The following is a 223,784-nucleotide window of genomic DNA, read 5'->3' on the forward strand; positions in this document are numbered from 1 at the left end:
CCGACCAGCTGTTCGCCCGCGCGGTCGCGGCGCTCGGCGGCACGTTCGAGGTGGTGCTGCCGGCGGCCGACTACCGCTCCGTGGTCGCCGACCGCAAGGCCTTCGACGACCTGCTCGGCAAGGCGACGAAGGTCGACTACCTGCCGTACGCCGAGTCCGGTCCCGAAGCGTACTTCGCCGCCAGCGAGGAGCTGCTCCGGCGCGTCGACGCCCTGGTCGCGGTCTGGGACGGCGCACCGTCCGACGTGGTCAGCAGCACCGCCAACGTGGTGCGGGCGGCCCGGGCCCGGAGTCTGCCGGTGACGGTGATCTGGCCAGCCGGCGCACAACGGGCCTGATATCTGTCCGGTCGGCGACACGTTTGCCCTACGTTCATCGATCCCGGTTCACCATGCGCCATGAACCTCAGTCCAGTGGTCATCGCGAGCATCGTGCTCGCCGTCGTCGTAGTGCTGGTGCTGTTCTGGACGATCCGCACCTACAACGTGCTCGTCCGCCAGCGCAACCAGGTCAGGGCGTCGTGGGCCCAGATCGACGTGCAGCTCAAGCGCCGCCACGACCTCGTTCCCAACCTGGTCGAAACCGTCAAGGGGTACGCGGGCCACGAGCGCGCCACGCTCGACGCCGTGGTCGCCGCCCGGGCCGGTGCCATGGCCGCCGGCTTCGACCCGTCGGTCGACAAGCGGGCCGCCGCCGAGAACATGCTGACCCAGACGCTGGGCCGGCTGTTCGCGCTCGCCGAGGCGTACCCGGATTTGAAGGCCAACCAGAACTTCCTCGCCCTGCAGAACGAGCTCGCCAACACCGAGGACAAGATCGCGTACGCCCGGCAGTTCTACAACACGGCCGTGCAGACGCTGGACAACACGGCGCACTCGTTCCCCAGCCTGTTCGTGGCCGCGGCCAGCGGGATCAAGCCGCCGGGCTACTTCCAGGCGTCGGGCGCCGAGCAGGCCGCGGTCCAGGTCCGGTTCTGACCTCACTGACGTCGATGTCGCTCACCATCTCGATCGTCGTCGCCGCGCTGGCGACGGCGGCCTGGGCCGGGCTCTACGGCCTGGTCCTGCTGGTCACCCGGTCGATGCTGCCGGCCGCGGCGCCGGCCACCATGGACCTCGGCCCGGAGCCGCCCGCGGTGGTCAACCTGCTCGCCAACCGCTGGACCCGCGTCGACGAGGACGCGGCCGAGGCGACGCTGCTGGACCTGGCCGGCCGCCGCTTCTACGAGATCCGGCAGCCCGGCAACGACCCGGTGCACAGCACGATCCACCTGCCGGCGCAGCCGCCGCCGGACGCGTCGCTGCTGCCGTTCGAGCAGCGGATGCTCTCCCGGATCCGGGCCGCGGCGGTCGGCGGCGTGGTCCCGCTGACCGCGCTGACCTTCCGCGACGCGGGCCAGGCGCGCGGCTGGCAACGGCGGTTCCGCGCCGAGGTGGTCGCACACGCCCGGCGCCTGGGCCTGTCGCGGCGGCGGGTGAGCAAGGCCCAGGTGACGATGCTGACGGTCGCGGCCCTCGCGCCGGCGCTGACGATCGCGTTCGCCCTGGCCCGCCAGATCGAGCGCAACGCCGCGCCGGAGGACAAGGGCGGCGGGTACGCGGCCATGGTCATCGCGGTCATCTTCCTCATGACGACGTTCGGCCTCGTCGCGGGGCGCTACTACGGCGAGCGTTCCACCCCCGAGGGCCGGGCGGCCGCCGCCCGCTGGCTCGGCGTACGCGACTGGCTCGACGGCCACGACGCGTTCGGCGACCTGCCACCGGCCGCGGTGATGGTCTGGGACCGCTACCTCGGCTACGGGGCGGCCGTGCACGTGGCCCACGCCGCCACCGCCGCGCTCGACCTGGGAATGGGCTCGAGGTACCTCGTCTGGTCGTCGTACGGCGGCCACTGGCGCCGGGTCCGCGTCCGGTATCCGCGCGTGCTGATCCGCTACGGACAGGAGACCGGAAGCCTGGTCAAGGGCGGTCTCATCCGGCTCGGTCTTGGCTTCGCGCTGGCCTTCGTCAGCCGCACGCTGCCCGACGTCATGCCGGCGCGGATCGGCTCGTTCGACAGCGGCTTCGCAGGTGACGACATCTCCCCCGTCACCTCGCCGACGCGCCTGGTCGCCGGGCTGCTGGCGGTCGCGCTGATCGCGTGGGGTCTCTACCGACTCGTCCGGACGATCGTCGACCACCACACCCCTGTGGAGATCGTCGGTGAGGTGCTGTGGATCGAGGTGTGGCGCTCGGCGTCCGAGGGCGAGGACAGCCCGTCGATCCCCTACCTGCACTACATCGCGGTCGACGACGGCACCACCGACCGCACGGTCGCCTGGGGTCTGCCGTCCGACTGGGCCAGGCGGTCCTCGCCGGGCGACGTGGTGCGCCTGCGGGCCCGCCGCTGGAGCCGGCGCGTGGTCGACCTGACGGTCCTGCGCGAAGGCGGCGGCCGCGACCTGCACCGCGGCTTCGACACGACCGACAACACCGACAACCTCGTCATGGAGGCGATGGGCGAGCGGAAGAAGACGCTCCCGGTAGCGATCCGCAACCAGTCCGCGACCGCGGTGCTGGCGCCGGAGGACGTCGGGCGCGCGGTCGGCGCGGCGGTCAAGGTCAGGGAGATAGGCCCGATCAACGGCCTGTACGAAACGATGGACGGCAAGCCGGTCGTCATGATCCAGATGCAACGTGGCGCCATGGCCAACCTGTGGTGGGCGGCCGCCAAACGCGGCACCCCGGTGCCGGGAATCGGCGACGAGGCTTACCTGAGCGAAAACGGCGGCGCGATCCGCAAGGACGACGCGGTCGTCATGCTGGTCCTCCACCGAGGCGGCCGCGCCGCGGCACCCCACCTCCCCTGGCTCCTGGGCCAGATCGCCACCCGCCTGTAGGCCGAGCGACGAAGTCGCCGGGCACCTCCGGCGACTGACCTCATCGCGTTCGGCCCGTCCTGTGTCGACTGCCCCCGAACCGCGCTCCCTATCCCAGACCGCTCAATCCCAGACCGCCGCCCCACCACGGAGCGCACCCCACCCCGCCCGCCGCCGATCACAACGACCGCCGCCGATCGCTTCCTGCGGCCGCGGCCGCGGCGACGCGGAGTAATGGCACCCGCCGCAGCAAAGCTCCGGCAACAGCCGACCGCGCCACCGGCCCCGGTCGAGGCCGGCGGGTTGGAAGCGCCGCCTGCCCTAATCCGGGCGCCTCCGCCGCGTGTCGCTTCGGGCGTGTCGCGCCAGGGCGAGGGGTGTCGCCGCGGGCGTACATGTCAGAGCATGTGGCTACATGCTTTGGCATGTGCGCCCGCGCGCACACCCACCCGCCGGGCCGGTCACAGAGGGTCGCTGTCAGGGGTGGCCGGTGAAGACGGCCACCGTGCGGGCCGGGACCGTGAAGATGCCGGTTGCCGGGTCGAAGACCGACTTCGCCAGCACGGGATCGCCGCCCGACCGCTGGTGCGGGTGCAGACCAAAGGCCCCGCCGCGGAGGTCCCCCAACTTCTGGGTGGCCGTGGTCGGGGTGGCGTTGAAGACCACCACCAGGTCCTCGACTCCCCGCAGGCGCATGGTGATCACGCCGGGGGTCTCACCAGGGCCGCTCAACGGGAACGACAGGCGGTCCTGGACCTCCACCGCGGTCGCCCGCCCGAACAGCGGCGAGTCGCGGCGGATCCGGAGGAGCTCCAGGTAGCGCGAGACCGTCCATTCCATGAGCTCCGGCGGCGGCACGAGGTCGCGGTTGGCCAGGAGCGGGCCCGCGTACGACCACTTGTCGCCGTTGTCCCATGCCGGCGGCAAGCCCAGGCCGAAGCCGTTGCCCTCCGCGGGATCCCAGCGGATCGCGTTGAACCAGTCGCCGGAGTCGAACGAGTTGCGGTCCAGCGACTTTGACCGCAGGCGTTCGGAACCAAGAGCGACGAAGCCCATGCCCTGGCTCAGCACCGTGAACGACAGCGCGAGCAGTTGCATGCGGGCCCGGTCGGCGGCGGAAACCGCGCTCGGAAGCTTGAAAGCGAGTGTGTCGAAGAGGATCTCGTTGTCGTGAGCGTCCACATAGGTCACACACTCCCCCGGCGTCGCGCAGTAGCCGGCCGGTGAGCCGTTGTAGAGGTACTCGGCGCCGGACAGGGTCACGCCGCTCGCCGCCACGAAGCGGTAGGTGGCCAGGTTGCCGGTCAACCCGATCTTGATCACGTCCTGGTAATGCCGCAGCCGGGCTCGCTGGTCATCAACAGACCCGTTGACGTCGTCGTCGTTGGGGTCGGTGAACAGGCCGGTGGCGTACCCCTGGGCGCGGGGGTTGCTCTCGAAGGCCTGACCACCGCGGACCGCGTCGCGCAGGCGGTCGTTGAACGTGCCGATGCCGGTGCCGGCCAACTGGTGCTGGCTCGCCTGGATGAACCGCTGGTTGCCGGCCACCTCGCCGAAGTCCCAGCCCTCGCCGTAGATCAGGACCGATCGGCCGTCGACGCCGTCGCGCTGGGGAGTGAGCCGGTCCAGGGCTTCGCGTACGGCCAGGAGGTTGGCCTTGGGGTGGTGGGCCATGAGGTCGAAGCGGAAGCCGTCGACCTTGTAGTCGACCGCCCAGCGCAGCACCGAGTCGACGACCAGCTTGCCCATCATCGCGTGCTCGGGCGCGGTGTTGGCGCAACAGGTCGAGTCGGCTACGCGGCCGTCGGCGAGGAGCCGGTGGTAGTAGCCGGGCACGATCCGGTCGAGCACCGAGTGGTGGTTGACGCCGCCCGCGACGGTGTGGTTGTAGACGACGTCCATCACGACGCGCAGCCCGGCGCCGTTGAGCGCGGCCACCATCTCCCGGAACTCGGCGATCCGCGCGGGGCCGTCGGGGTCGGTCGCGTAGCTGCCCTCGGGCACCGAGTAGTGCAGGGGGTCGTAGCCCCAGTTGTAGCCGTCGCGGTCGCGTACCGCCGCGATCTTCTCCTGTTGCTCCGGCGAGTCCGGCGGCAGCGCGGCCAGGTCGCCCTCGGGGGTGGCCTGCTCGTCGCGGCGCTCCGGCACGGTCGCGAAGTCGAACGCCGGCAGCAGGTGCAGGTGGGTCACGCCGGCGTCGGCGAGGCGGCGCAGGTGGCGCAGGCCGGCGCTGTTGGGCGTGGCGAACGCGGCGAACGTGCCCCGCCGCGCCTCCGGCACGCTGCGGTCGTAGATCGAGAAGTCGCGGACGGACACCTCGTGCACCTGCGCGCGGGCCGGGTTGCTCGGCGGTGGCGGCTTGCGCAGGGTGTCCCAGTCGGCGGGGATCAGCAGCGGGTCGCGCAGGTTGGCGACGATGCTGTGGGTGGAGTTGGCGGTCAGGGCGACGGAGTACGGGTCGGTGACGCTCATCGTCTCGACGCGCTGGGTGGCCGGGTGGTAGGCCTCGACGCGGAAGCGGTAGCGGCGGCCGGTCCAACCCCAGTCGCCGTCGATCCGCCAGACGCCGGTGTGGTCGTCGCGCCACATCGGCGTGGTCTCGGGCTCGTCGCCCGGCCACCACTCGAGCGCGACCGCGCGGGCCGTCGGCGCCCAGACCGAGATCGTCACGCCGCCGTCGTCGTGGAAACGGCAACCGAGATCGGTGTGTACGGCGTCGGCGTACACGTCGTCGAGGACGCCCGGCAGTTGCGTGCCCGTGGCGACCAGCAGCCAGCCGCCGTCGTCGCGCGCGGTGACGGCGACCTGGCCACGCAGGGCGCGCTTGATCGTGTCCTCGTCGGCGTCGACGGTGAAGGCGGTGTGATCGGGCCCGGCGAGGTGCGGCCAGGTGCGTCGTTGCTGGGTGCTCAGCCCACCGGGCCGCGGGCGCAGGGGCAGCGTCTCGTGCGGCCCGACCAGCGCCCCGTCGATGATCTCCAGCGCGGCCTCGGACGACCAGACCAGGTCACAGCGGCGGTCGCCGACGGGCCCTTCGAAGCGCCAGACGACCGTGGACCGGTCGATCCAGTGCGCCCGCTGCCGGGTCAGATCCATCCGAAGATCCTCTCACCCGCGCTCAGGTCAGGCGGCGTGGATCACCGTGCAGATCGCCGGGCCCTCCGGGGTGGTCCGGACCAGGTAGACGTAGCGCTCCCCCGGCACCGACCGCCCCTGGCTGTCGAGGAACTCCCACTCGACGGTCACGAGCGCCAGGGCCGAGCTGATCTTCTGTACGTCGCCGATGCCGGCATGCGCGGCGATCAGCTCCCGATCCTGGTAGTCGGGCGCGGCCCCGATGAACGAGAGCGCGACGGAGGCGGGCGAGGAGAAGGTGAACGTGTACGCGTCGGCGACGACGCTGCCGGGAAGCGCGTAACAGCCCGCGATGGCCGCCACGTCGCCCGCCGTGAGGGCGGACCCGTACCGGTCGAAGAAGTCGGACAGGACGTCAAGGTCGGTCTTGGCGTTCACGGGGTCTTAAGTTGCCGTTGGGGACCCGGCGCAAACGCTTAACGGCTGGCAGAGTGGGAAGCATGACGACGGCTGTCGACCTCCGGGCGCCGCTTGCCCGCTATGCGTCCCTGCTGCACGCGGGGGCCGGCGCCGGCCATCACGTGGCGTCGCCGCTGGGTGCGTGGCTGTTGGCGGCGCTGTGCGCGCCGGCCGCCGCGGGCGGACCGCACGCGGCGTCACTGTCGCAGGCCTTGGGGGTCGACCTCGACAGTGCCCGCTCCGTGGCGTCGTCCCTGCTGTCGGACCCGCACCCCGCCGTGCTCTCAGCGGCGGCGTTCTGGCTCGCGTCCTCGCCGACCCCGGCCGTCGAGGCGTGGATGGCGGCCCTGCCACCGTCGATCGAAACGGGACCGCTGCCGTCGCAGGCGTCGGCGGACGCGTGGGCCGACGAGCACACGTCGGGTCTGATCAAGAAGTTCCCGCTGACGCTGTCCCCGGATGTGCTGCTGCTGCTGGCGACGGCGCTGGCGACGAAGGTGTCGTGGGTGGTGCCGTTCGACCTGGCGCCGGCGTCCCGGTTGGGTGCTTCCTCTTCGTGGGCCGGGTCGGTGTTGCAGGTGCTGGAGATGCCGGCGCAGGGTCATGACGCCTTCATCGCCCGGGTGCCTTCGGTGGGTGATGTCGCCGTCCACACTGGCTACGCGGTCGAGGGGTTGCGGGTGACGTCGGTGATCGGGCCTCCGTCGGCGGCGGCGCTGGACGTGATGGGCGCGGCCTACGAACTGGCGGTGGCCTCGGCGACACGGGGGGCGATTGATCGGCGGTCGCTGTTCGACCTGCCGGTGGGTGAGGGTCCGGCGTGGACGATCACCGAGGAGTCGGCGCAGGTGACGGCGCCGGGAGGTCGGGAGGAGGTGCACCGGGCGGTGTTGCCGGCCTGGTCGGCGGCGAGCAAGCACGACCTTGACCGGCCGGAGCTCGGGCTGCCGGCCGCGGCGGCGGCCGCGAAGGACGCGCTGTCGGCGCCGGACGCGCGCCATGACGCGGTGCAGTCGGCGATGGCCCGCTATTCACGGGTGGGCTTCGAGGCAGCGGCCGTTTCGGCGATGGCGGTGGCGGTCGGGTTCCCGATCCCGCAGGATGGGCTGCGCCGGACGGCAGAGATCCGCTTCGGCCACCCGTATGCGGTGGTAGCGGTAGCGGACCGCCCCTGGGAAGACGGCTGGCAACCCAACACCTCCGAAGGCGCCGCCTGGCTGGGCCTGCCGGTGTTCTCCGCCTGGGTAGCGGAACCGTCGTCAATCTGATTGCCGGTCGGCCACCGAAGGTGCACAGTGGCGCGCACGTTGACGCCTCCTGTATCTGGGCACACTCGAGGTGATCACGGACGCGTTGACCACAGGCGACTTCGGAGGTGCCGGAGACGGCGGGACAACGCCGGGCAGGCGGTCTCGGTGTATGACCTTTGGAGAGTTCAACCGACGTTGTGGCGCGTGCTGGCGAGCCAATACCTGCTGTACGACGCGTTCCTGGCGGTGCATCGTCGCGGATGGACGCACGCCGATCGGCTCGCGGACCTGCTGCTGCCGCCGACTGCGGACCAGATCGCCCTGCTCGATTGGCGCACGAACGCCCCGGAGGCTTCCGAGGAGGCGATCCGAACCGCTGTGACGGCGGCGCACGAACACCTGCTCGGCAAGGTGGCAGAGCTGGACGGTCGGCTTGGTTCGAACTAGAGCTGCTGGCTGAACCACTCGACGATGGACGAGCGGAACTTCTCCCGCCATGACGCCTCGGTCAGCGCGTGTGTCGCGTCGGCCGTTACGCGGTGCTGCGCCGTCGGCGCGAACTGCAGGTACTTCTCGATCACGCTATGTGGAATGACCTCGTCGAGGGCGGACTCGAGGATCAGGGTGTCACCCCTGAACTGCCCCAGCGCGGCGGCCAGCAAGCCAGCATCCGCATCGGGGTTCGTGAATCGAGCGCTCACACCGGGCGGGACGTCGAAGTCATGATCGTCGTACATGGCCGGCGAGCTCGTCGTAGGCGCTGATCGCGTCGGCCAGGTGGTCCTTGATGCTCAGCCGCGACAACTCACCGCCGCTTCGGCCATGGCCGCTCAGGTCGAAGGTCAGGCAGGCACCGCCGATGGCCACTGACGTCGCGTCCGCGCGATCGCGGTATCCCATCTGGTCACTGCCGTAACCATGAATGAACAGAACGCCGGGCGTGGACCCGCCGCCGCCACCCACCAGGAACAGGGTGCGAGCCAAAGAAGCTGCCGGTTCGACCCGAGTCATCCGCCGCTGCCCTTCTCGGTGGCGCGAGATCGCCGAAGCGCGATCAGGTGGCCGATCTCGGCAAGGACGTGGAGTGCGCTCCCGGTGTCGCCTCCGCTGAAGCGCACCCCGTGGACCGCAGACGGGAGTGATCGGCGGGGCTGGCGGTGCCGATTACTGCAGGTAGCCCTCGACCTCGGAGATCGGCTCCGCGTTGACGGAGTCCGGGTCCGCGCCGGCGGCTCGGGCTGCGCGGCGGCGGCGGAGGAGGTCCCAGCACTGGTCCAGGGCCTCTTCGAGCTCGCGCAGGCGGGTGCGCTCGTCGTCCGAGGAAATCTGGCCGGACTGGACCTGGGTGCGGAGCTGGTGCTCCTCCTGGACCAGGTCGTTGATCCGGTTCAACACGGTCTTGTCGTCCATGCGTCGAGCCTTGCACAGGCAAGGGCCCCCTGTGGTCCAGGGGGCCCTTCCGTGGTTCAGCTCTCCAGCATCTTGCGCAACACGAACTGCAGGATGCCACCGTGCCGGTAGTAGTCGGCCTCGCCGGGCGTGTCGATCCGGACCACCGCGTCGAAGGAGACGCCCGTGTCCGTCGTCACGGAGACCGTACGCGGGGTCGAGCCGCCGTTGAGCTCCTCGACGCCCGTGATCTCGAACGTCTCCGTGCCCGTAAGGCCCAGCGACTCCGCGTTCTGGCCCGCCGGGTACTGCAGCGGCAGCACGCCCATGCCGATCAGGTTGGAGCGGTGGATCCGCTCGTACGACTCCGCGATGACCGCCCGCACACCCAGCAGCATCGTGCCCTTGGCGGCCCAGTCGCGCGACGAGCCGGAGCCGTACTCCTTGCCCGCCAGGACCACCAACGGCACACCCGCAGACGCGTACGCCACCGAAGCGTCGTAGATCGTCGTCTGCTCGCCGGAGAGGTGGTTGACCGTCACGCCGCCCTCGACACCGGGCACGAGCTGGTTGCGCAGCCGGATGTTGGCGAACGTGCCGCGGATCATGACCTCGTGGTTGCCGCGCCGCGAGCCGTAGGAGTTGAACTCGTGCCGCTCGACACCGTGCTCAGCGAGGTAGCGACCGGCCGGCGAGTCCGGCTTGATCGAACCGGCCGGCGAGATGTGGTCGGTCGTGACCGAGTCGCCCAGCTTCGCCAGTACCCGAGCGCCGTGGATGTCGGACACCTGCTGCGGTTCACGCGACATGCCCTCGAAGTACGGAGGCTTCCGCACGTAGGTCGAGTCGGCGTCCCAGGCGAACGTGTCGCCGCTCGGCGTCGGCAGGCTCTGCCACGCCTCGTCGCCCGCGAACACGTCCGCGTAGTCCCGCGTGAACATCTCGCTCGCGATCGCCCGCCCGATCACTTCCTCGATCTCGGCGGCCGACGGCCAGATGTCGCGCAGGAACACCTGCTGACCGTCGGAGCCCACGCCGATCGGCTCGTTGACCAGGTCGATGTCCATCGAGCCGGCCAGCGCGTACGCGACCACCAGCGGCGGCGACGCCAGGTAGTTCATCTTGACGTCGGGGTTGATCCGGCCCTCGAAGTTGCGGTTGCCGGACAGCACCGAGACCACGGAGAGGTCGTGCTCCGCCACGGCGGCCGAGATGCTCTCGGGCAGCGGGCCGGAGTTGCCGATGCAGGTGGTGCAGCCGTAGCCGACGAGGTGGAACCCGAGCTTCTCCAGATAGGGCGTGAGGCCGGCCCGCTCGTAGTAGTCCATGACGACCTTGGAGCCCGGCGCCAGCGTGGTCTTGACCCACGGCTTGCGGTTGAGGCCCTTGTCGACGGCGTTGCGGGCGAGCAGCGCCGCGCCGATCATCACCTGCGGGTTGGACGTGTTGGTGCAGGAGGTGATCGCGGCGATCACGACCGCGCCGTGGTCGAGCTCGAACTCGGCGCCGTCGTCGCCGGTGACCCGGATCGGGTTCGACGTGCGCCCGTCGGCGCCGACGGCCGCCGACTCGTGGCTGCGCGGCTGGTCGGCCGGGTCGTCGTGGTCGTTGGCCGGCGGGTCGCTGGCCGGGAACGACTCCTCGGACGCCTCGTCGGCGGCGCCGGTCTGCGTCACGTAGTCGGTGAGCACCGAGCGGAACAGCGGCTTCGCGCTGCCCAGCGGCACCCGGTCCTGGGGGCGCTTGGGGCCGGCCAGCGACGGCTCGATCGTGCTCAGATCAAGTTCGAGGCGCTCGGAGTACGCGGGCTCGCGCTCGGGGTCGTGCCACAGACCCTGTTCCTTGGCGTACGCCTCGACGAGCGCGACCTGCTGCGCGTCCCGCCCCGTCAGCTCGAGGTAGTTGATCGTCTCGCTGTCGATCGGGAAGATCGCGATGGTCGAGCCGTACTCCGGGCTCATGTTGCCGATCGTCGCCCGGTTGGCCAGCGGCACCGCGGCCACGCCGGGACCGTAGAACTCGACGAACTTGCCGACGACGCCGTGCTTGCGCAGCATCTCGGTGATCGTCAGCACCAGGTCGGTGGCGGTGGTGCCGGCCGGCATCTCGCCGGAGAGCTTGAAGCCGACGACCCGCGGGATCAGCATCGACACCGGCTGGCCCAGCATGGCGGCCTCGGCCTCGATGCCGCCGACGCCCCAGCCCACGACGCCCAGGCCGTTGACCATCGTGGTGTGCGAGTCGGTGCCGACGACCGTGTCGGGGTAGGCCTGCCCGTTGCGCTCCATGACCGTACGCGCGAGGTATTCGATGTTGACCTGGTGCACGATGCCGGTGCCCGGCGGGACGACCTTGAACTCGTTGAACGCGGTCTGGCCCCAGCGCAGGAACTGGTAGCGCTCGCGGTTGCGCTGGTACTCGAGCTCGACGTTGCGCGCGAACGCGTCCTCGCGGCCGAACAGGTCGGCGATCACCGAGTGGTCGATGACCAGCTCGGCCGGCGCCAGCGGGTTGACCTTGGTGGCGTCGCCGCCCAGCTCCCGCACCGCCTCGCGCATGGTGGCCAGGTCGACCACGCAGGGCACGCCGGTGAAGTCCTGCATCAGCACCCGGGCCGGCGTGAACTGGATCTCCACGCTCGGGTCGGCGTCGGCGTCCCAGCCGGCCAGCGCCCGGATGTGGTCCGCCGTGATGTTGGCGCCGTCCTCGGTCCGGAGCAGGTTCTCCAGCAGGATCTTGAGGCTGTAGGGCAGCCGCTCGTGCCCGTCGACACTCGTGACCTTGAAAATCTCGTAGCTCGCGTCGTTGACGCGCAGCTGGCTCTTCGCACCGAAGGTGTCGAGGCTCGCCACGTCGTACTCCTTCTCCGCCTGTTTCGCATCAGTCTTTCGCAGCAGGCTGCGCTCGCCGGGCTTAGGTTCGGCTAACCGCAAGCATGTAAACCGTACGTCCGTCTTGTTTTCTGGTCAACCCGAGGCGTGAACCGTCGCCAAGGTGGTCCTGCTAGTGTGCGGCGCGTGACCGACGTGCACCTCCAGCCGCAGCCCCGCATCGACGTCCTGGTGACGGACTACGAGACCGAGGAACGCCGGCTGCGCACCGACTACGCGGGCGTGGCCTACCTCGGCGACGAGCCCGACCCGGAGACGGGCCTGATGGGCGGCGCCTACACGAAGCGTGACGTCGACTCGCGGCTGTTCCTGCCCGACACCCACTGGTACGACGCCGACCAGCTGGAGAGCGTCGAGGTGCAGGTCACGGCCGGTGTGCTGCAGGTCGCGTCGACCGAGCGGGGCACCCAGGGCCTGCTCGGGGCGCTGGTCGAGCCCGAGGTCGAGTTCTACGAGCATCCCGAGGGCGCCGAGGGCGTCGGCGTGTGCCTCTGGTTCCGCGGCGCGATCCTGTCCAACGTCGCCGTCTCGTACCGGATCACGGTTGTCGCCGACCCGATCGCCGTGCAGCGCAAGGGCGCGACGGACCTCGAGGAAGTGCCGGCGGTCAGCTAGCCTCCGCCGCCTTCTCGCGCAGCTTCTGCTTGATCTCGTCGGGCGTGTAGGCCCGCCGCTTCCGCTCGGCCCGCGCCACCACGACCCCGGTCGCCGCGACCCCGACGATCCCGGCAATTCCCAGCACCTTCCACCATCGCATTCCACATAGGGTAGAGGCATGGCCATTTCCCTGGATGCGGCGGTCGAGCTGACGCGTACGGGCGACGTGTGGCTGTTCCGCGGCAGCTCGATGCCGGATCGCGCGATCCGGTTCGCCACCAACAGCCCCGTCAACCACGTCGGCATGTCGGTGGTGATCGAGGACCTGCCGGCCCTGATGTGGCACGCCGAGCTGGGCCGGTCGCTGCGTGACCACTGGACGGGCACGTTCCAGCGGGGCGTGCAGCTGCACGACCTGCGCGAAGCGGTGCTGGTCTGGGCGCGGCGGTACGGTCAGCGGGCGTGGCTGCGGCAGCTCCAGACGCCGGTGTCGGCGGAGATGGAGAACGCGGTGCTGCGTACGATCGCCCGGCTCGACGGGACCCCGTTCCCGTCGACGGCCCGGCTGGCGTGGCGGTGGGCGCGGGGCCGGGTGCCGGACCTGCGCAGCGGCTTCTTCGCCGGCGAGTCGCAGGCCGGTGCGGCTCCGCCGGCCGACGCGCGGCTGGAGACGGCCTACTGCGCGGAGGTCGTCGCGGTCACCTACGAGGCGATGGGCCTGCTGCCGGCGGGCCGCCGCCCGAACTGGTACGACCCGGGCCGCTTCTGGAGCGGCGACGAGCTGACGCTGGAGGCGGGCGCGAAACTGGGCGACGAGATCGCGGTGGAGATCCCGTAGCGTTGGCGCGATGATCCGCATTCCCGGCCTGGCGCTGACCGACCACACGTTCACGGTGCCGCTCGACCACGGCGATCCGTCGCGGGGCTCCATCGAGGTCTTCGCCCGGGAGGTCTGCGCCATCGACCGCGCCGGCGAGGCGCTGCCGTGGCTGATCTTCTTCCAGGGCGGTCCTGGCTCTCCGTCGCCCCGACCGTCGGGCGCGTCGGAGCGGTGGCTGGGGCAGGCGCTGAAGACGCACCGGGTGCTGCTGCTCGACCAGCGCGGCACGGGCCGGAGCACGCCGATCACCGGCCGGACCGTCGCGGGCCGGACGGACCTGGCCGACTACCTGCGCCTGTTCCGTGCGGACAGCATCGTCCGGGACGCGGAGCTGATCCGGGCGCGGCTGTTGGGTGACGGGCAGTGGGAGTCGCTGGGCCAGAGCTATGGCGGTTTCGTGACGCTCACCTATCTGAGCCTGGCGCCTGCGGGCTTGCGGGCCTGTTATGTCACCGGCGGCCTGCCGGGCCTGTCGGCGTCGGCGGACGATGTGTACGCCCGGACCTACCCGCGGGTGGCGGCGAAGAACGCGGCCTACTACGCGCGCTACCCCGGTGACGCGGCCACGATCCGCCGGATCGCCGACGAGCTGACGTCGACGGACGTACGCCTCCCGGACGGCGACCGCCTGACGCTGGACCGCTTCCGCTACCTGGGCAACGCCTTCGGCATGGGCGACGGCTACGAACGCCTGCACTGGCTGCTGGACGACGGGTGGCTGTCGGACGCTTTCCTGTACGAGGTGATGACCCGCACGGGCTTCGTCGACTCACCCCTGTTCGCGCTCCAGGAATACATCTACGGCGCCCCGGGCCGCCCGACGCGCTGGGCGGCGCAACGAGCGCTCGAGTCCCGCCCGGAGTTCGCCCCGTCCGCGGACCCGCTGCTCTTCACGGGCGAGATGATGTACCCGTGGATGTTCCGCGACATCGCGGCGTTACGCCCCTTCGCGGCCGCGGCCGACACCCTGGCCGAGGCTGACGACTGGCCGGCTCTCTACGACGTGGACCGCCTGGCGTCGAACGAGGTCCCGGTAGCGGCGGCGATCTACTTCGACGACATGTACGTGGACGCGGGGCTGTCGCTGGAGACAGCAGGCGCCGTAGGAAACGTCCGCACGTGGGTCACGAACGAATACGAACACGACGGCGGAGCGGTCTCCCGCGGCAAGGTCCTGGCCCGCCTCATGGACATGACCGCCGGCCGCATCTGAATAATCGTTCGAGCTACTTGGCGAGCATACCCTGCCAAAGGCCGAGAAAGCCTGCCAGTGTGCCACCGACAACTGCACCGACGAGCACTACAACCAGGTCCCTACGGACCTGGCGGGAAAGCCTGGTCTTCTCTTTACGGCGCTCAGGAACGACCTCGACGCAGCCCAGCCGCCGCGCCTGAAAGTAGTTGATTCCTAGATTGCCAATATTGAAGAGCACGACCGACACCGCTGCGAACCACCATGTCGATGTCCATCGCGATCCTTGCAGAAGTGCTATGGCCCCACCGGCAACGACTGCGCATGTCAGTGCGAGGGCGAACAAGTCCGCGCCTGGATACATGCGGAGTGGTGGGGTATAGCTTCGGCGACTCCCGATGAACACGGCCAAGTCACTCGCGAGGGCTCGGGCGTCGGGATCCCCGGCGTCGACTTCGATGCGCGCGTGGGAGTTGCCGAGTGACAGGTCTACCGCGGACGGTCCATTCACGTAAACCTTGACTTCGTTCAGTTCCGCCGTGGTTGCTTCCTTCAGATCCTCGACCGCGTCGGCGACGGCATCGGCCGCCTGGATCGTGACATGACGGACCGCGGGAGGCTCCGTCGCGCCCGCTTCGACGGCAGTCGAGGCAAAATCCTTGAGCGTCTCGACAATCGCTTCCAGATCTTCTAAGTACAACCTTGCCGGCCCGAGCGTGATTGAGTGACGGACCTCACCGGGCTGGGTCCTACGAATTTGCCGATGCAGGGTCATAGCCGTTCCTCACGGTCTCCCTAGGACCAGAGCAAACCGCGGCGGCACATGCTCCGCTCATTCATGGAGGCGAGCGTAGTCGGCGCCGGGTGAGCGCACCACACCCCTTTCGGGCCAACGGGAAGAGCCGTTACACGTCGAATTCACGCCGTAGGACCACACAGTCGTTCGCGCGGTCGCCCGAGCTCCTTGTGCTGCTGAGTGCACCGCTGAGCGACGCGAACCCCGATAGGGCTGGGCCGCAGCCAAGGCTAGGTCACCGGATCGAAGGCCACCGTCGTACGGTGTCGCCATGCGCGTGATGATTGAGCGGGGGAAGAAGAAGCGGGTCGTGGCCTGTGCGTTCGACTGGCCTGGGTTCGATCGCAGCGCTCGAATCGGTCAGGATGTGCTGGCGGTGCTCGACTCCTACCGGCCCCGCTACGCGAAGGTCGCCGAGCTTGCCGGCTACGGCGAGCTGTTCGCCGCCGCCGGTGGCTTCGCGGTGGTCGAGGAGGTCGACGGGACCGGGATGACCGACTACTACGGCGTCTCCGGGAAGACGGCCTCGGCCGAGCGCGAGCCGATGACCGACGCCGGCTGCGACCGCAAGGTCGCCCTGCTCCAGGCAGCGTGGACCACCTTCGACGACACGGCCGCCCGCGTCTCGCGCGAGCTTCGCAAAGGGCCACGCGGCGGCGGTCGCGAATGGGAGGAGATCATCCAGCACGTCAACGGCGCGGAGATCGGCATCTTCGCGCGCAAGGTCGGCGTCAAGGTCCCGCCCGAGACGATCGACGATCCGGGCGCCCTGCGCGCCTACCGGGAAGCCGTCGTCCGGGGAATCCGCGACCACCACGCCCGCGGCGTGCCGGCCCGCTCCTGGGCGCTGCAGTTCCTGGTCCGCCGCCTGGCCTGGCACATGCTCGACCATGCCTGGGAGCTCGAGGACCGCGACCTTACGGATCAGGGTGCCGAGACGAGCAGGACATAGTTGCGGATCTTCGCCGGTCGCAGGACGGCGCGGGCCCAGGCGGGCACGAGTGGCGCGCCGGTCGCGGTGTCCAGGATGCGTACCGATCCCACCGGGTGGCGTTGGCCGCCGCAGGTCAGGGTGGCGCCGCCCGGGCCGCGGGCGTTGCGTAGCCATTGCACGTCGTCGCCGTAGACCAGGGCGACCACCCAGCCGTCCGGCGTCGCGAAGGCCATCACCGGCGTCTGGTAGGACCGGCCCGACCGCCGGCCCACGTGGTGGATGACCGCGAGCGGTCGTACCCGCCGCGCGACCGGGACGATGAACGGGTTGACCACCCGGCCGACCTTGCGGAACGAGCGTGGCACCGGCATGGGTCCAGCCTAAGCGCGACTCAGTGACCTTTGAAGGCTTCGGCCAGCCACCACGAGCCGCCGTCCGAGACGATCTTGGCGTCCACGACCAGCGGCCCGGACGGCGACGATTCCAGCCACGCCGTCACGCCGCGGAGGTCGGCGGCGCGGCGGACCGTGAGGCCCGACGCGCCGAAACCGGCCGCCAGAGCCGCGATGTCCGTGTCCGGGAAGACCACCGTGGACAGGTCCGCGTCCGCGCCGAAGTGGTGGACCTCCGCGCCGTAGGCCGCGTCGTTGTAGACCACACAGAGCAGCGGCAGGCCGAGCCGCACCGCGGTTTCGAGCTCCGCCACCGACATCAGGAAGCCGCCATCCCCCGACGCCAGCACCGGCAGGCGGTCCCGGCGGGCCAGCGCCGCCCCGATCGCCGTCGGCAGGCCCAGGCCGATCGACTGGAACGCCTGGGTGAAACAGAAACCGAACTCGTCCGGTACGCGCAGGTAGGCGCTCGGATAACCCATGGAGTTGCCCGAGTCCACGGCGACGATCCGCTCCGACGGCAGCAGCGAGTCCAACGCCAGGCTCAGCGCCCGCGGGTCGATCCGGTCCCCTGTGGACAGGTCCGCGAACGGCTCGTCGTTCCAACGCGAAACCGCGACCGCCGTCCGATAGCCGGGCAGGACAGCGCCGTCGAGCAGCGCCAGCACCGACGAGGCGACGACCGCCGAATCACCCACCACGCCGAGCGTCACCGGGCGGTGCGCGCCGATCGCCGACGCGGACACGTCGACCTGGACCACCGACGCGTCGGCGGCGATCAGCCGGCCGTGCCGCATCGTCCACATGTTCAACGCGCAGCCGAACCCGACGATCAGGTCGGCCGAGGAGATCAGCCGGGCCGCCGCCGGCGAGGCGAAACCCCCTGAGATGCCGAGGTCGTACGGGTCGCCGTGGAACAAGCCGTTCGCCACCGCCGACGTGGCCAGCAACGACCCGGTCGCGGCACCGAGGCGACGGAGCTCGGGCCCCGCCTCGCGAGCACCGCGCCCGGCGACGATGACCGGCCGTCGCGCGCCACGGAAGAGCTCCGCCAACGCCGAAACCGAGGACGCCGACGGCGCCACCGGCGATGGCAACGGCGGCACCGACACCGGCACTGGCACCGCCGACTCCCCCTGCACCGACAGCGGCAGATCCAACACCACCGTCCGACGCTCGTCCCGCGCCGTCCGCCACGCCGCCACCGTGTCCGCCACCGCCGACGCGCCACTGTGGACCCGCATCGGCACCGCGCCGAAGGAACGGGCGAAGCCCGCCTGGTCCATCGCGAAGTTCGACGTCGCCCCGGAGACCGACGGGGCCAGCACCACCAACGGCGTCCGGCTCTTCGCCGCCTCGGCCAGCCCGGTCGCCGCGTTGGTCAGGCCCGGGCCCTGGTGCACCGACAGCACCGCCACGGACCCCGACATCCGGGCGTACGCGTCGGCCATCGTCGCCGCCCCGCCCTCGTGCCGGGCGGCGACGAAGGGAACCCCGGAGGCCCGCAAAGCATTGGTCACGTGGAAGTTGCCGCTGCCGACCACTCCGAAGGCGTGCCCGACACCGAGCGCGGCCAGCGTCTCCCCGACCGCTGTCGCGACGGACGGCACCTCAGCGACCATCCACAAGGGCCAGTGCGCGCGTCGGGCTCCCGGTCCCGCCGACGATCGGCAGCGGCGCGACCACCAGCAGAGCACCGGTCGGCGGCAGCGATGCCAGGTTCTGCAGCGAGGTCAGCCCGTACTTGTCGTTGCCCAGCAGGTGGAAGTGCGCCGGGAACGGCGGGTCGAACCCGCCCGCGCTGCCCGCGTCGATGCCCACCGTCTCCACGCCGAACCCGGAGATCGGCGTGTCGGTGGCCAGCCACTCCGCGCACGACGCGGAGATGCCCGGGGTGCGCGAGTCGTTGAGGAACAGCGCCTGGTCGTGCGCGAACCGGTCCCAGCCGGTCCGGAACAGCAGCCACGTGCCCGGCGCGAGCTCGCCGTGCGCGTCGATCCACGACTTCACGTGGGAGATCTCGAGCAGGAAGTCCGGGTCTTCCGCAGCCGCGGCGCTGAAGTCCATGACGGCCGCGGGCCCGACCAGCCGATCCGGCGGAATCTGCGACACGTCATGGCCGTCCCGACCGGTGATCCAGTGCACCGGGGCGTCGAGGTGCGTGCCGATGTGCTCCCCGGTCCGGATGTTGTGGTGCTTCCAGAACGGCCCCGGCGGGTCGTACGCGCTGACCTGCTCCAGGCTGAAGTCGTCGAGGTTCGCGAACGGCTCCGGCAACCGCAGCGTCGGCGTGCGGGACGAGAGCGGATTGGTCAGGTCGACCACCCGGACCGCACCGGACGCGAGACCGGCGAGCAGATCCGCGACAACCACCATGGCATGCCTCCATCAGACGGTTGGCGACATCCTGCCACCATGGGGCCGCCGCCACGAGGAACGAAGTCGGGCGGCGGCCCGGAAGTCAGCGGACGCCCGCCTCGTCGAGGAGGCGGCGGGTGACCTCGTCGTGGTCGTGCAGGAGCCCGCGGGCCGCGAACCAGTTGGTCACGTTGCGGACGTCGCGGGCCAGCATCGCCGGCCCGTTGGGGTTGGCCACCACGTCGACCACCTGCGGGAGGTCGATCACCACCAGCCGGCCGTCGTTGACCAGCAGGTTGTAGGGCGACAGGTCGCCGTGCGCCAGCCCCGCCCGGGCCAGCACGGTCAGCGCGTCCATCAGCTGCTCCCACAGCGACGCCAGCTCGTCCGGCGAGGGCCGCAGCTGCGCCAGTCGCGGCGCGGCCAGGCCCTCGGCGGCGTCGCCGACGAACTCCAGCATCAGCTCCGTCCCGATCAACTGCACGGGGTACGGGACGGTGATGGTGCCGTAGGAGGTGGCGACCTCCCACAGCCGGCACAGGGCGGCGAACTCGGCCGCCGCCCACTGCCCGGCGATGAGCTGCCGGCCGAACGAGGTGCGGCCGGTCATCGCCCGATTCTCGCGGGACCGCCGCACCCGGCGACCCTCGAGATAGCCGGCGTCGCGGTGGAACATCCGGTGCTCGGGTTCGCGGTAGCGCTTCGCGGCCAGGAGGCAGGTGCGGTCGGTGTCCGGGATCCCCCGCCGGACCAGGAAGACGTCGGCTTCCTTGCCGGTCTTGAGAATGCCCAGCTCCGTGTCGACCGCGGCCAGCTCGGTGACCACCCAGTCGGGTCGGGGCGCCGGCCCGTGCAGGGCGTTGTCCCACGACGACCAGGCGTCGCCGGTGTCGGGCCGGTCGGTGTCGGCGTTGGTGTCGAACGCGGCGGGCGTGCGGTGCCGCGCCCGCTTCAGGAACTGCGGATCGTCGTCGTCGAAACGACGCTTGCCGGAGCGGCCACGAGCGGCCGGCTCGAAATCGTGCTCACGCAACGGAGAGACTCCTGGAGAGAGAAGGAAGAGGGCAGCGAGACGCTCGCGACCACGACAGCCACAGAACTCACCCCTTCCGTCTCGGCGACCCGCGCGGCGCCGGTCAGGCGCGCGCCGGATCTGGTTCCAGCTAGATCGGGAGTCTCCCCACCAGCGCTGGGGAACGCAAGCGAATTATCCGGCGAGTACGGCGGCCACGGCCGGGATCAGGCCACCGGCCGTGGCGGTCGGCTCGAAGCGCGACTCCATCCACCGCCGGCCCCGGTGCAGCCAGACGCTCGGCAGGCCCATCTCGGCCGCCGCGCCGATGTCGGCCTCCGGGCTGTCGCCGACCACCCAGGCGCCGCGCATCCGCATGCGCACCCGCTCGGCCGCGAGCGCGAAGATCCGCGGGTTGGGCTTGCTGACGCCGACCTCCTCGGAGATCACCCAGTCGGCCACGTAACGGTCGAGCCCCGTACGCCGGATCGTGGTGTCCTGTTGCCGGGTGGCGCCGTTGGTGACGAGCACCGGGACGTAGCCGGCGTCGTCGGCGATCCGCAGCGCGCACGCGACCAGCGGGTCGAGGCGGCTGTTGGCGACCACGCCCTCGCGCATCTCGTCGACCAGGTCCACGGACGAGGTGGTCAGCCGGTAGCGGTCGCGGATCTGGTCGGCGACGTCCCACCGGTCGGTCAGCCCGTCGGCGTCGACGGACATCAACCAGTCGAGGTCCGGCGACGGTGCCCCGATGCCGTCCAGGAAGCGCTCGGCCCACGATCGGAAGGCACCGGTCCGGTCCAGAACGGTGTTGTCCAGGTCGAGGAACATGAGGGGCACTCGCGCACAGTACGGGACAGCACCGCGCTGTCAAAACCCCCGTAATGTAAACAATCTTGGGCCGGTGACGGACGATCGCCGGCCCGCATCACGCGGACCGGCGATCGGCCGGGTGAGCCACCGTCAGGCGTTGGCTCTCCGGATGGCCGCCATTCCCCCGAGAGCGGCCAGCGCGGCCACCAGTGCGGGCCATCCCACCAGCAGGCTCGCCTGGTGCTGGGTGCTCAGCCAGTGCCAGACGTCCCCCCACCAGCCCTGCCAGGTGACCAGCGCCGCGAGCAGGCCGAACACCAGGATCACGGCGGCACCGGTAGCGAACAGGCCGTTGGTGCCGAACCGGACGTACCAGACGGCGGTGAAGACGCAGAGGAAGTTCAGGAACAGGAACGGCACCGCGTAGACCGCGATCTGCAACAGTCCATTGGAGACATCGATGTACGGGATGCGGAAGAAGTGCAGTCCGATGCCGAATCCGTTGGTGCCGCCCTCGATCAGGTTCAGCAGGTAGAGCAACACCCCGTAGACCGCCGCCTGCACCACGATGACGAGGCTGGTGGCGAGATAGAACGTGCGCCTGGTGACGCCCATGCCCAGCGCGAACGGGAAGACCTGGCTGATCGACACCGCCGCCACGATCGCCGCCGTGACGTAGAGGCTCGACAGGCCGCCGGTGCTCGTCTTGCCGGGCGAGGCCTCGTCGATCGAGGCGAAGATCAGGATGTTGACCGCCAGCGAGAGGGCCATGATGCCCCACGGCCAGAAGAGCTGGGGAATCCAGGCCTCGGTGTGCAGGCGGGCCACGTCGAGGATGCGTTTCATCGGGCGTTCCTTTCCATCGTGAGGCGCACGACGGCCTGCTGGAGCGACACGGGCTCCAGGTCGATGCCGAGCTTCTTGGCGCGCATCCGTTCGGCGTTGTCGAACGACCCGCGCAGGGTCACCCGGGCCATGCCGGCGAGCCGCTCGCGGTGCAGCACCTGGCGACCGTCGGCGAACTCGTCGACCACCTCGGCCGGCCCGGTCGCGTCCATCACCTCGCCGCGCAGCGCCTCGCTCGGCGCGTCGAGCAGCAGCTTGCCCTGGTCGAGCAGGAGCACGTGCTCGATCAGGTCCGCCACCTCGTCGATGAGGTGCGTCGAGAGCACCACCGTGCGCGGGTGTTCGGCGTAGTCGGCCAGCAGCCGGTCGTAGAAGAGCTGCCGGGCCACGGCGTCGAGCCCGAGGTACGGCTCGTCGAAGAACGTCAGCGGCGCCCGTGCGGCGAGGCCGATCGTCACGCCCAGGGCCGACGTCATGCCCCGCGACAGCTTGCGCACGTCGCGCTTGCGGGGCAGGTTGAAGTCGTCCACAAGGGACTGAGCGAAGTCCTCGTCCCAGTTGGGGAACAGCCGGCTGGCCACGCTCAGCGCGTGCTTCACCTTGTAGGCCTGCGGGTACTTCTGGCTCTCCTTGATGAAGACGACCTTCATCAGCGCCGACTCGTTCTCGTAAGGTCGCTCGCCGAAGAGCGTCAGGTCGCCTGACGAGGCGCTGTTCTGGCCGGTGATCAGCTGCATCAGCGTGGTCTTGCCCGCGCCGTTGCGGCCAAGGAGACCGTAGATCGCGTTCTCCTCCAGGGTGAAGGTGACGTCGTCGAGAGCGGTCACGTTGCCGTACCGCTTCGTCAGTGCGGCTGCCGCCACGACGCTCATCGCTGTTCCTCCCAGGTCTCGATGAGTTTCTTCAGGTCTTCGGTGCCGATGCCCAACTTCCGGGCCTCCTCGATCAGGGGGCGCACGTACTGGGCGGAGAAGTCGAGCCGGCGACGCTCCCGGAGCGTTTCGCGGGCCCCCGTTGCCACGAACATCCCAATTCCCCGGCGTTTGTAGAGAATCCCGTCATCGACCAGGCGGTTGATCCCCTTGGCGGCGGTGGCCGGATTGATCCGGTGGAAAGCCGCCAACTCGTTGGTGGAGGGCACCTGGGTCTCTTCCGCGAGCGTCCCGTCGATGATCGAGTTTTCGATCAGCTCCGCGATCTGGACGAAGATCGGCCGGTCCTCATCCATCTCGGCTCGTCGGTTCATTACTCATGTAACTAACCATGCAACCGAAGAACCGCCCACGTCAAGTGGCAGCGGTCACAGATTGCGAGAAAACAAGTTCAGCGAGCCGCGAGTACGCGGCGTCCGCCCAGCTCACGGCGGTCGCGCAGCATGGTGTGGGCGGTCCGGACGCGGGCCAGCTCGGCCGGGTCGAGGGTCGCGACCACGACGGCCTCGCCCTCGTCGGCGGCCCGGACCACCGGTCGGCCCTCGGGGTCGTAGACCGCCGCGCCGCCGTTGAACGCCCAGTCGCCGGCACCGCCGACCGAGTTGGCGAACACGACGTACATCGTGTTGTCGAGCGCGCGGGCGGCGTAGTAGACGTCCCGCCGGTGCGCCGAACCGACCACGTAGCCGCTGGGCGCCAGGTAGCCGTGCGCGCCGTCGTCGGCCGCGGCCCGGCCGTGCTCGGGGAAGCAGCCGTCGTAACAGATGCCCAGGCCGAGCCGCCAGTCGTCGACCAGGAGCGTGGCGCCCGTGGTGCCGGGCGTGAACAGCGCGTTCTCCTCGGGACCCCAGAGCAGTTGCTTGTCGTACGCCACCAGGGCCGCGCCGGTTCGTTCGACCAGCACGGCCGAGCAGGCGCGCCGGCCGTCGGCGTGGCGCACCGACGCGCCCACGACGACCACCGTGGACCGCTCGCGCGCCGCGTCGCGCAGGGCGTCGAGGCGGCCGTCGTGGATCTCACCGTCGGCGCCGGCGGGAACGTCCGCGGCCGGATCGGCGTGCAGCGTCGGCGGGTGGTAGGCGCACAGGAACAGCTCCGGCAGGACCACCACCTGCGCGCCGTCGTCGGCGGCCCGCCGGACGAGGCGGGCGGCGAGGCCAGCGTTGTGCGCGATGGCACCTGGCGTCGGGGTCGCCTGGACGGCGGCGACCGTCAACGGAGTCGCCGGCAGGGTGTCCACGGCGGCATCCTACGGCGAGAATCGGTCCCGTGGACGACGCCTTCTACCGGCCGACCGGTGACCCGTCCGTGTTCGAGTCGACCCCACTCACCCAGGGCCCGTGGGGCGCGGGGCTGCAGCACGCCGGTCCCCCGTCGGCGCTGCTGGCCCGGGCCATCGAGGCCCTGCCCAGCACTGTGGCCGGCGAGCCGCACCTGGCCCGGCTGACCGTCGAGATCCTGGGCGCCGTGCCGGTCGCCGAGCTGACGGTGACGGCCGCCGTGGTGCGACCGGGCCGTTCGGTCGAGCTCGTCGAGGCGACCGCCGCCGCCGGCGGCCGGACCGTGCTGACCGCCCGCGGCTGGCGGATCCGGCGCACGCCGCTCGACCTGCCCCGACCGGCCCAGCCCCGGATTGAGCCGGCGCCGATGCGCCCGTCGGCGGCGACCCCGTTCGGCGATCCGGCATGGCGGGCGGGCTACCTCGGCGCGGTGGAGTGGCGGTTCATCTCCGGCCATTTCGAGAAGCCCGGGCCCGCGCTGGTCTGGGCCCGCCCCAAGGTGCCGCTGGTGGCCGGCCAGGCGATGTCGCCGATGCAGCGGCTCGTGGCGCTGGCCGACTCCGGCAACGGGCTGAGCCGGGTGCTCGACATGGCCACCTGGTGGTTCATCAACACCGACCTCACGCTGCACCTGCACCGGCCGCCGGAGGGCGAGTGGATGTGCGTACGGGCGCGGACGACGCTGTCCGGCGGCGGCACCGGGGTGGCCACGACGCTGCTCTACGACGAGCACGGCGCGGTGGGGCACGGGGCGCAGGCGCTGCTGGTCGGGCCGCGGACATGACGCCGACACGCAAGCCGTACGTACGGATTGCATGACGGAGGGCCACCTGACACGATCGACGGGTGCCGCGCGTGAGCCAGAACCAGCTCGACGCCCGCCGCCACGAGATCCTGGCGGCGGCGCGGGCCGCGTTCGCCCGTTACGGCTACGAGGGTGCCACGGTTCGGCGGCTGGAAGAGGAAACCGGGCTGTCCCGGGGCGCCATCTTCCACCATTTCCGTGACAAGGACTCCCTGTTCCTCGCCGTCGCCGAGGACGACGCGGCCGCGATGGTCGCCACGGTGGCCCGCAACGGCCTGGTCCAGGTGATGCGCGACCTGCTCGCCCAGGCCGCGTCGCCCGACACCACCGGCTGGCTCGGCAGCCAGCTCGAGGTGTCCCGGCGGTTGCGCACCGACCCCGAGTTCGCCAAGCGCTGGGCGGTGCACTCCGCCGCGATCGCCGAGGCCACCCGCGACCGGCTGGCCCGGCAGCGGGCCGCCGGGGTGCTCCGCGACGACGTCGACCTCGACGTGCTGGCCCAGTTCCTCGAGCTGGCCTACGACGGGCTCGTGCTGCACCTGGCGATGGGCCGCCCGGCCGGCGACCTCGGCCCCGTGCTCGACCTCGTCGAGGAGGCCGTCCGCCAGGCCAGCCGTCCGGTTCGCGACTGACCCGTCGCGCTCTGGCGCGCCGGCTCCACACTGGGCGCGTCCGCGCGCGAGACGGGAGCCCGCGATGACGCACCTGCGCTACCTCGGTGCGGCGGTGGCCGCGATCGTGCTGACCAAGCTCGTGCGGGTGGTGGTGGGGCAGGGGCGGCTGACCCGCCCCGGGCCGTCGCATCCGCAGCAGGTGGGCTACCTGCGGGACGGCGTGTCGGCCGCGGTCTACGCGACGTTGGCCGGGCTGCGGCAGGCGGGCGCGATCGGCGCGGGGCCGGAGACCCGGCTGCACCGGACCGGGCCGCTGCCGGCGGGCGCGACCCCGCTCGACGCGGCCGTCCACCACGCCGCGGCGGGCGGCCCACGGGTGCGCAACGTCGGCGCCGCCCGGCTCTGGACCGATCGCAGCGACGGCTTGACCTTCCTGGTCGTGGCCAGCCTCGTCTGGATGACGTTCAGCCTGTTCCGCCCGTTGGGGCGCACCCGGGCGGGTGATCGTCTCCTCGACCGGCTGCGGCGGGAGCACGCCTACCTGGCACCGAGCCAGACGCCGAGCTACGCGACGTACGGGCCGGCGGGCGCGGCGCTGGCTGTGGCGCTGTTCGGGCTGGCGGCGCTGGTCCACCTGGATCCCGCGTTCGCCACCGAGGCAGAGCTTCAGGCGCTGGCCCGCAAGCCGGAGGACGGCGGCTCCTGCGGCGGGGGCGGCGGCGGTTGCGGTGGCGGTGACTGCGGCGGCTGCGGTGACTGACGGATTTACCCCGCCGTTACCTACGGCGCGATCGAGTGACCTTCCACGCTGTGGCGGGGGCACTCCACAATGGGCGCAACGGGCCCTGCGACCTCGGGAGACGACACGATGGCAGACACCTGGGGCATCTCCGGCCCCACCTTCCTGGGGATCTACGTGGCGCTGGTGGTCGCCGCCATCGTCGTGACCGCGATCGTCCGCTCCATGCTGTCCCGCGGGCCGGACTCCGGCTGGCCGAACCTCGCGCCGGAACAGGTGGCGTTCCTCAACGGCGGGCCGCTGCTGACCACGTACACCACGCTCGGTGGTCTGCGCCGGGCCGGCGCGATCGGCGCGAACCCCGACCGCACGCTGGTGCCGACCGGCCCGCTGCCGGCCGGTTCGACGCCGCTCGACACGGCCGTCTACAACGCCGCCGGCAAGCGGCTGCGGACCCGTCAGCTCTCCGGCGACCCCTGGGTGACCAGCGCGCTCGACGACATCCGCACCCGCCTCGAACGGGACGGGCTGCTGCTCTCGCGCGGACAGCGGCGGCTGTCCCGGCTGGCGGCGCTCCTGCTGCTGCCGGTGGTCCTGCTGGGCGCGGCGCGGATCTCGGCCGGGCTCGCCAACGACCGCCCGGTCGGCTTCCTGACACTGCTGGTCATCGTCTCGGTGATCTGGATGCTGATCAGCCTGACCCGGGCGAAGTCGCGCACCAAGGCGGGCACGCGGGCCCTGGCCGGGCTGCGCACCCAGCACCGGTACCTGGCGCCGGGCGAGGCGCCGAGCTACGCCACCTACGGCGCCGGCACGACGGCGATGGGCGTCGCGCTGTTCGGCGCGTCGACGCTGTTCCTGCTCGACCCGGCGTTCGCCGAGGAGGCCGAGATCAACCGGCAGGTCGCCGGCGGCTCGGGCGGCGACGGCGGCGCGAGCTACAGCGGCGACTCGGGCGGCAGCGGCAGCTCGTGCAGCGGCGGCAGCTCCTGCGGAGGCGGGGGTGGCTGCGGCGGCGGAGGCGGGTGCGGCGGATGACCCCGTTCGTCGCGCTCTACCTGGCGCTCGGGGCCGCCGCGATCGGCGCCACCGCGGTCGTCCGCTGGTGGATCGCCCGCGGCCCGGTCGGCGAGCCGCACCACGAACGGATCGGCCCGGAGGAAGCGGCCTACCTCAACGGCGGCCGGCGGCTGGCCACGTACGCCGCCGTCGGGAAGCTGCGCCGGTGCGGCGCGATCGGCACCCGACCGGACGGCGCCCTCGACCGGACCGGCCCGATGCCCATGGCCTCGACCGCGTTGGACAACGCGCTCTGGACCGCGGCCGGCCTGCACCGAAGGGTCAGCGACCTGGCCCGCGAGCGGTCGGTGGGCCGCGCGCTCGACGACGTGCGCAGCGGCTTGGAAAGCGCCGGACTGCTGCCTTCCACCCGGCGGCGCTGGCTGTCCCGGCTGGCCGCGATCCTGGTCCTTCCGGTGCTCGCGCTCGGTGCCGTGCACGTGCTGCGGGCGGCGGAGGCCGACCGGCCGTTCGCGTGGGTGGTCGCGATCAGTTTCGTGCTGGTCTACTGGCTGGTCTGGAGCCTCAACCGAACGCCGGGGTCCACCCTGGCCGCGCGGCGGACGCTGGAGGCGCTGCGGTCCCGGCACCATCACCTGGCCCCCGGCCAGGCGCCGAGCTACGCGACCTACGACGCCTCGGCCGCGGCAATGGGTGTCGCGCTGTTCGGCGCGCCCGCGCTGCGCCAGGTGGCCCCCGAGTTCGCCACCAAGCAGGAGGTCCGGCGGTCGTGGGCCGGGACGTGGCTGTCGACGGGGCCGACCGGGGCGGTCGGCTTCGGCAGCGCCAGCTGCGGCGGCTACGGCGCCGACTCCGGCGGCGGGAGTTCCGGTGGGGGCGGGGGCTGCGGCGGCGGAGGGGGTGGCGGGTCGTGACCGACTACGGCGTGGGAATCGGCTGGCGGCCGGAGATCGCCGGATTCGTCGCCGAACTGCCCGGCCTGCGGTTCGTCGAGGTGGTCGCCGAGTCGGTGCACGACCATGCGCCGGTGCCGCCCGGGCTCGCGGACCTGCGGGCCAGGGGCGTCGCGGTGGTGCCGCACGGGGTCCGGCTGTCGCTCGGCGGGGCCGAGCCGGTCGAGCCCGCGCGGGTCACCCACCTCGCCACCGTCGCCGAGCGGCTCGACGCGCCGCTGGTCAGCGAGCACATCGCGTTCGTCCGCGCCGGCGGTGTCGAGGCCGGTCACCTGCTGCCCCTGCCCCGCAGCCGGGAGGCGGTCGACGCGGTCGTGGCCAACGTCGCGCGTACGCGGGCCGAACTGCCCGTCCCGATCGCCCTCGAGCCGATCGCGGCGATCTTCGACTGGCCCGACGACGAGCTGACCGAGGCGCAGTTCCTCACCGAGATCCTCGAGCGCACCGAGGCGCTGCTGCTGCTCGACATCGCCAACGTCTACGCGAACGCCCGCAACCGGGGCACCGACCCGCTGGAGCTGCTCGACGCGCTGCCGCTGGACCGGATCGCCTACTGCCATGTCGCCGGCGGCGCCGAGGCCGGCGGGATCTACCACGACACGCACACCGACGCCGTGCCCGAGCCGGTGCTGGCGCTGGTGGCGGAGCTGTGCGCCCGTCGCCGGCCGCCGGCGCTGCTGCTCGAGCGCGACGGCGCGTACCCGGCCGCCGACGCCCTGCGGGCCGAGCTCGACGCGATCGCCAAGGCCTCCGGCTACCCGGCGGTCACGTGACCGGCGACCTCGCGGCCCGCCAGGCGGCGCTGGTCGCCACGCTCACCTCCGGCGCGCCCGTACCGCCCGGTTTCGATCCGCGGCTCGTCGGCGCGGCCCGGGCGGCGCTGCTGCGCAAGCGGGCCGGCGAGGTCGCCAAGGCGTGGCCGATGCTGGCCGCGGCGCACGGCGAGCGGTGGCGGACCGTGTTCGCGGAGTGGGCGGCCGAACGGCCGACCAACGGCTCGCTGCGGGACGGATGGGACCTGGCGCGGTCGCTCGCCCCGCTGACCGGCGGGGCCGCCGCGGAGCTGGCGGCGCGGGAGGCGGCCTGGCGCTACGACGGCGCGGGCGCCCCGGTGCCGCGCGGCCGGCTGGCCGGCTTCTGGAAGAGTGGGCGGCTGTGGACGCGCTTTCGGTCGACGGGCTGACCCGCCGGTTCGGCAATCTCGTCGTCCTCGACGGGGTCAGCTTCACCGTCGAGCCGGGCCAGGTGGGCGCCGTGCTGGGCGCCAACGGCTCGGGCAAGACGACGCTGCTGCGCTGCGTCATCGGCGCCGACCGGCCCGACGCGGGCGTGGTCACCATCGGCGGGCGGCGGGTCTACGAGACCGACGCCTGGGCCCGCGCGATCATGGCGGCGGCGCTCGACGACATCGACTTCTTCCCCGACCTGTCGGTGGCCGAGCACCTGACCCTGCTGGCCTACGCCCACGGTGACGGCGGCGACCCGGTCGACGGCGTGCTCGACGAGCTGGGCCTGACGCCGGCTCGTGACCAGCTGCCGATCACCCTCTCCAGCGGGCAGCGGCGCCGCCTCGCGCTGGCCTCGTGCCTGGTCCGGCCGCGCCGCGTGCTGATCCTCGACGAGCCCGAGCAGCGGCTCGACGTCGACGGCCGGGCGTGGCTGACCGACCGGCTCCTGCGGGAGAAGGCGGCCGGCACCGCGGTGCTGATGGCCTCGCACGACGCCGAGCTGGTGGACGCCGTCGCCGACGTGCGGATCGGCATCGGCGGGTGACGGCGACCGCCCTGGTCCCGCCGCCGGGCGCGGCGCCGCCACCGGCCGGCGAGCTGAAGGCCCGCCTGCGCCGCGCCCGCCGCCGGCACCGCGACCACTCGATCGGCGACCTGCTGACCGACCTCTACATGATCGCGTTCCTGATCGCGATCTACGGCTGGGCCGGCGTCGACGCGGTCAGCGGCTTCCTCCACCGGCAGGTGGCGGCGGCGCCGGCGGACCCGGGCGCGCGCTACTGGATCGGGATCGGCGCCTCGGTGGCGTTGGCCGGGTTCGTCTGGCAGGGCCTGACCGCGGTCGGGCCGCTCCAGGTGGGTCCGGCGGTGCAGAGCTGGGTGGCGAGCACGCCGCTGTCGCGCCGGGCGCTGCTGGCGCCGCGGTTCGCGGGGCTGGCCCTGGCGGCGGCCGGCGGCGCGGCGGTCCTGGGCGCGACGGCGGCGGCGATCGGGCGCTCCGGCGACTACGTGTGGGCGGCGGTGGCCGGGCTCGCCTGGGGTGTGGTGTTCGCCGCCGGGGCCGTGACCGCGCAGGCCGGTCGTCGCCTGCGCTGGCCGGCGCTCGTGCTCGCCGGCGCCGGCGGGCTGATCGTGCTGGTGGTGGTGCTGCCTCTCGTCGACGTCGCGGCGCCGGGTTTCGCCGTGCTGCCCGCGGTCGCGGTGGCCGGCGTCCTTCCGGCGGTGGCGCTGCTGGTGCTCGCGGTGCGGGCGCTGCCCCGGATCGACCGGGCCTCGCTGTCGACCGGCGCGCGGTTCGCCTCGGCCGCGTCGTCCGCGGTGCTGCTGCTCGACCCGTCGATGCTGGCCGCGGTGGTCGAGAACGAGCGCTGGCGCGCCGTCGGCCGGGTCCGCAGCGGCCGGTTCGCGCGCGGCCCGCGCTGGTGGGTGCTGCTCCAGGCCGACGTCCGCCGGATCGGCCGCAACCGCGCCGCGATCGGCTGGTGGGCGGTGCTCATCCTCGCCGTGTACGCCGTCCAGGTCGCCCTCCCCGCCGTGGCCGCCTCGGTCCAGGTGATCGCCGCGTACCTGGCGGCCGACCGGTTCGCCGGCGGCCTGCGCGGCATCTCCCGCTCGGCCGGCCTGCGCCGCGCGCTCGGTGGCAGCGACGCCGGCCTCAAGCTCACGCACCTGCTCGTACCCACCGTCGTCGCGGCCCTGTGGTGGCTCGCGACCCTGCCGGCGGTCGGCGCGGGACCGCTGTGGCTGCCCCCGCTCCTGGTCGCCGGCGTGGCCGCGACGGTCTACCGCTCGGCGACCCGCGGCCCGATGGTCTACGGCGGCGCGGTCGCCGAAACCCCGATGGGCGCGGTCCCCGTCGGCCTGATCCGCCAGGTCGTCCGCGGCCCGGACCTGCTCTTCGTGATCGTGGCGATCCAACTGCTGGTGAGGTGACGATGAACCCCGATGAGGTACGCACGGCGGTCGACGAGTTCGCGACGCGGATCGACGCGCTCGGGCCGCCGTCCGGCGCCCCGGTCGCGGTCGAGGTGGAGCTGAGCCCGGCAGCGGCGAAGGCGCTGGTCGAAGCGCTGCGCTCATGGCACGACCCGCGCGACCAAGGCTCCTGCGCCCAGTGCGGTACGGGCCGCCTCGACGAGACCTTCACCTGCGTCAGCTGCGGCCAACCGGCGGGCCTCTTCGGCCAACTCGTCCGCGAACGCCTCGCCCGCCACCGCACCGACTAGCGGCCGGCTAGCGCCGCGGATCGGTTGGCAGCAGATCGGCGATGTCGTGGTGCAACTTGGCGAGGCCCTGATCGAAGGTCGCGAGGCGACCGCGCCGCGAACGTGCCTGATAGGCGAGGTAGGCGTCGGTGACCTGGCGATGCCCGATGACACCGCGCATGGGAACCGCTTCGAACGGGATGTCGTCAGGCCAGAACTCATGACGAGGATGAGCGGTCAGGGACGAGAGCAATCCCGTCGCCGTTACCGCTGTCGCACCGTGTCTCAGCACGAGGCGGATCAAGCCGCCCTGCGTGATCGGGCACGTGGCGAAGCCTTCGTCGTTGGCCGCGAACCAGGCTTCCGCCGAGTCGTGGTGCACGTGGTCGGCGGTCAGGAGTGCGATGAGGACGTTGGTGTCGAGCAGCACCGTCACGTGTCCGGGTCCTCCATCGATCGCACGTTCTCACTGGTGATGGGGAAGCCGAGCCGGATAACCGGAAGGCCGGTCACCGGGCTGCGTGAGACTTCTTGAGCCTCGCCTTGACCCAACCCCCGACGCATCAGGTCGGCGACCGTCTCGCTGAGACTGCGCCGGGTGTCCCGCGCGATGGAGAGCGCGAGCTGATGTAGGTCATCGGGCAGGTCAATGGTGGTGCGCATGCGAGAAGCGTACATCTCTGCATCATGATGCACTGATGTTGGATCGCCGTTGCTTGATCAAAGTAGCTAGCCGGCTGCTTCGCGGAGCTTCGCGAACTCGGCTGTCAGGGCCGGGAGTTGGAAGTGGGCGTTCAGGCCGCTCGGGTTCGGCAGGATCCAGAGCTTCGCCGGGCCCGCGTGCTCCGGTTGCGGGCCGACCGTGGCCTTGGGGCGGCCGAAGGCCGTCCGGTAGGCCGTCACGCCCAGGATCGCGATCCAGTGTGGACGCCAGCGCGTGGCCTTGGCGGCCAGGGCCGCTCCGCCGGCGGTCAGTTCGGCGGGCGTCAGCTCGTCGGCGCGGGCGCTGGCCCGGTCGACGATGTTGGTGATGCCCAGGCCCGCGTCCAGAAGGGACAGTTGCTCGGCCGGGTCGAGCTGGCGGTCGGTGAAGCCCGAGCGGTGCAGGGCCGGCCAGAACCGGTTGCCCGGGCGGGCGAAATGGTGGCCGGTCGCCGCCGACCAGAGGCCCGGGTTGATGCCGCAGAACAGCACGCGCAGTCCCGGCGCGATGACGTCCGGGATCGTCCTGTCGGCCGCGGCCGCCAGGTCGGCCTTGGTGGGGCGGGCGTTCACAGGGCGCGGATCAGCCCGCCGTCGACGGCGATCGCCGAACCGGTCACATAGGACGCCGCCGGCGACAGCAGGAAGGCCGCCGCCCGGCCGAACTCCGCGGCGTCGCCGATGCGGCGCAGCGGGATGTCGTCGGCCGCGGTCGCGCTCGGGCGGGTGGGATCGTCGGGGTCGCCGTAGACGGCCCGCGTGCGGTCGGTGAGGAAACGACCCGGGAGCAGGCTCACCACGCGTACGCCGCGCGGGCCCAGCTCGTCGGCCATGTCCTTGGCGACACCGACCAGGCCCGGGCGGAAGCCGTTGGAGATGCCGAGGTTCGCGATCGGGGTGCGGGCCGACGACGAGAGCACGAGGCCGATCGCGCCTCCTGGTCGGAGCGCCGCCGCGATCACCCGGGCCGTGCGGACAGCGCCCAGGAAGACCGTCTCGAACGACGTGCGCCAGTCGGCGTCGGAGGTGCCCAGGGCCGTGCCGGGCGGCGGGCCGCCGACTGAGAGCAGGGCCCCGTCGAGCCGGCCGAACGCCTCTCGAGCGAGGGCCACCAGGCGGGCGGCGGTGTTCTCCTCGGCCAGGTCGGCCACGAGGCCCTGGACCTTGCCGAGCCCGCCGAGCTCGGCGACCGCCGCGTCGACCTTGTCGGCGTCGCGGGACGAGACGACCACCCTGGCGCCCTCTTCGACGAGGCAGCGGGCCGTCGCGAAGCCGAGGCCGCGGGTGGCGCCGGTCAGCACGTACACGCGGTCAGCCAGGCCGAGGTCCATGCCAGGGATCCTGCCGCACGGCCCGGCCCGCCACAAACGCTCAGTCGCCGGCCATCGGGCTCAGTCTCCGGAGATTGGGAACAAGATGGGGCTGAGCAGGTGCGGCCGGCGGTCCGGCGCGGGCTCGTTGCCGATCCGGGAGACGAGGGCGGCCCGCATCGCCTCGACCAGGTCGGCGCGTTCCTCGTCGGTGAGCCAGATCGCGTGCTGGCGGAAGCCGACCAGGTCACCGACCGCGTCGGCCTTGCCGGTGGCGAGGTAGCCGTCGAACTCCGCGATCAGCGTCGCCATCGCGGCCGCGAACGCCTGGCGCAGCTCGTCGGGCGAGGCCGCGGCGACCCGGTCGGCCGGGATCGTGGCCCGGTCCCGGCGGAGCCGGTAGCTGCGTTCCACGAAGCCGCGTACCCGTTGCTCGTCGGCGACCTCGATGATCCCCGCGTCGGCGAGCACCGCGACATGCCGGTAGACGGTCGCCTTCGACACGTCCGGCATCCGCTCCACGAGCTGCGCGGTCGTCACCGTGCGGTCGCCGGACAGGGCGTGCACGATCCGCAGCCGCACGGGGTGCACCAGCAACTCGACGGTGTCCACCCGACGATGGTCTCACATTTGACACTGTTCGCAAACGTGCGACTATTAGTCCATGACCAACCTCGGGCACCTCCACCCCGTCGGCGACCGCAAGCTCTGGCTGCACCACGAGCCGGGCGACGCCGCCCCGACGGTGGTCTTCCTCCCCGGCGCGGGCCTGGTCGGGCTCGACTTCCTCGCCGCCCAACGGCGCACGCCGTCCGCGGTGCTCTACGACCGGGCCGGCACGGGCTGGAGCTCGTCCGTCCCGCTCCCGCGCAGCGCCGCCGCCGTGGCCGAGGAGCTCCGCGAGCTGCTGCGGGTGGCGGGCATCGCCGGCCCGGTCATCCTGGCGGGCCACTCGCTGGGCGCGTTCTACGCCCGCCGCTACGCCCAACTGTTCCCGGCCGAGGTCGCCGGGCTGCTGCTGATCGACCCCGGCCACGAGGACATCTTCGACTTCCTGCCGCCCGAGGCGCGCGAGCTGGACGCCGAGATCAAGCGGCAGACCGGCGACCTGCCGGAGTTGACCGACGAGCAACGCCGGATCGCCACCGGCCAGTACGCGCAGCTCTACGCCGAATGGCCGGCCGCCGAGCGGGCGGCGCTGACCGCGTACCACCTCGACCGGTGGCGCATCGCCGTCGACGAGACCCGCAACTTCGACACGGAGATCTACGCGGAGCTGCGCGCCGGCGGCCCGCTGCCCGACGTACCCCTGCTGGTGTTGACCGCCGGCGGCCACAACCCGGTCTGGCAGCACTTCGCCGACGAGGATCTGGTGAGCCGGGCCCACGCGGGCATCGACGCCATGCACCGCGCGATGGTCGCGGCCGTGCCGCGCGGCGAGCACCAGGTCGTCCCGGGCGCCGCGCACGGTTACCTGCCGATCCAGCACCCGGCCGCGATCGCCGACGCGGTCAGCCGGCTGCGGCCGTGAGCGCCTCGGTGGTCGCGGCGTCGGCCGGGAAGAACGCCTCGACGGCGAGCCCGGCCACCGTGACGTCCCTCGGGGTCCCGAACAGCGTCGTCGTGCTGATGAACGACAGGTCGCGATAGCGCAGCGGCACCACGACGCTGGCCGCGCCGCCGGTGGTCGCCGTCCCGCCACCGGGATAGCCGGCCAGCTCCTCGTGCAGCGCGTGCAGCACGGGGTCGTTGGTCGTGGCGGCCTGCTGCCGCAACCGATGCAGCAGGTGGGCGCGCCACTCGGGCAGGTTGGCGATCCCCGGCGCCATGCCGTCGGGATGCAGGCTGAGCCGCAACACGTTGACCGGCGGCGCCAGCAGGTGCGCCGCCGCGCCGTCGGTGAACAACCCGACCGCCGCGTTGGCGTCGACGAGGTGCCAGTGCTGGTCGACCAGCGCCGCGGGAAAGGGCCCGTGCCCGTCGAGGATCTGCCGCACCGCCGCCCGCACCGGCGCGAGCTCAGGATCACCCAACTCATGCCGGGGGTACGCCGGCGCGTGTCCCCCGGCGAGCAGGATCGTGTTGCGCTCGGCGAGCGGGATGTCCAACTCCTCCGCGAGCCGCAGGATCAGCTCGGGGCTCGGCCGCGACCGCCCGGTCTCCACGAAGCTCAGGTGCCGGGTGGAGATCCCCGTCTCGACGGAGAGGTCGAGCTGACTCATCCGCCGGCTGCGGCGCCAGTCGCGCAGCAGCTCGCCGACCGGTCGCGCGGGCCTGGTCATCGTGGTCACAGCGTCGACGCTAACGACCCGGCGGGGGCCGGACCATTACCTCGGAGGTAATCGACAGTCGTCCGCGGCCGCGGCGATCATCGACCTCACCGATCAACGAGGAGGCTTCCGATGACCACGACCTACACCGACCTGGCCGAGCGCTACATCGCCGTCTGGAACCAGACCGACCCGGTCAAGCGCCGCGCCGACATCGAGGCCCTGTGGGCGCCCGGCGGCCGTTACGTCGACCCGCTGGCGTCGGCGGAGGGCCGCGACGCGATCGACGCGACCATCGCCGCGGTGCAGAACCAGTTCCCGGGCATGGTGTTCACGCTGTCTGGCCCGATCGACGGCCACCACAACCAGGTGCGCTTCGCGTGGGAGCTCGGCCCGGCGGGCGCCGAGGCCCCGATCGCCGGCTTCGACGTCGCCACCACCGACGACAACGGCCAGCTCGACCAGGTGCTCGGCTTCCTGGACCGGGTGCCCACGGCCTGACACGGCCTCGAATTGACGGCCGGCGCGCGCCAACGACCGCGGGCGCCGGCCGTCTCCGCCGAGCCGACCTGCCGCACAGCTGTCGCCTGTCGCCGGTTGTCGGTGACGGGCTTCGGCCGGCGGCGGGACGGCGTCGGCGATCAGGTGAGGTGCCGGGCCAGCCAGCCGGTCACCGCCGCGTCGACCTCGGCCGCATGTGTCACCGGCGTGTGTCCCATACCCGGCACGTGCACCAGCGACGCCCGCCCGGCCGGCAGCGCCTGCCAGAGCTTCTCCGCCGGTACGCGCAGCCCGGGCTCGTCGTCCTCCTCGCCGACGACGAGCAGCACCGGAGTCGACAGCTCGTCCGCGCGGGCGACGAAGTCGAACCGCTCGGCCATCGCGGTGCTCGACGCGCTCCACGGGTACGCCATCCCGAACGCCCGCTCGTTCGCCGTCACCAGCCCGCTGAGCTGGACCACCGGGCTGATCAGGGCCGTCGCGCGGGCGGGCGCGCCGGCGGCGAGCACCTGCTGCGCCACCAGCGCGCCGATCGAGCCGCCGACCAGGGCGAGCCGGTCGTCGACGGGCAGCCGCGATCGCAGCTCAGCCAGCACGGCCGGGAACTCCTCCGCCGCGAGCCTCACGATCGGCTCGAAGACGTTGGCCACGACGTCGCTGAAGTCCGGACCGCCAGGCGGCGTGCGATCGCCGGTCAGTGGCAGGCCGAGATAGACCCGCCACGCGTCGAGCCCGGCGAGCGGCAGCAGCGCCGCCATCCGCGCCGGGTCGGCCGGCTCGTCGAGCAGGTGCCACGCCACCACCAGCGCAGCCGGGCGGGACGGGTCCTGCGGCGCCAGGACAGTGATCGGGACGCCGGCCGCGGTGTCGTGCTGTACAGGTGTCATGCCGGTAGCACACCGCGCAGGACCGTTCGGTGTCGAACAACTCTGTCCGGCGGTTGGACAACCGACGGTTGTCATGCAAGGTGGGGGCGTGGAACTGGACCTGGCGCAGGTGCGCGCGTTCATCGCCGTGGCGCGACAACTGCACTTCGGCCGGGCGTCGAGCGAGCTGTTCCTGACCCAGCAGGCGCTGTCGAAGCGGATCCAGCGGCTGGAGGCGGCGCTCGGCGAGCAGCTGCTGCTCCGGCAGCACCAGCGGGTGCAGCTCACGCCGGCCGGCGAGCGGTTCCTGCCCCACGCGCAGACACTGCTCGACGCCGCACGCGACGCCGTCGACGCCGTCCGGCAGCGCCCGGCTCCGTTGCGGGTCGACGTGTGGGGTCCGGTGCACCGCCCGCTGCGGCTGGTGCGGCAGTTCGCCGACGAGCAGCCAGGGCTGCTGTTCGAGCTGAGCATGCGGCGCAGCCTCGCCCGGGCACTGGACGCGCTCGGCCGAGGCGAACTCGACGCCGCGTTCGGCCGCCCGCACGACCTGGGACGGCCCTGGCCGGACGGCCTGGCCCGCCGACTGGTTTTCGTGGAGCCGGTGGCCGCCGCCGTGATGGTCGGCCATCCGCTCGCCGACGAGCCCGTGCTCACCGCCCGGCAGCTGAGTGGAACCGGGCTGTGGCTGCCGTTCGACGAGCAGCCGGCGGAACTGCTGGGTCTGCTGCGGGGCTACGCCGCGCACCTCGGCATCCCGGTGCAGACCACCTCGCTCAACCTCGGCGTCGAGCACACCCTCGACGAGCTGCGCCGCCACCCGCATCGGGTCACGCCGGTGGGCGCGGACTGGGCGCTACCCGCGGACATCCGGATGATCCCGCTGTCGCCCGTGCCGTACCTGCCCTGGTCGGTGGTGTGGCGGCCGGACAACCGGCATCCGCTGTTGCCGCACCTGCTCAACCGGCTGGCCGAGCAGGTCGCCGCCGAGCCGGTCGCGATCGACCCGGTCAAGGAGTGGCTGCCGGAACCCGACCTGGCCGACCTGGCTTTGGCCGGCCGCTGACGCGCCGCGGCGCCACGTCACCACCCCGGTGGAGCGGGGGCGCCCGCGGCGGCGTCAGTCGCGGGCCGTGGCGGTGTCCGGGACCGTGACGATGACCTCCGGGTCCAGGTCGTCGGCGGTGTAGGGGGTTGGCGAGTCGGCCACCGCGAACTGGGTCCGGTAGAGCTCCGCGTAGAGCCCGTCTCGCGCCACCAGGTCTTCGTGGCGGCCCTGTTCGACGATGCGGCCGTGGTCGAGGACCAGGATCTGGTCGGCTTCGCGGACGGTGGAGAGACGGTGGGCGATGACCAGCGCCGTGCGGCCCTCCAGGGCCGTCGACAGCGCGCGTTGGACCGCGGCCTCCGACTCCGAGTCGAGGTGGGCCGTGGCTTCGTCGAGGATGACCACCGACGGGGCCTTGAGGAGCAGGCGGGCGATGGCGATGCGCTGCTTCTCGCCGCCGGAGAAGCGGTAGCCGCGTTCGCCGACCATGGTTTCCAGGCCGTCGGGGAGGTCGCGGACCAGGTCGGCGATCTGGGCGCCCGACAGCGCCGCCCAGATCTCGTCGTCGGTGGCGTCCGGTTTCGCGTAGCGCAGGTTCTCGGCGATGGTCTCGTGGAAGAGGTGGGCGTCCTGGGTGACCACGCCGATCGTGTCGCGCAGCGAGTCGAGGGTCGCGTCGCGGACGTCGACGCCACCGACCAGCACCGCGCCCTCGGTGACGTCGTAGACCCGGGAGACCAGCATCGACGTCGTCGACTTGCCGGCGCCGGACGGGCCGACCAGGGCGACCATCTGGCCCGGCCGGACCGTGAAGGAGATGCCGTGCAGCACCGGGTCGGAGACCGTGCGGTCGAGGGTCGCCACGTCTTCGAGGGAGGCCAGCGACACCTCCGCCGCCGACGGGTAGCGGAAGCTCACGTCGCGGAACTCGACCGAGCCGGCCCCGCGGGCGATGGCGACCGCGGACGGCTTCTCGGTGATCGCCGGAGTCAGGTCGAGCACCTCGAAGACCCGGTCGAACGAGACCAGCGCCCCCATCACGTCGACCCGGACGTTGGACAGCGCGGTCAGCGGACCGTAGAGCCGGGTCAGCAGCAACGCCAGCGTGACGACCGTGCCGGCGCTGACCGCCCCGGTCACCGCCAGGTAGCCGCCGAGGCCGTAGGTCAGCGCCTGCGCCAGCGACGCGACCAGCAGCATCGCGACGAAGAAGGTGCGGGAGAACATGGCCTGCTGGATGCCGATGTCACGCACCCGCTCGGCCCGCTCCCCGAACCGGCGCGCCTCGAGCTCGGGCTTGCCGAACAGCTTGACCAGCATCGCGCCGGCCACGCCGAAGCGCTCGGTCATGGTGGCGTTCATCTTGGCGTCGAGGTTGTATGACTCCTTGGTGATCGCGGCCAGCTTCCGCCCGACCCGGCGGGCCGGGATGATGAACAACGGAAGCATGGCCAGCGACAGCAGCGTGATCTGCCAGGAGAGGGTGAACATCACGACCGCGGTGAGCACCAGCTGGATCGTGTTGCTGAGCACGCCCGAGAGCGTGGAGGTGAACGCGCGCTGCGCGCCGAGCACGTCGTTGTTGAGCCGGCTGACCAGCGCGCCGGTCTGCGTGCGGGTGAAGAACGCCAGGGGCATCCGTTGGACGTGGTCGTAGACCCGGGTGCGCAGGTTGAGGATGATGCCCTCGCCGATGCGCGCCGAGTACCACCGTTGGGCGAGCGAGAGCAGCGCGTCGACGACGGCCAGGATCGCGATCAGCACCGCGATGCGGATCACCTCGGCGGCCGCGTCGCCGCCCCCGCCGGTGATCGTGTTGACCACTCGGCCGGCCAGGATGGGCGTCGCCACGCCGATGACGGCGCCGAGCACCACGGTGACCAGGAAGACCGACATGTCGAGGCGGTAGGGCCGGGCGAACCGCATGATCCGCCGCCAGGTCCCGCGGGCGAGCTTGTGGGACGCGATGGACTCACGGTCGCGCTCGGCGCGCAACATGGTCCACGCGTTCATCCCTCCGGGAGAAGTCACCCCGTACCTCCGTGCTGCCGGTCGACGGGGCAAGTCTCCCCGACGGGTACGACAACATTCGGCGTAAACGGGATCTTCCCGAAGGCTCCTTACTCCCCCAACCCGGCCAGATCGCGCAGCCGGCGCACCTGGGCCGCGCGCTCGGCGGCCAACTGCTCCGGCCACGACCGCCCGGCCGCGCCCGCCAGCAGCGCCTTGACCTCCACCGCGGCGTCGCGGGGCGCGGCCAGCAGCGCGGCCACCAGGTCGGACACGGCACCATCGAGATCGGCCCGGGGTACGACCACGGTGGCCAGCCCCAGCCGCAGCGCCTCGTCGGCCCCGATCCGCCGCGCGGTCAGGCAGATCTCCAGCGCGCGGGCATATCCGACCAGCTCCACCAGCCGCTTGGTGCCGGCCAGGTCGGGCACTAGACCCAAGGTGACCTCGGCCATCGTGAGCTGGGCGTCGTCGGCCAGCACCCGCAGGTCGCAGGCGAGCGCGAGCTGGAAGCCGGCGCCGATCGCGTGCCCCTGCACCGCGGCCACGGACACGATGTCGGGCCGGTGCAGCCAGGTGAAACCCTCCTGGGCGGGCCGGATCCGGTCGGCGGCGGCATCGGGAGGCAGCGCGGTGAGCTCGGCGATGAAGGAGGGGCCACCGCCGGAGACGTCGAGACCGGACGAGAACGCCCGGCCCTCGCCCCGCACGACGACCACGCGCACGTCGCCGGGCAGGTCACGACCGATGTCACGCAACGCCGACCACATCGCCGGGGTCTGCGCGTTGAGCACGTCGGGCCGGCGCAACGTCACCGTGGCGACCGGCCCGGCGTGGGTGAGCTCTACGTCGCTGGTGGTCATCGGGCCACGAGCGACAGGAAACCGGGAGGGATGGGGGTCAGGCCTTCTTGCGGCGGCGGGCCCCGCCACGCTGGCGGAGCTGAACGCCCGACTCGGTGAGCACCCGGTGGACGAAACCGTAGGACCGGCCGGTCGAGGCCGCGAGCGCGCGGATGCTCTCACCGGAGGTGTACCGCTTGACCAGGTCCTTGGCCAGCGTCTGCCGCTCGGCCCCGACGATTCGGCGACCCTTCTCAGTGCTGGTGGCTGTGCCGGTGGCTGCCATGTTGATTCCTCACGTCCCAGACTGTGCGGTTTCATGCGGTCCCACCTATTAGACCGCCTCGGACGATCATGCGCTAGATATCAACTCTTCGCCAACCGACACGCACGGTACTGTCGGCAACCCGATACCGTGATGGCCCGTGACGCCTGAGGAGGCCCGAGCCGCCCATCGGGACGAGCGGACCGACCTCGTCGGCTGGCTCGTCCTGGCGGCCGTGGGAGCGCTCGCGACATGGCTCGCGGTGCGCGGCGGCGCCCGCCTCGGCACCGCCGGAGCGCCGTTCCTCGGCTCCTACACGTTCGCGATCTCGCTGGCCAGCGTGCTTGCGCCGATGGTCGCCGCGGGGGTCGTCGCGGCGGCGCACCGCGGTTGGTGGGAGCGCATGAAATGGCCGCTCGTGCTGCTTTCCGGGTGGCTGGTGGCGGTCCTGTGGACGGTCGGCCTGGCCCTCGTCCAGGGCCGCGACGGGCTCGTCAACCCATTGACGATCCCCGATGACTACCTGGCCGACGCCACTCAAGTGGGTGACGATCCTCTTCACTATCTGCGGGCTTACACCACCGAAGGGGGTCTCCCTTCCGTGGTCGCCCGAGGGCATCCACCGGGGCCGATCCTTCTCCTGTGGGCGTTGATGCGCGTCGGTGTCACGGACCGTGTTGGCCTGAGCCTGCTGCTGACCGCCGTCGGCGCCGCCGTCGTCCCCCTGGTGCTGTTCGCCGTCCGGGGCGTCTGCGGCGACCTCGCGGCCCGCCGCTACCTGCCGGTCCTGGTCCTCGCCCCGTACGCGATCTGGCTGGCCGGCGGGGTCGAGGGCGTGGTCGCGGTGCTCGGGGCGGCGATGATCGCGGCCGGCGTGCACGCCTCCGACGAGCGCCGCACCGGGGTCCGGGCCGGCATCTGGGCCAGCGTGGCCGGTCTGCTGCTCGGCGTCGCCGCCCTCTTCGCGTACGGCGTGCCCTGGCTGGGCCTGGCCGCGGCGTTCCTCTACTTCGCCCGGCGCCGGGCGGCGCTGAACCTGTTCACCGGGCTCGGCGCGCTGATCCCGGTGGTGGCCGCCGAGCGGCTCGGCTTCAACTGGGTCGACGGGCTGATGGACGCGCGCCACGACTTCGCCGTACGCGTGGAGCCGCACCGTTCGGTCCTCTGGTGGAGCGGGATCAGCCTCGTGGTGCTGCTGCTGGCCGCCGGTCCGGCGCTCTACGCCTCGCTGCGCAAGTCACGCAACACCCCCGGCTGGCCGTTCCTCGTCGCCGCCGGCATCGCGGTGCTGTTCACCCTGGTCGCCGGCCTGGCCCGGGGCGGCGCCGAGACCAACTGGCTGCCCTATTTCCCCTGGCTGACGATGGCCGCCATCGCGCCGCGCCACCAGGCCGGCGAGACGGTGCCGACTCCCCTGCTCCTGGTGGCCGCGGGCGCGATCACGGCGATCGTGATCAAGATGATCCTGGTGTGAGCGTGAGCCTCAGGCGAGCTCGACGAGCTCGAGCAGGTCGTCGCTCCAGGCGTCCTCGTCGCCGTCGGGCAGCAGGATCGCCCGGTCCGGCTTGAGCGCCAGCACCGCGCCGGGGTCGTGGGTGACCAGCACGATCGCGCCCGGGTAGCGGGCGATCGCGTCGAGCACCTGCTCCCGGCTGACCGGGTCGAGGTTGTTGGTCGGCTCGTCGAGCAGCAGCACGTTGGCGCCCGAGCAGACCAGCGTGGCCAGCGCCAGCCGGGTCTTCTCGCCGCCGGAGAGCACGCCCGCCGGCTTGCTCACGTCGTCGCCGCTGAACAGGAACGCGCCCAGGATCCGGCGCAGGTCGCCGTCGGTCTGGTCGGCCGCCGCCGAGCGCATGTGGTCGAGCACCGTGCGGTCGACGTCGAGCGTCTCGTGCTCCTGCGCGTAGTAGCCCAGCCGCAGCCCGTGCCCCGCCACCACCTCGCCGGTGTCGGGGCGCAGGATCCCCGCCAGCATGCGCAGCAGCGTGGTCTTGCCGGCGCCGTTGAGACCCAGGATGGCCACCCGCGAGCCCCGGTCGACCGCCACGTCGACGTCGGTGAAGATCTCCAGCGACCCGTACGACTTGGACAGTCCGCTCGCGGTCAGCGGCGTGCGCCCGCACGGCGCCGGCTGCGGGAAGCGCACCTTGGCCACCTTGTCGCCGACCCGCTCGTCGTCGAGCCCGGCGAGCAGCCTCTCGGCCCGCTTGGCCATGTTCTGCGCGGCGGTCGCCTTGGTGGCCTTGGCCCGCATCTTGTCGGCCTGGGCCAGCAGCGCCCCGGCCTTTTTCTCGGCGTTGGCCCGCTCCCGGCGCCGCCGCCGCTCGTCGGTCTCGCGCTGCTCGAGATAGGTCTTCCAACCGACGTTGTACGTGTCGACGACGGACCGGTTGGCGTCGAGGTACCAGACCTTGTTGACGACCGAGTCCAGCAACGTGACGTCGTGGCTGATGACCACGAGGCCGCCCTTGTGCGCCGCCATGTAGCCGCGCAGCCAGACGATCGAGTCGGCGTCGAGGTGGTTGGTGGGCTCGTCCAGCAGCAGGATGCCGGCACCCTCCTCCCCCGCGTCGCGGAACAGGATGCGGGCGAGCTCGATCCGGCGGCGCTGACCGCCGGACAGGGTGCCGATGGTCTGGGCCAGCACGCGGTCGGGCAGCCCGAGGTTGGCGCAGATGCGGGCGGCCTCGGCCTCGGCCGCGTACCCGCCGAGCGAGGCGAACCGCTCCTCGAGCGAGCCGTAGCGGCGGACCAGGGCGTCCGTCGGGTCCTCGGCCAGCTTGGCCTCGACGGCCTGCATCTCGGCGAGCAGGGTGTCCAGGCCCCGCGCGGACAGCACCCGGTCGCGGGCGGTGACCTCGAGATCGCCGGTACGCGGGTCCTGCGGCAGGTAGCCGACGACGCTGGTCCGCTCGACCGCGCCCGCGTAGGGGTTGCCCTCGCCGGCCAGCACCTTGAGCGTGGTGGTCTTGCCGGCGCCGTTGCGGCCGACGAGGCCGATCCGGTCGCCGGGCTGCACCCGCAGGGTGGTGTCGGACAGCAGGATCCGCGCGCCGGCGCGGAGCTCCAGCCCGGTGGCAGTGATCATCAGGAACGCTCTCTCCGTGTCGAAGGCTGACTCTGGGCACACGAAAGCGCCGATCGGGCTGTTTCCCGTCGGCGCCGGGGCTGGTCAGTCTTCGCAGAGCAGCACGGGATGAAGTGTACCGGTTCCCCCGCCCACCGCCCCACCGGATTAGCTCACAAGATCATCGGGTACATCCCGGCGCGTCCACACGCGTCGATTGGATGGTCATGGAACTCAACGAGCGCGCCGACGTCGACACCAGCCAGATCGAGGACCGGCGGGGCGGCGGAGGCGGAGGCCGCGGAGGCGGCTTCCCGATCCCGATCCCGACCAGCGGCGGCGGCATCGTCGGTCTGATCGCCACGGTGATCGCGCTGCTGGTCGGCGGCGGCTTCGGTGTGAACGCGATCACCGGCGACGAGCAGCAGCCGGCCGACAACGGCGCGTTCGAGCAGCGGTGTGACGCGGCCGACAGGCTCAAGCAGCTCGACTGCCGCAACGCCCTGTTCGTCAACTCGATCCAGTCGTGGTGGGCCAAGCGGCTGCCACAGAGCTTCGGCGAGCAGTACCGCGAGGCCCCGACCGTGTTCTTCGACCAGGCCGTGCAGAGCGGCTGCGGCGCGGCGGACTCCGGCGTCGGGCCGTTCTACTGCCCGGCCGACCACAAGGTCTACATCGACCTGACGTTCTACCAGGTGCTCGCCCAGCAGCTCGGCGCCAAGGGCGAGTTCGCGCAGCCCTACGTGCTCGCCCACGAGTACGGGCACCACGTGCAGTCGCTGATCGGCACCGAGGCGCAGATGCGGCGCCAGCAGGAGCGTGACCCCGACAACGCCAACGAGCTGTCGGTGAAGCTGGAGCTGCAGGCCGACTGCTACGCCGGCGCGTGGGCGAAGAACGCGACCCAGACCGCGGACGCCGACGGTGACCCGATCTTCAAGAGCATCACCGACCAGGACATCCAGGAGGGCCTGGACACCGCGGCCGCGATCGGCGACGACACCCTGCAGAAGCGGGCCGGCCAGGAGGTCAACCCGGACGGCTTCACGCACGGCACCTCGGCGCAGCGGCAGCAGTGGTTCCGCACCGGTTACGACAGCGGCGACCCGAAGGCCTGCGACACGTTCGGCTCGGCCTAGGGGCTAGGCGGCCGCGTCCAGCGGGTTGCCGCAGACGCGCCAGGTCCCCCGGTCGTCGGTGACCCGCATCTCGTACGCCGTGCTGGCGCCGCCCGGGTCCACCAGGGCGGCGCTCACGGTGGCGTCCTGCGGCCCGGTCGCCACCACGTCGTCGATCCGATAGCTGGAGACCGCGGGCCGCCCGCCGATCCCGGCCACGAAGTCGTCCCGCTCGACCCGGCCGCGGGTCTCGTTGCAGAGCTGGTCGTAGGCGCCCGCGATGTTGCCCGCGGCCAGCCGGGTCAGGAACGAGTCGGCGGCCAGCCGGGCGCCCTGCTCGGGCGAGCGGTGCCCGCGGAAGAGGAAGAAGCCGCCGACCACCAGGCCGACGACCACCAGCACGGCCGTCAGCACCCCGAGCCGGCGCAGCGGCACGCGCGCCTCGTCCGAAACCATGGCGGGAGGGTACCGCCTAGCTTTGCGGGTCGCGCACCAGGATCGATACCGCGCGGGCGGTGGTGACGGCGTCGACCAGCACGGCGTGGCGCGGGTCGGGCACGTCGAGCAGCCGCTCCGCCCGCAGGGGCAGCAGCGGGGCCAACCGCGGGTCGGTGAGCACCGCGTCGACCGTCCGGCGGTCGCCGCCGCAGACCAGCGCGGCCAGCGTGCCGGCGGCCGGCAGGATGATCCGGGCCACCAGGTCGGCGGCGTCCCGGGCGGCGGCCTTGGCCTGGTTGTCGCGGCGCCGGGCGAACCGCTGCTGCGACCAGCCACCGGCCGCGGTCCGGCTCTGCACGTAGGAACTGTCCACCTTGGACGTGAGCAGCCGTGCGCCCTCGGCCACGCCCACGGCGACCGCGGCCTTGCGGGCCAGCAGCAGCCCGAGCCGGCGCGGCGCCCGGGCGGCCTCGACGAAGTCGGCCAGGTCGGCGGAGAGCGGCGCGCCGGGCGGCGGGTGCAGCGCGGCCGTCGCGCCGTCGAACGCCGCGAGCAGCAGCCCGTCGTCGGTGGGCCGCTGGGCGTAGTCGCCGTGCCGCGCCCGGAAGCCGTCGACCCACCGGGTCAGGCGGTCGGGGTCGACGTCGACCCAGCGCCCGCCACCCGCGGCCGGCCGGCTGGTGGTCATTCCCGCGACGGTACGGCACGCCACAATGTCCCCGTGACCGAGCCGGTGCTTGACCGCCTGACCGCGCTGTTCGAGGCCGACCGCGACCACGCCCGGGCCGTGGCGATGCGGGCCTACATGCGCGACCAGTTCGCCTTCCTGGGCATCATGTCGCCGCGGCAGCGGGAGCTGGCCCGGCAGGCCACCGCCGGCACGCCCCGGCCGACCGAGGCCGACCTGCTCGCGCTGGCCGGCGCCTGCTGGGCCCGGCCCGAGCGGGAGTACCAGTACTTCGCGTGCGCGTACCTCCGGAAGCATGCCGGGGTGTTGTCGGCGGGCGCCCTGCCGGCGGTGCGCGGCCTGATCACCACGAAGCCGTGGTGGGACACGGTCGACGTGCTGGCCGCCCGGGTGGTCGGGCCGATGGTCAACCAGCACGCCGCGTTGATCCCGGAGATGGACGCGTGGATCGCCGACGACGACATCTGGGTGATCCGGACGGCGCTGCTGCACCAGCTCTTCTACAAGGCCGCTACGGACACCGACCGACTGTTCGGCTACTGCGCGCGGCAGGCGGCCCACTCGGACTTCTTCGTCCGCAAGGCGATCGGCTGGGCGCTGCGGGAGTACGCGAAGACCGACCCCGCCGCGGTGCGGTCGTTCGTCGAGGCGACCCCGCTGTCCGGGCTGTCCCGGCGCGAGGCGCTCAAGAACCTCTAGCAGGAGGTCGGCGGCTCGGGCAGGTGCTTCTCGGCCCACTCGGCGATCATGTTGAGCGCCGGGAGGAGGCCCTCCCCCGCCTCGGTGAGTGAGTAGCTCACCGACACCGGCGGCCCCGGGTCGACCTCACGTCTCACCAGGCCCAAGTCGCACAGCTCGGTCAGCCGGTCGGACAGCACCGAGTCGCTCACGCCGCCGACCAGGCGCGACAGCTCACGGAACCCGGCGGGGCCGGTGCTCAGGCTGCCCACCACGACGCCCGACCAGCGCTTGCCGAGGATGGTGAACGCGCGGGCCAGCGCGACGTCGCCCCGGGAGCACCGCTCCCGGATCTCCGCGCTGTGACGTACCGCGCTATCGGTCACCACGCCATGCTAGCGCGGTAAAGGTCGCTAGTATTTCCGAAGCAGCTAGCGAAGCAAGGGTCGCTAGCCTTTTCACGGAGGTAACACTGGTGACAGACACCGAGGTCAAGCGCCCGTCCGTCGTCGTGCTCGGCGGCGGCTACGGCGGCCTGAAGACCGCCAAGGCGCTCGATGACGTCGCTGAGGTCACGCTCGTCGACCCGTCCGACGCCTTCCTGCACAACGTCGCGGCCTGGCGCGCGCTCGTCGAGCCGTCCTGGATCGACAAGATCTTCATGCCGCTCAACCGGCTGCTGCACAACGGCCGGTTCGTGCGCGACCGGGCGGTCGCGGTCGACGGCCACAAGGTCACCCTGGCGTCCGGCGCGGAGCTCGAGCCCGACTATCTGGTGCTGGCGACGGGTTCGGCGTACCCGTTCCCGGCGAAGTCGGTCGAGCCGGACCAGGGCCGCGCCAAGGCCGCCCTGCAGGACGCCCACACCGCTCTCGGTGCGGCCGACCGGGTGCTGATCGTCGGCGCCGGACCGGCCGGGCTGGAGCTGGCGGGCGAGATCAAGCACTTCATGCCGGCCAAGGACGTCACGGTCGTCGACGTCAACCCCGACATCCTGCACGGCCCGTTCGACCAGGAGCTGCGCGACGAGCTCAAGCGCCAGCTGGACAAGATCGGCGTGAAGCTGGTGCTCGGCAGCCCGCTGCGGGCCCTCCCCGACGCCGCGCCCGGGGCGGTCGCCGCCGTCGCGGTGACCACCGAGGCCGGCGAGGAGATCACCGCCGACATCTGGTTCCGCGCGTTCGGCGTGCGCCCGGCGACCGACTACGTGCGCGGCGCGCTCGCGGATGCCAAGGACGCCCGCGGCTACCTGACGGTCGACGAGCGGCTCCAGGTGAAGGGCGGCGACGGGGTCTACGCGCTGGGCGACATCACCACCGCCGACCGGGACACCGCCGGCGCCGCCGGACGGCAGTCGGAGGTGGTCGCGGCCAACATCCGCGCCGAGATCACCGGCGAGGGCGAGCCACAGGCGTATCAGGCCGGCCCGGTCCTGATCGTCGTGCCGCTCGGCCCCGAGGGCGGGGCCAGCCAGCTCCCGGACGGAGTGACCGGCCCCGAGGCGACCTCGTCGATCAAGGGCGGTTCGATGCTGGTCGAGATGTACTCGACGCACTTCGACGCGCCGGAGCGTTAGGCCACCAGGCCGACGGCCAGCACGATGATCAGCAGGCTGGACGCGAGGGCGGTGTAGAGCCGTCCCCGCGGCCCGGTCAGCAGCCGGCCGACCAGGGTGCCGCCCGACGCGATCAGCAGCTGCCAGCTCGCCGAGGCGAGGAACGCGCCCACCACGAACAGCACCTCGCCGGCCGGCTCGAGCTCGTCGCTGGCCTGCCGCCCGAGCACCAGCGCCGCGAAGTAGACGATGGTCATCGGGTTGAGCAGGGTCAGCGCGAGGATCCCCCCGTACGCCCGGGCCGGTGTGCCCAGGCCGTCCCTGGTGCGGGCGGCCCGGGCCGGGTCGCGGTGGTGCCGCACGGCGGTGACGGCCGTGTGGGCGGCCAGCCCGAGCAGGACGACGACGGCGACCCAGCGCAGCGGGGTGGCGATCGGCGCGATGACGCCGGCGAGGGCCGCGCCGCCGAGCACCGCGACGGCGGCGTAGAGCCCGTCGGCGGTGGCGACGCCCAGGGCCGCCGCGGCGCCGACCCGGAACGAGGTGCGGGCCGCGAGACCCATGATGAGGATGGCGATGGCGCCGACCGGGATCGCGACGCCGTAGCCGGCGACCACGCCGGCGACGAACGCGTCGATCATCGCGGATCGAGGGGGATCGCCGCCGACGCGGAGCCACGCTGCTGTCGGCGGCCGGCGAGGGCCGTCGCGACAGGAGCCTGGGTCTTCGTCAGTGCGATCACCGGCACATCATGGGGCACGACCACCGCCGACCGCACGCGCTTTTCTCCGGGAAGCAAGCAACGGTCCGTTCCTAACGCTTTCCGCATAGGAACGGACCGTTGCCAACGCCGCCGGCGGGCGGCGCGAAGAGCTAGACGTTGAAGCCGAGCGAGCGGAGCTGGTCGCGGCCCTCGTCGGTGATCTTGTCGGGGCCCCACGGCGGCAGCCAGACCCAGTTGATCCGGAAGTCGCTGACCAGGCCGCCGCCCGGGCCGCTCATCAGGGCCGAGCGGGTCTGGTCCTCGATGACGTCGGTCAGCGGGCAGGCCGCCGAGGTCAGCGTCATGTCCAGCGTCGCGACGTTCTCGTCGTCGACGTGCACCCCGTAGACCAGGCCCAGGTCGACCACGTTGATGCCGAGCTCGGGGTCGACGACGTCCTTCATGGCCTCTTCGACCTCGTCGATCGTGGCCTTCGACGGCGTGGGGGTCACTGTCTCTTCACTCATGCCTTCACCTCGGGTCCCACCGCGACGCCGGCGCGTACCGCGGCGTCCTTGAACGCCATCCAGGGCAGCAGGGCGCACTTCACGCGCGCCGGATAGCGCGCCACTCCGGAGAACGCCACGCCGTCGCCCAACAATTCCTCGTCCGGCTCGATCTGGCCGCGACCCTGCATCAGCTCGACGAACGCGTCGTGCACCTTGAGCGCCTCGCCGATGGGCAGGTCGGCCAGCAGGTCGTGCAGCACGCTGGCCGAGGCCTGGCTGATGGAGCAGCCCATCCCCTCGTACGAGACGTCCGTGAGCTTGTCGCCGGCCACCGCGACCCGGATCGTCACCTCGTCGCCGCAGGTCGGGTTGACGTGGTGCGCCTCGCCGCCGAACGGCTCCCGGAGCCCGCGACCGTGCGGCCGCTTGTAGTGCTCCAGGATGATCTCCTGGTAGAGCTGGTCGAACTGCATCAGCCGAACACCTTTCGGACCCGCTCGAGCCCGCGCACGAGCGCGTCGACCTCTTCGGTCGTCGTGTAGACGTAGAACGAGGCGCGGGTGGTGGCCGGGACTCCGTAGCGCACGCAGATCGGCCGCGCGCAGTGGTGCCCGACCCGGACCTCGACGCCCTCGTCGTCGAGCACCTGGCCCACGTCGTGCGGGTGGATGCCCTCGAGCGCGAACGAGATCGTGCCGCCGCGGCCGGTCATGTCCGTGGGGCCGAAGATCCGCAGGGTGGGCACGGAAGCGAGCGCCTCGAGGGCGTACGCCGTGATCTCCTGCTCGTGGGTCTGGACCGCGGGCATGCCGATGCCGGACAGGTAGTCGATCGCGGCGCCGAGCCCGACCGCCTCGACGATCGGCGGCGTGCCGGCCTCGAACCGGGCCGGGGCCGGCGCGAACGTCGACTTCTCCATCGTCACGGTCTCGATCATCGAGCCGCCGCCGAGCACCGGTGGCATCGCCTCGAGCAGGTCGGCCCGGCCCCAGAGCACGCCGATGCCGGTCGGGCCCAGCATCTTGTGGCCGGTGAACGCGATGAAGTCGGCGCCGAGGCCCTGCACGTCGACCGGCAGGTGCGGCACCGACTGCGAGCAGTCGAGCATGACCAGCGCGCCGACCTGGTGGGCCCGGGCGATGATCGCGGCCGGGTCGTTGATCGTGCCGAGGATGTTGGACATGTGCACGAGCGAGACGAGCTTGGTGCGCTCGTTGACCAGCGACTCGAGCGTGGACTCGTCGAGCCGGCCCTCGTCGGTGACGCGGAACCAGCGCAGGGTCGCGCCGGTGCGCTCACACAGCAGCTGCCACGGGACGATGTTGGAGTGGTGCTCCATCTCGGAGATCACCACCTCGTCGCCGGGCCCGAGGCGGAACCGGGGATCGCTGTCCGGGGTCGCGGAGGCGTTCGAGAAGGCGTACGCGAGGAGGTTGATCGCCTCGGTCGAGTTCTTGACGAACACCACCTCGGACGCGGCCGGGGCGTTGACGAACCCGGCCACCTTCTCGCGCGCGCCCTCGTAGGCCAGCGTCGCCTCGGTGCCCAGCGTGTGCACCGAGCGCGACACGTTGCCGTTGTGCCGCTCCTGGTGCTCCCGCATGACGTCGAGCACCTGGCGTGGCTTCTGGGACGTGTTGGCGCTGTCCAGATAGACCAGCGGGTGGCCGTTGACCTCTCGGCCGAGGATCGGGAAGTCGGCGCGCAGCGCGGCGACGTCGAACGTCGTCGGATTCGCGAGAGTCGTCATGACTGGGCAGCCCTTCGTGCGTTGGTCAGGCGACCGAACCGGTCTCCGCCAGGTAGCGCGCGTAGCCTTCGGCCTCCAGGCGCTCCGCCAGCTCCGGCCCGCCCTCTTCGACGATCCGGCCGCCCGCGAAGACGTGCACGTAGTCCGGAGTGATGTAGCGCAGGATCCGGGTGTAGTGGGTGATCAGCAGGACGCCGGTCTCCCCGGTCGCGCGGACGCGGTTGACGCCCTCGCTGACGACCCGCAGCGCGTCGATGTCGAGGCCGGAGTCGGTCTCGTCGAGGATCGCGACCTTGGGCTTGAGCAGCTCGAGCTGGACGATCTCGTGGCGCTTCTTCTCGCCGCCGGAGAAGCCCTCGTTGACGTTGCGCTGGGCGAACGCCGGGTCCATCTGCAGCCGCTCCATCGCGCCGCGCAGCTCGCCGGCCCAGGTGCGCAGCTTCGGCGCCTCGCCGTCGATCGCCGTCTTGGCGGTGCGCAGGAAGTTGGCGACCGAGACGCCGGGCACCTCCACCGGATATTGCATCGCGAGGAACAGGCCGGCCCGGGCCCGCTCGTCGACCGTCATCGACAGCACGTCGGCGCCGTCGAGGGTCACCGAGCCGCCGGTGATCTCGTACTTCGGGTGGCCGGCGATCGAGTAGGCCAGCGTCGACTTGCCCGAGCCGTTGGGGCCCATGATGGCGTGCGTCTCCCCGGCGCGGACCGTGAGGTCGACGCCCACCAGGATCGGCTTGAGCTGGCCGTCGGGCAGCTTGACCGAGACCTTCAGGTCGCGGATCTCGAGGGTACTCATGCGGGCGTTACTCCATTGCTCGGCGTGAGGGCGACGTAGACCTCGCCGTCACGGACTTCGACGGGATAGACGGGTACGGGTTCGGTCGCCGGCAGCCCGGTCGGCTCGCCGGTGCGCAGGTCGAAACGGGAACCGTGCAGCCAGCACTCCAGCGTGCAACCGTCGACCTCGCCCTCGGAGAGGGCGACCGCGGCGTGCGAGCACTCGTCGTAGGCGACGTAGAAGTTGTCGTCCTCGCCGTGCACGACCGCGAGCTCCAGGTCGTCGGCGACGGCCCGGATCGCCGTGCCCTTGGGCACGTCCTCGACGGAACACAGGCGGATGAAGCTCACTGGTCGCCCTTCGCCAGGCGCGCCTCGACGGCGTCGCCGAGCCGGTCGCGCAGGGCCTCGTCCGGGATCTTCTGGAGCAGCTCCGCGAAGAACCCGCGGACCACGAGCTTGCGCGCCTCGTGCTCCGGGATGCCCCGGGCCATCAGGTAGAACAGCTGCTCGTCGTCGAACCGGCCGGTGGCGCTGGCGTGGCCCGCGCCGACGATCTCGCCGGTCTCGATCTCCAGGTTGGGCACGGAGTCGGCCCGGGCGCCGTCGCTGAGCACCAGGTTCCGGTTGATCTCGTAGGTGTCGGTGCCGGTCGCCTCGACCTGGATCAGCACGTCGCCGACCCAGACGGTGTGCGCGCCGTCGCCCTGCAGCGCGCCGCGGTAGCCCACGTAGCTGCGGCAGTCGGGGACGTTGTGGTCGACCAGCTGGCGGTGCTCGAGGTGCTGGTCGTCGTCGGCGAAGTAGAGCCCGTAGAGCTCGGCGTCGCCGCCGCGGGCCGTGTATTCGACGCTCGTGTATTGCCGCACCAGGTCGCCGCCGAGGCTGACCTGCACGTGGACGACCCGCGCGTCGCGGCCGAGCCGGAACTTGACATGCTGCGCCTGCACGGCGTCGGACGCCCAGTCGGCCACGGTGACCAGCGTGAGCTGGGCGCCGTCGGCCACGTCGACCTCGACGTTGTCGGCGAGCGTGGTGGAGCCGACCTGCTCGACGATGAGCGTCGCCTTCGCGAACCGACCCACCTCGACGACCGTGTGGGCGTACGCGACACCCGCGCCCCCACCGACCACCCGCACCCGGGCCGGCTCGGCCGGCTCCGCCTCGGGCGCCACCGCGATCAGCGTCGCGCCGTCGGCGTTGCCGTAGCCGAGCGCGCTGACGCGGTCGAACGGCACCAGCACGCGGCCGATCCGCTCGTCGCCCCTGGCCAGCTCCGTCACGGTCACGCCGGCCGGCAGGCCGTCGTGCTCCCAGCGCAGCGACGTCTCCGCCGCCGGCGTGCCGGTGGCCAGACCGCGCATCCGCTTGAGCGGCGTGAACCGCCACTCCTCCTCGAGACCGGTCAGGGCCGGGAAGTCGGCGACGTCGGTCGAGCGCAGGGTCTGTGCCTTGGTCTTGGGCACGCTCGACGTCTTGGGCGGGGTGACCGCCACCTCGGTTTCCGTGGGCATTTAGCCGACGGCCCCTTCCATCTGCAGTTCGATGAGCCGGTTGAGCTCCAGGGCGTATTCCATCGGGAGTTCCTTGGCGATCGGCTCGATGAAGCCGCGGACGATCATCGCCATCGCCTCGTCCTCGGTCAGGCCCCGGCTCATCAGGTAGAAGAGCTGGTCCTCGCTGACCTTGGAGACGGTCGCCTCGTGCCCCATCGCCACGTCGTCCTCGCGGATGTCGACGTAGGGGTACGTGTCGGACCGGGAGATCGTGTCGACCAGGAGCGCGTCGCACTTGACCGTGCTCTTGGAGTGCGACGAGCCCTCGAGCACCTGCACCAGGCCACGGTAGGAAGTCCGGCCGCCGCCCCGGGCGATCGACTTCGAGACGATCGTGCTGCTGGTGTGCGGCGCGGCGTGCACCATCTTGGCGCCGGCGTCCTGGTGCTGGCCCTCGCCGGCCATCGCGACGGAGAGCACCTCGCCCTTGGCGTGCTCGCCCATCATCCAGACGGCCGGGTACTTCATGGTGACCTTGGAGCCGATGTTGCCGTCGATCCACTCCATGGTCGCGCCCTCGTGCGCCACGGCGCGCTTGGTGACCAGGTTGTAGACGTTGTTCGACCAGTTCTGGATGGTCGTGTAACGGCAGCGGGCGTTCTTCTTCACGATGATCTCGACGACCGCGCTGTGCAGCGAGTCCGACGAGTAGATCGGCGCGGTGCAGCCCTCGACGTAGTGCACGTAGGCGCCCTCGTCGACGATGATCAGCGTCCGCTCGAACTGGCCCATGTTTTCCGTGTTGATCCGGAAGTAGGCCTGCAGCGGGATCTCCACGTGCACGCCCGGCGGCACGTAGATGAACGACCCGCCGGACCAGACGGACGTGTTGAGCGCGGCGAACTTGTTGTCGCCGACCGGGATGACGGAGCCGAAGTATTCCTGGAACAGCTCCGGGTGCTCGCGCAGGCCCGTGTCGGTGTCGAGGAAGATGACGCCCTGCTCCTCGAGGTCCTCACGGATCTTGTGGTAGACCACCTCGGACTCGTACTGCGCCGCGACGCCCGCGATCAGCCGCTGCTTCTCGGCCTCGGGGATGCCCAGCTTGTCGTAGGTGTTCTTGATGTCGGCCGGCAGGTCGTCCCAACTTGCCGCCTGCTTCTCGGTCGAGCGCACGAAGTATTTGATGTTGTCGAAGTCGATCCCGCCGAGGTCGGCGCCCCAGTCGGGCATCGGCTTGCGGCCGAACAGCCGCAGGCCCTTGAGGCGCAGGTCGAGCATCCACTCGGGCTCGTTCTTCTTGGCGGAGATGTCACGCACCACCGCCTCGCTGAGCCCGCGCTGCGCCGAGGCGCCGGCGGTGTCGGAGTCGGCCCACCCGTACTGGTAGCTGCCCAGGGCGGCGAGGTGCTCCTCCTGGGTGACGACGGGCTGGACGATCTGCTCGGTCATCTATCTGTCCTCACAGTTGCTGTCGGGTTGCCGTGCTGTGCCGGGATATGTGTCGTGCATACCCCGTCACCGTGTGCGATGGTGGCGAGTCGCTGGACGTGGGTGCCGACCAGGCGGGAAATGACCGCCGTCTCGGCCTCGCACAGCTCGGGAAACTCGGCCGCCACGTGTGCCACCGGGCAGTGGTGCTGACACAGCTGCCCGCCCGTGGCGATCGTGGAAGCGTTGGCAGCGTAGCCCTCGGCGGTCAGCGCGTCGGCGAGCGCCTCCGCCCGCGCGATCGGGTCGTCGCCGGCGCCCTCCATGGCGTCGCGGCAGCGGCTCTCCAGCGTGGCGACCTGCTCGGCGGCGAACGCGTCGACGGCGCCGCTGCCACCGTGGGTGGCGATCCAGCGCAGCGCGGCCGTGGCCATGTTGTCGTAGGTGTGCCGGCCGCAGCGCAGTCGGGCCGCGTCGGTCAGCGTGAACACCTTGGCCGGGCGGCCCCGGCCCCGGCCGGCCCGCACCGGGCGCTCCCGGGTGACCACGTCGCCCTCGGTGAGCAGGGCGTCGAGGTGCTTGCGGATGGCGGCCGGGCTCAGGCACAGCGCCTCGCCGAGCTCGGCCGCGGTGGCCGTGCCCCGCTCCAGCAGCAGCCGGAGGACCCGGTCGCGGGTGCGCCGATCCGCGGGGACGACCGGGGAACCGGTCGTCTCCACCTGCGGAGGGAGCATCGCCGCGTTTTTCACTACGACAACGTTACGTATTTCCGCCGGGCGGAGCAAACCGGCACGCCAGTGATCGACATCACCGCCGCCGTCGCCCCCGGAGTGGGGCTTTCTCCTACGTTACGTAGGATCTGCCGCGTGATCCCCCTGCTCCGCCGCCTCGCGCTGGCCAACATCATCGCGAACGTCGCCATCGTGGTCACCGGCGGGGCCGTCCGGCTCACCGGGTCGGGCCTCGGCTGCCCGACGTGGCCGCGGTGCACCGACGCGTCGTACACGCCGACTGGCGAGATGGGCATCCACGGCGTCATCGAGTTCGGCAACCGGATGCTCGGCTGGGTGGTCGGCCTGGTCGCCCTCGCGACGCTGGTGGCGGCCGTCCTGCACTACCGGCGGAGCCGCACCCCCGCGTCCCGCGGCCTCATGCTGATGGCGCTGGGCGTGTTCCTGGGCATCCCGGCGCAGGGCGTGGTCGGCGGGATCACGGTGCTCACCAACCTCAACCCGTGGGTGGTCGGGCTGCACTTCCTGGCCTCGATGGGCGTGCTGGTCGCCTCGTACGCGCTCTGGCGGCGCACCATCCACGGCCGGGCCACCCGCACGGTGGTGCCGGGCCCGCTGCGCCAGCTCACGCAGGTGCTGACCCTGGTCTCGCTGGCGGTGATCGTGCTCGGCGTGATCGTGACCGGCTCGGGCCCGCACGCCGGTGACGTCGACGCCCACCGCACCGGTCTCGACCCGGAGACCATCGCCCAGGTCCACGCCGACGTCGTCTTCCTGCTGCTCGGCCTCTCGCTGGCGGTGTGGTTCGCCGCCCGCGCCACCGGCAGCCGCCGCACCGCCCGGGCCGCGCTCGTGCTGGTCGCGGTCGAGCTGAGCCAGGGCGTGATCGGGTTCGTGCAGTACTTCACCGGCCTGCCGGAGATCCTGGTCGGCCTGCACATGCTCGGCGCCTGCCTGGTCTGGCTGGCGACGCTCGGCGTGCTGTGGTCAACCCGCGGCGGCGAGCCGGCCGGCGACGGCCCCCGCGAAGCGCTCGGCGGCGCCGTCGTCCGTCCCCAGGAAGAGCGAGGGCTCGGTGAGCTCAAGCTCGATCAGGACCGGCCTGCCGTCCTCGGCGGGGATCAGGTCGACGCGCGCGTAGAGCAGCCGGTCAACGCCGCCGGGGATCGCTGACAGCGCCTTCTCCGCCACCGCGAGCTCGGCGGCCGTGGCCACCCGCGGCGTGATCGTCTCTTCGCGGTAGAGCCCCTCGACGCCCTCGTCCGGCCCGGACAGCAGGGCGCCCTTGGTGGCGGCGTGGCTGAACCGCAGCCCGTCGGGCCCGCGCAGGAACACCAGCGCCGCCTCGCCGGCCGTGTCGACCGCCGGCAGGTAGGGCTGCACCAGCGCGGTGCGGCCCGCGTCCAGCAGCCGACGCAGGTGGGCGTCGAAGGCGCTGTTCTCCCCCGGGTCGTCGAGCCGGTAGCGGCCCGCGTCGACGCTGCCGGCGCCGATGGCCGGCTTGATGACGAGATCCGTCGGCAGGCCGTAGTGGAACCACCCCTCCGGCCCCATGACCATCGTGGGGATCACCGGCACGCCGGCCCGCGCCAGCTCGTCCAGGTAGCTCTTGTCGGTGTTCCACTCGACGACGTCGGCCGGGTTGGCCAGGTTGCCCCGCCCCGCCGCCCAGGCGACGAACTCCGCCCGGCGCGGCGCGTAGTCCCAGGCCGAGCGGAGCACGACCAGGTCGTAGCCGGCCCAGTCGACCGCCGGATCGTCCCAGACGGCCGGCTCGGCCGTGACGCCGAGCGCGGCCAGCGGCGCCAGCACGAGCCGGTCGTCCTCCTCGAGGTCAGGAATTTCCGCACAGGTAACGAGAGCGACCCGGGATGTCTCCCGGGTCGCCGTCCGCTCATGGGTTGATGTGGTGGTGGTCAAGTGATCGCTTTCTCGGTGGGTCGGCGCGGGTCAGCGCGACAGCGTGCGCCGGGCCATCGACCGCCACAGGTCGTTGCTCGGGCGCATCTGGTCCATCAGCTCCCGCTCCCACTCGTTCTCCACGGTGACGCCGGCGTGTAGGCACGCCGCACGGGCAACGTCGGTGCCCTCCGCGAACTGGTCCACCCAGACCCCGTCACCCCCGACGAGGACGATCCGGGCGCCGCGCTTGCCGACGTATTCGATGACCGCCCTGGCGCCACCGTGGTCGGCGGCGAACGACCGGATCCCGGCCACCAGACCTTCGGGGGTCGTGGCGGTGGGCTGTTCGGTCGTCAGCGTCGTATCGGAACCATCTGCCATGCGGGAGAGCGTAAGCACGCGTACCGCATTCCGCGTGCCATCCGATCGTGTTTTGTGATTCCAGTCATCGGGTGAGTTTAAGAATCAGCAAAGTATTTTAGAGTTACTAAAGACGGACATATGCCGTTAAGTACGGGCGGCATCTCGGACAAGCCGCATCGCCCGATCGAGTTCGTGTCGCAAAGCCGGCATTTTCCGCGTTTCTCGGTCAGAACGCATGTTCCGCACCAGGTCGCTCGGTCCGCGCGAGGGTCGCTCAGAGCAGCGCGTCGAGCGCGACCGCCACCGACACGATCGTCAGGTACGTGATCGACCAGTGGAACAGCCGCATCGGCTTGAGCGGCTCGCCCCGGCGGGACCGGCCCACCAGCCGGTGCGCCTCGACGATGAACGCCGCGCCGCACACCAGGGCGGTGATGCCGTAGAGCGGGCCCAGGCCGAGCGGCCAGGCCGCCAGCGAGGACGCCACGGTCAGCCAGGTGAACAGCACGATCTCGCGGTTGACCCGGGTCGCCGAGCGCACGACGGGCAGCATCGGGATGCCGGCCCGCGCGTAGTCGTCCTTGTAGGTGATCGCCAGCGCGTAGAAGTGCGGCATCTGCCAGAAGAACACGACCGCGAAGAGCGCCCACGCCATCGGCGACAGGCCGCCCGTGACGGCCGCCCAGCCGATCAGCACCGGCGCCGCGCCGCAGGCGCCGCCCCAGAACGTGTTCTGCGGCGTGGTCCGCTTGAGCCACAGCGTGTAGACGAGGTCGTAGTAGGCGATCGCGGCCGCGGTGAGCCCGGCCGCCAGCCAGTTGGTGAAGCCGGCCATCAGACCCACCGACACCACGGCCAGCACCAGACCGAACACCAGCACGCTCTGTGGGGACAGGGCGTGGGTGGGCAGCGGGCGCCGCTTCGTGCGGCGCATCAGCTGGTCGATGTCGCGGTCGATGTAGCAGTTGAGGGCGTTGGCGGCGCCGGCCGCGAGCGTGCCGCCGATCAGCACCACCACCATCGTGGCGATCGACGGCATCCCGTCGGCGGCGAGGATCATCGCCGGCACGGTGGTGACCAGCAGCAGCTCGATGATCCGCGGCTTGGTCAGCGCGACGTAGGCGCGGACGACGGCCCGGGGGTCGCGCCGGGCGGGCACCGGGACCGGTCCCGGGACCAGGGTCGGCGACGGACGCTCCGTGACCATGCTCAAGGCCGTGTCCTACCTTCCCGCGGGGCTCGTCATCGGACCGCCGCCGGCGGTCAACAGGACGATCGACAGCGTACGCGGCGCGTATCCGCGCTGATCGGCGACCCGACGCGGTGCGGCGCGAACCACCCGGTGAGTGTCTTCCCGCCCACAACACGCGCCGCAGGGCGAGATCCGGCGGCACGTGTTTAGCACGGGTCGCTAGGGTCAGACATGAGGGACCGGAATTCACGCCGAGGAGCGCCGACATCGTGCCTGCCAGCAACTCAGAGCAAGCCACATTCACCTGGTCCGAGCTGGACCGTAAGGCGGTCGACACGATCCGCGTCCTCGCGATGGACGCGGTCGAGAAGGCCGGCAACGGTCACCCGGGCACCGCCATGAGCCTCGCCCCCGCCGCGTACCTGCTGTTCAACCGGGTCATGCGACACGATCCGACCGACCCGCTCTGGCCGGGCCGCGACCGGTTCGTGCTCTCCGCCGGGCACAGCAGTCTCACTCTCTACATCCAGCTCTACCTGACCGGCTACGGCCTCGGTCTGGAAGACCTGATGTCGCTGCGCCAGTGGGGCTCCCTGACCCCGGGCCACCCCGAGCACGGCCACACCAAGGGCGTCGAGACCACCACCGGCCCGCTGGGCCAGGGCATCGGCAACGCGGTCGGCATGGCGATGGCCGCCCGCCGCGAGAAGGGCCTGTTCGACCCCGAGAGCGACGGCGGCTCGCTCTTCGACCACTTCGTCTACACGATCGTCTCCGACGGCGACATCGAAGAGGGCATCAGCCACGAGGTCAGCTCGCTCGCCGGGCACCAGCGGCTGGGCAACCTGGTGGCGATCTGGGACGACAACGAGATCTCCATCGAGGACGACACCCGCATCGCGAAGAGCGAGGACGTCGCGGCCCGCTACGCGGCCTACGGCTGGCACGTGCAGACGGTCGACTGGCGCACCGGGCACGCCGACGAGGGCGACTACCGGGAGGACCCGGAGGCACTCTGGCGGGCGATCGAGGCGGCGAAGGCCGTCACCGATCGCCCGTCGTTCATCGTGCTCCGCACCATCATCGGTTGGCCGGCGCCCAACAAGCAGAACACCGGCAAGATCCACGGATCGGCGCTCGGCGCTGACGAGGTCGCCGCGACCAAGAAGGTGCTGGGCTTCGACCCGGCCAAGAGCTTCGCCGTCGACGCCGAGGTGATCGAGCACACCCGCGCCGCGATCGCCCGCGGCCAGGCCGAGCACGCCGAGTGGGACAAGGCGTTCGCCGCCTGGTCGACCGACAGCCCCGAGCGCCGCGCGTTGTTCGACCGGCTGACCGCCCGCGCCCTGCCGGCGGGCTGGACCGACGCGCTGCCCGTCTGGCCGGCCGACCCGAAGGGCGTCGCCACCCGGGCCGCCTCCGGCAAGGTCCTCGAGGCGCTCGCGCCGGTGCTGCCCGAGCTGTGGGGCGGCTCGGCCGACCTCGCCGAGAGCAACAACACCACGATGAAGGGCGAGCCGTCGTTCGTGCCCGCCGAGCACGCCACCAAGGAGTTCCCGGGCGACGAGTTCGGCCGGACCCTCCACTTCGGCATCCGCGAGCACGGCATGGGCGCGATCCTCAACGGCATCGTGCTGCACGGCGCCACCCGCCCGTACGGCGGCACGTTCCTCGTGTTCAGCGACTACATGCGACCGGCGGTGCGGCTGGCGGCGCTGATGAAGCTGCCCGTCACCTACGTCTGGACGCACGACTCGATCGGCCTCGGCGAGGACGGGCCGACGCACCAGCCGATCGAGCACCTGACCGCGCTACGGGCCATCCCGGGCCTCGACGTGGTGCGCCCGGCCGACGCCAACGAGACGGCGTGGGCGTGGCGGATGGCGCTGGAGCACACCGACCGGCCGACCGCGCTGGCCCTGACCCGGCAGGCCCTGCCGACCATCGACCGCGAGCGCTACGCGTCGGCGGAGAACGTCGCCCGGGGCGGCTACATCCTCTCCGAGGCCTCCAACGGCCAGCCCGAGGTGATCCTCATGGGCACCGGCTCCGAGGTGCAGCTCTGCCTGACCGCGCAGGAGCGGCTGGAGGCCGACGGCACGCCGACCCGGGTCGTCTCGATGCCGTGCCAGGAGTGGTTCCGGGCGCAGGACGAGGCCTACCAGCAGTCGGTGCTGCCCAAGGCGGTCAAGGCCCGGGTCAGCGTCGAGGCCGGCATCGCCATGTCGTGGCGCGACCTCGTCGGCGACTCCGGCGAGAGCGTCAGCATCGAGCACTACGGGGCCAGCGCGCCCTACACGGTGCTCTTCGAGCAGTTCGGCTTCACCGCCGACAACGTCGTCGCGAAGGCGCACGCCTCGCTGGCGAAGGTCGGCGCCATCACCGGTTTCACCACGGGCAACTGAGGGAGCGAAGCATCATGACCGACCGGCTGGCCGAGCTTGCCGCCGCGGGCGTCGCCATTTGGCTCGACGACCTGTCCCGCGTCCGGCTGAGCACCGGCACCCTGGACCAGTTGCGCCGCGAACAGCACGTCGTGGGCGTGACCACCAACCCGACGATCTTCGCCAAGGCGCTCGCCGACGCGGACGCGTACGACGGTCAGGTCCGTGACCTGGCCACCCGGGACGTCGCCACGGAAGAGGCCGTCCGCATGCTGACCGCCTACGACGTGCGCTGGGCGTGCGACGTGATGCGGCCGGCGTTCGACGCCTCGGACGGCGTCGACGGCCGCGTCTCGCTCGAGGTCGACCCGCGGCTCGCCAAGGAGACCGAGAAGACGATCGCCGAGGCCAAGGCCCTCTGGTGGCTGATCGACCGGCCCAACGCGTTCATCAAGATCCCCGCGACCGAGGAGGGGCTGCCGGCGATCACCGCCGCGCTGGCCGCGGGCATCAGCGTCAACGTCACGCTGATCTTCTCGCTGGAGCGCTACAGCCAGGTGATGGACGCGTTCCTCGAGGGCATGGAGCAGGCCAAGGCCAACGGCCACGACCTGACCAACCTGGCCTCCGTCGCGTCGTTCTTCGTGTCCCGGTTCGACACCGAGATCGACAAGCGGCTCGAGAAGATCGGCAGCGACGAGGCCAAGGCGCTGCGGGGCAAGGGCGCGGTCGCCAACGCCCGGCTGGCGTACGAGCGCTACTCCGAGGTCTTCGCCGGGTCCCGCTGGCAGGCCCTGGCCGACGCGGGCGCCAAGCCGCAGCGGCCGCTGTGGGCCTCGACGTCGACCAAGAACCCGGACTACCCCGACACCCTCTACGTGCACGACCTGATCGCGCCGGGCGTCGTCAACACCATGCCGGAGTCGGTGATCCACGCCTGGGCCGACCACGGCGAGACCGAGGCCGACACCGTCACGGGCAACTACGACGACGCCAAGCAGGTGATGGCCGACCTCGCGCGGGTAGGGATCGACCTCGAGGACGTCTTCGACACGCTCGAGCGCGAGGGCGTCGAGAAGTTCTCGGCGAGCTGGCAGGAGCTGATCGACGGCGTCGACAAGTCGCTCAAGGCGGCGAAGGCCGGGTCGACCAAGCCCAGCGACGCGGCGAAGGGATAGCCGGGTGAGCACCTACGGATTCGGGTCCGACGGCGTCCAGGACGACGACGACGCCGGTCCGGCATTCGCCGACGGGGTGGTGGCCGCGGCCGGCATCGCGGTCTACGGCGCCGGCAGCGCCGACGCGGCGGCCACCCGGGCGTCGCTGGTCGGCGCCGACGTCCCCGCCAAGCTCGTCGCCAAGGACGCCACGCTGTGGGGTTCCGACGCCGAGGCCGAGGCGAAGATCCGGTTGGGCTGGGTCGACACGTTCCGCCGCAGCCGCGAGCTGCTGCCGCGGCTCGCCGAGCTGCGGGCCGAGCTCGCCGACCTCGACCACGTGGTGCTGGCCGGGATGGGCGGCTCCTCGCTCGCCCCGGAGGTGATCACGCGGACCCTCGACGTCGAGCTGACCGTCCTCGACACGACCGACCCGGCGCAGATCCGGGCGGCGCTGGCCGACCGGCTGGAGCGCACGCTGGTCGTGGTGTCCAGCAAGTCCGGCGGCACCGTCGAGACCGACAGCCACCGCCGCGCCTACTGGCAGGCCTTCCTCGACGCCGGAATGACCGAGGAAGAGGCCGGCCGGCACTTCGTGATCGTCACCGACCCCGGCTCGCCGCTGGAGATGACCGGCCGCGAGATGGGCGCCCAGGTATTCCTGGCCGACTCCGACGTCGGCGGGCGCTACTCGGCGCTGACCGCGTTCGGCGTGGTGCCCTCGGCGCTGGCCGGCGTCGACGTCGCCGAGCTGCTCGACCAGGCCGAGGACCTGCTGCCCGCGCTGTCCGAGGAGAGCGGGAACCCGGGCCTCGCGCTGGGCGCCGCGCTCGGCTCGGCCGCCGTCGACGGCCGCGACAAGGTCGCCCTGGTCTCCGACGGCACCGGCATCGTCGGCCTCGGCGACTGGGCCGAGCAGCTGCTCGCCGAGTCGACCGGCAAGGAGGGCAAGGGCATCCTGCCGGTGGTCATCGAGACCCCCGACAGCCCCGGCGCGCACGGCGCCGACGTGGTCACCGTGACCGTGGGCGGCGCCCAGCCGCCGGCCGGTGTGCCGGGTGGCGGCGTGCGGCCCGACCTGGCGGTCAACGGCCCGCTCGGCGCCCAGTTCCTGACCTGGGAGTTCGCCACCGCGATCGCCGGCCGGGTGATCGGCATCGACCCGTTCAACCAGCCCAACGTCACCGAGTCCAAGAACAACACGACCCGGATCCTGGCCGAAGGGCTGCCCGACGAGTCGCCGGCGTTCACCGAGGGCGACATCGAGGTCTACGGCGGCTCGGGCGACAGCCTGGCGGCCGTGCTCGGCGCGCTGGTGGGCGGAATCGACCCGCACGGCTACCTCGCGGTGCTGGCCTACCTCGACCGGCTCGGCGACGCCCGCGCCGAGGAGGTCCGCGCGCTGCTGGCCACCGCGGCCGGACGGCCCGTCACGTTCGGCTGGGGCCCGCGCTACCTGCACTCGACCGGTCAATATCACAAGGGCGGTCCGCAGGTCGGCTCGTTCCTGCAGATCACCGGCGCGGTCGCCGCGGACCTGCCGATCCCGGGCAAGCCCTACGGCTTCGCCGAGCTCCAGGCCGCCCAGGCGGCCGGTGACCGGAAGGCGATGACCGACCGCGGCCGGCCGGTGGTCCGGTTGCACCTCACCGACCGGGCGGCGGGCATCGACCAGCTGCTGCGCGCGTTGGCGAGCCTCCCCGCCAGCAAGGATTCACACTAGGAGGCAGTGCCATTACCGAAGCCTGGACCTTCGGTCGGCACGGAGAACCCGATGGTGGGGGTGCCGCTACCGAAGCCTGGACGTTCGGTCGGCACGGAGAACCCGAGGTGGTGGGAGTGCCATTTCCGATGCCTGGACCTCCGGTCGGCATGGAGAACCCGAGGTGGTTTGAGTGAACCCGCTCCGCGATCCGCAAGATCGCCGGTTGCCGAGGATCCCGGAGCCCTGTGCTCTGGTGATCTTCGGCGTCACCGGCGACCTGTCGCGCAAGAAGCTGTTGCCGGCCATCTACGACCTGGCCAACCGAGGGCTGCTGCCACCGGGCTTCGTCGTGCTCGGCTTCGCCCGGCGCGACTGGGGCGACGGCGACTTCGAGGACCTCGCGATGAGCGCGGCCAAGAAGGGTGCCCGCACCCCCTGGCGCGAGGAGGTGTGGGCCCGGCTCGCCGGCAACATCAAGTTCGTGCCGGGCGCGTTCGACGACGACGAGGCGTTCGACCAGCTCGCGTCCACACTGGACGAGCTGCGCGACACGCACGGCATCGCCGGCAACGCCGCGTTCTACTTCGCGATCCCGCCACCGGCGTTCCCGATCGTGCTCAAGCAGCTCGCTCGCACCGGCATGGCCGACAACCGCAAGGCCGGCGGCTGGCGGCGGGTCGTCGTGGAGAAGCCGTTCGGCAACGACCTGTCCTCCGCGATGGCGCTCAACGGCCTGGTCGACGACGTGTTCACCCGCAGCGACGTGTTCCGCATCGACCACTACCTGGGCAAGGAGACGGTCCAGAACATCCTGGCTCTCCGGTTCGCCAACAACCTGTTCGAGCCGCTGTGGAACAGCAAATATGTCGACTCGGTGCAGATCACGATGGCCGAGGACGTGGGCATCGGCACCCGGGCCGGCTTCTACGACGCGGCCGGCGCGGCCCGCGACGTGCTGCAGAACCACCTGCTCCAGCTGCTGTCGCTGACCGCGATGGAGGAGCCGACCAGCTTCGACGCCGCCGAGATCAGCACCGAGAAGCTCAAGGTGCTGCGGGCCATCACGATCCCGCAGGACATCCGCGGCGAGACGGTCCGGGGGCAGTACCTCCCGGGCTGGGTCGGCGGCGAGCGGGCGGTCGGCTACCTCGAGGAGAAGGACGTGCCGTCCGACTCCACCACCGAGACGTACGTCGCGGTCAAGCTCGGCGTGCAGAACCGGCGGTGGGCCGGCGTGCCGTTCTATCTGCGCTGTGGCAAGCGGCTGCCGCGGCGGGTCACCGAGCTGGCGATCATCTTCAAGAAGGCGCCACACCTGCCCTTCAACCCGTACGACATCGAGATGTTGGGCGCCAACCAGCTGGTCATCCGGGTGCAGCCGGACGAGGGCGTGGTGCTCAAGTTCGGCTCCAAGGTGCCCGGCACCACGATGGAGGTCCGCGACATCGCGATGGACTTCGAATACGGGGCCGCGTTCACCGAGTCCAGCCCGGAGGCCTACGAGCGGCTCGTGCTGGACGTGCTCGTGGGCGACCGCACGCTGTTCCCCGACGCGGCCGAGGTGGAGCAGAGCTGGCGGGTCATCGACCCGCTGGAGGAGGCCTGGGCCGGCACGTCGCCCGAGCCCTACCGGGCCGGCGAGTGGGGGCCGCACGCGGCCGACGAGCTGCTGCGCCGCGACGGCCGGCACTGGAGGCGAGCATGATCGGGCTCTGGGACACCACCGGCAACGAGGTGGTCAAGGCGCTGGCCACCGAGCGCCGGTCGGCCGGCGGCGTGGCCAGCGGGATGGCGCTGACGCTGATCGTGGTCGTCGACGAGAAGCGCGTACGCGAAGCCGAGGCGGCCGCCACCATCGCGTCGTCGATGCACCCGTGCCGGCTGCTGATCGTGGTGCGGGCCGACGTCGAGCGACCCAGCAACCGGCTCGACGCCGAGGTGGTCGTCGGCGGCCGGCTCGGCCCGTGCGAGGCCGTCGTGATGCGGATGTACGGCCGGCTCGCGCTGCACGCCGAGTCCGTCGTCATGCCGCTGCTGGTGCCGGACGTCCCGGTCGTCACCTGGTGGCACGGCGAGCCGCCGGAGAAGATCGCCAACGACTTCCTCGGCGTGGTCGCCGACCGCCGGATCACCGACGTCTCGCAGACCGAGGACCCGGTGGCCGCCCTGCGCCAGCGGGCCAAGGACTACGCGCCCGGCGACACCGACCTCGCGTGGACCCGGATCACCCCGTGGCGCACGCTGGTCGCCTCGGCGTTCGACACGACCGAGGACCACATCGTCGGCGCCACCATCGAGGCGTCCGGGCACGACCCGACGGCCGCGCTGATGGCCGGTTGGCTGGCGGCCCGGCTCGACGTCAACCCGCGGCTGGAGTCTGACGAGGCGCACCGGATCATGCATTCGATCTCGTTGGTCGCCGCCAACAACGACCAGCTCAAGCTGGTACGCGAGACCGACATGGCGACGTTCAGCCGCACCAACCAGCTCGACCGGCAGCTGCCGCTGGTCCGTCGCCCGCTCGGCGAGGAGCTGGCCGAGGAGCTGCGCCGGCTCGACCCCGACCAGGTCTACGCGGCGGCGCTGAGCGCGATGTCCGGCGAGACCGGTCTCGACAACCGGCCGGCCCACCGGGTGCACGTCTGGAAGGACCCGGTGACCGCCGGCAACGCGCCCGGCCTCGGCCCCGGGATCGTCGGCGGCGGCCCGCCCACCCAGGCGGAGGACATGCCGCCGCGCACCGGCGACCGGGTCCGCCCGGCGTCGGCCGGCGCGGGCACGGCCCAGGGCTCGGCGCCCACCACCCCGTCGGGCTCCGGCTCCGGCTCGGGTGCGGCCTCGTGAGCGAGACCACCGTCATCGTCCACTCCGACCCGGACGTGCTGGCCCACGCGGTGGCCGCCCGCCTGGTCGTCACCCTGATCGACGCCCAGGCCGAACGCGGCGCCGCGTCGTGGGTGCTCACCGGCGGCCGCATCGCCGGGGCGGTCCACCGGGCGGTCCGCGACTTCCCGGCCAGCGACACCGTCGACTGGAACCGGGTCGACTTCTGGTGGGGCGACGAGCGGTTCCTGCCCGCCGGCCACCCGGACCGCAACGAGACCCAGGCCCGCGAGCAGCTGCTCGACGCGCTGCGGGTGCCGGCCGAACGGGTGCACGCGATGCCCCCGTCGGACGGCCCGGACGGCAACGACCCGGAGGCGGCGGCGGCCCGCTACGCGCAGGAACTGGCCCGCGCGGCGCGCCCGGGGACGGCCCCGCTCCCCCACTTCGACGTGCTGATGCTCGGCGTCGGCGAGGACGGCCACGTGGCGTCGGTGTTCCCGGAGCACCCGGTGGCCTACGAGACCCGGCCGGTGAGCGCGGTCCGCGGCAGCCCGAAGCCACCACCGGTCCGCACGACCCTGACCCTGCCGACGATCAACACGGCCGACCAGGTGTGGCTGGTGGCCGCGGGTCCGGACAAGGCAGGCGCGGTCGGCATGGCCCTGACGGGCGCGGGACCGGTGCAGCTGCCGGCGGCGGGGGTGCACGGCGTCAACCGCACGATCTGGCACCTCGACAGCGCCGCCGCGACCCAGGTCCGCCGCACCTTCCGCAGCGTCCGCACCTGACGAGCGAACACCGCCCGGCGACCCGACGGCCGCAGGGCGGCAGGCGGGCCTCCGCACTCTGCCGCCTCGCGACCCGCACACGCGGGCAGGCGGGCCGCCCCCGCCGCACGCTGCCGCCTCGCGATCCGCACACGCGGGCAGGCGGGCCGTCGCCGCCGCCGCACGCTGCCGCCTCGCGACCCGCATCAGGCGGCAGGGGGCTCGTTGCGAGGCGGGACGTCAGCGACGCGGATCGGGGCCTGACGCGGCGTCCCTGAAAGGGCCGCTATCACGCTTTGACCAGTGTCGATCACGGACAGTGATCAATGGGTGCGCGATGGAAGGCGGGACCGGCCCGGGGGGCCTAGTTTTCGCCGCGGCGTTGGCGGAGGTTGGCGAGCGCCTCCGCGAGGATGGCGGCGCCGTCGGCGTCGGTGCGCCGTTCCTTCACGTAGGCCAGGTGCGTCTTGTAGGGCTCGCTGCGCGGCTTGCCGGGCGGGTTGGTGGCATCGAGGCCCGCGGGCTGTCCGCAGCGCGGGCAGTCCCAGGTCACCGGCGGGGACACCTCGGCCGCCAGGGAGATCTCGATGGTGTGGTCGTTGGCGCACCAATAGGTCACCGAGCGCCGGGGTGCGGGCTCGCACCGCTCGGTGGGGCGGATCGGGCCGGAGCCGACCCGGGTGCCTCGGATTGCGCTGCCGCTGGGCACGGTATGTCGCTCCTGTCGTCGTGCGGGGTCTCGGCCGCGGGGGAAAGCGCGGCGTCGCGACGCGGTGAAGCGGGATGGAAAGCAGTACGCGGCCCGGACAAGTCCGGACCGCGTAGGAGTTTACGACTGTTTCGCCGCCATGGGGGTCAGCTGGTCACCGCGAGTTTCAGCCAGAGGCCCAGACCCACGATGCACGCGAACCACACGATGCCCACCAGGATGGTGTAGCGGTCGAGGTTTTTCTCCGCCACCGACGAGCCGGCGAGGTTGGTGCTGACGCCGCCGCCGAACATGCTCGACAGGCCGCCACCCTTGCCGCGGTGCAGCAGGACCAGCATCGTCAGCAGCACGCTCGTGATGATCAGCAACACGATCAACGTGTAGGCGAATGCGATCGGCATGGTGGTGGTCTGTCCTCTCGGGTGGGCGCGACTCAGCAAGGATAGCGGCCGGATCCGCGCACTGCGGACCCGGCCACCGGTGCCTTACTTCTTGATGTGCTCCGGGAACCGGACGATCTGCACGAACTCGTCGGCGTCGATGCTCGCGCCACCGACGAGCGCGCCGTCGACGTCCGGCTGGGCCATGATCGCGGCCACGTTGTTGGCCTTGACGGAGCCGCCGTACAGGATGCGGGTGGTGTCGGCCGTCTCGGCGTCGAACCGCTCCGCCAGCCGGGCCCGCAGCACGCCGCAGACCTCCTGGGCGTCGTCGGGCGTCGCCGTCTTGCCGGTGCCGATCGCCCAGACCGGCTCGTACGCGATGACGACCTTGCGCACCTGCTCGGCCTTGAGCCCGTCGAGGCCGGCGTCGAGCTGTGCGACGCAGTGCGCCACGTGCTCCCCCGCCTCGCGGACCTCGAGCCCCTCGCCGATGCAGAAGATCGGCGTGAGCTCGTTGGCCAGCGCCGCCTGCACCTTGGTGTTGACCACCGCGTCGTCCTCGTGGTGGTACTGCCGGCGCTCCGAGTGGCCGACCACGACGTAGGAGCAGCCGAGCTTGGTCAGCATCGCGGCGGAGATGTCGCCCGTGTAGGCGCCACCCTTGTGCGGCGAGAGGTCCTGCGCGCCGTACCCGATGAGCAGCTTGTCGCCGTCGACCAGGGTCTGCACGCTGCGCAGGTCGGTGAACGGCGGCAGGACCACCGTCTCGACGTCGCTGAGCTGCTGCTCGTTGAGGCTGAAGGCCAGCTTCTGCACGAGCGCGATGGCCTCGAGGTGGTTGAGGTTCATCTTCCAGTTGCCGGCCATCAGCGGCCGGCGGGACTGCGCCGCCATCAGTTCTCCAGTGCCGCGATGCCGGGAAGGCGCTTGCCCTCGAGGTATTCCAGCGAGGCGCCCCCGCCGGTGGAGATGTGGCCGAAGGCGGTCTCGTCGAGGCCGAGGGCGCGGACGGCCGCGGCGGAGTCGCCACCGCCGACCACGGTCAGGCCGTCGACCTTCATGATCGCCTCGGCGACGCCCCGGGTGCCGGCCGCGAACGGCGCCAGCTCGAACACGCCCATCGGGCCGTTCCAGAACACGGTGCGGGCGTCGGCGAGCGCGCCGGCGAAGGCCGCCACGCTGGCCGGGCCGATGTCGAGCCCGAGCCGGTCGGCCGGGATCGCGTCGGCCGCCACGACCTCGTGGTCGGCGTCGGCCGAGAACTCGGTCGCGGCCACCACGTCGGTCGGCAGCAGGATCTTGTCGCCGCCCCGGGCCAGCAGGTCACGGCAGGTGTCGAGCATGTCCTCCTCGAGGAGCGACCTGCCGATCTCGTGACCCTGGGCCTTGAGGAAGGTGAAGCACATGCCGCCGCCGACCAGGAGCTTGTCGACCTTGGGCAGCAGCGCCTCGATGACGGCGAGCTTGTCGGAGACCTTGGCGCCGCCGAGGACGACCGCGTACGGCCGCTCGGGGCTCTCGGTCAGCCTGGCCAGCACCTCGACCTCGCGCAGCACGAGGCCACCGGCGAAATGCGGCAGCCGGGCCGGCACGTCGAAGACACTGGCGTGCTTGCGGTGCACGGCGCCGAACGCGTCGTCGACGTACGCCTCGGCGAACGCGGCGAGCTGGTCGGCGAACGCGCCCCGTTCGGCGTCGTCCTTGCTGGTCTCGCCGGCGTTGAAGCGCAGGTTCTCCAGCAGCAGCACCTGACCGTCGCCGAGTGCCTCGACCGCGGCCCGGGCCGACTCGCCGACGGTGTCCTCGGCGAAGAGCACCGGGTTGCCGAGCAGCTCGCCGAACCGCTCGGCCACCGGGCCGAGCGTGTATTTCGGGTCGGGCGCGCCCTTGGGGCGACCCAGATGGGACATCACGATCACGGCGGCGCCGGCGTCACGCAGCGCCTCGATGGTCGGGAGGACCGCCCGGATGCGCCCGTCGTCGGCGATCACTCCGGCCTTGTCCTTCTCGAAGGGGACGTTCAGGTCGGCGCGCACGAGCACGCGCCGACCCGCGACTCCCTCCGCGAGGAGATCGTCAAGCGTCTTCATGATGGTCAGAGCGAGGCCCCGACGAGCTTGACCAGGTCGACCAGGCGGTTCGAGTAGCCCCACTCGTTGTCGTACCAGCCGACGACCTTGACCTGGTTGCCGAGCACCTTGGTCAGGCCCGAGTCGAAGATGCACGACGACGGGTCGGTGACGATGTCGGTCGAGACGATCTCGTCCTCGGTGTAGGTCAGGTAGCCGTTGAGCGCGCCGGCGGCGGCTTCCTTCATCGCGTTGTTGACCTCTTCGACCGAGGTGTCGCGACCCACGGTGACGGTCAGGTCGGTGGCCGAGCCGGTCGGGATCGGGACGCGCAGCGCGTAGCCGTCGAGCTTGCCCTTGAGCTCCGGGAGCACCAGGCCGATCGCCTTGGCGGCGCCGGTGGAGGTCGGCACGATGTTGAGCGCCGCGGCGCGGGCCCGGCGGAGGTCCTTGTGCGGGCCGTCCTGCAGGTTCTGGTCCTGCGTGTAGGCGTGGATGGTGGTCATCAGGCCACGCTCGATGGTGAACGTGTCGTGCAGCACCTTGGCCATCGGAGCGAGGCAGTTGGTGGTGCAGGAGGCGTTCGAGATGATCGTGTGCTTGGCCGGGTCGTACTGGTCGTCGTTGACGCCCAGGACGATCGTCACGTCCTCGTGCTTCGCCGGCGCCGAGATGATGACCTTCTTGGCCCCGCCGTCGACGTGGGCGCGCGCCTTGGTGGCGTCGGTGAACAGGCCGGTCGACTCGATCACGACGTCGGCACCCAGGTCGCCCCAGGGCAGCTTGCCCGGGTCGCGCTCGGCGAACACCTTGAACGTCTGGCCGCCGACCGAGATCTCGTCGGAGGTCGCCTTCACCTCCTGCGGCAGCCGGCCCAGGATCGAGTCGTACTTGAGCAGGTGGGCGAGGGTGGCGTTGTCGGTGAGGTCGTTGGCGCCGACCAGCTGGACGTCCGCCCCGGAGGCGAGGACGGCCCGGAAGAAGTTGCGGCCGATGCGGCCGAACCCGTTGATGCCAACCCGGATGGTCACAGGTTTCATCTCCTCGATGATGTGAGCAGCCGGCCGCCGCGGACTCGCCGCGTACGCCGGCCGGTGTTAGAACCGGTTGCCGGCCCCGTCGCCGTACCTCACGACCCTATCTGAGGCCACCCTTGACCGGCGCGTCAGGTGGTGCCTCAGACCACCAGCATGTCGGGCGTCACAGCGGCTTCCGTGTCCGGAATGCCCAGATCGCGGGCCCGCTTGTCGGCCAGCGCCAGCAACCGGCGGATCCGGCCGGCGATCGCGTCCTTGGTCAGCGGCGGGTCGGCCAGGGCGCCGAGCTCCTCCAGCGAGGCCTGCCGGTGGTCGAGGCGCAGCTTGCCGGCCGAGGTGAGGTGGTTGGGCGCGTCGTCGGCGAGGATCTCCAACGCCCGGGTGACCCGGGCCGCGGCCGCCACCGCCGCCCGCGCCGAGCGGCGCAGGTTGGCGTCGTCGAAGTTGGCGAGCCGGTTGGCGGTCGCCCGCACCTCGCGCCGCACCCGGCGCTCCTCCCAGGCCAGCACGCTGCTGTGCGCGCCGATCCGGGTGAGCAGCGCGGAGATCGCGTCGCCGTCCTTGACCACCACGCGGTCGACGCCGCGGACCTCGCGGGCCTTGGCGGTGATGCCGATCCGCCGGGCCGCGCCGACCAGCGCCAGCGCCGACTCGGGGCCCGGGCAGGTGATCTCCAGGGCGGAGCTGCGGCCGGGCTCGGTCAATGAGCCGTGCGCCATGAACGCGCCCCGCCAGGCGGCGACCGAGCAGCAGACGTTGCCGGAGACCACGTGCTGCGGCAGGCCGCGGACCGGCCGGCCGCGGACGTCGAGCAGGCCGGTCTGGCGGGCCAGGATCTCACCGTCCTTGACCACCCGGACGATGTAGTGGCTGGCCTTGCGCAGCCCGCCGGAGGCGAGCACGTGGATCTCGCTCGGGTAGCCGTAGACCTCGGCGATCTCCCGGCGCAGCCGGCGCGCCACCGCGCCGGTGTCGAGCTCGGCTTCGACCACCACCCGGCCCGAGACGATGTGCAGGCCACCCGCGAAGCGCAGCAACGCGGCCATCTCGGCCCGCCGACAACACGGCTTGGGCACGTCGACCCGGCTCAGCTCGTCCTTGACCGCGGCGGTCATCGCCATAACTTTTCGTCACCTCGCGTGCCGGTCTCCGGCCCGAAGCCGGTGGGTTCTCACGTGCTTAACGACTGGCGCCCAGGACAGGCACCAGGGCCGCCCCGAGCGCCGCAGGATCATGCTTCGGGCTCCCGTCCGCAGCGGCCACCGGGGCGAGCACCAGCCGCGCACCCAGCGATTCTGCCGCACGACGGACGGGTTCGGGGTCACCGACGGCGGCGCCGTCGGCGAGAACCGTGTCAACTTTCAGTTCGGGGAGGTACCACCGCAGGGCGGCCAGGTGATCAGCAGCCGACAGGCCCCACGTCTCGGGCTCGGCCGCCAGGTTGAGCGTCACCAGCCGCCGGGCCGGGCTCGCCACGATCGCGGCGGCCAGCTCGGGCACCAGCAGGTGCGGGATCACGCTCGTGTACCAGCTGCCCGGCCCGAAGATCAACCAGTCGGCCGCCTCGACCGCCGCGACCGCCTCCGGGCAGGCCGGCGGGTCGGCCGGGGTGAGCCGGACGGCCTCCACGTGGCCCGGCGCGACCGCCACGGCGTGCTGCCCGACGACAGTGAGCAGCGTGTCGGGCCGGCGCGGGTCGGCGCCCCGGACGTCGGCCTCGATGCCGACCGGTTTGACCGCCATCGGCAGGACCCGCCCCGCCGCGTCGACCATCCGGGCCGCGTGATCCAAAGCGGACACCGGGTCCCCGAGCTGTTCCATCAGCCCGACGAGTACCAGATTTCCGACAGTGTGGCCGTCGAGCGGGCTGTGGTCGCGACCGTCGGGCGCGAACCGGTGCTGGAAGAGCTGCGCCGTGCGCCGCGTCTCGGCGCGGTCGGCGGCCAGCGCGGCGATGGCCTGGCGCAGGTCGCCGGGTGGCAGCGCGGCCCGCTCGGCCCGCAGCCGGCCGCTGGACCCGCCGTCGTCGGCGACCGTCACCACGGCGGTGATGTCGAGGTCCTCGCCGCAGCCCCGCAGCGCGCGCAGCGAGGCGGACAGACCGTGGCCGCCTCCGAAGGCGACGACCCGCATCACTCGCGCCCCAGGTCGCGGTGCTGGGCCGAGGCGGAGACGCGGGACTCGCGCAGCCGGGTGGCCAGCTCCTCGGCGATGGCGACGCTGCGGTGCTTTCCGCCGGTGCAGCCCACGGCGACGGTCAGGTAGCGCTTGCCCTCGCGCTCGAAGCCGGGCGCGGTGCCGACGACCAGCCGGGCGTACGTGTCGACGAACGGGACGGCGCCGTGCTGGCCCAGCACGTAGTCGCTGACCGGCTCGTCGCGGCCCGTCAGGTCGCGCAGCTCGGGGACCCAGAACGGGTTGGGCAGGAAGCGCGCGTCGAGCACGAAGTCGGCGTCGGGCGGCAGGCCGTACTTGAAGCCGAAGCTGAGCACCGTGACCTTGAGCCGGCGTGCGTCCTCGCCGCCGAACATCTCCTCGACCCGGCGGCGGAGCTGGTTGACGTTGAGGTGGCTGGTGTCGATGATCACGTCGGCCTGGTCGCGGGCCTCCTGGAGCAGCTTGCGCTCGGCCTCGATGCCGTCGGCCAGCCGGCCGTCGCCCTGCAGCGGGTGCGACCGCCGGACGCTCTCGAACCGCCGGATGAGCACGTCGTCGTCGGCGTCGAGGAAGACCACGTGCGGGTGGAAGCCCCGCTCGCGCAGCGCGTGCACGGCGCCGGTCAGGTCGGCCGAGAACGCCCGGCTGCGCACGTCGAGCACCATCGCGGTGCGGCGGGCCGGGTCGCCGGCCTTGAAGGCCAGCTCGGCCATCTCGAGCATCAGCGTCTGCGGGAGGTTGTCGACGACGTAGAAGCCGACGTTCTCCAGGGCGCGCGCGACCGTGCTGCGGCCGCCACCCGAGACGCCCGTGACGATCACGAGCGTGGTGTCGGACCGGTCCAGCTCGTCAGTCTGCCGCTCACCCACGACGCGAAATCCTAGGCATCGCGGGAAACATCGGACCCATCGCCCTCTTCCGTCGTCGTCGTGGGCGCTGCGGCCGGGGCCGGCTCCGCTGGAGCCGGCGCCGCTTCCGCCGGGGCCGGTGCCGGCCCTGGCTCCCCACCGAGGGCCGCCTTGATCGCCTCGGCGGTGCGGCGGCCGACGCCCGGCACGGAGGCGATCTCCTCGACCGAGGCGGCGGTGAGCCGCTTGACCGAGCCGAAGTGCCGCAACAGCACCTTGCGCCGGATCTCGCCCAGCCCGGGGATCCCGTCGAGCTGCGAGGCGGTCATCCGCTTGGAACGGCGCTGCCGGTGGAACGTGATGGCGAAGCGGTGCGCCTCGTCGCGTACCCGTTGCAGCAGGTAGAGGCCCTCCGACGTGCGCGGCATGATCACCGGGAACTGGTCGTCGGGGACCCAGACCTCTTCGAGCCGCTTGGCCAGGCCGCACAGCGCGATGTCGTCGATGCCGAGGTCGCGCAGCACCGTGGCGGCGGCCCGCACCTGTGGCTCGCCGCCGTCGACCACGACGAGCTGCGGCGGGTACGCGAACCTGCGCGGCCGACCGGTCGTCGGGTCGATCCCGGGCCGGTCGGGATCGATCTCCATCTCGTCGCCGAGCTCGCCGGTCTCGGCGCGGGCGTCGAGGTAGCGGGCGAACCGGCGGCGCAGCACCTCGGAGATGGCGGACAGGTCGTCGGTCGCGCCCTTGATGATGAAGCGGCGATATTCACTCTTGCGGGCGAGGCCGTCCTCGAAGACGACCATGCTGGCCACCACGTCGCTGCCCTGGATCTGCGAGATGTCGTAGCACTCGATGCGCAGCGGCGCGGTCTCCATGCCGAGCGCCTCGGCGATCTCCTCGAGGGCCTGGCTGCGGCTGGTCAGGTCGGCCGAGCGCTTCAGCTTGTGCCGGGCCAGCGCCTCCTGCGCGTTGCGGGCCACCGTCTCCAGCAACGCCTTCTTGTCACCCCGCTGCGGGACCCGCATGGTGACCCGGCTCCCCCGGTGCTGGCCGAGCCAGTCGGTGAGCGCGTCGACGTCGGTCGGGACGGCCGGCACCAGCAGCTCGCGGGGCACGTCGCTCTCGCCCTGCTCCCCGCCGTAGACCTGCGAGCAGAAGTGGTGCACCAGGTCGCCGGTGGTCAGGTCCTCGGTCTTCTCCACGACCCAGCCCCGCTGGCCGCGCACCCGGCCGTCGCGCACGTGGAAGACCTGGACCGCCGCCTCCAGCGGGTCTTCGGCGAAGGCGACCACGTCGGCGTCGGTGCCGTCGCCGAACACGACGGTCTGCTTCTCCATCGCGCGGCGCAGGGCGGCCAGGTCGTCGCGGAGCCGGGCGGCCCGCTCGAACTCGAGCTGTTCGCTGGCCGCCAGCATCTCCCGCTCGAGCCGGCGGATCAGGGTGTCGGTCTTGCCGGCCATGAAGTCGACGAAGTCCTCGACGATCTGCCGGTGCTCGGCCGCGCTGACCGAGCCGACGCACGGCGCCGAGCACTTGCCGATGTAGCCGAGGAGGCACGGCCGGCCGATCTGGCCCGCCCGCTTGAAGACACCTTTGGAGCAGGTGCGCGCCGGGAAGACGCGCAGCAGCAGGTCGAGCGTCTCGCGGATCGCCCAGGCGTGCGAGTAGGGACCGAAGTAGCGGACGCCCTTGCGCTTGGCCCCGCGCATGACCTGGAGCCGCGGGAACTCCTCGTCGAGGGTCACGGCCAGATAGGGGTACGACTTGTCGTCGCGGTAACGGACGTTGAACCGCGGGTCGTACTCCTTGATCCAGGTGTATTCCTGCTGGAGCGCCTCGACCTCGGTGCCGACCGTGATCCAGTCGACGGAGGCGGCGGTCTGCACCATCTGGCGGGTGCGCTGGTGCAGCCCGAACGGATCGGCGAAATAGGAGTTGAGGCGGCTGCGCAGGCTCTTGGCCTTGCCGACGTAGATGACCCGGCCGGTCGCGTCGCGGAACCGATAGACACCCGGAAGGTCCGGAATCGAGCCCGGCGGGGGACGGTAGGACGACGGGTCAGCCACGGCGGCAAGCGTATCGCTCACCTCCGTCAAGATCGGTTGATCTTGGTGGCCGACCCGCCGTCCGGGTGGCTGTCGGGGTGGCTGTCGGGGTGGCTCAGGCCAGGACGATCTCGTCGCCCTTGACGGTGACCTCACGGGACGTGAGCGGCCGGGTCGCCGGTCCGTTGCGCGGCTCGCCGCTGTCCAGCGAGAACTTGCTGCCGTGACAGCTGCAGTTGATCGTGCCACCGTCGACGCTGGCGATCGGGCAGCCCTGGTGGGTGCAGACCGCCCGGAACCCGTGGAACTGACCCTCGGTCGGCTGGGTCACCACCATCTCGGTCGCGGGGAACAACGCGCCGCCGCCGACCGGCACGTCGCCCACCTTGCCGATGACCTCGCCACCCCCGCCGGTGTCGTCACCCGGCTCCTCGGCCGGCTCGGTCGGGTCGGCGTTGGTGCCGCCCGTGCCGGAGCCGCCCGAATCGTCGCTGCCACAGGCAGCCAGCACGGTCACGGCCCCCACCGCTCCCACACCGGCCAGCAGCGCGCGCCGGCTCGTCACCGTCTCCTCCGTATTCATCCGTTATGCCTCTCCTCGGCCGCACGGTCAGTTGAAGGTTCAATTCACCGTCAAGTCGTACGGACGGTAGCCGTTCCTGGTTCAGACCGCCCGCACGACCCTCCTCGTGGTGACGGCGCCGGCACGCTGGGCGCGTCGACGTTCCGACAGTGCAGAGCTGGATGACGTCGGTCAGCTGACCTACGTCACCCGCCGCACCTGCAGGAGAAATCGGTCGACCGCGCGCCGGCTGGTCAGGTGAACAACCTCCCGACCCCGGGCGGCCGCCAGGACGCGGGGCCGCACGGTGGCCCGGTAGCGGACGACGTAGCGGACGAAGGACCAGTTGACGCGGTCGAAGACCCCCGCGTCGCGGTGCTGGCCGCCGCGGTGGCGCCACCGCCGCCGCGCGATCCCCCAGAGACAGGTCGCGGCGGGCAGATCCAGAAAGATCAACGTGTCGGCGGCCGCGACGCGGATCGGCAACGTCGAGACGTAGTTGCCGTCGATGATCCAACGCTCGCCCCGCACGAGCTCGGCCTGCACAGCGGCGAACGCGTCCTGCGGCAACGGTTGCCAGGCCGAGTCGTAGTAGACGGCGTCGAGGTGGATCAGCGGCAGCCCGAGGACAGCGGCCAGCCGACGGGCGAGGACCGTCTTGCCCGACCCACCACAACCGACGACCACGATGCGCTCCATCGCTGCAGCCAAGCATGGCTTCCCATCGACAACGTGGTGCGGGTGTGCAGGCCGCGGGAGCGCCAGGAATATCACCCTGATGACGGGTCCCGCGCTCGCCTGGCGCGACGGCTGGGAGATCCACGCTTGGCGCGGCACCGCCGTCGAGCCGCGCATCCACGGACGCGGCGCGCAGGTCGGCTGGCTGAGCGAGCGCGCGGAAACCCGCGAGGTCCTCGCGCAGCGGCTGGGCTATGGCTGGCTGCTCCACCAGGCCGACGTCGGCGAAGCCCGCAGCCGCATCGCCGCCGACGAGCACGGCGAGCTCCGGCGCGTCGCGGAACCGCTAGGCGAGGACTTCGTGCTCCTGAAGGAACCGGACGGGTCCGTACGCCGGGTGCCGCCCGACCAGACCGTGCCGCGCGCCGCGGTCGCCTGGAGCCATGGCCTCGGTGGTGGGACGGAGTCCCGGCACCCGTGATCCGGACAGCTCTGTCAGCGGCCACTGTCCCCGGGAGCTCGGTCGTGGTGCTGACGAGCGAACATGCGAAGACATGTAGCTACGTGCTTCCGCATGTGCGGCGTCGGCAATAGTCCCGAACCGGCCCGGCAGTCGCGGTTAAGGTCCCGCACGAGTCGGGTGTTGGTGTGGCGTCGCCACCCGGCATGATCGACGTGGGGCGGATCGCTGCCGCTCGTTTCTGTAACGGTGTACCGGAGCTGTGGCCGCGGCGGCGGGCGACGGGGATACGGTCGGGGAGTCTGTCGGTGGCATTGGGGTGCGGCTGACTGGCCCAGCTCGACGCTGTGCGGCCAGTTGGTGGCCGACACCGAACGGCTTTGGAGGTGGACGCGGTGCTGTCGGAGCACGGCTCGCCCACGACCCGTCGCACTGTGCACGTGGGCTGCTCGGCGATTCGGTGGGTCGACGACGAGCCGCAGCCTGGGTGGGTGGAGGTTTCGATTCTCGATGCTGACGGTCGGGACCTGCGCTTTTTCGACAAGCCGCCCATCTTCGACGCCGACGGGGTTCTGACGCGCGAGACGGATTACCCGGTCCCGCTGACAGTGGAGTGCACCGTGCTCGCCGAGGACGTCGTGGACGGTCGAACCCTGCTCACCGTGCGGCTGACGGGTTGGGGCGGCGACGACGTCTGCCGGGTGCGCGCCGACCAGGTGGTGGATCCCGCCCGGTAGCGGGATCCCTCCCGACGTCAGACGACGGCGACCGCGTCGATCTCGACCAGGATGCCCGGGCCCAGGGCATCGACGACGTGGACCGTGATGGCCGGCGGTGGGTCCGCCCGGTTCCAGACCTGCTGGAACGCGGCCACGCCCTCGTCGAAGCTCTGGCCCGCGACCGTGGCGATCCGCCAGTGGACGATGTTGCTCAGGGTCGCGCCCTCGCTCTCGAGGATGGTCGCCAGGTTGCGGAACGCCTGCAGCGACTGCTCGCCGACCGTGGGGCCGACGACCTTGCCCTCGTTGTCGACGCCGTTCTGGCCGCCGATGTAGATCGTCTTCGTCGGTTGCTCGACCACCACCGCCTGGCTGAACGCCGGGCTGCGGTGCAGTCCTTCGGGGTTGATGTGCCGTACAGCCATGTTGTCTCCTCCTTCGGATGACACCGGTTATAGCGGTTACACCGTGAAACCCTTTATAGTGGTGTCATGCGACTCGGCGCAACCGGAAGGCGGCTCAACGACCCCAAAGGAGGGTCGTTCTGGTTCGACGCGGGCGCCGTGTGCCTCGACTTCGCCCACACCGGCGGCGAAGGGATCTACGCGGTGTTCGAGAGCCTCCACGAGCCGGCCGACCTGGGCGAATGGCTGGCCGCCCCGCCACTGTCCGTGGTGGTCACGAGCCCGGTCTCGGTCCGCGAGCTGAGCAGGGCCAAGGCCCTCCGCCAGGCGATCTGGGAGACGGCCCACGCCCGGGCCGCCGATCGCCCGCTCCCGACCGCGGCGATCGACACGATCAACCGGGCCGCGGCCGAGCCACCGCTACTACCGAAACTGACGGCCGACGGCACAGCCGCGCGCTGGGCCCCACCAATACGCGCCGGCCAGGCCCTCTCCACCCTCGCCCGCGAAATGATCGACCTGCTCTCCGGCCCACTCGCCACCCGCATCCGCGAATGCGCGAGCGACAACTGCCCGCTCGTCTTCGTCGACACATCCCGACCGGGCTCCCGCCGCTGGTGCGCGATGGAACGCTGCGGCAACCGCCACAAACTCCGCACCCACCGCGCCCGCCAAACCACCTGACCGCGCCACCACCCGCCCTGGTGCGCGATGGAACGCCGCGGCAGCCGCCACAAGCTCCGCACCCACCGCGCCCGCCAAACCACCTGACCGCGCCACCGTCCCACCGCCGGTAGGAACGCCACGGCAACCGCCACAACTCGGCGGGTGCGCGGGAGAGCGGAGTCTCGGCGACGACGGGACGCTGGCGGGGTTGGGTGGTCGGTGTGCCGGTAGGTGCGGGATCAGTGGCGGTTGCCGCGGCGTTCCGGACCGGCGCCTGGTCGGCCGCGAGAAGATCAGTGAGTTCGCGAAGGCGATCGGCGCCACCGACGCCGCCTACCACGACCCGGAGGCGGCCCGCGCCCTCGGCTACGCCGACGTGATCGTGCGACCGACGTTCCCGACCGTGGTCTCGTTCGCGTCCACGCGCGGTCTGGCGGCCGTGGTGCGTGGACCACCACCATGCACAGTCATTGAGCAACGGGTCCGTAGGCTCGACCGGTGCCGACCCACCGCCGGATCGCTGCCGCCCTGCTTGTGCTTGCCCTCGCCGGCTGCTCGGCCACCTCCCCGAGCCCGGGCCTTGACCCCGAACCGCACGGAAGCACCCCCGCCAGCACGACACCCGCCGTTTCGCGGCAGCCGGATTTCGGCGCGCTCGAGAAGGAGTTCGACGCCCGTCTGGGCGTCTACGCGATCGACACCGGCACAGGCCGGGCGATCGCGTACCGCGCCGACGAGCGGTTCGCCTACGCATCGACGTTCAAGGCGCTCGCCGCCGGCGCAGTGCTCGCCGCCACCACCACGGCCGAGCTGGACGAGCGGATCCGTTACACACGCGCGGACCTCGTGGCCCACTCCCCCGTCACCGAACGCCGCACCCGAACCGGCATGACGTTGCGCGCGCTTGCCGACGCCGCCGTCCGCTACAGCGACAACACCGCGGCCAACCTCCTGCTCGACCGTCTCGGCGGTCCCGCCGGTTTCGAACGCGCCCTGCGCGCCCTCGGCGACCGCGTCACCGACCCGGAACGCACCGAGACCGCCCTCAACGAGGCGGCCCCAGGTGACCGGCGCGACACGGGCACACCCAGGGCCCTGGCCAGCGACCTCCGGCAGTACACGCTCGGCCCGGCACTGTCGCAAGAGGACCGTGACCAGCTGACAAGCTGGCTCAAGGCCAACACGACCGGCGACACCCTCATCCGCGCCGGCGTCCCGCGAGGGTGGCAGGTCGGCGACAAGACCGGCGGGGGCGGCTACGGCACCCGCAACGACATCGCCGTCGTCTGGCCTCCCGACAGCGGCCCGATCGTGCTCGCCGTCCTTTCCAGCCGCGCCACCGAGGACGCGGCCTACGACGACAGGCTCATCGCCCGCGCGACCACGCTCGCGATCGACGCCCTACGTGGCTGACGACAAGGTCCGCCGAAGCACCTCGATGCCGCGGTCCATCAGCCGGCCCACCGGCACGGCGGCCGCGTGCGGCAGCACGTCCGCGATCCAGACGAACCGCGACCCACCGCCCGGCGCGGCGAACACCTGCGCCGAAGCGTTGTGATGGGTCAGGCCGAGCCCGCTCTCGGTCACCGTCCACACGAGACGCCGCGCCGCCGCGTCGCTGTCGACCAGCACCTCCCGGGCCACCGCCCCGTTGAAGAACGTCACGACCCGGTCCGGCCCGTCGAGCCGGCAGGCCACCACGAACCCGGGCACCAACCGCTCGTGCACGGCGCCGAAGTCGGCCAGCGCCGCCCAGACCTCGTCGACGGGCGCCGCGATCAGGACCTCTCTGCGTACGGATGCCATTCGTCAAGCCTGCCGACCACCGCGGCCGGCAGGCTTGACGATTCTTGCGGCCCGGTCATCTCGACGCGATCTCGTCACCGGTGACGAACGCGCGGCGCGGGTCCTGCACCGAGGCCAGTGACACGATGTCGCGGCCGAACACGACCGCGGTCAGCCAGACCGCCAGCACCCGGATCTTGCGCTCCCAGCTCGGCACCGCCAGCACGTGGTAGCCGCGATGCATCAGCCACGCCGGCAGTCCCTTGATCACGATGCGCCGGTACTGGAAGATCCCGCGACCCAGGCCCAGCGTCGCGACCGTACCCAGGCTGTGGTGCAGGTAGGGCTTGACCTTGCCGCCCCGGATGCTGGCCACGATGTTGGCCGCCAGCAGTTTGCCCTGCCGGACCGCGTGCTGGGCGTTCGGCACGGTCGCGGCGCCCGGCACGGCCAGGTCCGGCACGGCCGCGTCGTCGCCGGCGCCCCAGGCGTCGGGCACCGGTTCGGCATCGGTGCCCACCCGCAGGTCGGCCCGCACCATCAGCCGCCCCTGGGCGTCGATCGGCAGGTCGGTGTGGCTGCGCACCATCGGGTTGGCGGCGTTGCCGACCGTCCAGACGATCAGGTCGGAGTCGAACTCCTCGCCGTTGGAGAGCACCACGTGGCCGTCGACCGCCGACATCAGCTGGGCGTTGAGGTGCACCCGGGCGCCGCGCTTCTCCAGCGACCGCACGACCCACCGGCCCGGCTCGTCGGTGACCTCCGGCAGGATCCGGTCGCGCGCCTCCACCAGGTGGAAGCGCAGATCGGCCGGAGCGATCTCGGGGTACGCGCGGGTCAGCGCCGTCGCCAGCGACAGCAGCTCGCCGAACCCCTCGACGCCGGAGAACCCGCCGCCCACGAACGTCGCGGTCAACAGCCGGTCACGGAGCGCCCCGGGTGGCAGCGTCGACGCCCGGTCGAAGTTGGTCAGCAGCCGGTCGCGGATCGCCACGGCCTCCTCGACGTGCTTCATCCCGATCGCCTGCTCGGCCACGCCGGGAATGGCCAGCTTGCGGGTCACCGCGCCGGCCGTGACGGCGATGATGTCGTACGCCAGGTCGAACTCGGGGCCTTCGGTCGGCCGCACCGTGACCGTCTTGCGCGCGTGGTCGACCGCCACGACCGACCCCGAGATGATCTTCGTGCGGCGCAGGTGCCGGCGCTGCGACACGGCGGCGTGCCGGGCCTCGACGGATCCGGCGAGCACCTCGGGGAGGAACGGCTGGTAGGTCATGTAGGGCCGGGGGTCGACCAGCACGACCCGCGCCTCGTCGCGCCGGAGCTTCTTCTCCAGCTTCCAGGCCGTGTAGAAGCCGGCGTAGCCGCCGCCGACCACCAGAATGGTACGCACGCGGACCTCCTTGTCGTCACCAGCTGAGACCGGGCAGCCCACCGTTGTGTGACACGGCCCCGAGATGCGCAGGACATCGATCGTCGATAATGTATGGAGCGTTGTCGTCGATCTTCCCACGAAGGAGCATCGGTGCGTACCGTGATCGCCGTCGCCGCCGGGAGCGTGCTCGCGCTCGCCGCCGCGGCCCCCGCCCATGCCGACCCGGTGGTGCCCAGGCACGCCGTCAACGTCTGCCAGTCCGCGAGCTTCTACGCCAACTACGACTCGGCCGGCGGCCCCGTCGGCCTCAAGCGGGTTCTCGCCTACGGGAACAAGGTCGGCCACACGCCCGGCGCACACCCCGTCTACAACGGCTGGGCGGCCACCTTCGACTTCGGGCCCAACGACTGGGGCTACCTGCGGATCGAGTGCATCGGGGGCTACGACTCATGGTGAGGAGACTCGGCGCCGTGGTCCTCGCCGCGGCGGCCGCGGTCGCGTTGACCGCCGCGCCGGCCCGGGCCGACAACGGCACGATCGGCGTGCGGGAGACCGTCTGCGCCCAGGACCTGTTCGTCCGCACCACGCCCAACGGCGCCTGGATGGGCACCCTCTACCAGGGGCAGACCTTCCTGGTAGAGGGGCCACGCAGCGGCGGCTACGTCTACGGCTTCGCCTACGGCCACATCAACCGCCGCGGTTGGGTGCAGGACGGCTGGTTCTGCTAGGAGTCCATCGAGAAGGTGGCGACGACGCCGTTGTGGTCGGAGTTCGTCCCCGTCACGATGTCGTAGCCGGTCATCCACATGACCTGGTACGCCGGCAGCCGCTTCCAGAAGTAGACGTAGTCGATGTGCCGGTTGCCGTGCGTCCCGGCGCCCTTCTCGCCGTAGAGGTTGTAGGTGGAGCGCAGGTTCGGCAGCTCGTTGGCCTCGAAGACCTGCCACGGGAACTTCGCATAGCCGTACGCCCGGTCCGCGCTGAAGTCGATGTTGAGGTCACCGCTGACGATCACCTGACCCTCGGCCTGCTTGGCCACCGCCAAATCCTTGATGGCCTGGAACTGCTGCTCGGCACACCGGGTGCGCGGCAGGTCCTGCGGCCGGCCGTTGTCCTCGATGCTGGCGTTGGCGTGCGCGTTGATCTGGATGACGTTGCGCCCACTCGCCTTGTGCCGGTACTTGACCCAGTTGTTGTAACGGGCCGGCGGCACCTCACCGGGGCCGTTGGTGTCGCACACGAAGTCGGAGCCCTGGTCGAGCACGTCGAACGTGCTCTTGCGGGCGATCAGCGCCTCACCGGCCTGGTTGGTGCCGCCCGGCGCGTACCACCACCACCCGTTGGCAGCCGCCCAGCTCTCCAGCGCCGCTTTGCGGTTGCCGACCTCGTTGAGCCCGACCAGGTCCGCCTTCGACGCGACCAGGTTGAGGTCCTGGAGAAACTGGGCCTGTGTGAGTCCATAGTAGATGTTGAGCGTGGCGGCCTTGAACGTCACCGTGGCCGCCGCGGCCGGCGCCGCGGGCAACAGACCGGCCACCACCGCGACCACGCCGGCGCAGGCGGCCGCCGCCCGCGCCGTCCATCGGGTCGATTGCGTCATGGAGATCCCTTCGTCCGACAACGCGATCATGTCTATCGACCAGGATCGACGGATCGACCAACGATCGGCAACCGGGAGCCGACGGGTCAGTGGCGGAAGAGGCGGACGCCGGTGCGGGTGAGGGTGATGCCGTGTGCGGCCGCGCGGGCGGCGACCTCGGCGGCGCGGACGGAGTCGCCCGGCTCCGCGATGTGCCGCACGCCGTGCCGGGCCGCCTCGTCGACGTTGTCCGCGAACGGCAGCGCGCCGTCCGACACGAACGCGACGCCGTCCAGCCCGCGCAGCCAGTCGGCCCGCTCCACCGCGGACAGCGCGGCCGTGGCCCGGATCTGGCGCGCGACCACCTCCTGGACCCGCCCGCCCTCGGCCAACCCGGACAGGGCGGGATGGCGCCGCAGCCACCAGGTGTCGACCTTGGCGCCGGCCAGCCGCGTGCAGTCGACCCGGGACTGCTGGCCCGCGCCGACGCCCAGGGCCATGCCACCGCGGACGTACGCGACCGAGTTCGACTGGGTGTGCCGGGCGATGACGAGCCCGAGCCGCAGGTCCTCGACGGCGGCGTCCGGCAGCGCCGGGTCGGTCACCGTCAGCGGCGCCTCGTCGCGCGGTTGGGTCAGCCGCAGGCCGTACACCTCGCGGGTCTCGACCGGTGGCGGCACGAAGCCGGGGTCGGCCTCGACGACCAGGAACCGGCCGCCCTTCTTCGCCGACAGGGTAGCGACGACCCCCGGCGCGTAGCCGGGCGCCACGATGCCGTCGGAGACCACCCGCCGGAGCAGGTCGGCGAGCTCCGCGTCGACCGGCTCCGACACCGCGACGAAGTCGCCGTAGGAGCTCTTGGGATCGGCATCCCGGGCCCGGACGTACGCGCGGGTCAGTGGCCCGGTCGCGGCCGGGTCCAGCCCGTACGTGTTGGCCTGCACCGCGTCGATCGGTCCGGCGACCGCCGCGCCGGCCGGCGAGACGTGCTTGAACGAGGCCGCCGCGGGCCGGCCCAGCGCGCGGACCAGTTCCCAGCCCGCGGCGGCGTCGAGAACGTTGATGTAGGACGGTTCGCCGTGCACGAACCGGAACGGCGACCGGTCGGGGTCGATCGCGGTGAGGGCGGCGGGTCGCTGGTGGGGGTTCATGCCGTAGCGCAGGTTCACGCAGCGGCAGCATACGCCTGACCGCCGGAGGGGATCAGGCCCGCAGCTGCTTGGTGACGTCCTCGGGCGGCATCGGGCGGCCGAACAGGAACCCCTGGCCGTAGCCGCAACCGCTGGTGGCCACGGCCAGCGACTCGTCGGTGGTCTCGATGCCCTCGGCCACCACGCTCAGGTTGAGGATGCGGGTGAGATCGACGATGCCGCGGACGAGTTGCTGGCGCTTGTCCGACGTCACGATCGAGCTGATGAACGAGCGGTCCAGCTTCACGATGTCGAGCGGGATGTCGATGAGGTGGCTCAACGCCGAGTAGCCCGTGCCGAAGTCGTCGACGGCGACCCGGATGCCGGCCCGGCGCAGCCGCATCAGGTCGTCCCAGACGACACCGCCCTCGCGCAGGAACGTGCTCTCCGTGATCTCGACGACCACGCGGTCGGCGGGCATGCCGTGCGCCGTCAGCTTGGCGCGCAACAGGTCGACGAAGCCGGGCTTGACGAGCTGGTGGCCGGAGACGTTCACCGCGAGATAGGGCGCCGGTCGCCCGTTGGCGCCCCAGCCGCTGGCGAACCGGAACGCGGTGTCGAGGACGAACTCACCCATCCGGTGTACGAGCCCCGACTCCTCCGCCACCTCGATGAACTGCGCCGGCGACACGAGCCCGCGGTGCGGATGCCGCCACCGCACCAGCGCCTCGTAGCCGACGATGGCCTGGTCGGTCAGCGTGACGATCGGCTGGTATTCCAGGTGCAGCTCGTTGCCGCGCAGCGCCCGGTCGAGCGCCGTCCGCAGCTCCATCCGCGCCGCCAGCGAGTCGTGCATGGACTGGTGGAACCGGCGCCACTGGCCCTTCCCGGCGCTCTTCGCCGCGTAGAGCGCGATGTCGGCGTCCCGGAGCAGGTCGACCCCGGTCGCGGCGTCGTCGGTGGTGGCCAGCCCGAGGCTGGCCGCGCAGAGGACCTCCTGGCCGTCGACCGGGATCGGCCGGGCGAGCGACTGCACCAGCTGGTCGGCGGCCAGCCCCAGCTCCGACTCGTTGGTGTCGCCGCCCACGAGCACGGCGAACTCGTCGCCGCCGATCCGGGCCGACATGCATTCCAGCCCGGGCCGCATCGCGGTGGTGAAGTCACCGAGCCGCTGGCCGACCACGCGGAGGATGGCGTCGCCGATGTTGTGGCCGTACCCGTCGTTGATCATCTTGAGGTCGTCGAGGTCGAGGAAGAAGACCGCGCCGAGCTCGCCGGCGCCGCGCACCCGGCGCACGAGCGACTCCAGCCGCTCGCTGAACGGCAGGCGCTTGCTCAGCCCGGTCAGCGGGTCGTAGTGCGCCTGCCGGGTGAGCTCGCGCTCGAGCGAGCGCTGCGCGGTGACGTTGCGCAACGTCAGCACGAGCCCGCCGATCGACGGCTCTTCCCGCAGGTCCCGACAGGTCGCCGCGAGGTGGGACACCTGGCCGTCGGGCGCCGGGATCGTCCAGTCGTGCCGGGCCCGCACCTCCACGTCGGCGGCCCCGGCGCAGGCCCGCTCGCAGAGGTCGAGGGCGTCGGCCCGGTCCTCGGGCGCGAGCAGGTCGGTGACCTCGACGGCCGGCGCGACCCCGCCGCCGAAGACGCCGAACGACGACGGGCTGGCGTACCGGATGACGGTGTCCTCGTCGACGATCATGATCACGTCGGTGGTGTTCTGCACGAGCGTGCGGAAGTAGCTCTCGCTCGCGTACTTGATCACCGACTCGTTGAGCTGGATCCGCTCCAGGGCCACCGTCGCCTGCCGCGCGAGTGATGCCAGCGGCGCACGCACCCGCTTGAGGCGGTCGGGGTCGCCACTGATCGAGACGGCCACCCGCGCGTCGTCCTCGCCGCCCCGGACCAGCACGACCCCGTCCGTCGACGTCAGGTCCGGCACGTCCTCCCCGACCGTCACCTGGACCGGCTCGCCCACGAAGTCACCGGCGGCCCGCTGCGTCGCGGCGGTCACGTCCTCCTCGTCGTGCGCGTCGGCGAGGTCGGCCGTCGCCCGCCGCGCGATCCGCTCCCGGGCGACCTGCCGCCGCAGCTGGTAGGTCACGTCGAAGAGCCGGAACAGGGCGAGCGCGAGGATCACGGTCGACACGGCGGCGAGCACGGGACGCACCCAGTTCGGCGAGTCGAGCGCGCTGGTCCGCAGCAGGGCGGACGGCAGCAGGGCGAGGAGGGCGACCAGGCCCAGCCGGACCCGGGGATCGCGGTCCGCCTCCTTGACCTTCGCGGCGCCGTCGAACGCGCGCATCGAGGGCACCAGGGCGGCCGCGCCGACGGCGACGAAGAACCACAGCCAGGCCAGCACGATCGGGCTCTGGGCCAGCCACTCGCCGCGGATGCGACCAAGGCGGAAGAGCACGTCGTAGGCGACCAGGCCGACCGGACCCGAGGCGAGCAGGGCCAGCGACGGGTGCCATCTGCTGATCGTCATGAGGTGCACGGTGACGGCGATGAACAGCACGTCCCGGGCGACGTAGCCGATCCGCGCGGCGGCCCAGATGCCGCTGACGTCGTTGTGGGTCGCATAGGGAACGCCGACGAGGATGCCGAACAGCAGCCCCGCACCCAACAGGATGATCAGGGTGTCCACGACCACGGTCACCGTGCGCAGGCCGGTCGGCCGGGCCAGGCCGAGTATGCCGACCACGAAGAACGCCACCATCGCGAGATGGATCAACCAGACGATCCATGTCTGCGGTTTCTCGCCGAGCTGGCCGGGGAGCGTGTCGTAGACGACCCGGGCGAGCGCGTTGAGGAACACCGCGACGGCCAGCGCCTGCCACGAGCGCCGCCGGCGCGGCCGATAGTGCCGGACGCCCGCGAGGATGGCGCCCGTCGACGTCACGCCGATCACGGCGACCGCGGCGGTCATCAGCCCGACGGCGTAGGGCACGGCCGCCAGGCACAGGCCGCCGTAGAGAACCGCGGACCGCCGGCCCCACATCTGGCCAGTCTCTCTCGCGACGGCGGCCCTGTGATCATCCGCACTAAACAAAACGACTATTTCGTTTGTACGCTGGAGGCCAGTCAAACGAAGCAGTCATTCTGTTTGGAGGCGGTGGCCGTGCCGAAGCTGACCGACGCCCGCAAGGAGCTGCGGCGGGAGCAGATCGTGGGAGCGGCGCGGCGGTGCTTCGTCCGCACCGGGCTGGAGCGCACCTCGGTCGCCGACATCACCGCGGAGTCCGGGCTGTCGGCCGGCTCGATCTACGCCCACTTCGGCGGCAAGGCGGAGATCATCCAGGCCGTCGTCCAGGAAGTGCTCGACCGGCGGGCCGCGACCGTGATCGCGTACGCCGCCGGCCCCCGGCCGCCGAGCCCGGCGGAGGTGATCGCGCACCTGGCCGGCGCGCTCGAGACCGACGAGGCGACCGTCGCGCTGCAGGCCTGGGGCGAGGCCACCACCGACCCGGCCATCCGCGACATCGTGACCGCCACGATCGCCCGCATGCGGGACCTGTTCCGGGTCAGCTGCGAGGCCTGGCTGATCCAGGTCAAGGGCGTCGCGCCCGCCGAGGCCGGCCCGCGCGCGACCCGGCTGGCCGGCCATCTGCTCGGCGCCTATCAGGCGCTGCTTCTGCGGCGGGCCTTCGGGGACCGGCCCGAGGACCATGACGCGATCGTCGAGCTGGTCGACGCGCTGAGCTGACCACATTGGAGGAAGCACAATGGACACCCTGCGCCCAGGCGGACCTGGCACCCTCGGCGGCCGGACGGTCGCCCGCATCGGTTACGGGACGATGCAACTGGCCCGGATGCGCGACGACCGGGGCTCGGCCCTCGCGTTGTTGCGCCGCGCGGTCGAGCTCGGCGTCGACCACTTCGACACCGCCCAGGTCTACGGGAACGGCTTCGTCAACGGGCTGCTGCGCGAGGTGCTGCGGTCGGGCGACGTCGTCGTCGCCAGCAAGGCGGGCATCGACCCCGCGGCGAGCGGCCCGCCGATGCGGCCGGCGCAACGGCCGGCCGAGCTGCGGGCGACCGTCGAGGAGAACCTCCGCGGCCTCGGCGTCGACCGGATCCCGGTGGTGAACCTGCGGCGCTTCGACGTGGGCGCCGCGATCCCGGTCCCGCGCGAGCAGGCCGTGTCCATCGAGGACCAGCTGGCCACCATGGTGGCGCTGCGCGACGAGGGCAAGGTCGGCGCGATCGGGTTGAGCGGCGTGGACCTCGACGGCCTCCGCCGCGCGGCGCCGGCGGGCATCGCCTGCGTGCAGAACCCCTACAGCCTGCTCAGCCGCGGCCAGGAGGAGCTACTCGAGCTCTGCGTCGCCGAGGGGATCGCCTGGGTGCCGTTCTATCCGCTGGGCGGGGCGGCGCCGGGCCTGCCGAAGGTGACCGAGGACCCGGTGGTGCGGGACGCCGCCGCACGGTTGCGGGTCACCCCGGCTCAGGTCGGCCTCGCCTGGCTGCTCCGGCGCGCCCCCAACGTGCTGCTCATCCCCGGCACCGGCGACCCCGGCCACCTCGTGGCGAACCTCGCCGCCGGTGCCGTCGCCCTGGACGACGCGACGCTCGCCGCGCTCGGCGGGATCACGGAACCGACATGACCGCGTACGCGTTCCTCACCGTCCCGATGCACGGCCGGGTCAACCCGACGCTGCCCGTGGTGGCCGAGCTCGTGCGCCGCGGGCACACGGTCAGCTACCACACCTCGCCGGCGTTCAGCGCGGGCATCGCCGCCGCCGGCGCGACGGTGTGCCGCTACCCGGGCGGCGACCAGCCGCTGCCGGACCCGCCCACGCCGGCGACGTTGCTGGCCGGGCTCGCCAGCACCACGGTCCGGGTGTTGCCGGCCGTTCTCGCCGACCTGCGCGCCATCCGCCCCGATGTGGTCGTGCACGACGCCGCGTGTCCCTGGGGCGCGATCGCGGCCCGCGAGCTCGGTGTGCCGGCGGCGGCGTCCTACACGACGTTCGCGTTCAACCGGGAGGTACGCAGCCCGACCCGCGCGGGATGGGCCCAGCGGGACGTGCTGCGGTCGCGCTGGGAGCTGCGCCGGCGGTTCGGGACGCGCGGGCTGCCGCTGTTCGACCTCGGCAACATCCCCGAGCCGCTCAACCTGGTCTACACGTCGCGGATGTTCCAGCCCGGGGTCGAGGACTGCGACGCGTCGTACCGCTTCGTGGGCCCCAGCATCGGCGCGCGTCCCAGCGACCCGTTCCCCGTCGGCGCGCTGGCGGACCCGGTGCTCTACGCGTCGCTGGGCACGGTGTTCGACGCGGCGCCGCACCTGCTGCGCGCCTTCGCCACCGCGCTCGCCCCGTTGGGCGGCAGCGTGGTCGTCGCGACGGGACAGACCGACCCCGCCGCGCTCGGCCCGCTGCCGGCCAACGTGGTCGCCCGCCGGTTCGTGCCGCAGCCGGAGGTGCTGGACCGGGCCGCGCTGTTCGTCACCCACGGCGGCATGAACAGCGTCAACGAGGCCCTGCAGGCCGGGGTGCCGATGCTGGTGGTGCCGCAGGGCGCCGACCAGCCGCTGGTGGCTGCCCGGGTGGCGACGCTTGGCGCGGGCCTGACGATGCGGTCCGCGGACGTGACCGCGGAGTCGGTGCGCGCCCTCGCCCGGCGGCTGCTCGACGAGCCGCGCTTCCGGGGTGCCGCGGCCACGCTGCGCGCCGCCCAGATCGAGGCGGGCGGCTACCGGCGGGCGGCCGACGAGCTCGAGCGTTACGCGCGGGGCTGACCCGTGTCGTACGCCGTCGCCGTGCTCCTCCTGCTCGCCGGCCTGTCGGAGGCCGCCGGCCGGCTCCTGCCCGTCGTGGCCCCCGGCTCCGGTGTCTCCCGCCGACGCGCGTTCGGCCTGATCCTGGGCGGCGCGGCCGTCGAGAGCGCGGTCTTCGCGCTGTGGCCGGTCTTCGCGTGGGCGCTCGCGGGTCTCGCCGCGCCGTCCGGCGGCGTGCCGCTGGCCTGGACACCCGGCCTCGTCGCTCCGCTGCTGCTCGCCGCCGTGCTGGCGTTCCCGCTGCTCGGGCCGGTCCTGCACCTGGCGCTCTGTGCGGGCGTGGGCGCCGGGCTCGCCACCGCGCTGGCCGGCGGCAGCGGGCTCGGCTGGTGGCCCGCGGCCGGCTGCGTGGCCGTCGCGGGTGTCGGGCTCGGCGTCGCGGTCGAGGGCGTCCGCCGGCTGGCCCGACGGCTCCACAGCGCGCCGGTGCCGGTCAAATGACCCAACTGGTTCTCCTGCTGCTGCTCGCCGGGCTCGGCCCGGTGCTGGTGGCCGAGGCGCTGCTGGCCCGCCACGAGGTGCTGACCTATGCGACCGGCTGGCGGACGATCAGCACGGCGCTGCCCAGGGGCATGCCCTACGCGCGCGGGGCCGACCCGGATCGGCCACCGGACGCGTACCTCGTCTATCTGGACGGCATCGGTAAGCGCCACCACCGGGACACCCGCGACGGTGGCCGGCTGGTCAAGGCGCTGATCGCGCGGGCGCCGGAGCTGCGGGTGCTGGGTCAGGTGCAGCCGTACTCGCCGCTGGCGTACGCCCTGTCCGAGAGTCGAGTGTGGACCTGGCTGCGCCGGCGGTTCGGGCTGCTGCTGTTCCTGCACAACGTGATGCAGATCTTCATCGCGGCCGACCGCCGCTACCGCCCGCTCTACAACCGCGCGGTCGGCGGCCAGATCGCCGGGCAGCTCCGCCTCGCCGGCTACGAGCCCGGCAGCGGCATCCCGGTCGTGCTGCTCAGCTACAGCGGCGGCGCGCAGGTCGCCACCGGCGCGGCCGGCGAGCTGTGGGCCCGGCTGCGCTGCCCGCTCACCCTGGTCACGCTCGGCGGTTTCCACAGCGGCGCCAACGACCTCACCCACGCCGAGCGCCTCTGGCGGCTCACCAGTCGCGATGACCGGATCGAACGGCTGGGCGCCTGGCTCTTCCCGCAGCGTTGGCGTTGTTCGCGCCGGAGCCCCTGGAACCGGGCCGACCGGGCGGGGAAGATCACCACGGTCCCGCTCGATCCGGCCACCCACGTGGGCCCCCGCAGCTACATCAGCCCGGCCGCGACCCGGCCCGACGGCCGCACCCACCTCGACCACACCGCCGACACCGTGATCGCGCTCATTCGCGCCCGGGGCCGGTAGCGCGCCTCCATACTGGGAAAATGCGCGCGCCGGAGGACGACCTCGCTGCCCTGGGCTCGGTGGCCGCACGCTACGGCCTCGCCACGGTGTTCCTGTGGGTCGGCGGGCTCAAGTTCAAGGACTACGAGATCGCCAACGCGGAGCCGCTCGTCACCAACAGCCCCCTCACCTCGCGGCTGCGGGCCAGGCTCGGCGCACGGCGGCTCGGCAAGCTCGTCGGGACCTCGCAGCTGGCGCTGGGCGCGCTGATCGCCATCGGACCCCTGGCGCCCCGCGTCTCCGCACTCGGCAGCCTCGGCGCGGCGGGCATGATGGTCGGCACGCTCAGTTTCCTGGTCACCACCCCGGAGGCCTGGCGGGAGGGGCACGGCGCGCCGCAGCTGTCGGTGCTGGGCGAGGCCCTGCTCAAGGACAGCGTCCTGCTCGGCGCCGCCCTGCTGATGGCCGCCGAGTCGCTGCGGGCGGCGCGTCCGTACTTCTGATAGCGAGAGTTCCGGCGTCGGCGGAGTTTTCCGTGGTCGGTTTCGGGCTAGTACGGGCCCGATCTTGTCACCGACCGATCGGAGTCGACGTGAATCGTTACGGGGCATGGCGGGCGACCGCGGTGGTCGCGGCCGTGGTGACGGGCGTCGCCGCGTTACCCGCCATGGCGAGCGCGGCCACCTTCTACCAACTGCGCTATCTCGACACCGGACCGCACACCGACAGCGTCGCGGCCGCCGACGTGACCGGCGACGGCCGGCCGGACATCGTGGTCGGTGTCGGCGCGGCGAGCAACGAGGAAACCAGTTCACTCCTGGTCTACGCGCAGCAGCCGAACCTGGGGTACGGCGCTCCGCGACGGATCGTCGCGCACGGCGGCTGGGGACTCGACGTGCGGGTCGCCGTCGGGGACATCGACGGCGACGGCCGCACCGACGCGGCGCTGGCCACGCCGGCCGGCGTCGACGTGTTCCACCAGCGGGCCGGGCAGCTGACCGACCCGACGCTGGTTGCGGCCGGCCACCCCGCGGCCGACGTCGCGCTGTCCGATGTGGACGGCGATCGGCGCACCGACCTGGTGGTGTCCCGCATGCCCGGCACGGTCGCCGTTCACCGGCAGACCGCCTCCGGCGCCTTCGGCGCGCCGGTGACGCTGACGGGTCCCGACGCCGGTTCGGTGCCGGGGCAGCAGGTGTTCGCGGCCGATTTCAACGGTGACGGTCGGCCCGACGTCGCCCAGGTCACCGGCGCGGGCGCCTGGGTCCGGACTCAGCTGACGGGCGGCTCGTTCGCGGCGGCCACCAGCCACCTGGTGGCGCCGAACGCCGACGGTTACCGGTGGCCGGTCGGCGGTGCGGCCGTCGGCGACGTGACCGGCGACGGCCGCACCGACCTGGTGCTGGCGACCGACGCCAACATCTCCAACAGCAGGCTCAACGTGTTCGCGGGGCGGGCCGGTGGGTTGCCGACCGGGCCGGCGGTCGTCCCGGCGTACGACGGGGCCACCAGCTTGGCGGTCGGCGACATGACGGGCGACGGCCGCAACGACGTCGTGGCGGCCCACTCCGGGTGGAAGACGGTGAGCGTCACGCCACAGCTCGCGGACGGCACGCTCGGCGTCTACCGCCGGGTGCCCGTGACCAACACCGTGCGGGCCGTGGACGGCGTCGCCGTCGCCTACCTCAACGGTGACGGGCGGCGCGACATCGTCAGCATCGGGTACGAGGCCGTGGCGGTGCTCACCACGGTCAGCGGATCACCCGGGGGCAGCGCGTAGCGCGACGGCGGGCCGGCCCGGACTCCGGGCCGGCCCGTATCCTGCTCGGGTGGCACTGCGGTTCGAGAACCGCGGGTCCGACTCGCCGTGGATCGATGAGGTCTGGACCTGCACCAGCGGACGCGTGACCGAGATGACCTCGGTAGCGGCGGTGCGCTGGGGACTGGTGTTCCACGAGCAGGACGGCAAGGCGTACGCCAGCATCACCGGCCCGGAGACCCGGGCCGGCACCGCGCCCGTGCCCGAGGGCGCGACCTTCCTCGGCATCGACTTCGCGATCGGCACGTCGCTGCGGGCCCTGCCGACGCCGGATCTGGTCGACGGCGGCGTGGTGCTGCCCGACGCCACCCGCCGGGCCTTCTGGCTCGACGGCGTCCGCTGGGAGACACCGGGCCCCGACGACGTCGAGGCCCTGGTCGCACGGCTCGTCAGGGCCGGCGTCGTGGTGCGCGACCCGCTGGTCGCCGAGGTGCGCCGGGGGCACCGGCCGGAGGTGTCGCCCCGCACGGTCGAGCGCCGGTTCCGCGCCGCCGTCGGGCTCACCCAGGGCGCCGTGCGACAGATCGAACGGGCCCGGGACGCCTCGACGCGGCTGGCGGCCGGCACGCCGGTCGCCGACGTGGTCAACGGGCTCGACTTCTTCGACGAGCCCCACCTGATCCGGGCGCTGCGCCGCTTCGTCGGGCGCACGCCCCGCCAGCTCCGCGCGGGGGCCGGCGGGGCCATCTCGCTGGCGCTCGATCAGCCGACCACGTCGTAGATCAGCTTGACGATGCCGTTCGGGTAGGCGGCCGACTCCCGCAGGCTCAGCCGCTGCTTGTCCTTGTCGGCGGTGCTGAAGATGCTCTTGCCCGCGCCCAGCAGCACCGGGTAGACGAGCAGGTTGTAGCGGTCGATGAGACCCGCGTCGGCCAGCCGCCGGGCCAGCTCCGCGCTGCCGTGGATGAAGATCGCACCGCCCTCGCCCTCCTTGAGCTTGGCGACGTCGTCGGTGGAGCGCAGGATCGTGGTCGGGCCCCAGCCGTCGACGAGCGCGTCGTCCGCCAGCGAGGTCGACAGCACGTACTTGGGCAGCTCCTTGTAGGCGGCGTGGTCCTCGGAGTCGCGCCAGACCGGGGCGAAGATCTCGTAGCTGCGGCGGCCGAACAGGAGCGCCGTGGTGTCCGCGAGCTCCTCGCCCTTGAGCGCGAACGCCTCCGGCAGGAACTCGATGTCCTTGACGACCCAGCCGCCGCTGCGGTGCTCCTCCCCCGGCCCGCTGCCGGGCGAGTCCACGACACCGTCGAGCGACATGAAGCCGGTGTAGACCAAGTCACGCATCTGCTGTTCTCTCCTCGTGGTCACCTGAGCGCTGGACCCATGCTAGGAAGAGCCGGCCGGCGCGGTCTTGTACGGAAACGACAGCACCTCCATCGCGTGCCGTTCCCGTGCGGCGAGGTCGGCGAGGATCGCGCCGGCCCGCTCCAGCGGCCGCGGGTCACCGGTCTCGCCGGCGGCCGCGACGAGTCCGGCCACCTCTGTCCACATGGGAGCTATCTCGGCGAACAGCCGATGGCCTTCACGGATTTGGTCGTCGTCTGTAATGGTCGCGCACTCGGCGAGGAAGTCGCGGTACATGGCGCGGAAGAGGGCGCCACCGGTGCCGCCGCGTTCCATCAGCGTGGCCGCGAGCGGGAGGTCCCGGTCCGGGTCGGTGGCGCGGTCGAGCCAGCGCGGCACCTGCCGGGCGGCCTTCGCGATGCCGCGGTGGCCGAGGTTGGCGATGGGCGGGTGGAGGAACGTCCGCGCGTTGTTCGTGATCGCCGCCCGGACCGCCGCGCCGAGGTCGGGTTTCCCGGCCGGCCCGGCGATCGTGTAGGAGCGGTGGCGGGCGGTCATCGGCCCACGCTCGGCGCGGGCGCGGGCGAGGCTGGCGAGCGTGGTGGTGACGGCGCCGCCCTGCTGGTCCGTGTCGACCAGGTGGGCGTGCGTGTCGTCGTACCCCCGCATGGCGACGGTGTGTCCCCCGAAGTGGACCTTGGTGGTGAAGTAGTCGAGGTGGTAGGAGTCGAGCTGCAGGCCCACGGGACGGCCGGCGTCGAGCGCGGTGACCACGTCCTGCCAGGCCTTGCGCGGTGAGGCGGTCTCCCGCACATCGAGCCGCAGCCCCAGCCGGTCGGCCACGGTCCGCGTGATCTCGAATGGCTTGCTGCGGCCGCCGAGGAACGGGACGGCCATGCCCTTGGCGTCCCAGTAGACGAAGCCCAGCCCCTCCCCCAGCCCGAACAGCATGGGCTCGGACAGCTCCAGACCCGCGTGCCGCAACAGCACACCGACCGTCGTGGTCTCGCAATGCTGGCCGATCACACACCTCCGCGCTTGCATTCCGTACCCAGGTACGGGTTTAGCGTTGGTGGTGTGGCCGAACCCGTTGATCGGAGCCTAGTCATGTCGTTCGTCGTGCCGGATGCCTGCACACTGCCGACCGCCGCACAGCCGCTGCGGGTGGCGGAGTTCCGGTCGCTGTTCGCCCGCGCCGCCGAGTCGGTGGAGCGGGTCGACGGCCGGCACCTCCGCATCCGTCTGCGCGGCGAGCCGGGCCTGGCGGACGCGGTGCGCGACCTGGCGGCGCGCGAGAACGACTGCTGCGCCTTCTTCACCTTCGCGGTGACGACCGACGATTCGGCGGTGCTGCTGGACGCCAAGGTGCCGGCGGCGTATGCCGAGGTGCTCGACGGCCTGGCCCGGCTGGCGGAAGTGGAGTCGGCATGACCGGGTTGCGGACCGGCGAGGTCGCCGAACGGGCCGGGGTCAACGTCGAGACGCTGCGCTACTACGAGCGGCGGGGGTTGATCGCCGAGCCGGCGCGCAGCATCGGCGGGCACCGCGCGTACCCGCCGGAGACGGTCACCCTGCTGACCGTCATCAAGGCCGCCCAAGGGCTCGGCTTCACCCTGGACGAGGTCGCCGACCTGTTGGCGACCAGGCGGCGGCACCGTCCACCGGACCTCCAGGCCCGCGCTCGGGCGAAGTTGGCCGAGGTCCGCGGAAAGATCGACGACCTCCAGGCGATCGCCGGCCGCCTCGAGGAAATCGTCGCCGCCGAATGCGACAGCCTCACCGACTGCAGATGCCCCACCCCCATCGTGCCGGCGTCGCCGTACCGTTGAGGTGTGCCTGATCTCGGTCGTGAGCTGACGTTCGGTTACTTCCTCGTGCCCAACGCCGCGGATCCGTTGTTGGCCACCGCGCGCGAGGTCGAGGAGCGCGGGCTCGACTGGATCGGGGTGCAGGACCATCCCTACCAGCGCCGCTACGTCGACACGTTCGTGCTCATGAGCGCGATCGCCGCGGCCACCCTCCGGGTCGGCGTCTTTCCCGACGTCGCCAACCTGCCGCTGCGGCCGCCCGCGGTGCTGGCCAAGTCGGCCGCCAGCATCGACCTGCTCAGCGGCGGCCGGTTCGAGCTCGGCCTCGGCGCGGGAGCGTTCTGGGACGCCATCGAGGCGTACGGGGGTCCGCGCCGCGCGCCGGGCGAGTCGCTCGACGCGCTCGAGGAGGCGATCGCGGTCATCCGGCTGGTCTGGAGCGGCCAGCGCAACCTGCGCTTCGAAGGCCGCCACTACCGGTTGGCGGGCGCGCACTCGGGTCCTGTGCCGGCGCACGACATCGGCATCTGGCTCGGCGTCTACGGCCCCCGGGCGCTCACCCTGGCCGGCCGGCTCGCCGACGGCTGGGTGCCCTCGCTGCGCGGCGACATCGCCCCGATCGCGGCGGCGGCGGCCCGGCTCGACGACGCCGCGCGGGCGGCCGGGCGCGATCCGGCCGCCATCCGCCGCGTCCTCAACATCAACGGCCGGATCACCACGGGTACGCGCGCGGGGCTGCTCGACGGCCCCGTCGACCAGTGGGTCGACGAGCTGACGGACCTCGCCCTCGCGTACGGGTTCGACACGTTCCTGTTCTGGGGCGAGGGTCCCGACCAGCTCCCCCGCTTCGCCGAGGAGGTCGCGCCGGCGGTCCGCGCCCAGGTCACCGCCGAACGCGGTGCGTGAGCCGGCCGTGGACGCCTAGCGCCGCGGCGGCCGAATGTGTCACACCGGGTCGTCCGGTTCCGCATTTCCCGAAAGATGATCACTGCCGCGCATGGTCGGGTTCCGCGCGGGTACCCGAACCGGATGTTCCACTCCGGCCTGCTCGTCAACGACCGCTACCGCCTCGACGCTCCGATCGCCGCCGGCGGCATGGGCGAGGTGTGGCGGGCGAGCGACGCCGTCCTCGGCCGCACGGTCGCCGTCAAGGTGCTGCACCGGCTGGTCGACGACAACGCCCGGGCGCGGTTCCGCAACGAGGCGCGGGCGATGGCCGCGCTGCACCACCCCGGGGTCGCCGACGTCTACGACTACGGCGAGACGGACCTGCCCGACGGGCGCCGGGCCGCGTTCATCGTCATGGCCTGCGTCGAGGGTGAGCCGCTGTCCCACCGCATCGCCGACACGGGTCGCCTCGGCGCCGCCGAGACCGCCTCGATCGTGGCGCAGACGGCGCGCGCCCTCCAGGCCGCACACGATGCCGGTGTCGTGCACCGCGACGTGAAGCCCGGCAACCTGATCGTGGAGCCCGACGGCACGGTCGTCCTGATCGACTTCGGCGTCGCGGTGACCGCCGAGGCGGCGGGCCAGACCCGGGCGGACGAGGTGGTCGGCACGGCGCTCTACATGGCGCCCGAACAGGTCGCCAAGGGCGAGCTCACCCCCGCCACCGACGTGTACGCGCTCGGCGCGGTCGCCTACCACTGCCTCGCCGGCCGGCCGCCGTTCGAGGGCGACAACGCCGTCACGGTCGCGCTCCGCCACCTCAACGAGGAGCCGGCGCCGCTGCCGGACGACGTGCCCGCCGAGCTGCGGGAGGTCGTCGCGACCGCGATGGCGAAGGATCCGGCGCTGCGCTATCCGACAGCGGCCGCGGTGGCCGACGCGATCGAGGAGCGACAGACGAGGACGGCCGTGCTCGCGGCGGCCCCGGCCGCCGCCGTTGCGGCCCCGCTCGCTGCTGTTGCGGGGCCGTCCCCCGCTGTCGCCGCACCGTCGGCCGCCGAAGCTCCTCCGCCGCGGCCGCGCATGTGGCTCCGCGCGGCCGGCGCGCTGGTGCTGGCGGCGGCCACCCTGCTGACCGTCCTGGCGCTCGCCGATCCGACCGGCGTGCTGCCGTTGCCCGGCGGCGGCGACCGGGAGCCGAACCCGCCGGCGGCGACCAGCGACGCCGAGCCGGCCTCGGTGGACACCGAACCCGTCGGCGGCGAGCCCCGGCCCACCGGTCCGTCCGCCGGGGCACCGACGGCCGGGCCGACCGGCCAACCCGGCGCCACCAACCCGCCGGCCGGCACCGACCCGGGTGGCGGCACCGGGCCCGACGACAGCGACGACCCGGCGCCGACCCCGACGGCCGAGCCGACCACGGACCCCGAGCCCACGGCCGAGCCGACCACGCAGCCCGACGAGCCGGACGAGCCGGAACCGACCCCGTCGGACGACGTCGAACCGGCCTCGTCCCCCGCCGCGGCCCAGTCCAGCTAGGACGGTTCAGGGGCCCTTGACGACCTGGGGCACGACGCGGTGGGCGGTGGCCAGCACCGTGGCCACGACGAGCCCGGCCGTGCCGGCGATGCCGAGCGCGCCTCCGCCGTACGCCACCAGCAGTCGGTTTCTGCTCAGCTCGTCGGTCGGCGTCGCCAGCACCTGGTCGGTCAGCTTCAGCGCCACCGCCGCCCCCGCGAGCAGCACCAGGCCGGTCAGGCTCAGCACCGTCACGGAGAACCGGTTGGGCGGCCCGTAGTCGACCTGGCCGTGCTGGCGTTGCGCGAACAGGATGAACAGGCTCGCGATGTTGGCCCAGACGCCGACGACGAGCAACGCCGCCACGACGTCGCTGGGCCGGTGCCAGCCCGCCGACAGCGTGGCCACACCGACGATCGCGGCCGCCGCGGCGCCGAGCATCGCGCCGGCGCCGCGGATCCGCGCCGGAAGCACCAGCAGCAGGGCGACCGCGACCGCGGCGGCGATCGTGGTGTGGCCGCTCGGCAGGCTGTTGCCGGCCGCCGCGCGCTCGACGTCGACGCCGAGCTGCGGGCGCTCGATGAGCCGCTTGAGCACCTGCGTGGTCACGCTCGCGCCGGCGATGAGGAGGACCGCGCCGGCCGCCACCGCGACCCGCCGCCGGATCAGCGCGATGAACCCGATGACGGCCGTGGCGGCGACCAGCGACACCACCGAAACGGTGTCGAGCACGGTGTCGACGACGCCGTCGATCCGGGCCTGCCCGATCCAGTTGCCGGCCAGCGCGACGGTGTCCAGCAGCTGCCCGTGCCTCGACCGCACGAAGAACCGCCAGACCGCCACCACACCGCCGACCTCGACGGCTGCCACGAGGAGCAGCCAGAGGCCTAGACCGATCGGCCACCTACGCATGCGCAGCAACCTAGCGGACGCCCCGGCGGCCCTTTCTCATGGTGCCCACTCGGCAACCAGGCACGCGTGACGGAACGCGTCGCCGCCGCGCGGTCACGCGAACCGCCCGCGCGGATCCCACTGTCGCCGCAGGGCGACGAGCTTGTCGTGTACCTCGGCGGGATAGCCGGTCGCGCGGTGCGCGGCGCTTCCGTCGCCCGGCGTCAGGAAGTTGGCGAACGTCCGCCCCGTCGTCCACCGGCCGAGCTCCGCCACGATGCGGTCCTGGAAGGCGACGTGGGCGGGCGCCGCGTCGGCGGCGGCGACGCTGGCCAGGAAGAGCAGGAACGGGGCGTCCCGGTTGGCGACCGCGTTCGGCTCCCGCGGCGCCCTGCGCAACGCCCCGGCCAGGTGCCGGACCTCGACCAGGGTCACGGGTACGTCGGCGGCGTCCACGGCGACGTCGACGAGCCGGTCCACCGCCTCCGCCGGGAGGTCGCCCAGGAGCGCGGACCGCTCGTACACCGGCAATGGCTCGACGGGGTCCGCGTGGATCGCCGCGACCGCGGGATAGGGCAGCTCGCCGACCGTGTCCACGATCGCCGGCGCGGCGGCGCGGACCGGAGCGATCAGCCGGGCGCCGTCAGCGGCCGGGCCGAGGTACGCGACACGGACGTGGACCACCTGACGGCCGCGCAGCGGCTCCGGCACCGAGTCCGCCGGTGGCAGCCGGAGCACCGCGATCGACGACGTGAGCTCGTCGGGGGTCGAGTCGATCCAGGCGCGCCACGCGTGCAGGACCGTCCTCGCGTGCTCGCCCGGGAAGAAGATCCCGCCGCCGTAGAGGTGCGGCAGGGGGAACAGCCGGAACTCCATGGCGGTGACGACGCCGAAGCCCGTCCTGCCGCCGCGCAGTCCCCAGAACAACTCGGGCTCCGTGGCGGCGGTGACCGTGCGGGCGACGCCGTCGGCGGTGACGAGGTCGATGGACAGGACGTGGTCGGCGGCGTACCCCTGGGTGCGGCCCAGGATCGGACTCAGCCCACCGCCGAGCGTGTACCCGACGACGCCGACGGTCGGCGACGACCCGTTTGCGGCGGCCAGGCGGTGCGGTGCGGCCGCGTCGATCACCTGTTGCCAGCGCACGCCGGCGCCGACCCGGGCCGTACGCCTCTTCGGGTCGACGGTGACCTCGGTCATGCGCGAGGTGTCGATCAGGACGCCGCCCTCGGCCGCGGCGGCCGGTCCGTGCCCGGTGGCCTGCACGACGACGCGCAGGTCGTGCTCGTCGGCGAAGCGCACGGCCGCGCTGACGTCGCCCGCGGTGGCCGCGGCGACGACCAGGGCGGGCCGGTGCTGGACGGCGACGTTGTAGCCGCCGCGCGCGGCGTCGTAGCCGTCGTCGCCGGGCAGGTAGGCGGCGCCGCCGCTGGAGAGCCGGGCGGCCAGCGTCGCGGCTGGCGGGAAATCTGTAGTGGTCATGCCGCCAAACCAACGCCGCCCGCGTCGACACCCGATCAGGGCCCGATTGACGTCCGATTGACGACGGCGGTTCGGCACGCGGCGGCGCGGCGGCTAGCGTTGATCGAACTATTGCTTGGGGGAACGATGTCTACGCGGCCCGATGTCCGGTTCGGGGTCCTCGGTCCGGTGCGGATGTGGCGGGGCGGCCGGCAGGTGCCGCTCGGGTCACCGCAACAGCTGGTGCTCCTGTCCGCGCTGCTGCTGCGGGAAGGCCGGCCCGCCTCCGTCGACGAGCTGACCGCCGCCGTCTGGGACGGGGAGCCGCCGCGGGCGGCGACCAGCACCATCCGCACCTACGTGTCGCGGTTGCGGCGGATCCTCGCCGGCACCACGGTGACGATCGAGACGGTCGGCGACGGGTACGCGATACCGGACGCGCCCGTGGACGTGACCGCGTTCCGCCGGTCCGCCGCCCGGGCCGGCGAGCTGCTGCGGACCGGTGACGCCGCCGGCGCCGTGGCCGTCCTGGACGAAGCGCTGGCGCTCTGGCGCGGGCCCGCGCTGGCGGGCCTGACCGGCCGGTTCGCGGCGGCGCAGCGGACCCGCCTCGAGGAGAGCCGGCTGGCCGCCGACGAGATGCGGTTGACCGCGGTGCTCGACGCGTACCCGGGCCGGCACGCGGCGCTCGTCCCGGACCTCGCCGCCCTCGTCGACGCCCATCCGCTGCGGGAGGGGCCGCGGCTCCTGCTCATGCGGGCGTTGCACGGCAGCGGCCGGCCCGCCGACGCGCTCGCGGTCTACCGGGAAGGGCGCGCCCGCCTGGCCGACGACCTCGGCCTCGAACCGGGGCCGGCGCTGCGACTCCTGCACGAGGGAATCCTTCGCGGCGAGCCGGGCGGGTCCGACCGCGTGCCGCGGGCTCAGCCGCTGAGCGCCGCCGCGCCCGACCCGGCCGGGCCGAACCGGCTCCCGCACGATCTGGCCGACTTCACCGGCCGTGCGGCGGAGCTGGCCGAGATCAGCGCCGCCCTGCTCGACGGTCCGGGCTGGGTCGGCATCGCCGGGCTGGACGGGATCGGCCGCACGGCCGTCGCGGTCCACGCGGCCCACCGGCTGCGTCACCGGTTCGCCGGGGGCCAGCTCTACGCCGACGTCGCCGGCTCAGCCGACCTCGCCGACATCCTCGCCGGATGGCTGTTCGCCTTCGACGTGGCCGCGGCCGACCTCCCGGCGTCGGTCAACGCCCGACTCTCGTTGCTGCGCCACGTCACGGGCGGCCGGCCGCTGCTGATCGTGCTCGACAACGTCGACGATCCCGCCCCGCTGGAGGCGCTGCTGCGGGCCCGTCCCGCCGGTGGCCTCATCATGACCAGCCGCCGCCCGCTGACCGACCTGCCCGCGGCCTGGATCAGGCTGGGCGGCCTGCGCCACGACGACGCCGTCCGGCTGCTCGAACGGATCGCCGGCGCCGAACGGGTCGCCACGGACCGGGCGGCGGTCGCGCAGCTGGCCCGGCTGGCCTCGGGATGGCCGCTGCCGCTGCGCCTCGTGGGGGCGCGGGTGCGGGACCGTCGCATGTGGAGCGTCGCGGCGATCGCGCGTCAGCTGGGACGGGAGCTGCAGAACGTGACCGGCGTGCTGCACGACGAGTGCGTGGCGGCGGAGGCGCCGCTGGTCCGCGCCTACGACCGGCTGCCGCCGACCCAGGCCCGGGCGCTGCGGCTCGCCGGCGCCATCGAGCAGGACGAGTTCACCACCGACGACATGGCCGCCCTGCTCGCCCTGCCGCGCGGGGCGGCGTGGAGCGCCATCGACCCGCTGGTGGACCTGGCGCTGGTCGAGGAGACGACAAGGCCGCACCACTACCGGCTGCACCCGATCGTCCGTGCCTTCGCCCGCCGGCAGGCGCACACCGTCGAAGGCACCGCGGGCGTCGTCGCGGCGCGCGAACGACTCTCCGCCCTGCGCGCCGGCGCCGATCTGGCGGCGCTGGAAAGCTCGCTCGTCCCGATGCGCTGAGCCCGCGTCAGCGGGCGGCGGCTTCGGCGAGGGCCGATACCAGCGCGGCGGTGGCCGGCGGGTCCGGCGGCTCGCCGTAGGTGGCCGCGTAGATGCGGCGCGGTGGCACGCGCAGGCGGGTGGCGGTGATCGCGGGATGCCGGTGAGCGCGCAGGGCCAGCCCCGGGATCGTGGTGACGCCCAGGCCGGCCGCGACGAGGCTCTGCATGACCACCATGTCGTCGGTCGTGTAGGCCAGCGTCGGCACGAACCCCGCGCGTTCGCAGAGGTCGACGAGGTGGGTGCGGCAGCGTTCACAGCCACCGATCCACGGCGTGCGCGCGTGGTCCGTAAGCCTGGTCCCGCCACCGCTCGTCAGCAGGTAGAGCGGGTCGTCGAGCAGGTGGGTCAGGCGGATGCCGTCCTCCTCCGGGGCGGTGTCGTCGTAGCGGAAGATCACCGCGACGTCGACGTGGCCGGCCCGGAGCAGGTCCAGCGCCTCCTCGGGGTGGGTGTCGGCCAGGCCGAGCGCGAGGCGGGGGTGTCGTTCGGCCAGGATCGCGGCCGCGGGTGGCGCCAGGGAGCTCATGACGGAGCTGAAACCGGCCAGGCGTACGCGGCCCGCGTCGAGCCCCACGAGCGCGGTGAGCTCGGCGGTGGCGGAGTCGACGCGACCGATGATCTCGGCGGCCCGGTCGGCCAGCAGGCGCCCGGCCGCCGTGAACCTGACGCCGCGCCCGACCCGCTGGAGCAATTGGGCGCCGAGCTGAGCCTCCATTCTGGACAGGTGGTGGCTGATCGCCGGTTGCGTATAGCTGAGCTCCTTGGCGGCGGCGGTGACCGACCCGAGGCGACGGACGGCATCGATCACGCGAAGCTGGACGAGGGTCACCATCCATAAATCGTACGCATGGGTTGCTCAGGCTATTGGCATTAGACTTATGGATGGCCGACCGGCATCGTCGTACGCATGACGACGTTCGCGATCGCGGCCCTGGTGCTGATCATGTTGCCGGGGCCGGACCAGGCCCTGATCACCCGCAACGCGCTGGTCGGCGGCCGGGCGGGCGGGCTGCTCACGATGCTCGGCGGCGTGCTCGGCTCGGGCGTGCACGTTGCGGCGGCCGCACTGGGACTGTCGGCGCTGCTGCTCGCCTCGGCGACCGCGTTCACGGCGCTGAAGATCGTGGGGGCGGCGTACCTGCTGTGGCTCGGCGTCCACCTGCTCTGGTCGGCGCGGGCGTCGGCCGTCGACGAGCCGGCGGTGAGGGCGGCGCCGCACCGGTCGGCGTACCTCTGGCAAGGTTTCCTGTCCAACGCCCTCAACCCGAAGGTGGCGCTGTTCTTCGTCACGTTCCTGCCGCAGTTCCTCAGCGCGGACAGCCGCTCCCCGCGGGCGGAGGCCATGCTGTTGTCGGGGGTGTTCGCGGTGCTCTACGTGGCGTGGTTCGGCCTGTACGTGGCCGCCGTCGAGCGACTCGGCCGCTGCCTGCGCCGCCCGCGGGTCAAGGCCTGGATCGAGCGGGTGACCGGGGTGCTGCTGGCCGCCGTCGCGATCCGCCTGGTGACGACCAGCCACTGACCGCCGAACGAGGGGGGACGAGGGTGACGCTCCGGCGATGGCCCGCGGTGACGCCTTGGGTGACCGTCGCTGCCGCCGCGTTCGCCGCCGTGGCCTGTGCCGCGTCGGACGAGCGCGCCCCGCTGCCGCCGGCGATGGCCGCCGAGCTGGCGACCGTCGTGGTCACCGCGCTCGAGACCGGTTCGGCGGACCCGTTGCTCGCCGGCTCGGACGGGCGGTTGGTGTGCGTGGCCGAGCCGTTCGGCGCCGACCCGGTCGACGCTGCGACGGCCGGCGATGTCACCACCGTCTACGCCGCGGTGCTGTGCGCCGAGAAGCGCGACGGGGTCGCCTTCGAGGACAGCTCGCGGGTCAGCACGGTGGTAGCGGTCCACCGATCGAGCCCGGCGCGGGTCGAGGCACCAGGCGACGGCGCCGCCCACCAGGCCGACATCGAGCGGATCTTCCCGGAGGACCTCCGCGAGCGCGCGTTCGCGGGCCACCCCGATCCCGGAGCCGGCGAACGCGAACTAGCCGCCCGCTACACGCGCTGACCCATTGGCCGCCACACGATCAACGGTGCGCGGCCGCATCAACCAGCACGCTCCGACCGGTGCCAAGCCACGAAGCGCCCGGCACGGAGCAGTCTGGCGGGCGATTACCCACCGCTAAGCCACCTTGGGCGGTCGGCCAGCCACGCGGAGCGCACGCCAGCCAGCACCAAGCCGCGCCCCGGCGGGTCCGCCGCGCGGAGCGCGCACCGACCAGCGCCAGGCCGCGCCGCACCGGCGGGTCCGCCGCGCGGAGCGCACGCCGACCAGCGCCAGGCCGCGCCGCACCGGCGGGTCCGCCGTCGCACAGCGCGCACCGACCAGCGCCAGGCCGCCGGGCGCGGGCGGGTCAGCCGCGCGTGCGGGTGGTCGCCTTCGATGCCGTCCGTGCCCGCGGAGCCGCGGCCTTCTTCGCCGGCTTCTCCTCCGCCTGCGCTGCCGCGGTCGTCTTCGCCCGCGAGTTGGTCGCGGCCTTGGTGGCCTTGGCCGCGGTCGTCTTCGCCCGCGTCCCCGCCGCCTTGGTCGCGGTCGCCTTCGCGGCCTTCGGCTCCGGGTCGTCGGCCGCCGGCTCCGCGGCCTTCGTGGCCGCCGCCCGGCCGTTGCCGCCGACCGCCTTGCCACTCCCGTTGCCGCCGGCCTTGCCGTTGCCCCCGGCCACCTTGCCGTTGCCGTTGCCGCCGCCGTTGGCCTTGGCCGCCCGGGCGATCGCCTTGTCCGAGCCCTTGGCCGGGCCTTCGAGCTCCAGCGTGTGCCGCAGGAACTGGCCCGTCGCGCTCTCCGGGACCTCGGCGATCTCCTCCGGCGTGCCGGCGGCGATCAGCAGGCCGCCACGGTGGCCGCCTGACGGACCCATGTCGATGATCCAGTCGGCGGTCTTGATGACGTCGAGGTTGTGTTCGATGACGATGACCGTGTTGCCCTTGTCGACGAGGCTCTCGAGGACCTTGAGCAGCTTGCGGATGTCTTCGAAGTGCAGGCCGGTGGTCGGCTCGTCGAGGACGTAGACCGTGCGGCCGGTCGAGCGCTTCTGCAGCTCCGACGCCAGCTTGACCCGCTGCGCCTCGCCGCCCGACAGGGTCGGCGCCGGCTGGCCCAGGCGGACGTAGCCGAGGCCGACGTCGACCAGGGTCTTGAGGTGGCGGTGGATCGCCGGGATCGCCTCGAAGAAGGTCGACGCCTCCTCGATCGGCATCTCCAGCACCTCGGAGATCGTGCGGCCCTTGTAGTGGACCTCGAGCGTCTCCCGGTTGTAGCGGGCGCCCTTGCAGACCTCGCACGGCACGTAGACGTCCGGGAGGAAGTTCATCTCGATCTTGATCGTGCCGTCGCCCGCGCAGTTCTCGCAGCGGCCGCCCTTGACGTTGAAGGAGAACCGGCCCGGGCCGTAGCCGCGGACCTTGGCCTCGGTGGTCTCCGCGAACAGCTTGCGGATGTTGTCGAAGACGCCCGTGTAGGTCGCGGGGTTGGACCGCGGCGTGCGCCCGATCGGCGACTGGTCGACGCCGACCACCTTGTCGACGTTGTCGAGGCCGGTGACCCGCAGGTGGCGGCCCGGCACGAGGCGCGCGCCGTTGACCTGGTTGGCCAGCACCGTGTAGAGGATGTCGTTGACCAGCGTCGACTTGCCCGAGCCGCTCACGCCGGTGACGGCGATGAACTGGCCCAGCGGGAACGGCACGGTCAGGTTCTTGAGGTTGTGCTCGCGGGCGCCGACCACGACCAGCTCGCGCCCGGTCGTCGCCGGCCGGCGCACCATCGGCGTCGGGATCTGCCTCCGGCCCGCCAGGTAGGCCCCGGTCACCGACGCCTCATTGGCCAGCAGGTCCTCGAACGAGCCACTGTGGACGATCTCGCCGCCGTGCTCGCCGGCGCCGGGGCCGATGTCGACGACCCAGTCGGCGGTGCGGATCGTGTCCTCGTCGTGCTCGACCACGATCAGCGTGTTGCCGAGCCGGCGCAGCCGGACCAGCGTCTCGATCAGCCGGTGGTTGTCGCGCTGGTGCAGGCCGATCGACGGCTCGTCGAGCACGTAGAGCACGCCGACCAGACCGGAGCCGATCTGGGTGGCGAGCCGGATGCGCTGCGCCTCGCCACCGGACAGCGTGCCCGCCGGCCGGTCGAGCGACAGGTAGTCGAGACCCACGTCGACCAGGAACCGCAGCCGGGCGTTGATCTCCTTGAGCACCCGCTCGGCGATCATCTTCTGCCGGTCGTTGAGCACCATGCCGCCGAGCAGGTCGGCGCAGTCGCCGACCGACATGCCGGTGACCTCGGCGATGTTGCGGCCGTCGATCGTGACCGCGAGCACCTCGGGCTTGAGCCGCGCACCGCCGCAGACCGAGCACGGCACGTCGCGCATGTAGCCCTCGTATTTGTCGCGCGACCACTCGGACTCGGTGTCACCGTGGCGCCGCTCGATCCACTGCACCGCGCCCTCGAAGCCGGTGTAGTAGGAGCGCTCGCGACCGTATTTGTTGCGGTAGCGGACGTGCACCTGGTCGTGCGACCCGTAGAGGATCGTCTTCTGCGCCCGGTTGGACAGCGCGCGCCACGGGGTGTCGAGATCGAAGTGCTCGGCCTCGCCCAGCGCCTGCAGCAGCCGCAGGAAGTATTCGAGTGTCTGGGTCGTCGCCCACGGCTGCACCGCGCCCTCGCGCAGGGTGCGCTCCGGGTCGGGGATCACCAGCTCGGGGTCGACCTCTTTCTTGGTGCCGATGCCCGTGCACTCCGGGCAGGCGCCGTAGGGCGAGTTGAACGAGAACACCCGGGGCTCGAGGTCCTCGATCGCCAGCGGGTGGTCGTTGGGGCAGGCCAGGTGCTCGGAGAAGATGCGCTCGCGGGTCGGCGAGTCGTCGGGCTCGTCGACGAACTCGAGCAGCACCACGCCGGCCGCCAGCCGCAGCGCGGTCTCGATCGAGTCGGTCATCCGCTGCTTGGCGGAGCCCTTGACGGCGAGGCGGTCGACGACCACCTCGATGGTGTGCTTCTCCTGCTTCTTGAGCTTGGGCGGCTCGGTCAGCGGGTGCACGACGCCGTCGACCCGGGCCCGCGCGAAGCCCTTGGACTGGAGCTCGGCGAACAGGTCGACGTATTCACCCTTGCGACCGCGGACCACCGGCGCCAGCACCTGGAACCGGGTGCCCTCGGGCATGGTCAGCACCCGGTCGACGATCTGCTGCGGGCTCTGCCGCGCGATCGGCTCGCCACACACCGGACAGTGCGGCTCGCCGACGCGGGCGAACAGCAGCCGGAGGTAGTCGTAGACCTCGGTGATCGTGCCGACCGTCGAGCGCGGGTTGCGCGAGGTCGACTTCTGGTCGATCGAGACGGCCGGGCTGAGGCCCTCGATGAAGTCGACGTCGGGCTTGTCCATCTGACCCAGAAACTGCCGGGCGTACGAGGAAAGTGACTCGACGTAACGACGCTGGCCCTCTGCGAAGATCGTGTCGAACGCCAGGCTCGACTTGCCCGAACCGGACAGCCCGGTGAAAACGATCATGGCGTCGCGCGGTAGATCCAGGTTGACGTCGCGCAGGTTGTGCTCCCGCGCGCCGCGCACGATCAGTCGGTCGGCCACAGCCCAGCCCACTCCTGACAAGATGGAAGACCTGCAGAATCTCTGCCTCGGCAACTCTAGTCGCGGGGTATGACACTTTTCCGGACCCCAGCATTCCCCCGAACAAGGGGAATCTCAGCTCGAGCATTCCCCCAAACAGGGGAGATGTTGGATGCGGGTGATTTCGGTCATTCCGGGTACACCTTTTGGCCGACCCATCACGTACCGTAGGGCGTCCGGCATTCACAGTGCGCCGGGAGCGTCGGCTGGGGCGCTCCCATGTGCTCAGGGGGAAATGTGACAGCGGACCTGACGATGCGGGCGCTCTCGGCGCCGGTCGAGCCGGTTACTCTCTGTGAACATCTTGGTACGCTCATCCGTGATCACGGCACCGGGTTCGCGGTCGCCCGGTTCGCGGTCTACGACTATCGCGAGATCCGCAGCTCCCTGGGCGCCGCCGCGGCCACCGAACTGCTCGACCGGATCAGCGAGCGCCTGCGCGCCCGGATGGAGCCCGACGAGGTCCTGTCCGTTCTCCCGGATGGCGACATGCTGCTCGTCCTCAACCGCACCGACCGGCTCGAGCAGCGCCTGCAGGACCTCGTCGAACGTGGCAGCGGCTGGACCTCGACCGTCTACGGGCAGCTCAGCGCCGGCGCCGCCCCGGCCCGCCCCGGCGACGACGGCGAGACCGTGATCTCCCGCGCCAGCCTGGCCCTCGAGGAGGCCAGCCATCGGGCGCCGGGCGCCGTCACGATCTGCGGAACGCCGATGGACTCCAGCGCCCGCCAGCGCGTCTCGCTCGACATCGACCTGCGCCGGGCCGTCGAGGCCGACCGGCTCACGGTGCACTACCAGCCGGTGGTGGCCCTCGACGGCGGCCGGATCGTCGGCTACGAGGCGCTCGCCCGCTGGCCCGACCAGGAGCGCGGCTGGGTCTCCCCCGACGCCTTCATCCCGGCGGCGGAGCGCAACGGCCTGATCGGCGACATCGGCCTGCGGGTGCTCCGGCGGGCGCTGCGCGACAAGCGGCGCTACGGCGGCTGCCGCGACAAGTGGCTGTCGGTCAACGTCAGCGCCGTCCAGCTCGACGACGAGACCTTCGCGGGTCAGGTGCTGCGCGCGCTCAACGAGGAGGGCATCCCCGGCGACCAGCTGCGGGTCGAGGTGACCGAGTCGGCGCTGCTGTCGTCGGCCCGGTCCCGCGCCCAGTTGATCGAGCTGCGCCGCGCCGGCATACGCGTGCTGGTCGACGACTTCGGCACCGGCTTCTCGTCGCTGGCCAGCGTGCGGCGGCTGCCGATCGACGGCATCAAGATCTCCCGCGAGCTGCTCCACGACGAGGAGCCCGGACTGCCCGACCCGACGGTGGTACGGGCGGTCCGCCTGCTCGCCGCCGGCGCCGGCGTCACCGACATCATCGCCGAGGGCGTGGAGAGCGCGCTGGAGGTACGCACCCTCGCCGCCCTCGGCATGCCGTTCGCGCAGGGCTTCCACCTCGGCCGTCCGGCGCCGGCGTCACGCGCCCTGCGCTGGCCGAGCGGCATCATCGCCCACCCCAACTAGGTCGAGTTCCGCGAGCGCGTCCGCCGGCAGCTCCAGGTCGGCGGCGGCGAGGTTCTCGCGCAGGTGCGCCACCGACGACGTACCCGGGATCAGTGCCATCGTCGGCGACCGCCGTAGCAGCCAGGCCAGCGCGACCTGCTGCGGCGTGGCCTCCAGCCGGACCGCGACGTCACGCAGCTTGGTCGACTGCAGGGGCGAGAAGCCGCCCAGCGGGAAGTACGGCACGAAGGCCACGCCCTCTGCCGCCACCAGGTCGACCAGCGCGTCGTCGGCCCGCTGGGCGAGGTTGTAGAAGTTCTGCACCGCCACGACGGGCGCGATCGACCGGGCCTCGCGAAGCTGGCTCGCGGTGACGGTGCTGAGCCCCAGATGCCTGATCAATCCCTGCTCGCGCAGCTCGGCCAGCGCGCCGAACGCCTCCGCGACCGAGCCTTCGACGGCTTCGTGCAGGCCGCCCACCCGCAGGTTGACCAGGTCCAGCGCGTCGACGCCGAGGTTGCGCAGATTGTCGTGCACCTGGGCCGCGAGGTCCTCCGGGTGCAGCGACTGGACCCAGCGGCCGTCGGGCATGCGGCGTGAGCCGACCTTGGTGGCGATGACCAGATCGTCGGGGTACGGGTGGAGCGCCCGGCGGATCAACCGGTTCACCACGACGGGGCCGTAGTAGTCACTCGTGTCGACGTGCGTCACGCCGCGCGCGACGGCCTCGCGCAGCACCGCGACCGCCTGCTCGGGGTCGCGCGGCGGGCCGAACACGTTGGGACCGGCCAGCTGCATGGCGCCGTACCCCATGCGGGTGATGATCACGTCGTCGGCCAGGCGAAGGACGCCGCCGGAGATGGTTGTGGTCGTCATGCCGTCGACAACGCCCCCGACCGCGCCGGACAGGCAGAGTCGTGCTGTTCCTGGGTGTGCGGGGACCACCCATGGCGCGCCGGACCCGCCTATCGTCGGTTTCGTGGAGAGCGGCAACACGCTGGGCGACTTCCTGCGGGCTCATCGGGAACGGATCACGCCCGAAGAGGTCGGGCTCGGCCGGGGCGTGGGCGTGCGGCGGGTGCCCGGGCTGCGCCGCGAAGAGGTGGCGATGCTCGCCGGGATCAGCTCCGACTACTACCTGCGGCTCGAGCAGGGCCGCGACCGGCATCCGTCGGTGCAGGTACTGGACGCGCTCGCCCGGGTGTTGCGCCTGGACGGCGACGCCACCGCGTACCTGATCCGGCTCAGCCAGCCCGCCTCGCGCACCGCGAGCCGGGCGGCCGCCGCCGACGTCCCGGAGAGCATCCGGCACCTGCTCGACGAGCTCACCTCACCGGCGTACGTGCAGACCCGGTGGCTCGACGTGCTCGCCGCCAACCGGATGGCCGTGGCGTTGTCGCCCAACCTCGTCCCCGGCGTCAACCGGTTACGCGCCGCGTTCCTGGATCCGGCCGAGCGCACGTTCCACCGGGACTGGCCCGAGGCCGTCGCCCACGTCGTGGCCGGCCTGCGCGCCGACGCGACCGGGCACGACGACGACCCGCGGCTGGCCGCGTTGGTTGGCGAACTGTCGCTGAAGAGCGAGGAGTTCCGCCAGCTCTGGGCCCGACACGACGTGCGGCGACCGGCGGGCCGGTTCAGCCTGATGCGCCATCCCGAGGTCGGCGACCTGGACCTCTACGCGGACAAGCTGACCATCGCCGGCGCCGAGGGCCTGATGCTCGGGGTCTACCACGCCGAGCCGGGCAGCGAGTCGGCCCGCTCGCTCGCGCTGCTCGGCTCGCTCGCCGCTTCCTGAAAGATCGTTCGCGCTGCCCCGGCCGTACCGGTCGGGGCATTTCCATGTCTTGACTTCCCACATAGTCAAGCGTAAACAGAAACGAAACAAAATGATGCGGAGGCAAAGCCACATGTACGCGGAGGAGCGGCAAGAAGAGATCCTGCGGCTCGCCCGCGCCCAGGGTCGGGTCGACGTGACCGCGCTCGCCGACGGCTTCCAGGTGACCGCCGAGACGATCCGCCGCGACCTGACCGTGCTCGAACGGGCCGGGGTGCTCCGCCGTGTCCATGGTGGAGCGATCCCGGTCGAGCGGATCGGCTTCGAGCCGGCGCTCGCCGCCCGCGACTCCGTGCTGATCACCGAGAAGGAGCGGATCGCCAAGGCGGCCCTGGCCGAGCTGCCCGACGAGGGCGCGGTGATCCTCGACGCGGGCAGCACCACCGCGCGGCTCGCGCAGGCCCTGCCCACCGACCGCGAGCTGTCCGTCGTCGTCAACTCGCCCGTGCTGGCCACCGTGCTCGGCACCCGGGCCAACCTCACCGTGCTGCTGCTGGGCGGCCGGGTCCGCGGCAAGACCCTGGCCACCGTCGACGACTGGGCGTTGCGCCCGCTCGCCGACATGTACGTGGACGTCGCGTTCATGGGCACCAACGGCTGCTCCGTCGAACGTGGGCTGACCACACCGGACCCGGCCGAGGCGACGGTCAAGCGGGCGATGATCGCCGCCGCCCGCCGGGTCGTCCTGCTGGCCGACCACACCAAGATCGGCAACGACTACCTGGCCCGGTTCGGCCGGCTGGCCGACCTCGACGTGCTGATCACCGACACGGGCGTCGACGACGAGCTGGCGGGCGACGTCGAGGCGGCGGGCGTCCGGGTGGTCCGGGCATGATCGTCACCGTCACCCTCAACCCGAGCCTCGACCGGGCGATCGAGATCGACGACCTGACCCGGGGCGACGTCATCCGGGCCCGCTCGGCCCACCTGGACCCGGGCGGCAAGGGCGTCAACGTGTCCCGCGCGCTGCTCGCCAACGGCGTCGCGTCGCGCGCGGTCCTCCCCTGCGGCGGCGACGAGGGCGCGCACCTCGTCCGCCTGCTCGCCGAGGAGGGCGTTGACCTGGTCGCCGTCCCGATCGGCGGCCACACCCGCTCCAACATCACCCTCGCCGAACCCGACGGCACGGTCACCAAGGTCAACGAACCCGGACCCACCCTTTCCGGGCTCGAGTTCGACGCGGTGGCGGCGCAGGTCCTGGCCGCGGCGGGCGCGGCCGGCTGGGTGGTCGTCTGCGGCAGCCTGCCGCCGGGCGTCACCCCGTCGGCCTTCGGCCGGCTGTGCGGTCGCATCGTGGCGGCGGGGGTGCGGCTGGCGGTCGACACGAGCGGCCCGGCGCTGCGGGCGGCGGCGGAGGCGGGCGCACATCTGGTCAAGCCCAACCGCGAGGAACTGTCCGAAGTGGTCGGTCACGCCTTGCCGGCCCGGTCGGACGTGGTCGCGGCCGCCGACGAGGTACGCGCCTGGGGCGCCGGCGCGGTCCTGGCCAGCCTGGGCGCCGACGGCGCCATCCTGGTCACCGCCCACACCGTCGTCAGCGGCGCGGCCCCGGTCCCGGCGCCCCGCAGCTCCGTCGGCGCCGGCGACGCCTTGCTGGCGGGGTTCCTGGCCGCCTTGACCCGATCTGAGAGCCGCGCCGCGGAGGCCGTCGCCAACGGTGGGGGTCCGGACAGCCACTCAGCCGCGGGTGGGAACGCTGACGCCCGCGGCACATCCGACTCGAACCCGAGCCAAGTCAGCGCCGCCGCGGCCGGCTCGACCGGCAACGCCGGCTCGACCGGCAACGCCGGCTCGACCGGCACCGCCGGCTCGACCGGCAACGCCGGCTCGACCGGCACCGCCGGCTCGACCGGCACCGCCGGCTCGACCGGCACCGTCGGCGCGGCCGGCACCGGCCGCTCCGCTGCCGTCGGCGGATCCCGCGCCGCAGCCCGATCGGTCGGCGCCGACCGCGGCGAGCGGATAGGCGGGGGCGGCGAGGACGGAGTTTCTCATCGCGGTCCCGCCGGCGGCGATCGTCGCGGCCGGGCTCTGCGGCCGGACCTCGAGGCCGCGCTGGCCGAAGGGCTGGCGTGGGGCGCGGCGGCGGTCAGCCTGCCCGGTAGCCGCATGCCACGCCCCGACGACCTCCGCCGGGAGGCCGTTGTGATCCATTCCGATTCCGATCTCGTCCGGACGAGCCCGCAGGGCTGACGGACCCCTCCCCTACCCCCGAAGGGAGCGTTCGGTGACAACTACCGAGGAACGCGGCTACACGCCCGCGGTGCAGGGCACCGGATTCCGCGCCACCGTGCAGCGGTTCGGCGGCAATCTGGCGGCCATGATCATGCCCAACATCGGCGCGTTCATCGCCTGGGGTCTGATCACCGCGCTGTTCATCCCGACCGGCTGGATACCGAACGACGACTTCGGGCAGCTGGTCAACCCGATGATCTTCTTCCTGCTGCCGATCCTGATCGGCTACACCGGCGGCCGGCTGGTGCACGGGCAGCGCGGCGCCGTCGTGGGCGCCGTCGCCACCGTCGGCGTCGCGGTCGGCGCCGGCGCCGTGATGGGCACCGAGCTCGAGAACGCGTCGCCGATGTTCCTCGGCGCGATGATCATCGGGCCGGCCACCGCCTGGTTGCTCAAGCAGTTCGACAACCTGGTCGAGGACCGCATCCGGCCGGGCTTCGAGATGCTGGTCAACAACTTCTCCGCCGGCATCATCGGCGGCGGCATGGCGCTGATCGGCGCGTGGGCGATCGGCCCCGTCATGCGTACGGTCACCAACGCCGCCGGCGACGCGGTCAGCTGGCTGGTCGACCGCAACCTGCTGCCGTTGGCCTCCGTGCTCGTCGAGCCGGCCAAGGTGCTGTTCCTCAACAACGCCATCAACCACGGCGTGTTCGGGCCGCTCGGCGTGGCCGAGGCCGCCGAGACCGGCAAGTCCATCCTGTTCATGATCGAGTCGAACCCGGGCCCGGGCCTCGGCCTGCTGCTCGCGTTCTTCTTCTTCGGCCCGCGCAACCTGCGCGCCACCGCCCCGGCCGCCATGATCATCCAGTTCCTCGGCGGCATCCACGAGATCTACTTCCCGTACGTGCTGATGAAGCCCCGCCTGATCATCGCCATGATCGCCGGTGGCGCGGCCGGTGTCGGCACCTTCATGATCACTGACGCCGGTCTCACCGCGACGCCCTCGCCCGGCAGCATCTTCGCGTACTTCGCGGTCACCCCACGCGGCGGTTACATCCCGATGCTGCTCGGCGTGGTGATCTCCGCCGGCGTCACGTTCGCCGTGGCCGCCGCGCTGCTCGGCTTCGGCCGCCTCGAACCCAAGGAGGAGCCGACGACCGCCGACGGCGACGCGGCCGCCGTACCCCCGGATGCCGATCCTCAGCCCGGCACCCAGCCCGACCGTGACCGCGAGCCCGCCGGCGTCGCCGCCGCGGTCCCGGAGCAACGCACCACCGCCTGACCCGCGTTAGGAACGGTCCGTTCCTATGTGAAAAGCGATTGGAACGGGCCGTTCCTTTCCCCTCACCCCGAAAGGCGATCGTCATGGCCAACATCAAGGGCAGCGACATCCAGAAGGTGGTCGTGGCCTGCGACGCCGGCATGGGCAGCAGCGTCATGCTCGCCAGCCAGCTGCGGCGCCAGCTCAAGAAGCACCGGGTCACCGTCGAGCACACGCCGGTCAACTCGATCCCGGCCGACGCGGACGTGGTGGTCTGCCACGCCGGCCTGGCCGACCGGGCCCGGGGCAGCGCTCCCGGCAAGGTGATCGTGCCGGTCCAGGTGTTCATCGGCGATCCGGCCGTCACCCGGCTGGTCAAGGTCGTCGAGTCCGGCGGCGAGCTCGATGGCTGAGGGCCTGGGCGCGCTGCTGGACCCGGCCGCCATCCGGCTCACCGAGACGGCCGCCGACCGCGACGCCGCCATCCGGCGCTGCGGCGAGGTGCTGGTCGAGGTGGGCGCGGTCGCCCCGGCCTACGTGGCCGCGATGCTCGAACGCGAGCAGTCCATCTCGACGTACGTCGGTGAGGGTGTCGCCATCCCGCACGGCACCCTGGCCGGCAAGGACACGGTGCTGCGGGACGCCCTCGCGGTGCTGCGTTTCCCGGCCGGCGTCGACTGGGGCGGCCAGCCGGTGAGCGTCTGCGTGGCCATCGCGGCCCGCGGCGACGGGCACGTCGAGGTGCTCGGCGAGCTGGCGCAGATCCTGCTCGACCCCGACCGGGCCGCGGCGTTGCGCGCGGCCACCGACCAGCAGACGGTCTACGACCTGTTGACCCCGATCGAGGAGACGGCATGAAGGTCGTGCGCTTCCACGCGCCCGGCGACGTACGCATCGAGGACGCCCCCGAACCCACCCGCACCGGCGGCGACGTGCTGATCCGCGTGCACAACTGCTCCACCTGCGGCACCGACGTCAAGATCTTCAAGTTCGGGCACCACCACATCCGCCCGCCGCGGGTGATGGGCCACGAGATCGCCGGCGAGGTCGTCGACGGCGGCGACACCGGTTGGCAGGCCGGCGACCGCGTGCAGGTGATCGCCGCGATCCCCTGTGGACAGTGCGGCGAGTGCCGGCGCGGCCGGATGACCGTGTGCCCCAACCAGGAGTCGATGGGCTACCACTACGACGGCGGCTTCGCGGAGCTGATGCTCGTACCCGCCAAGGTCCTCGCCGTCGACGGTCTCAACCGGATCCCATCGGGCATCGGGTACGCCGAGGCGTCGGTCGCCGAACCCCTCGCGTGCGTGCTGAACGGGCAGGAACTGGCCCGGGTCGGCGAGGGCGACGACGTCGTCGTGATGGGGGCGGGCCCGATCGGCTGCCTGCACGTGCGGCTGGCCCGGGCCCGGGGCGCCCGCCGCGTGTTCCTGGTGGACCTCAACGCGGAACGGCTGGCGTTGTCGGCGTCGCGCGTCGAACCGGACGCGGCGATCTGCGGTGCCGACACCGACGTCGTCGACGAGGTCCGCAAGCTCACCGACGGCCGGGGCGCCGACGTGGTGATCACCGCGGCGGCGGCCAAGGCGGCGCAGGAGCAGGCGTTCGCGCTGTGCGCCCGGCAGGCCCGGATCAGCTTCTTCGGCGGGCTGCCCAAGGACGACCCGGTGATCAGGGTGGACAGCAACCTCGTGCACTACCAGGAGCTGACGATCGTCGGCGCCAACGGCTCCAGCCCGACGCACAACAAGCGCGCGCTGGACCTGATCGCCTCCGGCGCGGTCCCGGTCGCCGACCTGATCACCCACCGCCTGCCCGTGACGGAGGCGCTGGAGGCGTTCGACATCGTCGCCCGCGGCGCCGCCATCAAGGTCACCATCGAGCCCTAGAGGAGTACGACATGCCGTCCCGCACCGTGACCGTCGGTTCGCGTACCGGCCTGCACGCCCGCCCGGCCGCCCTCTTCGTCGCGGCCGCGGGCGCCGCTCCCCTGCCGGTGAAGATCAACGTCGAGGGCCGCAAGCCCGTACCCGCCAACAGCATGCTGTCCGTCCTGTCGCTGGGCGCCAAGCAGGGCACCGAGGTGACCATCACCGCCGAGGGCGACGGCGCCGACGCGGTGCTCGACGACCTGGCCGCCCTGCTGGCCCGCGACCTGGACGCGGAGGAGGCTGGGTCCAATGGCTGACCCCGCGGTGGCCGCGACCGGCACCGCTGAGCCGGCTTCGGACGACGCCGCCATGGAGGCGGGTGGTGCTGCCGTCGCGAAGACGGCGGGCGGTGCGACGGTGGAGGCTTCGGCGATAAGTAGTAGTGAGCCGCTGCGCGGGATCGGGGTGTCGCCCGGGTTCGCGGCCGGGCCGGTGTGCCGGGCCGGTGCCGCGCCGCGGATGCCGGCCCCGCGCACCGTGTCCGATGTGGAGGCTGAGCTGGCCGGCGCGGCGGCGGCGCTGCGGGCGGTCGCGGCCGAGCTGGCCCGGCGCGCGGACGCCACTCACGACGCCACCGCGGCCGAGATCCTCCGGGCCCAGGTCATGATGGCCGAGGACCCGGTGCTCGACGAGGCGGTGGCCGACGCGATCCGCGCGGGCTCCGACGCGCCGCACGCGATCGACGCGGCGTTCGCGGTGCATCGGCAGGCGTTCCTGGAGGCGGGCGGGTACCTGGCCGAGCGGGTGGCCGACCTCGACGACCTCCGCGACCGCGCGGTGGCGGTCTCCAGCGGCGCGCCGATGCCGGGCATCCCGTCGCCCGACGACCCGTTCGTGCTCGTCGCGACCGACCTCGCCCCGGCCGACACCGCCGGCCTCGACCCGGAGCGGGTGCTCGCGCTGGTCACCGAGGCCGGCGGGCCGACGAGCCACACCGCGATCCTGGCGCGCTCGCTGGGCATCCCGGCGGTCGTCCGCTGCGGCGGGGCGGCCGGCCTCCGCGACGGCATGGTGGTCGCCGTCGACGGCGCCGCCGGCACGGTGCGGGTCGGGGTCGACGAGGCGACCGTCGCCGACAGCCGGCGGCGCGAGCAGGACCGCCGGGCGCGCGCGGCCGCCTCGACGGGACCGGGCCGCACGGCCGACGGATGGGCGGTCGAGCTGCTCGCCAACGTGGGCACGGCCGCCGACCCGGTCGCCGGCGCCGAGGGGGTCGGGCTGTTCCGCACCGAGCTGCTCTACCTCGACCGCCAGCAGGCGCCGAGCCACGACGAGCAGGTCGAGGCGTACGCGGCCGTGTTCGACGCCCTCGGCGGCCGCAAGATCGTGGTGCGCACGCTGGACGCGGGCGCCGACAAGCCGCTGCCGTTCCTGGACCAGTCCGGCGAACCGAACCCGGCGCTGGGCGTACGCGGCGTGCGCCTCGCCCGTCGCGACCCCGCCCTGCTCGACGGCCAACTCGCGGCCATCGCGGCGGCCGCCGCCCGCACCGGCGCGACCGCGTGGGTGATGGCGCCGATGATCGCGACGCCGGCCGAGGCCCGCGACTTCGTCAGCCGGGCCCGCGCCGCCGGCCTGCCCTCCGCCGGCGTGATGGTCGAGATCCCGGCCGCGGCGCTGCGGGTCCGCGCGCTGCTGCGCGAGGTCGACTTCCTGTCGGTCGGGACCAACGACCTGAGCCAGTACGCGTTCGCCGCCGACCGCATGTGCGGCGACCTCGCGGAACTGCTCGACCCGTGGCAGCCGGGGCTGCTGGACCTGATCGCCATGTGCGCCCGCGCCGGGCGCGCGGCCGGCAAGCCGGTCGGCATCTGCGGCGAGGCCGCGGCCGATCCGGGCCTGGCGCCGGTCTTCGCCGGCCTCGGCATCACGAGCCTGTCGATGCCGGCCCGAGCGATCCCCGCGGTCCGCGACGCGTTGGCGGTCCACACCCGCGACGAATGCGAACGCATCGCCGGCGCCGTCCTGGCCGCCGACGATCCGGAAGGCGCCCGAGCGGCGGCAACCGCCTAACCCGGCGCGGGCCCGGCCGCGGACGATCCGGACGGGCCTCGCACGGCCGCAACCACCTGACCCGGCGCGAGCCCGGCCGCAGACGATCCGGACGGGCCCCGCACGGCCGCGACCGCCTGACCCCACGCGGGCCTGGCAGCGGAGCGAAGCGGAGCGGTCCCCGGCGGGAGCGACGGTCGTGCCCCCGACGGACCCGGGATCGCCTGCTCCCGATCTAGGGCAGGTCGCGGGTGAGGATCACGCGGTCCTGGCCGGGGCCGCTGTAGTCGGCGGCCAGGGCCGCGGTGAAGCCGAGCCGTTCGTGGAAGCGGATCGAGTCCGCGTTGGCCGGGCCGGTGATGGCCTTGAGGCGGGTGGCGCCGCGCGCCCGGGCCGCGTCCGCGAACGCTTTGTAGAGGTGGCGGCCGACTCCCGTCCCGCGGGCGCGCCGGTGCACCGCGACCGCGTGGATGTAGCCGACGTGGGCGGGGGCGACGAAGCCGAACAGGTAGCCGTCGACCGCGCCCGAGACGAAGGCGGTGTCGCCGAACTCGCGGACGAACATCGGGTGGTGGAGGTGGCGGACGTCGCGATCGCCCCAGTACGCGGGGAGGTCGTCGAGGATCGCGGCCAGGTCGCGTGGGGTGGCGCGGCGCAGGTCAGTCATCGAGCGCACCGAGCCGGGCGATGTTGGCGGCCTCGTCGGGGTCGGGCCCGGTGGTGTCGAGGAAGGCGGCCAGGACCTCGACCGCCACGTCGGGGGCCAGGCGTTTGAGGCTCAGCGCGAGGACGTTGGCGTCGTTCCACTTGCGGGCGCCGCCGGCGATCCAGGGGTCCCAGGCCAGCGCGGCGCGTACGCCGGTGATCTTGTTGGCGGCGATGGCCGTGCCCGTGCCGGTCCAGCAGAGGACGACGCCCAGGTCGGCGTGGCCCTCGGCGACCGCGCGGCCGACGGCGGCGCCGATGTCGGGCCACTGCTGGTCACCTGTCACGTCGACGACCTCGATCCCCCGGTCGGCCAGCGCCTGCTGGACGGCCCGCGTGGTCTCGTTCGCGTCGTCGGCTCCGTACGCCACCCGCATACCGCCCAGCCTACGGGTCGAGCCGGCCGGCCCTCAGCCCGGCCAGCAGGGCGGCGCCGCCAGCACCGACCGTCCGATGTGGAGCACTCACGTCGAGACCGTGAAGCGCAGCGATGTGCGCATGCCGACCTCGAGCACCCGGGTCTTGCGCAGGCCGAGCGCGGCCAGGTCGGCGTCGGCCTCGAACAGGCGCCGGCCGCCGCCGAGCAGCACCGGCATGACGTCGAGCCGCAGCTCGTCGACCAGGCCGCGGGTGAGGAGCTGGTGCCCCAGGTCGACGCCGCCGACGACGGTGACGTCGCGCTCGCCGGCCGCCTGCTTCGCCGCCGCGACCGCCGCCTCCGGCCCGTCGGTGACGAACGTGAACGTGAGCCCGCCCGACTCGCGCGGGTGGGTGGCCGGCGGCTGGTGGGTAACGACGAAGATCGGGACCTGGAACTCGTACGAGCCCGCGTAGCCGTCCGGGTCGCCCATCGCGAACGTCTTCCGTCCCATGAGGACGGCGCCGGTCTCGTCGACCATCTCCGTCATGTAGTGGGTCGGCCGCAGCTCGGCGAGATCCGGATAGAGCGGCGCGGCGCTGCCCTCCGCGTCCTCGACGTAGCCGTCCACCGACACGGTCATTCCGAAGATCACCCTCGCCATGGCCCGAACGTACCAGCGGGCCGCCCTTCTTCGTACGTGGACGAACCGGTGGTACGGCGGGTGGCGTACCCGATGTGCCGTTCGGCGGCGGACGCCCGGCGCCTCGCCTTCCACGACGCTGAGCGGGCAGTCAAACACGAGGGGACGGACGTCATGTCAACGATCGCGATCCGACTGGGCGGAGCCCAGCGCCGGCTCACCGACCTGCTGGCCCGGCACAGCATCGACCTGCTCCGGATCAGCCTGGGCCTGGTCTTCCTGGGCTTCGGGGCGCTCAAGTTCTTCCCGGGCGCCAGCCCGGCCGAGGCGCTGGTCGCCCGCACCATCGACGCCCTCAGCTTCGGGCTGGTCACCGGCACCGGCGCGGTGGTGCTGTGCGCGGTCGCCGAGTGCTTCATCGGGATCACGCTGATCACCGGCCGCCTGCTCAAGACCGGCCTGGTGGTGCTGGCCGCGTCGTTGGCCGGGATCATGTCGCCGCTCGTGCTGTTCTTCACCGACCTGTTCCCGGGCACGCCGACGATCGAGGGACAGTACGTGGCCAAGGACATCGTGCTCGCCGCCGCCGCCCTGGTGGTGGCCGCCCGGGCGCTCGGCGCCCGGCTGGTGTCACCGGCCGCTCGCCCCGACGCGGGCTAGGGTTTGTCGCAAGGCACGCGCAGAGAAGAGGACGAACCCGTGCGGATTCTGTTCGTCGCAGCCCCGCTGATCGGTCACCTCTATCCCATGGTTCCGCTGGCCGAGGCCCTGCGCGCCGCCGGACACGACGTTCTCGTCGCGTCCGGCGGTGACGCCGTGGCCCGGCCGCCGGCCGGCTTCCCGGTCGAGGACGTGGTCGCCGGCCCGTTCAACTTCGGCCGGATCGCGCTGGGCACGATGCTGAGCCGCCCGCGGTTGCTGGTGCGCGAGCTGGCCGGCCGGGCCGGCACGGACGCCGTCGGCCACATCTTCGGCGCGGTCAACGACCGCTTCGTCAACGCCACGACCGCGCTGGTCGAGCGGTGGCGCCCGGACGTGGTCGTCCACGAACCGCTGGCCGGCGCCGGCGCGGTCGCCGCCGCCCGCCACGACGTGCCGGCCGTGCTGCACGGCAACACGCTCTTCGACGACGCGATCCTGCTCGCGGTGACCACCGCCAGGATGCGCACCCGGACCACCGTGCCGGCCAGCGCCGTGGTGCTGCGGATCAGCCCCGACAGTGTGGTGCCCGGCGCGAGCGGCCAGCCGATGCGACCGGTCGGCTACGGCGGCGGCGCCAGCCTGCCGGCGTCGCTGCGCGAACCGGGGACCATGCCCCGGGTGCTGGTCAGCCACAGCACGATCGCTGGCCCGGGCTCCACGGCGGTGCTGGACCGCATCGTCCGGCTCGCGCCGCGGGTCAAGGCCGAGTTCGTGCTGCTCCGGGCCGCCGACCGGCTGGCCGGGCGCACGCTGCCGCCGAACGTGCGCGCGGTCGGCTGGGCGCCCGTCCCGGAGGCGCTCGAAACCGCGAGCGCGATCATCCACCACGGCGGCGCCGGCACCATCTTCGCGGCGCTGGCGGCGGGCGTCCCGCAGCTGGTCACGCCGGGGCCCGGCGACCGCGCCCACAACGCGGACGCCGTCGCCACCCGCGGCGCGGGCCTGGCGGTCCCGGTCAAGCGCATCGACGTGGCTGTCATCGAGCGCCTCCTGACCGACGCGCCGCTCCGCACCGCGTCGGCCGAGGTGGCCGCCGAAATCGCCGAGATGCCTTCCCCTACCGAGATCGCCACCACGGTCTTCCCCAAGTTCGCCTGACCAGCGACAAAGCCAGGCAGCCAGGCGGCGTCGTTCCGAAGCCAGCGGTGCGGCGTCGTTCCGCAGGCAGCCGGGCGGGCTGCCTCGCAGCCGGCGGTTCAGTGCGGGCGATCAGCAGCGGACCTGGCAGCGCAGCGAAGCGGAGCGGTCCCTGGCGGGAGCAACGGTCGCGCCCCACGCGGGCCCGAGTCATGCCTCCGATCAAAGATCCAGGAAGTAACGCAGCACTTTGCGGATGTCGTCGAGTTCGTCGGCGCTGACGCGGCCGAGCCGGCGGCCCAACCGGGACGCGTCGATGGCGCGGACGTCCTCCGGGCAGGCGAAGCTGGGCCGGTTGAGGCCCGATGCCCGGCTCGACACCCGTGGCTGGGTGACGAGCCCACGATCGTTGCCGGTCAGCGGCACCACCACGGCCATGTTGATCGGCAGCGCGTGCATCGCGTTGGCCGAGACCACCACCACGGGACGCCGGCCGCTCTGCTCGCGGCCGACGGTCGGATCGAGCGTGGCGACCCAGATGTCGCCGGTCTCGATCGTGGTCACTCCCACCATCCCTCGTCGTCTCCGTTCGGCACGGTGTCGCGGTCGGTGCCCTGCTGCCAGGCGCGGGACTCGTCGCGATCCCGTTCCCATGCCTGCGGGTCCTCGCGGCGCAGGCGCTCCAGCTGCGTCTGCGCCCGCGCGAAGAAGGCGTCCCGCTCGAGCCGCTCGGTCGCCTCGAGGAGCAAGGCGCCCATGGTGATGCCCCGCTCGCGGGCGAGCGCCGCTAGTCGGTCCCGCACGGAGCTGTCGACCTTGATCGTGGTGGGGCTCATACCGCTGAGAATACCGTTCGGTATACCGACGGGCTACTGCCGCTCGGCCAGCACGTCCACGTAGTGCGGGTTGACCATGATGCCCAGGATGTTGTCGAAGGGGTCCGTGACGGTGGCGGTGATGAAGCCCTCGCCGCGGTCGCGCGGCTCCTCGCGGACCGTCGCGCCCAGCTCCGTTAGTCGGGCCAGCGCCGCATCGATGTCGTCGACGTGCCAGTAGGCCACGACGCCGCCCGCGCCCGTCGGGACCCCGGGAGGCGCGTAGCTGCGGTCGATCAGGCCCAGCTCCTGCTGGTAGTCGCCCAGCCGGAACTCCGCGTAGCCGCCCGGCACCTCGAAGTAGGGCTCGATCCCGAGCAGCTCCGCATACCACCGCTTGGCCGCGGCCAGGTCGTCGGTCCAGTAGCTCATCGTCGCGATCCCCCGGAGCATCGCCCACACCCCTCTCGTTCGTCGATGTCGGAACGCTATCGGCCACCCCTGACAGTTTTGGCCGCCTCGGCGCGGGCATAGGCTCGATCGCGCAAGTCGCCTCCCTCGCGTTTGGAGCTAGCTCATGGCATCCTCCGCCGACCGCGTCATCGCGGTGCTGCGTGCCGGCCACGACGACCTCGCCGCCAAGGTCGCCGGGTTCTCCCCCGACGATCTCGCCCGGCCCTCCGGGTGCGCCGACTGGGACGTCTCCCAGGTGCTCAGCCACCTCGGCAGCGGCGCGGAGATCAACCTGGCCACGCTGGAGGCCGGCATCACCGGCGGCGCTGCGCCCGACGACGAGTTCAACAAGGGCGTCTGGGCCAAGTGGGACAACGCCTCCCGCGAGGAGCGGGCCGCCTGGGTCGTCACCGCCAACGACAACCTGGTGAAGCGCTACGAGTCGCTCGACGACCAGCAGCGCGAAGCGGTACGCGTGCCGTTCGCCTGGATGCCGGCGCCCGTCGACGTGGCCGCCGCCGGGATCATGCGGCTGTCCGAGTTCGCGCTGCACGCCTGGGACGTCGACGTCGCCTTCGACCCGGCGGCCACCGTCGACGCCGCCGCGGCGCCGCTGCTGCTCGCCCAGACGGCCTACATGTTCGGCTGGATCGCCAAGCCCGAGCGCCTCGACGGCCGGACGGCGACGCTGGCGGTCGAGCTCACCGACCAGCCCGAGTCGTTCGGCCTCGCCCTCGGTCCCGAGATCGCCCTCACCGAGGTTCCGGTCAGCCCCGACGGCACCCTGCGCCTCCCGGCCGAGGCCTGGCTGCGGCTCGTGACGGGCCGGCTCAAGCCGGAGCACACCACCCCGCCGGTCAAGATCGACGGCCCGCTCACCCTCGACGACCTGCGCCGGGTCTTCCCCGGCTTCTGAGTGCCCACGCCGTTCCGGATCGCCACGCCGCAGCCGGACCTCGACGACCTGCGCCGCCGGCTCCACGCCACCCGCTGGCCGGAGCCGGCGCCGGTCGACGGCTGGGCGCAGGGCGTACCCCTGGCTTATCTGAAGGGGTTGATCTCGTATTGGGCCGACGGTCATGACTGGCGGGCGACCGAGGCGAGGGTCAACCGGATCCCGCAGGTCATGGTCCACGTCGACGGTCTCGACATCCACGCGCTGCACCTGCGGTCCGGCCGGCCCGGCGCCGTCCCGGTCGTCCTGACCCACGGCTGGCCCGGGTCGTTCTTCGAGTATGAGGCCGTGCTGGCCCCGCTGGCCGACGCCGGCTTCGACGTGGTGGCGCCGTCGCTGCCGGGTTACGGCTTCAGCGGCAAACCGACGACGCCCGGCTGGGACATCCACCGGATCGCGCGGGCCTGGGCCGACCTGATGACCGCCCTGGGCTATCCGCGGTTCATCGCGTCCGGCAGCGACTGGGGCACGAGCATCTCGACGAGCCTCGCGCTGCAGCGACCGGAGCGGTTGCTCGGCATCCACCTCGTGCCCCCGCTGGTGGCGCCGATCCGCGACGACGACCCCCCGCCGGGCGAGGCGGCGGCGCTGGCCGACCTCGCGGACCGCGAGCGGGACGGCTCCGGCTACTCCGTGCTGCACGCCACCCGCCCGCAGACGATCGGCTACTCCCTTGTGGACTCGCCGGCCGGCCTGTGCGCGTGGATCGTCGAGAAGATCTGGTCCTGGGCCGATCACGCCGACGACCTGTCCACTGTGCTCACCGACGACCAGGTCCTCGACGACGTCACCCTCTATTGGCTGACCGGCTCAGGCGCGTCGTCGGCCCGGCTCTACGCCGAGAGCATCGGCGAGGTATCCCGCTGGTTCACCGCCGAAACAGCCGACACGGTACGCGTACCGACGGGTTGCACGGTCTTCCCCAAGGAGGTCCCCCGCCCGTCCCGCCGCTGGGCGCGACGCCGCTTCCCGCACATCGTCCACTGGGGCGAGCCGGCCCGCGGCGGCCACTTCGGCGCCTGGGAACAGCCGGCCCTGTTCGTCGAGGAGCTGACGACCTTCGCCGGCCGGCTCTAGGACTCAGCGTCGTCCTCGTCCCGGGGCTCGTCGTCCGCCAGCGGCAGATCCGACGCCTCGCCCGTGCTCGGCGGCCGCCGGCTGGCCTCGGCCTCGGTCTCGGTCATCGGGGAGTCGGACGCGGCCTCACTGGCACCGCGCTCAACGGGTTCCTGGCTCATGGCGTGCCTCCCTCCGGAGGGCTGGGTGCCCGCTGGCCCGGGCGGTAAACGACCTCCACCACAGGGTGCCCAGGACCGCGGCGGTCAGCGCCAGGTAGCCGGTGAGCACGACGATCGGCCACGACGCGGCGTCGTCGGCCGCGAGCAGCAGCACCAGGGCCGTCGCGACCAGGGTGGTGCGCACCAGGCAGGCGCGCCATTGTCGGGTCGTCAGCATGGTCGTCGCGTACCCGGCCGGCCGGCCCCTCCGGGTCGCCGCCTGTCCCCGCGGGGCCACGGCGACACACGACCGGTTTAGCCGCCGGATACGGGGCATGCGTCGGCATGGTTCCCTCAGCGGTGCTCCGGGTGGCCGTCGTCGACCGGCAGCCGTTGTTCATCCGTGGCCTCGCGGCCCTGTTGGCGACGGCGACCGAAGGCCGCGCCGAGGTCGTGGGCGCCACCGGTGAGGCCGGCGCGGCCGCGGGGTTGATGAACCGGTGCGTTCCGGATCTGGCGCTAGTGGACCTGCACCTCGCCGCGCCGGGCAGCATTCGGGCGATCGGCGCGATCCGGGACGTGCAGCCGCGGTTGCGGGTTGTCGCGATGTCCGAGCGGGACGAGCACGACGACGCGCTGGCCGCCCTGCGCGCGGGCGCGGACGGCTACCTGCCGAAGGCCCGGGAGCCGGAGGACGTCGTGCCGATGCTGCGTACCGTCTTCGAAGGCTGGTCGGTGTTGCCGACGGACCTCCTGGCGGCGGTGCTCGGACTCAGCAAGCCGCGGTCGCCCGTGCCCGTCGAGCTCGACCCTGACGAACGGCAGCTGCTCCGGCTCATCGCGCAGGGCTGCGGCACGCTGGAGATCTCGAACCACCTGCACGTCTCCGACCGCACGGTGAAACGGCTGACCGCCGCGCTGCTGCGCAAGCTGCGGGTGGGTACCCGATGCGAGGCCGCCGCCCTCGCCGGCAACGCCGGTCTGGTGTGAGCACGGGGCCAGGCGCTCGTCGCGCCTGACCCCGAAATCTCGCTTATTCGAACGCGCCCTTGATCTTCTTCGCCAGGTTCTGCGCGCCCTGGGCGTGGGCGCCGACCGCGTCGCCGGTCTTGGGTGTCCCCATCGCGCCGTCGTACGTGGCGTACAGCTTCGGGTCCGGCGGCGGCCCGAGCGGCTTGTCGTCGGTGAGCGGCTGGGCGGCGACGACCTCGATGTCCGGGCCGACGAACGACGGGCCCCGCGCCCAGCGGCCCTCCGGCGCCTGGCTGGCGTCGTCGAAGGTCCAGAACGTGTGGTTCTGGTCCGGGTTCTCGTCGTCGCCGTTGGAGTTCTCGAGTCCGTGCTCGTCCACCAGGCCGTCGTCGATCAACTGCTGGATACCGAGGAGCCACTGCTGCTGGTGGTACGTGTCGCGGGCGAGGTTGAACTGCAGCATCGCCTTGACGCCGGGGTCGTCGGTCATGTTGTAGACCCGGCTAGTCATCAGTCGGCTCTGCGCCTCGGCCGCGACGTTGGAGCGGAAGTCGGTCAGCAGGCTGCCGCTGGCCACGATGTAGCCGGCGTTCCAGGGCACGCCCTGGCTGTCCCGCGGCACCGCGCCGCCGCCGCTGACGATCGCGTGCTGCGGGTTCATCCCGCCGATCACCGCGGCCAGGACCGGGTTAGCCGCCACCGCCTTCTCGGTGGTCTCGCCCGGCGCGCCCTCGAGCAGCCGGGCCATCATCGTCACGAGCATCTCGACGTGGCCGATCTCCTCGGTGCCGATGTCCATGATCATGTCTTTGTACTTGCCAGGCATGCGGCAGTTCCAGCCCTGCCACAGGTACTGCATCATCACCGTCATCTCGCCGAACTGACCGCCGACCAGCTCCTGGAGCTTCGCCGCGAACAGCGCGTCCGGCTTCTCGGGCTTGGCCTGGAACTGCAGGTAGTCGGTATGCCGAAACATCACGCCTCCATCCGGTGTGGTTGGTCCAGGGGTCGGTACCCGTTCGACTGGCCCTGTGGGGTCAGCCGGCGGCCTGGTCGGGCCGTGCGGCCCGGGCATGAGCCCCCTGGCGTACGAGGAGGGGGCGCGATGACGATCGTCGAGTTGGTGCTGCGGCCGGTGCCCGTGGCCCGGATGCGCCGCGTGGTCCCGCTGGTGGGGCCGGCGTTCGTGGCCGCGATCGCGTACATCGACCCGGGCAACGTCGCCACCAACCTGACCGCCGGCGCGACCTCCGGCTACCTGCTGGTCTGGGTCGTCGCCGGCGCGAGCATGGTGGCGGCCCTGGTGCAGTTCCAGTCGGCGAAGCTGGGGCTGGCCACCGGCCGCAGCCTGCCCGAGCTGTGCCGGGAGCGATATCCGCGGCTGGGCCGGCTGCTGCTCTGGCTCCAGGCGGAGGTGGTCGTCCTCGCCACGGACCTCGCGGAGTTCGTCGGCGCCGCCATCGGACTGCGGCTGCTGTTCGGCATGCCGGTGGCGATGTCGGCCGTGGTCACCGCCGTGGTCGCGCTGGCCCTGGTCGAGCTGCGCCGCCGCGGCCGCAGCCGACCGTTCGAGCTGATGAGCGTGGCCGCGCTGGGCCTGGTCGGCACGGGCATCATCTGGGACGTGACGACCGTCGGCCACCAGTCGGCGGCCGGTTTCGCCGCGGGCCTGGTGCCGGCCTTCGCGGGCCCGGAGTCGGTCGTCCTGGCGCTGGGCATCGTCGGCGCGACGGTCATGCCGCACGCCATCTACCTGCACTCCGCGCTGGTCCAGCGGCACGGCATGACACCGGCCGAGGCCCGCTCCGAGCCGGGCCTGGTGCGCCGCGCGGTGCGCACCGACTGCCTCTTCGGCCTCGGCGCCGCGGCCGTCGTCAACGTCTCGATGATCGCCCTCGGCGCGGGCCTCGGCGTCGCGACCGCCGGCGCCTGGACGGGCGACCTGTTCGCGGCGCACGAGGAGCTGCTGACCCGCTTCGGCGGCGGAGCGGCGCTCGCGTTCGCGGTCGCCATCCTGGCGTCAGGCGCCTCCTCGAGCGGCGTCGGCACCCTGGCCGGCGACGTGGTGATGCGCGGCTTCCTGGGCGTACGCGTCAACGTCCACGTCCGCCGCCTCGTCACCATGGCACCGGCGATCGCCGCGCTGCTGATCGGCGTACCCCTGACCGCCCTGCTGGTCGCCAGCCAGGTCGTGATCTCCTTCGGCGTCCCGGTCGCCCTGTTCCTGCTGGTCCGCTTCTGCCGCGACCGCGACCTGATGGGCCCGCTGGTCAACGCCCGCACGACGACGGTCGTCGCCGCCGCGGCCGGGGTGGCGGTCGCCGTGGCGGCGTTGGGCGTACCGGTGATGCTGGTGCTCTAGTCACCAGCCGCGGGCGCGCCATTCCGGGACGGACGGGCGTTCGGCGCCCAGGGTGGAGTCCTTGCCGTGGCCCGGGTAGAACCAGGTGTCGTCCGGGAGGGCGGCGAAGAGCTTGCGCTCCACGTCGCCGATCAGGGAGGCGAAGGCTTCCGGGTCGTCGTGGGTGTTGCCGACGCCGCCCGGGAAGAGGCTGTCGCCCGTGAAGAGGTGGGGGGTGCCCGACGGGTCGCGGTAGAGCAGGGCGATCGAGCCCGGCGTGTGGCCGACCAGGTGGATGACCTCCAGCTCGCAGTCGCCGACCGGGATGCGGTCGCCCTCGGTCACCGGCGACGTGGTGATCGGCAGGCCGTCGGCGTCGTCGGGGTGGGCCAGCGCGCGGGCGCCGGTCGCGGCGACGACCTCCTCCAGCGCCACCCAGTGGTCCATGTGCTGGTGTGTGGTGACCACAGTGGACAGCGTGCGGTCGCCGACCAGCTCGAGCAGGCGGGGCGCCTCGTTGGCCGCGTCGATCAGCAACAGGTCGTGTGTGGACAGACATTCCAGCAGGTACGCGTTGTTGTCCATCGGGCCGACCGACAGCTTGGTGATGCGCAGGCCGGAGAGTTCACGGACGTCCGGCGCGCCGCCGGTTTCGACGATTCCGGTGTACGACGACGACATGGCGGGCTCTCCGTTACATCCAGACGGGCGGGGTGGGCAGTGGACCGTCGGGGGTGACGGTGAGGCCGGCGCCGGTCGAGCGGCCGGTCAGCCAGGCGGCCAGCGCGCACGCGCTGCCGGACACGACCGGGCCGCCGGCGCCGACCTGGAGCGGGTGGCCGGCGTCGGTGGGGGTGAGCACCAGCGGGGTCGTGCCGTCGAGGCCGCTGACCACCTCGTGCAGCAGCCGGTGGCCGAACCAGCCGGCCCAGTCGTCGGTCGAGTAGCCGGCCGCCAGGTCGACGTGGTGCACCTCGACCTCGCGCAGCCGGCGCCAGACGCCGAACGCGGCCGCCTGCGGACGGCCCGGGACGTCGAGGATGGTCGACCACTGCTGCGGGGTCAACGCGTCGGCGGCCTCGGCGTAGGCGGCGGCCGACGCGCGCAGGTCGGCCAGCTGCTCCGCGGCGGGGCGGTCGGCGTGGGCGGCGATGTCCGCCTCCCGCTGGCCGGGCTGGTATTGCGGGGTGACCACCCCGGTGCGGGCCCAGATCAGCAGGTTGCGCATGCCGTCGGCGTTGCGGGCGACGTGGGCCAGCACGTGGCCGCGGGTCCACCCCGGCAGCGCGGAGGGCGCCGCCACGTCGGCGTCGTCGAACCCGGCCGCCGTCGCGATCAGTCGCTCGGTCGCGCGGTCGACCTCGGTCATGAGTACGAGTGGATCCGTGCTCACCTGGCGCCCCCTCCTGCTCGTACCCCCAAACCCTAGCGGTGGCCCGACCGGAATTCGGTTTCGGGCCCGTCGTGTGACGCCTACCGTCGATGGCAATGACGAAAGGCGAAAATGACCTTTGATCTCGCGTCCCTCGGGTGGGACGCCGCATACTCCGCCGACCTGCCGGCGTTCGACGCCGACGTCGTGCCGGGCCGCGTGGCCCGGGTCGACCGCGGCGTGTGCACCGTGCTGCGCGCCGGCGGCCCGGTCCGCGCCAGCCTGGCCGGCTCGGTGCTGGCCGCCGCGTCCCGCGACCCGGCCCGGCTGCCCTGCGCGGGCGACTGGGTGCTGGTCCGCGACTGGCCCGACGACCGGGTCACGCTGGAGGCGGTCCTCCCCCGCCGCACGGCGATCGTGCGGCGCACCGCCGACAAGGACTCGTCGGGCCAGGTGCTGGCGGCCAACCTCGACGTCGCCGCCGTGGTCGAGCCGCTGGAGCCGGCGCCCGACGTCGCCCGCGTCGAACGCCTGCTCGCGCTCGCCTGGGACTCCGGCGCCCGCCCGCTCGTGCTGCTCACCAAGAGCGACTCGGTGCCCGACCCCGCGGCGGTCGCCGCCGACCTGGCCCGGGCCGCGCCCGGCGTCGAGGTGCTGACCGTCAGCTCGCGCCGGGGCACGGGCCTCGACGCGGTCCGCCCGCTGGTCGCGCCCGGCCGCACGCTGGGCCTGCTCGGCCCCTCCGGCGCCGGCAAGTCGACCCTGGTCAACGCGCTGGCCGGCGCGGTCGTGATGGGCACGCGCGCGGTCCGCGAGAGCGACGGCAAAGGCCGACACATGACGACCTATCGGGCGCTGATCCCGATCCCCGGCGGCGGGGCCGTGCTCGACACCCCCGGCATGCGCCAGGTCGGGCTTTTGGAAGGGGCGGAGGGCCTCGACCGGGCGTTCGCCGAGGTGGCCGAGCTGGTCGCGGCGTGCAGGTTCGCGGACTGCTCCCATCAGTCCGAGCCCGGGTGCGCGATCCGCGCGGCGCTGGAGTCGGGCGAGCTCAGCCCGCGGCGGTGGGAGAGCTGGCAGCGGCTGAGCCGGGAGATCGCCTACGAGACACGCCGGCGCGAGGCCCGGCAGGCGGCCGTCGAACGCGCCCGCCAGAAACAGCACCGCGCCCGCGGAGCACGTTAGGGCTTGGCCTTCTTGGCGCGCGCCGGTGGGTCGTACCGGTAGAGGTTGTAGTCCTTCATCAGTTTGATCAGGTCGTTGGCGTAGTTCGGGTCGGTGGCGTAGCCGGCCTTGTGGATCTCCTTGGCGAACCGGTTCGGGTCGTTGCTGTACTTGAAGGCGGTGTCGTAGCGGTCGTGCACGGTCAGGAAATAGCCGTGGTCCGCGAACGACGCCGTCGCGTTCTTGTAGGCGCGGAACGTCGCCCTGGTGTCGAAGCACCGGCCGTTCTCGCACTCGCGGGTCGCGTAGGAGCGGCAGCCGAGCGCGATCGTGCCCGGGTTGCCGAAACACTTGATGCCGAAGTAGCTGTGGTCGCGCCGCGTCAGGTAGCTGCGGCCCCAGCCGGACTCCAGGATGGCCTGCGCGATCGTCACGGAGGCCGGCACCTTGTACTTCTTGAACCCGAGCTGCGCCGGCTCGGCCACCCGGGCGAGGAACTGCGCCGCGCCCGAGGCCGGCACCGTCGGCGGCACCTGGCCGCACCAGGGCAGGGCGGGCATGCCTTTGCTGTACGCGACCAGCGCGTCGGACACGTAACGGCCGTCGGTCAACCGGTTCCAGGCGTTGGTCGTACGGACGTGCTCGTCGACCTTCTGGCCCCAGACCTGGCAGTTGATCGAAACCACGGCGCCGTTCTTGAGCGTGCCGAGCCGCTTGGCGCTCGTGCTCGTGCCCGCCCGCACGTTGGCCGGCCCGCCGCCGGTGCTGATCTTCGCGACGCTGGCGCCCTTGGCGGTGCACCACGGCAGCCAGGGCCGCGCCGGCGACCAGCGCAGGTAGCCGTCCGCGACATAGCGGCCGTTGGAGAGCCGGTCCCAGTACGGCGTACCCTTGACGCGCTCGCCGAACTCCTGACAGACGGCCGTCACCCTGGCGCCGTCGGGCACGGAGCCGACGCGAGTGTCCGCCGTGGACGGTCCACTGCGGAGGTTGAGCGGTCCGCCGGCGGCCACGACCGCGGTCGGGGTGGCCGCCGCGGCGGACGCGGTCACGCCGGGTGCCAGGGCGACCGTCACCGTCGCCGCCAACAGGCTGGCGATGAGCGCACGCGTCAGGGCAGGCTTCACGGTCGGTCCCCCTTCCGGCCGGGCGCCGCTTGACGGTCCACGCCGTCACCGGCCAATTCAGGCTATTTGCCGGGATTGGTACCGGTGGGGAAAGTGAGAATCCCGCACGATAAATCCTTTTTGTCCGGAACGGCTCGACGGACCACGGGGCGGCTCAGGCCAGCGTGAAGCTCAGCGACGACGGCCGGGCCTCGTCGTGATAGACCCACCGCTGCCCACCGCGCATCTCGACCGCGCTCCCCAACGGCTCCCCCGTCCCGGGATTGCGCGCCCAGCGCGGATGCGCCCCACCGGAAACCTGCACCCGCACGCGATGACCGGCCGGGAAGCGATAGGCGGTCGGATACAACGGCACCTCGACGCGGGTCACGCCGTCCTGGTCGCGGGGAAACCGGCCGGGCACCACCCGGATCAGGCCGTCGCAGACGTTCGTCGACCGCCCGCGCGGGTCCACGTCGCACAGGCGGACGAACACGTCGAAGAACTCCGGCTCGCCGTGGGTGAAGATCGTCGCCGAGACGTCGCCGAGCAGGTCGAGGGGCGACTCCAGCGGCTCGCCCGTGAAGACCAGCACGTCGTCGCGCTCCTCGAGCGCGCGGTTGTCGACCGGCCCGGCCTTGTTGGCCGCCAGCACCGCGCCGCCGGCCGACGGCGTCGGGTCGGTCGGGTCGTAGTAGTAACGGGACGGCGCGCCCGAACCCGCGCCCGCGCCCAGCCCGCCACCCGCCCGCAGGAACAGCGCACCAGGGCGGCCGGACGGCGGCCAGTCCGGCAGGGTCCGCCACCCCGCGTTCCCCATGTGCACGTCCACCGCCGAAGCCGGCGGCGACCCCGCCATGGCCGCGCACAGGAACGCCAGCCCTTCGCGCAACCAGGCGCCGAGCAGCCCGGGACTCCCGTGCGTCCACGGCCCGATCATCAAATGGGGATCGGCCCCCGCTGCCTTCAACGCCGCGTAGTCGCGCAACTGGGCCGGCAGGAAGATGTCGTGCCAGCCGGTGATCATGAGGATCGGCGCACGTACCTCCGGAACGCTCGCGTCGAAGACGCGTGACGCCCAGTAGGCCGCGCCCGGCTCGACCTCGCGCAGCCACTCCTGGAAGAACGGCACGGCCGCGCCCACGGCGACCGTGTCGGCCGACGACAGCGGCATCGTGGCCAGCCCGCGCAGCAGCTTCGGCTGCCCCCGCCGCAGCTCCCGCTGCCGCGTGAGGAACGGCTGTCCCTCGGCGGCCAGCAGCTCGGCCCAGGTCAGCACGGTGTCGAGCGCGAACGCCTCACCGGCGTAGGTCGAGTCGCGCGTCGACGACGTCGTGCAGACCAGCACCATCGCGCGCAGCTCGTCGCCGACGTGCGGCGCGACCGCCCACTCGGTGAAGCCCTGGTAGCTGGAGCCGAACAGCGCGAGCCGCCCGTTGTAGAACGGCTGCCGGCGCAGCCAATCGACCGTGTCGGCGCCGTCGGCCTGCTCGTGCAGCAGCGGCTCGAACGTGCCGCCCGACCCGTACGTGCCGCGACAGGACTGGATGACGGCGTGCATCCCGCGCTCGGCGATGAGCCGCCCGAGGAGGGTGACCGGCCAGTCCCGCCCGTACGGCGTCCGGATCAGCACCGTCCCCGCGTCCGGCGCGTCGGTCGCGTAGTGGTCGGTCATCAGGATGACGCCGTCCCGCATGCGCACCCGCTGGTGCCGGTGGTAGGTGACCCGGCCGGCGGACCGCGGCAGGCGGAGCGCACGGGCGGCGGCGAAGGTCGCGACCTGGGCGAGCACGAACCCCACCGTACCCAGCCACCGCCCGTCGCAACGCTCAGACGCCGAGCTTCCGCCAGTCGCCCCAGATCGCGAACGTCATGCCCGCGCTGGCCTGGATGTTGACGAACAGCGTGCGCCCGTCGGGGCTGAACGTCGACCCGGCGAACTCGTCGTTGTAGCGCGTCGCCCCGGAGCTGGAGACCAGCCGGTTGAGCGCGATGTCGAACAGCTCACCGCCCCGGGTCAACCCCCGCAGGTAGTTGTCGTTGGTGTTGTCCTCGCAGACCACGAGCGTGCCGCGCGGGCTGGTGGTCACGTTGTCGGGGAAGTCCAGCGTGTCCGGTCCGGGCGACTGGTAGACGGCGCGCAGCACCTCGTGCCGCGGGTAGTAGGCCCAGATCTGCCCGTGCCCGTTGCCGTAACCGTCCGTCGCGTGCGGCCCGAGCTCGGTCTCCTCCTCGCCACCGCCCTGCGTCGACGTGAAATAGATGACCCCGTCGTCGTAGACCGCGCCCTCCAACCGGGAGAAATAGGCCGCCCCCTGCTCCCAGCCCTGCCGCGGCACGTACACCGTCGCGTCGTCGTTGGTCGTCGGCGCGGTCTCACCCGGGGTGTACGGGAATCGTGGCGCCGGATCGTCGATGTCGACCCACTTCACGTCGTACGTCGCTCCGCGCCGCTGCGCGCCCTCGAGGTGGATGTTGGGCCGCTTGCGCACGGCCAGCATCTGCAGCCGGCCCCGGTTGTCGAGGTGACCGAGCCGCATCGGGTCGCGCCGTGGCTTGTAGCGGTAGAAACCCGACGGGAACTCGAAGCTGTCCTCGGTGAGATAGAGGTAGCCCGAGTGCGGGTCCCAGGCGACCGCCTCGTGCGTGAACCGGCCGGCCGCGGTGATCGGCTCCCCGCTGGCCTCGCCCTTGACCGGCACCTCGAACACGTACCCGTGCGGCTGGGTGAGCGGCACGTTGGACGCGCCGGTGAAGTCGGGACCGACGTCCGGCCCGTTGACGGTCTCCTCGCAGGTCACCCAGCTGCCCCAGGGCATCCGCCCGCCGGAGCAGTTCATCATCGTGCCATTGACGCTGGTGTACGCCCGGCGGACCTCGCCGTGCGGCGACACGTGCACGGTCGTGGTGCCGCCGCGGGCCATGCTGTCGTACGGCGTACGCGGGCCGAAGGGCGTGCCAGGGTTGTTGATCTCGTGGTTGCGGATCAGGACGACGTCGCCGTCCCGCCCGCGGAAGGCCCCCATGCCGTCGTGGCGGCCGGGCAGGTTGGTGCCGTCGTCGAGCACGATCGGCGACTCGGTGTCGTGGAACGAGCGGTACTGGAAGCCGGCCGGCACGTGCAGCCGCACCTGGCCGTCCCGCAGGTCGGCGACGTTGTCGACGAGTGGCCGACGGGGGTGGGCGCCGGCCGCGTCGCGGTTGACGAAGCCGAGGAACGGCCCGCCGAGCACCGCGCCACCGGCAGCGGCGGCGGCGCCCCGCAACAACGTGCGGCGATCGAGGTCAGACATCGAGGACTCCTTTGTCGGATGCCGGAATCCATCGATCCTCACGACCGCGGGCCGCGCGCGCAACCGCTGGTTGGCCGGAAGTTAACCTTCTGGCAACCTGCCGACGAGCCGCGCCACGTTGTCCGGCGCGAAGAACTCGACCGGCGAGGTCACGCCGGAGTTGAGGCGGGCGAAGGCGTCCATCTTGTCCTGGTCTCCGGCGATCGCGCCGACGAGCTGGACCGTCTGCTCGTCCGGCGGCTGCAGGGCGGCGATCTGCAGCGTCATCTGGTAGACCGGCATCGCCCGGGTGTCCCGTCGGGTCTGATAGCCCGCCATCGCCTCGTCCCACGGCGCCGAGCCGGTCAGCGCGGCGTCGAGCGCCTCCGCGCAGCTCTCCGCGTCGAGGAACGCGTCGGTGATGCCCTGTGCGGTGATGAAGTCGCGGCTGTAGCCGGCGTCGCCGACCAGCGCCCAGCCCGGCCCGTAGGGCTGCCGGAAGTAGTTCGGCACCGAGGTGCCCGTGAACCGTTCCTCCCGCGTGGCGCCGCGGATCCGCTCCAGGAACGCGGGCGACGACGCGAACATCGCCATCAGCGTCCCCTCGACGTCGTTGCGGTGCGCGGCGAGCTCCGCGTGCGGCCAGCCGCCGATCACCAGCGTGCGGCCGTCGTTCGTCGGGCAGACGGCCCAACCCCGACCCGGCCGGCTGTAGGCCTCGAAGGTGTCGGTCGGCAGGTCGCTCCAGTAGGAGTAGTAGCCGACGGTCAGCGGCGGCCGCGCCTCGTACTCGGTGGCCTGCACCGCCTTGGCGACCACGGAGTTGCGCCCGTCCGCGCCGACCACGACGCGGGCCCGCTCGACCACGCCGCCGCCGCGGATCCCACCCTCCATGACCTCGTCGACGGTGAAGCCCTCGCGGACCTCGACACCGGCGGCCGCGGCGGCGTCCACCAGGATCTTGTCGAGCACGGTGCGCCGGGGCGCATAGGCGTACGGCGACTCGGCGGTGCCCGGCGCACCGGCCAGCGCGACCGGGCCGAAGTCGAAGGAGTAGCGGCCCACGGGCGGGCACCCCGTGGCGACGACCTGGTCGAGCAGGCCCCACCGGCGCAGCGCGGCGGCGCCCGGCGGGTGGATCACGTGGGTCGACACCGTGTCGCTGGGGAAGGTCGCCCGGTCCACCAGCAGCACCCGGTGATCGCGGCGGGCCAGCAGCATCGCCAGCGGCGCGCCGGCGCAGCGGGCGCCCACCACGATGACGTCGTAGGTCATGCCGGCCATGATGGGCGGACCACGCCCTCGTTGTCGAGTAATCCGTTTGCCCGCGGGGCGTTTCGTGGGCAGGCTCCCCACCATGGACGCTCCGCCCGAGGTGATCGACGCAGGTCCGGTGACGTTGCGGCGCTGGTCGGCCGAGTTCGCCGCCGCCGGCACGGCGGCGGTGCGCGAGTCGCTGCCCGAGCTCAAGCCGTTCCTGCCGTGGGCGACGGACGCCTACGACGAGGCGGCGACGCGCGGGTTCATCAAGACGTCGCTCGACAAGTGGGCCGAGGGCACGGAGTTCAACTACGCCATCATGGACGCCGCCGGTGAGGTGATCGGTGGTCTCGGCCTGATGAGCCGCATGGGCCCGGGCGTGCTCGAGGTCGGCTACTGGATGCGCACGGCGTACGCGGGGCGTGGGCACATGACCGCCGCCGTGCGGGCCGCCTCGGCCGTGGCGCTCACGTTGCCGGGCATCGAACGGGTCGCCATCCGGCACGACGTCGCCAACGGCGCGTCCGGCGCCGTCGCCACCAAGGCCGGCTTCGTCGAGGTCGCGCGGGTGCCCTCGGAGCCCGAGGCGCCCGGCGAGACGGGCACCGACGTCATCCGGGAGCGCCGCGCCTGACCAGGTCGCGGAACCGCTCGACGGCCCTGCCCCGCACCGCGGATCCGTGGCCGAACACGGCCACGTCGAAGTCGAGGTCGGCCAGCCGGGCGATGCTGGCCCTGGCCGCCACGCGGTCGTCGGTCATCGCCCGTGGCGTCGGCCGCACCTTGCCGCCGGCGGCCGCGTCACCGGCGAAGAGCACCCCGCCGCCCCGGTCGAGCAGGTAGGACACGTGGCCGGGCGTATGACCGGGGGTGTGGAAGGCGCGGATGCCTGGCACCGGCACCGGACCGTCGCCGGTGAGCACCTCGTCGACCGGCGCGGGTTCGGGTGTCTTCACGAACAGGCCGACCAGCTTCTGCACCGTCGTCAGCGCCGGCGCCTCGGCTCCGGTGATCACCGGGACGTCGAGCGTGTGGGCCACGACCCGGGCGTCCGAGCGGCGCCGCAGCTCGGCCAGGCCGCCCACGTGGTCCATGTGCTGGTGGGTGACCAGGATCGTGGTGATGTCGCCGACCGCCTTGCGCGCCTCGGCCAGCGCCCGCACGACCGCCGGCGCTTGCCCCGGCAGGCCGGTGTCGACCAGCACGACGCCGTCGTCGGTGACGACGACATGCAGGTTGACGAAGCCCATCCGCAGCTGCAGCACCCCGTCGGCGACCTCGCGCATGCGGTCATCCTCCCATCGGCGGGACCGCGCGGACAGCCTCGAGGGCCGGGTCGCGGTTGGCGGCGTACGCCTCGAAGGTCGGTGGCGCGTAGATGTCCGGCGCGATCCAGATCCGGTGGTCCATCGGCCAGCTCGACTGCCAGTAGAGGTCGGATACGTTCACCTCGAACCGGCTGTGCGGGAGCGTGAACGGCGCGGTCTCGCCGACGAAGTTCGGCCTGGATCCGGTGGGCTCGCCGACGAACACCGCGTCCGTGTGGTCGGCGAGGAACGTGGCGAAGTTCTGGGCGGCCGACAGCGTGTGCCGTCCGATGACGACGAACAGCTCACCGTCGTACGCGATGAGCTTGTGCAGCAACGGCATCGTGTGGAAGGTGTTGCCGCCCTCGTTCCAGCGGAGGTCGAGCACGAGCCGGCCGGGCCGCGTCTCGAACAGCGCCGCCAACTCGTCGAGCGGCTCGACCATGGTGTTGATCTGTGCGTACACCAGGCCGTCGTCCTGCCGCTCGTGCCAGTGTGCTGATTGGACGTTGCGCAGGTGCAGTGGCAGCGGGCTGCTCTGTAGGGCCGGCAGCCACCGCCAGCCGGGCGGGCACGGGCGGGCGTCGGAGTCGGCCTTACCGATGGGGCTCGCTCGCAGGGTGACGTCCTGTCTTTGGTGCAGGGTCAGCGTGAGCTCGTCGGGGCTGCGGGCGATGCCGAGGGCGTGCAGGAGGGTCGTGCGGGGCAGCTTGCGGGTGATCCCGGCGAGGGCGCCCTGCGGGTTGTCGCGGGCGACGATCTCGCCCATCCGTTTTATCGCCTCGTCGACACCGACGCCGTCCAGCGCGACCACCTGTGCGCCGAGGATTCCGTGGTGCTCGGGTGCGGCGGCGGTGACGAACAGGCCCTCGACGAAGTGCTCGACTTTGATCGGGACCGCCATGTGCAGGTCGTGGCGATCGGCCGGCGGCTCGACCCGGGCGTGCCCGTCGGCGAGGGTGGCGACGAGCCGGGACAGCTCGACGAGCATCTGCGCGTCGTTCGCCGTTGCCAGCTTGGCGACCGCGGCGTCGAAGTCGGGCGGGACCGAGGCACGCGACCGCCGCTTCACCTCGTGCGCGAAGAAGCTGAGGTCTTCCGGCCAGCCGGCCGCGGGCGGCACGACGAGCGCCGGCCAGCGGTCGTCGTCGCGCAGGGCGGCCAGGTGCTCGTCGGTCGCCAGCCCGTCGCGGTCGCGCAGGCCGCGGTCGAGCGCTTCCCGCAAGGCGTCGAAGGCGCCCTCGACGTCGCCGGTGCGGGCGCGGCACTGGGCGATCCTCTTCCAGATGTCGGCCGGCAGTGGGGTGCCCGGACCGTCCCAGGCGCCGAGCTCGGCGACGCGTTCGTAGGCGGTCAGCGCGCGGGCCAGGTCGCCCGCCTCGAAGGCCGCGGTCGCGAGACCGAGCCAGTGGTTGCCGTTGACCGGATTCGCGGAGACGACCCGCCGCCAAAGGTCGACGGCCGCGGCCCAGTCCTGGTCGCCGGCCCGCGCCTGAGCCGCAGCCACAACCCTCAGCTGCTCCGCCACGTCATCCATGTCGATCAGCCTAGATCCGTCTCGGCGGCGTCATTCGCTTTGAGACCGGTCCAAGCCGGAAAGCAGCGCGGGGCTCGCGAGGATCAGCAGACCCGCGACGAAGATGGCGGTGCGTGGGCTGGTGGCCTCGGCGAGCAGCCCGCCCAGCGCGGTCAGCATGGCGATAGCGGCGCTGCTGCTGATCGACCACGCGGACAGCGTGCGGGCGACCCGGTCCGCCGGCGTGTGCTCGAGCCGGTAGGTGGCCATGACCGGGTTGTAGAGGCTCATGCTCACGATGATCGCGAGCTCGATGACGATCACCGTGGCGAGACCGGCGAGGCCGGGCGGGACGAACGCGAGCCCGACCAACCAGACCGCGCGCAGGGCGCCGACCCGGCGCAGCACTGTGTCCCGGCCGTAGCGGGCCACGACCCGCCGGGCCAATCGCGCTCCGACGAGCCCGCCGATGCAGGGCAGCGCGAACGCCAGGCCGTACTGCCAGGGCGGGAATCCGAGATCGCGGAGCAGCACCACGGCGAGCAGCGGCTCGGTCGCCATGATGAGACCGGCGACGATCAGGTGGTTGAGCCAGAGGGCGCGCAGCCCGGGGTGGGTCACAATGTGCCGCCAGCCGCCGTTCCCGCTCGGCTGCCGCACCGGTCGGACCTCGCGCCCGCGGATGGTGGCGATGGTCGACGCCGACAGCAGGTAGCTGAACGCGTCGACCACCACCGTCGTCACCGGCCCGAACAGGCTGATCGCGGCGCCCCCGAGCGGTGGCCCGACCGCGATCGCACTCCACGTCGTCGACTCGAACCGGGCGTTGGCCTTGAGCAGTTCCTCCCGCGGGGCGAGGGTCTTGAGATAGGCGCCACTCGCCGCGGTGAAGGCGATCCGGGCGGCGGCGACCACGGCCGAGACAACCAGCAGGTGAGGGAACCCGAGCCGACCCAGGGCGTACGCGATCGGGATCGTCAAAATGGCCGCACACCGGGTCAGGTCCATCGCGATCAGCACGGGTCGCTTGCGGCAGGCCTCGACCCACGGCCCGAGCGGCAGGGCGATCAGCGCGCCGACGGCCGGCCCGATCGCGGCGAGGGTCGCCACCTGGGCGGGGCTCGCGTGCACCACGAGCACCGCGATGAGCGGGAAGGCGCCGAAGGACAGGCCGGAGCCGTACGCACTGACCGCGTACGCCAGCCAAAGCCTCGTGATCTCTCGCCGCACCCGGAGATCAGAGCAACGCGGCGGCCCTTTGGACCAACAACGGTGCCGGCGGCGTGCCACAACCGGCGGTTGTGTGCCTAGAGTGGGCGGCCGTGGACCTCGACGCCGTGCGCACCTTCGTCGCGATCGCGGACAGCGGCCAGTTCGGCGAGGCGGCGGCCGAGCTGGGCGTCACCCAGCAGGCGGTGTCGAAGCGCGTGGCGGCGCTGGAGAAGGACCTGGGGGCGCGGCTGTTCACCCGTACGCCGCGCGGCGCCCACCTCACCGTCGACGGCCAGGCTTTCCTGCCGCACGCCCGCGAGCTGCTCCGCGTGGCCGCGCGGGCGGACGCGTCGGTGCGCCCCGGCCGGCGCGCGCTGCGGGTCGACGTAGTCAGCCGCCGAGTAGCGCCGGCGGTGGTGCTGCAGGACTTCTACCGCGCGCACCCCGGTGTCGACCTCGACGTGGTAACGCTCGTGGCCGGCGTCGAGGAGGCGATAGCCGCGGTCGAGGCGGGCACGATCGACGCGACGTTCCACGCGGTGCCCGGCCTGCGCCTACCGCCGACGGTCCGCGCGGCGCCGGCGATCGAGGAGCCGCACGAACTGCTGGTCGGCCCGCGCCACACCCTGGCGAGGCTGCGCACCGTCACACCCTCCGCCTTGGCGGGGCACCGGATCTGGATGCCCGGGATGGCGCCGGGCACGGAGTGGTCGCGCTACTACGACGAGCTCGCGGCCGCGTTCGACCTGACGATCGACGTGGTCGGCCCGGTCTTCGGCTACGAGGCGTTGCTGGCCGAGATTGCCGATTCCCCCACGCTTGCGACGCTGGTCAGCGAACGCTCACGCTATCTGTGGCCGGACAGCTACGACCTGCGCCGCATCCCGGTCCGCAACCCAAGTCCCATCTACCCGATGTCCCTGATCTGGCGAGCCGACAACCGCCACCCCACCCTGACCACACTCCGCCGCCACCTCCAATCAGCGCGGTCCGCGGCGGCCGACGGCGATACCTGGCTCCCGCGCTGGCGCTAGCCCATAGCCGCCCGCACTCACGAAACCCCCGGGGCCAGACCGGGCTCCCCCAGCTGGCACGAGCCCGGGCTGACGGTCGCACCAACCCTCGGCCGACCGCCGCCTCGCACTGCGGTCCCGCGGGCTCGGCCGACCGCCGCCTCGCACTGCGGTCCCGCGGGCTCGGCCGACCGCCGCCTCGCACTGCGGTCCCGCGGGCTCGGCCGACCGCCGCCTCGCACTGCGGTCCCGCGGGCTCGGCCACCGCGGCGCAGCTGGCGGCCGACGAACCGCGACTACGCACGCTGCTGTGCGGCGATCCCGGCTCCTCACTCGGCGCGAAGTCCGCGTCGGAGCGACCCCGCGGCCACCGAGGACCAGACCGGCTGCCGGGTTTGGCGCTAGGCCGGCTCCACGTCCGCCGGTTGTGGCGCCCGAGCGGCGGCGGCGATGCGTTCCAGGGCGGCCGCGTGGGCCGTGAAGGCCGCCCGACCATGCGGGGTGAGGCGGACCAGCGTGCGTCGGCCACCGGCCGCGGCCAGCTTGCGTACTTCGACATAGCCCTGGTCCGCCAACGCGGACAGTTGCTTGGACAGGGCCGAGTCGCTCGTGCCCACCGTGTCGCGGATGAAGCCGAACTCCGTCCAGCTGGCCGGCGCCAGCAGGGCGACCACTGTCAGCCGCGCGGGCACGTGCAGGAACTCGTCGAAGTCGTCGTCCATCAGCGCCGCCGTAGTGGGCCGGCGGCCCGTAGGACCACCACCAGGCAGCCGACCGCGCCGGCGACGGCGGCGAGTAGGTGTGGGGTCGGTAGGCCGACCGCGCCGGCCGCCGAGGCCAGGCCACGGAGCACCGCCGCGAGGGCGATCCCGGCCGCCGCGCCGATGAGGATCTCGTTGGCCTTGGGCTTGCGGAGGACCGGCGCGCGCCGCAGGTAGACGAAGGCAAGCAGCGCCAGCAACGCGACCACCGGAAGGATCACCGCCCCGTTCCACGGCGCCGGCACGTCGAACGAGGCATAGGAGAGCAGCACGACCAACGCCAGCACCACCGCGTTGAAGAGCGACGAACTGTGCCGTAGCTCGCCGGCGCGGGACTGCTCCTGCCGCTTCTTGATGTCGTCGAGCGCCGCTTGCGCGTCATCAGGGTGCATCGTCGCCTCCTCTTTCCTGAGAGGAAAATACTGGGTTCTTTCCTCAGAGGCAAGTCCGCTATGTTGACTCCATGCCACCGCTCGCCGACTCGGACGTGCCGACGTTCTGGCAGGGGCTCGGCCTGCCGGGCCTGGCCGACGTGCACACCCACTTCCTGCCCGACCGCATGATGCGCCGCGTCTGGGCGCACTTCGACGAGGCCGGCCCGCTGGTCGGCATGCCGTGGCCGATCGCCTACCGCTGGCCCGACGAAGACCGCGTCGCCCACCTCCACGACATGGGTGTGCGCATCTTCAGCGCCCTCGCCTACGCCCACCGCCCCGGCATGGCCGCCGACCTCAACGAGTGGACGCTGGCCTTCGCCGCGCGTACGCCCGGATGCCTGCCCTGCGCCACGTTCTATCCGGAACCGTCGGCCCTGGCCGACACCCAAGCCGCCATCGACCGCGGCGCCCGGCTGTTCAAACTGCACCTCCAGGTCGCCGACTTCCACCCGGCCGACCCGCTGCTCGACGACGTGTGGGGCCTGCTCGCCGAGACCGACCTGCCGGTGATCGTCCACGCCGGCTCGGGCCCGGTCGCCCACGGCTACACCGGCCCGGCGCCGTTCGCCCAGGTGCTCGCGCGCCATCCACGACTACGCGCGATCATCGCCCACCTGGGCGCGCCGGAATACCTCGACTTCCTACGCCTGGCCGAGACCTACGACCGCGTAGCCCTCGACACCACGATGATGTTCACCGACTTCTTCGACCGCGCCCACCCCTTCCCGCGCGAAGCCCTACCCCGCCTACGCGACCTGGGCCTCGCGGGAAAGGTCCTACTCGGATCGGACTTCCCCAACATCCCCTACCCGTACGCCCACCAACTGGCCGGCCTGGCCAACCTGAACCTCGGCGACGCCTGGCTACGCGCGGTCTGCTGGCACAACGCGGCCCAGCTGTTCCCACTGACTGAAGGTGGTCGCGGGCCTACAAAGCCGCCTACATCTACGCCGCTGACCTCGTTCTCCAGACCTGTGGAGTCGGCCTCCCAGTGCGGCCGCGACGCCGACTGACCACCATCCGATGCGGGAGCCAGGCAGCCAGGGTGGCCGGCTGCCGGCTACCGCCGGAGCCACCCCCGCGAGGCATCCGCAATACATGACTTCTGTGCGTCGGAATCTAACGCGCAAGATGCATGTGGCTGGGCCTGGCTTCGGAGGTCTCCACCAGCACCGCTTGTAGGTCAGTGCTGACTCCACCCGGACCAGGGAGGGCACCCTAGTGTTGGTGGGAGTTGGCACCACCCTGGCGGGCGCGCAAGCGGAGCTCGTAGAGCAGGCCAAGTGGCGGGAGCACCTCAATCGGGACGCCCCCGAGCGCGTCCGCGATCAGACCGAACTGTGAGCGGGACACGGACGCACTGAACTGGAGTGGGCGAAGAGCCTGCGTAAACGACTGTCTGAGGGCGCCTGCACCATGGCTGATTCGGGTTCGTGGCGAACGGTCCCCGGACACCTCAAGATGCGCGTCTAATCAACCTTGACTAGATGTTTCCTCCTCGAATACTCTGGCCAAGTAGTCAAACTGGACTAGTCTAACCAATCCGTTCGCGACACCGAGAGAAGGAATCGAACCCGTGGGAAAGCTCGCGATCGATACGAGAGGGTTGAGCGGAGCTGGGCGCGTGTCGGCGACGAAGCTCCTGGTACTCGGTATCGTGCACCTCTCCGGCGGCGCGCATGGCTACCAGGTGCGGTCTGAACTGCAGAGCTGGGGTGCGGAGAGTTGGGCCAAGATCAAGCCCGGCTCGATTTATCACGCACTGAAGAAGGCGGCGGCTGATGGCCTCCTCACCGAACACGCCGAGCCGGGCAACTCTGGGCCGGAGCGCGTTCTGTACCGCGCGACAGCTCGGGGACGTGACGAGATGGTCGAACTGGTCCGCGACGGTCTGCGGCGCACCCACGACGCGGACATGCTCAACGCGTCCATCGCCATGTTGCCCATGCTGACCAGGGCAGATGCCATCGCGCAGGTTAACGAGCGGGTCGCGCGCCTGGAAGCGGAGCTCGTAGAGCAGGCCAAGTGGCGGGAGCACCCCAATCCGGACGCCCCCGAGCACGTCCGCGATCAGGCCGAACTGTGGGCGGGACACGCACGCACCGAACTGGAGTGGGCGAAGAGCCTGAGCAAACGACTGTCTGAAGGCGCCTACACCATGGCCGATGATCCGGGTTCATGGCGAACGGTCCCCGATCACCTCAAGATGCGCGTCTAATCAACCTTGATTAGACGTTCCCTTCTCATACTCTGGCCAAGTAGTCAAACTTGATTAGCTCAACCAATTCGTTCGCACCAACCGAGGGAAGGAATCGAACCCATGGGAAACCTCGCGATCGAGACGAGAGGGTTGAAAAAGAGCTTCGGCAAGACCCACGCGGTCGCCGGCGTGGACCTGGCCGTGAGCGCCGGGGGCGTGTACGGCGTGCTCGGTCCGAACGGGGCGGGCAAGACCACCACGATCCGCATACTGGCCACGCTCCTGCGCCCCGACGCCGGAGAGGCGCAAGTGCTCGGCTACGACGTCGTGCGTGACGCCCGGGCGGTGCGGAGCCGGGTGGGCCTCACCGGGCAGTTCGCGTCGGTCGACGAGGACCTCACCGGGGTGGAGAACCTGTTGCTGCTCGCCAGGCTGCTCGGCTACTCACGCCGCCGAGCCAGGGAGCGGGCGGCCGACCTGCTCGACGCGTTCGGCCTCGCCGATGCCGCCGACCGGCAGGTGAAGAAGTACTCCGGCGGGATGCGCCGGCGCATCGACATCGCGGCGAGCCTCGTCGTCACCCCCGAACTGATCTTCCTCGACGAGCCCACGACCGGGCTCGACCCGCGCAGCAGGAACCAGGTCTGGGAGATCGTCAGGGGCATGGTCGCCGAGGGCACCACCGTGTTGCTGACCACGCAGTACCTCGACGAGGCCGACCAGCTGGCCGACCGCATCGCGGTGATCGACCACGGGAAGGTCGTCGCCGAGGGCTCGAGCGGCCAGCTCAAGGCATCGGTCGGCGCCGGCTCGCTGCACGTGCGGCTACGTGCGCCCGAGCAGCGGGCCGAGGCAGAGCGGGTCCTCGCCGGCGTCCTCGAGGTGCCGGCCGAGCCGTCCGCCGACCCGGCCGCGCTGTCCGCGCGGATCTCCGACCCCGACCGGGTCGCCCGTTCCCTGGCCGAGCTGTCCCGCAGCGGCATCGACGTCACCGAGTTCGCGCTCGGTCAGCCGAGCCTGGACGAGGTGTTCCTCACCCTGACCGGACACGCCGCCGCGGAGACACACGAGGAGGATGCCGCATGAATGCCACGACCGCGGTGCAGGCGTCGGCGCCGGTCACTGAGGACGCGCTGCGCAGTGTGCTGTTGGCCGGTGAGCGGCCGTCTCGCCCCGGCCCGGTGCTCACCTCGCTGACGTTCGGCTGGCGGGCGCTGCTGAAGATCAAACACGTCCCGGAGCAGCTCGTCGACGTGACCATGTTCCCGATCATGTTCACGCTGATGTTCACCTATCTGTTCGGTGGCGCGCTCGCCGGGTCGACACAGACATACCTGCAATTCCTGCTGCCCGGCATCCTGGTGCAGGCGAACGTCATGATCACCATGAACACCGGCATAACGCTGAACACTGACATCCAGAAAGGCGTGTTCGACAGGTTCAGGTCACTTCCGGTGTGGCGACCCTCCCCGCTGGTCGGCGCCCTGCTCGGCGACCTGGTGCGCTACTCGATCGGGTCGGCGATCGTCATCACGCTCGGACTGGTCCTAGGGTTCCGGCCGGAGGGCGGCGCCGTCGGCGTGGTGCTCTCGGTGCTGCTGCTGCTGGTGTTTTCGTTCTGCTTGTCGTGGCTGTGGACGATGCTCAGCCTGATCCTGCGCACCCCGAACTCGGTCGCGGGGGTCAGCCTGATGGTGATGTTCCCGCTGACGTTCGTGAGCAACATCTTCGTGGACCCGAAGACGATGCCCGGGTGGTTGCAGGCGGTCGTCGAGGTCAACCCGATCACCCACCTGGCGACCGTGGTACGCGGCCTGATGGACGGCTCGGTGCCCGCCGGAGAAATCGGCTGGGTGCTCGTCTCATCCGTACTTCTCGTCGCGGTGTTCGGTCCCATCACCATGATCCTCTACCGCAACAAGAAGTAGATGCCGCTACCGCGAGCACTTGGTCGAAATCAACTCCGACGACCCGGCCCACTCCACCAACGCCTCACCGGTACCAGGCCCGGACACGACAAGGAGAGCCGAATGAGCACCATCCCCAAGGACAACTCGGAAACCGTTGCGCACACGCCCGGGCGGGCGAGCGGCATCGGGGTCTGGATTCTGCAAGTCGTGCTGGCCGCGATAATCGCCGGCGGCGGAATCTCGAAGCTCGCCGGCGACCCGGTCATGGTGGACATGTTCGCCGGCATCGGGGCTGGCCAGTGGCTCCGGTACCTGGTCGGAGCGCTGGAGGTCGCGGGAGGGGTTGGACTTCTGATCCCGGCTCTGGCGGGCCTGGCCGGTCTCGGGTTGGCGGCATTGCTGACCGGTGCTGTCATCACCGATCAGTTCGTGCTCGAGCAGAGCCCTTGGCTGCCGCTCGCCTTACTCGTCGTGGCGGCCGTGATCGCAAGGGCGCGGTGGTCGCGCACCGAGGCCGTCGTCGGCACGCTGCTCAGGCGCTGAGACAAACCTCTCGAACGGAGATGTGAGATGAACGAGATGGCCTTTCGCGTGACATCAAACGATGGCACCACCATCGCCTACGACAGGGAAGGAAGCGGTCCGGCCGTCATTCTGGTGGGCGGAGCACTCGACGAGGGGGTGGAGAACGCTCCCTTGGCGCCGGCTCTCGCCGAGCACTTCACGGTCTACAACTATGCCCGTCGGGGACGCGGCGCGAGCGGCTTCACCGAGCCGTACGCCGTGGAAAGGGAGATCGAGGACCTGGATGCGTTGATCGCGGAGGCGGGCGGCTCGGCACACCTGTTCGGGGCGTCCTCAGGCGGCGCGCTGGCGCTGGAAGCCGCCGCGGCCGGGTCAGCCATCGACACGATCGCCGTCTGGGAGGTGCCCTACGCGGTCGGGGACGACATACGCCCGCGATTCGAGGAGTACATCGCAGACACCCGACGCGCCTTCGACGCCGGGCGAGACGAGGAGGTTCTCGAACTGTTCATGCGCATGACCGGCGCCTCCGACGACAACATCGCGGCCAGGAAAGCGGCAGGCAAGCAGACGGCTCATTGGGCGCATTCGGTCGCCCTCGCGCCCACGCTGGTCCACGACAGCGTTTTCCTCAACCGCTACCAATTGCCGGCCGATCGACTGGCAACGGTCACCCAACCGGTCCTGGTCACCACCGGAGGGCCGATCACGGTCCCCTATATGGCAGGCCTGCCCTCGGACTTCTTCGACCGCGCAGCCGACGAGCTTGCAGACCTACTGCCCCACGCTCGACGGGAGACCCTTGAGGGGCCGGATCACGTCGTCGACCCACAGACCGTCGGCCCGCTGTTGCTACGGTTCTTCAGCAGCGAACACTGAGGGGCCCGCGAGGTGTTGCGGGAAGACCGATTAGGCACCGCGCAAGCAGATCTTCGTCGCGCCAGGGACACGGGGCGGACAGGTGGTGTCGAGGTTGATGTCGTCAGCGGCATCACGGGCCTGATCCTGGGCGTGCTCGTCACCAACGTCTTCGTCACCACGCAAGGCCGGGCCGTCGTACTGACCTGGGCCTCAGTGGGACTCGACCTGGCCTACTCGCTGCTCATCGGCTCCGTCGTCGGTCGTACCCCGCACTCCGGGCCGCCTCAGTACCGCCCACCGAACCCCTGCGCAGCACATGACCAGGCACCTCGGTAGGGCCATTGATTCCGGGCTGTGGTCGCATGCGGTCACCGTTCCCGGGGGGTGGCCCGGTGCCGAAAGTCGTGCCCACGGCGTCCGACGGGATGCCCGATCTGGGATGTGCAACCGCGCGCTGCAGCGCAAGCACGGCGTCGGCTTCCGAACCGTGACAGCGGCGCTGCACCGCCTGCAAGGCCCACGGTGACGCCGACGGCACCCGTGCCCTCATTGAGGTCCTGATGCTGCACCGGCCGGGTCGAGGTGGCCGGCGATCGCGGCCAGCTGGCGGCGGAGGGCGCGTTCGCGGTTGGCTGCGATGGTCCGCAGGTCCTCTGAGGACTCGGGCGTCGCTTCCTGACAGCTGTCGACGACGTCGTACATCTGGCGCCGGCGGTCGCGGCGATGGTCATCGCGAATAGGGGTCCCCAGCTAGCCGACGCGGGCGCACAGGTCGAGCAGGCCGGCCGGGTCCAGCCTGGCACCGTGGCGGCAGCCCGCCGCGAAGGTCGCCTCGCCCAGCGCGGCCCGCGCGGCCGCCGCGGCCTCGTCGCGTTGCGTCCGGATCCGGGCCGGGGGCGGGCGGCGTCGCAGCGCGTCTCCGGCGCCGATCAGGGCCGCGGCCCCGGCCGGGTCGCGGTCGACGAGGTGGCGGGCGTGGGCGTGGAACGCGTCGGCGGCCTCGTCGCGGTCGCGGGTGTTGTGCTCGAGTGTCGACGGCAGCGCCGTCCGCAGTGCCCGTGCCGCGCCGGACCGGTCACCGGTCGCGTGCCGCACCACGCTGACCCGCAGGCCCACGATCGCGGTCATCCGGCGGTCGTCGCCGCCCTCGCCGGCCAGCAGCGTCTCGGCCCGGTCGACGGCGGCCAGCGCCGCCTGCGTGTCACCGCGGCGCAGCGAGGCCAGCGCGGCGGTCGTCTCGGCCAGCGCGGCCAGCCGCAGGTAGCCGGCGGACCGCAGGAGTGGCACCGCCTCGGCGGCGTGGGCGCCGGCGGTGGCGGGCTCGCCGAACTCGAGCGTGATCTCCGCGAGGTTGTAGAGGCTGCGGCCCAGCTCCATCGCGCCCGCCCCGCTGCGGCGCTTGGCCGCGAGGGCCGCCCGCTGCTGGCGTTCGGCGTCGCGCGGCCGGCCGAGCTCGACGGAGACCGCGGACAGGTTGTTGAACACGCGGCCGATCATCGTCACGTCGCCGGCCCGGCGCGCCGCGACCAGCGCTGCTCGCAGCAGCGTCCGGCCGGCGACCGGGTCGCCACTCTCCACAGTGGTCTGCGCGAGCAGGTTGAGCGCGGCCGCGCGGACGAGGTGATCAGGGCTCACGAGCGCCTGCTCGGCGAGCGAGACCGCCCCGGTGAGGTCGCCGCGCAGGGAGGCCAGGTGTCCGGCGCGGACCCACGCCATCTTCGGGCCGTGGACGGCGAGGCGGCTCAGCAGGTCCTGGCCCTCGCGTAGGCGGCCGGTCGACTCCCAGAAGCGGCCGAGTGCCGCCGCCGTCGCGTCGTCGACGAGGTCCGGCTCGTGGGTGGTGGCCCAGCTGACCGCGGCGCGGACGTTGGCGGCGTCCCGGTCGTCGACGGCCGGGCCGCGCAGCATCCGCACGGCCAGGGCCCGGGAAACCCGCTCCTGGTCGGGGGAACCGCGCAGCTGCTCGCCGGCCAACTCGGCCATCGGGTCGGCGAGCAGGTAGCGCGAGGTGGCCGCCTGCGCCGCGACCCGGACCAGCGTGATGTCGACCAGCTCGGTGAGCGTGGTCAGCACCCAGGTCGGGTCGCGGCCGAGCGCCTCGGCGACCGCCTCCACGTCGCCGAGGCGGGCGCCGCCGGCGAACGCGCCGAGCCACCGGAACAGGGTTCGCGCGTCGGCGGAGACCACGTCGAGGCTCGCCTCGATCGTGGCGCGCAGCGACCGGTGCCGGGCCGGCAGGTCGCGGGCGCCGTCGGCGAGGACGGCCAGCTGACGGTCGAGGCGCTCGGCCAGCTCCGCCGGGTGCAGCAGCCGGACCCGGGCGGCGGCGAGCTCGACGGCCAACGGCAGGTGGCCGACCCGGCGGCAGATGCGCGCGACCGCGGGACGCGTGCCGGCGTCGAGCACGAAGTCGGGCCGTGCGGCCGCCGCACGCGAGGCGAACAGGGCCACCGCGGCGTCCGCCGGCAACGGGTCGAGGGCGAACAGCCGTTCCCCGCGTACGCGCAGCGCCCGCTGGCTGGTGACCACCACCGTGAGGCCGGAGCAGCGGCGCACGAGCGCGGCGACCTCGGACGCGGCCGCCACGAGCTGCTCGAACCGGTCGAGCAGCAGCACGACGCGCCGCTCCCCCAACTGGGCGGCGACCCGGTCGACCGGCGCCAGGCGCGAGGGTCCGCAGCCGAGGGCGTCGGCGACCAGCTCGCCGACCAGCTCGGGCTCGCGCACCGCGGACAGGTCGAGCGCGCAGACGGCGAGGTCGGTCCGGCCGCCCAGGGCGACCGCCAGCTCGGCCACCAGCCGCGACTTGCCGATGCCGCCCGGACCCGTCACCGTCACCAGGCGGTGGCGGGCGCCGGCGACCAGGTCGAGCAGCGCGCGCAGCTCGGCGTCGCGACCGATCAGCCGGTCCGGCGAGCCGATCGGCCGGCCGGGCGTGGTGGAAGAAACGGACGCGCCCGGCACCGCGGCGGCGAGGAACGCGCTCAGGTCGTCGCCGGCGAGCTCCAGCGCGCCGGCGACCAGTCGGGCCGAGTGGGTGCGGGGCGCGCGGACGCCCCGCTCCAGGTCGCGGATGGCGCGCTCGCTCAGCCCGCTGCGGCGGGCCAGCTCGCGTTGACCGAGACCCGAACCGGCGCGGTGCCGCCGCAGCAGCTCGGCGAAGCGACCCACGGGCGCCACGGACAGCATCCGACCATCCTCGCAGCGCCGACCGTCGATGCTGGCGCAGCTTCGGCTTCCCGACACCGCACCGGCAGTTCACCGGCAACTCCGCCGGCCGCGGGCCCGCCGCGACCCGCTCGGGCTCCACCGTGGGACCACCACCGAACACCACACAAGGAGAACCAGCATGAGAAAACCACTGGCCGTGGCCGTGGCGGCGGCACTCGCCATCGTCGCCGGGGCCACGCCCGCCGGCGCCAACGACGACGACCCGGGACCAAGGCCGCAGCGGCCGCCCGTCACGACACCGGGTCCGCTGCCGGACAAGCCGCCCGCCGTCGGCCCGGTGTCCAAGGAGGACCTGCCGGCGGGGTTCGCGTCCTGGGAGGCGATGTTCGACGAGCAGCACCGGCTCAACGACATCGCCGACCGGATCATCGCCGCCGGTGGTGCCGGCGGTGGTGCCGGGTACGCCGGGATGGTCGTCGACCCGACCCTGCACGACGTGCGGCTCTACTGGAAGGGCGCCCTGCCGGACGCCGTGGCCCGGGCGGTCGAGGCCGGCCGCGCGACGGCGCCGGTCCGCGTCTACCAGGCCGCCTACTCCGACGAGGAGCTACGCGCCGAGGCCGCGCGGTGGATCGCGTCCGGGCTGGTCTCCGACGCCTACCCCAAGGCCGACGGGAGCGGGGTCACGGTGGAGGTGGCCGGCGCCGCCGCGGTGCAGCTTCCGGGTGGCGCCCGCACGACGTACACGATGAGATATGGGCAGGGTCCGGTGGTGCCGCTGGAGGGTGAGCCGGCGACGGCGTCGACCTTCTACCGGCAGCAGGACACGTCGCCCTACTGGGGCGGTGCGCAGTTCCGCCGGCCCGGCAACTGGGTCTGCACGACCGGTTTCGCCGTGACCGACAACGAGGGCTACCCCGGGATGCTCACCGCCGGACACTGCGGCACGCCGGGAGAGGCGATCACCACCAACTGGGGTCCGCAGAACCCCATCGGCCAGGTGTGGTGGGACTGGGACTACCAGGACATCGCGCTGATCTGGATCTACTCGGACGTGCAGGGCCGGGTCTACACCGGACCGTGGAACTCCAGCTACGGCCGGTCGATCAACTCGGCGAAGACCAACTACGTGGGCAACTACGTCTGTGTCAGCGGTGCGACCAGCGGTGAGCACTGCGCGGTCAAGGTCTACTACGTGAGCCCGTCGGACGTCACGGTCAAGGCGGAGCGCACGAAGAACGGCGCGTGCGCGGCCGCGCACGGCGACAGCGGCGGCCCGGTGATCTCACAGTCCACCGGCGCGGCCTTCGGGTACGGCATCATCTCCGCCGGCCAGAGCTCCGTCGACACCTGCGAACCGGGCCCGTTCGGCGCGAACGACGGCTACCACAAGGTGCACTTCAAGGGTCTCAAGTTCGCCCTGAACCACTTCGGCGCGACCCTGCGGACCCACCCGTACTACTGATCGGCGTGGCCGGCCATGAAGGAGCTTCATGGCCGGCCGCTCGCTCACGACACGGTGATCGTCACGCTGCTCGAGTGGGTGGCGCCCACGCTGTCGGTCAGGGTCAACCAGGCCGTGTAGGTGCCGGGCCGGGAGTAGACGTGGCTGGCCGTGGCCGCGTGGACGGACGGGGTGTTGTCGCCGAACCGCCACTCGCGGTCCACGATGGTGCGCCCCGGTGGCGGCGCCGACGTGCTGCCGAACGCCACGGTGAGCGGCCGGGTGCCGGTCGTCGGCGTGGCGGTGACCGTCAGCGTGGCGCCGGTCTCGGCCTTGACGCCGCGGCCGTTGAACCGCAGCCAGTCCAGCGCCATGATGTCCGGGTCGCCCGTCTGACCGGCTTTCACGAACCGCAGATACAGCGGGAACGTGCCGCCCGGGTTGGTCAGGGCGACGGTGGGTGAGATCAGGTTGTCGTACCCGCCGGTGCTGTTGATCGTGGCCGTGCCGATCAGGGTGCCGGTCGGTGAGCCGGCGCGGAACTCGATCGTGCCACCGGTGCCGCCGGACGACGCGCCGACCGTGACACCGCTGATGCCGGTCAGGTTGACCGGACCGAGGTTGATCCAATCGCCGTTGTCGAGGTCGCCGAGCCGCCGGCCGGCCTGGGCCGCGGGCCGGTCGAGGACGCTGACCCCGGACTGGGAGTCGAAGTGCTCCGCCTCCGTGCTGCGCGGCTGCAACGCGACCTGGGTCGAGCCGGTCAGCGCGGGAATGCCGCCGGTCGCGCCGGCGTCGGTGTACTGCGCGCTGACCAGCTGATAGAGGTTGGCGCCCGGCCCGTGCCCGTCACCGCCGCCCGACTCGGTCACCAGCGTGCCCGCACAGCCGACGTAGTTGTCGAGCGGGTGGGCGTGCGCGTCGTGGCCGAGCAGCGTCTGCACCACGACCCGGTTGCAGTCGATGGACGTGTCCTCGGGATCAGAGACCGTGACGGTGTACGGGATCCGGTCGCCGAACTCGAAGAAGCCGCCGTGCGGGATGGTGATCGTGACGGTGGGCCGCGTGTTGCCGACGGTGATCTCCGTCGTGGCCATCGCGGTCAGCCCGCCGGCGCCCGTGACGGTCAGCCGGGCGGTGTAACGGCCCCGCGTCCCGTACGAGAAGGTGGGATTGGCGACCGTCGAGTCGGTCGTGCCGTTCCCGTCGAAGTCCCACGCGTAGCTGACGGCCCCGGTCGTGCCGGCGCTGGAGAACGTCACCGCCAGCGGGGCGGGGCCGGAGTCGCGGCTGGCCGTGACGACCGCGACCGGCGGCACCCCGTTGGCGACGTAGTCGATGCGGTAGATGCCGGCGCCCTCGTTGGTGCCGCCGCGCCCGCTGCCCGAGCCGGCGCCGAAGTCCATGACGTAGAGCGAGCCGTCCGGCCCGAACTCCGCCTCGAAGGGCTGGATCCAGCTCATGCCGCTGAAGATCGTGTTGATCGACTGGAGCCCCCCGACACTGGTCGGCCCGAACCGCGGGTCGGTGAACGTCTGCGCGGTCTTGTTGATCGACAGCGTCTTCCACCACTTGCGGGTCAGCTCGTAGACGATCCACTTGTTCTCGAAGTACTCCGGGAACTTCGACAGGCGCGGGTTGGCGGGGTCGTAGTCGTAGACCGGGCCGCCCATCGGGCCGCCACCGCCGGTGCCGACCTCGGGGAACGGGGTCGAGGCCGAGTAGGCGTACCAGACGAGGGCCGGGCGGGCCGCCGGCAGGTTGGTCAGGCCGGTGTTGTTGGGCGAGTTGTTGACCGGCGCGGCGCAGTTGAACAGCGGGCCGGAGGTCGAGGTCGCGAAGTTGTAGTCGTTGAAGGGGATGTTGTTGCCGATGCAGTACGGCCAGCCGTAGTTGCCGGCGCTGGTGACCCGGTTGAACTCGACCGTCCCCTCTGGACCGCGGTTGGCGTTGGCGGCGGTCGCGTCGGGCCCGTAGTCGGCGACCATGACCGCGTTGGTGTGCGGGTCGACGGTGATCCGGAACGGGTTCCGGAAGCCCATCGCATAGATCTCCGCCCGGGTACGCGCGGTCCCCGGCGCGAACAGGTTGCCGGCCGGGACCGAGTACGTGCCGTCCGCCTGCGGCCGGATTCGCAGGATCTTGCCGCGCAGGTCGTTGGTGTTGCCGGAGGTGCCCTGCGCGTCGAAGGCGCGCCGGCCGGACCGTTCGTCGATCGGCGTGTACCCGCTCGACTCGAACGGGTCGGTGTTGTCGCCGATCGCCGCGTAGAGGTTGCCGTCCTTCCCCATCGCGATCGACCCGCCCATGTGCGAGTTGGCCCGCGCCTCGCCGCGCAGCGTCGGGATGGTGAGCAGGCGTTTCTCGGAGCTGAGGGCGATCGACGAGCCGGTCACCGTGAACCGGGAGAGGTTGAGCTGGTTGAGCGTCCTGTCGGACCAGAGCAGATAGAGCCAGTTGTTGGTGGCGAAGTTGTTGTCGATGGCCAGCCCGAGCAGCCCGTCGGACTGGCTGGTCTGCGCCGGCGTGTAGGCGAAGTCGATGAGCGTGGTGACCGCCAACGTGCTCTGGTCGATCACCTTCACCGCGCCGGTCCGCTGGATGTAGAACACCCGCCGGTCGGGCGCCACCGCCAGCTCGAACGGGTCGGCGAGGTTCTGCGTGACCAGCGGCACCCGCTGGAACTTGTTGTTCTGGGTGGCGCTGCAGTCGCCGGCGACCACGCCGGCCGCCCACTCGATCCCGTAGCGCAGATGGTCGAGGAAGAACGGCTCGCTGAACGACGAGATCGAGTGCCCGCCGGCGGTGAACCATGACCGCCCGCCGTCATAGTTCTGGCACCACGAGTACGCGTGGTCGACACCCTCGTCCAGGCCCGGGATGCCGTCGCGCACCTTGATCTGGGCGAGCGTGTGCACCCGGCCGGTCGGGTTGGTCCGCCAGTTGTACCACTCCTCGCTGCGCTCCCAGAGCTCCGGAAGGTTCTTCGTGGAGGGGTGCGCGCGGTCGAGCACCTTGATCCGGCCCGGGTAGACCCCGCCGGTCGCGCTGAAGTCGGGGTGCACGTCGAAGATCGTGCCGACCAGGCCGTCGTACCAGGCCCAGTCGCGCTCGCTCGCGCTCGCCGCGTGCAGCCCGACCCAGCCGCCGCCGGCCCGGACGAAGTTCTGCAGGGCGGTGCGCTGGGCGGCGTTGAGCAACGCGCCGGACGCCGGTGTCGAGTTGGTGTTGTTGAAGACCAGCGCGTCGAAGCGGGCCAGGTTGGCGTCGGTGAACGCGGCCGCGTCGGTGGTCGCCTCCACCTCGAAGTTGTGTGCCGTGCCGAGCTGCTGCACGGCGGCGATGCCGGCCGGGATCGAGTCGTGGTAGAAGTTCGTGACCTTGGAGAAGACCAGCACGCGGAACCGTGGCGCGGCACTGGCGGGGCTGGCGGGGCCGATGACCACCGCAGTCACCGCGAGCGCGAGGGTGGCGACGAGGGCGAGCAGCCGGGGACGGCGAGTGCGACTCATGGGGCGCTCCCGAAGCAAGGGACGGGTGGGAATAGCGCTGTGCGTCCGCCGACGGGCTCAGCGTAGGCGATCAATAGGTCGGAATCAATGCCCGCCCGACTGACGGGCCCGCGGGCACTATCGTTCTGGTGTGCAGATCCGTTTCGACGTCCCGGCCGATCCCGCCTACCCGGGCCGCGTGGCCGCCGTGCTGAGCAGCGAGGGGCACCGGAGGTACGCCTACGTCGGCGCGGTGCTGGGGTTGGTCGGCGCCGTCGGCCTCGCGCTGTCGGTGGGGTTCGACGCGGGCGAGCAGCTCCTGCCCCTCTACATAGCGCTGGTCCTCGGCGGCCTGCTGGCGATCGCGTACGCGCCGCTGGTGCGGTGGCGGGCCCGCCGCCGCTCCGGTCGCTACGCGGTCGACGGCGGCTACGACATCACCGACGACAACATCCTGATGCGCAGCGGTACGGAGTCCGGCGGCATCGCCTGGGCAGGCGTGAGCCAGGTGGTGGAAACGCCGGAGTTCTGGGTCGTGTACGTGGGCCGCATGCCGGCGACCGTGATCCCGCGCCGCTTGATGTCCACCGAGGACGATGCGACGTTGCGCACCTTCATGGCCGAACGAGGGCTGCTCCAGCCTCGGTGACCCCTCCCCCGCGCAGGGGAGGCGAACCCCGCCGGCGGGGGAAGGTCGCGAGCCGGCGCGCTGAGACGGTAACCCTGTTGCCACCGTCTCTACCGGGGAGCGCCGCGATGACCAGCACCGTCGGACCCACCGCCACCACCGGCCGCCGCCGCAACCTGCTCGACCTGACGTCGCAGGAATGGGCCCGACCCGCACGGCCGCGTCGCTCCCGGAGAACCTGGGTGATCGCCGGTCTCGGCGTCGCGCTGGTCGCTGCCGCCGCCGCGTCCGCCTCCGGCCGGGACACCGGCCCGGCGCGCCTATATTCACTCGCATGGCGTTCGCGGCGTGGCGCAGGCGGAGCAGGTCGGTTCCGCAGGAGCAGGAACGCGTCAAGGAGCTGGTCAACGAAGCGGTAGGGCTCGAGCTGGCCGGGCGCATCGGCGCCGCGGTCGATGCGTGCCGACACGCCGTCGAGGAGTTGCGGCAACTGGCGCGGCGGGACCGCGGTGCGGCCCTGCCCATGCTCGCGTTGGCACATCGCAACCTGTCCGAGTTCCTGTCCAGCGCGGGGCGAGCCGCTGAGGCCGTCGCCGCGGCCGAGGACGCCGTGCGGACGGCACGGGAGCTCTACGCCATCGACCGGTGGCAGCACGAGGAGATGCTCGTGAAGGCGCTGGCCATCCACAGCAAGCGGTTGGTGAGCGCGGGCCGGCCCGCGGAGGCGCTGGTGCCGGCCCGCGAGGCATTGGCCCTGTCGGACGAACCGGCCGACGCGCTGCTCGCGCGGATCCTCGAGGCGTACGCGATAGCCCTGGCGGCGACCGGGCAGGAGGCCGAGGCGCTGGCGGTCAGCGGTCGCGGCCTGACCGTGCGGCGCCGGCTCGCCGCCGATCAGCCGGTTGGCTCGACGCCGCAGAACGAGTTGGCGCATGCGTTGGGCCTGCATGCCAACCGGCTGTACCGGGCCGGACGGTGGCGCGAATGCGTCGAGACGAGCGCCGAATCCGTTGCGCGCTTCCGCGAGTCGGCCCGGACGGACGACGAACTTCCCCGGGCGTTGCGCAACTACGCCGTCCACCTGGCCGGCGTGCGCCGCCCGGAGGAGGCCCTGGCGGCGGCCGAGGAATCCGTTGGGCTCGCGCGCGATCTCGTCGAGGTCGAGCCGGCGCATCGGAACCTCCTGGCAACCTCGTTGAGGGCGTACGCCGGACGGCTCTCCGAACTGGGTCGCGGCGCGGAGGCGACAGCCGCGGACAGCGAGTCGGTCGAGATCTACCGCGAACTCGCGGCCGGTGACCGCAGCGCTTATCTGGCGGAGCTGGCGGAGGCGATCGCTGGCCTCGGAGCGGTGACCGAGGACGACGAAACCAGCCTCGCGTTGACGGAGGAGGCGGTGATGCTGTTGCGCGAGCTGGCCGCCGGCGACCGTGCCGCACACGTGCGCGACCTGGCGCTCGGGCTGTCGAACCTGGCCCGCAGGTTGGCCGCGAACGGCCGCGTCGAGGAGGCGCTGGCCGCCGGCATGGAGGCCCTCGACCTCGAGCGGGAGGCCGCGACCAGCAACCGGCCTTCGATCGTCAGCCGGCACGCGCGCACCCTGGGCTGGGTGGCGGCCCGGCTGGACGAGGCGGGGCGGGTCGACGAGGCACGAGCCTACGGCGCGCAGGCCGTCGCGGTCGCGCGCGAAGCGCTTGCCGCCAACCGCGCGGCAAACCGTGGAATCCTGGCCGCCGCGCTCGAGGATCAGGCCGCCCGGCTGATGGGGCCGCGCCGGGGTGCCAAGCGGGCGACGGCCCGTCCACGAGACAGGAACAAGCCAGGCAGCCCGCAGGCGATGTGGCGCGAGGCGCAGCGGCTCTGGGCGGAGGACGACGACTAGTTGACGCCAAACCCGGTTCAGGCCGGGTCGTCGTCCCAGGCGAGTGAGCTCATTCGCCAGCCCGACGGGGTGTTGACGAACTGGGTCGTCTTCCTTCCCTGGCCCTCGAACCACTCGCCGTTGAGGTAGCCGGACTTGCGGTATCGGCTGAACCGGTGCGCGATCGTGCCGGAGATCTCCGTCGTCTCCGACGTTTCCCACTCCTGGAACTCCGTCAGCGTGCCGTCGGTGAGGATCTTCTCCCGAGGTGCGACGAACTGGGCGAGGTCGTGGACCACCGGTGTTCCGCCGACGTTCTTGATGATCACTCCCTCCGGGATGAACACCGAACGGATCGCCTCGACGTCGGGTCGGGCGCCGCCGAGATTGGTGAAGGCGCCCATGAAACGGGCCATCAGGTCGTCCAGCTCCGCCTTCGCGCCGGGGGACGAGGCGGCGCGGCGGGCTCGCCATTCGTCGGCCAGCACCGACCAGATCTCGAGGTCCATCCGTCCGCCGGCGCCGTCCGGGTAGACCTGACGCAACGTGCCGTCGTGGCTCATGCCGAGCCGCCGCGCGACCGCGATGCTGCGCTCGTTGCCCGACCTCGTGCGCCACTCGACGCGGGCGATGCCGCGTTCGTCGACGGCCCAGTCGATGATCCGTTCGGCGGCCCGGGTGATCAGGCCGCCGCCCTGTGCGCCGGGTTCCAGCCAGCAGCCCGCTTCGCAGAGGCCGAGCGCGGCGTCGAACGAGACGAACATGACACCACCGACGAGCTCGCCGGCGCGCCAGATGCCCCAGATCCCGCCGTCGTCGCGGGCGCGCCGGTCCGCGTACCCCTGCAGGACCGTGCGCGCCGATTCGAGGTCGCCGGCGACGAAGCGGGCCGAGACCCACGGCAGGATGTGCGCGCGGGCCCGGTCCAGGTGGGCGAGGAACTCCTCGGCGTGCCAGGGCTCGAGCGGGCGCAGCACGGCCGAGTCGGTGAGGGGCAGCGCGAACATCACGACCTCCGTACATAACAAACGTTTGGCATGTACGCTAGCAGACCATGAGCCCCGCTCCCACCGACCATGACTCCCGGCGCCAGGACGTCTCCGAGGCGGTGTGGCAGGTGCTGGCCGAGCACGGCTTCGGCGGGCTGACCATGCGCGCGGTCGCGGCGGCGTTGGGCTCGTCGACCGGGCTGGTCACCCACTACTTCGCGGGCAAGCGCGAGCTGATCGCCCACGCCCTCGACATCCTGGAGACCCGCACCGCCGCCCGACCTCGGCAGGCCGCTCCGGCGCCCGGACTGGCCGCGCTGCGCACCCAGATGCTCAACATCCTGCCGCTGACACCGGAAGGGGCGGCGATGAACCGGATCTGGGTCGGCTCGTGGGACCTGGCGCTGTCGGACCCCGACCTGTTCGCCGCGCAGACCCTGCGCTACGAACGCATCCGCGCCGGCCTGCGCGCCGCCGTCGAGGAAGCGCAACGGCGCGGCGAGCTTCCCGACGGTGACGCGAGCCGGCTGGCGACGACCGTGCTGGCGTTCACCCACGGCCTGGTGGTGCAGGCGCTCTTCGATCCGCGACTGCTGCCGGCGAAGACACAGAAGCGCCTGGTCGACGACTTCCTCGCCGGGCTCACCGCCCGGTCGGACCGGTCTCGACCCGCGCGATGAGCTGCTTCAGCCGCTCGATCTCCTCGGCGAGGGCGGCGTCACCGGCGGCGGTGAGCGTGATCCAGGTGCGGCCGCGCTTGCCCTCGTAGCCCTTCTCGATCTCGACGAGACCGGCGCTCTCCAGCACGGCGAGATGCTGGGACAGGTTGCCTGCCGTCAGCTCCAGCTGTGTGCGCAGATAGCCGAACTCGACCCGGCGGGCCTCGTGCGCGATCGTGAGGATGCCCAGCCGGACCCGCTGGTGCACCACGTCGTCCAGGCCGGTGACCGGGTGGGCGGCCGCGCCCTCGGCGGTCACCGTCGCCGCCTGCGGGCCAGCGCGAACCCGACCGCGCCCAGCAGCAGGTAGCCGCCGCTGACCACCATCGCGGGGATGAAGTCGGTCAGGTAGCCCCAGTGGGCGCCCCAGCCGAAGTCGATCGGCACGAGCACGACCGCCAGGTAGCCGAGCGCGAAGACCAGCAGCGCGAAATGGCGCTCGAGCCAGGCCAGCACCAGCAGCGCGACGCCGATCGTGCCCGTCGGCGCGATGAGCCGGTCCAGCACCATCACCCACGACGGCAACGGTTCGCTCGGCGGCGCGTTGTTGCTCCAGTAGATCCCCGCGGTCAGCCACGCGGCGGCGGAGACGACGGCCAACCCGACACCGGTGAGCACGTACGGCAGGACGCGCGCGCCGAGGCCGCGGGCGCGGGTGGCCCGCACGGCGTAGAGGGCGATGCCCGTGTAGGCCAGCAGCAGCGCGGGCAGCCAGTAGAGCCCGCGGTCGAGGCCGCGCAGGTGGCACGGGTCGTTGCCCTCGGCGAACACACCCGCGCAGTCGGCGTGCAGCGAGAGGGCGTGGGCCGGGATGGCCAGGAACGTCACGACGGCGAGGACCAGCAGCGCGACGCCGGTCACGCGCTGGTCGAGCCGCACGCGATGGGCGAGCGCGCGCACGTCGGCCAGCAGCCGCCGGGGATCGCCGGCAGCGGACACCGATTCAGTGGTCATGCCAACAGGTTTCCATAACAAACCAATTTTCGCCAGTACGAGTCTGCGCGCACGGAGCCGATGCGGCGGCGCCACCGTCCCATCCGTATGCGTGTGACGGTCGCGTTGGTGTTGGTGGTGCTGCTGGGCGGGTGCGCTGGGGGCGACGGCACGGAAAAGGCCTCCGCACCGCCGAACGCGGACCGACTCGCCCAGGTCGAATGGCGGCTGACCGAGATCGTCGAGCCGTCCAGAAGCTGGCAGCCGCCGGCGGACGCCGAGGTCCGGCTGCGTTTCGACGGCGCCGGCGGCTGGAGCGGTGAGTCGTGTAACCACTACCAGGGCTCGGTCCTGGTCGACGGCGCCACGCTGTCGTTCAGCGGGGGCGCCGGAACGGACATGTTCTGCAGCGGCGTCTCCCGCACGCTGGAGCAGGCGTTCCTGGGGATGATGCGAGGCGATACCGGTTGGCTCGTCGAAGCGGGCGAGTTGCGGCTCGACCAGTCTGACGGCTGGGGGCTGCGGTTCAGGGTCGTCGACCAGCTCTATCCCGGCCGGGGCATCACGCCACTCCTGCAAGGTCACCATGGCACGGCCGAGTACCGGCTGGGCTGGTCCGCCTGCACCCCCGAGATCTGCCTGCAAGCGGACTGGCGGGTCGCACCGGGGAAGCCGTGGAGCACGGCGGGGCGGGCAGACTCGCGGCCGTCCCTGTCACGCATCCAGGCCGACCTCGGTGGCGTGGCGCTGGTCGCGGCGGTCGCGCCACGTGCCGCGGCCCGCGTCGTCTACCGACCGGCACCGACCGGCGTACCCGTCGATCTGACGCTGTTCGACATCCCGGGAGTCTCGATGGGACGCGTGTCGGCCGGATTGGTCGAGCGTCCCTCGGGCACGTCGTCCTGGACCGCCCTGGACAGGCAGGGACGACCACTCCCGTGGTGACCAGCTAGCCGGAGGACGTACGCCCGCGGGCCGATCCACGCACGCTCGACTGCCATCCGTGGCCCGATGCCCTCGCCGGGCGCCGGCCGGCACGGTTGCGGTGTGCTCAGGTCGCTCGCGAACGTTCCCAACGCCATCACGCTCGTGCGTACCGTGGTCGCCGTCTGTCTGGCCGCCGCGGCTATCACCACCGCAAGCACCGCGTTGCTGGTCGCGGCGTACCTCAGCTACTGGGTGGGCGACACGCTCGACGGGCTCGCGGCCCGGGTGCTGAGGCAGGAGACCCGGGGCGGCGCGGTGTTCGACATCCTCGCCGACCGGGCCTGCACCTCCGTCTGCGCGGCCGGTCTGCTGACGGTCCGGCCCGACATGGCGGTGCCGATCACCGTGTTCCTCATCCAGTTCATGGTGGTGGACAACCTGCTGAGCCTGGCGTTCCTGCGCTGGCCGCTGCTGAGCCCCAACTACTTCGACCAGGTCAGCCCGCGCATCCACCGCTGGAACTGGTCACCGCCCGCCAAGGCCGTCAACACCGGCGCCCTCGTCGTGTTGGTCGCGGTGAGCCCGGGGCCGATCGTCCCGACGGTCCTGGCGCTGGCGGTGACCGGGGTCAAACTGGTTTCCCTCCTGGCCGTTTTGCGCCTGCCGGATCCCCGTGCGCCGGGCCCGGCATGATCGCCGTCTGCGGGACCGCCGTCCTGGTCGGCTTCGTCTCGGCCGTTCTACCGCTCACACCGGTCGAGCCCTATGTGGTGGCCGCTGTCGCCGCGACTGATGAGTCGGCACTGATCGTGGGGATCGCCGCCGCGGCCGGCCAGACGGCCGGGAAACTGCTCCTGTTCCTGACCGCCCGCGGCGCGCTGCGGTCGACCTGCCTCCGCCGGCGGCTGCCGAAGCCGGCGGCGCGGCGACCACCGCGCAGGACCCGGCGCCGGGCCGCCGCGGCGCTCCGACGCCTGGACCAGCCGCGCCAGGCCGTACCCATCCTGTTCGCCAGCGCGGTCACCGGCCTGCCGCCGCTGTTGGCCACCAGCGTCTACGCCGCCCGCACCACGATGAGCGGCACCGCGTTCAGCGTCACCTGCCTGGCCGGCCGCGCGATCAGGCTCAGCGCGCTGGCCTCGGCGCCCCACCTGCTCGGCATCCTGCATTGATGGGATCGAATACGCTTGATGCGTGGATGCGCAGACGGTGGTCACGACGATCACTATCGCCATATCTATCACCTCGCTCGCCGTCTCCGGGGCGCTCACCCTCCGGCAGGTGCGCACGGCGACCGACGGCTACGCCCTTCCCGTGGTGCTCAACGTCTTCAGCCAGTTCCGCTCGCAGGAGTTCTTCGAAGCCCAGCAGTACGTCCTCTACCAGCTCAGGAAGGACTTCCCGGAAGTCGCCGCCTACACCGCGCTGCCGTTGGAGGCGCGATCACAGGTCCGCGCGGTCGCCGGTCTCTACGACGACCTGGGCAAGTTGGTGGCCCACGGGATCGTCAAGGAAGAGCTCGTCATCGGCTCGAACGGCATCCACGCCAGACGCATCTGGGAAGCGGTCGAGCCCTTCGTGCTCGAGGAGCGCCGACAGCGCCGCAGCAACCTGTGGATCTATCTGGAGGATCTGGCCTACCGCTCCACCCGGACACCGCCGGCGACCATCCACGCGAAACTGAAGCTCCACCGGTACGTGGCGCCGTCCGGCCCCGGGCAACCGGGTCCCGGCCCGAGCGGCCCCACCGTTCCTCCGCCACGATCACGAAAGCGGGCGATCGACCGCGGCGAGCACGAATCTCCGCCGTGACGCGGCCGCCCTCAGGCATCAGGTGACCACGCTCGATGTCGCCGCGGCCGTGCGAACGGAGCGGCCTACTTGGTGTCGGTCGCGCAGGCGGCGCGCAGCTTGTTGCCGACGTGGGCGAGCGTCTCCCTGGCCTCCTCGACGGGGGTGTCGTCGGCCGGGTCGGCGATCTTCTGGATCGTCGCCGCGCCGTCGGCCAGCGTGTTCGCCGGCGCGTACGGGCGGCCCGACATCTCCACCAACGTGTCGGCCCACCGGGTCAGCCCGGTCCGGATGTCGCTCTCCGCCGCCTCGACCGCGGCCCGGTCGCCGGCGGCGGTGGCCTCCCGCAGGCTGGCCGCACCGGACTCGAACGCGGCCAGGCCGTCCTCGTTCACCACCCGGGCCTCCACGCAGTTTGCCCTTCCTACGTCCGCGACGTAGTCGGCGGGCGGGGCCGCCCGGCCGCCCGCGGCGCCGGAGTCGCACGCGGTGAGCGCCAACCCGGACAGCATCACGGCAGCGGCGAGCAGCAACCGGCGCACGGCGGACTCCTCAGGTCTTCCCGACTCGGCAGCGTCGACCATATGCCGACCACCGGGTCGCCCGCTGCCCCGCGATCATCGGCGGCGGGGCACCCAGAACTCGACCTCGGCGCCCTCGCCGGGTCTACTGTGGATCGTCGTCGTGCCGCCGAGGTCGGTGATGCGGCCGCGCATCGACTGGGCCACGCCGAGCCGGCCCGCGCCGGCCGCCTCGGGCAGCCGCGCCGGGTCGAAGCCGACGCCGTTGTCGCGCACGGTGACCCGTACGCCGTCGTCCTCGTCCTCGAGTAGCAGCCACGCCCGGGCGTGCGGGCCCGCGTGGCGGCGGACGTTGTCCAGCGCCGCCTGCACCGCGGCCGTCAGCTCGGCCACGACCTCGGGCGGCAGCACCACCGGCTCCGCCGGCGCGGCGACCTCGACCACCGGCGACGCCAACCCGGTCAGCGTCGCCCGCAGGTCCCGGTCCGGGCCGGCAGCGGTCGCGCCCCCGGTGAGCAGCGTCCGCAGCGCCACCTCCTGCTCCCCCGCCAGCTTCGCGAGCTCCGACCCGCCCGCACCCAACTGCGCGCCCTGCCGCTGCACCAACGCCAGCACCTGCAACACTCCATCGTGGATCGGCCGGGCCAACCGGTCCCGCTCGGCCGCCGCGGCCTCCTGGCGGATCAGCTCCGCGCGTTTGCGTTCCGCCCAGCGTTCCGCGATGTGGTGGGCGACGCCGAGGCCGCCGATGGCCGCGGCCGCCGCGAGCAGGAGCACCGCCGAGGTGGTCAGGTGATAGGCGGGGTTGAGGTAGGACGACTGGGGCACGCCGTCGCGCAGGTAGGTCACCTGGACCGTCTGCAGGCCGCCGGTGGCGAGGACGCCGGTGAGCGGGCCGAGCACGGCCGGGATCGCACCCCGCGGGGCGAGCACCGGCGCGGCCGCGCCCGCGACCGCCGTGCCGGCCGCCGTGACCAGCACCAGCAGCAGGAGGCCGGGGACGATCCGATGCTGTTCGGCCAGCTTCTCCGGTTGCCCGGTGGTGGCGGCGTACGCGATGAACAGCGCCGTCGCGGCGGCGGCGGCCAGGGTGGCGGCGAGCGGCACCCGCCACCGGGTGACCGCGGCCAGCGCGCCGATCGCCGCGCCGGCGAGGGCGGCCAGCCAGCGCGTGGGGCCCGTGTAGGCCAGGGCCGTGAACGCCAGGATCAGCGGCGCCGACATCGCGACCTGGACGGTGGCGACCGCGAGCGCCGCGGACAGCGACCAGAGGCCCGCCACCGCCGCGAGGACGATGCCGACCGCCAGCGTGATCGCGCCCATCACCGCCACCACGGCCATCGGGTGCCGGTAGAGGGACATGAAGCTGACGTCCAGCAACGCGGCCAGGCGCTCGGTGGTCAGCAGGGCGAGCGGTAGCTCCAGGCTGATCGCCAGGCCCGCCGCCACGACAAGCCGCCAGCGCTGCCAGCCCGGCGGTCCGGCCGCGGCGTCGTCACCCCGCCGGTGCCACACCAGGGCGGCCGCGATCGCGACGAGGCCCAGGGCGGTCATGACGGCGTGCCAGGTGGCGCGGGACGGAGTGGTGATCAGCCAGCCCGCCCCGACGATCGCGGAGCCGAACAGGCGCGACCCGACGGCCAGCGCCGCGGCGGCCGCGCCGAGACCCGGCGCCCCGCGGCTGAACAGGCTCTGCGCGCAGGCGAGCACACCCACGAGCGCCAGGGGGTACGCGGTGCGCAGCGCGACCGACACGCCCAGCGGATAGGACGTCGCGGTGGCCAGGCCGGCGACCTCCACGACGCTGACCAGTCCGGCAGCCGCCAGGAGGTAGGGCCACCAGCGCAACAGGCACAGTGCGACGACGGTGGCCACCACAGGCGCCGCGGCGTAGAGCCAGCCCACCCCGTGCCAGCCGCCCCCGCCGGCCGGCCCGACGACGAACGGCGCCACGGGGCTGTAGGCGGGCGAGGCGGCCACGGTCAGGAGCAGGCAGCCGCCCAGGCCGGCGAGGGCCACCCACCAGAGCCGCGCCTTGTCCGTCACGGCGTCGATGATGACCGATCCGGCTTCGGCGCGGGGTCCCGGCGGACGGCCGGCGGTGGCGTTGTGCGACATGCCGCCAATATCTCGGCCACCGCGGCCGGCGGGCATGAGTCGACGTACTCACCCGATCGGGCGTACCTCAGTTGCGCCGGTCGACGGCGATCGCGTCGACCACGAGCCGCTTCCCGTCGGGCAGTCGCACGATGGCCGAGGTGCGCGCCGGCGGCGCCGCGGGAAACGTCTCGGCATAAACGGAATTGATCACGTCGAACTGGCTCTCGTCGGTGTAGAGCACGGTGGCCTTCACCACGTCGGACGCGTCACCGCCGGCCGCGCGCACGGCCTCGACCAGGTTGTGGAACGCCTGCCGGCATTCGGCTTCGAAGGCGTCCGGACACATCTTCGTGGCCGGGTCGACGCCCGCCTGCGCCGAGACGAACACGAGGCCGGCGGCCTTCACGAAAGGGCGGTACGGGCCGAGCGCCGGCGGCACGACGACATTGGCGAACATCTTTCACCCAATTCCTGGACGACGCTGTCGGAACTATAACGAACGCGGGGCGCGCATATCGAAGTACGCTGGGTCGACTTCCTGGGGAGGACGCGAATGTCCGATGTGGCGATCAGAAGTTGGTCCGCCGCCGAGATCGCCGCGGGCGACTGGACGATCGACCACCGCGACGACGTCGACGGGCTCGCCGCCGAGATCCGTGACGTGCTGGAGCGGGGGCCCGGTTTCGCGGCCGTCACCGGCGTCCCCGTCGACGATCTCGACACCGCCTGCGCCCGCGCGCTCGCGATCGTCGGCGTGCTGGGCCGGCCGCTGCCGCAGGGCCCCGAGCGGGCGCCGACGCTCACCTGGCTCATCCGCGACGAGGGCACCTCGCGGTTCGCCGCCGACGGGGCTTACGAGAAGGGCATCTACACCTCGAAGTCGCACGACGACCTCGACATCCACAACGACGGCGCGATGCGCCCGCACGGCCACGAGGTCGACCTGTTCGCGCTGCTCTGCGTCGAGGCGGCGATGGCCGGCGGCGAGAACGTGTTCGTGAGCTCCGGCGCCGTGATCGACGCGCTGCGCGCGGACTTCCCGAGGGCCTACGAGCGGCTCTGCCAGCCGTTCGCGTTCGAGCGCTCGCATGTCGCGTACGCCGGTCAGGATCTGGTCTCCTGGGCGCCGGTCTTCGACCTCGCGGCGCCGCGCCCGCGGGTCCGCTGGAACCGGCAGCGCATCGAGATGGCGCCACCGGTCACCGGCGTGCCGCTGACGGCCGACGACGTGTCCGCACTGGACGCGATGGACGCGGTGCTGGCGCGGCCCGAGCTGCGGTTCCGGCACACGCTGGCGCGCGGCGAGCTGTTCGTCGTCGACGACGCGCGGATGCTGCACGGCCGCACGTCCTTTCGCGACGATCCCGCCGCGCCGACCGGCCGCTGCCTGGTGCGCGTCCTGTTGGCCCGGCACTGACACACCCCTGGGGAGGTCCCGATGTTCGAGGTGCTCGGCGCCGTGCTCGGCGCCATCGTCGGCGCGCTGGTGACGTTCTTCATCGGCCGGAGCACGTCGCCGCGCGAGGGCCGCCTGACCGGCACGCCGCTGGTGAAGATGGCCGACTACCCGGTGCGGGTCGGCGCCGACGACGGGCTGCTGCGCCTCGACCCGGACGCCCTGGCCCGGCTGTGCCGCACGCTGCTCGAGGACGACAACCCCCGGGCCGCCGTCGACCTGCTCTATCTGGCCCAGCGCAACAAGTCGGCGATCGACCAGTCGCCCGGGCTCGCCGACCTGCTCGAACGGGTCCGGGCCCGCTACCGCAAGCGGTTCAAGCAGTTGGTCGAGCCGAAGGCGATCACCGAGAACCGGGAGCACCTGCTCAAGCAGTTCTACGAGATCACCGAAGGGCTCGGCGAGACGTTCGCCGGGGTGCCGATCGAGTTCGTCCTCCACGACACCCGCGACCCGCTGCACTCGGTCGTCGTCATCAAGAACTCGATCACCGGCCGCAAGAAGGGCGACCAGGCCTCGACCTTCGGCGAAGACGTGATCATCTCGTACGGGCAGTCGCGCTGGACCGGCACGCAACACTCCTACCGGCTGCGCCACCCGTCCGGCCGCGAGATCAAGGCGACGACCATCCCGCTGGAGGACAAGGACCTGGGCCTGATCGCCTTCCTGTGCATCAACATCGACATCGAGCGGCTCTCACCGGACTCGCCGGAGCTGCCGCGACTGGCGGGCCGGCTGGTCGACACACCGGGCGGCTGGGGCGCCCAGGTCTTCCACATCGACGAGGTCGCCGCGGCCGCGGGCCGCGTCCCCACCGCCCGCACCACCGACGAGGACTGACGCGAACCGTCTTGTCCGTCGATCGATGTGAAGCTATCTTTCAGGGAGGTCGGGAAGTAGGAAACTTCTCGCCCAACCACGGGGAGGCGCTCATGCGATCGATCAAGCGGATGGCTGTCGTCGGTGCGATGGTGGCGGGTGTGCTGGTGGGTGGAGGCGGCGCGGCCGGCGCTGCTCCCGCGCGTGCCGCCGACTGCGCCCTGACCATGGGCAACGTCGGCTACAGCGCGAACATGCTCTACGTCAGCGGGTGGCTCTCCGGTGACTGCCGCGGGCAGGTCGGGGTCGACCTGCAGCTCGCGTCGTCGGCCGCGGGACCGTTCACCACCGTCGAGTCGTCGGTGACCTACCCGCTCACCCCGGACGCGCAGGGCGGCACCGCCTGGTTCACCGACGCCTACCAGACCTACGGCTGCGCCTTCTACTTCCGCGGCGTCGGCACCTACGGCGACCTCACCGCGGTCTCGCCCACTCCGCGACGTCCCTGCTGACTAGCGCCTCCCGCGGAGAAACAGCAGCGCGACCGCGGCGATGACCGCCGTCGTGCCGAGGCAGCAGAACGCGAGCACCGCGAGATGCCACGGCTTCAACGCCCCCATGTGTCCGTCCCTCGCGTCGGCGAAGCACTACCAACGGACGGTACCGCGTCGCGCGCCAGCCGTTCGAGGGCGTCAGCGGCGGGCCGTGCTGAACCGGCGTTGGTACGCGGCCGGGCTGATCGCGAGCTTGCGGGCGAAGACCCGGCGCATGCTCTCGTAGCTCGGGAACCCGGCCAGGCTCGCGGCCTGGGTCGCGGTGTGTCCCTGGTCCAGCAGCGCCCGGGCCAGGTCGAACCGGATGCCCTCCACGTAGCGGGCCGGGGTCGTGGCCAGTTCCTCGTGGAACAGCCGGGTGAGCTGGCGGGTGCTGACGTTGAGGTGTTTCGCGAGCTCACCGAGCGAATAGGTCCCGCCCGGTTCGGCCGTGACCAGGTCGGTGATCTCGCGCAGCGCCGGCGAGCGGGGCGGCGGGCCCTCCAGCGGCGCCGAGAACTGCGACTGGCCGCCCGCCCGCTGCATGTAGACCACCAGGGCGCGGGCGACGTGCCTGGCCACGTCGGGTCCGTGGTCGTCCTCGACCAGGGCGAGCGCCAGGTCGATACCGGCCGTCACACCCGCCGAGGTGTACGTGTCGCCGTCGCGCACGTAGATCGCGTCGGAGTCGACCTCGCAGGTCGGACACCGGAGGGCGAGCTCGTGCGCGACCTGCCAGTGGGTGGTGGCGCGCCGGCCGTCGAGCAGGCCCGCGGCGGCGAGCACGAACGCCCCCGTGCAGACCGACGCGACCCGGGCGGCCGCGGCGGCCGGGATCCGGGCGGCGTCGGCCAGCCCGGCGGGCACCCGGGCGCGCGGGTAGCGGTCGGATCCGGCCACCATGAACGTGTCGTACGCCGGTTCGGGCGCGACCGGGCCGTCGACGCCGACGCGTATCCCGCTGTCGGACGTCACGTCGGCCCCGTCCGGCGACAGCAGCACGATCCGGTAGTCGGCGCCGAACCGGTTCGCCTCCTTGAACACCTCGGCCGGGCCGGCCACGTCGAGCAGGGTCACTCCGTCGTAGACGAGGAAAGCGACGTGCTGCGGGCCGGGCACGGTTCATTGGTAACACACCGTCACGGCGGGCGGCGCGGTGTCCGGATACGAGGGATTCCTGGCCGGATGAGGGCGGCGGCGCGGGCCGGCCGATGGGCAGCATGGGGTCATGCCAGAGGTCATCGCGGGACTGGAGATACCCGGGACGGCGGCGGTCGCCGAGGCGACCACGCTGATCCAGGAGACGACCAGCCCGCTGTTCTACAACCATTCGCGCCGGGTTTTCCTGTTCGCCTCGACGCACGCCGAGCGGCTCGGCGTGAAACCGGACCCGGAGTTGCTCTACCTCTCGGCGATCTTCCACGACGCCGGCCTGCTGACCCCGTTCTCCGAGGTCGAGCAGCGCTTCGAGGTCGACGGGGCCGACCACGCCCGGAAGTTCCTCCTCGACCACGGCTTCGCGGGCGCCGACGCCGACACCGTGTGGGCGGCGATCGCGTTGCACACCACGCCCGGCATCCCGGACCGGATGGCGCCGGAGATCGCGATGACGCAGCTCGGCGTACTCACCGATGTGCTCGGTTTCGGTCTGGACCTCCTCGACCGCGACCGGGTGGACGAGATCCTCGCCGCCCATCCGCGCGGGGACTTCAAGAACGGGTTCCTGCGCGCGACCGTCGCGGGGCTCAGGAACCGCCCGGAGACCGCCAACGGCACCGTCAACGCCGACGTGCTCGCGCACTTCCTGCCCGATTTCCAGCGCGTGACCACGGTCGAGCGCATCCTCGACGCCCCCTGGAGCAGTTGACCAACCATGAGAGCGATCACCGTACGAGACCGCGACGCCGGCGTGTCCGGCCTCACCCTGACCGACATGCCGTACCCCCATGCCGCGGAGAACGACGTCATCGTGCGCGTCGACGCCGCCGGCTTCACCCGTGGCGAGCTCGAGTGGCCGGCCACGTGGACGGACCGCGCCGGCCGCGACCGGACGCCCAGCATCCCCGGGCACGAGCTGTCCGGGACGGTCGTCGAGCTCGGCTACGGCACCACCGGGCTGACGGTCGGCCAGCGGGTCTTCGGGCTGGCGGACTGGGCCCGCGACGGGTCGTTGGCCGAGTACGCGGCCGTGGAGGCCCGCAACCTCGCGCCGCTGCCGGCCGACATCGACTCCACCGTCGCCGCCGCGCTGCCGATCTCCGGACTGACGGCGTGGCAGGGCCTGTTCGACCACGCGCGCCTGGTGGCCGGCCAGACGGTGCTGATCCACGGCGCGGCCGGCGGCGTCGGCTCGATCGCCGTCCAGCTCGCCCGCGAGGTCGGCGCCCGGGTGGTCGCCACCGGCCGGGCCGGCGACCGCGACACCGCCCTGGACCTCGGCGCGCAGGCGTTCCTCGACCTGACGGCCGGCGACCTGGACCGGGCGGACGAGGTCGACGTGGTCTTCGACGTCATCGGCGGCGACATCCTCGAGCGGTCGACCGAGCTGGTCCGCCCGGGCGGCACGGTCGTCAGCATCGCGATGGCGCCGACCGCGCGGCCCAAGGACGGGCGGGCCGTGTTCTTCGTGGTCGAACCCGATCGGGCTGCGCTGACCGAGCTGGCGGCGCGGGTCCGGACGGGGCGGCTGCGGGTGATGGTCGGCGCGGTGCGGCCCCTGTCGGAGGCGGTCGCGGCGTTCACCCCGGAGCGGCGTACGCACGGCCGCACGATCATCCAGGTCCGCGAGCCGGACTGAGCATCGACCTCGCGCGCGGGACAGCGGGACGGCGACCCGCGATGATCTACTGTCGCGCATGTTCGTGCGTCGTCGTCTCGTCCCGCTCGCGCTCGGCCTCGTCGGTGTGCTGGGCGCCGGCTGCACGGGCGCTCCCGCACCACCGGCCGCGACGGCACGGTCGAGCGCCGCCGCGCCGTCTCCCACGGCCGACGCCGACGCCGCCCGCGAGGAGCTGATCACGGCACTGGAGCGGTCGGCCGCGGTGCCGCACACGTACGCCGTCCGCGCTGATCTGCCCGAAGGGCAGCGGGTCAAGGGGACGGGCGCCATCGACCTGAAGCGGAAGCGTTTCCAGACCGCGGTGACGATGACCGGCGGCAAATATCCCGGTGCCGGCAACCGGATCGTGCTGGGCACCGACTCCTACCAGCGGGAGTCCAGTAAGGACAGTTGGGTGCACCTGTACCTCGAGCGGGTCCGGGCCGACGACACCCTGGTGGGCTTCGACTGGACGGATCCGACCGGCTTGAAGGCGTTCACCAAGGCGATCGGGCGGGTGGAGCGGACCGGTCCGCACACCTACACGGGCCGGGTCGACCCCACCGCGAGCTACGGGGAGCCGTTCCTGCCGGTCGGCGCGCCGGCCCTGTGGTCCATCGGCCTCGACATGTCGCCGTTCACGGTCACCACCGATGCCAAGGGCTGGGTCACCTCGATCGAGGTGACGCTGACCCCTCGGGACAGCAAGAGGTTGACGATGTCGACATCCATGAGCGGCCACGGGAAACCCTTGGCCGTCCGGAAACCGGCGCGGTTCGCCGAGGCCGCGGAGTTCTACTACGACTAGCTTCCGGGTCCCCGGCGGCTCCGCGCTGGCGTTAACATCGTCGATGAGTGCGGGCCCCGATCGACCGCAGGAGCAAGCCGGTGACCGCTCGGATCAGCAAGCACACGGCCGCGGGGACGGTTGTGCTTGTTGTCCGGGGTGTGCTTGACATGCCTGCCACGCCGGAGTTCGCGCGCGAGGTCTTCGTGGCCGTCGAGGAGCTGACGGCCCGGCAGCTGTTGATAATCGACCTGCGGGAGCTCGACGGTCTCCCTTCCGAGGGCGAACGCGTCCTGGGCGAGGCCGCGGAGCTGTGCGAAGCCCATGGCGTGGAGTGCTACCTGGTGGTGCGGCCCGACGACTTCCCCGCCGTGCGCAACGGGGTGGGCGACAACCAGGCGGCACGCGTCATCGCCAACAACGGCCGCCGCGACCGGCCGTCCACAGAGGACCGGTCTCCGCCGCCCCGCGGCGACCGGGCCTCCTTCTTCCTCCAGCAACGCCGCAGCGCGGACGGGGACGTGCGCCTGCTCGTCTTCGGCGAGATCGACGTCGACACCGCCGGCGAGCTGGCCCTGGTGCTGCACGACGCCGTCATGCGCCGGACGGCCCGCGCCGTCACCGTCGACCTCGGCGGCGTGACGTTCCTGGACTCCGCCGGCGTCCGCGCCCTGCTGCACGCCCACGCCCTGGCGGCGGCTGGCGGCATCGCCGTGCGGGTCGTCCACCCGGGCCAGTCGGTCTCCAAAGCCCTGCGGATCACCGGCGTGCACGCCCTGCTCACCGAGCCGGATCCCGGGACCACCGACTGATCAGCGGCGCGCTTCCTGCGCCGGCTCGGCTGCGGTTTCCACATCGGATGGCGGCTCGCCGCGACCCTGGCTGACCGACCGGACCACCTGGTACGCGACCGCGGTCAGCGGGACGGCGACGATGGCGCCGGCGACGCCGCCGGTCAGCGCGCCGGCGGTGACCGCGACCAGCACCACCGCGGGATGCAGCCGCAGCGCCCGCCCCATGATCAGGGGTTCGAGCAGGTTGCCCTCGATCTGCTGCACGACGACCACCGCGGCCAGCACCAGCAGGGCGTCGACGGGGCCGTTGGCGGCGAGGGCGACCAGGACCGCGGCGATCCCGGCGACGGTCGCCCCCAGGATCGGCACGAACGCGGCCAGGAACGTCAGCACCGTCAGCGGCAGCGCGAGCGGCACGCCGATGATGAACAGCGCGGCCCCGATCCCGATCGCGTCGACGGCCGCGACCGCGACGGTGCCCCGGGCGTAGCGGGCCAGCGCCTGCCACCCGTTGCCGGCCGCGGTCAGCCACCGGTCGCGGGAGCGGGCCGGCAGCCGGTCGCCGAACCAGCTCGCCATCGCGGGGCCGTCCTTGAGCAGGAAGAAGATGAGCACGAGGGCCAGCAGCGCGGCGCCGAGGAACTCGACGACCGTCATGGCCGAGCCGACCGGGTCGGGCGCGGACGAGCGGGCCTGGTCGCCGATCCGGTCGAGAGCCGCGGTCAGCTGGGCCTCGCTGAGCCCGAAGGTGCCGACGAGCCACTCCTGCGTACGCGACCAGCCTTGGGAGAGCTGGTCCGGCAGGTCCGCGGCCTGGTCGGCGACCGTCGGCCACATCAGCACGGCCGGCAGCACCAGGACCGCGAGCATGACGGCGATCGCCGCGAACGCGGCCAGCGCGGGCGGCACGCGCCGGCGCCGGAGGACGGCGCTGATCGGCTGCAGCAACGCGGCCAGCACCAGCGCGGCCACCACCGCCATCGTCAGCGGGGCGACCAACACGGCCAGCCGCAGCACCAGCCAGGCGACACCGACGACCAGCAGCACGCACGCGGCGGCCACGCCCGCGTACCGAAGCGACCATGGCAGGGCGTTCCAGACGCCACCGCGCCGTTCCCCACGTTCATCCACGTGCCCTGATGTACCCAGGCGGCCGATTCGGCACACGGCGGGCGCCGCTGTCTAGAGTGCGGGGATGGCCGACGACCCCCGCGCGATCGCCCGGCGGCTCCCCGGCGTGGCGGATGTGACCGGGCTGTGGGCGATCGCCGAGCGACGGCTCGCGGCCGGTGACGCGACGTTCGTGACCGACCTCGGGATCGCGTTGTGGCAGCGCTACGGGAACGAGCCCGAGCCACCGTGGCAGTACCGCAGTCTCTTCGACCATGTGCTGCGGTTGCTGGCGTTGACACCCGGCCCGGTCGAGCACGCGCTCCGGCTGATCTCGGTGGCGGTGGACCGGCGGCAGGTCCGCTACGCGGCCTCCCTCCTGGCCTCCGCCCACTCCGCGGCCGAGCTGCGCGCGGTCTTCGACGGCCCGGCGCCAGAGGAGCTGCGCGCCTGCGTCCTGCACGAGATGGTGTTGCGCGGCGACGACGTGACGCATCGGTGGACCGAGTCACCGCACTGGCGGTTCCACCCGTTGGCGTGGCTGCCGCGGTCGCTGACGCCGCTCGAGGGCCGGCCCGGCCTCCCCCACCACACGGTCCGCGGCGGGAGCCACGACCTCCCGACGACCGCGACGACGCCCGCGCCCGGGCACGGCCCGGTGCCGTCCGCGCACGAGACGACCACCGAGGCGACGGCCGCGGCCCTCGGCGCGGCCGTGGCGAACTGGGCCGAGGAGTCCAACGGACGCATCGAGGCCCGGACCTGGGCGCTGGACACGCCGCCGCACCCGGACGCGGTCGGCGACACCCTGCTCGCCCTCGGCCTGGCGAGCCTGCGGGACGCGACGGCCCGGCCCGGCCGATGCTCGGCGACCCAGGCGTGGCAGGCCCTCTTCACCGCGGCCTCGAGCGGCGGCGCCTACAACTCGGGCGCCTTCGGGGCGTACGGCCGGCTCCTGGCCTGGCGGTCGGTGGCCGCCCTGGTCGCCGCCCCGCCCGACGCGCCGGCGGCCGAGGTCGAGGAGCTCGCCCACAGCGCCGACTGGTACTCGTTCGCCGCCGCGAGCGGCTGGTTCGAGCAGGTCGCCTGGGACATCGGCCTCGCGGCGGTATCCCCCGACGGCCGCGGCCTCGCGGTCCTGGCCGCCACGGACACCGACTGACCGCTTGCGGTGCGCCGCCGGTGCTGGGTGCGCTGGCTGCATGGCAACCGGCTGGGCCGGCGGGAAGCGATCAGGGTAGAACCAGGGCGGTCCCGGATGGGTCCGACCCTCCACTTTCGGCAGGCTCGTCGTTGACGACCGATCGAGGGGGTTGGGTTGAGGCGCATTCTGGTGGCGGTGACGGCCGCGGCGGCGATGGTCGTGGGCCCGGCGACGGCGGTGGCGGCGGCCACGCCGGCGAGCGGGCACGCCGGGCTCGACGGCCTCGAAGGCCTCGAAGGCCTCGACGGCCTTGACGGCCTGGTGGCCGCCGGTGCGGTCGGCGCGGTGGCGGAGATCCGCGACGGTGACCGGGTGTGGCGTGGCGTGAGCGGTGTCGCCGCGATCGGTTCGACGCGACCGGTGCCGGTCGCCAGCCGGTTCCGGGCTGGCAGCCTCACCAAGACGTTCGTGGCCACCGTCGTGCTGCAGCTGGTCGACGAGGGACGGCTGCGGCTCGACGACAGCGTCGCGGTCGGCGGCCACCGGGTCACCGTCCGGCGGTTGCTCGACCACACGAGCGGGATCCCCGACTACCGGCCCACGCTGGTGCTGCCGCCCGCGCCCGAGTTCCTGGACCAGCGCTGGCGCACCTGGACCCCCGAGGAGCTCATCGCCCGGGTGGCCGGCGGCGGCCCGGCGGAGTTCGCCTACTCCAACACGAACTACCTCGTGTTGGGCCAGGTCATCGAGGCGGTGACCGGCCGGTCGTACGCCGACGAGGTCGAACGCCGGATCATCCGGCCGCTGCGCCTGACCAGGACCAGGATGCCGGGCACCGATCCGCGCATCAGGGGTCCGCACCCCCACGGCTACGTCCCGATCCAGCGGGGCGACCGGCTGCGGCTCGTCGACTTCACGGAATGGAACCCGTCCGTCATGGGCGCGGGCGGCGAGCTGATCTCGACGACGCGCGACCTCAACCGGTTCTTCGCCGCGCTGTTCGGCGGCCGCCTGCTCCCCCGCCGCCTGCTCCGGGAGATGCGCACACCGGGCGTGGCCGACGGGCGCTACGGGCTCGGCCTGGCGTGGCGGGACACCCCGTGCGGGACCCGGGTGTACGGCAACGACGGCGACGCGATCGCGTACCAGAGCTGGTCCTTCTCCACGTTGGACGGTCTGCGGCAGGTCACCCTGGCGCTCACGCCCGACTTCAGCGCCGACCTCGACGACGCCGTCGACGCCTATCTGGACCGGTTCTTCTGTCGCTGAGCTACGCCCGCTTCCGGGCGACGACCAGCCGGCACCGCGCGCTGCCGTCGGGATGGTGGCCCAAGGTGGGCAGGTCGAGCGACTCGGCGCTGAAGCCGGCCGCCGTCAGGTCGACGAGGTTCTCGGACAACGGGTTCGTGCGGTAGTACATGACGAACGGGGGCCGCCACACCGCGTTGCGGACGCGCATCGCGGCGTCGAAGCCGAGCGTCACCCAGTGCGCGACCGACGTGCGGGGCGGCGGTGAGCCGACCGGGAACGCGAAGACGCCGCCGGGACGCAGCGCGCGGTGCACGCCCGCGAAGAGCGCCGGCCGCTCGGCGGGCAGGAAATGCCCGAGCGCCCCGAACGAGACCGCCAGGTCGAAGTGCGCGTCGAACGGCAGGGCGCGGGCGTCTGCGCGGACGAACGTGGCGTCCGGCTGTGCGGCCCGCGCCTGGGTGATCATGCCGCCGCTGAAGTCGACGCCGGTGATCCGTCCACCGCAGACGGACCGGAGCACGCCCAGGCCCGCGCCGGTCCCGCAGCAGACGTCGAGGCCGGTGTCGAACGTGCCGAGCCCGGACAGCGCCTCGGCGGTCGCGTCGAGGATGCTCCGGGGAGTGCGGAACGGCGTGTGGTCGAACTTCGGCGCCAACAGGTCATAGCCGTGCTCGACCGACGACAGCGCCTGGACGCACAGCTCTCCCAACGACGGCCCGCGAGGCGAGAACACCCCGCGAGCCTACTGCGCGGGGTCCCGTCAGTTGGCGTGCTTGCGCCGCGCCGCGGCCCGGCCCCGCACGGTCTGGTCGAGGATGACCTTGCGGATGCGTACGGACGTCGGTGTCACCTCGACGCACTCGTCCTCGCGGCAGAACTCCAGCGCCTGCTCCAGCGAGAGCTTCCGCGGCGGGATGACCTTCTCGGTCTCGTCCGCGGTCGACGAGCGCATGTTGGTGAGCTTCTTCTCCTTGGTGATGTTGACGTCCATGTCGTCGGACCGGCTGTTCTCGCCGACGATCATGCCCTCGTAGACCTCGGTTCCGGGCTCGACGAACAGCGTGCCCCGCTCCTGGAGGTTGAGCATCGCGAACCCGGTGACGCTGCCCGACCGGTCGGCCACCAGAGACCCGTTGCCCCGGGTACGCAGCTCGCCGAACCAGGGCTCGTAGCTCTCGAACACGTGGTGCAGGATGCCGGTGCCGCGCGTGTCGGTGAGGAACTCGGTGCGGAAGCCGATCAGGCCGCGGGCCGGGACCAGCCACTCCATCCGGATCCAGCCGGTGCCGTGGTTGACCAGCTGCTCCATCCGGCCCTTGCGGGTGGCCAGCAGCTGGGTGATCGCGCCCAGGTATTCCTCCGGCGCGTCGATCGTCAGCCGCTCCACCGGCTCACACACGCGACCGTCGATCTCCCGGGTGACGACCTGGGGCTTGCCGACGGTCAGCTCGTACTGCTCGCGGCGCATCTGCTCGACCAGGATCGCCAGCGCGAGCTCGCCGCGGCCCTGGACCTCCCAGGCGTCGGGGCGGTCCGTGGGCAGCACCCGCAGGGAGACGTTGCCGACCAGCTCGCGGTCGAGGCGGTCCTTGACCATCCGGGCGGTGACCTTGGCCCCCTTCACCTTGCCGACCAGTGGCGAGGTGTTGGTGCCGATGGTCATCGAGATGGCGGGCTCGTCGACGGTGATCAGCGGCAGCGGCCGCGGGTCCTCGGCGTCGGCCAGCGTCTCGCCGATCATGATCTCGGGGATGCCGGCGACGGCCATGATGTCGCCGGGGCCCGCCGACTCGGCCGGCTTGCGCTCGAGCCCCTCGGTCATCAGGAGCTCGGCGATGCGTACGCGCTCGGTCGTGCCGTCGATCTTGCACCAGGCCACCGTCTGGCCCTTGCGGATCGTGCCCTCGCGGACCCGGCACAGCGCGAGCCGGCCCAGGAACGGCGACGCGTCGAGGTTGGTGACGTGGGCCTGCAGCGGCGCGTCCTCCTCGTAGGACGGGGCCGGGATCGTGTCGAGCAGGGTGCGGAACAGCGGCTCCAGCGAGTCGCTGTCGGTCGGCACGGTGCCGTCGGCGGGCTGGGTCAGCGAGGCGATGCCGTCGCGGGCGCAGGCGTAGACGATCGGGAAGTCGATCTGGGAGTCGTCGGCGTCGAGATCGAGGAAGAGCTCGTAGGTGTCGTCGACGACCTCTTTGATCCGGGCGTCGGGCCGGTCGACCTTGTTGATCACCAGGATGATCGGCAGGCGGGCCTTGAGCGCCTTGCGCAGCACGAAGCGGGTCTGCGGCAGCGGGCCCTCGCTGGCGTCGACCAGCAGCACGACGCCGTCGACCATGGTCAGGCCGCGCTCGACCTCACCGCCGAAGTCGGCGTGGCCCGGCGTGTCGATGATGTTGATGACCACCGGCTCGCCCTCGGCCGGGGCGTACGTGATCGCGGTGTTCTTCGCGAGAATGGTGATGCCCTTCTCGCGTTCCAGATCCATCGAGTCCATCACCCGGTCGGTGAGCTCGGCCCGGGCATGGAACTGGCCGCCCTGACGCAGCATGGCGTCGACGAGCGTCGTCTTACCGTGGTCGACGTGGGCCACGATGGCGACGTTGCGGAGATCGGAACGGGTCGGCATACCTCCATCCTCCTTGGTCGGCCGGCGCCGACCCCGTCGGGGTATCCCGGAGGTGGCCCGGATCTCTGGTTATTGCCTATTTTCGGACCCTCGCGCACTGGCATGCTGGACCGGTGGGCCGGGGGACGCAATGGTCGATCTACTGACACGGCTGGCAGACCTGCCGCCAGCCGTCATCTATGTGATCGCCTTCACACTCATCGCCGGCGAGACCGCGGTGCTGCTCGGGCTGGTCTTTCCGGCCGAGGCGACACTGCTGCTCGTCGGCTTCCTTTCCTTCACCGGCACGCTCGACCTGCGCCTCAGCCTCGCGCTGATGGTGGTGGCCGGGCTGGTCGGTGACTCGCTGGCGTTCCGGGCGGGGCGTCGCTACGGGGAGCGACTACGCGAGGGGCGCTGGGGCGAGCGGGTCGGCGCCGCGCGGTGGGCCAAGGCCGAGGGCCTGCTGCACCGGACAGGCGGCCGCGGCATCCTGGTCGCCCGGTTTGTCGCATTCGCCCGTACGCTCGTCCCCCGCCTGGCCGGTGCCGCCGGCATGCCGTACCGCCGGTTCGTGATCTGGAACGCTCCCGGCGTCACGCTCTTCGTCGGCGCCTCGGTGCTGGTGGGCTACCTGGCCGGCGAGTCCTACGAGACGGTCTCCGAATATCTGGGCAAGGCCACCGGCGCCGTGCTGATCCTGCTCGGCACCATTATCGCGATCGTGATCGCCGGCCGCTGGCTCGGCCGCAACCCCGACCCGTGGCGGGCGCTGGTCGCCCGGGCCGGCGCGCTGCCGCCGCTGCGCTGGGTCAACCAGCGCTTCGGGGTGCTGTTCTTCCTGCTCACGATGCGGGTCGGGCGGCGCTGGGCGCTGGTCGCCAACCTCGTCACCGGGGTCGCGCTGCTGTTCGGCGTCGGCTTCGGGCTGGCCTACATCATGAAGTGGGCCGTCGGCCAGAGCGGGCTGAGCGTCGTCGACGACAACATCGCCGGCTGGTTCGCGCTGCGCCGCACCGACCCGGCCGTTGACGCGGCCCGCGAGACGCTCGGCATCCTGCGCGGCTCCCTGCTGATCATCATCGTCGCGCTGGTCGCCCTGGTGCTGGCCTGGCGGCGCGGCTCCTGGCGCGGCGACCTGGTCACCATCGTCAGCACGGCGGGCGCGTTCGTGCCGCTGGTGCTGCTGGCCGTGATCTCCGACGTGACCCGGGCCGGTGCCCTGACGCCGGCCAACTCGTCCGTCTCGGGCCTGTTCCCCAGCCAGAACGCGGTGATCACCGCCGGGTTCTGCACGCTGGCCTGGCTGCTGTCCCGGGGGCGCCGCTGGCCGCTGCGCGTGGCGCTGTGGACGGTGGCGGCCGCGTTCATCGTAAGCCTGTCCGGCGCGCGCCTCTATCTCGGTTGGAGCGTCGGCAGCGAGACGGCCACCTCGGTCCTGCTCGGCGTGATGTGGACGCTCTTCTTCATGGTGGCGTGGGCGAGCCGCGGCCAGGCGCCCGCCGAGCCGGCGCCGGCCGCCGAGCCGGTGTCCGATGCGGAGGACGACGGCGGGCTGGCCGCGGCGCCGCAGATCGCGCAACCGGGGCGGTAGGAAGCCGTTCCGGTTGGTAGCGTCGCCCCGAACCACCACGGGGAGGTGCGATGTTGCGGTCACGCGCGGTCGCGGCAATGTGTGCGGTTGCCCTGCTGCTGCTGGCGGGCGGCTGCGGCGGGCGGGAGCCGGCCCGGGCCGCCGGGTCCGGCGACGGGGGCGCGGCGGTCCAGTCCGCCGACGACGACAGCCTCGCCTGGGAGGACGACGCCCCGGAGGACCCGGACGCCGGCGCCGCGGCCGGCCTGGGCGCGGCGCCGACGACCGCGCCGCCGAAGCCCACCTCGAAGCCGACCCGCAGGACGACGCCGACCAAGAAGAGCCCGCCGCGCAAGTCGACGGGCGAGAAGCTCCCGCCGGCGCCGCCGAAACCGGCCGAGGGTTGCACCAAGCCGCGCTACGAGGGCGCCCAGGCGAGCCGGGCCGACGCCAAGGCGGCGCTGGTCGACGCCGCGGGCCGCACCTACTGGCCGACCAGCGCGCCGAGCCTGCGGGTGCCGCTCGACCTGGTCAAGGCCACCGCCTACCAGGAGAGCGGGTGGCAGTCCAACATCATCGCCTGCGACGGCGGCGTCGGGCTGATGCAGGTCATGAAGGACACCGCGGCGTTCGTCAACCAGCGGTTCGACCAGACCTACGACATCAGGAACTACCGCGACAACGCGGCGCTGGGTGCCAACTACCTGGCCTGGCTGATCAAGTACTTCGGCGACGTCTACTTCGATGGCGACTACGACGCCGACCCGGCGGACTGCGCCAGCCACGACGACCTGTGCCTGCTCAACGCCGTGATCGCCGCCTACAACTTCGGGCCTGGTGCGGTCGACACCGACGCGGGCCTCAAGATCCCGAACCCGCGCTACGTCGACAACGTGCGGTCGCTGATGACCACCTGCGAGTGCCTCAACTGGTGACCTTGACCGCGCGCAGCGCGAACACGTCGGCGATCCCGTTCGGGCTCGACTCGGCCACCCGGTCGATCCGCAGGCCGGCGTCGACGACCGCGTTCAGCAGGTCGGCCAGTGGCACGTGCCAGGCGCCCACCCGGGCCCGCACGCCGTGGGGCGCCCAGGCGTCGAAGGTGCGCGCCGTGTCGGCATAGCGGGTGTTGATGGTGATCAGGTCGGCGTCCGAGCGGTCGGCGAACGCGCCGACGAAGCAGGGGTGGACGCCGACGTGCACCAGCCGGCCGCCCGGGGCCAGCACCCGGCCGGCCTCGCGCAGCACCGCCGCGTAGTCGGGCAGGTCGGTGTGCGCGAGCACGCAGGCCACGGCGGGGACGCTGGCGTCCCTGATCGGCAGGCGGGTCGCGTCGGCGGCGGCCACCGGGAGCCGGGAGCGGGCCCAGCGGAGCTGGCCGCGGGACAGGTCGGCGCCGACCGGGGTCCAGCCGAGCTCGCGGATCGTGCCGGCCTGCGCTCCCCCGCCGCAGCACAGGTCGAGGCAGCGGCCCGCGCCCGGACCGAGCAGCTCGGCGAGATGGACGCGCACCCGGTCCATATAGGACGATGCGACCTTCGTGTACTCCTCGTACCAGTCGGCGTGGGCGTCGTACGCGGGCGGGGCGGTCATCCCGGCACGCTAACCCCGGTCGCGGGCCGGGTGGGGCGATGTTCGCGGAGAGCGCACACTATCGTCGGAACCGATGGACAGCTGGGACGAGGTCGACGAGGCGCTGGGCGCCGCGCCGGGCACCGCCGCCGCCTGGGTCGGGCCGGTCGGCGGCCCGCCCGCCTACGCGCGGCAGGCGGACGCGACGCACTACGCGGCGAGCACGATGAAGGTGGGCGTGCTGGTCGCCCTGCACCGGGCGGCCGCGGCCGGACTGCTCGACCTCGACGCGCCCGTGGCCGTCCACAACAGACACACGTCGGCCGCGTCCGGCTTCTTCGCCGACGATCCGGCCGAGGACAGCGACACCGCCACCTGGGCCCTGCTGGGGGCGACGAGCACGCTGCGGGACCTCGCCCGGCAGATGATCGTGCGGTCGGGCAACCTGGCGACCAACCTGTGCCTGGCGGCGGTGGGGGTGCCGGCGGCGCAGGAGGTCTGGCGGCTGGCCGGCGCTACCCACAGCGTCACCGCGCGTGGGATCGAGGACGCGCCGGCCCGGTTGGCGGGCCTCGACAACCTGGTCACGGCGGGCGACCTGGCGGCCCTGTTCGGGGCGGTGGTGACCGGCGACCTGCTCCCATCGGGGGCCGGGCGCGAGGTGCTCGCGCTGCTGGAGGCCAACGAGCACCGCGACGACCTGGTGGCGGGGCTGCCGGCCGGCACGCGGGTGGCACACAAGAACGGCTGGATCACCGGGGTACGCCACGGCGCCGGTGTGGTGTTCCCCGCCGACGCGCCGCCGTACACGGTGGTGGTCTGCACCTCGACGTCGTTGCCCGACGAGGCCGCCTGCGCCCTGGTCGCCGGCGTCTCCCGGGCCGCCTGGTCGGCCCGGCACTCGCTCTAAGGCTCCAGCAGGCGGTCCCGGAGGGTGGCGCGGAGCGTGTCGTCGACGCCCAGCGCGTCGCGGAGGTAGGTGTCCATGTCGCCGTGGCGGGTCGCGACCTCGGCGTAGGCCGCGTCCAGGTACGACTCGCGGGCCTCCAGGACCGGGCGGATGGCTTCCAGGTCGAGGCCGGGGCTGCGGACCAGCATGGCGCCCATGATCGCCTCGTTGACGCCGTCGGCCAGGTCGTTGGTGCGCAGGTAGTCGGCCCGGATCGCGGCCCGGTCGACGCCGAGCGCGGTCAGCAGGATCACCGAGAGCCAGCCGGTGCGGTCCTTGCCGGCGCTGCAGTGGAAGAGCAGCGGGAGGTTCCCGTCCTCGGCCACGGTGCGCACGGCCCGCGCGAACGCCTCGACCGCGACCGGGTCCGCGACGAACCAGCGGTAGATCGCCTCCATCGCGCCGGTGGTGCCCTCCCGGGCCAGGGCCTCGTAGGCACTCAGGTCATGGCCGAGCAGCACCGCCGACACGTACGTGAATACCGGGTGCTGCGGGTCGTGGATCGGGATGTGCACGACCCGCGGCTCGCCGGCCAGCCGGTCCGGCGGGGCGACCTCGATCTCGCGCGCGCTGCGCAGGTCGACCACGCAGGCGAGGCCGAGCTTGCCGATCGTGGGCAGGTCGTCGTCGACCAGCCGACCCAGGCCGCTCGCCCTGATCAGGGCGCCGGACCGGACGCGCCGCCCGTCCGCCCCGACCAGTCCGCCGAGGTCACGGGCGTTCGGCGCCCCCGTCAACGTCCATTCCGCGGTCATCGCCGGTCCTCCCGTCACACACAGCTCTCCCGGATAGGGTGCCGCACATGACGATCGAGGATGTCAGGACCCACCGGGTGACCGCCCCGCTGCACACCCCGTTCGTGACGGCCCTGCGCCGCGCGACCTCGGTGGAGACCCTGATCGTCGAGATCGTCGACCGCGACGGCGTGTCGGGATTCGGCGAGGCGCCGCAGGTGTGGCAGGTCACGGGCGCGTCGCTGGCGGGTTCCGCGGCCTGCGTCGAGACGATGCTGCGGCCGCTGCTGATCGGGCGGGACCCCGACGACCTCGTGGCTCTCTGCCGCGCGGTGGCCCGGGCGGTGGCCGGCAACGAAGGGGCCAAGGCGGCGGTCGACGTGGCGCTGCACGACCTCGTGGCGCGGCGGCTGGGCGTACCCCTGGCGCGGTTCCTCGGCGGCACCACCCTGCGGGTGCCGACGGACGTGACGCTGACCGCCGCCGACGAGATCGGGGTGGCCGACGCCGCGCGCGCCCGGGTGGCCGAGGGATTCGACGTGCTCAAGGTCAAGGTCGGGGCCGACCCCGCGACGGACCTGGCGCGGATCCGCGACGTGCGGGCGGCCGCCGGGCCCGCGACGCGGATCAGGCTGGACGCCAACCAGGGCTGGTCGGCGAAGCAGGCCGTACGCATCATCAGCGCGGCCCAGGACGCCGGCGCCGACCTGGAGCTGGTCGAGCAGCCGGTCGACCACCGCGACATCGAGGGGTTGCGCTGGGTGACGGACCGTGTCGACGTGCCGGTCCTGGCGGACGAGTCGGTGTACGGGGTCCGCGACCTGGTGACGGTGATCCGGTCCCGGGCGGCGGACATGGTGAACGTGAAGCTGGCCAAGTGCGGTGGGCTGGGTCCGGCGCGGACGTTGCTGGCGCTGGCCGAGGCCCACGACATGGGCACGATCGTCGGCACGATGATGGAGAGCCCGGTCGGGGTCGGGGCAGCGGCGAGCCTGGTCGCGGCGTACGGCACGAGCGCGGTCGCCGACCTCGACGCGGCGTGGTGGCTGTCGTCCTCGCCGGTCGTGGGCGGACTGACCTACGAACCCGGCGCGGTTCTGCTGCCGGGGGTGCCCGGTCTCGGGGTGACGCTGCCGGTGTCCGCTTAATCCGGACACCTACCGCCCGGATGGACCCGGGACCGCGCGATTCGTTCTTGATCGTTTTGATCGCTCCAATGGGTCAATGGGGCTTGCGGGTGCGGATTCGGGCGGTCGGTCGATCGGGGTCGGCCGAGCGGTCAGTTTGAAGGAGAGTTGCAAGAGATGATTGAGTGACGACGAATCTTTTCGTAGCCTGGCGAGCAGGGGTGGGGACCCCGTCGGCGGTGCGGACGGGGGGCGGGCGAGTGCGAACGGACAGGCAGCGAGCGGTGCGGGCAGGCAGCGACGCGATGGTGCGAGTGGCCGTCGCGACACTGTGGTCCACACCGGACGCGGTCCGACCGATTGACAGCCGCGCGCTCGGGCGCACCGCCGACATCCCATCCTGGGTGGCGTCGATGTCCGCCGAGCAGCAGGTCGGCGACGGGGTGCTGAGCCAGTTGCTGCTGGGTGAGCGGGTACGCGTCGACGAGGTGCGCCCCGACGGCTGGGTCCGGGTGGTCGCCCTGCAGCAGCCGGGGGTGCGCGACGAACGCGGCTACCCCGGATGGATCTCCGCGGACCAGCTCGGGCCCGCTCCCGCTGACGTCGACGACACCACCCTTGTCGTCGACGCGACCGCCACCGACCTGCGGGCGGCGCCCCGCGGGCCGGTGCTGCTGGCCAACGTCATGCTCGGCACCCGCCTGACGGCGGCGGGCGGGCCGGTCGACGATTTCCTGCCGGTACGGGTCGGCGACGAGCGGCTGTGGGTGGCCGCCGCCGACGTGGTCCACGCCGGCGGCGAGGGCGGCCGACCGACCGCGGCGCTCGACGTGGCGTCCCGGCTGCGGGGTGTCCCTTATGTCTGGGGTGGGCTCTCCGCGTACGGAATCGACTGCTCGGGACTCGTGCACCTGTCGTGGCGCCGCTTCGGGGTGACCCTCCCCCGCGACGCGGCCGACCAGGCGGCGGCGACCCGCTCGGTGCCGCTGGGCTCGGAACAGCCCGGCGATCTCTATTTCTTCGCCCGGCCGGGCCGGCGCATCCACCACGTCGGCATGGTCACCGGCGGCACCGGTGGCGGGCCGCGGCGGATGTTGCACGCCTGCTACACGCAGCGGCGGGTGGTGGAGGAGCCGCTGTCGTCGGCGCGGGAGGACACGTTGATCGCGGCGCACCGGGTGGTCGACTGAAGTTCGTGGCCGGCCGGGGAATGGTCGCGGTGGGTCGGTGGTTGAGGTGAGTGTCGGTGTGTTCAGTGTCCCCGGGCCTCACCTAAATTGCCTTCGCGGAATACCGTCCGGCTGGAGCCGCGTCGCGCCACTCGCCGAGAGGCGACCTGCACACCGACACCGAAGCGCCGCCCCGGGCTTTCCGTCCGGGAGCGGCGTTTTCTTTGTGCCGACCCGGGAATGGTCGCGGCGGGTCCGTGGTTGAGATGACTGTCGGTGTGTCCAGTGTCCCCGGGCCTCACCTAAATTGCCTTCGCGGAATACCGTCCGGCTGGAGCCGCGTCGCGCCACTCGCCGAGAGGCGACCTGCACACCGACACCGAAGCGCCGCCCCGGCCAACGCCGAGGGCGGCGTTCTCGTTGACCCCACCTAAGGGCCACCTAGCCTGACGCCGGTCTGGCCGGCGTCGCCGGCCTCGCGGTGAAACTCCCCTCCGCGGCGCTGCCGGCCGGGCGGTGAGACGCGGTCCTCGGGCCCGGCCGAGCGCGGACCCGGAATGCGCCGCAGGCCGACCCGGTGTGCCGGGTCGGCCTGCGTTGGTGCCTGCGCTCTAGCTGCCGACCGTGGTCAGCTCGCGCCCTTTGCGTTTGTCGCGGCTCGATTTGATCAGGCTGGCGATGGTGGCCAGTATGAGCGTCCCGAGGATCACGGTGAGCGACAGCCAGATGGGGATGTGTGGCGCCCAGCTGATGTGCTCGCCGCCGTTGATGAACGGCAGGTTGTTGTCGGCCAGCGCCTCGAGCACCAGCTTGACGCCGATGAAGGCGAGTACGACCGCCAGGCCCAGGTTGAGGTAGACGAGGCGGTCGAGGAGGCCGCCGAGCAGGAAGTAGAGCTGGCGCAGGCCCATCAGCGCGAACACGTTCGCGGTGAAGACCAGGTAGGGCTCCTTGGTCACGCCGAAGATGGCGGGGATGGAGTCCAGCGCGAAGATCAGGTCGGTGGTGCCGATCGCGATCATCACGATGAGCATCGGCGTGAACAGGCGCTTGCCGGCGCTGTCCGTCGTCGTGATCCGCACGCCGTCGAAGTCGCGGGAGAACGGGACGGCGCGCCGTACCCAGCGGATGATGATGTTCTCCTTGAACTCCTCCTCGTCGGGCTCGCCCTGGCGCACGAAGTTGATCGCGGTGTAGACCAGGAACGCGCCGAAGATGTAGAAGACCCAGGAGAACTGGCTGATCAACGCGGAGCCGGCGGCGATGAAGGCGCCACGCATCACCAGCGCCAGGATGATGCCGACGAGCAGCACTTCCTGTTGCAGGTGTCTCGGCACCATGAACCGCGACATGATGATCACGAAGACGAAGAGGTTGTCGACCGACAGGCTGTATTCGGTCAGCCAGCCCGCATAGAACTCGCCGGCGAACGTCGCGCCGGACGTGAACCACAGCCCGAGGCCGAAGAGCAGGGCCAACGCGACGTAGATCGACACCCAGATCGTCGACTCTTTGAGGCTCGGCTCGTGCGGCCGGCGACCGATGATCAGCAGATCGGCGAGCAACACGGCCACCATCACCACGAGGGTGATGCCCCACACGAGCGGGGTCACGTGCAAGTCAGGCGCGTTCAAATAGACCTCCGGCAGGCACACCACATCGCTGCGCGGCGACGTGCTGAGACGTGACTGTCGGAGGTCTCTTCCACCACCCGGCCTGGTTAAGCCTGGTGACCGGCGGTGCCGGGAGACGCCCGGCTCGCGCCGGACGGCTGCCGTGCTGACGACATCGCCGCGGGGGAATACTCCCCTCCTCGGTCGCCATCATCCCCTATCGAGGCCGGTTTTGACACATCGACCACCGGGACTCGCCTGTGAGCTCGTGCATCACCGCACGTCGCGTACGGCATCCTAGGATGTTGTCCGTGTCTCCACCCGATCATGGGAGGCTTCCCGGCATGGTTCTCGAGGTCGCTCTGATCGATATCAAGCCGGGTGAGGAAGACGCGTTCGCCGCGGCCTACGGCAAGGCCCACCCGATCGTCCGGAGTACGCCCGGCTTCCGCTCGATCCGCATGACGCGCGGCATCGAGTCACCGTCGCGGTTCGTGCTGCTGGTCGAGTGGGACTCGGTCGAGGCGCATCTGGAGAACTTCCGCGAGAGCGAGCGGTTCCCGCAGTGGCGCGCCCTGATCGGCCCCTACTTCGCCGCGCCACCGGTGGTCGAGCACTTCATCGACGTCCCGACCGACTGACCCCCGGAGCCAGGTCGCGGGCGTGGCGGATGCCCGGTCGGCCGGAAAGGACCACCTCGCCGACCGCGGTGAAGCCGTTGCGGCGCAGGACGGTGAGCGAGCCCGGGTTGACCAGCGCCGCCGAGGCGTACAGCCGGTGCAGGCCGTACTCGTCGCGCGCCAGGTCGCAGATCCGGGCGACCGCGGCGGTGGCCAGGCCGCGGCCCGTCGCGTGTTCGGCCATGCGGAAGCCGAGATCGGCGCTCCCGCCCGCGACGTCGAACAGGTTGAAGCGACCGAGGACCGCGCCGTCGTCGTCGACCAGCAGATGGAAGTGGTCACTGCCCGTGGCCTGGTCGGCGAGGAGCTGGGCATGGCGCTCGGCGAAGCTCGCGAAGTAGTCGTCCCCGCGGTCGGGGATGAAGCGGGCGAAGTACACGCGGTTCTGGCGCTCGAAGTCGAGCAGCGCGGCGGCGTGGGCGGCGGCGAGGCGCTGGAGTTCGGGCACGGGCGCATCGTAAATGGGGCGCGGGCCGAAGATCGACACGATTAGGGTGGCCCGCGTGAGTGAGCGCGTAGCGATCGTGACCGGGGTCAGCAGGCGCGTCGGCATCGGCGCGGCGGTCGCGCGGCGCCTGGCCGACGACGGGCATCGGCTGTTGGTGAGCGGGCTGGCGACCTACGACCACGAGCAGGGAAGCGGCGCCGATCCCGACGGCGTCGCCGAGATCATGGCGGGTCTGTCCGGCGGGCCGCACCACTACTCCCCCGCCGACCTGTCCGACCCGACGGCGCCCGCGGCGCTGGTCAAGGCGGCCCTCGACCGCTTCGGTCGGGTCGACACGCTGGTCGCGGTGCACACGTACTCGACCAGCAACACGTTCGGCGCCCTCGACGCCGAGGAGATCGACCGGCATCTGATCATCAACGTCCGGGCCACGATGCTGCTGATCGAGGCCTTCGCCGCAGCACACGACGCCGGCGCCGGTCGGGTCGTGCTGTTCTCCAGCGGCCAGCGGTTGGGGCCGATGACGGGCGAGCTGCCGTACGCGGTGAGCAAAGCCGCCGTGGAGAACCTGACCAAGCAGCTCGGCACCCTGCTGATGCGCCAGGGCATCACCATCAACGCCGTGAACCCGGGCCCGACCGACACGGGTTGGGCGTCGCCCGAAACGATGGAAGCCCTCGCCCACCTCTTCCCCGGCGGCCGGTGGGGCGAACCCGACGACGCCGCGCGGCTGGTCGGTTGGCTCTGTTCCCCCGACGCCCGCTGGATCACCGGCCAACTGATCGACTCCGAGGGCGGCTTCGACCGCTACGCCTGACCCCGCCCCACCCTCGACCGGTGCGCTCCTGCCCGCTGGCTGGTGCGCCTCGTTCGCAGGCCGGCGTGCGCCACCGCGGCGTCCGGCTCGCGCCCGCGTTGACGGTGGCCCGCGAGGGTGTTGTCGCGGAGCCGCACATGCTTTGGCATGTACGCACATGTCGAAGCATGTCGACTCGAACCAAGACCCACCGCGCGCCGCCCCGCGCCGTCGGAGCTAGCGGCGGGCACGTGCGACAAGCGCCCGCATCCCTAGGGCCGGAGCTTGGCGGCAGTAGGTGCCGGAGCGCCCGCACCCGCCACCGGACCGCACCACCACGCGGGTCGCGGAGTGACCGCACCCACCGTCGGAGCGTCGTGGCAGGCGGCGGCCGGTCGCCCGCACCCGCCACCGAACCGCACCGCCGCGCGGGTCGCGAGTGACCGCACCCACCCTCAGAGCGTCGTGGCAGGTAGCGGCCGGTCGCCCGCACCCGCCACCGAACCGCACCGCCGCGCGAGTGGCAGAGCGACCGCACTCACCCTCAGAGCGTCGTGGCAGGCGGCGGCCGGTCGCCCGCACCCGCCACCGGACCGCACCGCCGCGCGAGTGGCAGAGCGACCGCACCTACCCTCAGAGCGTCGTGGCAGGCGGCGGCCGGTCGCCCGCACCCGCCACCGAACCGCGCCGCTAGGCGGAGTGACCGCACCCACCCTCAGAGCTTCGTGGCAGGCGGCGGCCAGTCGCCCGCACCCGCCACCGGACCGCGCCGCTAGGCGGAGTGACCACGCCCGCCGTCAGAGCTTGTGGCAGGTGGCGGGCGGTCGCCCGCACCCGCCGGACACGGCCGAGGGGCCGCGCCCGTTGCAGCGCGCCTGTACCAGGCCGGCGCGACGAAGCCGCGCGGTGCGGGTGTTCCTGCGGGAGCGCAGGCAGCGGCGATCGCCGCGGCCGGCCGCCCGAGCGACGCGTCACTCCGAGCGACCGCGGACCCGGCCGCGCGGCGACGCCTCGAGGGGTGGTCGCGCGAAGAGGGCCTGGCCGCGGTGACGTTGATGCCTCGGGCGGCCCAGGGTGTCTCAGGCTGAGGCGTAGGCCGGCGGTGGGGTGAGGCGGGTCGGGGTCGAGCCGGTGAAGGCGCGGAAGTCGCGGATGAGGTGCGCCTGGTCGTAGTAGCCGGCGTCAGCCGCGACGGTGGCCCAGCCGTCGGTGGCGGCGCGGGATACCGCGCGGCGGGCGCGTTCGAAGCGCACCAGGCGGGCCAGCACCTTCGGTGGCAGGCCGAGCTCGCGGCGGAAGACCGCGGTGAGCTGGCGGCGGCTCCAGCCTGCCTCGGTCGCCAGGGCCGGCACCGGGACCGCGCCGCCGGTCGTCACCAGGCGGCGCCACGCGGCGGCCAGGCGGGGGTCCGGCTCCGGGGTGGAGGCCAGGCGGGCGCCGAAGGCTTGGTCGAGGAGCGTGAAACGCTCCGCCCAGGTCGTGGCCGCGCCGAGGCGCGCGGGTAGGTCGCGGAGCGGGCGGAGGGCGGCGCCGTCGAGTTGGTCGACGGACACCACCTGGTTGGCGAGCTCGCCCAGGGGGCGGCCGAGGATGCGGGTCGCGACCAGCGGGTCGAGCATCAGCTGGATGCCCGCGGCCGCGCCGGGTGCGGTGATCGTGTCGACCCAACTGTCGGACAGGCCCGCGGTGAACGAGGCGACGCTGGTCGCGCCGGCGGCCGGGTCGCGGGGGTCGCGTACGTCGAGGGGCGCGCCCCAGCCCAGCACCAGGACGCAGCGGGAGACCGCGGCCTCGCGGCGGGCGAGTGGGGTCGCGGCCCGCTCGACGTAGCCGACGTAGGGGCCGACGGCCCGTCGGAGCGTCCCGGCGGGCGCTCCGACGGTGTAGCCGATCACTTGACTCCGGCGACGTCCATGCCGCGTAGCTCCTTCTTGAGCTCGTGCACCTCGTCGCGGATGCGGGCCGCCAGCTCGAACTGCAGCTCGCGGGCCGCGGCCAGCATCTGGTCGTTGAGGTCCTGGATGAGCTGGGCCAGGTCGTGGCGGGCCATGCCCTGGGCCGACGTGCGCGCGGCGGCCTTGCCCTTGGACCTCGTCTCCGGGACCGGGCCCTTGCCCCGCGACATCTGGCGGCCGCCGCCACCCACGATCGCGCCGCCCGGGCCGTGCCCGCCGAGCGCGCCTTCGGTGTCTTCGGCCTCGCGGTAGATGTCGTCCAGGATGTCGTGGATCTTCTTGCGCAGCGGCTCCGGCGAGATGCCGTTGGCCTCGTTGTGCGCGACCTGCTTGGCCCGCCGGCGGTTGGTCTCGTCGATCGCCTCGGCCATCGACGGGGTGATCTTGTCGGCGTACATGTGGACCTGGCCGGACACGTTTCGGGCCGCGCGACCGATGGTCTGCACCAGCGACCGGCCGCTGCGCAGGAAGCCCTCCTTGTCGGCGTCGAGGATCGACACCAGCGACACCTCGGGCAGGTCGAGGCCCTCCCGCAGCAGGTTGATGCCGACCAGCACGTCGTAGTCGCCCTTGCGCAGCTCGCGGAGCAGCTCGACCCGGCGCAGCGTGTCGACCTCGGAGTGCAGGTAGCGCACCCGGATGCCGTGCTCCAGCAGGTAGTCGGTGAGGTCTTCGGCCATCTTCTTGGTCAGCGTGGTGACCAGCACCCGCTCGTCCTTGTCCGTCCGCAGCTTGATCTCGTGCATCAGGTCGTCGATCTGGCCCTTGGTCGGCTTGACCACGACCTCGGGGTCGATCAGGCCCGTCGGCCGGATCACCTGCTCGACGAACTCGCCGCCGGCCTCGCGCAGCTCCCACGGCCCCGGGGTCGCCGAGAGGAAGACCATCTGGCCGACCCGCTCGAGCACCTCGTCGAACCGCAGCGGCCGGTTGTCGGCCGCGCTGGGCAGCCGGAAACCGTGCTCGACCAGCAGCCGCTTGCGGGACGCGTCGCCCTCGTACATCCCGCCGATCTGGGGGACGGTCACGTGCGACTCGTCGATCACCGTGATGAAGTCGTCGGGAAAGTAGTCGAGCAGGCAGAACGGCGGGTCGCCGTAGGTGCGCCCGTCGATGTGCATCGAGTAGTTCTCGATGCCCGAGCAGAACCCGACCTGCCGCATCATCTCGATGTCGTAGGTCGTGCGCATGCGTAGTCGCTGGGCCTCGAGCAGCTTGTTCTGCCCCTCGAGCTCGGCCAGCCGCTCCGCCAGCTCGGCCTCGATGCCGTTGATCGCCCGCTCCATCCGCGCGGCGCCGGCCGCGTAGTGGGAGGCGGGGAAGATGAACAGGTCGTCGACCTCGCGGATCACGTCGCCGGTCAGCGGGTGCAGGTAGTAGAGCCGCTCGATCTCGTCGCCCCACAGCTCGACCCGGACCGCCATCTCCTCGTAGGCAGGGATGATCTCGAGCGTGTCGCCCCGGACCCGGAACGTGCCGCGGGTGAACGACATGTCGTTGCGCGCGTATTGGATGTCGACCAGCCGGCGGAGCAGCTGGTCACGGTCGACCTCGGCGCCGCGCTTGAGCCGCACCGCCTGGTCGAGGTATTCGGACGGGGTGCCCAGGCCGTAGATCGCCGAGACGGTCGCCACCACCACCACGTCGCGCCGCGTGAGCAGCGACATGGTCGCCGAGTGCCGGAGCCGCTCGACCTCTTCGTTGATCGACGAGTCCTTCTCGATGTAGGTGTCGGTCTGCGGGATGTAGGCCTCGGGCTGGTAGTAGTCGTAGTAGGAGACGAAGTATTCGACCGCGTTGTTGGGCAGCAGCTCGCGGAACTCCTTGGCGAGCTGCGCGCAGAGCGTCTTGTTGGGCGCGAGCACCAGCGCCGGCCGCTGCAGCCGCTCGATCAGCCACGCGGTGGTCGCGCTCTTGCCCGTGCCGGTCGCGCCGAGGAGCACCGAGTGCCGGTCGCCCCGACGCACCCGACGCTCAAGGTCGTCGATGGCTGCCGGCTGGTCGCCGGCTGGCTTGAAGTCGCTGATGACCTCGAAGCGGCCGTCGGTGCGGGGGATGTCCAGCGTCATGCTCTTAAAACTACGTCGGGGGTACGACATGTTCCCGCGACCGGACGATGCGTATGTGATCGGCTTCGATATTGTCATTGTGTGGGATAGGTCACCGCGCTACCGTTTGAGCGTAGGCCGCTCGCGGCGGCCGTCCGGGAACAGATCGGGCCTCCACACCGGCCGGTCGGTCCCGGCGCTGTGGTTGCAGCCCCGGCACATCACCGGCGTGCGCACCCGACGCGGTCGCGCGACGCGCAGACCGGCCGCCGCGAGCGCCCTGACCGGGCGGCGCCCGGCCCCGCACGTCACCTCAGCCACGATCAGCCGTTCAACCACGCGTGACCCTTTCTCGTCGGCCTGCCGAGCGGCGGCGCATCGTCGCGTTGGTCGTGCTCTCCTGCCTCTCCCTCGGATCGTTGGCCGGCCTGGTCGGCGGCCTCGTCTCCTGCGTGCCCAAGGAGGAGGCGGTGCAGGCCCGGCCGCTGTCGACGGCGGAGGCGCAGCGGCTGGCCGACATGCGGGTGACCAACTACCGCGACGAGCGCGCCGGCGTCAGCGCGGTCTGGGGCGACGGCGACTCCCAGGTACGCGTCGCGGGCTGGGTCGACTGGAAGCGCGCGCTGACCTACGTGCGGGTCGGTGGCCCCGGGGCCGGCGACCAGCGGGGGCTGCTCCAGGCCGTACCCGGGATGGTGGCGAACCGGCCCGCGACGGCGCAGGAGGCCGCCGCGGAGGCCGAGGCCCCCCGGCCGAGCGACGCCACGAAGCCCGCGCCGCCAGTCGCCGAGCCGCCCGCCGCTCCCCCGGCCGACGGCTGGCAGCTGCGCACCTGGACCCCCACCGGCCAGAAGGCGACGCCGCTGGACACCTTCCTGTCGCTGATGTTCGTGATCGCGAGCACCAGGTCGGACCGCGCCGACCTGCTGGCCAGGACCGAGGCGCGCTGGATGGGACAGGACCGGATCGGGGGTACGACGGTCGACGTGCTGCTCGGCCCCGCGGTCCCCCCGCAACCGCTGCCGACGGCGTCTCCGACACCGACCGCGAAAAGCAAGGCCACGGCGACCCCCGCCGAACGCGCCACGGCCAGCCCGAGCACCGCGACACCCACCCCCACCCGCACCGCCCCACCGACCGCCCTCAACGAGCTCGGCGGCGCGATGCGCTACTGGCTCGACTCCGGCTCGAAGCTGCGCCGGTTCGAGGCGCTGCTGCCCGGCAACATGTCGGCCCGGGTCGACCTCGACCACGCCGAGCGCCCCGAGCTGACCGCCGTCGCCGCGTTCGGCGGCCGCACGATCGCGCCGCGCAAGCCGACCAAGACCGAGGCCGCGCTGCTGGCCAAGATGCGCCAGCGCAACTTCGAGCGGGGCGGGGCCAAGTTCTCCGTCGACGTGCCGACGATCCCGCTGGCCTACCTGCGCGGCACCGGCTGGCTCGACTGGAGCAGCACGGTGGCGTACCTCGCGGTGCATGACGTCCGCAAGCCCACCGATGTCGCGTACATGCGGGCCGATCCGAACGGGGTCGCCCTGCAGACGAAGACCGGCAAGCGGATCGAGGAGCCCCCGGTGCCGGCGCCCGACAGCGGCTGGACGTTCCAGGCGTGGACGGAGCGCTCCGACGCCCGTGGTGGGCTCGACATCGACCTGCTGCTGGGCGAGGCGCTCGCGGTGGCCGCGCCGACCAAGGACAGCGCCAGCTTCTTCGTCGAGCACGCGTCGTTCCTGCGCAAGGACGAGATCGACGGGGTCGCGGTGACGGTGTTCGAGATCGCGAAGCCGGCCGAGCTGGGCAACGTCGGCCGGGGGCAGGCCCGGATGCGCTACTGGGTCGACAAGTCGGGCGCGGTGCTGCGGCTGGAGGCGCGCACCCGGGCCGGCACGTTCGGCCAGCTGAACCTCGTCGACGGCACGGTGCCGACCCTGCCGACGGGGCCGCTGGGCAGCTAGGGCCGCCAGCCGGTCGCGGCCGCCCAGGCGTCGGCTCGGGCGTAGATCTCGTCGAAGAACGGCTCCTTGGCGTCGACGTAGTCGTCGATCGGGCGTCCCGCGTGGGCCCGCTTCACCGCGATGTAGGCGTCCCGGTCGGCCGCGTCGGCGCGCAGGTGGTCGCGGAGCAGCAGCGCCGTGCGCCAGCCGGGTGAGCCGGCCACGCGGACGTGCAGGTTGACCCGGCGACCGGGGTCGGCGTTGGCGTGCAGCCGCTTCTCCCAGGGTCCGGGATCCGGGGGCTTGGGCCGGTCCTGGTCGATCCCCGGCTTGCGGGGGAAGCCGGCCGCGCCCAGCTTGCCGGCCAGGGCGTCGGCCTCGTCCAGCGAGTCGACGGTCAGCATCATGTCGATGACGTCCTTGGCGGGCAGCCCGGGCACGGCGGTCGAGCCGATGTGGTCGACCCGGTGCGGCCCGACCCGGTGGCGGATGCGGGCGGCCAGTCGCGCATACTGCTCCGGCCACGTCGGGTCGTAGTCGACCAGCCTGGCCAGCGGGTCCGCGTCGGCCGGGCGGCCCGTGCGCACGTTCCGCTCGTAGGCCACGAGCCGGTCCGTCCACAGTGCATCGATCGCGGCGGTGAGCTCCGCCGGTGGGCCGCTGTTGTCGAGCACCACGTCGGCGGCCGCGCGCCGGGTCGCGTCGTCGATCTGGGCCGCGATCCGGGCGCCGGCGTCCTCGACGGTCATGCCGCGGTCGCGCACGAGCCGTTGGATCCGCACCTCGGGGGCCGCGTCGACGACCACGACCAGGTGGTACGCCGGCCCGAGGTTGCCCTCGACCAGCAGCGGGACGTCGTTGACGACGATCGCGTCCGCCGCCGCGGCCGAGGCGAGCTCCGCCGATCGGGCCTGGATGCGCGGGTGCAGGATCCCCTCGAGCCGCTTGCGGGCCGCGGCGTCGCCGAACACGATGCGGCCGAGCGCGGGCCGGTCGAGGGCGCCGTCCGCCGTCAGCACGTCGGGCCCGAACGTCGCCACGACCTCGGCCAACCCCGGCGTGCCGGGCTCGACCACCTCGCGGGCCAGCCGGTCCGAGTCGATCACCACCGCGCCGTTGGCCGCGAACCGCTTCGCCGCCGCGCTCTTGCCGGCCCCGATCCCACCGGTCAACCCCACCCGCAACACAGGCGAAAGGCTAACAAGGGGGAAGGACGGACCGGGACCACCGCCCGTGGGGGTGTCCGGGGGCTCGGCCCCCGGAGCAGGCATAAAGGAGGAGTCCCCCCGGTCCGCGCTTTCCGCGGACAGGGGGGACCCAGGAACTCCTACTTGCCGGCGAGCTTCTCGCGGAGCGCGGCCAGCGCCTCGTCCGTCGCCAGGGTGCCCGCGGGCTCCTCGGCCGCCCGGGCCGGCGTGGAGGACGAGGACGACGCCCCGCCGCTCTGGCCGCCGGTGGGGGCCGGCGGAGCTGCGGCCGCTTCGGCGTCGGCGGCGCGGGAGGTCTGCACCTGCTTGGTGTGGGCCTCCCAACGCTGACGCGCCTCGGCGTACTGCGTCTCCCAGGTCTCGCGCTGCTTGTCGTAGCCCTCGAGCCACTCGCCCGTCTCGGGGTCGAAGCCTTCGGGGTAGATGTAGTTGCCCTCGTTGTCGTAGGTCGCCGCCATGCCGTAGAGGGTCGGGTCGAAGTGCTCCTCGCCCTCGACGAAGCCCTCGTTGGCCTGCTTGAGCGACAGCGAGATCCGCCGGCGCTCGAGGTCGATGTCGATGACCTTGACCATGACGTCGGAGCCGACCTGCACGACCTGCTCCGGGATCTCCACGTGGCGCTCGGCCAGCTCGGAGATGTGCACCAGACCCTCGATGCCGTCGTCGACCCGGACGAACGCGCCGAACGGCACCAGCTTGGTGACCTTGCCGGGCACGATCTGCTGGATCGCGTGCGTGCGGGCGAACTGGCGCCACGGGTCTTCCTGGGTCGCCTTGAGCGACAGGGACACCCGCTCGCGGTCGAGGTCGACGTCGAGGACCTCGACCTCCACCTCCTGGCCGACCTCGACAACCTCGGACGGGTGGTCGATGTGCTTCCAGGACAGCTCGGAGACGTGCACCAGACCGTCGACGCCGCCCAGGTCGACGAACGCGCCGAAGTTGACGATCGACGAGACCACGCCCTTGCGGACCTGGCCCTTCTGGAGCTTGTTGAGGAACTCGGTGCGAACCTCGGACTGGGTCTGCTCGAGCCAGGCGCGGCGCGACAGGACCACGTTGTTGCGGTTCTTGTCGAGCTCTATGATCTTCGCCTCGAGCTCCCGGCCCACGTAGGGCTGGAGGTCACGAACCCGGCGCATCTCGACGAGGGACGCGGGCAGGAAGCCCCGCAGGCCGATGTCGAGGATCAGACCACCCTTGACCACCTCGATGACCGAGCCGCGGACGACCCCGTCCTCTTCCTTGATCTTCTCGATGGTGCCCCACGCCCGCTCGTACTGCGCGCGCTTCTTCGAGAGGATCAGGCGACCTTCCTTGTCCTCCTTCTGGAGGACCAGGGCCTCGATGTGGTCACCGACCGACACCACCTCGGCGGGGTCGACGTCGTGCTTGATCGACAACTCACGCGAGGGGATCACGCCCTCGGTCTTGTAGCCGATGTCGAGCAGGACCTCGTCCCGATCGACCTTGACGACGGTGCCTTCGACAATGTCGCCGTCGTTGAAGTACTTGATGGTCTCGTCGATGGCGGCGAGGAAAGCCTCCTCGGAACCGAGGTCGTCGACGGTGACCTTGTTTGCGCTCGAGGTGGCCTCGATGCTGCTCGTCATGTGGGCGGTTGCTCCGGTCGGATGGTGTGTCACAGCTGCGGTGCGGGTAGCTAATGACCTGTGTGCGCCCGCGAATTGGTCGTAAGGCACACCGCAACGATCGCCCATGATCATTGATGGTGTCCGTGGACCGCGGACGCCTGCTCCCTGCCGAGGCACACAATCCGCGTGCGCATCGACTAGCTTACCGTGCGCATTACCACAGCGTGCAAGCCCTCCCCAAGCCGCGCCGACAACGTACCGCGTGATGGGGTTGCTCCGTGTCTGACGACGATCCCGGCGTGGGCCGGCGGGCGGTGACCGACGCGGAGGCGCGGCGGGCCAGTCGGGGCTGGTGGGACAAGGACGCCGACGCCTACCAGGCCGAGCACGGCGCGTTCCTGGGTGAGGTCGACTTCCGCTGGTGCCCCGAAGGGTTGCGGGAGGCCGACGCGCACCTGCTGGGGCCGGTCGCCGGGCGGCGGATCATCGAGGTCGGCGCGGGCGCCGCGGCCGCCGCACGGTGGTTGGCGGCTCAGGGCGCCGAGGTGGTTGCCACCGATTTGTCCGCCGGCATGCTCCGGCACGCTGTGACCGGGAACACATCATCCGGCGTACGCCTGCCGCTGGTCCAGGCCGACGCGCTGGCGCTGCCGTTCCGGGACGAGGCGTTCGACATCGCGTTCACCGCCTTCGGCGCGGTGCCGTTCGTGGCCGACTCGGCGGCGCTGATGCGGGAGGTGTTCCGGGTGGTGCGGCCGGGCGGGCGGTGGGTGTTCGCGGTGACGCACCCGATGCGGTGGATCTTCCTGGACGATCCGGGCGAGGGCGGGCTCGTGGCGGTGCACTCGTACTTCGACCGGCGGCCGTACGTGGAGACCACGCCGGCCGGGGTGCCGACCTACGTCGAGCAGCACCGGACGCTGGGCGACCGGATCCGGGAGCTCGTCGGCGCGGGGTTCGTGCTGGAGGACCTGGTCGAGCCGGAATGGCCGGAGGGGCACGAGGGGATCTGGGGCCAGTGGAGCCCGCTGCGGGGCCGGCTCTTCCCGGGAACCGCGATCTTCGTGGCCGGGCGACCCTGACGCGGCACCGAAACGGACACCCCACGTAGATTGGTACCTCGTGGCAACCCTGGAAGAACTGCTCCGTGATCGGCTCGCGTCCGCGTTCGAGGCGGTGGCCGGCGCGCCGGCCGACCCGAGCGTGCGCCGGTCCCAGCACGCCGACTTCCAGGCCGACGGCGCGCTGGCGCTCGCCCGCAAGCTCGGGCGCAAGCCGCGTGACATCGCGGTCGACGTGGTGGCCGCGGCCCGGCTCGACGACCTGTGCGCGGAGGTGACGATCTCGGGGCCGGGGTTCATCAACCTGACGGTCGCCGGCGACACGATCGGGTCACTGCTCGCCGTCATGAACCGCGACGAGCGGCTCGGCGTCGCGCGGGTCGCCGCGCCCGACACCGTGGTCGTCGACTACTCGGCCCCCAACGTGGCCAAGGAGATGCACGTCGGCCACCTGCGGTCGACGGTGATCGGTGACGCCGTGGTGCGGCTGCTCGAGTGGCTCGGCCACCGGGTGACCAAGGCCAACCACCTCGGCGACTGGGGCACGCCGTTCGGCATGTTGATCGAGCATCTGCTCGACATCGGCGAGACCGAGGCGGCGCACGAGCTGTCGCTGGGCGACCTCAACGGCTTCTACCGGGCGGCCCGGGCCAAGTTCGACGCCGACGACGCGTTCAAGGAGCGGGCGCGGCTGCGGGTCGTGGCGCTGCAGAGCGGCGACGAGCAGACCCGGCGCCTGTGGCGGCTGCTGGTCGACGAGTCCGAGAAATATTTCCTGGCCGTCTACGAGCGGCTCGACGTCTGCCTGACCGAGAAGGACTTCTTCGGCGAGAGCTTCTACAACGACATGCTCACGCCGGTGGTCGAGGAGCTCGACCGGCTCGGGCTGCTGCGGGAGAGCGACGGCGCCGCGGTGGTCTTCCCGGACGGCTTCACCAACCGCGAGGGCGACCCGCTGCCGATCATCGTGCGGAAACGCGACGGCGGCTTCGGGTACGGCGCGACGGACCTGGCCGCGATCCGCTACCGCACGCAGGAGCTGGCGGCCAACCGGCTGCTCTACGTGATCGGGCTGCCGCAGCGGCAGCACCTGGAGATGGTCTACGAAGTGGCCCGCGAGGCCGGCTGGCTGCGGGCGCCGGCGCGGGCCCAGCACATCGGCTTCGGCTCGGTGCTCGGGTCGGACGGCAAGATCTTCCGCAGCCGGGCCGGCGACACGATCAAGCTGGTCGACCTGGTCGACGAGGCGGTCGCGCGGGCGGCGGCGCTGATCGAGGAGAAGAACCCGGAGCTCGACGAGGCCGCGCGGGCCGAGGTGGCGCGGCTGGTCGGCGTCGGCGCGATCAAGTACGCGGACCTGTCCAACGACCGCACCCGCGACTACGTCTTCGACTGGAAGCGGATGCTCTCGTTCGACGGCAACACGGCGCCCTACCTGCAGTACGCGCGGGCCCGGATCCTGTCGATCTTCCGGCGTGGCGGGGTGACGCCCGCCCGGGACCTGGCCACGATCACCGTCGCCGAGCCCGCGGAGCGGACCCTGGCGATCGAGCTGCTGGCGTTCCCGGGCGTCGTGACGGAGGTGGCCGAGTCGCTGGACTTCCACCGGCTGGCGAACTACCTCTACGGCGTGGCGACGGCCTTCACCGCGTTCTACGAGAAATGCCCGGTGCTCAAGGCCGCCGGCGCCGAGCGGGAGAGCCGGCTGGCGCTCAGCGACCTGACGGCGCGGGTGCTCGGCACCGGGCTGGGTCTGCTCGGGATCGGTGCGCCCGACCGCATGTAGCCCGCGTTCGAGCTGCGGTTTCGGCCGGGCGGGGCGAGAATCGCAGCCATGGCTCTCTCCGTCCTGCGCACCAAGAGCATCGAGCGGTCCATTCAGGAGACTGACGAGCCGGGCCATCGGCTCAAGCGCGAGCTGAGCGCGCTCGACCTTACGGTGTTCGGCGTGGGCGTGATCGTGGGTACGGGCATCTTCGTCCTGACCGGTCAGCAGGCGGCGACCAACGCCGGGCCGGCGATCGTCATCTCGTTCCTGCTCGCCGCCGTCGTGTGCGGGTTGGCCGCGCTCTGCTACGCGGAGTTCGCGTCGACGGTGCCGGTGGCGGGCAGCGCCTACACGTTCGGCTACGCCACGCTCGGCGAGCTGGTCGCCTGGATCATCGGCTGGGACCTGGTGCTCGAGCTCGGGCTCGGCGCCGCGGTGGTGGCGCGCGGCTGGAGCGCGTACCTGCAGACGCTCTTCGGGCTGCCGACCTGGCTCGCGGGTGACACCGCCGTGCCCGACTGGGGCGCGATGTTCATCGTGCTGGTGCTGACCGTGGTCGGCGTCATGGGGACGAAGCTGTCCGGGCGGTTCACCGGCGTGCTGGTCGCGATCAAGGTCGCGGTGGTGCTGTTCGTGATCGGGCTCGGGCTGTTCTACATCAAGGGTTCCAACCTGACGCCGTTCGTGCCGCCGGCGCAGCCCACCGAGGGTGCCTCCGGTGGTGAGGAGCCGTTGCTGCAGGCGCTGCTCGGCGTCGTACCGCAGCAGTTCGGCTTCTTCGGGATCGTGGCGGCGGCGTCGATCGTCTTCTTCGCGTACATCGGCTTCGACGTGGTCGCGACCACCGCCGAGGAGACGCGCAAACCGCAGCGCGACATGCCCCGCGGCATCCTGGCGTCGCTGGCGATCTGCGCGGTGCTCTACATGGCGGTCGCGTTCGTGGTGACCGGGATGGCGAAGTACACGTCGCTGGACACGGGCGCCCCGCTGGCCAAGGCGTTCAGCGACAACGGCGTCGAGTGGGCGTCCAAGGTGATCTCACTCGGCGCGATCTGCGGCATCACCACCGTGATCCTGGTGCTGCTGCTCGGCCAGTCCCGCGTCATCTTCGCGATGTCGCGCGACCACCTGCTGCCGCCGGCGATCGCCCGGGTGCACCCGCGGTTCGGCACGCCGTGGCTGATCACCATCGGCACCGGCGTCGTGGTGGCGCTGGTGTCGGGCTTCGTGCCGCTGTCGAAGCTGTCGGAGCTGACCTCGATCGGCACGCTGTTCGCCTTCGTGGTGGTGGCGATCGGCGTCATCATCCTGCGGCGTACGCGACCCGACCTGCCCCGCGCGTTCCGCACGCCGTTCGTACCCGTGCTGCCCATCCTCGCGGTGCTGGCCTGCCTCTGGCTGATGATCAACCTGCCGGTGGACACCTGGATCCGGTTCGTGATCTGGATGGCGGCCGGGTTCGTGGTCTATTTCGCGTGGGGCGTCCGGGCGGCGGGCCGGCGGCGGGAGATCGACGAGCGGGCTGCCGCGGAGTCCCCGTCCCCAACGCAGCCCCAGGATCGCGTCTAAACGTGTTTTGTCCCTTTCCTTCCGGGTATCCGCGCGGCATGGGACTTCGCAAAGGTGACAAGGTGAGCTGGCAGAGCCACGGCCAGCGCGTGCACGGCACGGTCGAGGAGAAGATCACGTCACGCACGTCAGCGGGCGGCCGCACGGTGGACGCGTCGAAGGACGAGCCGCAGTACCGGGTCCGCAGCGACAAGTCCGGCCGCGATGCGGTGCACAAGGAGGAGGCGCTGCGCCGTGAGTGACGAGGTGGACGACTTCGGCAAGGCGGTCAACATGACGGCGGGCGAGCTGGAGCGCTGGCTTCGCACGGACGACTCGCGGTCGGTGGGCCAGAAACCGGCCAGCGGCGGCGAGTCCACGGGCCACGCCTCCGGGCGCCGCATCGTGGACCTGCTCCGCACGAAGAAGTCGGACCTGACGGACGAGGACCGCGCCCACATGCGCAAGGTCGTGGGCTACGTCAAACGCCACAGCGCCCAACGCCCGAAGGGCGACGTCACCGACACGACGTGGCGCTACTCCCTGATGAACTGGGGCCACGACCCCCTCAAGTAGCAGTGCCGCCCGTAACGGGCCGCCGAGGTGTGTCCTGGTCGGAGCCCACATGCTCCGGCATGTAGGCACACCTCGCGACATGTGCGTGTCCGCGAGATCGCCCCGCCGTCTTGACGCGGATTGCGACCAGCCATAGAGCGCACGCGGGCCGGCCCTGGTCGAGACCATCGACCGCCAGTTCTCGATCTCAGCGCCGCTCGACTCGACGCCTGGCGTCGAGCCCGAACCGCCGCGGCCGAATTTGCCTCGGCACCGGCCCACAACGACTCGTGGCCGTCGGCGGCGGCGCCCGCCAAGCCGCCACCGCCGAGCCGGGTCAGCGCGCTGGCGCTGGCGGCGCCCGCCAAGCCGCCACCGCCGAGCCGGATCAGCGCGCTGGCGCTGGCGGCGCCCGCCAAGCCGCCACCGCCGAGCCGGGTCAGTGGTCGGCGCTGTTCCAGTCGCGGCCCAGGCCGACCGAGACCTCGAGCGGCACCGCGAGCGGGTAGGCCCCGCCCATCGCCTCCCGGACCAGGGCCTCGGTCTGCTCCCGCTCCCCCTCCGCGACCTCGAAGACGAGCTCGTCGTGGACCTGCAGCAGCATCCGCGACCGCAGCCCCGCCTCCTTGAGCGCCGCGTCGACCCGGAGCATCGCGACCTTGATGATGTCGGCGGCCGAGCCCTGGATGGGGGCGTTGAGGGCCATGCGTTCGGCCATCTCACGGCGCTGGCGGTTGTCGCTGACCAGGTCCGGCAGGTAGCGGCGGCGGCCGAGGATGGTCTCGGTGTAGCCGTCCTGGCGGGCCCGGTCGACGATGGCGCGCAGGTAGTCGCGGACGCCGCCGAACCGGTCGAAGTATTCGTCCATCAGGCCGCGGGCCTCGTCGGTGGCGATGCCGAGCTGTTGGGAGAGGCCGTAGACGCTCAGGCCGTACGCCAGGCCGTAGTTCATCGCCTTGATCTTGCGGCGGTGGTCGGCGGTGACCTCGTCGAGGGGCATCGAGAAGACCGACGAGGCGGTGGCGGCGTGGAAGTCGGCGCCCGAGTTGAAGGCGTCGATCAGGGCCTCGTCCTTGGACATGTCGGCCATGATGCGCATCTCGATCTGGCTGTAGTCGGCCGTCATCAGCGTCTCGTAGCCCTCGCCGACCACGAACGCGCGGCGGATCCGCCGGCCCTCCTCGGTGCGGATCGGGATGTTCTGCAGGTTGGGGTCGGTCGACGACAGGCGCCCGGTGGCCGCGACGGTCTGGAAGTAGGTGGTGTGGATCCGGCCGTCGTCGGACACCGACTTGAGCAGTCCGTCGACTGTGGACTTGAGCTTGGCCACGTCGCGGTGGCGCAGCAGGTGCTCGAGCAGCGGGTCGCCGGTCTGGGCGAACAGCCCCTGCAGCGCGTCGGCGTCGGTGGTGTAGCCGGACTTGATCCGCCGCGTCTTGGGCAGGCTCCGCTCGGTGAACAGGATCTCCTGGAGCTGCTTGGGCGAGCCGAGGTTGAACTCGCGCCCGACCACCGCGTAGGCCGCCTGCGCCGCCGCCTTCACCTCGGCCGCGAAGTGGGCCTCGATGTCGGACAGGTAGTGGGTGTCGGCCGCGATGCCGACCTGCTCCATGCGGGCCAGCACCTCGGAGAGCGGCAGCTCGACGTCGGCCATGAGCCGGATCGACAGCTCGCCGTCGCGGGAGAGCTCGGCGTCGATCGCGTCGGCGAGGTCGAGGGTGGCGCGGGCCTGGAGCATCAGGTTCTGCTCGACGACGCCCTCGTCGCCCAGCCCGTCGAGGGTGAGCTGGCCGGACTCGGGCGTGTCGACGCGTAGCTCGCGGTGCAGGTAGCGCAGCGCCAGGTCGGCCAGGTCGTAGGTGCGCTGGTCGGGCCGGGCCAGGTAGGCGGCGATGGCCGTGTCGCGGGCGACCCCGTCGAGCTCCCAGCCGCGGGCGGCGAACGCGAGCCGGGCCGGCTTGCTGTCGTGGAGCACTTTGGGGTGGTCGGCGGAGGCCAGCCAGGCCGCGACCGCCTGCTCGTCGGCCGGCTCGAGCTGGGTCGGGTCGAACCAGGCCGCGGGCCCGTCGGCGGTGGCCAGCGCGATGCCGGTCAGCTCGCCGGTGCCGCGCCCGAACCGCCCCGCGACGGCGACGCCGGTCGCCACGCCCGGGCGCACGTGCTCGGTCACCCAGCCACCGACCGCGCCGGCGGCGAGGATCTCGCCGAACAGGTCGAACCCGGCCTCGGCCTCGGGCTCGACCGCGTCGAGGTATTGGTAGAGCCGCTCGCGCAGCACCCGGAACTCGAGCGCGTCGAAGACCTGGTGGACGGCCTCGCGGTCCCACCCCTGCCAGCGGGCGTCGGCGGGCCCCATCGGCAGGTCGAGATCGCAGACCAGCGCGTTGAGCTCGTAGTTGCGCATCACGTTGGCCAGGTTGGCCCGCAGGTTCTCCCCGGCCTTCCCCTTGATCTTGTCGGCGTTGGCGATGACGCCGTCGATGCCGCCGTATTCCTTGATCCATTTGGCCGCGGTCTTGTCGCCCACGCCCGGCACGCCCGGTAGGTTGTCGCTGGTCTCCCCCACCAGCGCGGCCTTGTCGCGGTAGCGCGCCGGCGGCACGAAGTATTTGGTCTCGACGGCCTCGGGGTTCATCCGCCAGACCTCGGACACGCCACGAACCGGGTAGAGCACGGTGACATGCTCGTCGACCAGCTGGAACGCGTCGCGGTCACCGGTCGAGATGATCACCTCCATGCCGGCCTCGCGCGCCTGCCGGGTGAGCGTGCCGATCACGTCGTCGGCCTCGTAGCCCTCTTTCTCGACCACCGGGATCCGCAGCGCCGCCAGCACCTCTTTGACCAGGCTGACCTGCCCCTGGAACGGCTTGGGCGTCTCGGACCGGCCGGCCTTGTATTCGGCGTAGCGCTCGGTCCGGAACGACTGCCGCGACACGTCGAACGACACGATGATGTGCGTCGGCTTCTCGTCGCGCAGCATGTTGATCAGCATCGACGTGAACCCGAACACCGCGTTGGTCGACTGCCCGGTCGCGGTGGAGAAGTTCTCCACCGGCAGGGCGTGAAACGCGCGGTAGGCCAGCGAGTGGCCATCTAGCAGCAGGATCCGGGGCTGGTCGCTCACCCGAGCGATGCTAGTCGCCGGGTACGACAGGATGCCGACCGGACCCGAGCTGTTTCGCCCCGGTTGTCCGGATCGACGAACCATGCGGAAAAGCTGGGTCAAGATCAGGCTTTCCCGGGTCCGCCCTGGTCCGGAGGCCGGCGAAGGGCGTACGCTGGTTGATCTTGGCGAGCGGAGGGGTGTGGGATGGGTGTGGAGCCGCCGGAGGGGTTGCCGCGGTACCGGGTGTTGACCGGGCCCGACGACGCCGCGTTCTGCCGCCGGGTCAGTGCGGCCCTCGACCTCGGCTACCGCCTGCACGGCGGACCGGCCTCACCCACGACGGCGAGCGCGTGATCGTCGCCCAGGCGCTGCTCTGGCCCGAGCGGCAGTAGGACCGCCGCCCAGGCCAGAGCACGCCAAGGCCTACTTACCGACGTAGTCGGCCAAATGCTCGCCGGTCAGCGTCGACCGGGCCGCGACCAGGTCGGCCGGCGTGCCCTCGAAGACCACCGAGCCACCGTCGTGGCCGGCGCCGGGGCCCAGGTCGATGATCCAGTCGGCGTGGGCCATGACGGCCTGGTGGTGTTCGATGACGATGACCGACTTGCCCGACTCGACGAGGCGGTCCAGCAGGCCGAGGAGCTGTGCGACGTCGGCCAGGTGCAGCCCCGTCGTCGGCTCGTCGAGGATGTAGACGCCGCCCGCCTCGCCCATGTGGGTGGCCAGCTTGAGGCGCTGCCGCTCGCCGCCCGACAAGGTCGTCAGCGGCTGGCCCAGGGTCAGGTAACCCAGACCGACGTCGGCCAGGCGGGACAGGATCTTGTGCGCGGCCGGAGTCTTGGCGTCGCCGGAGGAGAAGAAGCGCTCGGCCTCCGACACGGACATCGCCAGGACCTCGCTGATGTCGCGGCCGCCCAGCCGATATTCCAGCACCGCCGCCTGGAAGCGCTTGCCCTCGCACTCCTCGCAGGTCGACTCGACCGTGGCCATGACGCCCAGGTCCGTGTAGATGACGCCCGCGCCGTTGCAGGTCGGGCACGCGCCCTCCGAGTTCGCGCTGAACAGCGCCGGCTTCACGCCGTTGGCCTTCGCGAACGCCTTGCGGATGGGCTCCAACAGCCCGGTGTACGTCGCGGGGTTGCTGCGCCGCGACCCCCGGATCGCCGTCTGGTCCACCGTCACCACCCCGTCGCGGCCGGAGACCGAGCCGTGGATCAGCGAGCTCTTGCCCGAGCCGGCCACGCCCGTGACGACGACCAGCACCCCGAGCGGGATGTCGACGGAGACGTCACGCAGGTTGTGCGTGGCAGCCCCCCGGACGGACAGGACCGACGAGGGCGTACGCACGGACGGCTTCAACGACGCGCGATAGCCGAGGTGCCGCCCCGTCAGCGTGTCGCTGGCCCGCAGCCCGTCGAGCGAACCCTCGAACACCACCTCGCCGCCGAACGAGCCCGCGCCGGGGCCCAGGTCGACGACGTGGTCCGCGATCGCGATCGCCTCGGGCTTGTGCTCGACGACCAGCACCGTGTTGCCCTTGTCGCGCAGGCGCAGCAGCAGGTCGTTCATCCGCGCGATGTCGTGCGGGTGCAGGCCGATGGTGGGCTCGTCGAAGACGTAGGTGACGTCGGTCAGCGCCGAGCCCAGGTGCCGGATCATCTTGGTGCGCTGCGCCTCGCCGCCGGAGAGGGTGCCCGACGGCCGGTCCAGGGACAGATAGCCCAGCCCGACGTCGGCGAACGAGTCGAGCAGGTGCTGCAGGCCCGCGACCAGCGGCGCGACCGACGGCTCCTTGATCTCGCGAACCCAGTCGGCGAGGTCGCTGATCTGCATCGCGCAGACGTCCGCGATGTTCTTGCCGCGGATCTTCGACGACCGCGCCTCGGGCGCCAGCCGGGTGCCGAGACACTCCGGGCAGGTCTGGAAGGTGACGGCCCGCTCCACGAACGCCCGCAGGTGGGGCTGCATCGACTCGACATCCTTGGACATGATCGACTTCTGGATCTTCGGGATCAGGCCCTCGTACGTCAGGTTGATGCCCTCGACCTTGATCTTGGTCGGCTCCTTGTAGAGCAGGTCGTGCAGCTCGCGCTTGGTGAACTTGCCGATCGGCTTGTCGGCGTCGAAGAAGCCGCTGCCCCGGTAGATCCGGCCGTACCAGCCGTCCATGCTGTAGCCGGGCACCGTCAGCGCGCCCTCATTGAGCGACTTCGTGTCGTCGAAGAGCGCCGTCAGGTCGAAGTCGCTGACCGAGCCCATGCCCTCGCACCGGGGGCACATGCCGCCGAGCCGGTTGAACGTCGCCTTCTCGGCCTTGGTCTTGCCGCCCCGCTCGACGGTGATCGCGCCGCTCGCGCGGACGGACGGGACGTTGAAGGAGTACGCGTTCGGCGAGCCGATGTGCGGCTTGCCGAGCCGGCTGAACAGGATGCGCAGCATCGCGTTGGCGTCGGTGGCCGTGCCGACGGTCGAGCGCGGGTTGGCGCCCATCCGCTCCTGGTCGACGATGATCGCGGTGGTCAGGCCGTCGAGCAGGTCGACCTCCGGACGCGCGAGATTGGGCATGAAGCCCTGTACGAACGCGCTGTAGGTCTCGTTGATCATGCGCTGCGACTCGGCCGCGATCGTGCCGAACACCAGCGAGCTCTTGCCCGAGCCCGAGACGCCCGTGAACACCGTGAGCCGGCGCTTCGGGATCTCGATGCTGACGTCCTTGAGGTTGTTCTCCCGCGCGCCCTGCACGCGGATCATGTCGTGGGTGTCGGCAACGTGCGGCGCGGGGGCCGTGCTCATCGGGTCTCCATCGTCGTCGGGCCGGGCGGTGCGCACCGGAGGTCCAACGGCCGTCCGGTCGGAACCAATCACGGTATACGGGCAGGTCGGGCCCGTGGGGTCCGTCCCACACGGGCCCGGTGCGGCTCAACTGTCCTGGACCAGGCCGAGCACGTTGCCGTCGGGGTCGGTGAAGCTGGCGACGAGCCGGCCGCCGCCGACGTCGTGGGCCGCCTCCTTGAGCGTGCCGCCGGCCGCGGTCACCTCGGCCAGCTTCGCCTCGATGTCGGTCACGTGCCAGTAGGCGACCGGTCCGCCCATGTCGCCGTTGGGCACGAGCCCGATGTGCTGCCCGGCCACCTCGTAGCCGACGTAGTAGGGCGCGTCGGCCACCGGCTCCACGCCGAGCAGGGCGCTGTAGAGGGCCTTGGCCTTCGGCAGGTCCGAGACGGGGTGCAGCACGGTCTTGACGCCGAGAACACTGGTCATGATCACTCCAGGTGCGGTCGAAGGAACGACGTGAACGCTATTGGCGCGACCCTGACCTGGGCTTCTCCATTCCTGACCAGTCGAGCGGGAAACGACGAAGGCCCGGTCCGCCGAAGCGGGCCGGGCCTTCGCAGGGTCCGGATCAGGCGACGCCGAGGTACGCGTCCTTGACCGCGGGGTCGTTGAGCAGCTCGCGACCCGTGCCTTCCTTGACGATGCGGCCGGTCTCCAGCACGTACGCCCGGTGGGCGCGGGACAGCGCCTGCTGGGCGTTCTGCTCCACCAGCAGGATGGTCGTGCCGTCCCGCTGGTTGATCTCCGTGATGATCTCGAAGATCTGCTGGATCAGCTTCGGCGCGAGGCCCATCGAGGGCTCGTCGAGCAGCAGCAGCTTGGGCCGGCTCATCAGGGCCCGGCCCACCGCCAGCATCTGCTGCTCGCCGCCGGAGAGCGTGCCGCCGGGCTGCTTGAACCGCTCCCGCAGGCGCGGGAAGAGCTCCAGCACGTGCTCCATGTCCTTGGCGATGTTGGCGCTGTCCCGGCGGGTGTAGGCGCCCATCTCCAGGTTGTCCTTCACCGACATGCCGGGGAACACCCCGCGGCCTTCCGGCGACTGGCAGATGCCCTGGGTGACCCGCAGGTCGGCGCGCATCTTGCTGATGTCGACGCCGTTGAAACGGATCCGGCCGGAGGCGATCGCGCGCAGGCCGGAGACGGCTCGCATCGTGGTCGTCTTGCCGGCGCCGTTGGCCCCGATCAGCGCCACGATCTCACCCTCGGCGACGTTGACGGAGATGCCGTGCAACGCCTGGATCCGCCCGTACAGCAGGGTGATGTTGTCGATCTCAAGCAGCATCTTCGGTCACCCCCAGGTAGGCCGCGATCACCTTCGGGTCCTCGCGGACCTCGGCCGGCGAGCCCTCGGCGATCTTCTTGCCGAACTCGAGCACCACGATCCGGTCGGTGACGCCCATGACGAGGCGCATGTCGTGCTCGATGAGCAGCACGGTCACGCCGGTGTCGCGGATGTCGCGGATCAGCTGGAGCAGCGCGTCCTTCTCCGCCGGGTTGAAGCCCGCCGCCGGCTCGTCGAGGCACAGCATCTTCGGCTGCGTGGCCAGGGCCCGGGCGATCTCCAACCGGCGCTGCTCGCCGTAGGAGAGGTTGCGGGCCGCCTCGTCGTGCCGGCGGATGCCGACGAAGTCGAGGAGCTCGCGCGACCGCTCGCGGCCGCTGCGCTCCTCCTGCCAGTAGCGCGGGAGGCGCAGCAGCGCGCTGGGAACGCTGGTCTTGTGGTGCGTGTCCGCACCGACCATGACGTTCTCCAGGGCGGTCATCTCGGGGAACAGCCGGATGTTCTGGAACGTCCGGGCGATGCCCAGCTTGGTGATCTTGTAGCGGGCGCGGCCGGCCAGCTTCTGGCCCTGGAACCGGATCTCCCCCGAGGTCGGGGTGTAGACGCCGGTCATGGCGTTGAAGCAGGTGGTCTTGCCGGCGCCGTTCGGGCCGATCAGACCGAGGATCTCGCCCTCGTAGAGGTTGAAGTTGACCTTGTCGAGCGCCACCACGCCGCCGAAGCGCAGCGTGACGTTGTCGACCTCCAGCAGGGCGTTGCGCCCGGCCGGGGTCGGCGCCGGGTGCGGCGTCGACTCCCCGGACGGCGGCTCGGCCGGCACGCCGACCGTGGCGCGGGCGTCGGGCGCCGCGTCGCGCTCGCTGGTGACGTCGCGCTCGGCGGCGTCCTGCGGCTCGGGAGGCGTCTCAGGCACCGACCATCGCCTCCTTCTCACGATCCTTGAGCTCGGCGGCACGCCGCCGGTTGGGCCACAATCCTTGTGGTCTGAAGATCATTACCACGATGAGGATGATGCCGAAGAACAGATATCGCAGGTTGGTCGCACTGACGTCGTAGGGCTCACCGGCGATCCGGACCTGCTCGGGCAGGCCGAACACGTCTCCGACCGAGCGCAGCCATTCCGGCACGTAGATGACCAGGAAGCCGCCCAGGATCGCGCCGAAGATGTTGCCGGCGCCGCCGAGCAGCACCGCGGCGAGCACCAGGATCGACTGCTCCAGGCGGAACGTCGACGAGTTGACGAAGTTCGCCTGGCCGGCCCAGAGCGCGCCGGAGAAACCGCCGATGCCCGCGCCCATCGCGAACGCCCAGATCTTGAACTTGTAGGTCGGGACGCCCATGAGCTCGGCGGCGTCCTCGTCCTCGCGGATCGCGACCCAGGCGCGGCCCACCCGGCTCCGCACGAGGTTCCGGATCAGGAAGACCATGCCGATGATGACGGTCAGGATCAGCCAGTAGTACGGCTTGGCGTCGAACTGGAAGATCGGCGTGCCGTCGGAGTTGGTGCCCGGCGGGCGGCCGATGTTGGGGATGCCCCGGTCGCCGTTGAAGATCCAGTCGTTCTGCTGCGCGACGATCCGGATCATCTCGGCGAAGCCCAGCGTCACGATCGCGAGGTAGTCACCGCGCAATCGCAGCACCGGGAAGCCGAGTATCACGCCGGCCAACAACGACAGCGCGATCGCCAGTGGCAGCGCCACCAGCCACGGCCACGGGCTCTCCAGCCAGTTGTACTCCGTGAAGACCTTGCTCTGCGGCGAGGTCAACGTCGCGACCGTGTAGGCGCCGACGGCGAAGAAGCCGAAGAAGCCCAGGTCGAGCAGGCCGGCGTAGCCGACCACGATGTTGAGGCCGAGCGCCAGCAGGATGTAGTAGCCGCACTGGAACAGCACCGTCGCCATGTCGTTGCGCGTGGTGTAGAGCGGGATGTATTCGCCCAGCGGGAGGCCGAGGTATTCGTAGAAGCCCTTGTTGGGCAGGGCGTACAGGAACACCACGAAGACCACGATCAGGCCGATCTTGCTGGCCTTGGGCAGCCGGTCCCAGCGTTCGCTCAAACCGTGGCTGAAGTTCCGCCACCGGGTACGGACGTCGGTCATGCGCGGGCCCTCCCGAGCGACTCGCCCAACAGACCGGTCGGGCGGAACATCAGAAGCAGGATCAGCACGAGGAAGCCGATGAAGTCACGGAAGTTCGTGCCGAACACCGCGGACCCGTAGTTTTCCACGAGGCCGAGGAGGATGCCGCCGAGCGCGGCGCCACGCAGGTTGCCGATGCCGCCGAGCACCGCGGCGGCGAACGCCTTGAGGCCGATCAGGAAGCCCACGTTGAAGCGGGTGCTGGCCGCCTTCATGTCGGACATCACCGCCGCGACGCCGGCCATCAGGCCGCCGAGGAGGAAGACCAGCAGGATGACCCGGTTCTTGTTGACGCCCATCAGGGCCGCGGTGTTCGCGTCCTGCGCGACGGCCCGGATGCCCCGGCCGAAGCGGGTGCGCTGGACGAACCAGTCGAGGCCGACCATCGCGATGACGGCGACGGCGAGTGTGGAGATCTGCAGCGGCGTCAGCGACCAGGAGCCGACCGAGATGACCGGGTCGGTGGGCAGCATCGCCGGCACGCCGAACTGACGGCGGTTGGTGAACGCGCCCATGCCTTCGGAGAGCACGAACGACGCTCCGATGGCGGTGATCAGGAAGGCGAGGGGTGGTGCGTTGCGGGCCCGGAGCGGCCGGTAGGCGGTGACCTCGACGAGCATCGCGAAGAAACCACAGAGGAGCGCGGCCACGACGATCGCCAGCGCGATCAGGCCGAACGCCTCGCCGAGGGAGGGCCGGGGGGAGTTGGCGTCGAAGCCGAACGCCGACCAGGTCCAGATGGCGCCGAAGGTGCCGATCATGAAGACGTCGGAGTGGGCGAAGTTGATCAGGCGTAGGACGCCGTAGACGAGCGTGTATCCCAGGGCGATCAACGCGTAGATCGCGCCCTGGGTCAACCCGGTGGTAGTCAACACCGGGAAACCGTTGATCAGTTCGTTCATTGCAGCAGGTTCTCCCGGGAGATCCCTCAGTCAAGGCCGATGCGGCCGGGCTGGCGTGCCCGGCCGCACCGGCATGGGTTGACGCGACCGTCGTGCCCGATGGAGGAGCCGGCTCGCGGGGTGGACGCCGAGCCGGCTCGACCATGGATCAGGCCTTCGGGATCTCCTTGTCCGGCGCCCAGGCGCCGTTCTTGGCGACGTAGGCCCAGACGCGGACCTCGGCCGGGTCGAGCTCGCCCTTGTCGTCCCACTTGTAGGTGACGCCCGTGGCGGAACCGGCCTTGTTGTAGGACTTCAGGAACGCCTGGATGTCCGCGCGGGTGGACTTACCCTCGCCGATGGCCTCGAGGAAGATCTTGGTGAGGTCGTAGGCGACGTCGGCGTACACACCCGGGTCGGCGTTGTACTCCGCCTTGAAGTCCTGCACGAAGGTGCCCTTGGCGGTGGTGGCCGGGGCACAGGGGCAGGTCGCGACCGCACCCTCGACGTCGGCGTTACCGGTCACGGACAGCATGTTGGCGTCGTAGATGCCGTCACCGCCGACGAAGGTGCCCTTGTAGCCGGCAGCCCGCAGCTGCTTGAGGAACGGGCTGGCCTCCTCGGTGTAACCGCCGTAGAACAGCGCGGTCGCGCCGCTGGAGGTCACCTTGGTGACGATGGCGCTGAAGTCCTGCTGGTTGTCCGTCGCCTTGTCGGTGGCGGTGACCAGCGGGCCGAGCGCCTTCTTGACCTCGTCGGCCAGACCGGCGCCGTACGCCGACTGGTCGTCGACGACGAACACCTTCTGCGCGTTCAGGCCCTTGATGTAGGCCGCCGCCGCCGGGCCCTGCGAGAAGTCGTTGCCGACGCCGCGGTGGAAGATCGCCCAGCCGTTGTCGGCGAGGCTCGGGCGGGTGGCGGACTGGGTGATGATCGGGAGGCCGGCCTGCTGGAAGATCGGGTCCGCGGTCTCCGACTCACCGGAGAACGCGGGGCCGACCATGCCGACGACCTTGGTGTCGTTGACGGCGCTGGTGGCCAGACCGCCGGCGAGCTCCGGCTTGCCCTGCGAGTCGTAGGCCTGGATCGAGACCTTGCAGTCGGCGTGCTCGGCGTTGTACTGCTTCACGGCCAGGTCGGCAGCCTGCTTACCCGGTGTCACCAGACCAGCGTCAGCGCCGGACAGCGCGCCGAAGAAGCCGATCTTGAGGTCGCACACCTTGCTCGCGTCGGTACTGCCGGAACCGCCGTCGTCCTGCTTACATGCAGCCGCGCCGCCCATGACGAGCGCCGCGAGCGCGACACCGCCGATAGCGCGTACGAAAATCTGCCTCAAGGCTGAAGCCCCTTCTCCATCCATCAGCCCGCCGTCGCGGGCCGGGAGGTTGCAACGACGAACCGGACCGTTCACCCGGTCTGGGGCGGCACGTTATCCCACTACAGCGACCAACGTAAGCCTTCACTAGGCGCGTTGACGCAACCGTTACTTAGGGTGTCGGAATTGGCCCTGTGGGTGTCACAGTCGACGGTCGTCCGCCGAGGTCACGAAGGGGGAAGCCGGCTGGACCAGATGGTGCTGGTGGTGCCGTCGTCGACGGCGAGCAGCAGGGTGCCGCCACCTCCGCCGACGGCCGCGGCGGTGGCGCCGCCCGGTCCGACCTGGACAGGGGTGGTCAGGCTGCGCCACTCCTTACCGGACAGGTCCGACGTCCACAGCCGATGCCCGTCGGCGCCGACGGTGGCGGCCACCAGGCGGTCGTCGAGCACCGCCACGGTCTCGACCCCGGCCACGGCGCCGGAACCGGTGGCGCCGAACCGCGTCACCGCTGACCAACCGCCGCCGTTCGCGTCGCCGTGCCAGGCGCCGAACGCGGTGCCGGCCAGTCCTACGGCGACGATCCCGTCGGCGGTACGCGCCAGCCGCTGCGCCTCCTCGTCGTCCGCTGTCCCAGGAAGTGGGACGCGGGTCCACGACCGGGCATCGACCGACGTCCACACGTAAGGATCACGGTCGATCCGGCCCGCCGGCCGGCCGCCGCCCGCCACCAGCCAGCCGGCCGCCGTAACGGTGGTGTCCAGCGACGAGGTGGCCAGGTCGGGCGAGCTGGCCAGCGGCGGCAGGTCCTCGTGGATCGTGAACTTCGTGGCGTCCGGCGAGGTCCACACCGTGGCGCCGCCGGCCCGGTTGCCGGCGATCAGCCAGCCGCCCGGCCCGCCGCCCGCGATCCGGTTGACGCTCACCTGACGCGCGCCGCCGTAGAGCTCGAAGTCCGTGGACGGGACCGCGACCAGGGTGCCGTCGGCCCGGGACCAGAACGTGCGGACCCGCGGGTTGCCGTGCGCGCCACCGCTCTTGGCCCCGATCGCGCCCACCAGCCCGTCGCGGCAGCCGAGGGCGTAGAGGACGCTGCGGATGGCGTAGTAGTCACCGACCGTGTCGACCGGCCGGGCCGCCCAGCCGGTCAGGCCGGCCGGGTCGGTGGTCGACCAGAGCGCCGGCCGGGTCGCGCCGTCGGGTGACTGCACCGCCCCACCGACGTACCACGCCTGCCCGCACCGGGTGATGTCGCGGGCCAGGACGCGACCGGCGGGACCGGGTGGCACGGGCAGGGTGACCGGCTTCCACTGTGGAGAGACCGGCTGCGGCGGGGTCGGCGGCGGCGCCTCGGCCTCGCAGGCGGCCACGACGAGCAGCAGTGCCGCGAGCGCGGTCGCGACGAACCGGGCCGGCGGGCGCATCGCCGGCTAGCCGTTGTCGGTGGGCTTGTCGGCGGGCTTGTCGGCCGCCTGGCCGCCGGCGCCTTCCGCGACGATCCGGTCGGCCACCTCACGCATGGTCATCCGGTGGTCCATGGCGGTGCGCTGGATCCACTTGAACGCCTGCGGCTCGGTCATGCCGTAGGTCGTCATCAGCGCGCCCTTGGCCCGCTCGACGCTCTTGCGGGTCTCGAGCCGGTCGGAGAGCCCCGCGACCTCGGACTCGAGCGAGGCCATCTCGGCGTAGCGCGACAGCGCGATCTCGATCGCCGGCACCAGGTCGCTCTTCTGGAACGGCTTGACGAGGTAGGCCATGGCGCCCGCGGCGCGCGCCCGCTCGACCAGGTCGCGCTGGCTGAACGCGGTGAGGATGACGACCGGGGCGATGCGCCCGGCGGCGATCCGCTCGGCGGCGGCCAACCCATCCATGATCGGCATCTTGATGTCGAGAATGACCAGGTCGGGCTTGAGCTCCTCGGCCAGCTTGACCGCGGTCTCGCCGTCGGCGGCCTCGCCGACCACGTCGTAACCCTCTTCGGTGAGCATCTCCGAGAGGTCGAGCCGGATCAACGCCTCGTCCTCGGCGATGAGCACGCGCCGACGCTCGGCACTCTGCGACGACTCGCCCACGAAGCCTCTCCCCAGGTGTGCAATCCGCGACCGGCCTGTCCGGTGTCGCGTTCCTTAGCGTAGTAGGTAGGCTGAGTGCGCTTCATCCTCGCGGTGCCCCAGATCCGCGGTCCCCGTAGCCCAATGGCAGAGGCACGGAGCTCAAACCTCCGACAGTGTCGGTTCGAATCCGACCGGGGGCACCACCGGCCCCAGGCGTCCCACTGAGCAGCGCCCCCGCGAGGGGCGCTGCGTAGACTCGGGACAAATCCCCATCAAGGAGTCATCGATGCTGACCATGCAGGACGCCCTGGCCCGGCTCACCGCGTACTGGGTGGACCAGGGTTGCCTCACGGTCCAGCCGACGAACACCGAGGTCGGCGCCGGAACGCTCAACCCGGCCACGTTCCTGCGGGTGCTCGGGCCGGAGCCCTGGCGGGTGGTCTACGTCGAGCCGTCGGTGCGCCCCGACGACTCGCGCTACGGCGAGAACCCCAACCGGATCCAGACCCACACGCAGCTCCAGGTGATCCTCAAGCCCGAGCCCGGCGACGCGCAGGAGCTCTACCTCGGCAGCCTGGCCGCGCTCGGCGTCGACGTGGCCGCCCACGACGTGCGGTTCGTCGAGGACAACTGGGCCTCGCCGGCGCTCGGCGCCTGGGGCCTCGGCTGGGAGGTCTGGCTCGACGGCCTGGAGATCACCCAGTTCACCTACTTCCAGCAGGCCGGCGGGGTCAACCTCGACCCGCCGTCGGTGGAGATCACCTACGGCATGGAGCGGATCATCATGGCGCTCCAGGGTGTCCGGCACTTCAAGGACATCACGTACGCGCCGGGCGTCAGCTACGGCGAGGTGTTCGGCCAGTCCGAGTACGAGATGTCCCGCTACTACCTCGACGACGCCGACGTGGCGACCAACCGCGAGCTGCTCGACCTGTACGCCGCGGAGGCGCAGCGGATGGTCGACACCGGCCTGCCGGTGCCCGCCCACAGCTACGTGCTGAAGAGCTCGCACGCGTTCAACGTGCTCGACGCCCGCGGCGCCGTGTCCACTTCGGACCGGGCCGCCGAGTTCGGCCGCATGCGCCGCCTGGCCGGCGAGGTCGCCAAGCTCTGGATCGCCCGCCGCGAGGAGCTCGGCCACCCGCTCGGCGTCGCCGGATCGGCGCCGGCCGCGACCGCCCCGGCCGCGGCGCCCACCACGGGCACCCGGCAGCTCGTCTTCGAGATCGGCACCGAGGAGATGCCGCCGGCCGAGGCCCGCATGGCCCGCGAGCAGGTGCGCCGGGAGCTGACCGAACGCCTGGGCGGCACCCGCCTGGCCCACGGCGACGTCACGGTGCTGGCCACCCCGCGCCGGATCGTGGCGATCGTCGAGAGCGTCGCCGACCGCGAGCAGGACCACGTCCGCACGGTGCGGGGGCCGAAGGT

At 72.1% G+C, this 223,784-nt stretch carries 222 protein-coding genes, 1 tRNA gene and 7 pseudogenes (2 of these 230 only partly in view); 113 read left to right on the plus strand and 117 right to left on the minus strand.

Going from position 1 to position 223,784, the window contains the following annotated elements; translation table 11 throughout:
• The 3 genes in view from O7635_RS33340 to O7635_RS33350 are tightly spaced (at most 60 nt apart) and all read left to right on the plus strand, a layout consistent with a single transcriptional unit that may run on beyond the window.
• Positions 1–338 carry the 3' portion of a hypothetical protein gene (locus O7635_RS33340; protein WP_278084468.1) on the plus strand. Its footprint begins 136 nt before the window's first position, so only the last 338 of its 474 coding nucleotides appear in the window; its start codon lies beyond the left edge, outside the window; the stop codon is at positions 336–338.
• A gap of 60 nt (positions 339–398) precedes the next feature.
• A complete protein-coding gene (locus tag O7635_RS33345; RefSeq protein ID WP_278084469.1) occupies positions 399–977 on the plus strand; it encodes a LemA family protein in 579 nt (192 codons plus the stop codon).
• 14 nt (positions 978–991) lie between these two features.
• Positions 992–2,878 (plus strand): DUF2207 domain-containing protein, encoded by a 1,887-nt coding sequence (locus O7635_RS33350; protein ID WP_278084470.1) that lies wholly within the window; start codon positions 992–994, stop codon positions 2,876–2,878.
• Between the two features lie 456 nt (positions 2,879–3,334).
• Here O7635_RS33350 and pulA read toward each other — a convergent pair.
• Together pulA and O7635_RS33360 are read right to left on the minus strand one after the other, a co-directional pair.
• A pseudogene (gene pulA, locus O7635_RS33355) lies at positions 3,335–5,953 on the minus strand (pullulanase-type alpha-1,6-glucosidase); the annotation flags it as partial.
• 27 nt (positions 5,954–5,980) lie between these two features.
• Positions 5,981–6,370, minus strand: coding sequence for a hypothetical protein (locus tag O7635_RS33360; RefSeq protein WP_278084472.1), 390 nt, complete (start codon positions 6,368–6,370; stop codon positions 5,981–5,983).
• A 62-nt stretch (positions 6,371–6,432) separates the two neighbouring features.
• On the opposite strand from O7635_RS33360, the gene O7635_RS33365 reads away from it, so the two are divergent.
• Both O7635_RS33365 and O7635_RS33370 read left to right on the plus strand, forming a co-directional pair.
• On the plus strand, positions 6,433–7,659 hold the full coding sequence (locus O7635_RS33365; protein ID WP_278084473.1) for a hypothetical protein: 1,227 nt from the start codon (positions 6,433–6,435) through the stop codon (positions 7,657–7,659).
• Positions 7,660–7,845: 186 nt separating this feature from the next.
• Positions 7,846–8,088 (plus strand): hypothetical protein, encoded by a 243-nt coding sequence (locus tag O7635_RS33370; protein ID WP_278084474.1) that lies wholly within the window; start codon positions 7,846–7,848, stop codon positions 8,086–8,088.
• On the opposite strand, the gene O7635_RS33375 is transcribed toward O7635_RS33370, so the two are convergent.
• From O7635_RS33375 to acnA, 4 genes are all read right to left on the minus strand, one after another.
• On the minus strand, positions 8,085–8,378 hold the full coding sequence (locus O7635_RS33375; protein ID WP_278084475.1) for a hypothetical protein: 294 nt from the start codon (positions 8,376–8,378) through the stop codon (positions 8,085–8,087). The two genes, O7635_RS33370 and O7635_RS33375, sit on opposite strands and share 4 nt — an antisense overlap.
• Positions 8,362–8,652: a hypothetical protein gene (locus O7635_RS33380; protein ID WP_278084476.1), complete on the minus strand. Its 291-nt coding sequence runs from the start codon at positions 8,650–8,652 to the stop codon at positions 8,362–8,364. Before O7635_RS33380 ends, O7635_RS33375 begins: the two co-directional genes overlap by 17 nt.
• Positions 8,653–8,805: 153 nt before the next feature.
• Positions 8,806–9,051, minus strand: coding sequence for a DUF2630 family protein (locus O7635_RS33385; RefSeq protein WP_278084477.1), 246 nt, complete (start codon positions 9,049–9,051; stop codon positions 8,806–8,808).
• Positions 9,052–9,107: 56 nt separating this feature from the next.
• On the minus strand, positions 9,108–11,882 hold the full coding sequence (acnA, locus tag O7635_RS33390) for an aconitate hydratase AcnA (protein WP_278084478.1): 2,775 nt from the start codon (positions 11,880–11,882) through the stop codon (positions 9,108–9,110).
• 165 nt (positions 11,883–12,047) lie between these two features.
• Between acnA and O7635_RS33395 the strand changes: the two genes are divergently transcribed.
• On the plus strand, positions 12,048–12,536 hold the full coding sequence (locus O7635_RS33395) for a hypothetical protein (protein ID WP_278084479.1): 489 nt from the start codon (positions 12,048–12,050) through the stop codon (positions 12,534–12,536).
• On the opposite strand, the gene O7635_RS33400 is transcribed toward O7635_RS33395, so the two are convergent.
• Positions 12,529–12,678 carry a hypothetical protein gene (locus O7635_RS33400; protein ID WP_278084480.1) on the minus strand — a complete coding sequence of 50 codons (150 nt, stop codon included), beginning with the start codon at positions 12,676–12,678 and terminating at the stop codon, positions 12,529–12,531. The genes O7635_RS33395 and O7635_RS33400 overlap by 8 nt on opposite strands.
• Positions 12,679–12,696: 18 nt before the next feature.
• On the opposite strand from O7635_RS33400, the gene O7635_RS33405 reads away from it, so the two are divergent.
• Together O7635_RS33405 and O7635_RS33410 are read left to right on the plus strand one after the other, a co-directional pair.
• Positions 12,697–13,356 (plus strand): hypothetical protein, encoded by a 660-nt coding sequence (locus O7635_RS33405; RefSeq protein ID WP_278084481.1) that lies wholly within the window; start codon positions 12,697–12,699, stop codon positions 13,354–13,356.
• A gap of 10 nt (positions 13,357–13,366) precedes the next feature.
• Positions 13,367–14,611, plus strand: a complete 1,245-nt coding sequence (locus tag O7635_RS33410) for an alpha/beta fold hydrolase (RefSeq protein ID WP_278084482.1) — start codon at positions 13,367–13,369, stop codon at positions 14,609–14,611.
• Positions 14,612–14,624: 13 nt separating this feature from the next.
• Here O7635_RS33410 and O7635_RS33415 read toward each other — a convergent pair whose 3' ends face one another.
• Positions 14,625–15,365, minus strand: coding sequence for a hypothetical protein (locus O7635_RS33415; protein WP_278084483.1), 741 nt, complete (start codon positions 15,363–15,365; stop codon positions 14,625–14,627).
• A gap of 292 nt (positions 15,366–15,657) precedes the next feature.
• Here O7635_RS33415 and O7635_RS33420 point away from each other — a divergent pair, with 292 nt between their 5' ends.
• A complete protein-coding gene (locus tag O7635_RS33420) occupies positions 15,658–16,338 on the plus strand; it encodes a hypothetical protein (protein ID WP_278084484.1) in 681 nt (226 codons plus the stop codon).
• On the opposite strand, the gene O7635_RS33425 is transcribed toward O7635_RS33420, so the two are convergent.
• The 9 genes from O7635_RS33425 to O7635_RS33465 all read right to left on the minus strand — a co-directional run bounded on the left by O7635_RS33425 (position 16,311) and on the right by O7635_RS33465 (position 23,913).
• A complete protein-coding gene (locus O7635_RS33425; RefSeq protein WP_278084485.1) occupies positions 16,311–16,691 on the minus strand; it encodes a nitroreductase family deazaflavin-dependent oxidoreductase in 381 nt (126 codons plus the stop codon). The genes O7635_RS33420 and O7635_RS33425 overlap by 28 nt on opposite strands.
• Positions 16,692–16,711: 20 nt before the next feature.
• Positions 16,712–18,322 (minus strand): thiamine pyrophosphate-binding protein, encoded by a 1,611-nt coding sequence (locus O7635_RS33430; protein ID WP_278084486.1) that lies wholly within the window; start codon positions 18,320–18,322, stop codon positions 16,712–16,714.
• Position 18,323: 1 nt separating this feature from the next.
• Positions 18,324–19,088: a cyclase family protein gene (locus O7635_RS33435; protein ID WP_278084487.1), complete on the minus strand. Its 765-nt coding sequence runs from the start codon at positions 19,086–19,088 to the stop codon at positions 18,324–18,326.
• An 85-nt stretch (positions 19,089–19,173) separates the two neighbouring features.
• On the minus strand, positions 19,174–20,103 hold the full coding sequence (locus O7635_RS33440) for an RIO1 family regulatory kinase/ATPase (RefSeq protein ID WP_278084488.1): 930 nt from the start codon (positions 20,101–20,103) through the stop codon (positions 19,174–19,176).
• Positions 20,104–20,277: 174 nt separating this feature from the next.
• Entirely contained in the window at positions 20,278–20,922 is a 645-nt protein-coding gene (locus O7635_RS33445; protein WP_278084489.1) for an HAD family hydrolase, read from the minus strand.
• 123 nt (positions 20,923–21,045) lie between these two features.
• Positions 21,046–21,741, minus strand: a complete 696-nt coding sequence (locus O7635_RS33450; RefSeq protein ID WP_278084490.1) for an ABC transporter permease — start codon at positions 21,739–21,741, stop codon at positions 21,046–21,048.
• Entirely contained in the window at positions 21,738–22,613 is an 876-nt protein-coding gene (locus O7635_RS33455) for an ATP-binding cassette domain-containing protein (protein WP_278084491.1), read from the minus strand. Before O7635_RS33455 ends, O7635_RS33450 begins: the two co-directional genes overlap by 4 nt.
• Positions 22,610–22,969, minus strand: coding sequence for a GntR family transcriptional regulator (locus O7635_RS33460; RefSeq protein ID WP_278084492.1), 360 nt, complete (start codon positions 22,967–22,969; stop codon positions 22,610–22,612). The genes O7635_RS33455 and O7635_RS33460 overlap by 4 nt, the downstream gene beginning before the upstream one ends.
• Positions 22,970–23,064: 95 nt before the next feature.
• Complete coding sequence (locus tag O7635_RS33465; RefSeq protein ID WP_278084493.1) at positions 23,065–23,913, minus strand: carbon-nitrogen hydrolase family protein; 849 nt, start codon at positions 23,911–23,913, stop codon at positions 23,065–23,067.
• A gap of 29 nt (positions 23,914–23,942) precedes the next feature.
• Here O7635_RS33465 and O7635_RS33470 point away from each other — a divergent pair, with 29 nt between their 5' ends.
• The 10 genes from O7635_RS33470 to O7635_RS33515 all read left to right on the plus strand — a co-directional run bounded on the left by O7635_RS33470 (position 23,943) and on the right by O7635_RS33515 (position 31,538).
• Positions 23,943–24,737: a thioesterase family protein gene (locus tag O7635_RS33470; RefSeq protein WP_278084494.1), complete on the plus strand. Its 795-nt coding sequence runs from the start codon at positions 23,943–23,945 to the stop codon at positions 24,735–24,737.
• A 62-nt stretch (positions 24,738–24,799) separates the two neighbouring features.
• Positions 24,800–25,390, plus strand: coding sequence for a TetR/AcrR family transcriptional regulator (locus O7635_RS33475; protein WP_278084495.1), 591 nt, complete (start codon positions 24,800–24,802; stop codon positions 25,388–25,390).
• 64 nt (positions 25,391–25,454) lie between these two features.
• Positions 25,455–26,132, plus strand: a complete 678-nt coding sequence (locus O7635_RS33480) for a TIGR04222 domain-containing membrane protein (protein ID WP_278084496.1) — start codon at positions 25,455–25,457, stop codon at positions 26,130–26,132.
• A 108-nt stretch (positions 26,133–26,240) separates the two neighbouring features.
• Positions 26,241–27,149: a TIGR04222 domain-containing membrane protein gene (locus O7635_RS33485; RefSeq protein WP_278084497.1), complete on the plus strand. Its 909-nt coding sequence runs from the start codon at positions 26,241–26,243 to the stop codon at positions 27,147–27,149.
• Entirely contained in the window at positions 27,146–28,045 is a 900-nt protein-coding gene (locus O7635_RS33490) for a TIGR04222 domain-containing membrane protein (RefSeq protein WP_278084498.1), read from the plus strand. Before O7635_RS33485 ends, O7635_RS33490 begins: the two co-directional genes overlap by 4 nt.
• On the plus strand, positions 28,042–28,857 hold the full coding sequence (locus O7635_RS33495; RefSeq protein WP_278084499.1) for a DUF692 domain-containing protein: 816 nt from the start codon (positions 28,042–28,044) through the stop codon (positions 28,855–28,857). The genes O7635_RS33490 and O7635_RS33495 overlap by 4 nt, the downstream gene beginning before the upstream one ends.
• Positions 28,854–29,267 carry a hypothetical protein gene (locus tag O7635_RS33500; protein WP_278084500.1) on the plus strand — a complete coding sequence of 138 codons (414 nt, stop codon included), beginning with the start codon at positions 28,854–28,856 and terminating at the stop codon, positions 29,265–29,267. The genes O7635_RS33495 and O7635_RS33500 overlap by 4 nt, the downstream gene beginning before the upstream one ends.
• Positions 29,240–29,857, plus strand: a complete 618-nt coding sequence (locus O7635_RS33505) for an ABC transporter ATP-binding protein (protein ID WP_278084501.1) — start codon at positions 29,240–29,242, stop codon at positions 29,855–29,857. Before O7635_RS33500 ends, O7635_RS33505 begins: the two co-directional genes overlap by 28 nt.
• Positions 29,854–31,245: a DUF6297 family protein gene (locus tag O7635_RS33510; protein ID WP_278084502.1), complete on the plus strand. Its 1,392-nt coding sequence runs from the start codon at positions 29,854–29,856 to the stop codon at positions 31,243–31,245. Before O7635_RS33505 ends, O7635_RS33510 begins: the two co-directional genes overlap by 4 nt.
• A 2-nt stretch (positions 31,246–31,247) precedes the next feature.
• Entirely contained in the window at positions 31,248–31,538 is a 291-nt protein-coding gene (locus O7635_RS33515) for a hypothetical protein (RefSeq protein ID WP_278084503.1), read from the plus strand.
• Positions 31,539–31,545: 7 nt separating this feature from the next.
• Here the strand turns inward: O7635_RS33515 and O7635_RS33520 are convergent, their stop codons facing one another.
• The 5 genes from O7635_RS33520 to O7635_RS33540 form a co-directional block, all read right to left on the minus strand.
• Positions 31,546–31,953 (minus strand): TA system VapC family ribonuclease toxin, encoded by a 408-nt coding sequence (locus O7635_RS33520; RefSeq protein WP_278084504.1) that lies wholly within the window; start codon positions 31,951–31,953, stop codon positions 31,546–31,548.
• Positions 31,950–32,180, minus strand: a complete 231-nt coding sequence (locus O7635_RS33525) for an antitoxin (protein ID WP_278084505.1) — start codon at positions 32,178–32,180, stop codon at positions 31,950–31,952. Before O7635_RS33525 ends, O7635_RS33520 begins: the two co-directional genes overlap by 4 nt.
• A 66-nt stretch (positions 32,181–32,246) precedes the next feature.
• Complete coding sequence (mug, locus tag O7635_RS33530) at positions 32,247–32,792, minus strand: G/U mismatch-specific DNA glycosylase (RefSeq protein WP_278084506.1); 546 nt, start codon at positions 32,790–32,792, stop codon at positions 32,247–32,249.
• The gene (locus tag O7635_RS33535; RefSeq protein ID WP_278084507.1) at positions 32,789–33,550 is read right to left on the minus strand and encodes an SDR family oxidoreductase; all 762 of its coding nucleotides are present in this window, start codon (positions 33,548–33,550) and stop codon (positions 32,789–32,791) included. Before O7635_RS33535 ends, mug begins: the two co-directional genes overlap by 4 nt.
• Before the next feature lie 60 nt (positions 33,551–33,610).
• Positions 33,611–34,141, minus strand: a complete 531-nt coding sequence (locus O7635_RS33540) for a helix-turn-helix domain-containing protein (RefSeq protein WP_278084508.1) — start codon at positions 34,139–34,141, stop codon at positions 33,611–33,613.
• Between the two features lie 52 nt (positions 34,142–34,193).
• Here O7635_RS33540 and O7635_RS33545 point away from each other — a divergent pair, with 52 nt between their 5' ends.
• Positions 34,194–35,060, plus strand: a complete 867-nt coding sequence (locus tag O7635_RS33545) for an alpha/beta hydrolase (protein WP_278084509.1) — start codon at positions 34,194–34,196, stop codon at positions 35,058–35,060.
• Here O7635_RS33545 and O7635_RS33550 read toward each other — a convergent pair.
• On the minus strand, positions 35,041–35,811 hold the full coding sequence (locus tag O7635_RS33550; protein WP_278085637.1) for a helix-turn-helix transcriptional regulator: 771 nt from the start codon (positions 35,809–35,811) through the stop codon (positions 35,041–35,043). The genes O7635_RS33545 and O7635_RS33550 overlap by 20 nt on opposite strands.
• 120 nt (positions 35,812–35,931) lie before the next feature.
• Here O7635_RS33550 and O7635_RS33555 point away from each other — a divergent pair, with 120 nt between their 5' ends.
• Positions 35,932–36,300 (plus strand): nuclear transport factor 2 family protein, encoded by a 369-nt coding sequence (locus O7635_RS33555; protein ID WP_278084510.1) that lies wholly within the window; start codon positions 35,932–35,934, stop codon positions 36,298–36,300.
• Positions 36,301–36,440: 140 nt separating this feature from the next.
• Here the strand turns inward: O7635_RS33555 and O7635_RS33560 are convergent, their stop codons facing one another.
• Positions 36,441–37,187: a prolyl oligopeptidase family serine peptidase gene (locus tag O7635_RS33560; protein WP_278084511.1), complete on the minus strand. Its 747-nt coding sequence runs from the start codon at positions 37,185–37,187 to the stop codon at positions 36,441–36,443.
• An 88-nt stretch (positions 37,188–37,275) separates the two neighbouring features.
• Between O7635_RS33560 and O7635_RS33565 the strand changes: the two genes are divergently transcribed.
• The gene (locus O7635_RS33565) at positions 37,276–38,232 is read left to right on the plus strand and encodes a LysR family transcriptional regulator (RefSeq protein WP_278084512.1); all 957 of its coding nucleotides are present in this window, start codon (positions 37,276–37,278) and stop codon (positions 38,230–38,232) included.
• Between the two features lie 54 nt (positions 38,233–38,286).
• Here O7635_RS33565 and O7635_RS33570 read toward each other — a convergent pair whose 3' ends face one another.
• The 3 genes from O7635_RS33570 to O7635_RS33580 form a co-directional block, all read right to left on the minus strand.
• Positions 38,287–40,227: an ABC transporter ATP-binding protein gene (locus O7635_RS33570; protein WP_347405352.1), complete on the minus strand. Its 1,941-nt coding sequence runs from the start codon at positions 40,225–40,227 to the stop codon at positions 38,287–38,289.
• Between the two features lie 107 nt (positions 40,228–40,334).
• Positions 40,335–41,087, minus strand: coding sequence for an enoyl-CoA hydratase/isomerase family protein (locus O7635_RS33575; protein ID WP_278084513.1), 753 nt, complete (start codon positions 41,085–41,087; stop codon positions 40,335–40,337).
• Positions 41,088–41,124: 37 nt separating this feature from the next.
• Entirely contained in the window at positions 41,125–41,352 is a 228-nt protein-coding gene (locus tag O7635_RS33580; RefSeq protein WP_085066491.1) for a helix-turn-helix domain-containing protein, read from the minus strand.
• Between the two features lie 139 nt (positions 41,353–41,491).
• Between O7635_RS33580 and O7635_RS33585 the strand changes: the two genes are divergently transcribed.
• Positions 41,492–42,805 carry a hypothetical protein gene (locus tag O7635_RS33585; RefSeq protein WP_278084514.1) on the plus strand — a complete coding sequence of 438 codons (1,314 nt, stop codon included), beginning with the start codon at positions 41,492–41,494 and terminating at the stop codon, positions 42,803–42,805.
• A gap of 9 nt (positions 42,806–42,814) precedes the next feature.
• Here the strand turns inward: O7635_RS33585 and O7635_RS33590 are convergent, their stop codons facing one another.
• On the minus strand, positions 42,815–44,419 hold the full coding sequence (locus tag O7635_RS33590; RefSeq protein ID WP_278084515.1) for an ABC-F family ATP-binding cassette domain-containing protein: 1,605 nt from the start codon (positions 44,417–44,419) through the stop codon (positions 42,815–42,817).
• Positions 44,420–44,625: 206 nt separating this feature from the next.
• Between O7635_RS33590 and O7635_RS33595 the strand changes: the two genes are divergently transcribed.
• Positions 44,626–45,537, plus strand: coding sequence for a neutral zinc metallopeptidase (locus O7635_RS33595; RefSeq protein WP_278084516.1), 912 nt, complete (start codon positions 44,626–44,628; stop codon positions 45,535–45,537).
• A 3-nt stretch (positions 45,538–45,540) separates the two neighbouring features.
• Here the strand turns inward: O7635_RS33595 and O7635_RS33600 are convergent, their stop codons facing one another.
• Both O7635_RS33600 and O7635_RS33605 read right to left on the minus strand, forming a co-directional pair.
• Positions 45,541–45,972 carry a hypothetical protein gene (locus O7635_RS33600; RefSeq protein ID WP_278084517.1) on the minus strand — a complete coding sequence of 144 codons (432 nt, stop codon included), beginning with the start codon at positions 45,970–45,972 and terminating at the stop codon, positions 45,541–45,543.
• Positions 45,973–45,988: 16 nt separating this feature from the next.
• Entirely contained in the window at positions 45,989–46,642 is a 654-nt protein-coding gene (locus tag O7635_RS33605) for an acVLRF1 family peptidyl-tRNA hydrolase (protein ID WP_278084518.1), read from the minus strand.
• Positions 46,643–46,675: 33 nt separating this feature from the next.
• On the opposite strand from O7635_RS33605, the gene O7635_RS33610 reads away from it, so the two are divergent.
• On the plus strand, positions 46,676–47,341 hold the full coding sequence (locus O7635_RS33610) for a DNA alkylation repair protein (protein WP_278084519.1): 666 nt from the start codon (positions 46,676–46,678) through the stop codon (positions 47,339–47,341).
• Here O7635_RS33610 and O7635_RS33615 read toward each other — a convergent pair.
• Positions 47,338–47,706, minus strand: a complete 369-nt coding sequence (locus O7635_RS33615) for a helix-turn-helix domain-containing protein (RefSeq protein ID WP_278084520.1) — start codon at positions 47,704–47,706, stop codon at positions 47,338–47,340. The genes O7635_RS33610 and O7635_RS33615 overlap by 4 nt on opposite strands.
• A gap of 89 nt (positions 47,707–47,795) precedes the next feature.
• Here O7635_RS33615 and O7635_RS33620 point away from each other — a divergent pair, with 89 nt between their 5' ends.
• A complete protein-coding gene (locus O7635_RS33620) occupies positions 47,796–48,896 on the plus strand; it encodes an FAD-dependent oxidoreductase (protein WP_278084521.1) in 1,101 nt (366 codons plus the stop codon).
• Here the strand turns inward: O7635_RS33620 and O7635_RS33625 are convergent.
• The 9 genes from O7635_RS33625 to O7635_RS33665 all read right to left on the minus strand — a co-directional run bounded on the left by O7635_RS33625 (position 48,893) and on the right by O7635_RS33665 (position 56,275).
• Positions 48,893–49,516 carry a LysE family transporter gene (locus O7635_RS33625; RefSeq protein ID WP_278084522.1) on the minus strand — a complete coding sequence of 208 codons (624 nt, stop codon included), beginning with the start codon at positions 49,514–49,516 and terminating at the stop codon, positions 48,893–48,895. The genes O7635_RS33620 and O7635_RS33625 overlap by 4 nt on opposite strands.
• A 232-nt stretch (positions 49,517–49,748) precedes the next feature.
• Entirely contained in the window at positions 49,749–50,105 is a 357-nt protein-coding gene (locus O7635_RS33630; protein ID WP_347405318.1) for a metal-sulfur cluster assembly factor, read from the minus strand.
• Entirely contained in the window at positions 50,102–50,560 is a 459-nt protein-coding gene (sufU, locus tag O7635_RS33635; RefSeq protein ID WP_278084523.1) for a Fe-S cluster assembly sulfur transfer protein SufU, read from the minus strand. Before sufU ends, O7635_RS33630 begins: the two co-directional genes overlap by 4 nt.
• Entirely contained in the window at positions 50,560–51,837 is a 1,278-nt protein-coding gene (locus tag O7635_RS33640) for a cysteine desulfurase (RefSeq protein ID WP_278084524.1), read from the minus strand. Before O7635_RS33640 ends, sufU begins: the two co-directional genes overlap by 1 nt.
• Before the next feature lie 25 nt (positions 51,838–51,862).
• Positions 51,863–52,633 (minus strand): Fe-S cluster assembly ATPase SufC, encoded by a 771-nt coding sequence (gene sufC, locus O7635_RS33645; RefSeq protein WP_278084525.1) that lies wholly within the window; start codon positions 52,631–52,633, stop codon positions 51,863–51,865.
• Positions 52,630–52,956: a non-heme iron oxygenase ferredoxin subunit gene (locus O7635_RS33650; RefSeq protein ID WP_278085638.1), complete on the minus strand. Its 327-nt coding sequence runs from the start codon at positions 52,954–52,956 to the stop codon at positions 52,630–52,632. Before O7635_RS33650 ends, sufC begins: the two co-directional genes overlap by 4 nt.
• Positions 52,957–52,961: 5 nt before the next feature.
• Complete coding sequence (gene sufD / locus O7635_RS33655; protein WP_278084526.1) at positions 52,962–54,128, minus strand: Fe-S cluster assembly protein SufD; 1,167 nt, start codon at positions 54,126–54,128, stop codon at positions 52,962–52,964.
• Positions 54,129–55,562 (minus strand): Fe-S cluster assembly protein SufB, encoded by a 1,434-nt coding sequence (sufB, locus tag O7635_RS33660; protein WP_278084527.1) that lies wholly within the window; start codon positions 55,560–55,562, stop codon positions 54,129–54,131.
• Positions 55,559–56,275 carry an HTH domain-containing protein gene (locus O7635_RS33665; protein WP_278084528.1) on the minus strand — a complete coding sequence of 239 codons (717 nt, stop codon included), beginning with the start codon at positions 56,273–56,275 and terminating at the stop codon, positions 55,559–55,561. The genes sufB and O7635_RS33665 overlap by 4 nt, the downstream gene beginning before the upstream one ends.
• Before the next feature lie 132 nt (positions 56,276–56,407).
• Between O7635_RS33665 and O7635_RS33670 the strand changes: the two are divergent.
• Positions 56,408–57,268 (plus strand): annotated as a pseudogene (locus O7635_RS33670) (COX15/CtaA family protein); the annotation flags it as partial.
• Here the strand turns inward: O7635_RS33670 and O7635_RS33675 are convergent.
• The 3 genes from O7635_RS33675 to O7635_RS33685 form a co-directional block, all read right to left on the minus strand.
• Positions 57,260–58,192, minus strand: coding sequence for a hypothetical protein (locus O7635_RS33675; RefSeq protein ID WP_278084529.1), 933 nt, complete (start codon positions 58,190–58,192; stop codon positions 57,260–57,262). The pseudogene O7635_RS33670 and the gene O7635_RS33675 sit on opposite strands and share 9 nt — an antisense overlap.
• Positions 58,193–58,222: 30 nt before the next feature.
• Positions 58,223–58,555, minus strand: coding sequence for a hypothetical protein (locus tag O7635_RS33680; RefSeq protein WP_278084530.1), 333 nt, complete (start codon positions 58,553–58,555; stop codon positions 58,223–58,225).
• A gap of 256 nt (positions 58,556–58,811) precedes the next feature.
• Positions 58,812–59,744, minus strand: a complete 933-nt coding sequence (locus O7635_RS33685) for a heme o synthase (RefSeq protein WP_278085639.1) — start codon at positions 59,742–59,744, stop codon at positions 58,812–58,814.
• 254 nt (positions 59,745–59,998) lie between these two features.
• Between O7635_RS33685 and tkt the strand changes: the two genes are divergently transcribed.
• From tkt to pgl, 6 genes and pseudogenes are all read left to right on the plus strand, one after another.
• Positions 59,999–62,134 (plus strand): transketolase, encoded by a 2,136-nt coding sequence (gene tkt, locus O7635_RS33690; protein ID WP_278084531.1) that lies wholly within the window; start codon positions 59,999–60,001, stop codon positions 62,132–62,134.
• 14 nt (positions 62,135–62,148) lie between these two features.
• The gene (gene tal, locus O7635_RS33695) at positions 62,149–63,291 is read left to right on the plus strand and encodes a transaldolase (RefSeq protein ID WP_278084532.1); all 1,143 of its coding nucleotides are present in this window, start codon (positions 62,149–62,151) and stop codon (positions 63,289–63,291) included.
• 76 nt (positions 63,292–63,367) lie between these two features.
• A complete protein-coding gene (locus O7635_RS33700) occupies positions 63,368–64,993 on the plus strand; it encodes a glucose-6-phosphate isomerase (protein WP_278085640.1) in 1,626 nt (541 codons plus the stop codon).
• A 172-nt stretch (positions 64,994–65,165) separates the two neighbouring features.
• Positions 65,166–66,680 (plus strand): glucose-6-phosphate dehydrogenase, encoded by a 1,515-nt coding sequence (gene zwf, locus O7635_RS33705; RefSeq protein ID WP_278084533.1) that lies wholly within the window; start codon positions 65,166–65,168, stop codon positions 66,678–66,680.
• A pseudogene (locus O7635_RS33710) lies at positions 66,677–67,630 on the plus strand (glucose-6-phosphate dehydrogenase assembly protein OpcA); the annotation flags it as partial. The gene zwf and the pseudogene O7635_RS33710, both read left to right, overlap by 4 nt.
• A gap of 185 nt (positions 67,631–67,815) precedes the next feature.
• The gene (pgl, locus tag O7635_RS33715) at positions 67,816–68,589 is read left to right on the plus strand and encodes a 6-phosphogluconolactonase (RefSeq protein ID WP_278084534.1); all 774 of its coding nucleotides are present in this window, start codon (positions 67,816–67,818) and stop codon (positions 68,587–68,589) included.
• A 343-nt stretch (positions 68,590–68,932) separates the two neighbouring features.
• On the opposite strand, the gene O7635_RS33720 is transcribed toward pgl, so the two are convergent.
• The 11 genes from O7635_RS33720 to O7635_RS33770 form a co-directional block, all read right to left on the minus strand.
• The gene (locus O7635_RS33720) at positions 68,933–69,277 is read right to left on the minus strand and encodes an RNA polymerase-binding protein RbpA (RefSeq protein WP_278084535.1); all 345 of its coding nucleotides are present in this window, start codon (positions 69,275–69,277) and stop codon (positions 68,933–68,935) included.
• Between the two features lie 146 nt (positions 69,278–69,423).
• Positions 69,424–69,678 (minus strand): preprotein translocase subunit SecG, encoded by a 255-nt coding sequence (secG, locus tag O7635_RS33725; protein WP_278084536.1) that lies wholly within the window; start codon positions 69,676–69,678, stop codon positions 69,424–69,426.
• 84 nt (positions 69,679–69,762) lie between these two features.
• On the minus strand, positions 69,763–70,554 hold the full coding sequence (gene tpiA / locus O7635_RS33730) for a triose-phosphate isomerase (RefSeq protein ID WP_278084537.1): 792 nt from the start codon (positions 70,552–70,554) through the stop codon (positions 69,763–69,765).
• On the minus strand, positions 70,554–71,750 hold the full coding sequence (locus O7635_RS33735) for a phosphoglycerate kinase (RefSeq protein ID WP_278084538.1): 1,197 nt from the start codon (positions 71,748–71,750) through the stop codon (positions 70,554–70,556). Before O7635_RS33735 ends, tpiA begins: the two co-directional genes overlap by 1 nt.
• Before the next feature lie 5 nt (positions 71,751–71,755).
• A complete protein-coding gene (gap, locus tag O7635_RS33740) occupies positions 71,756–72,760 on the minus strand; it encodes a type I glyceraldehyde-3-phosphate dehydrogenase (protein ID WP_278085641.1) in 1,005 nt (334 codons plus the stop codon).
• A 146-nt stretch (positions 72,761–72,906) separates the two neighbouring features.
• The gene (gene whiA, locus O7635_RS33745) at positions 72,907–73,887 is read right to left on the minus strand and encodes a DNA-binding protein WhiA (protein WP_089253797.1); all 981 of its coding nucleotides are present in this window, start codon (positions 73,885–73,887) and stop codon (positions 72,907–72,909) included.
• A 58-nt stretch (positions 73,888–73,945) separates the two neighbouring features.
• The gene (gene yvcK, locus O7635_RS33750) at positions 73,946–74,899 is read right to left on the minus strand and encodes a uridine diphosphate-N-acetylglucosamine-binding protein YvcK (RefSeq protein WP_278084539.1); all 954 of its coding nucleotides are present in this window, start codon (positions 74,897–74,899) and stop codon (positions 73,946–73,948) included.
• Positions 74,899–75,792 (minus strand): RNase adapter RapZ, encoded by an 894-nt coding sequence (rapZ, locus tag O7635_RS33755; protein ID WP_278084540.1) that lies wholly within the window; start codon positions 75,790–75,792, stop codon positions 74,899–74,901. Before rapZ ends, yvcK begins: the two co-directional genes overlap by 1 nt.
• Positions 75,793–75,803: 11 nt before the next feature.
• Entirely contained in the window at positions 75,804–77,840 is a 2,037-nt protein-coding gene (gene uvrC / locus O7635_RS33760) for an excinuclease ABC subunit UvrC (RefSeq protein WP_278084541.1), read from the minus strand.
• 94 nt (positions 77,841–77,934) lie between these two features.
• Complete coding sequence (locus tag O7635_RS33765) at positions 77,935–78,402, minus strand: Rieske (2Fe-2S) protein (RefSeq protein ID WP_278084542.1); 468 nt, start codon at positions 78,400–78,402, stop codon at positions 77,935–77,937.
• Between the two features lie 180 nt (positions 78,403–78,582).
• On the minus strand, positions 78,583–79,080 hold the full coding sequence (locus tag O7635_RS33770; RefSeq protein WP_278084543.1) for a topology modulation protein: 498 nt from the start codon (positions 79,078–79,080) through the stop codon (positions 78,583–78,585).
• Between O7635_RS33770 and O7635_RS33775 the strand changes: the two genes are divergently transcribed.
• Together O7635_RS33775 and O7635_RS33780 are read left to right on the plus strand one after the other, a co-directional pair.
• Positions 79,070–79,540 (plus strand): DUF6745 domain-containing protein, encoded by a 471-nt coding sequence (locus O7635_RS33775; RefSeq protein ID WP_347405319.1) that lies wholly within the window; start codon positions 79,070–79,072, stop codon positions 79,538–79,540. The genes O7635_RS33770 and O7635_RS33775 overlap by 11 nt on opposite strands.
• Before the next feature lie 365 nt (positions 79,541–79,905).
• The gene (locus O7635_RS33780; RefSeq protein ID WP_278084545.1) at positions 79,906–80,256 is read left to right on the plus strand and encodes a hypothetical protein; all 351 of its coding nucleotides are present in this window, start codon (positions 79,906–79,908) and stop codon (positions 80,254–80,256) included.
• Positions 80,257–80,273: 17 nt separating this feature from the next.
• Here the strand turns inward: O7635_RS33780 and O7635_RS33785 are convergent, their stop codons facing one another.
• On the minus strand, positions 80,274–80,663 hold the full coding sequence (locus tag O7635_RS33785) for a RidA family protein (RefSeq protein ID WP_278084546.1): 390 nt from the start codon (positions 80,661–80,663) through the stop codon (positions 80,274–80,276).
• Between the two features lie 66 nt (positions 80,664–80,729).
• Here O7635_RS33785 and O7635_RS33790 point away from each other — a divergent pair, with 66 nt between their 5' ends.
• The 3 genes and pseudogenes from O7635_RS33790 to bla all read left to right on the plus strand — a co-directional run bounded on the left by O7635_RS33790 (position 80,730) and on the right by bla (position 82,721).
• Positions 80,730–81,326 carry a CGNR zinc finger domain-containing protein gene (locus O7635_RS33790; protein ID WP_278084547.1) on the plus strand — a complete coding sequence of 199 codons (597 nt, stop codon included), beginning with the start codon at positions 80,730–80,732 and terminating at the stop codon, positions 81,324–81,326.
• A 220-nt stretch (positions 81,327–81,546) separates the two neighbouring features.
• Positions 81,547–81,741: pseudogene (locus tag O7635_RS33795) on the plus strand (MaoC family dehydratase N-terminal domain-containing protein); the annotation flags it as partial.
• A 65-nt stretch (positions 81,742–81,806) separates the two neighbouring features.
• A complete protein-coding gene (bla, locus tag O7635_RS33800) occupies positions 81,807–82,721 on the plus strand; it encodes a class A beta-lactamase (protein WP_278084548.1) in 915 nt (304 codons plus the stop codon).
• Here the strand turns inward: bla and O7635_RS33805 are convergent.
• Together O7635_RS33805 and O7635_RS33810 are read right to left on the minus strand one after the other, a co-directional pair.
• Positions 82,710–83,114, minus strand: a complete 405-nt coding sequence (locus tag O7635_RS33805) for an SRPBCC family protein (protein WP_278084549.1) — start codon at positions 83,112–83,114, stop codon at positions 82,710–82,712. The genes bla and O7635_RS33805 overlap by 12 nt on opposite strands.
• Positions 83,115–83,169: 55 nt before the next feature.
• Positions 83,170–84,486, minus strand: a complete 1,317-nt coding sequence (locus O7635_RS33810; RefSeq protein WP_278084550.1) for an NAD(P)/FAD-dependent oxidoreductase — start codon at positions 84,484–84,486, stop codon at positions 83,170–83,172.
• Positions 84,487–84,618: 132 nt separating this feature from the next.
• On the opposite strand from O7635_RS33810, the gene O7635_RS33815 reads away from it, so the two are divergent.
• Positions 84,619–84,924, plus strand: coding sequence for a hypothetical protein (locus tag O7635_RS33815; RefSeq protein ID WP_278084551.1), 306 nt, complete (start codon positions 84,619–84,621; stop codon positions 84,922–84,924).
• Entirely contained in the window at positions 84,918–85,196 is a 279-nt protein-coding gene (locus tag O7635_RS33820; RefSeq protein WP_278084552.1) for a hypothetical protein, read from the plus strand. The genes O7635_RS33815 and O7635_RS33820 overlap by 7 nt, the downstream gene beginning before the upstream one ends.
• Here O7635_RS33820 and O7635_RS33825 read toward each other — a convergent pair.
• The 3 genes from O7635_RS33825 to O7635_RS33835 form a co-directional block, all read right to left on the minus strand.
• Entirely contained in the window at positions 85,193–86,068 is an 876-nt protein-coding gene (locus O7635_RS33825; RefSeq protein WP_278084553.1) for an endonuclease/exonuclease/phosphatase family protein, read from the minus strand. The two genes, O7635_RS33820 and O7635_RS33825, sit on opposite strands and share 4 nt — an antisense overlap.
• Before the next feature lie 86 nt (positions 86,069–86,154).
• A complete protein-coding gene (locus tag O7635_RS33830) occupies positions 86,155–87,216 on the minus strand; it encodes a hypothetical protein (RefSeq protein WP_278084554.1) in 1,062 nt (353 codons plus the stop codon).
• 34 nt (positions 87,217–87,250) lie between these two features.
• On the minus strand, positions 87,251–90,175 hold the full coding sequence (locus O7635_RS33835) for an EAL domain-containing protein (protein WP_278084555.1): 2,925 nt from the start codon (positions 90,173–90,175) through the stop codon (positions 87,251–87,253).
• A gap of 120 nt (positions 90,176–90,295) precedes the next feature.
• Between O7635_RS33835 and O7635_RS33840 the strand changes: the two genes are divergently transcribed.
• The 8 genes from O7635_RS33840 (at position 90,296) to O7635_RS33875 (ending at position 96,827) form a co-directional block, all read left to right on the plus strand.
• Entirely contained in the window at positions 90,296–90,880 is a 585-nt protein-coding gene (locus O7635_RS33840) for a TetR/AcrR family transcriptional regulator (RefSeq protein ID WP_278084556.1), read from the plus strand.
• A 19-nt stretch (positions 90,881–90,899) separates the two neighbouring features.
• Positions 90,900–91,781, plus strand: coding sequence for an aldo/keto reductase (locus tag O7635_RS33845; RefSeq protein WP_278084557.1), 882 nt, complete (start codon positions 90,900–90,902; stop codon positions 91,779–91,781).
• Positions 91,778–92,917, plus strand: a complete 1,140-nt coding sequence (locus tag O7635_RS33850; RefSeq protein ID WP_278084558.1) for a macrolide family glycosyltransferase — start codon at positions 91,778–91,780, stop codon at positions 92,915–92,917. Before O7635_RS33845 ends, O7635_RS33850 begins: the two co-directional genes overlap by 4 nt.
• A 3-nt stretch (positions 92,918–92,920) precedes the next feature.
• Complete coding sequence (locus O7635_RS33855) at positions 92,921–93,397, plus strand: hypothetical protein (protein ID WP_278084559.1); 477 nt, start codon at positions 92,921–92,923, stop codon at positions 93,395–93,397.
• Positions 93,394–94,308 carry a hypothetical protein gene (locus tag O7635_RS33860; protein ID WP_278084560.1) on the plus strand — a complete coding sequence of 305 codons (915 nt, stop codon included), beginning with the start codon at positions 93,394–93,396 and terminating at the stop codon, positions 94,306–94,308. Before O7635_RS33855 ends, O7635_RS33860 begins: the two co-directional genes overlap by 4 nt.
• A 20-nt stretch (positions 94,309–94,328) precedes the next feature.
• Complete coding sequence (locus O7635_RS33865; protein WP_278084561.1) at positions 94,329–94,790, plus strand: DUF417 family protein; 462 nt, start codon at positions 94,329–94,331, stop codon at positions 94,788–94,790.
• Positions 94,791–94,879: 89 nt separating this feature from the next.
• Positions 94,880–96,067: a VCBS repeat-containing protein gene (locus O7635_RS33870; protein WP_278084562.1), complete on the plus strand. Its 1,188-nt coding sequence runs from the start codon at positions 94,880–94,882 to the stop codon at positions 96,065–96,067.
• Between the two features lie 49 nt (positions 96,068–96,116).
• Positions 96,117–96,827: a helix-turn-helix domain-containing protein gene (locus O7635_RS33875; RefSeq protein ID WP_278084563.1), complete on the plus strand. Its 711-nt coding sequence runs from the start codon at positions 96,117–96,119 to the stop codon at positions 96,825–96,827.
• Here the strand turns inward: O7635_RS33875 and O7635_RS33880 are convergent.
• Together O7635_RS33880 and O7635_RS33885 are read right to left on the minus strand one after the other, a co-directional pair.
• A complete protein-coding gene (locus tag O7635_RS33880; protein ID WP_278084564.1) occupies positions 96,809–97,387 on the minus strand; it encodes a dihydrofolate reductase family protein in 579 nt (192 codons plus the stop codon). The genes O7635_RS33875 and O7635_RS33880 overlap by 19 nt on opposite strands.
• A 42-nt stretch (positions 97,388–97,429) precedes the next feature.
• Positions 97,430–98,413, minus strand: coding sequence for a BtrH N-terminal domain-containing protein (locus O7635_RS33885; RefSeq protein ID WP_278084565.1), 984 nt, complete (start codon positions 98,411–98,413; stop codon positions 97,430–97,432).
• Between the two features lie 81 nt (positions 98,414–98,494).
• Here O7635_RS33885 and O7635_RS33890 point away from each other — a divergent pair, with 81 nt between their 5' ends.
• The 4 genes from O7635_RS33890 (at position 98,495) to O7635_RS33905 (ending at position 101,622) form a co-directional block, all read left to right on the plus strand.
• On the plus strand, positions 98,495–98,818 hold the full coding sequence (locus O7635_RS33890; protein WP_278084566.1) for a hypothetical protein: 324 nt from the start codon (positions 98,495–98,497) through the stop codon (positions 98,816–98,818).
• Complete coding sequence (locus tag O7635_RS33895) at positions 98,815–99,216, plus strand: MerR family transcriptional regulator (RefSeq protein ID WP_278084567.1); 402 nt, start codon at positions 98,815–98,817, stop codon at positions 99,214–99,216. Before O7635_RS33890 ends, O7635_RS33895 begins: the two co-directional genes overlap by 4 nt.
• Positions 99,217–99,219: 3 nt before the next feature.
• The gene (locus O7635_RS33900; protein WP_278084568.1) at positions 99,220–100,101 is read left to right on the plus strand and encodes an LLM class flavin-dependent oxidoreductase; all 882 of its coding nucleotides are present in this window, start codon (positions 99,220–99,222) and stop codon (positions 100,099–100,101) included.
• 123 nt (positions 100,102–100,224) lie between these two features.
• On the plus strand, positions 100,225–101,622 hold the full coding sequence (locus tag O7635_RS33905; protein WP_278084569.1) for a serine/threonine-protein kinase: 1,398 nt from the start codon (positions 100,225–100,227) through the stop codon (positions 101,620–101,622).
• A 6-nt stretch (positions 101,623–101,628) separates the two neighbouring features.
• Here the strand turns inward: O7635_RS33905 and O7635_RS33910 are convergent, their stop codons facing one another.
• Both O7635_RS33910 and O7635_RS33915 read right to left on the minus strand, forming a co-directional pair.
• On the minus strand, positions 101,629–102,513 hold the full coding sequence (locus O7635_RS33910) for a phosphatase PAP2 family protein (protein WP_278084570.1): 885 nt from the start codon (positions 102,511–102,513) through the stop codon (positions 101,629–101,631).
• 93 nt (positions 102,514–102,606) lie between these two features.
• Positions 102,607–103,974, minus strand: a complete 1,368-nt coding sequence (locus O7635_RS33915) for an FAD-binding oxidoreductase (protein WP_278084571.1) — start codon at positions 103,972–103,974, stop codon at positions 102,607–102,609.
• Positions 103,975–104,100: 126 nt separating this feature from the next.
• Here O7635_RS33915 and O7635_RS33920 point away from each other — a divergent pair, with 126 nt between their 5' ends.
• Positions 104,101–105,975: an AfsR/SARP family transcriptional regulator gene (locus O7635_RS33920; protein ID WP_278084572.1), complete on the plus strand. Its 1,875-nt coding sequence runs from the start codon at positions 104,101–104,103 to the stop codon at positions 105,973–105,975.
• Positions 105,976–105,982: 7 nt separating this feature from the next.
• Here O7635_RS33920 and O7635_RS33925 read toward each other — a convergent pair whose 3' ends face one another.
• Positions 105,983–106,849, minus strand: a complete 867-nt coding sequence (locus O7635_RS33925; protein ID WP_278084573.1) for a LysR family transcriptional regulator — start codon at positions 106,847–106,849, stop codon at positions 105,983–105,985.
• A gap of 75 nt (positions 106,850–106,924) precedes the next feature.
• On the opposite strand from O7635_RS33925, the gene O7635_RS33930 reads away from it, so the two are divergent.
• Both O7635_RS33930 and O7635_RS33935 read left to right on the plus strand, forming a co-directional pair.
• Positions 106,925–107,536, plus strand: coding sequence for a LysE family translocator (locus tag O7635_RS33930; protein ID WP_278084574.1), 612 nt, complete (start codon positions 106,925–106,927; stop codon positions 107,534–107,536).
• A 59-nt stretch (positions 107,537–107,595) separates the two neighbouring features.
• On the plus strand, positions 107,596–108,069 hold the full coding sequence (locus tag O7635_RS33935) for a hypothetical protein (RefSeq protein ID WP_278084575.1): 474 nt from the start codon (positions 107,596–107,598) through the stop codon (positions 108,067–108,069).
• Between the two features lie 676 nt (positions 108,070–108,745).
• Here the strand turns inward: O7635_RS33935 and uvrA are convergent.
• Positions 108,746–111,643, minus strand: a pseudogene (gene uvrA / locus O7635_RS33940) (excinuclease ABC subunit UvrA); the annotation flags it as partial.
• 276 nt (positions 111,644–111,919) lie between these two features.
• Here uvrA and O7635_RS33945 point away from each other — a divergent pair.
• Positions 111,920–113,188, plus strand: a complete 1,269-nt coding sequence (locus tag O7635_RS33945; RefSeq protein WP_278084576.1) for a GGDEF domain-containing phosphodiesterase — start codon at positions 111,920–111,922, stop codon at positions 113,186–113,188.
• Here the strand turns inward: O7635_RS33945 and O7635_RS33950 are convergent.
• Positions 113,141–114,043 carry an oxidoreductase gene (locus O7635_RS33950; RefSeq protein WP_278084577.1) on the minus strand — a complete coding sequence of 301 codons (903 nt, stop codon included), beginning with the start codon at positions 114,041–114,043 and terminating at the stop codon, positions 113,141–113,143. The genes O7635_RS33945 and O7635_RS33950 overlap by 48 nt on opposite strands.
• Before the next feature lie 103 nt (positions 114,044–114,146).
• On the opposite strand from O7635_RS33950, the gene O7635_RS33955 reads away from it, so the two are divergent.
• The 9 genes from O7635_RS33955 (at position 114,147) to ptsP (ending at position 122,387) form a co-directional block, all read left to right on the plus strand.
• Positions 114,147–114,965 carry a helix-turn-helix transcriptional regulator gene (locus tag O7635_RS33955; RefSeq protein ID WP_278084578.1) on the plus strand — a complete coding sequence of 273 codons (819 nt, stop codon included), beginning with the start codon at positions 114,147–114,149 and terminating at the stop codon, positions 114,963–114,965.
• 112 nt (positions 114,966–115,077) lie between these two features.
• The gene (locus O7635_RS33960; protein ID WP_278085642.1) at positions 115,078–115,839 is read left to right on the plus strand and encodes a DeoR/GlpR family DNA-binding transcription regulator; all 762 of its coding nucleotides are present in this window, start codon (positions 115,078–115,080) and stop codon (positions 115,837–115,839) included.
• Positions 115,836–117,197: a hexose kinase gene (locus O7635_RS33965; protein WP_278084579.1), complete on the plus strand. Its 1,362-nt coding sequence runs from the start codon at positions 115,836–115,838 to the stop codon at positions 117,195–117,197. The genes O7635_RS33960 and O7635_RS33965 overlap by 4 nt, the downstream gene beginning before the upstream one ends.
• Before the next feature lie 34 nt (positions 117,198–117,231).
• On the plus strand, positions 117,232–118,464 hold the full coding sequence (locus O7635_RS33970) for a PTS mannitol transporter subunit IICB (protein WP_278084580.1): 1,233 nt from the start codon (positions 117,232–117,234) through the stop codon (positions 118,462–118,464).
• A gap of 83 nt (positions 118,465–118,547) precedes the next feature.
• Positions 118,548–118,856, plus strand: coding sequence for a PTS lactose transporter subunit IIB (locus O7635_RS33975; protein ID WP_278084581.1), 309 nt, complete (start codon positions 118,548–118,550; stop codon positions 118,854–118,856).
• Positions 118,849–119,301: a PTS sugar transporter subunit IIA gene (locus tag O7635_RS33980; RefSeq protein WP_278084582.1), complete on the plus strand. Its 453-nt coding sequence runs from the start codon at positions 118,849–118,851 to the stop codon at positions 119,299–119,301. Before O7635_RS33975 ends, O7635_RS33980 begins: the two co-directional genes overlap by 8 nt.
• Positions 119,298–120,332 carry a zinc-dependent dehydrogenase gene (locus O7635_RS33985; RefSeq protein ID WP_278084583.1) on the plus strand — a complete coding sequence of 345 codons (1,035 nt, stop codon included), beginning with the start codon at positions 119,298–119,300 and terminating at the stop codon, positions 120,330–120,332. Before O7635_RS33980 ends, O7635_RS33985 begins: the two co-directional genes overlap by 4 nt.
• An 11-nt stretch (positions 120,333–120,343) precedes the next feature.
• Positions 120,344–120,631, plus strand: a complete 288-nt coding sequence (locus tag O7635_RS33990; protein ID WP_278084584.1) for an HPr family phosphocarrier protein — start codon at positions 120,344–120,346, stop codon at positions 120,629–120,631.
• On the plus strand, positions 120,624–122,387 hold the full coding sequence (gene ptsP, locus O7635_RS33995) for a phosphoenolpyruvate--protein phosphotransferase (RefSeq protein WP_278084585.1): 1,764 nt from the start codon (positions 120,624–120,626) through the stop codon (positions 122,385–122,387). Before O7635_RS33990 ends, ptsP begins: the two co-directional genes overlap by 8 nt.
• 214 nt (positions 122,388–122,601) lie before the next feature.
• On the opposite strand, the gene O7635_RS34000 is transcribed toward ptsP, so the two are convergent.
• The 3 genes from O7635_RS34000 to O7635_RS34010 form a co-directional block, all read right to left on the minus strand.
• Entirely contained in the window at positions 122,602–123,033 is a 432-nt protein-coding gene (locus tag O7635_RS34000) for a GNAT family N-acetyltransferase (RefSeq protein WP_278084586.1), read from the minus strand.
• On the minus strand, positions 123,026–123,448 hold the full coding sequence (locus O7635_RS34005; RefSeq protein WP_278084587.1) for an RpiB/LacA/LacB family sugar-phosphate isomerase: 423 nt from the start codon (positions 123,446–123,448) through the stop codon (positions 123,026–123,028). Before O7635_RS34005 ends, O7635_RS34000 begins: the two co-directional genes overlap by 8 nt.
• Before the next feature lie 87 nt (positions 123,449–123,535).
• The gene (locus tag O7635_RS34010; RefSeq protein WP_278084588.1) at positions 123,536–124,093 is read right to left on the minus strand and encodes a dihydrofolate reductase family protein; all 558 of its coding nucleotides are present in this window, start codon (positions 124,091–124,093) and stop codon (positions 123,536–123,538) included.
• A gap of 153 nt (positions 124,094–124,246) precedes the next feature.
• Between O7635_RS34010 and O7635_RS34015 the strand changes: the two genes are divergently transcribed.
• On the plus strand, positions 124,247–124,732 hold the full coding sequence (locus tag O7635_RS34015) for a DoxX family membrane protein (protein ID WP_278084589.1): 486 nt from the start codon (positions 124,247–124,249) through the stop codon (positions 124,730–124,732).
• Between the two features lie 39 nt (positions 124,733–124,771).
• Positions 124,772–125,872 (plus strand): glycosyltransferase, encoded by a 1,101-nt coding sequence (locus tag O7635_RS34020; RefSeq protein WP_278084590.1) that lies wholly within the window; start codon positions 124,772–124,774, stop codon positions 125,870–125,872.
• 201 nt (positions 125,873–126,073) lie between these two features.
• Here the strand turns inward: O7635_RS34020 and O7635_RS34025 are convergent, their stop codons facing one another.
• From O7635_RS34025 to O7635_RS34035, 3 genes are read right to left on the minus strand one after another with little or no spacing between them, the layout of a single operon-like run.
• Positions 126,074–126,415, minus strand: a complete 342-nt coding sequence (locus tag O7635_RS34025; RefSeq protein ID WP_278084591.1) for a type II toxin-antitoxin system PemK/MazF family toxin — start codon at positions 126,413–126,415, stop codon at positions 126,074–126,076.
• Entirely contained in the window at positions 126,412–126,687 is a 276-nt protein-coding gene (locus O7635_RS34030; RefSeq protein ID WP_278084592.1) for a hypothetical protein, read from the minus strand. Before O7635_RS34030 ends, O7635_RS34025 begins: the two co-directional genes overlap by 4 nt.
• 33 nt (positions 126,688–126,720) lie before the next feature.
• Positions 126,721–127,119 carry a VOC family protein gene (locus O7635_RS34035; RefSeq protein WP_278084593.1) on the minus strand — a complete coding sequence of 133 codons (399 nt, stop codon included), beginning with the start codon at positions 127,117–127,119 and terminating at the stop codon, positions 126,721–126,723.
• Positions 127,120–127,243: 124 nt separating this feature from the next.
• Between O7635_RS34035 and O7635_RS34040 the strand changes: the two genes are divergently transcribed.
• Together O7635_RS34040 and O7635_RS34045 are read left to right on the plus strand one after the other, a co-directional pair.
• On the plus strand, positions 127,244–128,035 hold the full coding sequence (locus tag O7635_RS34040) for a maleylpyruvate isomerase family mycothiol-dependent enzyme (protein ID WP_278084594.1): 792 nt from the start codon (positions 127,244–127,246) through the stop codon (positions 128,033–128,035).
• Entirely contained in the window at positions 128,036–129,151 is a 1,116-nt protein-coding gene (locus O7635_RS34045; RefSeq protein WP_278084595.1) for an epoxide hydrolase family protein, read from the plus strand.
• Here the strand turns inward: O7635_RS34045 and O7635_RS34050 are convergent.
• The gene (locus tag O7635_RS34050; protein ID WP_278084596.1) at positions 129,148–129,312 is read right to left on the minus strand and encodes a hypothetical protein; all 165 of its coding nucleotides are present in this window, start codon (positions 129,310–129,312) and stop codon (positions 129,148–129,150) included. The genes O7635_RS34045 and O7635_RS34050 overlap by 4 nt on opposite strands.
• Complete coding sequence (locus O7635_RS34055) at positions 129,293–129,529, minus strand: hypothetical protein (RefSeq protein ID WP_278084597.1); 237 nt, start codon at positions 129,527–129,529, stop codon at positions 129,293–129,295. Before O7635_RS34055 ends, O7635_RS34050 begins: the two co-directional genes overlap by 20 nt.
• A gap of 107 nt (positions 129,530–129,636) precedes the next feature.
• Here O7635_RS34055 and O7635_RS34060 point away from each other — a divergent pair, with 107 nt between their 5' ends.
• Positions 129,637–130,281, plus strand: coding sequence for a response regulator transcription factor (locus O7635_RS34060; protein ID WP_278084598.1), 645 nt, complete (start codon positions 129,637–129,639; stop codon positions 130,279–130,281).
• Between the two features lie 43 nt (positions 130,282–130,324).
• Here O7635_RS34060 and O7635_RS34065 read toward each other — a convergent pair whose 3' ends face one another.
• Positions 130,325–131,239 carry a manganese catalase family protein gene (locus O7635_RS34065; RefSeq protein ID WP_278084599.1) on the minus strand — a complete coding sequence of 305 codons (915 nt, stop codon included), beginning with the start codon at positions 131,237–131,239 and terminating at the stop codon, positions 130,325–130,327.
• A gap of 129 nt (positions 131,240–131,368) precedes the next feature.
• On the opposite strand from O7635_RS34065, the gene O7635_RS34070 reads away from it, so the two are divergent.
• On the plus strand, positions 131,369–132,625 hold the full coding sequence (locus O7635_RS34070; protein ID WP_278084600.1) for an Nramp family divalent metal transporter: 1,257 nt from the start codon (positions 131,369–131,371) through the stop codon (positions 132,623–132,625).
• Here the strand turns inward: O7635_RS34070 and O7635_RS34075 are convergent, their stop codons facing one another.
• Together O7635_RS34075 and O7635_RS34080 are read right to left on the minus strand one after the other, a co-directional pair.
• Complete coding sequence (locus O7635_RS34075; protein ID WP_278084601.1) at positions 132,626–133,285, minus strand: MBL fold metallo-hydrolase; 660 nt, start codon at positions 133,283–133,285, stop codon at positions 132,626–132,628.
• A 13-nt stretch (positions 133,286–133,298) separates the two neighbouring features.
• Positions 133,299–133,997: a maleylpyruvate isomerase family mycothiol-dependent enzyme gene (locus O7635_RS34080; RefSeq protein ID WP_278084602.1), complete on the minus strand. Its 699-nt coding sequence runs from the start codon at positions 133,995–133,997 to the stop codon at positions 133,299–133,301.
• A gap of 111 nt (positions 133,998–134,108) precedes the next feature.
• Here O7635_RS34080 and rsgA point away from each other — a divergent pair, with 111 nt between their 5' ends.
• Positions 134,109–135,161 (plus strand): ribosome small subunit-dependent GTPase A, encoded by a 1,053-nt coding sequence (rsgA, locus tag O7635_RS34085; RefSeq protein WP_278084603.1) that lies wholly within the window; start codon positions 134,109–134,111, stop codon positions 135,159–135,161.
• Here the strand turns inward: rsgA and gsmA are convergent.
• The 4 genes from gsmA to O7635_RS34105 form a co-directional block, all read right to left on the minus strand.
• On the minus strand, positions 135,158–136,267 hold the full coding sequence (gene gsmA, locus O7635_RS34090; protein WP_278084604.1) for a sporangiospore maturation cell wall hydrolase GsmA: 1,110 nt from the start codon (positions 136,265–136,267) through the stop codon (positions 135,158–135,160). The genes rsgA and gsmA overlap by 4 nt on opposite strands.
• A 154-nt stretch (positions 136,268–136,421) precedes the next feature.
• Positions 136,422–138,038, minus strand: a complete 1,617-nt coding sequence (locus O7635_RS34095; RefSeq protein WP_278084605.1) for a CocE/NonD family hydrolase — start codon at positions 138,036–138,038, stop codon at positions 136,422–136,424.
• Between the two features lie 37 nt (positions 138,039–138,075).
• Positions 138,076–139,539 carry an alkaline phosphatase PhoX gene (locus O7635_RS34100; RefSeq protein WP_278084606.1) on the minus strand — a complete coding sequence of 488 codons (1,464 nt, stop codon included), beginning with the start codon at positions 139,537–139,539 and terminating at the stop codon, positions 138,076–138,078.
• A gap of 81 nt (positions 139,540–139,620) precedes the next feature.
• Complete coding sequence (locus tag O7635_RS34105) at positions 139,621–140,793, minus strand: NAD(P)/FAD-dependent oxidoreductase (protein WP_278084607.1); 1,173 nt, start codon at positions 140,791–140,793, stop codon at positions 139,621–139,623.
• Between the two features lie 82 nt (positions 140,794–140,875).
• On the opposite strand from O7635_RS34105, the gene O7635_RS34110 reads away from it, so the two are divergent.
• On the plus strand, positions 140,876–141,412 hold the full coding sequence (locus O7635_RS34110) for a GNAT family N-acetyltransferase (protein WP_278084608.1): 537 nt from the start codon (positions 140,876–140,878) through the stop codon (positions 141,410–141,412).
• On the opposite strand, the gene O7635_RS34115 is transcribed toward O7635_RS34110, so the two are convergent.
• The 3 genes from O7635_RS34115 to O7635_RS34125 are packed head-to-tail and all read right to left on the minus strand — an operon-like array spanning position 141,390 to position 144,831.
• Complete coding sequence (locus O7635_RS34115; RefSeq protein WP_278084609.1) at positions 141,390–142,064, minus strand: MBL fold metallo-hydrolase; 675 nt, start codon at positions 142,062–142,064, stop codon at positions 141,390–141,392. The two genes, O7635_RS34110 and O7635_RS34115, sit on opposite strands and share 23 nt — an antisense overlap.
• Before the next feature lie 4 nt (positions 142,065–142,068).
• A complete protein-coding gene (locus O7635_RS34120; RefSeq protein WP_278084610.1) occupies positions 142,069–143,622 on the minus strand; it encodes a tetratricopeptide repeat protein in 1,554 nt (517 codons plus the stop codon).
• A gap of 30 nt (positions 143,623–143,652) precedes the next feature.
• Positions 143,653–144,831 (minus strand): MFS transporter, encoded by a 1,179-nt coding sequence (locus tag O7635_RS34125; protein ID WP_278084611.1) that lies wholly within the window; start codon positions 144,829–144,831, stop codon positions 143,653–143,655.
• Positions 144,832–144,923: 92 nt separating this feature from the next.
• Between O7635_RS34125 and O7635_RS34130 the strand changes: the two genes are divergently transcribed.
• Complete coding sequence (locus O7635_RS34130; protein WP_278084612.1) at positions 144,924–145,847, plus strand: LysR family transcriptional regulator; 924 nt, start codon at positions 144,924–144,926, stop codon at positions 145,845–145,847.
• 380 nt (positions 145,848–146,227) lie between these two features.
• On the opposite strand, the gene O7635_RS34135 is transcribed toward O7635_RS34130, so the two are convergent.
• Both O7635_RS34135 and O7635_RS34140 read right to left on the minus strand, forming a co-directional pair.
• Positions 146,228–146,548, minus strand: coding sequence for a transcriptional regulator (locus tag O7635_RS34135; RefSeq protein WP_278084613.1), 321 nt, complete (start codon positions 146,546–146,548; stop codon positions 146,228–146,230).
• On the minus strand, positions 146,548–146,979 hold the full coding sequence (locus tag O7635_RS34140) for a hypothetical protein (protein WP_278084614.1): 432 nt from the start codon (positions 146,977–146,979) through the stop codon (positions 146,548–146,550). Before O7635_RS34140 ends, O7635_RS34135 begins: the two co-directional genes overlap by 1 nt.
• A gap of 71 nt (positions 146,980–147,050) precedes the next feature.
• Here O7635_RS34140 and O7635_RS34145 point away from each other — a divergent pair.
• From O7635_RS34145 to O7635_RS34170, 6 genes and pseudogenes are all read left to right on the plus strand, one after another.
• A pseudogene (locus O7635_RS34145) lies at positions 147,051–147,932 on the plus strand (amidohydrolase family protein); the annotation flags it as partial.
• A 668-nt stretch (positions 147,933–148,600) separates the two neighbouring features.
• Positions 148,601–149,242, plus strand: coding sequence for a PadR family transcriptional regulator (locus tag O7635_RS34150; protein WP_278084615.1), 642 nt, complete (start codon positions 148,601–148,603; stop codon positions 149,240–149,242).
• A 102-nt stretch (positions 149,243–149,344) separates the two neighbouring features.
• A complete protein-coding gene (locus tag O7635_RS34155; RefSeq protein WP_278084616.1) occupies positions 149,345–150,310 on the plus strand; it encodes an ATP-binding cassette domain-containing protein in 966 nt (321 codons plus the stop codon).
• Entirely contained in the window at positions 150,307–151,152 is an 846-nt protein-coding gene (locus O7635_RS34160) for an ABC transporter permease (protein ID WP_278084617.1), read from the plus strand. The genes O7635_RS34155 and O7635_RS34160 overlap by 4 nt, the downstream gene beginning before the upstream one ends.
• Positions 151,153–151,254: 102 nt before the next feature.
• A complete protein-coding gene (locus tag O7635_RS34165; RefSeq protein ID WP_278084618.1) occupies positions 151,255–151,677 on the plus strand; it encodes a DoxX family protein in 423 nt (140 codons plus the stop codon).
• 27 nt (positions 151,678–151,704) lie between these two features.
• Complete coding sequence (locus tag O7635_RS34170) at positions 151,705–152,538, plus strand: alpha/beta hydrolase (RefSeq protein WP_278084619.1); 834 nt, start codon at positions 151,705–151,707, stop codon at positions 152,536–152,538.
• Between the two features lie 732 nt (positions 152,539–153,270).
• On the opposite strand, the gene O7635_RS34175 is transcribed toward O7635_RS34170, so the two are convergent.
• Positions 153,271–155,709: an AAA family ATPase gene (locus tag O7635_RS34175; protein ID WP_278084620.1), complete on the minus strand. Its 2,439-nt coding sequence runs from the start codon at positions 155,707–155,709 to the stop codon at positions 153,271–153,273.
• Between the two features lie 160 nt (positions 155,710–155,869).
• On the opposite strand from O7635_RS34175, the gene O7635_RS34180 reads away from it, so the two are divergent.
• Positions 155,870–157,156 (plus strand): S1 family peptidase, encoded by a 1,287-nt coding sequence (locus O7635_RS34180; protein ID WP_278084621.1) that lies wholly within the window; start codon positions 155,870–155,872, stop codon positions 157,154–157,156.
• Positions 157,157–157,200: 44 nt separating this feature from the next.
• Here the strand turns inward: O7635_RS34180 and O7635_RS34185 are convergent, their stop codons facing one another.
• Positions 157,201–160,647: a ThuA domain-containing protein gene (locus tag O7635_RS34185; RefSeq protein WP_278084622.1), complete on the minus strand. Its 3,447-nt coding sequence runs from the start codon at positions 160,645–160,647 to the stop codon at positions 157,201–157,203.
• Between the two features lie 130 nt (positions 160,648–160,777).
• Between O7635_RS34185 and O7635_RS34190 the strand changes: the two genes are divergently transcribed.
• Together O7635_RS34190 and O7635_RS34195 are read left to right on the plus strand one after the other, a co-directional pair.
• Positions 160,778–161,275, plus strand: a complete 498-nt coding sequence (locus O7635_RS34190) for a YcxB family protein (protein WP_278084623.1) — start codon at positions 160,778–160,780, stop codon at positions 161,273–161,275.
• A 313-nt stretch (positions 161,276–161,588) separates the two neighbouring features.
• Positions 161,589–163,136, plus strand: coding sequence for a tetratricopeptide repeat protein (locus O7635_RS34195; protein WP_278084624.1), 1,548 nt, complete (start codon positions 161,589–161,591; stop codon positions 163,134–163,136).
• A gap of 437 nt (positions 163,137–163,573) precedes the next feature.
• Here O7635_RS34195 and O7635_RS34200 read toward each other — a convergent pair.
• Positions 163,574–164,122: pseudogene (locus tag O7635_RS34200) on the minus strand (GNAT family protein); the annotation flags it as partial.
• Between the two features lie 47 nt (positions 164,123–164,169).
• Here O7635_RS34200 and O7635_RS34205 point away from each other — a divergent pair.
• Entirely contained in the window at positions 164,170–164,784 is a 615-nt protein-coding gene (locus O7635_RS34205; RefSeq protein WP_278084625.1) for a TetR/AcrR family transcriptional regulator, read from the plus strand.
• Here O7635_RS34205 and O7635_RS34210 read toward each other — a convergent pair.
• On the minus strand, positions 164,747–165,082 hold the full coding sequence (locus tag O7635_RS34210; RefSeq protein ID WP_278084626.1) for a transcriptional regulator: 336 nt from the start codon (positions 165,080–165,082) through the stop codon (positions 164,747–164,749). The two genes, O7635_RS34205 and O7635_RS34210, sit on opposite strands and share 38 nt — an antisense overlap.
• Positions 165,079–165,777: a hypothetical protein gene (locus tag O7635_RS34215; protein WP_278084627.1), complete on the minus strand. Its 699-nt coding sequence runs from the start codon at positions 165,775–165,777 to the stop codon at positions 165,079–165,081. The genes O7635_RS34210 and O7635_RS34215 overlap by 4 nt, the downstream gene beginning before the upstream one ends.
• 87 nt (positions 165,778–165,864) lie before the next feature.
• Between O7635_RS34215 and O7635_RS34220 the strand changes: the two genes are divergently transcribed.
• The 4 genes from O7635_RS34220 to O7635_RS34235 all read left to right on the plus strand — a co-directional run bounded on the left by O7635_RS34220 (position 165,865) and on the right by O7635_RS34235 (position 168,495).
• Positions 165,865–166,701, plus strand: coding sequence for an META domain-containing protein (locus O7635_RS34220; RefSeq protein ID WP_278084628.1), 837 nt, complete (start codon positions 165,865–165,867; stop codon positions 166,699–166,701).
• A 102-nt stretch (positions 166,702–166,803) separates the two neighbouring features.
• A complete protein-coding gene (locus O7635_RS34225) occupies positions 166,804–167,376 on the plus strand; it encodes a CDP-alcohol phosphatidyltransferase family protein (RefSeq protein WP_278084629.1) in 573 nt (190 codons plus the stop codon).
• Positions 167,373–167,855, plus strand: coding sequence for a hypothetical protein (locus tag O7635_RS34230; RefSeq protein WP_278084630.1), 483 nt, complete (start codon positions 167,373–167,375; stop codon positions 167,853–167,855). The genes O7635_RS34225 and O7635_RS34230 overlap by 4 nt, the downstream gene beginning before the upstream one ends.
• A 22-nt stretch (positions 167,856–167,877) precedes the next feature.
• Positions 167,878–168,495, plus strand: a complete 618-nt coding sequence (locus O7635_RS34235; protein WP_278084631.1) for a hypothetical protein — start codon at positions 167,878–167,880, stop codon at positions 168,493–168,495.
• Positions 168,496–168,560: 65 nt separating this feature from the next.
• On the opposite strand, the gene O7635_RS34240 is transcribed toward O7635_RS34235, so the two are convergent.
• The 3 genes from O7635_RS34240 to O7635_RS34250 form a co-directional block, all read right to left on the minus strand.
• Entirely contained in the window at positions 168,561–169,016 is a 456-nt protein-coding gene (locus O7635_RS34240; protein ID WP_278084632.1) for a hypothetical protein, read from the minus strand.
• A 75-nt stretch (positions 169,017–169,091) separates the two neighbouring features.
• Entirely contained in the window at positions 169,092–171,041 is a 1,950-nt protein-coding gene (locus O7635_RS34245) for an ATP-binding protein (protein WP_278084633.1), read from the minus strand.
• A gap of 139 nt (positions 171,042–171,180) precedes the next feature.
• Positions 171,181–171,552 (minus strand): RidA family protein, encoded by a 372-nt coding sequence (locus tag O7635_RS34250; protein ID WP_278084634.1) that lies wholly within the window; start codon positions 171,550–171,552, stop codon positions 171,181–171,183.
• A 96-nt stretch (positions 171,553–171,648) separates the two neighbouring features.
• Here O7635_RS34250 and O7635_RS34255 point away from each other — a divergent pair, with 96 nt between their 5' ends.
• The 3 genes from O7635_RS34255 to O7635_RS34265 all read left to right on the plus strand — a co-directional run bounded on the left by O7635_RS34255 (position 171,649) and on the right by O7635_RS34265 (position 173,882).
• Complete coding sequence (locus O7635_RS34255; protein WP_278084635.1) at positions 171,649–172,512, plus strand: TauD/TfdA family dioxygenase; 864 nt, start codon at positions 171,649–171,651, stop codon at positions 172,510–172,512.
• Positions 172,513–172,533: 21 nt separating this feature from the next.
• Positions 172,534–173,391, plus strand: a complete 858-nt coding sequence (locus O7635_RS34260) for a PAS domain-containing protein (RefSeq protein ID WP_278084636.1) — start codon at positions 172,534–172,536, stop codon at positions 173,389–173,391.
• 92 nt (positions 173,392–173,483) lie between these two features.
• A complete protein-coding gene (locus O7635_RS34265; RefSeq protein ID WP_278084637.1) occupies positions 173,484–173,882 on the plus strand; it encodes a hypothetical protein in 399 nt (132 codons plus the stop codon).
• 180 nt (positions 173,883–174,062) lie between these two features.
• Here O7635_RS34265 and O7635_RS34270 read toward each other — a convergent pair whose 3' ends face one another.
• Positions 174,063–175,022 carry a GlxA family transcriptional regulator gene (locus O7635_RS34270; protein ID WP_278084638.1) on the minus strand — a complete coding sequence of 320 codons (960 nt, stop codon included), beginning with the start codon at positions 175,020–175,022 and terminating at the stop codon, positions 174,063–174,065.
• 109 nt (positions 175,023–175,131) lie between these two features.
• Here O7635_RS34270 and O7635_RS34275 point away from each other — a divergent pair, with 109 nt between their 5' ends.
• The 4 genes from O7635_RS34275 to O7635_RS34290 all read left to right on the plus strand — a co-directional run bounded on the left by O7635_RS34275 (position 175,132) and on the right by O7635_RS34290 (position 178,320).
• The gene (locus tag O7635_RS34275; RefSeq protein WP_278084639.1) at positions 175,132–175,770 is read left to right on the plus strand and encodes an HD domain-containing protein; all 639 of its coding nucleotides are present in this window, start codon (positions 175,132–175,134) and stop codon (positions 175,768–175,770) included.
• Between the two features lie 6 nt (positions 175,771–175,776).
• Positions 175,777–176,700: an NADP-dependent oxidoreductase gene (locus tag O7635_RS34280; RefSeq protein WP_278084640.1), complete on the plus strand. Its 924-nt coding sequence runs from the start codon at positions 175,777–175,779 to the stop codon at positions 176,698–176,700.
• Positions 176,701–176,758: 58 nt separating this feature from the next.
• Positions 176,759–177,529 (plus strand): hypothetical protein, encoded by a 771-nt coding sequence (locus tag O7635_RS34285; RefSeq protein WP_278084641.1) that lies wholly within the window; start codon positions 176,759–176,761, stop codon positions 177,527–177,529.
• An 80-nt stretch (positions 177,530–177,609) separates the two neighbouring features.
• Entirely contained in the window at positions 177,610–178,320 is a 711-nt protein-coding gene (locus tag O7635_RS34290; protein WP_347405320.1) for an STAS domain-containing protein, read from the plus strand.
• Here the strand turns inward: O7635_RS34290 and O7635_RS34295 are convergent, their stop codons facing one another.
• Complete coding sequence (locus O7635_RS34295; RefSeq protein WP_278084643.1) at positions 178,321–179,433, minus strand: AI-2E family transporter; 1,113 nt, start codon at positions 179,431–179,433, stop codon at positions 178,321–178,323.
• 64 nt (positions 179,434–179,497) lie between these two features.
• On the opposite strand from O7635_RS34295, the gene O7635_RS34300 reads away from it, so the two are divergent.
• On the plus strand, positions 179,498–180,574 hold the full coding sequence (locus O7635_RS34300) for a DUF6183 family protein (RefSeq protein WP_278084644.1): 1,077 nt from the start codon (positions 179,498–179,500) through the stop codon (positions 180,572–180,574).
• A gap of 156 nt (positions 180,575–180,730) precedes the next feature.
• Positions 180,731–181,825 (plus strand): serine hydrolase domain-containing protein, encoded by a 1,095-nt coding sequence (locus O7635_RS34305; RefSeq protein WP_278084645.1) that lies wholly within the window; start codon positions 180,731–180,733, stop codon positions 181,823–181,825.
• A gap of 1 nt (position 181,826) precedes the next feature.
• Here the strand turns inward: O7635_RS34305 and O7635_RS34310 are convergent, their stop codons facing one another.
• Positions 181,827–182,540 (minus strand): class I SAM-dependent methyltransferase, encoded by a 714-nt coding sequence (locus O7635_RS34310; RefSeq protein WP_278084646.1) that lies wholly within the window; start codon positions 182,538–182,540, stop codon positions 181,827–181,829.
• A 27-nt stretch (positions 182,541–182,567) separates the two neighbouring features.
• Positions 182,568–184,433: a translational GTPase TypA gene (typA, locus tag O7635_RS34315; protein ID WP_278084647.1), complete on the minus strand. Its 1,866-nt coding sequence runs from the start codon at positions 184,431–184,433 to the stop codon at positions 182,568–182,570.
• Positions 184,434–184,563: 130 nt separating this feature from the next.
• Between typA and O7635_RS34320 the strand changes: the two genes are divergently transcribed.
• Positions 184,564–186,006 carry a VTT domain-containing protein gene (locus O7635_RS34320; protein WP_278084648.1) on the plus strand — a complete coding sequence of 481 codons (1,443 nt, stop codon included), beginning with the start codon at positions 184,564–184,566 and terminating at the stop codon, positions 186,004–186,006.
• A 50-nt stretch (positions 186,007–186,056) separates the two neighbouring features.
• A complete protein-coding gene (locus O7635_RS34325) occupies positions 186,057–186,920 on the plus strand; it encodes a lytic transglycosylase domain-containing protein (RefSeq protein ID WP_278084649.1) in 864 nt (287 codons plus the stop codon).
• On the opposite strand, the gene O7635_RS34330 is transcribed toward O7635_RS34325, so the two are convergent.
• A complete protein-coding gene (locus O7635_RS34330; protein WP_278084650.1) occupies positions 186,910–187,578 on the minus strand; it encodes a methyltransferase domain-containing protein in 669 nt (222 codons plus the stop codon). The genes O7635_RS34325 and O7635_RS34330 overlap by 11 nt on opposite strands.
• Positions 187,579–187,651: 73 nt before the next feature.
• Here O7635_RS34330 and O7635_RS34335 point away from each other — a divergent pair, with 73 nt between their 5' ends.
• A complete protein-coding gene (locus tag O7635_RS34335) occupies positions 187,652–188,467 on the plus strand; it encodes a serine hydrolase (RefSeq protein ID WP_278084651.1) in 816 nt (271 codons plus the stop codon).
• Here O7635_RS34335 and O7635_RS34340 read toward each other — a convergent pair.
• Entirely contained in the window at positions 188,464–189,261 is a 798-nt protein-coding gene (locus O7635_RS34340) for a tyrosine-protein phosphatase (RefSeq protein WP_278084652.1), read from the minus strand. The two genes, O7635_RS34335 and O7635_RS34340, sit on opposite strands and share 4 nt — an antisense overlap.
• Before the next feature lie 47 nt (positions 189,262–189,308).
• Here O7635_RS34340 and O7635_RS34345 point away from each other — a divergent pair, with 47 nt between their 5' ends.
• A complete protein-coding gene (locus O7635_RS34345; protein WP_278084653.1) occupies positions 189,309–190,388 on the plus strand; it encodes a dipeptide epimerase in 1,080 nt (359 codons plus the stop codon).
• Between the two features lie 263 nt (positions 190,389–190,651).
• Positions 190,652–191,557, plus strand: a complete 906-nt coding sequence (locus O7635_RS34350; RefSeq protein ID WP_278084654.1) for an NlpC/P60 family protein — start codon at positions 190,652–190,654, stop codon at positions 191,555–191,557.
• A gap of 590 nt (positions 191,558–192,147) precedes the next feature.
• Here O7635_RS34350 and O7635_RS34355 read toward each other — a convergent pair.
• The gene (locus O7635_RS34355; protein ID WP_278085643.1) at positions 192,148–193,155 is read right to left on the minus strand and encodes a TerC family protein; all 1,008 of its coding nucleotides are present in this window, start codon (positions 193,153–193,155) and stop codon (positions 192,148–192,150) included.
• Positions 193,156–193,493: 338 nt separating this feature from the next.
• Here O7635_RS34355 and O7635_RS34360 point away from each other — a divergent pair, with 338 nt between their 5' ends.
• Positions 193,494–193,790: an antibiotic biosynthesis monooxygenase gene (locus O7635_RS34360; RefSeq protein ID WP_278084655.1), complete on the plus strand. Its 297-nt coding sequence runs from the start codon at positions 193,494–193,496 to the stop codon at positions 193,788–193,790.
• On the opposite strand, the gene O7635_RS34365 is transcribed toward O7635_RS34360, so the two are convergent.
• Positions 193,768–194,277: a GNAT family N-acetyltransferase gene (locus O7635_RS34365; protein ID WP_278084656.1), complete on the minus strand. Its 510-nt coding sequence runs from the start codon at positions 194,275–194,277 to the stop codon at positions 193,768–193,770. The two genes, O7635_RS34360 and O7635_RS34365, sit on opposite strands and share 23 nt — an antisense overlap.
• Before the next feature lie 55 nt (positions 194,278–194,332).
• Between O7635_RS34365 and O7635_RS34370 the strand changes: the two genes are divergently transcribed.
• Complete coding sequence (locus tag O7635_RS34370; RefSeq protein WP_278084657.1) at positions 194,333–195,094, plus strand: SDR family oxidoreductase; 762 nt, start codon at positions 194,333–194,335, stop codon at positions 195,092–195,094.
• 1,058 nt (positions 195,095–196,152) lie between these two features.
• Here O7635_RS34370 and O7635_RS34375 read toward each other — a convergent pair.
• A complete protein-coding gene (locus tag O7635_RS34375; RefSeq protein WP_278084658.1) occupies positions 196,153–196,968 on the minus strand; it encodes a helix-turn-helix domain-containing protein in 816 nt (271 codons plus the stop codon).
• Positions 196,965–199,097, minus strand: a complete 2,133-nt coding sequence (gene uvrB / locus O7635_RS34380; RefSeq protein ID WP_278084659.1) for an excinuclease ABC subunit UvrB — start codon at positions 199,095–199,097, stop codon at positions 196,965–196,967. Before uvrB ends, O7635_RS34375 begins: the two co-directional genes overlap by 4 nt.
• A 320-nt stretch (positions 199,098–199,417) precedes the next feature.
• On the opposite strand from uvrB, the gene O7635_RS34385 reads away from it, so the two are divergent.
• Positions 199,418–201,031, plus strand: a complete 1,614-nt coding sequence (locus O7635_RS34385; RefSeq protein ID WP_278084660.1) for a hypothetical protein — start codon at positions 199,418–199,420, stop codon at positions 201,029–201,031.
• On the opposite strand, the gene coaE is transcribed toward O7635_RS34385, so the two are convergent.
• Positions 201,028–202,197, minus strand: a complete 1,170-nt coding sequence (gene coaE / locus O7635_RS34390) for a dephospho-CoA kinase (protein WP_278084661.1) — start codon at positions 202,195–202,197, stop codon at positions 201,028–201,030. The genes O7635_RS34385 and coaE overlap by 4 nt on opposite strands.
• A 140-nt stretch (positions 202,198–202,337) precedes the next feature.
• Positions 202,338–203,831, minus strand: a complete 1,494-nt coding sequence (rpsA, locus tag O7635_RS34395; protein ID WP_278084662.1) for a 30S ribosomal protein S1 — start codon at positions 203,829–203,831, stop codon at positions 202,338–202,340.
• A 260-nt stretch (positions 203,832–204,091) separates the two neighbouring features.
• Between rpsA and O7635_RS34400 the strand changes: the two genes are divergently transcribed.
• Genes O7635_RS34400 through O7635_RS34420 form a run of 5 tightly spaced genes read left to right on the plus strand, consistent with a single transcriptional unit; the run spans position 204,092 to position 208,766 of the window.
• Positions 204,092–204,895 (plus strand): class I SAM-dependent methyltransferase, encoded by an 804-nt coding sequence (locus O7635_RS34400; RefSeq protein ID WP_278084663.1) that lies wholly within the window; start codon positions 204,092–204,094, stop codon positions 204,893–204,895.
• Positions 204,896–204,935: 40 nt separating this feature from the next.
• Positions 204,936–206,660 (plus strand): arginine--tRNA ligase, encoded by a 1,725-nt coding sequence (argS, locus tag O7635_RS34405; protein ID WP_278084664.1) that lies wholly within the window; start codon positions 204,936–204,938, stop codon positions 206,658–206,660.
• A 48-nt stretch (positions 206,661–206,708) separates the two neighbouring features.
• The gene (locus tag O7635_RS34410) at positions 206,709–208,211 is read left to right on the plus strand and encodes an amino acid permease (protein ID WP_278084665.1); all 1,503 of its coding nucleotides are present in this window, start codon (positions 206,709–206,711) and stop codon (positions 208,209–208,211) included.
• 38 nt (positions 208,212–208,249) lie between these two features.
• Complete coding sequence (locus O7635_RS34415; RefSeq protein ID WP_278084666.1) at positions 208,250–208,453, plus strand: DUF2945 domain-containing protein; 204 nt, start codon at positions 208,250–208,252, stop codon at positions 208,451–208,453.
• The gene (locus O7635_RS34420) at positions 208,416–208,766 is read left to right on the plus strand and encodes a DUF3140 domain-containing protein (RefSeq protein WP_347405321.1); all 351 of its coding nucleotides are present in this window, start codon (positions 208,416–208,418) and stop codon (positions 208,764–208,766) included. Before O7635_RS34415 ends, O7635_RS34420 begins: the two co-directional genes overlap by 38 nt.
• A gap of 418 nt (positions 208,767–209,184) precedes the next feature.
• Here the strand turns inward: O7635_RS34420 and polA are convergent, their stop codons facing one another.
• Entirely contained in the window at positions 209,185–211,869 is a 2,685-nt protein-coding gene (gene polA / locus O7635_RS34425) for a DNA polymerase I (RefSeq protein WP_278084668.1), read from the minus strand.
• 186 nt (positions 211,870–212,055) lie between these two features.
• On the opposite strand from polA, the gene O7635_RS34430 reads away from it, so the two are divergent.
• Positions 212,056–212,205, plus strand: coding sequence for a DUF1737 domain-containing protein (locus O7635_RS34430; protein WP_278084669.1), 150 nt, complete (start codon positions 212,056–212,058; stop codon positions 212,203–212,205).
• Positions 212,206–212,274: 69 nt separating this feature from the next.
• On the opposite strand, the gene O7635_RS34435 is transcribed toward O7635_RS34430, so the two are convergent.
• The 9 genes from O7635_RS34435 to O7635_RS34475 form a co-directional block, all read right to left on the minus strand.
• Positions 212,275–214,644 carry an excinuclease ABC subunit UvrA gene (locus O7635_RS34435; RefSeq protein WP_278084670.1) on the minus strand — a complete coding sequence of 790 codons (2,370 nt, stop codon included), beginning with the start codon at positions 214,642–214,644 and terminating at the stop codon, positions 212,275–212,277.
• 126 nt (positions 214,645–214,770) lie between these two features.
• Positions 214,771–215,112, minus strand: a complete 342-nt coding sequence (locus O7635_RS34440) for a VOC family protein (RefSeq protein WP_278084671.1) — start codon at positions 215,110–215,112, stop codon at positions 214,771–214,773.
• 142 nt (positions 215,113–215,254) lie between these two features.
• Positions 215,255–215,968 (minus strand): ABC transporter ATP-binding protein, encoded by a 714-nt coding sequence (locus O7635_RS34445; protein ID WP_278084672.1) that lies wholly within the window; start codon positions 215,966–215,968, stop codon positions 215,255–215,257.
• The gene (locus tag O7635_RS34450; RefSeq protein WP_278085644.1) at positions 215,958–216,719 is read right to left on the minus strand and encodes an ABC transporter ATP-binding protein; all 762 of its coding nucleotides are present in this window, start codon (positions 216,717–216,719) and stop codon (positions 215,958–215,960) included. The genes O7635_RS34445 and O7635_RS34450 overlap by 11 nt, the downstream gene beginning before the upstream one ends.
• Positions 216,720–216,873: 154 nt before the next feature.
• The gene (locus O7635_RS34455; protein WP_278084673.1) at positions 216,874–218,067 is read right to left on the minus strand and encodes a branched-chain amino acid ABC transporter permease; all 1,194 of its coding nucleotides are present in this window, start codon (positions 218,065–218,067) and stop codon (positions 216,874–216,876) included.
• On the minus strand, positions 218,064–219,008 hold the full coding sequence (locus O7635_RS34460) for a branched-chain amino acid ABC transporter permease (protein WP_278084674.1): 945 nt from the start codon (positions 219,006–219,008) through the stop codon (positions 218,064–218,066). Before O7635_RS34460 ends, O7635_RS34455 begins: the two co-directional genes overlap by 4 nt.
• A 148-nt stretch (positions 219,009–219,156) precedes the next feature.
• Positions 219,157–220,323, minus strand: a complete 1,167-nt coding sequence (locus O7635_RS34465; RefSeq protein WP_278084675.1) for a branched-chain amino acid ABC transporter substrate-binding protein — start codon at positions 220,321–220,323, stop codon at positions 219,157–219,159.
• A 206-nt stretch (positions 220,324–220,529) separates the two neighbouring features.
• Positions 220,530–221,726, minus strand: a complete 1,197-nt coding sequence (locus O7635_RS34470; protein ID WP_278084676.1) for a hypothetical protein — start codon at positions 221,724–221,726, stop codon at positions 220,530–220,532.
• Between the two features lie 6 nt (positions 221,727–221,732).
• Positions 221,733–222,374: a response regulator gene (locus tag O7635_RS34475; protein ID WP_278084677.1), complete on the minus strand. Its 642-nt coding sequence runs from the start codon at positions 222,372–222,374 to the stop codon at positions 221,733–221,735.
• A 109-nt stretch (positions 222,375–222,483) separates the two neighbouring features.
• Between O7635_RS34475 and O7635_RS34480 the strand changes: the two genes are divergently transcribed.
• Both O7635_RS34480 and O7635_RS34485 read left to right on the plus strand, forming a co-directional pair.
• Positions 222,484–222,559, plus strand: a tRNA-Leu gene (locus tag O7635_RS34480).
• Positions 222,560–222,642: 83 nt separating this feature from the next.
• Positions 222,643–223,784, plus strand: partial view of a glycine--tRNA ligase gene (locus tag O7635_RS34485; protein ID WP_278084678.1) — the beginning only. 1,819 nt of this gene lie beyond the right edge of the window; 1,142 of the gene's 2,961 nt are visible here — the first part of the coding sequence; it begins with the start codon at positions 222,643–222,645; the stop codon falls past the right edge of the window.

This window comes from Asanoa sp. WMMD1127 (assembly GCF_029626225.1).
Lineage (GTDB): Bacteria > Actinomycetota > Actinomycetes > Mycobacteriales > Micromonosporaceae > Asanoa.

What these genes read in the sequence shown, in the direction of transcription:
- O7635_RS34110 (WP_278084608.1), top strand. Translation starts at nt 140,876, where the DNA reads ATGGACGCTCCGCCCGAGGTGATCGACGCAGGTCCGGTGACGTTGCGG.
- O7635_RS33425 (WP_278084485.1), bottom strand. Translation starts at nt 16,691, where the DNA reads ATGCCGGTGCCACGCTCGTTCCGCAAGGTCGGCCGGGTGGTCAACCCG.
- O7635_RS34265 (WP_278084637.1), top strand. Translation starts at nt 173,484, where the DNA reads ATGCGATCGATCAAGCGGATGGCTGTCGTCGGTGCGATGGTGGCGGGT.
- O7635_RS33490 (WP_278084498.1), top strand. Translation starts at nt 27,146, where the DNA reads ATGACCCCGTTCGTCGCGCTCTACCTGGCGCTCGGGGCCGCCGCGATC.
- O7635_RS33685 (WP_278085639.1), bottom strand. Translation starts at nt 59,744, where the DNA reads ATGGTCACGGAGCGTCCGTCGCCGACCCTGGTCCCGGGACCGGTCCCG.
- O7635_RS34420 (WP_347405321.1), top strand. Translation starts at nt 208,416, where the DNA reads ATGCGGTGCACAAGGAGGAGGCGCTGCGCCGTGAGTGACGAGGTGGAC.
- O7635_RS33975 (WP_278084581.1), top strand. Translation starts at nt 118,548, where the DNA reads ATGGCCAACATCAAGGGCAGCGACATCCAGAAGGTGGTCGTGGCCTGC.
- O7635_RS33535 (WP_278084507.1), bottom strand. Translation starts at nt 33,550, where the DNA reads ATGGACCTCGGCCTGGCTGACCGCGTGTACGTGCTGACCGGCGCCACC.
- O7635_RS34345 (WP_278084653.1), top strand. Translation starts at nt 189,309, where the DNA reads ATGACGATCGAGGATGTCAGGACCCACCGGGTGACCGCCCCGCTGCAC.
- O7635_RS34410 (WP_278084665.1), top strand. Translation starts at nt 206,709, where the DNA reads ATGGCTCTCTCCGTCCTGCGCACCAAGAGCATCGAGCGGTCCATTCAG.
- O7635_RS33985 (WP_278084583.1), top strand. Translation starts at nt 119,298, where the DNA reads ATGAAGGTCGTGCGCTTCCACGCGCCCGGCGACGTACGCATCGAGGAC.
- tpiA (WP_278084537.1), bottom strand. Translation starts at nt 70,554, where the DNA reads ATGGCGGCGCAGTCCCGCCGGCCGCTGATGGCCGGCAACTGGAAGATG.
- O7635_RS33930 (WP_278084574.1), top strand. Translation starts at nt 106,925, where the DNA reads ATGACGACGTTCGCGATCGCGGCCCTGGTGCTGATCATGTTGCCGGGG.
- O7635_RS33890 (WP_278084566.1), top strand. Translation starts at nt 98,495, where the DNA reads ATGTCGTTCGTCGTGCCGGATGCCTGCACACTGCCGACCGCCGCACAG.
- sufU (WP_278084523.1), bottom strand. Translation starts at nt 50,560, where the DNA reads ATGCAGTTCGACCAGCTCTACCAGGAGATCATCCTGGAGCACTACAAG.
- O7635_RS33640 (WP_278084524.1), bottom strand. Translation starts at nt 51,837, where the DNA reads ATGACGACTCTCGCGAATCCGACGACGTTCGACGTCGCCGCGCTGCGC.
- rpsA (WP_278084662.1), bottom strand. Translation starts at nt 203,831, where the DNA reads ATGACGAGCAGCATCGAGGCCACCTCGAGCGCAAACAAGGTCACCGTC.
- O7635_RS34175 (WP_278084620.1), bottom strand. Translation starts at nt 155,709, where the DNA reads ATGCTGTCCGTGGCGCCCGTGGGTCGCTTCGCCGAGCTGCTGCGGCGG.
- O7635_RS34055 (WP_278084597.1), bottom strand. Translation starts at nt 129,529, where the DNA reads ATGCTGACGACCCGACAATGGCGCGCCTGCCTGGTGCGCACCACCCTG.
- O7635_RS34215 (WP_278084627.1), bottom strand. Translation starts at nt 165,777, where the DNA reads ATGACCACTGAATCGGTGTCCGCTGCCGGCGATCCCCGGCGGCTGCTG.
- O7635_RS33435 (WP_278084487.1), bottom strand. Translation starts at nt 19,088, where the DNA reads ATGGTGGTTGTCGCGGATCTGCTCGCCGGTCTCGCGTCCGGTGCGGTC.
- O7635_RS34220 (WP_278084628.1), top strand. Translation starts at nt 165,865, where the DNA reads ATGCGTGTGACGGTCGCGTTGGTGTTGGTGGTGCTGCTGGGCGGGTGC.
- O7635_RS34260 (WP_278084636.1), top strand. Translation starts at nt 172,534, where the DNA reads ATGTTCGAGGTGCTCGGCGCCGTGCTCGGCGCCATCGTCGGCGCGCTG.
- O7635_RS33385 (WP_278084477.1), bottom strand. Translation starts at nt 9,051, where the DNA reads ATGGACGACAAGACCGTGTTGAACCGGATCAACGACCTGGTCCAGGAG.
- O7635_RS34440 (WP_278084671.1), bottom strand. Translation starts at nt 215,112, where the DNA reads ATGACCAGTGTTCTCGGCGTCAAGACCGTGCTGCACCCCGTCTCGGAC.
- O7635_RS34285 (WP_278084641.1), top strand. Translation starts at nt 176,759, where the DNA reads ATGTTCGTGCGTCGTCGTCTCGTCCCGCTCGCGCTCGGCCTCGTCGGT.
- O7635_RS33910 (WP_278084570.1), bottom strand. Translation starts at nt 102,513, where the DNA reads ATGCGTAGGTGGCCGATCGGTCTAGGCCTCTGGCTGCTCCTCGTGGCA.
- O7635_RS34300 (WP_278084644.1), top strand. Translation starts at nt 179,498, where the DNA reads ATGGCCGACGACCCCCGCGCGATCGCCCGGCGGCTCCCCGGCGTGGCG.
- O7635_RS33380 (WP_278084476.1), bottom strand. Translation starts at nt 8,652, where the DNA reads ATGACTCGGGTCGAACCGGCAGCTTCTTTGGCTCGCACCCTGTTCCTG.
- O7635_RS34205 (WP_278084625.1), top strand. Translation starts at nt 164,170, where the DNA reads ATGAGCCCCGCTCCCACCGACCATGACTCCCGGCGCCAGGACGTCTCC.
- O7635_RS34050 (WP_278084596.1), bottom strand. Translation starts at nt 129,312, where the DNA reads ATGAGCCAGGAACCCGTTGAGCGCGGTGCCAGTGAGGCCGCGTCCGAC.
- O7635_RS34065 (WP_278084599.1), bottom strand. Translation starts at nt 131,239, where the DNA reads ATGTTTCGGCATACCGACTACCTGCAGTTCCAGGCCAAGCCCGAGAAG.
- sufC (WP_278084525.1), bottom strand. Translation starts at nt 52,633, where the DNA reads ATGAGTACCCTCGAGATCCGCGACCTGAAGGTCTCGGTCAAGCTGCCC.
- tal (WP_278084532.1), top strand. Translation starts at nt 62,149, where the DNA reads ATGACCGACCGGCTGGCCGAGCTTGCCGCCGCGGGCGTCGCCATTTGG.
- O7635_RS33600 (WP_278084517.1), bottom strand. Translation starts at nt 45,972, where the DNA reads ATGGTTTCGGACGAGGCGCGCGTGCCGCTGCGCCGGCTCGGGGTGCTG.
- O7635_RS33550 (WP_278085637.1), bottom strand. Translation starts at nt 35,811, where the DNA reads ATGACCAGGCCCGCGCGACCGGTCGGCGAGCTGCTGCGCGACTGGCGC.
- O7635_RS34100 (WP_278084606.1), bottom strand. Translation starts at nt 139,539, where the DNA reads ATGTCTGACCTCGATCGCCGCACGTTGTTGCGGGGCGCCGCCGCCGCT.
- O7635_RS33345 (WP_278084469.1), top strand. Translation starts at nt 399, where the DNA reads ATGAACCTCAGTCCAGTGGTCATCGCGAGCATCGTGCTCGCCGTCGTC.
- O7635_RS33590 (WP_278084515.1), bottom strand. Translation starts at nt 44,419, where the DNA reads ATGATCACTGCCACCGGGCTGGAGCTCCGCGCCGGCGCGCGGATCCTG.
- O7635_RS33845 (WP_278084557.1), top strand. Translation starts at nt 90,900, where the DNA reads ATGGACACCCTGCGCCCAGGCGGACCTGGCACCCTCGGCGGCCGGACG.
- O7635_RS34005 (WP_278084587.1), bottom strand. Translation starts at nt 123,448, where the DNA reads ATGCGGGTGGCGTACGGAGCCGACGACGCGAACGAGACCACGCGGGCC.
- O7635_RS34180 (WP_278084621.1), top strand. Translation starts at nt 155,870, where the DNA reads ATGAGAAAACCACTGGCCGTGGCCGTGGCGGCGGCACTCGCCATCGTC.
- O7635_RS33785 (WP_278084546.1), bottom strand. Translation starts at nt 80,663, where the DNA reads ATGGCTGTACGGCACATCAACCCCGAAGGACTGCACCGCAGCCCGGCG.
- O7635_RS34330 (WP_278084650.1), bottom strand. Translation starts at nt 187,578, where the DNA reads ATGACCGCCCCGCCCGCGTACGACGCCCACGCCGACTGGTACGAGGAG.
- O7635_RS34360 (WP_278084655.1), top strand. Translation starts at nt 193,494, where the DNA reads ATGGTTCTCGAGGTCGCTCTGATCGATATCAAGCCGGGTGAGGAAGAC.
- O7635_RS33805 (WP_278084549.1), bottom strand. Translation starts at nt 83,114, where the DNA reads ATGGCATCCGTACGCAGAGAGGTCCTGATCGCGGCGCCCGTCGACGAG.
- O7635_RS33905 (WP_278084569.1), top strand. Translation starts at nt 100,225, where the DNA reads ATGTTCCACTCCGGCCTGCTCGTCAACGACCGCTACCGCCTCGACGCT.
- O7635_RS33915 (WP_278084571.1), bottom strand. Translation starts at nt 103,974, where the DNA reads ATGACCACTACAGATTTCCCGCCAGCCGCGACGCTGGCCGCCCGGCTC.
- O7635_RS33485 (WP_278084497.1), top strand. Translation starts at nt 26,241, where the DNA reads ATGGCAGACACCTGGGGCATCTCCGGCCCCACCTTCCTGGGGATCTAC.
- O7635_RS34140 (WP_278084614.1), bottom strand. Translation starts at nt 146,979, where the DNA reads ATGCACCCTGATGACGCGCAAGCGGCGCTCGACGACATCAAGAAGCGG.
- O7635_RS34160 (WP_278084617.1), top strand. Translation starts at nt 150,307, where the DNA reads ATGAATGCCACGACCGCGGTGCAGGCGTCGGCGCCGGTCACTGAGGAC.
- O7635_RS34250 (WP_278084634.1), bottom strand. Translation starts at nt 171,552, where the DNA reads ATGTTCGCCAATGTCGTCGTGCCGCCGGCGCTCGGCCCGTACCGCCCT.
- O7635_RS33765 (WP_278084542.1), bottom strand. Translation starts at nt 78,402, where the DNA reads ATGAATACGGAGGAGACGGTGACGAGCCGGCGCGCGCTGCTGGCCGGT.
- O7635_RS33410 (WP_278084482.1), top strand. Translation starts at nt 13,367, where the DNA reads ATGATCCGCATTCCCGGCCTGGCGCTGACCGACCACACGTTCACGGTG.
- O7635_RS34170 (WP_278084619.1), top strand. Translation starts at nt 151,705, where the DNA reads ATGAACGAGATGGCCTTTCGCGTGACATCAAACGATGGCACCACCATC.
- O7635_RS33775 (WP_347405319.1), top strand. Translation starts at nt 79,070, where the DNA reads ATGCGCTCCATCGCTGCAGCCAAGCATGGCTTCCCATCGACAACGTGG.
- O7635_RS34070 (WP_278084600.1), top strand. Translation starts at nt 131,369, where the DNA reads ATGACGATCGTCGAGTTGGTGCTGCGGCCGGTGCCCGTGGCCCGGATG.
- O7635_RS34335 (WP_278084651.1), top strand. Translation starts at nt 187,652, where the DNA reads ATGGACAGCTGGGACGAGGTCGACGAGGCGCTGGGCGCCGCGCCGGGC.
- ptsP (WP_278084585.1), top strand. Translation starts at nt 120,624, where the DNA reads ATGGCTGACCCCGCGGTGGCCGCGACCGGCACCGCTGAGCCGGCTTCG.
- O7635_RS33455 (WP_278084491.1), bottom strand. Translation starts at nt 22,613, where the DNA reads ATGAGCGTCGTGGCGGCAGCCGCACTGACGAAGCGGTACGGCAACGTG.
- O7635_RS33665 (WP_278084528.1), bottom strand. Translation starts at nt 56,275, where the DNA reads ATGCTCCCTCCGCAGGTGGAGACGACCGGTTCCCCGGTCGTCCCCGCG.
- O7635_RS33920 (WP_278084572.1), top strand. Translation starts at nt 104,101, where the DNA reads ATGTCTACGCGGCCCGATGTCCGGTTCGGGGTCCTCGGTCCGGTGCGG.
- O7635_RS33835 (WP_278084555.1), bottom strand. Translation starts at nt 90,175, where the DNA reads ATGTGGGGCCGGCGGTCCGCGGTTCTCTACGGCGGCCTGTGCCTGGCG.
- O7635_RS34015 (WP_278084589.1), top strand. Translation starts at nt 124,247, where the DNA reads ATGTCAACGATCGCGATCCGACTGGGCGGAGCCCAGCGCCGGCTCACC.
- O7635_RS34275 (WP_278084639.1), top strand. Translation starts at nt 175,132, where the DNA reads ATGCCAGAGGTCATCGCGGGACTGGAGATACCCGGGACGGCGGCGGTC.
- O7635_RS33625 (WP_278084522.1), bottom strand. Translation starts at nt 49,516, where the DNA reads ATGATCGACGCGTTCGTCGCCGGCGTGGTCGCCGGCTACGGCGTCGCG.
- O7635_RS33680 (WP_278084530.1), bottom strand. Translation starts at nt 58,555, where the DNA reads ATGGCAGATGGTTCCGATACGACGCTGACGACCGAACAGCCCACCGCC.
- O7635_RS34060 (WP_278084598.1), top strand. Translation starts at nt 129,637, where the DNA reads ATGGTTCCCTCAGCGGTGCTCCGGGTGGCCGTCGTCGACCGGCAGCCG.
- O7635_RS34195 (WP_278084624.1), top strand. Translation starts at nt 161,589, where the DNA reads ATGGCGTTCGCGGCGTGGCGCAGGCGGAGCAGGTCGGTTCCGCAGGAG.
- O7635_RS33790 (WP_278084547.1), top strand. Translation starts at nt 80,730, where the DNA reads ATGCGACTCGGCGCAACCGGAAGGCGGCTCAACGACCCCAAAGGAGGG.
- O7635_RS33980 (WP_278084582.1), top strand. Translation starts at nt 118,849, where the DNA reads ATGGCTGAGGGCCTGGGCGCGCTGCTGGACCCGGCCGCCATCCGGCTC.
- O7635_RS34230 (WP_278084630.1), top strand. Translation starts at nt 167,373, where the DNA reads ATGATCGCCGTCTGCGGGACCGCCGTCCTGGTCGGCTTCGTCTCGGCC.
- O7635_RS34075 (WP_278084601.1), bottom strand. Translation starts at nt 133,285, where the DNA reads ATGTCGTCGTCGTACACCGGAATCGTCGAAACCGGCGGCGCGCCGGAC.
- O7635_RS34115 (WP_278084609.1), bottom strand. Translation starts at nt 142,064, where the DNA reads ATGCGCGAGGTCGCCGACGGGGTGCTGCAGCTGCGGATGGGCTTCGTC.
- O7635_RS33365 (WP_278084473.1), top strand. Translation starts at nt 6,433, where the DNA reads ATGACGACGGCTGTCGACCTCCGGGCGCCGCTTGCCCGCTATGCGTCC.
- O7635_RS33480 (WP_278084496.1), top strand. Translation starts at nt 25,455, where the DNA reads ATGACGCACCTGCGCTACCTCGGTGCGGCGGTGGCCGCGATCGTGCTG.
- O7635_RS33990 (WP_278084584.1), top strand. Translation starts at nt 120,344, where the DNA reads ATGCCGTCCCGCACCGTGACCGTCGGTTCGCGTACCGGCCTGCACGCC.
- O7635_RS34155 (WP_278084616.1), top strand. Translation starts at nt 149,345, where the DNA reads ATGGGAAACCTCGCGATCGAGACGAGAGGGTTGAAAAAGAGCTTCGGC.
- O7635_RS34320 (WP_278084648.1), top strand. Translation starts at nt 184,564, where the DNA reads ATGGTCGATCTACTGACACGGCTGGCAGACCTGCCGCCAGCCGTCATC.
- O7635_RS33580 (WP_085066491.1), bottom strand. Translation starts at nt 41,352, where the DNA reads ATGGCAGCCACCGGCACAGCCACCAGCACTGAGAAGGGTCGCCGAATC.
- O7635_RS33555 (WP_278084510.1), top strand. Translation starts at nt 35,932, where the DNA reads ATGACCACGACCTACACCGACCTGGCCGAGCGCTACATCGCCGTCTGG.
- O7635_RS33515 (WP_278084503.1), top strand. Translation starts at nt 31,248, where the DNA reads ATGAACCCCGATGAGGTACGCACGGCGGTCGACGAGTTCGCGACGCGG.
- O7635_RS34415 (WP_278084666.1), top strand. Translation starts at nt 208,250, where the DNA reads ATGGGACTTCGCAAAGGTGACAAGGTGAGCTGGCAGAGCCACGGCCAG.
- O7635_RS34255 (WP_278084635.1), top strand. Translation starts at nt 171,649, where the DNA reads ATGTCCGATGTGGCGATCAGAAGTTGGTCCGCCGCCGAGATCGCCGCG.
- O7635_RS34340 (WP_278084652.1), bottom strand. Translation starts at nt 189,261, where the DNA reads ATGACCGCGGAATGGACGTTGACGGGGGCGCCGAACGCCCGTGACCTC.
- O7635_RS33895 (WP_278084567.1), top strand. Translation starts at nt 98,815, where the DNA reads ATGACCGGGTTGCGGACCGGCGAGGTCGCCGAACGGGCCGGGGTCAAC.
- O7635_RS34040 (WP_278084594.1), top strand. Translation starts at nt 127,244, where the DNA reads ATGGCATCCTCCGCCGACCGCGTCATCGCGGTGCTGCGTGCCGGCCAC.
- O7635_RS33350 (WP_278084470.1), top strand. Translation starts at nt 992, where the DNA reads ATGTCGCTCACCATCTCGATCGTCGTCGCCGCGCTGGCGACGGCGGCC.
- O7635_RS33825 (WP_278084553.1), bottom strand. Translation starts at nt 86,068, where the DNA reads ATGACGCAATCGACCCGATGGACGGCGCGGGCGGCGGCCGCCTGCGCC.
- O7635_RS34135 (WP_278084613.1), bottom strand. Translation starts at nt 146,548, where the DNA reads ATGGACGACGACTTCGACGAGTTCCTGCACGTGCCCGCGCGGCTGACA.
- O7635_RS33450 (WP_278084490.1), bottom strand. Translation starts at nt 21,741, where the DNA reads ATGAAACGCATCCTCGACGTGGCCCGCCTGCACACCGAGGCCTGGATT.
- O7635_RS34185 (WP_278084622.1), bottom strand. Translation starts at nt 160,647, where the DNA reads ATGAGTCGCACTCGCCGTCCCCGGCTGCTCGCCCTCGTCGCCACCCTC.
- O7635_RS33575 (WP_278084513.1), bottom strand. Translation starts at nt 41,087, where the DNA reads ATGACCACCAGCGACGTAGAGCTCACCCACGCCGGGCCGGTCGCCACG.
- O7635_RS33735 (WP_278084538.1), bottom strand. Translation starts at nt 71,750, where the DNA reads ATGAAGACGCTTGACGATCTCCTCGCGGAGGGAGTCGCGGGTCGGCGC.
- O7635_RS33525 (WP_278084505.1), bottom strand. Translation starts at nt 32,180, where the DNA reads ATGCGCACCACCATTGACCTGCCCGATGACCTACATCAGCTCGCGCTC.
- O7635_RS34460 (WP_278084674.1), bottom strand. Translation starts at nt 219,008, where the DNA reads ATGAACGAACTGATCAACGGTTTCCCGGTGTTGACTACCACCGGGTTG.
- O7635_RS34000 (WP_278084586.1), bottom strand. Translation starts at nt 123,033, where the DNA reads ATGACTGACCTGCGCCGCGCCACCCCACGCGACCTGGCCGCGATCCTC.
- O7635_RS34120 (WP_278084610.1), bottom strand. Translation starts at nt 143,622, where the DNA reads ATGGATGACGTGGCGGAGCAGCTGAGGGTTGTGGCTGCGGCTCAGGCG.
- secG (WP_278084536.1), bottom strand. Translation starts at nt 69,678, where the DNA reads ATGCCGATCGCATTCGCCTACACGTTGATCGTGTTGCTGATCATCACG.
- O7635_RS33420 (WP_278084484.1), top strand. Translation starts at nt 15,658, where the DNA reads ATGCGCGTGATGATTGAGCGGGGGAAGAAGAAGCGGGTCGTGGCCTGT.
- O7635_RS34010 (WP_278084588.1), bottom strand. Translation starts at nt 124,093, where the DNA reads ATGGCGAGGGTGATCTTCGGAATGACCGTGTCGGTGGACGGCTACGTC.
- O7635_RS33405 (WP_278084481.1), top strand. Translation starts at nt 12,697, where the DNA reads ATGGCCATTTCCCTGGATGCGGCGGTCGAGCTGACGCGTACGGGCGAC.
- sufD (WP_278084526.1), bottom strand. Translation starts at nt 54,128, where the DNA reads ATGCCCACGGAAACCGAGGTGGCGGTCACCCCGCCCAAGACGTCGAGC.
- O7635_RS33605 (WP_278084518.1), bottom strand. Translation starts at nt 46,642, where the DNA reads ATGACCACCAGCCGGCCGGCCGCGGGTGGCGGGCGCTGGGTCGACGTC.
- O7635_RS33865 (WP_278084561.1), top strand. Translation starts at nt 94,329, where the DNA reads ATGCGCGCGCCGGAGGACGACCTCGCTGCCCTGGGCTCGGTGGCCGCA.
- O7635_RS33545 (WP_278084509.1), top strand. Translation starts at nt 34,194, where the DNA reads ATGACCAACCTCGGGCACCTCCACCCCGTCGGCGACCGCAAGCTCTGG.
- O7635_RS34105 (WP_278084607.1), bottom strand. Translation starts at nt 140,793, where the DNA reads ATGACCTACGACGTCATCGTGGTGGGCGCCCGCTGCGCCGGCGCGCCG.
- O7635_RS34430 (WP_278084669.1), top strand. Translation starts at nt 212,056, where the DNA reads ATGGGTGTGGAGCCGCCGGAGGGGTTGCCGCGGTACCGGGTGTTGACC.
- typA (WP_278084647.1), bottom strand. Translation starts at nt 184,433, where the DNA reads ATGCCGACCCGTTCCGATCTCCGCAACGTCGCCATCGTGGCCCACGTC.
- O7635_RS33415 (WP_278084483.1), bottom strand. Translation starts at nt 15,365, where the DNA reads ATGACCCTGCATCGGCAAATTCGTAGGACCCAGCCCGGTGAGGTCCGT.
- O7635_RS33860 (WP_278084560.1), top strand. Translation starts at nt 93,394, where the DNA reads ATGACCCAACTGGTTCTCCTGCTGCTGCTCGCCGGGCTCGGCCCGGTG.
- O7635_RS33460 (WP_278084492.1), bottom strand. Translation starts at nt 22,969, where the DNA reads ATGGATGAGGACCGGCCGATCTTCGTCCAGATCGCGGAGCTGATCGAA.
- O7635_RS34435 (WP_278084670.1), bottom strand. Translation starts at nt 214,644, where the DNA reads ATGAGCACGGCCCCCGCGCCGCACGTTGCCGACACCCACGACATGATC.
- O7635_RS34280 (WP_278084640.1), top strand. Translation starts at nt 175,777, where the DNA reads ATGAGAGCGATCACCGTACGAGACCGCGACGCCGGCGTGTCCGGCCTC.
- O7635_RS33375 (WP_278084475.1), bottom strand. Translation starts at nt 8,378, where the DNA reads ATGTACGACGATCATGACTTCGACGTCCCGCCCGGTGTGAGCGCTCGA.
- whiA (WP_089253797.1), bottom strand. Translation starts at nt 73,887, where the DNA reads ATGGCGATGACCGCCGCGGTCAAGGACGAGCTGAGCCGGGTCGACGTG.
- O7635_RS33570 (WP_347405352.1), bottom strand. Translation starts at nt 40,227, where the DNA reads ATGAACGCGTGGACCATGTTGCGCGCCGAGCGCGACCGTGAGTCCATC.
- O7635_RS33560 (WP_278084511.1), bottom strand. Translation starts at nt 37,187, where the DNA reads ATGACACCTGTACAGCACGACACCGCGGCCGGCGTCCCGATCACTGTC.
- O7635_RS34455 (WP_278084673.1), bottom strand. Translation starts at nt 218,067, where the DNA reads ATGACCGACGTCCGTACCCGGTGGCGGAACTTCAGCCACGGTTTGAGC.
- O7635_RS34445 (WP_278084672.1), bottom strand. Translation starts at nt 215,968, where the DNA reads ATGCTGCTTGAGATCGACAACATCACCCTGCTGTACGGGCGGATCCAG.
- O7635_RS33925 (WP_278084573.1), bottom strand. Translation starts at nt 106,849, where the DNA reads ATGGTGACCCTCGTCCAGCTTCGCGTGATCGATGCCGTCCGTCGCCTC.
- O7635_RS33820 (WP_278084552.1), top strand. Translation starts at nt 84,918, where the DNA reads ATGGTGAGGAGACTCGGCGCCGTGGTCCTCGCCGCGGCGGCCGCGGTC.
- O7635_RS34035 (WP_278084593.1), bottom strand. Translation starts at nt 127,119, where the DNA reads ATGCTCCGGGGGATCGCGACGATGAGCTACTGGACCGACGACCTGGCC.
- O7635_RS33595 (WP_278084516.1), top strand. Translation starts at nt 44,626, where the DNA reads ATGGAACTCAACGAGCGCGCCGACGTCGACACCAGCCAGATCGAGGAC.
- O7635_RS34030 (WP_278084592.1), bottom strand. Translation starts at nt 126,687, where the DNA reads ATGAGCCCCACCACGATCAAGGTCGACAGCTCCGTGCGGGACCGACTA.
- O7635_RS33960 (WP_278085642.1), top strand. Translation starts at nt 115,078, where the DNA reads ATGTACGCGGAGGAGCGGCAAGAAGAGATCCTGCGGCTCGCCCGCGCC.
- sufB (WP_278084527.1), bottom strand. Translation starts at nt 55,562, where the DNA reads ATGACCGAGCAGATCGTCCAGCCCGTCGTCACCCAGGAGGAGCACCTC.
- rsgA (WP_278084603.1), top strand. Translation starts at nt 134,109, where the DNA reads ATGACCTTTGATCTCGCGTCCCTCGGGTGGGACGCCGCATACTCCGCC.
- O7635_RS34165 (WP_278084618.1), top strand. Translation starts at nt 151,255, where the DNA reads ATGAGCACCATCCCCAAGGACAACTCGGAAACCGTTGCGCACACGCCC.
- O7635_RS34325 (WP_278084649.1), top strand. Translation starts at nt 186,057, where the DNA reads ATGTTGCGGTCACGCGCGGTCGCGGCAATGTGTGCGGTTGCCCTGCTG.
- O7635_RS33850 (WP_278084558.1), top strand. Translation starts at nt 91,778, where the DNA reads ATGACCGCGTACGCGTTCCTCACCGTCCCGATGCACGGCCGGGTCAAC.
- uvrB (WP_278084659.1), bottom strand. Translation starts at nt 199,097, where the DNA reads ATGACGCTGGACATCCCCCGCACCGACGGCCGCTTCGAGGTCATCAGC.
- yvcK (WP_278084539.1), bottom strand. Translation starts at nt 74,899, where the DNA reads ATGCGGGTCGTCGCCTTCGGAGGCGGCCACGGTCTGTCCGCCTCGCTG.
- O7635_RS33965 (WP_278084579.1), top strand. Translation starts at nt 115,836, where the DNA reads ATGATCGTCACCGTCACCCTCAACCCGAGCCTCGACCGGGCGATCGAG.
- O7635_RS33880 (WP_278084564.1), bottom strand. Translation starts at nt 97,387, where the DNA reads ATGCGTGACTTGGTCTACACCGGCTTCATGTCGCTCGACGGTGTCGTG.
- O7635_RS33770 (WP_278084543.1), bottom strand. Translation starts at nt 79,080, where the DNA reads ATGGAGCGCATCGTGGTCGTCGGTTGTGGTGGGTCGGGCAAGACGGTC.
- O7635_RS33630 (WP_347405318.1), bottom strand. Translation starts at nt 50,105, where the DNA reads ATGAGTGAAGAGACAGTGACCCCCACGCCGTCGAAGGCCACGATCGAC.
- O7635_RS34470 (WP_278084676.1), bottom strand. Translation starts at nt 221,726, where the DNA reads ATGCGCCCGCCGGCCCGGTTCGTCGCGACCGCGCTCGCGGCACTGCTG.
- O7635_RS33950 (WP_278084577.1), bottom strand. Translation starts at nt 114,043, where the DNA reads ATGACGACCACAACCATCTCCGGCGGCGTCCTTCGCCTGGCCGACGAC.
- O7635_RS33400 (WP_278084480.1), bottom strand. Translation starts at nt 12,678, where the DNA reads ATGCGATGGTGGAAGGTGCTGGGAATTGCCGGGATCGTCGGGGTCGCG.